Source organism: Bacillus cereus group sp. MYBKT14-1 (assembly GCF_051915185.1).
In the GTDB taxonomy this organism is placed as follows: domain Bacteria; phylum Bacillota; class Bacilli; order Bacillales; family Bacillaceae_G; genus Bacillus_A; species Bacillus_A cereus.
In genome coordinates this window covers 1-230,686 of record NZ_JBQAEF010000005.1, presented here as the reverse complement: position 1 = coordinate 230,686, position 230,686 = coordinate 1, and the positions used below count along the sequence as shown (strand labels likewise).

Here is a 230,686-nt window from a genome sequence, read left to right as displayed (position 1 = left end):
ACTTTTTAAAGAGGCTGGATTTCCAAACGGTGTTGTAAACTTTGTACCAGGCTTTGGTCCTGAAGCAGGAGCAGCAATTGTAAATCATCATGACATTGATAAAGTTGCTTTTACAGGATCTACTGTTACAGGAAAGTATATTATGCGTCAGTCTGCAGAAATGATTAAGCATGTAACGTTAGAGCTTGGCGGCAAATCACCAAATATCATTTTAGAAGATGCGGACTTGGAAGAAGCAATTAATGGTGCATTCCAAGGTATTATGTATAATCACGGTCAAAATTGTAGCGCAGGATCACGTGTATTTGTTCATCGTAAACATTATGAAACTGTAGTAGATGCACTTGTGAAAATGGCGAACAACGTAAAACTTGGAGCAGGTATGGAGAAAGGAACGGAAATGGGTCCACTCGTATCTAAGAAACAACAAGAGCGTGTGTTACATTACATTGAGCAAGGGAAGAAAGAAGGCGCTACAGTTGCGGCTGGTGGTGAACGTGCACTTGAAAAGGGTTATTTCGTTAAGCCAACTGTATTCACAGATGTTACAGACGATATGACAATCGTTAAGGAAGAAATATTTGGACCAGTTGTTGTTGTTCTGCCATTTGATTCGACAGAAGAAGTAATTGAAAGAGCGAACAACTCATCCTATGGCCTTGCTGCGGGTGTATGGACGCAAAATATCAAAACGGGTCATCAAGTGGCAAATAAATTAAAAGCAGGAACAGTGTGGATCAATGATTATAACTTAGAAAATGCAGCTGCACCATTTGGTGGATACAAACAATCTGGTATTGGCCGCGAATTAGGTTCATATGCGCTTGATAATTATACAGAAGTGAAAAGTGTTTGGGTAAATATAAAGTAATAGGGTGTTTTACTGACAAAAATTGAGGGATGAAATAATGAAAGATGCGGACAACTAGAAAGTTTGATAATAGTTGTCCGTTTTCTTATATACAAAATTGCTTTTCCAAAGAATGATAAGGGGGATTTGGATGGAGAATTTAGTAGAATGGTTAGTAGGGCAAGTGTGGAGTATCGGTTTAGTTGTTTTTGCATTAGGGGCAGGCGTATATTTCACGATTGCAACACGTTTTTTGCAAATTCGTTATTTTAAAGAGATGATTAAACTATTATTTGAAGGAAAGAGTTCCGAGACGGGAATATCATCTTTTCAGGCATTTTGTTTAGCCTTATCAGGAAGAGTGGGAATTGGTAATATTGCAGGGGTAGCGACAGCGATCGCTTTCGGCGGGCCTGGAGCTGTATTTTGGATGTGGGTAATGGCTTTGTTAGGGGCAGCGAGTGCGTTTGTTGAATCAACATTATCTCAAGTATACAAAAGTAAAGTAGGGAATGAATATCGCGGCGGTACTCCATATTTCATTGAGAAAGGTTTAAAAATGAAATGGTTTGCAGTCATTGTAGCGGTAGTTGTAACACTTTCATATGGCATGTTGTTACCAGGTATTCAATCTAGTAGTATCGCAGTTGGATTCGAAAACTCTAATGGTATTAACAAATATATAACTGGTATATTTTTAGTCGTGTTACTAGCGGCAATTATTTTTGGTGGTGTAAAGAGAATTGCTGGCGTTTCTCAAATGCTTGTGCCATTTATGGCAATTGGTTATGTAATTGTTACATGTATCATATTAATTGCGAATGTAACGGAGATTCCAAGTATGTTTGCTTTAATTCTCTCTAGCGCATTTGGTGTAAATGAAATGTTTGGTGGAATTGTTGGTGCAGCTATTGCATGGGGTGTAAAACGCGCTGTATTTTCAAACGTTGCTGGTGTCGGAGAAGCGACGTATAGTTCGGCTGCTGCTGAAGTATCGCATCCTGCAAAACAAGGGTTAGTTCAAGCATTTTCCGTATATATCGATACAATTGTCGTATGTACAGCGACAGCTCTTATGATATTAATTACAGGTATGTATAATGTTATACCTGAAGGGAAAAGCGCTATTGTAAAAAACATAGGAAATGTGGAAGCAGGTCCAATTTATACGCAACAAGCAGTTGAAACTGTGATGACAGGGTTTGGTCCAATATTTATTTCAATTGCAATTTTCTTTTTTGCATTTACAACGTTACTCGCTTATTACTATATCGCTGAAACGACACTTACTTATTTAGATCGTCAATTGAAGTATGGCTGGTTAAAACCAGTTTTAAAATTTGGATTTTTAATTATGGTTTACATTGGTAGTGTTGAATCAGCGTCGCTTTTATGGAATCTTGGAGATTTAGGAATTGGTAGTATGGCATGGTTAAACTTAATCGCAATCTTACTTTTAAGTAAAACCGCATTAAAAGTGTTAAAAGACTATGAAAGGCAGAAAAAAGAAGGGAAAGATCCAGTATTTAATCCTAAAAATGTGGGGATTGAAGGATTAACATTTTGGGAAGAAAGAAGTAAAGAGGTTGAAAGAAAAAGTTCTAGAGAAAAAGTTATTGTAGATGATAATTTAAAATTATAACGTAAATTAACTGAAAATTCTTAATTTAAAAGAAGGTATATTGCCTCCATTTCATCACATACTACAATAGGTATGGATAATATGACTGGAGGGAATAAGATGGAACATGAGCAACATAGTTCGATAAATGATATTCTACATCATTATAAAGAAGGTATAGGTAGTTTTACAAATCAAATTCCTGAAATCGCTGAGACATATAATGCGTTCACGCAAGCTTGTTTTCAAGAGGGTGCTTTAACAAAAAGAGAAAAGCAACTTATTGCATTAGGAATTAGTTTAGCAACGCAAGATGAGTATTGTACAATTTATCATACAAAAGGTTGTCTTGATCAAGGATGTTCAGATAAAGAGATTCTGGAAGCATGTGGTGTTTCAGCAGCATTTGCTGGCGGAGCTGCGATGAGTCAAGCGGTAACTTTAGTGCAAGAGTGTTTAACAGAACTGAAAAATCAAAAGCATTGAATAAAAAACGTTTTAAACTTTATGTTTAAAACGTTTTTTATTTGAAATTAAATTTGTATTCAATTTAATATTCTATATCTTCATAAATAGATTTTTCTACATCAGGAAGAACTGTGTATATACTCTTACCGATTAAAGCTTCTAATTCTTTCTTAATCGCATAAAACCCTTTCCAATGTAAAGATGTATGAGATGTTGTACCATGACGCAAACCAACAGAAATTAATCTTCTTTCCAGCGTAGTAAAGCCACCCGCATCAGCAAGAGCGTCACAAAGAGTAATTACTTTATTGTATAAGTCGTAGTTACAATGTTCATTTAATATTGCAACTAACCGGCTTCTCATATGGTCAGGAACGAGACTCCATTCCGCTGCGATATCTATATGTTCATTTTTGCATGGGAATGAGTGTGTCACACAAATAACAGCGTTTCCTGTATACCCTAAATCATTCATATACATATAACCATCATAGGAATGAATGACTGATTTGGTAAAACCTTTGTATCTTCCGATATCATGCAAAAGGGCAGCGTTATATGCTATGTCAGCATCTAGGTTATACCCATTTTTAATAAGTTCTATAATTATGTTTTCAGTTGCATGAGCAACATGTAGTGAATGTTCAAACCAAGGGCCTGGGTTTTGTTCATATGCCCATTCGAGTAATTCTTTTGCGTACGTTCTATCTAATATATATTTCATATCGTTATCCTTTCACAAAAAATCATATCTTTCTATAAATTCATCTTATTATTTCATTATTCCTTCTTTAAAAATTGTTACAATGAAACAAAAGGGGGAAAAGTAATGCGAAATTTAGTAATTGAAGAAATAAAGCAACTAGAAAATGATATGGAAGAACTTTCGAAACTTTTGAAAATGGTTGTAAATGATGGGGCATCAATTGGTTTTTTGCCTCCACTGGAACAAAAAGACGCAACAAAGTATTGGCAAACAGTATTAGCGCCAGAAGTGATATTGTATGTGGCTAGAATAAACAACGAAGTAGCAGGGAGTATTCAATTACAATTAGTTACTAAGCCTAACGGAATTCATAGAGCCGAGATTTGCAAATTAATGACTCATCCAAACTTTAGACGTAACGGTATTGGACGATCGCTTATGCAAAAAGCAGAGGAACGAGCAAAGCAAGAAAACAGGTCTCTTTTAGTATTAGATACTAGAGAAGGAGATCCTTCCAATAAACTGTACAAATCACTAGACTACCAAGAAGTTGGAACAATACCAGGGTATGCAATTTCTCCGAATGGTAAGTTAGATGCTACGGTTATTTATTATAAAAACATTTAAGGTATAATCAAACGGGGAGAGTGCTTAATTATTAGTAAGTGAATAATAAACGACTATTTTTAACACCGTCTATATTTTTCTGGCGGTGTTAAAATAGTTAATTATAATCTAATTAACGCACTAAATGAATTTGAGAAATTTTTTAGAGGGTTCTTTTAGTAATGATTCTCGTCTTATAATAAATGTAGAGAAGATGACTAGCCAACTATAGTTATTTTCGCTTTATTATCGGAAGGGGATGAAAGTATGAAAAAGAATAGTTTACAAAAGATGAAGAAAGTTATTTTAAGTGGTGGAGTATTACTTACGGGATTATTAACATTTGGATTTTCAGAAAAGGCTTCAGCTCATGGATATGTAGAATCACCAGCGAGCCGATCTTATTTATGTAAGCAAGGGGTAAATGTAAATTGTGGACCGATTCAATATGAACCACAAAGCGTAGAAGGGATAGGTGGATTTCCGCAACTAGGACCTTCTGATGGACAAATTGCAGGGGCTGGTCATTTTCCCGCTTTAGATGTTCAAACTGTAGATAGGTGGAAGAAAGTTACGTTAAATGGCGGGACGAATACATTCAAGTGGAAACTAACGGCTCCTCATAGTACAAAAGAGTGGAAATATTATATTACGAAAAAAGGTTGGAATCCAAATAAACCTTTAACGCGATCAGATTTAGATTTAGTGCCATTCTATGTGAAAAATGACGGTGGAGCTAGACCAGGGACAACAGTAACGCACGAAGCAAATGTACCAACTGACCGTAGTGGATACCATCTTATTTTAGCTGTTTGGGAAATTGCAGACACTGGAAATGCGTTTTATCAAGTTATAGATGTAAACCTTTTGAATAATGGCTTATCCTCAAATTTCGCTTTTAACAATGTAGTGCAAGCTCCTACACTATTTTAATTGAAACATACATTTCGATCATCTAATTCATTTTAGATGATTTTTTTTATGAAAATGATGAAAAATATAGAAGAAAGTGCAATTATTTATAAAAAAATATGCTTTAAATATTGTCATATTTGCTTCTTTAAGATATCCTTTTCATGAAGAGGTGGAAAACATGGAAAAAGTACTAGTTTTCGGGCATAAAAACCCAGATACAGATGCAATTTGTTCTGCAATTGCTTATGCAGAATTGAAAAAAGAATTAGGAATGAATGCTGAGCCTGTACGTTTAGGCGAAATCAGCGGTGAAACTCAATTTGCGTTAGACTATTTTAAAGTAGAAGGACCGCGTTTTGTTGAGACAGTAGCAAGCGAAGTGGACAACGTTATTTTAGTTGACCATAACGAGCGTCAACAAAGTGCTAACGATATCGAATCAGTTCGTGTGTTAGAAGTTATTGACCATCACCGTATTGCTAACTTTGAAACAAGCGATCCTATATACTATCGTTGTGAGCCAGTTGGCTGTACAGCTACAATCTTAAACAAAATGTACAAAGAAAATGGCGTAACAATTCGTAAAGAAGTTGCAGGTTTAATGTTATCTGCAATCATTTCAGATTCTTTACTATTCAAATCTCCAACTTGCACAGAACAAGACGTAGCAGCTGCTCGTGAATTAGCGCAAATCGCTGGTGTAGATGCAGATAACTACGGCTTAGAAATGTTAAAAGCTGGTGCTGACTTAAGCGGAAAAACAATGGAGCAATTAATCTCTCTTGACGCTAAAGAATTCCAAATGGGTAATGCGAAAGTTGAAATCGCACAAGTAAACGCTGTTGATACAAACGACGTTCTTGTACACCAAGCGGAACTTGAAAAAGTAATCTCTGCAGTAGTAGAAGAAAAAGGTTTAGACCTATTCTTATTCGTTGTAACTGATATCTTAACTAATGATTCTGTCGGTCTTGCGATCGGTAAAGCAGCAAACGTTGTTGAGAAAGCATACAACGTATCACTAGAAAACAACACAGCTACTTTAAAAGGTGTTGTATCTCGTAAAAAACAAATCGTACCAGTATTAACAGAAGCATTCCAAGCTTAATCGTATTGCGTACAGATGAACAGTTAGGACAAGTAGTCAGATTGGCTACTTGTCCTTTTTTATCTCTAAAAAACAGAAAATTAAAAACGGGAGGATTGTGTATGTTTAATGATTTGGAGAGTAAATTACAGTCACTTTTAGAACGAAATATTACGTCGGTTTCAGAATTAGAGAGCTGGATTTCGGTGGAACTGCGTTTAAACGCTGAAATACAGATGTTGCGTTTGATTTTTTAGAAGAAAGGATATAAAGTACTGCAAGGGTTATTCTAAATTTGATTAACGAATTAAAATAAGGATAGCGTTAGCTATCCCTATAATCGTTTATTCGTAAGATTTTTTCTTGTTTATATAAAATGTAATTATAGCAGTAATGAAGAAAATAGGTATCGCATACACTTGCCCAACAAATAACTTCCAGCCAACATAATTATAGTCTTCAGATGCTGGGATGATAACGGAAATAACGCAAACAATAAAATAGACTAATAGTGCAGGGATAATATTTTTCATTTTTATGAACCTCCTTTTTCGTTTTATTTATACATCAATATATTATAATTTGTTTTCGTTATTTTGAAGAAAAAATGCAAAAATTTTTATGTTATTATAATATTTGCAATGAGAGTAATCTATAGTACGTATATGGTAAAATGTGTAATTTTAACTTTCAGAATTATTATATAGTATTTCGAGAGAAAAATGTACAAAATAACGAATTTTATTTACCAAAGTAAAGGGAGTAGAAATATGTATGAAAAGGCTATGTATAATTCCATGTGGAAAAAAGAAAATTTGGGATAAACATTCAGACTACGGACCGATGGAAGCAAAAGATGTATATATTAGTCCGTTCGGAAAAGCATGTCAGGCGTACGCAACTATGTTTTTCGAAAACTGGGTTATATTATCAGCGAAACATGGATTTTTAAGACCAAATGATATTGTATTAGAAAACTATGATCTTGCATTTGATTCAAAAAGCGATGAGGTAATAAGTATAGAGCAATTACAAAAACAGATGGTAGATAAAAGTTTACTACAGTTTGACGAAATCGTCTTACTAGCTGGGAAGAAGCATAAAAAAGTAGTGACAAAGTTATATCCAGAAGAAATGATTACATATCCGCTAGAGGGGTGTAAAGGAATTGGGTATATGTTGCAGAGTTTGAAAGAGGCAGTGAAGGAAGGAAAGGAAGTATAGGTGTAGTTTCGGTCACCATGGTCTTAAACTTTATTTAGGGGACTAAAACGTAAAATAGAGTTTTTAAGCATCGCCAAAAAGGTGATGCTTTTTTGTTTGTGTCACCATTCAAGTTAATGCAATTTAGAGAATAAAGAACCTGATTTGTGAAGTGACATCACTTTTTTATATCAAAAACGAATTGCCGTCACTTTTAGAAAATGTAGGACATATGGGTACAGTTGAGGTTATAAGTAGGAATAGCAATAAGACAAGTTTTGAATATGATATTAAGAAAGGAGATGTTGATAAATAATGGCCAGATATAGCTTGCACGGAGGACACAATAGTATTGTTCAAGGTGCTAATTTTGGGAATCGGAAAGAACACGTTCTAGATAGGCAAGTTAAAGATGCTGTGGCGACTAAGTTAAGATCCCTAGGACACACGGTTTATGACGATACGGACGAGGTAGGGACAACTCAATCACAAAATTTAAATAATATCATTCGGAATAGCAATTCCCATGCTGTGGATTTAGTTATTTCTTTTCATCTTAACGCAAGTGATGGAAATGGACAGGGTGTTGAGGTTTTGTATTATGATCAGAAAGATTTGGCGGCTAAAATCTCAGCTCAACTAGCAAAAGATATTGGATGGCGTAATCGAGGTGCGAAACAACGTACAGATTTAGCAGTATTAAATGGAACGAAGGCACCGGCTATTCTTATTGAATTAGGATTTATTGATAATGAATCCGACATGGCAAAATGGAATGTTGATAAAATCGCTAATTCTATTGTATTTGCTCTTACAGGACAAACTGGAGGAGGTGCAGCGGATTTGCTCAAAGTAAAAACTGGTGGTGTAGCATTTAGTAATTTACAAGCTTTGGCTCAAGCTATGGTAGATGCGGGTATTGATGGACAAATTGTCGTTCAGAAAGATGGCATTGGTTATGCTATAACGAATGGCTATCCGTCTGGAAATATCGATAAATTTACAGCTTGGTTAGATGCACGAAAATGGTACTATGAGTACGTGAGATAAAATGAAAATTAGTTTGATTAAAAACTAAAAATTGTCTTATATTTAGTTAGCAAGTATATTAAGTAACTAATAATTATGTAACTATAAAAATATGGACAATGTATATGTAAATTAGTAAACAAAACCACCTGTCAGAAAGGTGGTTTTGTTTATCTAGCAATTTGTGGGCAGTAAAATTCTTATCTCAAAATTCGGATGAAGCTAAGAAATTAAGTGGGAATTTCACTGCTCGTAGCCTCCTACTAATTATAGTTTCACTTTATATAGTTTAGAGCTTTGTAAATCTTTACTTGTTAAACCTGTAATAATATTTTGTTTTCTCAATACATAAGCCGAATTTTAAATTATTACCCAATAATATACTACCTCTCATACTATTTATTAGTTGATAATAGCAAAAAAACAAGCTTTGAATATAATAATGAAAAAGGAGATGTTAAATAATGGGTTATATTGTAGATATTTCGAAATGGAATGGCGACATTAACTGGGATATCGCAGCACCACAATTAGATTTCGTAATTGCACGTGTGCAAGATGGTTCAAACTATGTAGATCCTTTATATAAAAATTATGTACAAGCAATGAAAGCAAGGAATATTCCGTTTGGTAATTATGCGTTCTGTCGTTTCGTTTCAGTAGAGGATGCACGGATAGAAGCAAGAGACTTTTGGAACCGTGGTGATAAAAATGCAACAGTTTGGGTAGCTGACGTAGAAGTAAGAACAATGAACGATATGAGAGCGGGTACACAAGCTTTTATTGATGAATTACGCAGATTAGGAGCTAAGAAGGCTGGTTTATATATTGCTCATCATATGTATGCTCCATTTGGAATGGCAAATGTCAATTCTGATTTTGTATGGATTCCTCGTTATGGTGGTAACAAACCGGCATATCCATGTGATATTTGGCAATACACAGAAACAGGCAATGTGGCTGGTATCGGCAAATGTGATTTAAATAAGCTGATTGGAAATAAGCCGTTAGCTTGGTTTACAAATCAAATTGTTGAGCCGATAAAAAAACAAGAAGGGGTTGGAATTATAGTGAATAAAGATAACAAAGTAGTTACTTATGAATTTGGTGTAAATTTAATTCCTGACATGATTCAAATGATGGATAAGCTTGGATATACTTCTAAAATAATATCTCGTGGAGATAATCAAGGGCTTGTGTATTTCGAAACAGATTATCGTCAAGGGAACGAACTGGACAAAGCAACTGCTTGGTTAGATACGAAAGGAATTAAATATTTTTATACAAAAGAGTAGTTTGCTAAATAAAAAGCCGTCATGTGACGGTTTTTTATTTTTATGTAATCTTTTAACTCTACTTATAATATGGAGAAAATAGACTAATAAACAAGCCTTTGTATACTTTCAAACATAGAATATGATGAATTCTATTAAGGAGGAAGCAGATTCATGGGGAATACTTGTCATTGTGGGCATTCCCGAAATTGTAATACATTTTGGGATAATTTAATGTTTGGGAGATGTAGATGTAAACGCAATGATTTTCACGAATGTTGTTGCAAAGAGAAACCGAAATGTGAGTGTGAAAAATGTCATTGTAAAACAAAACCGAAATGCCATTGTATTCATGAAGAGGAAGGGTATTAATAATAAAAAAGAGTACGATACGTACTCTTTTTTTGGGTGATTATATTCCATCTTGAACAGATTTCTTTACAATTACCCATGTGTCTTTCTTTTTAACCGTTATAGCTACATTAGTTCCATTAGATTCCTTATAAAAGATATATCCATTGTTTGAGTTTACATATGTTACTGGTTCGCCTATGCAATCTCGCGAGCAGGATTTGTTGACCAGTTCAATTAGGGATAGTTCACTTGGATCGGTTTTGCTTGCTTCTATAACAGCATCAAGGCTTGTTTTTCGATAACCTTGCAAGTTTATATGAAAAAGCTGCTCTATTTCTCCTGTAATGCTAGTGTTCATTACTTCTACTGAATTCTTTTTTTCTTGAAGAAAGCCGTTTTCATAAAGTAATTTTGTATAGCCAATCCATGCTATTAACACTAGCATGAAAAACATACCCGTCATTTTAAGTATTCGAAGTCGTTTGCTTATAATTGTTTCTGAGTATTTCATTCACTCTAATCCTCCAATGTTTTTAATTTAAAATATGCTTGGATACATACTTTTAGAAGAGGATGAAAGTTAATGAGTTTTCAATAAAAAAGAAAACATCCAGAGTTAGATGCTTTCTTTTTTTGTATTTTTGGCTATCTGTTCGTTACTTGTTTCATAAGTGGTCTTATTTCTTTAACTGGTGGTTTCTTATCATAGGCATCAACGTAAGAAAAGTAGTAGTTTAAGTTTCTTAGAAGACCTTTTCCTATTTTTGCACTTAAGAAAGGAAATACTTGTCCGGTATAATCATCGAGAGATTTACAGTAATATTTTTCATCTAAATATATACTGTATTTACATGTTAGCTCTACTAAAGGATTCCCTTCATCATCAAATACTTCTTTAGAATCAATAATATCTATTAGTGCAAATTTTTCATTTAAGTAAACTTTCTTTTTTTTCTCGTGTTTATTTGTAAGTATAAAAACGAGACCAATCGCGTTAATCAAACTATTTCCTCCTATAAAAAACGGATATTAATAAAATATATCGATATAAGCTAAATGTAAAGAGGAGAGGTGAAATATCATGGAGAGAAAACTAAATAAGCCGATTTATGTTTGGAAACCGACTTATTTTTATCAAGTATTACTTAGTAGTAATACCTACTCTGATTAAAGTTTCACTTTATTGAAATATTTGCGGGAATTGTTTTACGATTGCGTTTGTTATCATGTCGGCCATTTCTAATGCTTCTTTTTCAATTTTATCGTAAAGTTTTACTCCTGCTTCATAATCTTTATTTAGGAAGGAAAGTGCTTCTGCTTTTGTTAGTGCTAAATGTTCATAAAACCTTTTTCTAAATTCTTCTTTATCTATATATGGGTTGATACTGTTAAGAAATGCAATAATTTCATCACCATTAGCGTACCATTTTTTCTCTATAGCGGCCGCTGCATTTTGATTACCAGCTTTTGCGGCTTTAACAAGATCCGCTGCAATTACTAAGTGATCTTTAATTAATGCACTATATTTTTTCACTGCATCCTCACCGTAAAATGGTTCAAGTGATAGTCCCATATGTGTTGCGTTTTGTAGAAGTCGTCCAACAGTAACGTTAACATCTGGTAAATTAAAGACTATACTTATAATAGCCAATCTCGTCCAAGCGACGTGTTGTTCCCATAAAGAACGCATATACCCTTTTAAAAAATTCTCATTTTTACTAATTCGGTAGTTCCGTACGGATAAATCATAGTTTACATAAGGGTTATGGTAGGGGGAGTAATACGATTGCCAATAAGAATACATAAATAGTAACACTCCTTTGAACATGTATAACTCAAAGTATGATGAAGATTTATTTTTAGTTACGTGTCCTAGATTATTTTTAGGGAATTTGAAATGGAGAAATTCAATGAATGATGTTGTGGTATATATAAATAAATTGAATATAAAGTAAAAGAGGGTCTGCAAGGGAAGTTGCAGACCCTCAAAAGGGTATTGCCGAGATGTCGGACTCGACTACGTAATGTTATCATAAAATTCTTTTGAAAAAACCTGGTAAATGTGTCCAAATGAAATTAGGACCTTCATACAGTCAAAGGGACCTGCTTCCCGCGGCAGGCCCCAATAACTAGATAATGTTGATGAGCAAAAAACTCATCTGGAGTACTTTTATAGTAACAAGTAAAATGCCTTTTGTGTATTGAGAAAGAAGAATTGCATAATTATATGTGAACAATTTAACTCCCAACAATTCATGATAATCATGAATTGTTGGGAGTTAAATATGGTTATAAAATGGAGAAAAGACTTGGAAGTGAGATCGAGGTACACAGAAGTATGTAATCATGAAAAAGACCTGCTAATATAAGCAGGTCAACTTAAGGGGTTTATCCAACAGATTATTATATATGGTAACAACTGAATTGTAGTAAGTCTATACATTTAATAGTGAGAAAAATTCTGTGAATGATATATTTTTTGCGCTTATATTAACGTCTAAAAAGTTGAGAAAGAAAATTAAAAAGCTTTTTATAAGAGAATAATGGCTGATACTTATAGTATGATTCATATTTCCACGCATCATTATTAGAGAATTGGAGTTTTTGTGTTTTCGTTTTCGCTGTGATGGAACTCATATTACGATGCTTCATATAGTAACCTCCTGAATTTATATGTATACGATTAGTAGTATTCAAGAAAGGGAAATAAAATGAACATTTAAATTGAAACTCTTTCTTCTTGTGTACTGGATTTACGTTATAAATGTTGTAAAACATATAAAACACGGATGCTAATTCATATTAAATATAGAATAATGAAAAAACAATAAGCGTTTATCCATCCCTTTCAAGTCGCATAAGTGATTGATATAATAGAAGTAGATGAAAGATAAAGAAAAGCAGGTGACTCTTTTTTGTTTACTAAAGCACAAGAACTTTTAGCGTCCTACTTTGGTTATTCTTCGTTTCGAAGAGGACAAGATGAAACAATTAAAAACGTATTAGATGGGAAAGATACAGTTTGTATTATGCCAACGGGTGGCGGTAAGTCAATTTGTTATCAAATTCCGGCATTAGTATTTGAAGGCACGACGTTGGTTATATCTCCTTTAATATCACTTATGAAGGATCAAGTAGATACATTGGTACAGAATGGCATTTCAGCTACATATATTAATAGTTCTATTTCTATTGCTGAAGCAAATCAGCGAATTCAATTAGCGAAACAAGGACATTACAAATTACTTTATGTCGCGCCTGAGCGTCTTGATTCGATGGAGTTTGTTGACCAACTTATCGATATGAAAATCCCTATGATTGCGATTGATGAAGCACACTGTATTTCACAGTGGGGACATGATTTCCGTCCAAGTTATTTACATATACATCGCATATTAGATTATCTTCCAGAAAAGCCGCTCGTATTAGCATTAACAGCAACAGCAACACCGCAAGTACGTGATGATATTTGTAATACACTTGAAATTAATAAAGAAAATACAATTATGACAACGTTTGAGCGTGAGAACTTATCGTTTTCTGTTATTAAAGGGCAAGATCGAAATGCATATTTGGCGGATTATATTCGTCAAAATCAAAAGGAATCTGGGATTATATATGCAGCTACTAGAAAAGTAGTCGATCAGTTATATGAAGATTTAATGAAGGCAGGAGTTTCTGTATCAAAATATCACGCTGGTATGAGTGATATTGATCGAAATGAGCAACAAGAACTCTTTTTACGAGATGAAGTAAGTGTAATGGTAGCAACATCTGCATTCGGGATGGGTATTGATAAATCGAATATTCGTTACGTAATTCATTATCAGCTTCCAAAAAATATGGAAAGTTACTATCAAGAAGCAGGACGTGCTGGTCGTGACGGATTAGATAGTACATGTATATTGTTATATTCTTCTCAAGATGTACAAGTACAGCGTTTTTTAATTGATCAATCAACTGGAGAATCACGTTTTTCAAATGAACTTGAAAAATTGCAAAATATGACCGATTACTGTCATACAGAACAATGTTTACAATCATTCATTTTGCAATACTTTGGAGAAGAACCGAAAGAAGATTGTGGACGCTGTGGTAATTGTACAGACAATCGCGAGAGCATCGATGTGACAAGGGAATCACAAATGGTTTTATCATGCATGATTAGAACGAACCAACGCTTTGGAAAGCAAATGATAGCGCAAGTATTAACTGGGTCGAAGAATAAGAAAGTTATTGAATTTAATTTTCATACTTTACCAACGTATGGGCTTTTATCGAACCGTAGTGTAAAAGAGGTCAGTGAGTTTATTGAGTTTTTAATTTCAGACGAGTTAATTGCAGTTGAGCATGGCACTTATCCGACGTTAAAAGTAACTGAAAAAGGGAAAGAAGTATTACTTGGTAAAGAGAATGTTTTACGAAAAGAACGAGTAGAGACAAGACAAATTGTTCAAGACCATCCTTTATTTGAAGTGCTTCGTGAAGTACGTAAAGAAATTGCACAAGGAGAAGGTGTACCTCCGTTCGTTATTTTCTCTGACCAAACATTAAAAGATATGTGTGTGAAAATGCCGCAAAGTGATTCCGAATTGTTGACGGTAAAAGGTATCGGAGAACACAAACTTGTGAAATATGGCTCGCACTTCTTACAAGCAGTTCAGCATTTTATTGAGGAAAATCCAAATTATGCTGAAACGATTAAGACAGAAGTAGTTTCAGAGCGTAAAAAGTCAGGAAAAGCGTCCGCAAATTCTCATTTAGAAACGTATGAAATGTATAAACAAGGTATTGATTTGAATGAGATTGCAAAAGAACGTAACTTATCAAGACAAACAATCGAAAACCATTTAATTCGCTGTTATGAGGATGGAATGGAAGTAGATTGGCAAAGCTTTGTTCCAGCAGAGTATGAATCTCTTATTGAAACTGCCGTTCAAAATGCAGATGGTGGTCTGAAATCTATTAAAGAACAGCTTCCGAATGAAGTGAGTTACTTTATGATTCGTGCTTATTTACAAATAAGAAAGTAGAGGCATATAAAGGGGATAAGAATTTATGTATCATGTTTTCGTTTATGGCACGTTAAGAAGAGGACAAACGAATGCTCATTATATGCTAGGTGCAACATGCATCGCAGACAGAGCTTGGACATATGGCAAATTATTTGATACGAACGAAGGATATCCGGCCATGACTTATTCGATTGAAGAACAGGTGTATGGAGAAGTTTATGTAGTAAATGATGAGATATTGTGTAAGTTAGATGAACTAGAAGAATATACAGGTAATGCGGAGACTGATTTATATGATCGAATCACGCAAACAGTATATGTTGCTGATAGGGAAATTGAGGCATATGTGTATATCGCTCAAGATAAAAAGATGTTAAAGAAAGTGATAGACTCTGGTGACTGGCTTATGTATCAAAAAATATAATAAGGTAGTTTTAAAAATTGGAAAGCAGATAATGACGAATTCATTATCTGCTTTTTATTGTGTGAATAATTGTCGTTCTCTTTTTATTCTTATAGTTCTTAGTACGATTCCAATTCCGAGAAATAAAACAGTAGCAGCGACCCCGCTAATAGGATTTAACCAAAAATCACTACTGTTTGTAAGGGTAATAATCCCTGTTATGGTAACTAAAACAGTAGGAACAGCATCCTCGATCGCATGCATGATAACGCATGGCCAGACGGATTTTGTAAGTCTATATATTTCAACATACATAATTGACCAACAAACCATAAGGATACAGCCAGATAAAAGCATATTTAATCTTGAGATAGATTCAAAATATTCATTTGGCAAAAAGACTATATAATATGCAGCATGCCAAAGTGCCCAAATGAAACCAGAAATAATATAAATGTACCAATCGTTTAGATTTAGTTCAATCAACTTTGGAGTTAAATAACCGCGCCAAGAAAACTCTTCAAAAATGTTTTTAATAAAGTTACCAATAGAAGACATGACTATGAGTAACAATAACGTGGATATATCAAAACTAGAAATATGAGCTACTCCAAAAATGAGCGATATGCTTATCGTTATTACTGTAACGAATGGATAAATAAGTAGTGCAGTGAAATACCATATAAAGTTTCCTTTCAAATTTGGTTTGATGCCAAAATCATTCCAATCTCGGCTAATAACTCTAAGTAAAATGCTTACGAGGAAAGGTAATATTAGCCATAACCCCATACCTAAAGTATTTCCTTCAGGTTGATTTGTTAGAAGAGAATCTAGAAATACCCCAATCCATCCACTGGCCAAAACAGTTAATACAAAAATAAGTAAATATAACTTTAGTGATTTCTTTTTCGCGATATTCATTTGAAGAGCCTCCTTTACTTTTGTTTATCCTACTATTTATGGGCAGTAAAACGCCCATTGATTAAATTCTTTAATTTTTACAATGTTTTTTAATAGATAAATTAAATAGGAGACAAATAGAAAGTAGTATCTTTTGCATGCATCATTATACTATATGTGTATTTGTGTGATTTAGATGTTGCATATTCTTTTTAAATTAGAAAGATGAAAAGTAAGTTTTTTCGGAAAATTTAAATGGAAACTATTGACTTTATGATTGGATTTTTAATACAATGATACTTCGACTGAAAAATTAGAACGGACAGGAGGGAATCGTCGAAATGAGCAACATATTTGAAGATGAGTTACAAAAAATGAAGGCTACTTTACATACGATGGATGAGCAATTGGATAAGCTTGAAAAAATCCCAGTTTATTATGGAGAAGATTTTAAAGAGCAAATTCTTGAAAGTATGAGGGAGTCTAATAGACAAAACTTACGTATTGGTGTGCAAGAGCCGTACTTTGGAAGGTTAGATTTTCAGGAAGATGGAAAAGAAGAAGTTATGCCGATTTATATCGGAAAAGTAGGGGTTTCGGATATGGACACGATGAAGCCAATCATTATCGATTGGCGGGCACCTGTCGCAAGTATGTTTTATTCATTTACCGGTGGAGACGAATTAGCATTTTATCAATCACCAGATGGGTTAGTAGAAGGTGATGTGTATTTAAAACGAAACATTTCCATTCGAAAAAGAGAACTTGAACGTGTTGTTGATACATATGTAAAAGGAAATGAAGATGTATCGCATGCCGATGATTTTCTTCTATATCGATTAGGTGAGAATAAAGATAATAAGCTAAAGGATATTGTTTCAACGATTCAATCGGAACAAAATGATATTATTCGAGCGGAAAGAAATTTACCATTACTTATTCAAGGGGTTGCAGGGAGTGGAAAGACAACAATTGCTTTACATCGCCTTGCTTTTTTAATTTATGAATATCGTGAACAACTAGAAGCAGAAAGAATGATCGTATTTGCGCCGAATAGTCTGTTTTTAGACTATATTTCGAGTGTACTTCCTGAATTAGGTGTAGGGAATATTAATCAAACAACGTTTCCGGATTGGGCATTACGTACGTTAGATGATTCAGTGAAACTAAAGCAGACAGAAGAAAAATTGAAAGAAGCATTTTCAATTAATCGTGATGAAAAGAAGGTAATGCTAGGTAAATTAAAGGGTACGTTGGAATTTAAGACGTTTATTGAAGAGAGAATGATCCAATTTGAAAATGAGTTAGTTCCGACAAAAGATTTTGAGGCGTGGGATAGAGCGATTATTCCAGTAGAAGATATTAAAAAATGGATGCAAGTTGAATATAAACATTATCCTTTACAGAAAAGAAGAGAACGATTAGTAGGACGAATGAAGCGCTGGATTGAAATTGAGCTTAAAAAATTCGGGGAAACAAACGAGAAAAAATTACTTAAAAAAGAAGCGACTAAGAGACTGAACGCATATATGAAGTTTTGGCCGAAAATGAGTGCTCTTTCACTGTATAGTTCAATAGTAAAAAGTAAAGAAATACTTGAGGTATTACCTGAAGAACTTGTTAAAGAAACAGAAAAGAGTTGTCGTAAAAAAGAAGTGTATGTAGAAGATTTACCAGCTTTAATATACATACATCATCGTATAACAGGGATTGAAATCGGGCAGAAGTTTCATCACGTTGTTATTGATGAAGCGCAAGATTTTTCGCCTTTCCAAGTTTATGTATTAAAAGAAATTACATTAGGTAATTCTTTCACTATATTAGGTGATTTATCGCAAGCGATTTATGATTACCAAGGAATTGAAGATTGGAATGCTTTTAAGGAAGTATTCCAAGAAACCGGTTATTATGAATTGACAAGAAGTTATCGTTCTACAAAAGAAATTATTGAATTTGCAAATGAAATAATTAAAAATGCAGAAATCCCAGTAGGACTCGCAACACCAGTCTTCCGCAGTGGAGAAGATGTGAAAGTAATTCATGCAGAAAATCAATTTACTGAAATTATGAAGACGGTAAAACATTTGCAAAATGCAGATGTGAAAACAATTGCGGTAATCGGAAGAACAGAAGATGAATGCCGTGATATATATGTGAAATTAACAAATGCAGGATTAACGGTCAACGTAATTGAAGCAAACCAAAGTAAATATGAAGGTGGTATATCAGTAGTACCTGTCTATTTAGCGAAAGGTTTAGAATTTGATGCGGTGCTTTTAATTGATGTGGATGAAGAACATTACAAAAACACAAAACATGATGCAAAATTACTATATGTCGGATGTACGAGATCACTTCATGACTTATGGATTTTCCATAGTGGGGAAGCGTCACCTTTAATTAAAGGATTAAAATAAAGTGGAACTATAATCAGTGGGGAGTTTTACTGCAAGCTAATGTGGGATAAATATAAAAAGAGGATTTCTATTACTGTCTACTTAACAGGGAGATGACTATGAAGATCCTCTTTTTATATTGAAATTAATGTTCAATTTTAAACGAATAAAGCCATTAATATTAAATTTTGATAGCTATCATCCAATTTTACACCCTTTGCTTTTCTACCCTCTTCAAAGAAGCCTAGATTCTTATATAACTGGATTGCACCTAGATTATCTTCCATTACCTCAAGACAAACTTTTTCAATCTTACTGTTATTTTTAGCCCAATTGATTAACGTTTCTAGAAGAGCTCTTCCAATACCATAATTTCGATATTCAGGTAGTATGGTCATCGCAAAAGCCCCTTGATGACTAATTTTTTCTTTGTTTCCGTTCTTAAAATCTATTGCACCGACTAACTTACCATCAACTTCAGCAATAAACTGTACATAATTTGGATTTTCATGATAAGCTTTTAACGTTTTTTGAATAGCATCGATACGTACCTTTTTTACATCCTCAACCGTACTTAGCATGTATGGAGCGTTTATTAAAGCTTTTGAAGCAGAATCTAGTATTCTTTCTGCATCCTGTTCTTTAGCTTCTCTAATTATTACTGTTTTTCCATCCTTAGATTTATAAGTAAAAACATTAGTTGATAAGATACTACACACACCCTTTCGGAATATAATTAATTAAAATTTTCAACTGTTTCGCGATTCTTAAGTAAGAAAAAGTCGTATCACCTTTTTCTGCAATCGTTCTGCTTCAACTTAATAACGATTATTTCAAATATTTCTAATTTTTACAAGGATTCATTCCATTATATAGTCCGATTGTTGAATAACATGACTGGCGTTTTTTAAACAATTTTATTATGTTTTAAACAATTTTATTATCTCTGTACAAGATGAATTAACGACTTGAGCTGTTGTGTAAATAATATACAATGACCATTTCTAATTCCTTAGTTTGTTCTTTTTCCCATATACGAACAGCATCTACTGGAATTTGTGTATGTTTTAACCAATCTAGAATTAAGTGTAGTTGTTCTTGTATTTGACCAATGTTTTGCTCCTTTATGTTCTTATTCTGAATTCTATTAATTAATTGAAGCATATAGGGAAGTTTTTCTATACATTCGCTTAAATCTCCGCAATAACCTGAAGGGAATTCATGAGTACCAAAATCTAAAGTATTGATGTAATTAGAAACTAGGTATATCATAGCTTCTTGTTCGGTATCACCACCTAATTCAATCGCTTTTCGAAGGAATTTTTCTAAATCGTCTTCTTTATTGCTAGAGTCCATATAAATTCCTATCCATCTAAAAGGTCTTGAATCAATCGGGTTGTTTTCTGTCCATCTATATAGAATGTCAATTAGAAAACTATTTAGTGAGAAAGTTAAGACCTCATCTTTTTCGTTTAATGCATCTAAAATAGTAAACAACGAAATGGCAAACTCTTCTTGATCTTTTGATTCCCATTTCTTTGCATTTGAAATAAATGTCTCTAAATGTTTATAAGCTAATTTTCGAAGTCCCGCTTCGCGATGCTGACAGTAACAAATAAAATCATGCCAATGTTCATTTGTATTCATATGTATAATAATAGTTTGTAATGCAGTGAGAGGTTTATCCATTATAAGTCCCCAATCTATTAAGAACGTGTTGAAAATTTAGTGTTATTATATCATTACATAAATTAAAAAGGGAGAGTTACTATGATTACAAAAGTAATTACGAAAAGTAATTGGGAAATAGCAAAAATAATTGGAAAAATTAATGAAGATTCCCTTATAGAAGAGGGATTTATTCATTGTTCATTAGTAGATCAAGCTTTAAGAGTTGCAGAAAAATATTTCAAGCATGAAGAAGATGTTTTATTACTTACAATTGATCCAGCCCTATTAAAAGCAGAAGTAAAATATGAACTTGCTTCAAACGGTCAAGAATATCCGCATGTTTACGGAGTAATTAATGTTGAGGCGATTGTAGAGGTTGTTCCATTTTCTAAAGAAAAAGGGGAATTTATATTACTTAAATCAGTTCGACTTTAGTAATAGGCGATGGAGTTCGCTATAATCGCTATATATAGCTAATGAATCCTATTGATAAACGAGATTTTTTGTTTATCAGTAGGATTTTTAATTTTATTCGAACAGACTTAAAAAGAGCACATTTGAATTGTGCTCTTTAAGAGAAAAGTGAATTAGGGTTTTTACTTCTAGATAATGTATGAGTAATTCATCATAATGTGACGATGAATCACAAAAGAGCAGTTAGAGTGGGAAGAATTTAAGATGGATTTTATTGGTCATGGGATCCAATCGATTGGTAATGAAGCAGTTCTAACAGGACTCATTATAGACTTTGAAGATGAAACGTAAAAAAAAAATATTATGTTTATCTGAATATTGAGGGAATACAAGAGTTTTATTTATTTAATTTTTAGAAAACATAGACTATAACATTGATAAATGGTATAATTTCCTTGTTATTGGAATTAAAATGAAAATATTAGAAGAAAAAGGATTGGGTTGGTTTTAATGGGGGATTCTGATCACAAAGAAACAAAGGCAATATTAAAGTTATGGTTTATTTATATACCACTTGCATTTGGAGAGTTTGTCTTTTCGAATATCATAGGTTATTTAAAAAAATAAAGATTTTGCATTTGAAAAACAATTAACCTAATTTAATTGTTTTTTTATTTTTCTCTAATAAACCAAATAAAAATAAAGATTTTGAACAAGATGAAGTTTATGAAGGAAATAACGTTGATTAGGTGCTGAAAACGGGAATCATTCAAGCATGGTAATTCGCCATTTTTATAGCTTCCTATAGTGAGATGTTATGTTCACATCATATGTATACGATATTTGTAACTTAATATAGCATTACTGCAACTTCAAAATTAGTAGTTAAGGTTGCTATCTTTTAGAGTGTTATATATATAACTTAGCTAAAAAAGTACAAATCATATAATTTGCGCTTTTCATTATCCGTTTTTCGGTAAAAAATATAGTTTTTGTCACATTAATACTGTACGATACATAGTATAAAACACATACTGTATGACATATAGTAATGGAAATGAGGTGAGTGAATGGATACTTTATTAAACTCGTTAATTACTGAGTTAAGAAGAGGGACATTAACGTTAGCTGTTTTAAGTCAATTAAGAACGCCGCAGTACGGATATTCACTTGTCCAGTTATTGGAGCAATCAGGGATTACAATTGATCAAAGTACTTTATATCCGCTACTTCGCCGATTAGAAAAGCAGGAGTTAGTGACGAGTAGTTGGGATAAAACAGAGAGTAGACCTCGTAAGTATTATGTTTTAAGTGAATATGGATTAGAGATATTTTTACAATTGAAAAAGCAGTGGGTAAAGGATTCGAAAGAACTTTATAACTTATTAAAGGAGGAGGACGAAAATGAGTTTGATTGATATGTATGTCCATGAAGTTGCGAAGAGATTGCCTGAACAAAATCGTGAAGATATTACACTTGAACTACGGTCAACAATAGAGGATATGTTACCAGACGATTATAATGAGGAAGATGTGAAGAGCGTACTCGAAAAATTGGGAAGTCCAGTTTCATTGGCTAATGGGTACTTGGATAGACCAATGCATTTAATTGGACCACGTTATTTTGATGTATATACGACGCTATTAAAAATGATTATACCAATTGCAGCTGTTATTGCGCTCATTTCAATGGTTGCAGAAAATTTTATAGGCTATAATGGTGATCAAGCGGTATTAAATGTTATTTTACAATTGATAGGTAAAGGTATAGGGGAAATTTTTGAAGTGGGTCTCCATGTATTTTTCTGGTTGACACTTGTGTTTGTTATTTTAGAAAGAACAGATAAAGACAAAGGTATCGAGCCGTTGACGACAAGTTTAAAAAAATGGACACCAGATGATTTGAAAAACATCTCGTATATCCCAAAGAAAAAAGCAATCTCGAAGTTTGAAGTTTTTGGAGGTTTAATGTGGACGGCAGTTTGGACTACACTTTACTTTTATGCGAATCATCTTGTAGGCGTATATCATGGTACAGAAAACGGATTGAAGTTTGTCGCGCCAACGTTTAATCAAGATGTTTTGCTTCAATACTGGCCCCTAATTTTGGTTATGATCGTTTTCGAAGTAGCTATATCACTTTATAAGTTAGTACAGGGACAATGGACGAAAAGGTTGGCAATTGGAAATGCTATTCTTCAAGTAGTCGGAACAATCATATTCATTGTAATTGTAGTAAATCCACATTTATTAAACGAAGGATTCATTACGTATTTGGCAAATGCATTTACTATTTCCTCAGAGGAGTTTAAAACGTGGCTCATTGGGGGAGGAATTTTCTTCTACATGTTATCTGCTGCAATAAATATACTTGATGGTTTCCGAAAAGCTAGTATTCGTATGTAGATAAAAATCGGAAATTTCGATAAAATAAAACTATTGAAAAGATATTGAAATAAGATGAACATGATGAAAGGAAGAAAACAATGATAAGGGAAGCAACGAAAAGAGATTTAGCATACATCTTAGATATTTATAACGATGCGATACTTTATACAACAGCTGTATATGCGTATAAACCTGTAACCCTTGAAAATAGAATAGATTGGTATGAACAAAAAAAGGCTGAAGGGTATCCAATTTTCGTATATGAATTAGATAATAAAGTAGTAGGATTTGCGACATTCGGCCCATTTAGAGCGTGGCCTGCTTATAAATATTCAGTTGAACATTCTGTGTATGTAGATAAGGCATATAGAAAAAATGGCATTGGGTCTTCATTAATGAAAGAATTAATCAAAATTGCAAAGGAAAGAGAGTATATGACCTTAATTGCTGGAATTGATGCAGAGAATGAGAAAAGTATTGCCTTGCATCAAAACTATGGATTTATTCATGCAGGAACAATAAAAAAAGCTGGTTATAAGTTTAATAAATGGCTAGATTTAGCTTTTTATCAGCTGGAACTTAACGGTCCTGAAAATCCTATAGAAGAATAAATATTTTTCGGTAGCAAGAAAAAATTCATGCTACCTTTTTCTTATTTTAATAGCTAATGAAAAGTTTTTTTACATTCAATGTTGAAATATTAGAAGTTAATATAACGATATAAAAAGAGGGATGGAAATGGAAACTGTTATAAATAAAATAAAAGAGGTACAATCTAATTATGTGGGAATGGAAATTTATTCTACAAAAGATAATCGGATAGTTGCTTCATATAATAATGAATTAAATATTCCGTTAGCATCAGCAGCAAAATTAGTCATTGGATTTGTAGTAACGCAAATGGTGAAGGAAAATAAACATAATTGGAATGATATACTTCATCACATTAAATTTAATCCGCATGAAGATAGTGCGCAGTTATATCCGCATTTACAAGGAAGAACTTCTTTAACACTTAGTCAAGCGGTAGAGGTAATGATTGCTTGTCATGATAGTTGCGTTGCACAGTCAGTTGTAATGCACTGTGGTGGATGGGATGCTGTGAAAATGTACGCACAAACGTACTTTTCAAAAATTTATATACAAGAGAATGCTAGAGATGAGAAAAATGTTGGAGAATTAAGTGAAGTTCTTGCCCTTTTCATACAAACCTTTCAAGGTTATAAATCAGAACCAGAATTATGGGAACCAATTATTAGCGGCATGGTAAGACAGCAAGGAGAGTATGAAGAAATCCCATATTATCATTTAGCTCATATGACAGGTGGATTACTCACAGCTACAATAAATATTGGTATTATAGGAATGTTTAACGAATTTCCGCTTCTTTATGTGATGGGGGAAAAGATTTACCGAATCGACGTGAAAATAAAGAGGTAGATGAAGCTTTTGCAGCAGTTTTAAAGTACATATACAAAGAATATAGTGAAAGCATGCTAGGAGTGAGCGATTGAAAAGAAACTTAAAGACTTCAACAATCATTATTTTAATTTTAACGATTATTGCTCTTGAAGTTGGAATCGCACTATATGATCACAATTTGTCATTAGATACAATTTACTTTGCAGCGATCCTTATTTGTATTGTATTGCTTTTTGGCACACGTGTTTCTGGAGAGAAAGAAAGTACATCGAAACGAGGAAGAAGAAAAACAGCTCTTATATTTTGGCCATCTATTTTATTGTCTATCGTTTGTTTTGCGGTTATAAGTTACATAAGGGTAGGCTATGTCTCTGTACCAGGTATAATTGGCTTTTCATGCTTTGTTACATATGGTGGATTCGTATGTATTAGTATTTTAAAGAGAAAAAATAAAATGTAGATTACTAAGCTGAAAGGAAGCAATATAAATGAAACATATAAAGAACGGTACACGTACTGAAGGAGAATACATTAAAAATAAAGTTATTCAATATAATATGTCCATCTTAACAGATGAGGCAAGACAGACGATGGAAGAAGTACGCCTCGTAGTAAAAAATGAAGAAGGAAAAATTTTTGGTGGCGTAACAGGTACGATGTATTTTTATCACCTTCATATCGACTTTTTATGGGTTGATGAATCAGTTCGTCATGACGGTTATGGCAGCCAACTTTTACATGAAATTGAAGTGATTGCGAAGGAGAAAGGGTGTAGATTAATATTGCTAGATTCATTTAGTTTTCAAGCACCAGAATTTTATAAAAAGCACGGTTACAGGGAGTATGGTGTCGTTGAAGATCATCCGAAAGGTCATAGTCAGCACTTTTTTGAAAAGAGATTATAATAATATTATGTATACTGATTGATGGAAGGAAGCATATGTACACGTATAAATTGCAACAAGAACAACCAATCTGTGCAGAAAAAATAAAGAAGCTTTATGATTCTGTCGGTTGGTGGCCAGAAAGAAAAGAAGTCGATATTGAAAAAATGTTAAAGAATAGTATAGCCATTGGAGTATGGGAAGAAAATGAATTAGTTGGATTTGCTAGAGTCGTTTCTGATGGTATTTTTCGAGCATACATTGAAGATGTTGTCGTACATGAGAGTGTAAGAAATAAAGGTATTGGAGAGAAGATGCTTACAATGTTACTCGAGGAAATATCTCATATTCATATTGTTAGTCTATTTTGCGGAGAGAAGCTAATAAAGTTTTACGGTGAGCAGCAATTTCAAGCAACGAAGCAAATTGTGATGCATCGTAATCAAACAGGGAAAGAATAAGAGGTGCCAATTAAAATGAATGCAACAAGAGCGTACTGTTTATCGAAAAGAAAAGCGACAGAAGATTCTCCAGATGGTTGGAGTGCAACATGTATGAGGCTTAATAATAAAATATTTGCGATAGTAAATCATGAAGAAGGCGAAAAAGCTGCGATTACATTGAAGTGTGATCCAGAAGTCGCATTAAGAATAAGAGAAGATTATCCAGAAACCATTATTCCAGGGTATCATATGAATAAAAAACATTGGAATACTGTTTATATTCATAAGGATATAGAGCAGGAGCAAATTAATAAAATGATTGATTGGTCGTATGATTTAGTACTACAATCATTTTCAAAGAAAAAGCAGCAGGAGTTAATGGATTAATATGTATTAGGAGTGTGTGTAATGAAAGATTCGATTAAAGATACGTATGATAAATTAGCGAGTACATATAAAGAAAATCTAGATTTCGCAAATCCATATAACAGTTATTATGAAAGACCGGCGATGATGGAGCTTATTCCAAAGGAACTAGAAGGAAAAAAGATACTAGATGCTGGATGTGCAGCTGGATGGTATACTTCTCAATTCATAGGAAGAGGAGCAAATGTTACAGCAATTGATGTAAGTCCTGAAATGGTAAAATCAGCAAAAGAAAATATAGGAGAAGAAGCAACGTTCCTTTGTCATGATCTGCAAAAAACATTGCCATTTAAAGATAATACATATGATGTGATTGTAAGTTCATTAACTCTTCATTATATAGAAAATTGGAATCAAGTATTTCAAGAATTTCGTCGTGTATTGAAGCCAGGTGGAGAACTTATTTATTCTATTCATCATCCTTTTATGGATTTCACAAAGTTTCCATGTGAAAGTTATTTTGAAAAACAGTTATTAATAGATACTTGGGTTAAACCGAATATTACTATTGAAGTCAAGTTTTTTAGAAGATCATTACAAGACATACTAAATGAAACTACAAATTATTTTGTATTAGAAGAGATAGTAGAACCGAAGGCAATTGAAAAAATGAAAGAAGTAGACGAAAAATCATATTATTATCTAAATACGAATCCACATTTTCTTATCATTAAAGCAACTAATAAATAGCTAGTAAAATAACTTTGTTTTACTAGCTATTTACAGTTTTACATTACATATTAGGGGACTTTAAAATGAATACGAAACGAAATAGAGTAGTATATGCACTATTTACTATAGTTATTATTATTTTAGGTCTTAGCTCAAGAAAGTTTTCTTTTGCACTACCACATCTATTAAATGATTACTTAGGCGATGCTTTATGGGCATTAATGATTTTCACTGGCTTTGGATTTTTGTTTCCTAAAACAGAGACGAAGAAGTTGGCTTTTATTAGTTTAATGTTTTGCTACGGGATTGAAGTGAGCCAATTGTATCATGCGGAATGGATAGATAATATTCGTGCAACGACTTTAGGTGGACTTGTGTTAGGGTACGGATTTTTGTGGAGTGATTTAGTTGCTTATACAATTGGTGTTGGGGTAGGATTTCTTTTTGAGTTTATAGTAAGGACGAATAAGCGATTTTAAATGGGGGTATTTATTATGGGGGATATATTAGAAATTGTGAATTTTTGGTTTGAAGATAAAGATGTTACAGCTACTGAAATAAAAGCAATTGTAACAAAGATTCATTGTAATAATAAATCCTATATTTTGAAGGAAAAGGGATCGATAAAACAACTATTAGTTGAAATACATGTATTAGAACAGCTTGATGAAAAAGGGGTTAAAGTACAAAAGTTAGTGGAAACGAGTAATAGTGAAAAGTATGTATTTTATAAAGAGAAGTATTATTGTTTGTACGAATATGTTGCTGGAAGTGTACTTGAAATAAAAGATACGGAAAATTTGAAAGAGCTAGGAAGTACAATTGGAGTAGAAATAGCTAATCTACATCAAGCACTTAATTCGGTCAATAATAATAACGAGTTAGTAAAAAGAGATTTGTATAAAGTAGTATACGGATGGGCTTTATCTATTTTAGAAAAGAATGAGTATGTTCATCAGGATATAATTCGAAAAATGAATCAAATACATACAGATTTCAAGGAAACAGTTCACCCATTACGAAAACAAATTATTCATCGCGATATGCATTTATCCAATGTAATCTTTAAAGATAACGAATTTCAAGGTTTTATAGATTTTGAACTATTAGAAAGTAATGTAAGAGTATTCGATTTATGCTATTGCTGTACGAGTATTTTGAGTGAGTTATATAGTGATGAAGTATTAAGAGGGAAGTGGCAACATATTATCAGCACAATCTTTGAAGGATATAATAAACAAAACATTTTAACGAGAGAAGAAATACAATCCATTTGGTATGTTATGCTTTCTATTCAAGTTATATTTATTACTTATTTTGTTCAGTTAAAAGATTTATTAAAGTTAAATGAAGAGATGTTTTTCTGGATTTTTGCTAATAAAGAGGCTATTGAAGAGTCAATAGGAAGGATCGCACGAAAATGAAAAAAATTATATTAATAGGTTCTGGTGGTTCAGGAAAATCTACACTAGCAAGGCAGTTAGGAAATAAATTAAATATTAAAGTACATCATCTTGATGCATTATTTTGGAAACCGAATTGGGAGGGTGTTTCGAAAGAAGAGCAAAGAACGGTTCAAAATGAATTAGTGAAAGAAGATGAATGGATTATTGATGGGAATTATGGCGGGACAATGGACATAAGAATGAACGCAGCTGATACAATTATCTTTCTTGATATTCATAGAACAATATGTGTTTATCGTGCTTTTAAAAGAATTGTACAATATCGGAATAAAACAAGGCCGGATATGGGGGCTGGATGTGAAGAAAGATTTGATTTGCAATTTTTCAAATGGATATGGGAATATCCTAATGCTAAACGACCTGCAATTTTAAAAGAGTTAGAGCAATTGCCCGAAGAGAAAAAGGTTATTGTTTTAAAATTTCCAAATGAGGTTCGGAAATTTTTAGAGCACATATAATAATAGAATGTAACACAAAAATTCTTTGTGGATCTTACCGATTAGTTTAATAAAACTAATCGTTTTTTATTATGAAAAATTTAACGCTTTTTGAAAATTGTATTTTGTAATGAGTATATGACTATAAGTTCATATAAAATGAACGTTTGGAGGAATAGAAAATGACTAACGATTTAATTCAACTAATAGATTGGCATTGAAGAAATAGCAAACAAACTAAGAAGGCATCAAATTGAAATAGCTACATTAATACTAAATCAGTTCGATTTAAAATACATGCTTAATTGTTTAATGGATACAGAAAAAAGAGTTGCTTAATTTAATTTGTGAGGGAGCGGATGAAAATGAAGGAAATGGAAAATGGTGTATATGCAGCTACTAAACTAGTTAGTGAATCAAGAGGAGGACAAGCTGTAATGAATATTAATCAAATCTGTGAATTAGATCAATATCAGGAAGCAACATTACGTACATGGAATGCGAATAACGATTTCGGTGGACGAGTTTTAAATGCAGCATTAGGGCTTACTGGAGAAGCTGGCGAGGTTGCTGATATCGTAAAAAAAGCGATCTTCCATGGTCATGGATTTGATCCAGCCCATTGTCCAGGGGAAGAGAACGGGAATACTCATAAGTTGGCGTTAGAGTTGGGAGACATTGTTTGTTGTACAAAAGAAACGCTGCGCTTACAGAAATAGTTTGTAACATTAAGTTACAAAAATAGTATGAACAGGGTTAAAAATGTTATTCAGAAATGAAAGAAAAAAATAAAAAAGAGCACCATGCATAAGTGCTCTTTAAGATAGGAGGTAACACTTCGAGCTGGATGTTTAGGTTAAAATTATATGGCGTAGAAAAGAAATAAGACCTAAAATTTATTTTCAACTCAATACAAATGAGCAGCTAGAAAAAGTAAAACAAAATCTTTATTTGAATAGAAAAGAGCACCATTAGACAGTGTGGTGCTCTTGGACAAAGAACTATAATGTGTATTTTTTATAGTCCTTATAAGTATATGGACTTTGCAAATAAATAGTGGATTTATTTTTACTAAAACTTTTATTTAAATAAAGAATCCGTTGCATTAGGGGCTATGGGTTAAAGTCTTGGTATATTTCACACGACATTATAAACAGAAAAGAACTCTATATAAAGAGTTCTTCTGGCAATTTAATCTATTAATTGCATTTGTGGTAATATTCATTACATGAATCGTTATTATCATTACAGCAGATACAAAATGTTTTTTGAATAAATAAACTAACTACACTAGCAGGACCTTCCTGCTTTGTAAAAGTAAGACTTTGAAAATCTTCAACTTGAAATATTTTTGTTTGAACGGGTTGTAATGTAGTAGTAATTGGTACGCTAGATCTTCTTGTTAGAATACTTACTTGAACGGGGGCACTCATACCGACAACAAATAACTGAATTAATGTTTTATTGTGATTGTTGGTGAAATCTTCAAATACTGTTTGTGGAGTGGTATCTAGGAGGTCGATAGATATAGGTATATTTCCATTTAAATTTTCTCCAGAACCACCAATTGTATGAGTCTCAACAAAACAGTTATTTTTTTGATGATCAGAATGCGCTTGGTTTTTATAATACTTTTTACCATCTTTATAAAAGTAATCAGCCATATGAATTTAAAGCTCCCTTCTTTTTGATGTCTATATAGTTTATTTAATAAAGCGAAGTAGTGCTTGTACAACATAATAAAATCCGCTCTCGTAATTATTTGAAAATGTTATTTGAAAGTTAAAGAGCGCCATTCAAGGCGCTCTCGGATAATACTTAAATTAGATTTTGTTACAAGTACGCGAAATATAAATATTATGCTGTATTAAGAACTTTTGCTTTAAGAGCGCGAGGTCCAAAAGTACTAATGTTATCATCTATATTAGTACGTTGCGTAAATATTACAAGTGTATACTGGTAAGTGCCTGGTGATGGAGAATCTACCCATGTAAGAGAAGGATTAAACTCAAGACGATTGTTAAAAACTAAAGTTCTTGTTAATCCAAAAACAGTTTCTATTGACTCAGTAACTAAATTTAGATCTCTCAATAATCTAATAGTAAGGCTTCCAGCAAAAATATCTGCATCTTCTTCTGGTAAAAAAGCTATAGTTGCGAAAGCATCTAAGTCAACAATTTGACCAGCCAATACTGTGATAGGTGGAAGTGTTAAAGTTAGAGAAGCTCCAGGATTTACGCTTTCAATACTTACTCTTTCATTACTGCCTGTAAAAAAAACATCAACAATGCCTTGAAATCCAGTGTTTCCAGTCGGTCCAGTGTTTCCAGTCGGTCCCGTGTTTCCAGCCGGCCCGGTGTTTCCAGTCGGCCCGGTGTTTCCAGTGAGACCAGTACTTCCGGTCGGTCCAGTGTCACCAGTAACACCAGAACTACCCGAAGGTCCGGTCGGTCCCGTTGCTCCAGTGAGACCAGTACTTCCAGTTGGTCCAGTATTCCCAGTAGGACCTGTAGGAAATTGAAAAGGTTGCATAGGTGGGAGGGTAGGTCCAATAGAACCCGGATTCAATGTATTAGAAGATAAAAACTCGTCCATAATAATTTCACCTCTAAAAGTTCGTATTACTAATAGTAAATGCGGAAATAGAGAAAAGTGAAATGGACAAGTAAAAAATTAGACAACGAAATTTTTATAAAAGCATTAATTGAAAAGAGCACCAACAGAGAGTGTGGTGCTCATGGACCAAGAACTATATTTTGTATTTTTTAAAGTCCATATAAGTATATGGACTTTGCAAATAAATAGTGAATTTATTTTTACTAAAATCCTTATTTGAAAATTAAAGAGCGCCTTGTGAGGAAGGCGCTTTATGACCAAGACTTATTTAGAAAAAAGGGTTCACACCATATTGTATGTATAGTTTTTAGAGAGGTGCAGTTTTATACAAAGATCTGTATTTCATAACAAGAGAAAAGAGCATACATATAAGTATGCTCTTTGACAAGAAAGGTAGATTTTTATGAGTGGATACCTCCATAAAATAATATATGCTTGTCCGATTAAAAGGTGAAAAGTTTTACTAAAATCGTTATTTGTAAGTAAATAAAAAAGAGCACACATATAAGCGTGCTCCTAGACTAAAAGGTGTGTACGTATGGACTGGAGTGCCCTACAAAATAATATATGCTTGTTTGATTAAGCGGTGAAAAGTTTTTTATAAAAACGCTATTTTAGTAGGGAACAAGTTTAAAAGGGAAAAACATTTGATATGTTAAAAATTATAAAGGAAAGTTAATTGTAATAATGATTGATGAGAAAAAATATCTTCTTTTGCACAACAAAGCAGCCAGCCCTAATTAGCTAACTGTTTGTTGTACAAAAGAAATTAGGCCCTACAAGTTCGGATATGTAACTTTAAGTTACAGTTATAGTATGTACAAAACTCAACATGTTATGTAGGAACAACTTAATAAAATTTTCATTTGGTACTCAATACGTTTTTTAAATTTTTATTTGAAATTGTATCATTTTTGTTTATTAAGCATTTATTAAAAATGATAAACGTATTTAGGAGGTGTATTGATGGAGAATAAAAGAGGCTTAAAACATAATGAAATTATAAGTGCTAAAGCATTCAACCCCAACTTGGTTGGTCCAACTCTACCGCCTATACCCTCATTTACATTGCCAACTGGTCCAACTGGTCCAACTGGTCCAACTGGTCCAACTGGTCCAACTGGTCCAACTGGTCCAACTGGTCCGACGGGAGCAACAGGAGCAACAGGAGCAACGGGAGTAACGGGAGCAACAGGAGCAACGGGAGCAACAGGAGCAATGGGAGCAACAGGAGCAACGGGAGCAACGGGTCCAACGGGAGCAACAGGTCCAACGGGAGTAACGGGAGCAACAGGTCCAACGGGAGCAACGGGTCCAACGGGAGCAACAGGTCCAACGGGAATAACGGGAGCAACAGGAGCAACGGGAGCAACAGGAGCAACAGGAGCAACAGGTCCAACGGGAGTAACAGGAGCAATGGGAGCAACAGGAGTAACAGGAGCAACGGGAGCAACAGGTACATTATCAACTGCAAGTGCTAGTGTTTTAACGAATACAGCGCAAACAGTAGCTAGTTTAGCAGCGATTCAATTTACCGCACCAGTGCTAGTACTTGATAATGTAATATTTAATGGCACTGATACTTTTACAATTGTAGTTCCAGGTAATTATTATTGTATAGGAGCTTTAATGCCTGCAGAGACTCAAACAGGGCCATTTGCTGTTGGTATAGGGTTTAATGGTATACCAACTCCAGCTTTAGATGGAGCAAATTATGCCCAATCTGCAGGACAAGAGGTTGTAGGTTTTGGTTTTACGGGTCAAATTCCAGCTGGTACGACAATAAGTTTATTTAACCTTAGTGGGCATACAATTTCAATAGGAGGAGTAATTTCAGGATCTACCAGTGTAGCAGCTCGGTTATTGTTATTTCGTATTTCTTAATTTGTATGTAAACCAGTTATATTTTTAAGGAAATTAACTAGAGTTCAAGTTTTTGTTTATTATGTTAGAAATAAAAATTATTATGCCCAATCTGTCATAAATAAAAGAGCAGTTAGCCCAGTCTAACTGCTCGATACAAAGGTGATAATCTAGATGCATAGATATTATATGCCGAATTATTGATTTTATTCGAGAAAGAATAAAGAATTTTTTAAGAAACAGGAGCAGGAACGAAACAAAAGGGCAGCTAGCCAAGGCTAACTGCCGAAAGGTCCCAAGCTGCAATCACTGTTACAAAAGCTGCTTACGGGTAGTATGTACTGAATTGTGAGGATTATTCGGATAAATAAAAAGAGCACCTTTGAACAGTGCTCTTCAGAGAGGAGCTAATTAAGTTAATTAAATGAATGTAAAAAGAATACCTTTTTTCATTTGAGAAGCATTGTTTTTTTGCTTCAAAATAATATATGAGCTTTAAACTGAAAAAGTGATAAAAAACAAAAGAGCAGCTAGCAAAAGCTAACTGCCCGGGTAATGGAATATGGTTCGAAATGGGTTGTCTACATTATTGACGGAATATTGAGTTTTATTAAAGGTTGATTCCTAAAAACTTCATTGTGAAAAACTATGTACCCCAAACTGAGCTGCTTACATATACGAAACTATTTATTACACACGGCGGGATGAACAGTGCGCATGAAGGACTGTATAACGGGGTTCCGCTTGTTGTAATACCGCAAAGTGCAGATCAGCCAGTAGTCGCAAAGCAAGTGGAGAGTCTTAGAGCAGGAATAAAATTACAAATGCAAGGATTAACTGCGGATCAACTAAGTGAAAGTGTAGAAATGGTATTAAATAATCCGTCATTTAAAGAAGTTGCTTTGAATTTGAAGAAATCTTTCCAAAAATCAGGTGGATATAAGGAAGCTGTTGATGAAATTTTTATATTTGTAGGTCAGTGAAAAAATGAAATTATACATTAGAAAAGCATCTAAATAGGATGCTTTTTATTTAACTTTATAATTCTTATTTTTAATATCTAGTATGGTTAAAACTAAGGCACTGAGAGATATAAGTATAAGAATAAAAGTTAACCAGTTAAATGTATTGTCAATTATGAAGTAAAGATGATAGATAAATATATTCGAATTTTATTTTAAAATGTTAGGACTTAGTTTTACATGTTAGTAATAATTTCACTGTTTCTGCACAACTTCTGCACATACTCAGGTAATTTCTATGTCATGATATATTCATAAAGTGAAATATTTCACAAGAAAAATATAATTTCACTGCGGTGTATGCATAATTAACACATACATCGGTACAAGTTTGTCTCTTGTTATTCTTTTACATCAAAGCCCACATTCCACTACAAAGTATAACAAGAAGGAGACATGAACATGAATAATCGATTTTTAAAACAACTACAAAATATGAAAATGAACAAAAAAAGTTTAGGAGCTGTAGCATTAACAGCTGGAATTATTAGTACGACACTTATTCCTCAAAATGCTTATGCGCACGGTTTTGTTGAAAAGCCTGGTAGCCGATCTGCTTTATGTAGTCCAACTTATGGTGCGCTAAATGTAAACTGTGGAAGTGTTATGTATGAACCACAAAGTTTAGAAGCTCCAAAAGGGTTCCCACAAGGTGGTCCAGTAGATGGACAAATTGCTTCAGCAGGCGGAAAATTTGGTGGTATTTTAGATCAACAAACAGCAAATCGTTGGTTTAAAAATACAATCACTGGTGGGGAAAATACATTTACTTGGAAGTATACTGCGCCTCACTTAACGAGTAAGTGGCATTACTATATTACTAAAAAAGGATGGAATCCAAATAAAGCGCTAACAAGAGCAGATTTTGAACCAATTGGAACAGTACAACATGATGGTTCTGCAGCTTCAAATAATTTAACTCATAAAATCAATGTACCTACTGATCGTAGTGGATATCATGTGATTTTAGCAGTATGGGATGTAGCTGATACAGCAAATGCATTCTATAATGTAATTGATGTTAATCTTATTAATGATGTGAAACCAGACATAGAAGCGCCAAGTATTCCAAATGGACTTCAGACGCAAAAAGTAACAGCAAATAGTGTAGAACTAACATGGAACGCTTCTACGGATAATGTAGGGGTAAAAGGATATCAAATCTTCCGTAACGGAGAGATGATTGATACAGTAATAGGCACTCATTTTATTGATAAGAAATTACAACCAAGCACAGAATACTCTTATACTGTAAAAGCAATTGACGCAGCTGGCAATGTATCGAAGGAAAGTACAGCGCTTACAGTAAAAACAACAGTTGAGATTCCAGATACAGAAGCACCAACACAACCAAAAGGATTACATAGTATGGGAACGACAGCGTCAAGTGTGGATTTAATGTGGAGTCCATCTGACGATAATATTGGTGTAGACCATTACGATATTTATAGAGAAACAGAAGGATCAATGAAAAAGATTGCAACATCCAATACAACTTCTTATATGGATAAAAATCTGCTCGCTAATACTACTTATGAATATGTAGTAAAAGCTGTTGATGTAGCTGGAAATGAATCCGTACAGAGTGATATATTCACAATTACTACAAAAACCGAAAGCGCTTCATATGAAGCGTGGGATGCAAAAAAAGCATATAAAAAGGGAGATAGAGTTCTACACGAAGGAAAAGTATATGAAGCAGTCCAGAGTTATCAAGGAAATGGTGATCCGAACTGGATTTATGCATTATCATTATGGAAAACAGTGTAAGCTTTACCTAGATATGAACTAAGAGATGATGGGCTTTGATTTCAAAAGAGAATCTGGAGAATTCACTTTTCTATTTATAAAAAAGGGTAGTGTATGAATACATAAGATTCATATACTACCCTTTTTATTATGATAACATTTTCGTCATAAGTATATGCGGAATGCCATCTTCCATAAATATATCAGAAGAAGTTTCATAACCTAATTTTTTATAAAATCCTTCAGCTTGTGTTTGCCCGTGTAGTTTCACTTTTGTAGCTTGTTCGTTACGAGCAATTTCTTCTAACGTTTGAATGATGACTTTACCTAATCCGTATGTACGATAATCTTTTAAAATGCAAATACGTTCTAATTTTCCGACGCCATCAACAAATCGTATACGCCCTGTACCTACAGGAAGCTCATGATAATAAACTAAAATATGTTTACATTGCTCTCCGATTTCATCGAATGTATCGAATTCATCTGTAAGAGGAACACCTTGTTCTTTTACAAATACTTCTTTTCGAATATGAAAGGCAGTTTCTAAATCAGTAAGTTTTGTTATAAGTTTGGATTGCAAAATGTTCAGTCCTTTCTAGTGTAATCTGTTTGCGTTTTCCTAGTATATCATAATAAAGCACTATTAAGAGAAGAAGAACATACTAAAAAGCCAACTTTAAAAAGTTAGCTTTTATTACAATTTCTTTATCCCATTTTTAGTACCAATAATTGCTGTACTCGTCATACTTATAAACAACCCTGTTTCAACTACACCAGTAATCATTTTTAATTGGGTGTGTAAATGGACAGGATTAGAAATATGATTAGGGAATATACAATCGATAATCATGTTATTGTTATCGGTTATATAGGTTTCATTGTTTTTCAAACGTAATGTTGTTTGACATCCTAAAGACTGAATTTTATTTTCGGTTTGTTTCCATGAAAAAGGGATGATTTCAATAGGTAATGGAAAAGTACCTAAATGTGTTACAAGTTTCGATTCATCAGCAATGATAATTAGTTTTTTAGAGGAAGAGGCAACGATTTTTTCACGAAGTAATGCACCGCCACCGCCTTTTATAAGTTGTAAATTTGAATCAATTTCATCCGCTCCATCAATTGTAAGATCAAGACTTTGTACGTCGTTTAACGAAATTAGGGGGATATTTAGTTGCTGTGCTAATGCTTCAGTTTCCTTTGATGTTGGTACAGCTTGAAATGATAATCCTTCTTTTACACGCTCACCTAATTTTTGTATTGTCCAATATACAGTAGAACCTGTACCAAGCCCAATTTTCATGCCATCGTTTACAAAGTTAGCAGCATATTCGCCAGCGAGCTGTTTTAAATTCATCGCTTTACTCCGCCGGACGTGGCCCAGCATCAAGACCTGAATTTTCAACTGTAAGTACCGGACGAACGACTATATCTTTATGTACACGCATTTGACAAGATAATCGTAAATGATCTTCAATTCCTTTTTCCGTCATTGCATGTTTCTCATTCGCACTCGCTTCACAGAAATCACCTGCTAGTATTTCTACTCTACAAGTTGTGCAACGTGCATTCCCGCCGCAACGATGAAGAATGTTGACACCGCTATCTTCAATTGCTAATACTAACTTTGTTCCTTCTTTTACATCAAAAGTTCCCGCACCTTCAATTGTTAATTTTGGCAAATTTGTTCCTCCTCACGTAAAATTGTACATAACATATTTATGACCGCGAATTATTGAACATAAACATTATTTTTTTATATCCCCGTAACTTTTTTTAATGTTGAATCGTTTATTAAGTAAGCGCTGAAAAGGAGTGGTTATTTTGTGCACAAAAGTAACTCATGTTTTAAAGAACCATATCGATATGAATCATTCAAATATAAACTTTTTAATTGAACAATATGGAGAGTTAAAAAGATACTGTACTTTTTTAACGAAAAACAAATGGGATGGGGAAGATCTCGCCCAAGAAACAGTGTGTAAAGTACTTCAAAAATATAGAAATAAAGATATTTGTATGACACTCGTCTATAAAATAGCAAGAAATCGTTGGTTAGATCAGATAAAGTCTAAGTCTGTTCATGAAAAAATAAGAGAACAAATCACTTTTGAAGAACCACATGAGAACATTGCAGATTTGCATGAAATGGTAGGGAAAGTATTGTCTTCATTAAATGTACAGCAATCCGCAATTTTATTATTAAAAGATGTTTTTCAATATAGTATCGCTGATATTGCTAAAGTGTGTTCTGTATCAGAAGGTGCAGTGAAAGCTTCTTTATTTCGGAGTAGAAATAGGCTGAAAACTGTAAGTGAAGAAGGGATTGAGATAATCGAATTCACAGAGGATATTGAAGTTGTTGTAACATCTATTCGTGAGGAAAGACCAGAATTGTTAACGAAACTTCTTCCGACAATAGATTTTACTAAGTTACCATCTAAACAGCCAGTGTTATTATTTAATGTGAAAAAACCTTCTTCCTACAGTTGTATGCTTTGCGCAGCATAACAAGTATTGGAGGGATTTAAAATGAACGCAATTCCATATGTAGTAGAACAAACAAAATTAGGAGAACGTTCCTATGATATATATTCAAGGTTATTAAAAGACCGCATTATTATTATCGGTTCAGAAATTAATGATCAAGTAGCGAGTAGTGTCGTAGCGCAATTATTATTTTTAGAAGCAGAAGATGCAGAGAAAGATATATTCTTATACATCAATAGCCCCGGCGGTTCAACGACAGCAGGTTTTGCAATATTAGATACGATGAATTTAATTAAACCAGATGTGCAAACGCTATGCATGGGCTTTGCAGCATCATTCGGTGCATTGTTATTATTATCAGGAGCAAAAGGAAAACGGTTTGCGCTTCCTAACAGTGAAATTATGATTCATCAGCCGCTTGGTGGTGCACAAGGGCAAGCAACAGAAATTGAAATAACTGCGAAAAGAATATTAAAGTTAAAGCATGATATTAATAAAATGATTGCAGAAAAAACAGGCCAACCGATTGAAAGAGTAGCACATGATACAGAAAGAGATTATTTTATGACTGCAGAAGAAGCGAAGGCATATGGGATTGTAGATGAAGTCGTTACGAAAAAATAAGATGAAAAAGGCTAGAGGATATGTTAATTCTCTAGCCTTTTTATTAATCCTTTACCCATTCATCAACTAATGCTTGATTTTTTTTAATCCATTTTCGCGCAGCCTCTTCAGGATCTTTTGTTTTATTTAACATGACCATTAACGTACCGAGCTGTTCATCGTTCATTTTCCATTTATCAAAGTATTTTATAACATCTGGGTGATCTTTTTCGAAACCTTTACGAACGGAGTAATAAATGTCATCTTTTTCACCATATACTTTCTTAGGGTCTTTTAAATATTTTAAGTCAAATTCTGAAAAACCCCAATGCGGATTCCAAAGCGTAACAGCGATTGGTTTCTTTTTTGTATATGCTTTCTTTAGTTCACTCATCATCGCAGCTTCAGAAGATTGGACAAGTTTTAGTTTTATATCATATTCTTTCATTGCTTTATTCGTTAAATTCATAAGACTACTACCAGGTTCGATACCGACAATTTTATTATCTAGTTCATCTTTATGAGCATTTAAATCTTCGATACTGTTTATGTTTTTCATATAAGAAGGGACGACTAAACCTAGTCCAGTACCTTCGTACCATTTTGATTTTAAGACAATATCATCTTTATAACGATCGTTTAGCGGTTTATCTGTAACTGGTAGCCATACTTCTAAATTCGCATCAACATCGCCACGAGCGACACCAGTCCAAATTGCGGCTTTTTCTAAATACATGAGCTCAACTTTGTAGCCTTTTTCTTCTAATAAAACTTTCCACATGTTTGAAGTTGCAATATTTTCTTTCCAACTTGTTACACCAAGTTTAATTTTTCCTTTCGAATTTGCATTTGTTGCATTACATGAAGTGAAAATCATAGTAATAAATAATGCAAGGCATATAAACCAAATTTTCTTTCGCATCGAAAACCTCCTAAGTAACGTTTGCCTTATAAAATAAATGTATAAGTAAGCATTCTTATTATGAACGGAAACGAGAATTTTAAAGAAATCTTATGAATGTCATTTTTATGTAATATTTCTTTGTAAAATCGCAACACTATGTGAATAGATGGGTAGAAAAGGAGTAGTGACATGGATAATACAAAGGTGCGTGTTGAAAACGTAACAAAAGTATTCGGGAAACATCCGCAAAGAGCCCTTTCCTTATTAAAAGAAGGAAAAAGTAAATCGGAAATTTTAAAAGAGACAGGAATGAACGTTGGGGTGAAAAAAGCAACGTTTGAAGTTTACTCTGGAGAGATTTTCGTTATTATGGGTTTGTCTGGCAGCGGGAAATCTACGCTAGTTCGTATGTTAAATCAATTGATTAAACCAACTGCAGGTCATATATACATAGATGGTGAAGACATCGCAACGATGGGAAAAGAAGAGTTACGGAGAGTAAGAAGAACGAAAATGAGTATGGTATTTCAGAAATTTGCTCTATTTCCGCATCGTACAGTTATACAAAATGTTGCATATGGTTTAGAAATACAAGGAGTTCCGGTTGAAGAGCGAGAGAAAAAAGCGTTAGAATCGCTACAGTTAGTAGGACTCGATCATCATAAAGATAATTATCCAAGTCAACTTAGTGGTGGTATGCAGCAGCGCGTTGGAATCGCAAGGGCACTAACGAATAATCCAGATGTATTACTAATGGACGAGTCATTTAGTGCATTAGATCCACTTATTCGAAAAGAAATGCAAGATGAATTGTTAGAGTTACAAGATAAAATGGAAAAAACGATTATATTTATTACGCATGATTTAGATGAAGCGCTTCGAATTGGAGATCGTATCGCATTAATGAAAGATGGAGAAATCGTCCAAATTGGAACGCCAGAAGAAATTATGATGAGCCCCGCAAATGAATTTGTAGAAAAGTTTGTTGCGGACGTGAATTTAGGAAAAGTAATTACGGCTGAGTCTATTTTAAAACGACCAGAAACTTTATTAATTGATCGTGGACCTCGTGTGGCCCTTCAAATTATGAGGAATGCAGGCGTCTCAACTGTATATGTTGTAAACAAAAAGTATGAGTTTTTAGGTATATTAACTGCGGATGATGCGAGTAAAGCAGTACAAAAACAGTGGCCGATTGCTGATTTATTACTTAATGATATTCCGCATGTGTATTTGGATACTTTACTGGAAGAGACATATGCAAAAATGGCAGAGATGAAATATCCGTTACCAGTAATCGATGAGAAGAAAAGGCTAAGAGGAATTATTAAACGTGAAAGTGTCATTCAAGCTCTTGCAGGAAACATTGAGGAAGAGGTGAAAGACGATGAATAGTATACCACGTATTCCATTAGGGGAATGGGTCGACTCATTTGTTGCAAGTTTATATGAGCACTTTGAAGGCTTATTCCGAGGATTCTCTTATATTATTGGTGGATTCGTTGATTTACTCACTAATTTTTTAACAATAATACCTGCCATATTGATGATTATTATCTTGTGTTTCTTCATTTGGTACACAACGAGGAAATTATCTTTAGTCATTTTTACGCTTATTGGATTATTATTCATTTTGAATATTAACTACTGGGCACAAACGATGCAAACATTAGCACTCGTACTTACGTCTGTTATTATTTCAATTATTGTCGGAATTCCAATTGGTATATTAGCATCTCAAAATGAACGTTTCTCAAAATTTTTAAAACCAACATTAGATTTTATGCAAACAATGCCTGCATTCGTATACCTTATTCCAGCGATCACATTTTTCGGAGTCGGTGTAGTACCTGGAATTATTGCATCAGTAATCTTTGCAATGCCACCGACAATTCGTTTTACTGACTTAGGAATTAGACAAGTTCCAGAAGATTTAATTGAAGCAGCGAATGCATTTGGATCCACTGCATCACAAAAACTATTTAAAGTACAATTACCACTTGCAACCGGAACGATTATGGCTGGTGTGAACCAAAGTATTATGCTTTCGTTATCGATGGTTGTAACAGCGTCACTTGTAGGAGCTCCAGGACTTGGAGTTGATGTATATCGCTCTGTAACACAAGTTAATATCGGAATGGGCTTTGAAGCTGGATTAGCTATCGTAGTAATCGCAATTATATTAGACCGTATTACACAAGGGTTCCATACGAAAAGAAAATAATGACCAAAAGACACACTTTTATAATACAAAGTGTGTTTTTTATTGCATCCAGATCACATACGAACGATAACAGAACCTCCAGCTGGTGCGCAAACTTGGTTTTGTTGTTGTTCCATTGATTTGATGAATTGATTATTTTCCTCGATTAATGAGATTAATTTAGTTACTTGATTTTCAAGACTTGCGATACATTGCATCATATATTGTGAATCATGATGCAATGTATTCCTTACAGGATGGGGGGAATAAACATACTGTTGATTTATATTTGGATTCCAATGAGGATGCATTTGAATCGTTCCCCCTTCAATAAATTACGGATCTTTCTTATAGTAAATGCCTATATATATTTAATGGTTACTTGAAATTTTTTCATTATAAAAGGAGTATGTACAGAAAATGGAAAATATTATATATGAAGTTAAAGTGCATTTTTTGAAAAGATTCAAGCGAGATAGTGCGTATATTAATACATTTAAGTGAATGCATGTTGTTTAGGGAGAAATGATGGGAGGAGATGCAATTTTGGCTAAAAATAAAAAAAGAAATGATGCTTTGGCAATAGGTGTCGGTATAGGGGTTGTAATCGGTGTATTTCAAGGACACTTTACAAATAATTTAGTAATCGGAATTGTGATTGGGATTATAATTGGGATTGCGTTTTTGAAGAAATAATGAGTTGTAAATTCATTTCAAAAATTGCTGTATCAAAAGAATGAAAATTCGGAATACAAAACCTGTTTTTCCTTTTTTTGTGATATTATATATGAAAAGGAAGGTGATGGATATGTCAACAAACAATCAAGTAGAACAAAACTGTTTCATTTGCAAAAAGCATAAAGCATAAAGGAAATATTATAGTTCCAGGTGGAGCTATTTACGAAGATGAACTCGTTTACGTTGGACATGTCCACTGGGATAGTGAAGAAACATACCTGGGTTATGTAATGATAGATATAAAAAGACATGTACCTGGCCTTGCTGAACTAACAGATGAAGAAGCGAAAGCGTTCGGGCTTATAACAAGTAGAGTAAGTAAAGCGCTAAAAGAGAGCGAAGGTGCAGAGCATATTTACACTTTTGTTTCAGGAAATGGTGTACCACATATGCATATGCACATTATTCCGCGTTATCCGAATACACCAAAAGAGTTTTGGTCACCAAGCGAGATAGCGAAATGGACTGGCGCACCATATGGTGACGCAGCGAAAATCAAAAAACTATGCGAAAGAATACGAGAGTATATGGTGAGTGAATATGCATACAAAAAATAATAGACAACACTCATGGGTTGGAAGTAGAGAAATGTGTTTAGACGAAATTTCGGTAAAGCAATATGGTGATATTGTGCTCGGTGCATATGGTGGGAATATTAGTGCCGGAGCGAAAAAGAATGAAGATGGTGCATTAGTTTGGTCAAATGGTGAGTGGGAATTTGCAGCTATATTAGATGGACATAATAGTGCAGAAAGTGTTGATTTAGTAGTAAACACAATCGAAAAAGAATATGAAAATATAAAAGTAATTTTGAATGAACCAATTAATACAGTGCTTCAATCTATTGAAAATCATATACTGACAATTTTTCAGTCATCTTCATTTAAGGAAAAGTGCAAAAAAATTAAAGGTGAAACAGCTTGCTTACTATGTGTAAGGAAAGAAAATTATATATGGTGGCTTTCTATCGGTGATTGTTTAGTGTATGTATTTCATGAAGAGTTACATAAGTTAGGGCAATATGCATTAAATCAACGTCATTTTTACGAATGGATTGGGAATGTAAACACATTCGATTTACCTGTTCCTTGTTATTCATCAGGTATTCGTGAATTACGTACTGGAAAGAACCGAATTGTAATAGTGACAGATGGAGTATTAGAATGCGGGGAACGCCGATATGAAACACCTGTAAATTTGTATAATGCTATGAATAGAAATGATAAAACACTTAAAGAAAATATTCACAATGTTTTAGAACACGTGCATCATCAGTTGGGACGTGATAGTGCGACAATTATTAGTTGGGACGTAGAAAATAAAAGGAATGCCACGTATCCGAGTGATCAGCCGGAGAAAAGGTAAAGGAGGAAACATCACTGTTTTGGGTTAAAGGAATTTTATTAATAGTATGGATTATATCCTTAGTTGTTTTTGAAAAAGTAGTGAGGAAAAAACTAAATATACCGAAACAAACAGACTGGAATAGTAAATATGTAAACAACTTTCATAAATGGGGCACTAGGGCTCTTATTATTTCTTATATAATTGTTACGATGATATGTGCTACTTTAAATCCCGTTTATATTAGTAATTTACCCATTTTATTTTTAATAACTTTATACTGCTTTCAATCATTTATGGAATGGAAATTTGATAAAGAATCGAGGGAATATGTCATTTCTTTAGGAACGGTTCCGTTATTAGTAATAACAGGAATTATGCTTAATCTTTTCTTTTATACCTATTGGATTTAATCATATGTGGAATGAATGGGGAGACAAAATGAAAAATCCTAAATTACGGGCTGAAGTAATGATTGTAAACGACGAACATTCAAAAGTACTAGTACAATGTGATGAGAATGAATCATTTTATCGTTTTCCAGGTGGCTCTATTGAATTTGGTGAAACGTCAAAAGAAGTAATAATTCGAGAGTTAATAGAAGAATACGATTTGAAAGTTGATGTTCAAGAGTTAGCAATTGTAAATGAACACATTTTTGAGTGGGACAACGAAAAAGGTCATCATTGTACATTGATACATTAGGGGACTGTTGAAAAAATCATTACAAATGAAATAAGGCATAAAGAGCATGAGGATATTATATTAATTTGGAAAAGTCTAGAGGAATTACAGGAGAAGCCGACATATCCTGAAGGCATCATAAGTTATTTAGAAGGGGATAACCGTAATATAGTCCAATTTATTTCAAGTAATTAAATGAAATAATAGGAGGGGTGAAAATGGGAGCTTCTACTTTTGGGATTATAACTATTGTTTTTTGTATAGCTGTCTACTTTCTCGATAAGTTTTTAAGAAAAAAATTGAATATGCCCAAGGGTGGTTTTTGGGGATATAAGAAACATGTAAATAGTTTACATAAAAAATTGGAAATAGGACTACTTTTTATTTATTTAATAACTAGCTTTATATTTATCTTTAAATTTGAAAGTGTTAATATCGCTTATGTCATTTTTACTTATTTAGGTGGGACGTTAATCTTAAGAGCATTGATGGAATGGAAGTATGATAAAGAATCGAAAGAATATATATTTTCGGTAATTGGGGTATTCACGTTTATTTTTATGACTTCGATACTATTTTACTTCTTTCCACCTGCTGTATAATAAAAATTTGATAGTACAAATAATGAAATAACTAATAAGCAAGAAACCATTTAGTACTAAATGGTTTCTTGTTTATTTAAGCATTTATTTTAGTTAATATAGATGTAATGAAATTAGTTTTATCCTCTGCATACTTATGTTTATCAGTAGGATTAGCTTGTGAAAGTTGAATCTTTAACTGTTCATACTGCATGCGTGCAGTTTTATTGTCTATTAAGTAATCACGAAATTGTAATTGTTCTATTAAATATGTATTCCCTTGTTCATACATATGAATTTGATGAGTTCTTGGTTCACCTTTATTAAAATAGTATCTTTCGGGTAATACTTCTTTTCTATATTTATAGTTTAGTAGTTCTAACTTTTTAATACAATGTATACCGTCCGTATAATTTTCTAATTCAATTGCTATATCAATAATTGGCTTTGCACTTAAATATGGAATAGAAGTACTACCAATATGGTGTATCGCTAAAATATGTTCGCCAATTTGTTCCTCAATGATTTGTTTCTCTTTCATAAACTCAATTTCCCATTCTTCAGTCCACGGCACTAAAAACACTTTCCCATACGGTAAACCTAACATTTAATTAGCACCTCTTTCAAAATAGTTTTCAAAAAGTTTATTACATCTTCTTAAAGCTTCTCAAAACAAGGTATTCCCACAATTTCCAAGGAAGAATCTTCTTGGCGAAGATCATAAATTTCACACCTTTACCGATTGGATATCGTAAATTTGTACGCTTAGATTCAGCAATTTCTACAATTTTATTAGCAACATCTATCGGATTACCAAATGTATCATTACCGCTATTAATATGTTTTTGTATTTTATCCATATACTCTTTGTAAGGAGATGTTGTATCAGATTGGTTTTCAGCTAGTTGTTTCCCAACTTCCCATATGTTTGTGTTATAAGAACCTGGTTCAATTAAAGCGACATCTATTTCGAAAGGTTTTACTTCTAAGCGAAGCGATTCACTCCAGCCTTCTAATGCATATTTTGAAGATACATAAGGAGATAAACCAGGGAATCCAACTTGGCCGCTAATGCTGCTTATATTAATGATTTTTCCACTTCTTTGTTTTCTCATATACGGTAAGACAAGCTGGGTAATTGATATAGCTCCAAATAGGTTCGTTTCAAATTGTTTACGGTATTCCTCTACTGGAATTTCTTCTACAAAGCCGCCATTTGCATATCCTGCATTATTAACAAGAAGGTCTACTTTTTGTATTTCTTTTAAAAATAATTGGAAGTTATGTATAGAATTTTGATCGGTTACATCTAATTGTTGAACTTTTATATTTTGCTGTAAGTTAAGTTGAGTAACTTGAGATATTAAGCTCACTTGTTTTTCAAGGTTTCGCATTGTAGCGATAACTAAATAATCTTTTTTTGCGAGTTCGAGTGTAGTTAATAGTCCAAATCCACTTGAGGCTCCTGTAATTATTGCGATTTTTTTATTCATTTTTCGCCAGCTTTCTTTTTCTTTTATCATAACGAGTTATGATAAGAAAATCTATTATTCTTACATTCAGTATGAAATCAATTTGTATGCAAAAAAGGGGATTATAGGGAATGAGCGTATATAGAGTAGTGTATATTAATATGATAATGAAATGAGGGAAGAAAAATGGTCCATGTGAAAGATGTATTAGCAGATCAGTTATTAGCAAATGCGAATGATCCCAGTTGGTATATGCCATTTTCAGATGCAGTTAAGGATTTATCTGAGAGGGAAGCTTTCTGGAAACCGAATGAAGAGTGTAATAGTATAGCCGAAATCGTACAACATTTACTGTATTGGAACTCTACGTGGCAAACAAGGTATAAAGAATCACATGTTAATGCAGTACCCGCTATAGGAGATAATAATAAAAGTTTTATGCTTTCAGATAATCAAACTTTCGATGAATTACGGGAAAAGCTACTAGAAAAACTGTTACAATGGCAAACTCTCATAAATGAAGAAAAGGTTGAAAGTGATGTAGCGGGATTTCCCATTTCTGCAAAGTGGTGGGAAGTGCTAGCGAATGTAACAACTCATAATGCATATCATATTGGACAAATTATTTACATCCGAAAGTTACAGCAGAGCTTTGATAATGAATAAGATAATAGTTCTCAAATTAGGTGAACAAAAGTGGACAAAACGAGACAAATGTCTCGTTTTGTCCACTTTTTATTATGAAAGAAAAGCGAAAACCTATTAAAGCAAGGATTAGAATTTGGCACGGTAATTGCAATATAAAAGACGAACAAGAAAATAGGAGGGCTGGACATGTTAAAAACAACTGAAAGTAAAGGGAATGAAATTACGAAAGAACAAGCTCGTTGGATGTACGAAAAAATGTTAGAAATTCGTAAGTTTGAAGATAAGGTGCATGAATTGTTCGCGCAAGGCGTTTTGCCAGGTTTCGTTCATTTATACGCAGGTGAAGAAGCGGTAGCAGTTGGTGTATGTGCCCACTTAACGGATAGTGACAGTATTACAAGTACACATAGAGGTCATGGACATTGTATCGCAAAAGGTTGTGATTTAAATGGTATGATGGCTGAACTTTTCGGGAAAGCGACAGGATTATGTAAAGGTAAAGGCGGTTCCATGCATATTGCCGATTTAGATAAAGGAATGCTAGGTGCGAATGGCATTGTAGGCGGGGGTTTCCCACTTGCTTGCGGTTCAGCATTAACAGCTAAATATAAAGGAACAAAAGATGTAAGTGTTTGCTTCTTCGGTGACGGAGCAAATAATGAAGGAACATTCCATGAAGGGGTTAATTTAGCGGCGATTTGGAAGTTACCAGTTATTTTTATTGCAGAAAATAACGGTTACGGTGAAGCAACTACATTTGAATATGCTTCAAGTTGTGATTCTATCGCTGATCGCGCAAAAGCTTATAATATTCCAGGTGTTCAAGTAGATGGAAAAGATCTTCTAGCTGTATATAAAGCTGCTGCAGAAGCAGTTGAACGTGCGCGTAATGGTGATGGTCCAACAATTATTGAATGTATGACATATCGTAATTATGGTCATTTCGAAGGTGAAGCGCAAACATATAAAACATCAGAAGAAAAAGAAGAACATTTAAACGAAAAAGATGCAATTGTGAATTTCCGTAAGCATTTAATTCATGAAGGTTTATTAACAGAATCTGAACTTGTTGATATGGAAAAAGCAGTAGATGATGCAGTACAAAGATCCATTGAATTTAGTGAAAATAGTCCATACCCAGACGATGAAGAATTATTAAAAGATGTATACGTTTCTTACAAATAAGAGGAGGGTGAAAAATTATGACTAGAACAGTAAGTATGTCAACTGCAATTAATGAAGCGATGAAAATCTCAATGCGTCGTGATGAAAATGTAATTTTAATAGGTGAAGATGTTGCAGGCGGTGCACAAGTTGATCACCTGCAAGATGATGAAGCTTGGGGTGGTGTTCTTGGTGTTACGAAAGGACTTGTACAAGAGTTTGGCCGAAATCGTATATTGGATACACCAATTTCTGAAGCGGGTTATATGGGAGCTGCGATGGCAGCTGCTGCAACTGGGTTACGTCCGATAGCTGAGTTAATGTTTAATGATTTTATCGGTAGTTGTCTTGACCAAGTATTAAACCAAGGTGCGAAATTCCGTTATATGTTTGGAGGTAAAGCAAAAGTACCCGTTACAGTACGTACGATGCATGGCGCTGGTTTTAGTGCAGCAGCTCAACATTCACAAAGTTTGTACGCATTATTTACGAGCATACCAGGTATTAAAGTTGTTGTTCCTTCCACACCGTATGATGCAAAAGGCTTATTATTAGCGGCAATTGAAGATGATGATCCAGTAATCTTCTTTGAGGATAAAACACTTTACAATATGAAAGGTGAAGTGCCAGAAGGATACTATACAATTCCATTAGGAAAAGCAGATATTAAACGGGAAGGTTCTGATGTAACAATTGTCGCAATCGGAAAGCAAGTTCATACAGCGCTTGCAGCTGCAAAGCAATTATCGAAAAAGGGGCTTGAAGTAGAAGTAATTGATCCACGATCTTTATCACCACTTGATGAAGATACTATTTTATCATCTGTTGAAAAAACAAATCGTCTTATCGTCATTGACGAAGCGAATCCTAGATGTAGTATTGCAACAGATATTGCGGCAATTGTAGCGGATAAAGGTTTTGATTTGTTAGATGCACCTATTAAACGAATTACAGCACCACATACACCTGTTCCGTTCTCACCACCACTTGAAAAGTTGTATTTGCCAACGCCAGAAAAAGTAATTGAAACTGTATCAGAAATGATTGGAGACCAATCTTTATTACATGTGTAATAAAACGATGAGAAGGGAGAGAGAGACATGGCTGTAGAAGTTGTAATGCCGAAGTTAGGTATGGCGATGAAAGAAGGTATTATTACGAGCTGGAATATTAAAGCAGGCGATAATGTAGCAAAAGGAGAACTAATTGCTAGTATTAATTCAGAAAAAATTGAAACGGAAATTGAAGCGCCAGCTGATGGTACGGTACTTGATATAGCTGTAAGTGAAGATGAAGGAGTGCCGCCTGGTACTGTAATTTGCTACATCGGTAAACCGAATGAAAAGGTAGAAATGCAGGAAAGCACACATGTTGTAGAAGAAAAAACATCTAATATAGAAGTACAAAATCAAGAACCAAATGGGAAAGAAGTATCGAAGCAAAGAATTAAAATTTCACCTGTAGCCAAGAAAATTGCAAAGTCTGAAAATCTGGATATCAAGGCATTAGTTGGTACAGGTCCTGGCGGAAGGATCACAAAGGCAGATGTATTAAAAGTACTTGAGATAAGAGTAAACGTTCCGGAAATATCTGAACGAGAAGAAAGTAAAGCGATTCCTGTTACTGGTATGCGTAAAGCAATCGCAAATCGTATGCACGCAAGCTTACAAAATAGCGCACAATTAACGTTAACGATGAAAGTAGATGTAACAGATCTAGTTGCTTTACATAAAGAAATAGCGGAAGTTGTACAAAAAAGATATGATAATAAATTAACTATTACGGATTTCGTCTCGCATGCTGTTGTATTAGCACTTGGAGAGCATAAAGAAATGAACAGCGCTTATATAGATGATGCAATTCATCAATTTGAACATGTGCATTTAGGCATGGCAGTCGCATTAGAAAAAGGGTTAGTCGTTCCAGCTATTCGCTTTGCAAATAATTTATCTTTAGTAGAATTGTCTAAAGAGATTAAGAATGTGGCACAAAAGGCGCGAGCAGGTAGCTTAAGTAGTGATGATATGCACGGAACGACATTTACAATTAGTAATTTAGGTAGCTTTGGTATTGAATATTTCACACCTGTATTAAATACACCTGAGACTGGCATTTTAGGTATTGGCGCAATTGAACATGTTCCTGTATATAAAGGGAAAAAATTTAAAAAAGGTAGTATGTTACCTTTAAGTTTAACATTCGATCATCGTGTACTAGACGGTGCACCAGCAGCTGCATTTTTACGCACAATTAAACATTATTTAGAAGAACCTATAACAATTCTTCTATAAAGAGAAGGTGAGAGAATGAGTAAATTAGTTGTTATTGGGGGCGGACCTGCTGGCTATGTAGCAGCAATTACCGCGGCTCAAAATGGCAAAGATGTCACTCTTATTGATGAAGCTGACCTTGGCGGAACATGTTTAAATGTTGGGTGTATGCCGACGAAATCACTGTTAGAAAGTGCTGAAGTACATGACATTGTGAGAAAAGCGAATGATTATGGGGTTACGCTTAATACAGGAAGTATATCAATTGATTGGGATCAAATACAGGCGAGGAAATCACAAATCGTAATGCAACTCGTCCAAGGAATACAATATTTAATGAAGAAAAATAAAATTAAAGTTGTAAAAGGAAAAGCGAAATTCGAAACGGATCATCGTATGCGAGTTGTACAAGGAAATAAAGAAGAAGTAGTTGATGGAGAGAGCTTTATTATTGCAGCTGGTTCCGAACCTACAGAATTACCATTCGCTCCGTTTGATGGAAAATGGATTTTAAATAGTAGCCATGCCATGTCTCTTGAGAGTGTACCATCGTCATTGTTAATCGTTGGCGGTGGTGTAATAGGATGCGAGTTTGCAAGCATTTATAGTAGACTTGGCACAAAAGTATCGATAGTTGAAATGGCATCGCAATTAATACCTGGTGAAGATGAAGATATCGCGAATACTTTAAGAGAGAAATTAGAAAAAGATGGGGTGAAAATTTTTACGGGAGCAGTTTTAAAAGGTTTAAATAACTATAAGAAGCAAGCTTCATTTGAATACGAGGGAATTACTCACGAAGTAACTCCAGAATTTGTTCTTGTTTCTGTAGGAAGAAAACCACGAGTGCAACAATTAGGATTAGAAAAGGCAGGGGTTCAGTTTTCAAATAAAGGGATTGCTGTGAATGAACATATGCAAACGAACGTATCGCATATTTACGCAGCTGGTGATGTGATTGGTGGAATTCAGCTTGCTCACGTTGCCTTCCATGAAGGAACGACAGCAGCATTACACGCAAGCGGAGAAGACGTGAAAGTAAATTATCACGCTGTGCCCCGTTGTATATACACAGCTCCAGAAATAGCTAGTGTCGGGTTAAGTGAAAAAGGTGCAAGAGAACAATATGGTGATATTCTCATCGGAGAATTTCCTTTTACAGCGAACGGAAAAGCTCTTATTTTAGGAGAACAAGTAGGTAAAGTAAAAGTCATTGTAGAACCTAAATACCAAGAAATTGTAGGGATTTCTATTATCGGTCCTCATGCAACTGAACTTATTGGTCAAGGAACCGTAATGATTCATACAGAAGTTACCGCTGATATAATGAGAGATTATATTGCAGCACATCCAACTTTATCTGAGGCGATTCATGAAGCGTTAATGCAAGCAGTAGGACATGCTGTACATGCTTAAATAGAAATATGATAAACCACTATTCTCTAAATGAAAGAGAGAATAGTGGTTTGAATTTTTATAGAAGAAATTAAATATCTTATTACTATTTAATTTCAATCGCTGAAGTAATATCGTTCCAATCAGCAGCTAAATTAGCAGTTTTACCGTACCAATCAGCATGTTTAAATAAAACGCCTTTTCCATATCCTTGTGTTGAAGTGTGCTCCCAAAGTGTAGTTGAATAACTTGCAGAAGGTGACGCTGTACTTACAGAAGAAATTCTGTCATTCCAGCTAGATGGTAAGTTTTTAAAGCCGCTACTCCAGTAAATATATTGTCCACCTTTATCTTTATGTTCATAAAAATCAGTACTACCAGCACCGCTACCTAAAGGATTAATTTTATTTTTAATTGCTTTTTTATCCTTTTCAATATACGCATCTAATGTTTCACGGCTAGTAAAACCATAAGCTAGCCAATCTCCATTTTCATTTTGCTCTGGTAATACCATAGTAATTTGGATATCTTTCTTATCCTGCTCACTTAATTTTGCAAATGAATTAACATTTTGTTCATCCACTTTTAAATAATCAAATGACTTAATTGTGTTACTTTTTTCTTCAGCACTTACCGCACCTAGTCCTCCAGTTAGTGCAAAACCCGCTACTAATGTCCCTGCTACTAATTTCTTCAACATATAACCATCCCTTTTTGTTTGAATTTTTGTACAGGTGAATCTTGTACAGCTAAAATGTATTCTAATTTTATACTTTTGTAAATATTCTGAAGTTTTAGAAATAATAGGCGGAATATTTACAGTTTTACATTTTTTCTTTAGAAAGAATGGTTATTGGAATGATATAATAAGTGGATATATTGTTTTTACTGGATGTAAAGATGTTTTAGGAGAGGTGTCATTGAAATATTTTACAAGAGATTGGTATAAAGAAATGCAAGTTTTAGAATTTGTAAGTTTTATAGATTCTATAAAAGAATGGTCGGAAATGGATATAGAAAGTTTAAAGGAGGAAATTGAGAAAAGGAAAATAGATTTATTAAAGTTCCTTCCTGAATCGATATACTCAATTATACAAAACATCACAACTAATTCAGAATACCCATCAGGTGAACTGAAAAAACGTATGCGAAAGTGGTCAACAGATTATGAGAAAAGAGTGGCACAATTAGATCAATCATACGTAGAATATTTTAATTCCATTGAGAAAAAACTTCCGTCAAATGTCGTTCAGTTACACAAGACATCATTACACGACAGTGTAATTAAAGTAGTAAAGAGAAAGTCAGAAGATACTTTGTCTATCGTATTAGATTGCAGTGGTACTTTTAGTGAATTTGATAAACTTGAAGTAACCTTTATAGGAGTAACAAAGTGTTCTATGCCGGAAAACTTTGAAAATGCTTGGTGGTTATATCATGAAATAGCTCTTACTGAAGATGGTTTTGAACTAGGTGTTTTATTCGACTGTCCATTTAGAGAAGTGACGATTTGTGCGACAGATGTATTACTTGTGAAGAAATAATTTTTTATGGAGCATTACAAACGTTTGACATAATAAAAAAATAAAGTTATTGTAGATACATGAAGTCTACAATAGGGGCTGTACTATGAAATATTCTAAAGCTACAAATTATGCTCTTCATACAATGCTTTTTCTGGCAAAGGCTACACCAAATAAGTTAGTTAGTGTTCACCAATTAGCAGAAATGCAAAATGTTTCACCAACGTACTTGTCTAAAATACTAACTAAGTTGACGAAGGAAGGGATGATACATTCATCATCTGGTCCAAAGGGCGGTTACTCGCTTAGTAAGAATTGGGAAGATATTTCATTTTTAGATATTATACATGCAATTGAAGGTAAAACATCATTGTTTGAATGTTGTTTACATGACAAACCTGGATGTTTAATTAATGAAGTAATGCTTGCAGCAGAAGAGAAAATGGAAGAAGAGTTACGAAATCAAAAAATCGTAGATCTTGCGAAAAAAATAAAAGTGGATTTTTAATCTGCTTTTATTTTTAAATTAATTAAGGATAAAAAGACTCTTTGATATCTTTAATTGTAGTTAGAAAATGATATGAAGAAGGAGAGAAAATGATGACTAAATTTTGGAATGATCGATATAAATCAGATGAATATTTTTACGGGGAAGAACCTAATACATTTATTAAAGAACAAGCATTTCGTTTAGCAAATCACAATAAAGTAATAGCATTTGCGGAGGGAGAAGGTAGAAATGCTGTATTTCTAGCAAGACAAGGGAACGAAGTAACAGCTATTGATTATTCGGAAGATGGATTAGAAAAGACAAAAAAATTGGCAGAGAAGCATAACGTAAACGTGCATACAAAAAAAGTAGATTTATTAGCTGATAGTTTGCCAGAAAATGAATATGATGCGGCAATTATGGTATTTGGACATTTTCATGATGATTATAAAAAAATGATATTAGATAAAATGATACAAACGATAAAACCTGGTGGATTAATTATGTTTGAAGTTTACTCAAAAAAACAAATAAACAATTGTACTGGTGGACCAAAAGATGTTGATATGCTGTATGATCCAATTGATATCCTTACTTGGTGTGAAGAACATAAGGTAATTCATTTCTTTAATGGCGAACAAGAGCGAATTGAAGGGAAAGGGCACACTGGTTTAGCTGATGTTATTCAAGTTGTTATTAGAAAATTAATATAAGTGTTAATGAAAGTTAAATGTATGAATGTAAAAGACCAGTCATGTAAGACTGGTCTTTCTATTTAGATACTAAATTATCAAGCTTCCAATATGTATCTGTTAACGGCGCTGCTTTGCTATCTATGTATAAATACATATTATTTAAATCTTTTGGTGAAGTTTTCATATTAAATTCAATGTCAGTAGTTAAAGAAAATTCAGACGGAACTTTTTTAGCATTTTCATTTTGTATAACTTTACCTTCATATTTTTCACCCGTTTTGTCATCTTTTATGAAATATTTTATTTCTGAAAGATCTATCGTTTGTCCGTCAACACGAGCGTTATTTATAGTAACGCGAGCTGTGAGACGCCACTCTTTGTCTATTTTTTCGAATTTAGCATTTTCAACAGTTGCTCTATAGTATTCGTTTTTAAATATTTCCCCATAGTGCATTGCATTCTTTTCGAGAGCGCTCTTTTCTTGTTTTGATGTAGTATTGCTATTACATCCTGTTAATATTCCAGTAAATAATAATGCTGTACATGTCGTTTTGATTAATGATTTCATAGTAATCCCTTTCTGTATTAAAAAGTAAAACATAGGAATAATTTTACATAAACAGGAAGGTAAATGGAAGTATTTTTGCGTAATATACAGATATACATTTATTCGGTTGTCAAGTTAACAGGATAGAAAGAGGGAGAAGACTGTATAAAACGGAATAAATAAGAATTGAAAATATTGTAAAACGGAAGAGGCATGCATATAATTAAAATAAAGTTTAAGTTTCTAAATCTTCAATAACGGTGGTGATGACATGTTTACTGAAGAGCGTCGAGAGAAAATTTTAGAGCTACTTAATACAGATGGAAGAGTAATCGCAAAGGATCTTGCGGAAAGATTTGATATGTCTATTGATTCTATAAGAAGAGATTTGTCTATTATGGAAAAGGATGGTTTATTAAAAAGAACGCACGGAGGTGCAATTGAACTTACGCGAGTGAGAAACTTAGCTGCGGAACCAACTAAACGTTATAGTGATAGCTCAATATATGAGGACACAATTGCAAGAGTTGCGGTATCTTATATACAAGAAGGTGATTCAATTTTTATTGGTGGGGCTTCCGTTCATAATGCGATGCTGAAATATTTACCGGAAGTATCATTTACGGTTATTACGAATTCTATAGAAATAGCTGGTTATCTACGAGAATATAAGAATATTGATACGTATTTAATTGGCGGAAAAGTAAAACCTTCAGGGAATATTACTGATACACTTGCCTCTGAATTGATAAGTAGATTTTCTATTGATCTGTATTTCTCTACAGGTGGAGGCATTTCATTACAAGGTATTAGTACCGCAACACCTGAAGTTGCTTATTTTAGTAAAAGAGTAAGTGAAATTGCTAGAAGAAATATTTGTTTAGTTCCGCATAATAAACTTGGAATAGATTGTTTTATAAGAGGAGAGTCTCTAAAAAAAATTGACATTATTATAACTGACGAAGAGGCTAGTAAAGAAACTGTTCAGGACTTTGAGAAACAAGGTAAACAAGTTGTAATAGCGCCATTATATTCATTTGAAAGGAGTTTGACATGATTGTAAAAGAGCAAGAGTTTTATATAAATGGATTAACTTATACAATTCGTTCTGCAGCTGAGAAAGATGCTGAGCAGTTATCGAAAATTAGAGTTCAGATTGATGGAGAAACTGAAAATATGGATAGAGATGCTGGAGAGGGATTTATAGATGACCTAGGGTTTCAAAAAATAATAAAAACAGATAGTGAAGAGACGAAGAATCTCTTTTTAGTTGCAGAAGTGCACAATCGAATCGTTGGATTTTCAAGATGTGAAGGATCAAATTTTAAGAGATTATCTCATAAAGTGGAGTTTGGCGTTTGCATTTTAAAAGAGTTTTGGGGATATAGAATGGGGAAGAGCTTATTACAACAATCTATTAAATGGGCTGACGAAAATGCAGTAAATAAAATATCTTTACAAGTATTAGAGACAAACGAGAAAGCTATTCATCTGTATAAAAAATTAGGTTTTGAAGTAGAAGGCATTTTGAAAAATGACAAAAGACTATCGGATGGAAAGTATTATAATACGGTATTGATGGGAAGATTTACTAATACTTTTCATGAAAGAGGTGAAGAAGTATGTTTTACAGAAGGAAGTACTATGTAGTGAAAAATGAATTCATAGAAGTATTTAATGATCATTTCAATAATACGAACTTACCTAATCAATTAAAGCATGGTTCTAGGCTAATAGGACGCTGGATGAAAGATAATAAGAATGGTACGTCTGAAGTATTTGCCATATGGGAATATGATAGTTATGAACAGTATAATGAAATAGAATCGAAAATTAGAAGTGACGAGAGGCATATTAAAGGAATACATGAATGGTATAAAAACCATGGCGGGAAAGAATATGTTTTACAGGAGTACATAGTAGAGATGAAAAATGAAGAGTTAGTATGTACTGTAAAGTAACAGAGGGGTGAGGGATAATAGGAATGAAAACAAAATTATATTTTAGTTTAGCATCCGCTATTTTATTTGCAATAGCCGTGATTGTTTTCTTTATAAATGGTAATCCACAAAAGTGGTTTTGGTTATGTATTTTGTTTGCGTCCATTATACAAAATATAGTGCTACTAAAAAAGAATAAAGAAGTGCATTAGGATATTCAAATTATTAACATATTTGTGTCGTATTGCTAGTTGTATTGAAAACGCTTTTATTCAGTTTTATAATAAAAGTATGTTTTATAAATCTCCAAAACAATTAAAAGGGAGATGATACAATGTTAGCTTCACCGTTTTACTTACATGCATGGAAAAAGTTTGTTAATGAAGGTGTTCTTGATTCAAATCGCATAAATCAAAGAATTTCAGAATCGTGGCATCGATGTAAACAGGCTAATGTTAATCCTCACATGAATAAAGGTCAGAAAGTTTTGTCTTCTCATATTTTTCGAGAACAAAAGAAAAAGAGTGAAATTTTCCTTGATATAGCATTACCCCAAATACAAAATTTGAGAAAAACCATTGATGAACTACAAATGATGGCATTATTAATCGATCCAGATGGTTATGTTCTATCGTTAAGTGGAAATAAACAAACGTTAAAGCGAGCGAAACATATTAATTTTATTGAAGGTGTAAAATGGACGGAAGCAGCTGTGGGGACAAACGCAATAGGAACAGCGCTAGAAATTGAAGAAGCTATTATGATAAGTGGTACTGAACATTACTCCGTGGTATCTCATAGCTGGAGTTGTGCGGCTGCTCCCATTCATAATGATGACGGGAAATTAATTGGTGTTCTAGATTTCTCCTGTCCAATTGAATTTTCGCATCCATATATGCTCGGTATGGTAACTTCAATTGCACATGCGATAGAACGTGAATGTAGCATAAGAGTTCATCAAAATGAATTACACTTAATTCATCGTTTTTTAGATGTCATTGATAGTGATGAACAAGTAGTTATTTGTAATCATCGTGATGTTATCGTTTCTGCGAGTAAGAGCGTTCGTGAACGAATAAATAATTGGTCAAGAATGAAACTTGAAGAGTTAATGCACCATGGATTAGAAACTAAATTAGAGATACCAGTATATAGTAATGAAAGAATGATTGGGAAATGTATGTATTTAAAGGAAAACGAACAAATGAATACATATTCTGCTCTCACATTTATAAAAGGAATTACTTTTCCAGGAGTTACTGGGACAAGCAGAGCATTTCAACACACACTAGAAGAAATTAAGCTTGTTTCACCGACTGATGCTAGTGTGTATGTATGTGGTGAGACAGGAGTGGGAAAGGAATATGTCGCGAGAGCGATTCATGAAAATAGTCCAAGAAAAGACGGGCCCTTTATAGCTGTTAATTGTGGTTCTTTGCCTAAAGAATTAATAGAAAGTGAATTGTTCGGTTATGCTGAAGGTGCATTTACAGGTGCGCGACGTCAAGGATATAAAGGGAAATTTGAACAAGCGAAGGGAGGAACATTATTTTTAGATGAAATTGGTGAAGTACCACCAGAGATGCAAGTAGCATTATTGCGTGTTTTACAAGAACGTACAATAACTCCAATAGGAAGTTCAAAAGAGGTACCAGTAAATATTCGTATTATTACTGCCACACATAAAGATTTACTACGGTTAGTAGAAGAAGGGAAATTCCGTCAAGATTTATATTATCGTTTGCACGTTTATCCGTTATATGTTCCATCATTAATAGAAAGAAAAGAGGATATCCCATATTTTATACAACACTTTTGCGAACAGAAGAATTGGAATGTTGTATTTCCGAAGAGTATTTGCAATCAATTTTTACAACATACATGGCCCGGAAATATTCGAGAACTAGTAAATGCATTAGAACGCATTTACATTTTGTCGCAAGGACGGGAAATATGCGAAAAACAAGTCGCTCTTTTGATACAAACAGTGATGGGAAATCAACAACAACTTGAGTTACAAGTTGAAAATAAAACCGAACATACATTGAATTTTCGCGAAAAAATACAGCGTGATAGCATGATTGAAGCATTACAAAAGACAAACGGAAATGTTTCATTAGCTGCAAAACTATTAGATGTACCCCGTAGTACATTTTATAAACGAATGCAAAAATATAAGTTATAAAGTAGATTTTTGTAATCTACTTTTTCTTTGTGGGCTCATGTTCTGTCGGAATGTGCGCTTACCGGGGAAATAATAGAATTGTTAGAAAATAATTCCCGGAAGGGGGACTTATGTGAAGTATATTGAAATCGGCTTCGGAAATAGGTGGTTCGTTCGAACAGAAACCGAAAATAAAGATGGAACTGAATTTGAAGAACGAGGAATTATAAAACCTATTTATTTTGAGTCACTATATGTACGAATGTGGTTTCGGAAAACGTGTTTAATTTTTGATACGAAAGAAGGATTTAAAAAGATTAAGAAGAAGAGGATTGAATATAAATTTATAGTTGGAATTGTAAGTAGACTGAATAAAGAAAAAGTGTGCTAACATACATAGTTATATTGGCCAGGAAATTCTATTGACTTATATCAAACTCATAAAAAGTAATTTTACTAAATATAAATTGTTAATAAAACCGCTAAGGAAACTTAGCGGTTTCTTTTTTTATAGGAAGGATTTTCATATGAATAGGATCTTAACGATTGTACTTGCAATTATTGTAATGGGGTATTCCATTTATAGTTGGAATGATGTTTCGGAACAGAGTATGCTAATTTTACAAACGCTTATAGGGATTATGTTAGTTAGTTTAGGAGTGCAAAATTTTAAAAATAAAGAAAATAAAAGTATGGGCATCGCTTGACTACTCGTTGCGTTATATTTAATTGTTGTATTGTTAGTAAAACATTTTGCATGAATAAGTATTTAAATTATTTATTCATGATTTTCTTATTACGAAAAACATTCTCGCAATAAAAGTTAAAATTCCACTTGTATTTCACTATATAAAATATGGCATAATGATTTAGTTAAATAGAAATGGATAGGGTATTTGAGAGGGGCAGTATAATGAGTTTTGCAATTGAAATAGTAATAAAAGCACCAATGGATATTGTATGTGACTATATAATAGAAGATGAAAAAATAAAAGAATGGAATACGTTTATAATAGAAAATCACTATCCTTCAAATATGGATAAAGAGAATCCACGTGTAGGAGATAAATATATTACTGTTCAAAAAGTCGGTAAGAAAATATTCGAGGCTGAAGTAGAAATCCTTGAATACGATGCACCGCATATTATTTCACTTGGTAGTGAAATGAAGCAAGGATATTCAGCAATGACTTATATGTTAGAAGAAGATGAGGAAGGTACAGCACTAACATTAATTTCAGAATATGAACCTAGTAATTTTTATTATAAAATGATGTATAAGTTAACAGGCTGGATATCACGAGGTTTAACTATGGAACAAATGGAGCGTCTAGCAGAATGTGTAGAAGCTGCTTATCATAAAGAAGATTAATATTAAAAATATATTAAGGTAAAAGCGTTACTCAATCTCATGAGTAACGCTTTTACTGTTTGAAGATTTTTCATTGAAAATCTCAATAGCTCTTTCATATATTTCTTTATCAACACAAAATCTTTCTGTTATCCAATAATTAAGTTCAGAAGATGTAATGATTTGTTCTCTTTTCTTACCTTGGAAATATTGTTTTAAAACATTATCATTTATAGAAGTCGGAATGCCATCGATATAACCGAAAATCTGAATTTTCTTTAATACAGGAGATGTATGCCAATCGTTAGACTTTGTAATGAGTTCTTTCATACTTGATAAATGTATTGGATCTGTATGTAAGATTTTTGCTGGACCTGGATTTCTAGCAATTTTAATCCTATTATTTGAGACTTCATAAGTGAAAGTTTCTCTTACATTACTTACTTGAAATGATTCATAAAGTGGGTAAGCTTGGAATAAAGGTGCACAATAACCAACATCAACATAATAAGGTTGGTCTAAGTTAACCCGTAAGCATAAATGTCCGGGATCCATATACATATAATGAATATTAAAACCAAGATTTGATAATAACCAATGGAATCCAATTGAGTGCGTCCAACAAGTACCCCCGAGACCTTTTGTTGTAATACGGTTTATGTATGTCTCAATGGAAGGAAAATAATTACCTGTTTCATTACCCTTTTCCCAGTCAATTATTTTAGTAAGGGTTTCCCATTTTATTTTTTCTTGATGAGCTTTAATAAGCTCATTTAAAAACTTTAAGCTAGTAGGCTGTTTTGTCGTACCTAAAAATGATAGAAAGCTATTTACTAGTTGTACTTGGGTCATTTTCTTATTCTTTCTATATAGAAATTGCTATTGGTATTATTATACAATAGGTGTCAGAAAATACAGTTGTTTATTATTGGGGTGGGAGAGAATTATATGTCGATGTTGCTATATTATAAAAAAATCCGTGAGCAATTAGGCCATGAACTAATATTCATGCCAAGTGTAGCTGCAGTTATTAAAAACGAGCAGGGAGAAATCTTATTTCAATATCCTGGCGGAGAATATTGGAGTTTGCCGGCTGGAGCAATTGAACCTGGGGAAACTCCAGAAGAAGCAGTAATTCGGGAAGTATGGGAAGAAACAGGATTGAAAGTACGAGTAAAAAAACAAAAAGGGGTATTTGGAGGGGAAAGGTTCCGTCATATATATCCGAATGGCGATCAAGTAGAATATATTGTTGTTGTGTTTGAATGTGAAATTACTAGTGGAAAACTGAAATCGATAGATGGTGAATCTTTAAAACTACAATATTTCTCATTTTCTGAAAAGCCTACTTTAGCGCTACCATACCCAGGTAATATATTTTTATAGATGTAAAATAACACACCTTACTTATTGAAGGTGTGTTATTTATATAACCCGGTCGTATACATCTCCGTTAACGTATACACAATTTCCTCTAAGTTAATCTTTTTATCATTTTGCGTAATAGTCCAAAGAAACGATTCATTCATCGCGAACCAACCGCGTGCTACAATCTCTTTATTTAAATTAGGTTGTGCTAATCCACTTTCTTGAGAGTAAGTAATATCCTGTTTAATACTTGTTATAAAACGTTCCCGAATCTCATCCCATTTTTGCCGTATTTCTCTTGATAATCCTATCGCTTCCTCTACAACTTGCAAAATAGCGCGTTCTGCATCTGCTAATTGCAGGAATGCTCTAACTTGATTTTGGATCATTATACGTGCTTCCTCTTTTGTTTGTGGAGAAAAAGAGCGCTCAGCAATATTATAAAATTGATTCATAACATCTTCCATTAAACTAATTAGGAGATCATCTTTGTTTTTGAAGTATACATATGCTGTTCCGTAACCAGTTTCTGCATGTTTAATAATTTGTGTAATTGTCGTTTTTTGAAATCCATTATTTATAAAAATAGTGTAACCAGAGTGTAATAGTTTCTTCTTCGTTTCTAAGGAGCGGTGTTTTCTTGATGAAAGAGTAGAGTTTTTCAAAGAATCACCTCTTTATACTGAAATATCCGAAAATATAACTGTATTGTAAAAGAAGTTCATATATAAAGTCAACTGACATAATATCATTGACGTTGTATCAATTAAGGTGATATATTTCAATTAGTTAGAATAAAAAGAAAATTAAGAGAAGGTGACACCATGTATAAAGAACCATTTCAACCAACTTATGAGTATGCGCTTGAATGTGATAAACATGATGAACTGAAAGATTTTCAAACTGAATTCTATAAAAAAGAAGGTACTATATATTTAGATGGAAACTCATTAGGGCTACTTTCAAAAAGAGCAGAGAAATCATTACTTACGTTGCTAGATTCGTGGAAAGAGTATGGCATTGACGGCTGGACAGAAGGTGAGCACCCGTGGTTTTTCCTTTCAGAAAAATTAGGTAAACTTACAGCCCCTCTTATTGGTGCTTTACCGGAAGAAACTATTGTAACCGGTTCTACAACTACAAATATACACCAAGTTATTGCGACGTTTTACGAACCAAAAGGAATACGTACAAAAATACTTGCGGATGAATTAACTTTCCCATCAGATATTTATGCACTTCAAAGTCAAATTCGTTTAAAAGGATTAGATCCAGAGGAGCATTTAGTAAGAGTGAAAAGCCGAGATGGTAGAACACTTTCTGAAGAAGATATTATCCATGCGATGGAAGATGATATCGCTTTAATTTTATTACCTTCTGTTTTATATAGAAGTGGTCAAATTCTTGATATGAAACGTTTAACAACGGAAGCTCATAAACGCGGCATTCACATTGGATTTGATTTATGCCATTCAATAGGATCTATTCCGCATCATTTCAAAGATTGGGATGTCGATTTTGCTGTTTGGTGCAATTATAAATATTTAAATGCAGGACCGGGTAGTGTTGCAGGCCTTTATGTAAATAGTAAACATTTTAATAGACTGCCAGGATTGTCTGGATGGTTTAGTTCTAGAAAAGATAAACAGTTTGATATGGAGCATACATTAACAGCTGCTGATCATGCAGGTGCTTATCAAATTGGTACACCGCACGTATTAAGTACAGCACCATTAATTGGTTCACTTGAAATTTTCAAAGATGCTGGTATTGAACGTTTACGTGAGAAATCTTTACATATTACGAGATACATGCTGAATTTAATTGGACATGAATTAAAAGATTTCGAATTTACAATTGGAAATCCATTAGAGGATGAAAAACGAGGCGGGCACATTTATTTAGAGCATGCAGAAGCAGCACGTATATGTAAAGCACTAAAAGCAAATGGAGTAATTCCAGATTTTAGAGCGCCAAATGGGGTGAGACTTGCGCCGGTCGCTTTATATAACACATACGAAGAAGTGTGGAAATCTGTACAAATATTAAAGAAAATTATGAAAAATGAAGAGTATAAGCAGTTTGAAAATAAGCGAGAGGTTGTGGCATAAATATGAAAACATCAGAGTGGATTGATATTTCACAACCGCTAAATAATAATATTGCAACGTGGCCAGGAGACACACCGTTCTCGTATGAAGTTTCATGGTCAAAAGAAGAAAGTGGCTCAGTAAATGTCGGAAAGTTAACGATGAGTATTCATACAGGCACTCATATTGATGCACCATTTCATTTTGATAATGATGGAAAGAAAGTATTGGATTTAGATGTTCAAGTTTATGTTGGCCCAGCACGGATTATTGACGTTTCTAATCTTGAAAGCATCGGGAAAAAGGAATTAGAAAGCTTTCATTTAGAAGGTGTAGAACGATTATTATTACGTACATCTTCACATGGAAAAACTGAAGAATTTCCAGAGGTGATCCCTCATTTACGTGCAGACATAGCGTCGTTTCTTTCAGAGAAAGGTATTCGTTTAATCGGAGTAGATGTACCATCAGTTGATCCGCTAGATGATAAAGAATTAGCAGCGCATCATCAATTATTTAAACATGGAATTCATATTTTAGAAAATGTCGTACTAGATCATGTAGCAGACGGTGATTATGAACTTATTGCATTACCACTTGCATTAACTGATGCAGATGGAAGTCCAGTTCGAGCCGTTATTAGACCAATATAAGTAGAATCATATAAAAGGGGCGTTTGGCTAATATGAAAGAAAATGAAAAAGTAATTATGGAAAAAGGGATTCATACGGATTTTAAAGAGAATATGACGTATGGGGAGTATTTACAATTAGATAGTTTACTATCTTCTCAAAAAAGATTATCGGACCATCATGATGAAATGTTATTTATCGTTATTCACCAAGCAAGTGAGCTTTGGATGAAGCTCATTTTACATGAGCTAAATGCGGCGATTGAATCTATTAAACAAGATAAATTACAACCAGCTTTTAAAATGTTAGCACGTGTATCAAAAATTCAGTCTCAAATTATTCAATCTTGGGATATTCTTGCGACATTAACACCATCAGAATATATTGAGTTTCGTGATTCACTCGGTCAAGCTTCAGGTTTTCAATCGTATCAATATCGTATGATTGAGTATGCACTTGGCTATAAAACGCCACACGCATTAAAAATTTATGAAAAGGATCCAGAATTACATGCACGACTTCATAAAGCGCTACATGCACCAAGTCTATATGATGTCGCGATTCAAGCATTAGTAAAAGAAGGCTTCCCTATTCATAAAGATGTGTTAAACCGTGATATTACGCAGCCTTATGAAGAAGATGCAACAGTAGAAGCAGCATGGTTGGAAGTGTATGCGGATGTGAAAAAATATTGGAATTTATATCAGCTTGCTGAAAAATTGATTGATATTGAAGACTGGCTACAACAATGGCGTTTCCGTCATATGAAAACAGTAGAAAGAATTATTGGACATAAAATGGGTACAGGTGGATCCTCCGGTGTTTCTTATTTAAAGCGAGTACTTGATCAACAATTCTTCCCGGAGCTTTGGAATGTTCGTACAAAATTATAAAAATAAACCTGTCAGTTCATTATGGCTGACAGGTTTATTTTTATTTGAGCACAATTATGTTTAAAATGAAGGAACAAGATATAATAAATGGAGTAACTATTTAAATGGAGGTAAAGTTTTTGGATTTCAAGCAACTAGAAAATAAATTCGAAAAGAAAAAAGTGAATACATTTCTTGTTTATCAAAAAGGGGAATTAACAACTGAGTATTATAAAACACCCGAATGTGCAAATAACTTATATAAAATAAATTCGATTACAAAAAGTATCGTATCTTTATTAATTGGTATTGCAATTGATAAGGGCTATATAAATGATATACATACATCAATTACAGAGTGGATTGAAAATGTACCTGGGGAAAAACATGATTTAACGCTATATCACTTATTAACAATGACTACTGGTGAGGACTGGAAAGAGTTTGGGAATGGAGTAGTATTCCCAAATGACTTTGTAGAATCAGAGAACTGGGTACAGTACATATTAGAAAAGCCAATAATTGAAGAACCTGCTACAAAAATGAATTATAATTCAGGTTCTTCTCATTTACTGAGCTATATTATTCAAAAAGCTACTGGAATGTCAACAGAGCGGTTTGCAAAGAAATATTTATTTGATCCATTAAAAATTAACGAATACGAGTGGCAACAAGATCCGCAGGGTATATATGTAGGTGGCTTCGGTATGAAAATGAAATCTACCGATTTATTAAAATTAGGAAAATTATGTTTGCAAAATGGATATTGGAATGAAAAAGAAATTGTATCAGCGAAATGGTTAGAAGAGTCAAGTAGGGCGCAATTTGAAACATATGAACATGTCGGCGCATATGGATATCACTGGTGGGTATTACATAACGAAAGATTTCACATACCGTATTGTATATATTTCGCTATGGGATACGGCGGACAATACATCGTTATCATTCCTCAATTAGAAGTAGTATCTATTATAAGTAGTCATATGCCAAAACGTGGGCTCGTTCCGTTAAATTTATTTATTGAGCATGTACAGGGAAATTCTAATTATATATAAGAAAAGGAGGGAATGTATGAAAGATGAAAAAATTTTATCTTTATTTAGACTATGTTTAAGCCTTCTAGCATTTAGTGCAATCATTACGCAATTTATAATACGGGCACAAGTGAAACCGTTCAATCCAGTTAACTTTTTTAGTTTCTTTACGATCGAAAGTAACATTTTAGTTGCATGTATTCTCCTTTTAAGTAGTATCGGAACAGCTACATTTGGTCGATCAGAACAGTTTGGTATACTTCGTGGTGCAGCAACGGTATACATACTTACGACTGGACTCATTTATTTTTTATTATTAAGAGGGTTAGAAGAATCACTTCAAACGGCAATACCATGGGTAAATACGGTGTTACATTATATCATGCCAATTGCTATGCTTTTAGATTGGATATTAAATCCACCAAATAAGAAAATCACTTGGAAACAAGCTTCAAGTTGGCTTTTATTCCCGTTTTTTTACGTTGTATATAGCTTAATTCGTGGTCCAATCGTGAATTGGTATCCTTATCCATTTTTAGATCCGAGAATAGGTGGATATGGTAGAGTACTTTTATACAGTATAGGGATAGCAGTTGTAATTGGCACTATTTGTATATTGGTAAGATTTTTAGGGAATCGATATTTTAGAAAAGAATTTTAGAAATGAAAGAAACCCGGCTGTTATGAATCTAAATAGCCGGGTTTCTTTCATTTTATCTACTCGTCTTCTGAAACGACATTTTAATAAATTTCTCCGTCTTCGTTTCAAATTCCACATCAACAAAAACACCATATTCTTTTCCGTCTTCACGTAGCCACAATTTGAATTTTTCAACTGTTATTTGAACGGTTTTTGGTTTTCTACCTATATGAAGGTAATCAATAATCTCTGCTTTTGGGTACTTTTCTTTCGTTTTCTCTACAGCAAGCTTACCCCATTTTGCATACGGCGGCTGCGCATGAACAATTGATGAGCCTGTATATATATTTGAACATGTTGTTAGGAACAGAAGGACGAGTGCGACACGCTTTAACAAATTCTTCATGATGAACTCCTTTTATCCTTTTTTTATATTGTTTACATTTTCTTTCTACGATATTAGTTTGGATTTTTTTGTCTTCTTTACATAAAAGCGAGGCTTTTACAAAACATAACCAAGAAATCATTTACATAATTAAGGAGGGAAAATTATGCGCCAAAAAGCTATGTTTAAAATAGCGGTTTTACTTGCGTTCATAGGACTGTCTTTAATGGTCAGTAGTATACAACTAAAGAATGTAGAAGCATTTTCTAATCAAGTCATTCAAAGAGGAGCATCGGGCGAAGATGTCATTGAACTGCAATCTCGTTTAAAATATAACGGATTTTATACGGGAAAAGTAGATGGTGTTTTCGGATGGGGTACATATTGGGCACTTCGGAATTTTCAAGAGAAATTTGGATTACCCGTTGATGGTTTAGCTGGAGCTAAAACGAAGCAAATGCTCGTGAAGGCAACGAAGTATGACAAATCAACTGCTAATAAAGGAACGACAACGAATAAAGGAAATAGTGGTGGCACTGCACAAGAGAATAAACCACCTCAAAATAAAGGGACAAATGTTCCGAACGGTTATTCTCAAAATGATATTCAGCTGATGGCAAACGCAGTATACGGAGAATCACGTGGTGAACCGTATTTAGGACAAGTTGCAGTAGCTGCTGTTATTTTGAACCGTGTTACAAGTGCGTCATTCCCAAATACTGTTTCAGGTGTAATCTTTGAACCTAGAGCATTTACAGCGGTAGCCGATGGACAAATATATTTAACACCAAATGAAACAGCAAAAAAAGCAGTTTTAGATGCGATTAACGGATGGGATCCAACAGGAAATGCTTTATATTATTTCAATCCAGATACTGCGACTAGTAAATGGATTTGGACTCGTCCACAAATTAAAAAAATCGGTAAACATATTTTCTGTAAATAGAGCGGAGGTGGGACAATGTTACGAGGTATTATCATTGTATTATTAACAGTCGGTGTAGTAGGAACAGGCTATTGGGGCTATAAAGAGCACCAAGAGAAAAATGCGGTTTTAATTCGAGCGGAAAATAGCTATCAACGTGCATTCCATGATTTAGCATACGAAGTCGATTTATTACACGATAAAATTGGCACAACACTTGCGATGAATTCACGATCATCTTTATCACCTGCATTAGCGGATGTATGGCGTTTAACATCTGAAGCTCGCTCAGATGTAGGACAACTACCTTTAACATTAATGCCATTTAATAAAACGGAAGAATTTTTAGCGAATATCGGTGATTTCAGTTACCGTGCAGCCATTCGTGATTTAGAAAAAGAGCCGTTAAATGAGCAAGAATATAAAACGCTACAAACTTTATATTCAAATGCAGGAAATATACAAGATGAACTAAGAAAAGTACAACATCTTGTTTTGAAAAATAATTTACGCTGGATGGATGTAGAAATGGCACTTGCATCAAATCGCGATCCAGCAGATAACACAATTATTGATGGATTGAAAACTGTAGAGAAAAACGTAACATCATATTCTTCTACAAACTTCGGACCGACCTTTACAAGTGCGCAAAAAAATAAAAAAGGTGGATTTGAAGCGGAAGGAAATGCAATTTCTAGAGATGAAGCGGCGAAAATTGCCAAATCGTTTTTGAATTTAAAAGGAAATGAAAAAGTAGATGTTGAGAAAAGCGGAAAAGGTGCGAAAGAATCCTTCTATAGTGTGAAAATTAAAGATGAAGCAACGAACAATGAGTTCTATATGGATATTACCGGAAAAGGCGGATATCCAATTTGGGTTATGAATAACCGCGAAATTAAAGAACAGAAAGTTAGTTTAAACGATGCAGGTAGTAAAGGTTTGAAATTTTTAAAGGACCATAAGTTTAATAATATGGAGCTTTATGATAGCTCTCAATATGATAATGTTGGTGTATTTACGTATGTAGTAAATGAAAATGGAGTACGAATTTATCCAGAATCAATCCAAATGAAAATTGCTTTAGATGATGGTTCTATCGTTGGGTTCTCCGCAAAAGAATATTTAGCGTCACATCAAAAGCGAACAGTTCCATCGGCAAAGCTAACTGCAGCAGAAGCAAGAAAGAAAATCAATCCGGATGTAAAAGTCATGGAAGAACGTAAAGCTTTAGTAGTCAATGATTTGCATAATGAAGTGCTTTGCTATGAATTTGTAGGCACTTTAGGAAAAGATACGTACCAAATATTCATTAATGCTAATAGCGGGGCCGAGGAAAAGGTAAAGAAAATGCAAGCTGTTGAAAAAATTTATGATTAAACCTTAATAGTGAAGTGGTGAAAATAATGAAAACTCTAATATATATATTGATGCTTTGCTTCGTTATAACTGGATGCAGTATTGGAAAAAAAGACAATCCAAACGAAAAGCCGGAACAAAAAAATGTTTCAATGAAAAATGTTAATTATACGAATAAATCAAATAAGCCAAATGAAAAAGCAGCAGATCATTTAGCATCTTTAGCAGCAAGTGTGCCAGGTGTGAATGATGCAACAGCGGTCGTTGTTGGAAAATATGCTATTGTAGGTATTGATGTAAAAGCAAAACTTGATCGAACTCGAGTTGAATCAATTAAATACTCTGTTGCAGAAAGTTTAAAAAATGACCCTGACGGTGCTAATGCAGTCGTTGTAGCAGATGTTGATACGTATGAACGCCTCAAACAAATCGGAAAGCAAATTAAAAAAGGAAAAACAGGTGAAGGTATACTAGATGAATTAGCCGCTATTGTGGGCCGAGTAATGCCACAAGTTCCAAATGATATGATAGAAAATAGAGAAACGAATCCAATTAAAGATAATGATAAACAATTACCAAAAGATGAAGAACAAGAGTTAAGAAAAGAACAGGATGATCAATCAAATAATCATTTGAATAAATGAAATTAGCCTCGTACTTAATTGTACGAGGTTTTTAAATATAATATTAAATATTCAGTTTATTTTTAAGGGAATATATGGTTTAATTATCATGGGAGGGACAACTGTTATGATGAAAAAAAGCGCATGTATATTGTTTAGTTTATGCTTAGGTTTCAGTATGACAGCGTGTGAACAGAGAAAAGAAGTGAAAAACCAAACAGCAACTTCTTCTACTGTGATGGAAAGGCAACAGAAAGAGTCTATCAATATAAATCATTTCTCGAGTATAAATGAAGGAATGACTTATACAGAAGTGAAAGATTTAATTGGTTTTGAAGGAGATTTACTTATAGAAGAAGGGGTAGAGCATTCTACACAAATTAAACAAATTTTTGCTTGGAAAGGGAACGATCCAAATTCATTTGTTGAAATTACCTTTTTAGATGGAAGAGTGCATTCAAAAGCACAGCAAGGTATAAGTTAATAAGCTGAAAAATGGGAGAGGTTAGCATGAACATACACACAGGGGAAATTCAATTAGCTCCGTATAAGGAGAAATATAAAGAAGTTATACAAACATTTACTTTACCAAGTGAACAAGTTCAGTTTACATCAGATCCAAGCGCATTACTGGAGAAAGCAAAAAGTGATTATACAAAAAATGTGATTGTTATTTTAGATCACAATGGGGTACCGGTGGGTCTTTTCGCATTGGAAACGGGAGATAGAGTAAAGGAGTTCACAGATAATGAGGATGCTTTACTTTTAACGTCATTTTCTATTAATCACAATAGACAAAGAAAAGGATTCGCTAAAAAGTCATTGTTATTATTAGAAGAGTTTGTAAAACGTTATTTTCCAATAAAAAATGAAGTTGTACTTGCTGTGAATGAAAGAAATATTCCTGCACAAAATTTATATGCAAAAGTTGGTTTCCAAGATAAAGGTTTTAGAAGAATGGGACCAATTGGCCAACAAATAATAATGCATTTACCTATAATGAAATAATGAGATAGAAAACTTACTCTTGAATATTCAAGTAGTAGGTTTTTTTATTTTAACAATATATAATATATGTATATAAAATGAAACAGGAATGAAGGATATAAAAAATGAATCAAGATAGAAAATGGAATATCGTTGGAGGAAGAGTGATTAAAACTGGGATTGCAGTTTTTCTTACAGTGTTAATTTGTGATTTTTTTAACATCCCAACTATTTTTGCTGTAATAACAGCAATTGTTACAATTGAACCAACTGCAACAGACTCAATAAAAAAAGGACTTATTCGCTTTCCGGCCTCAACAATTGGATCGGCATATGCCATGACTTTCACATTTTTCCTAGGCCACCAAGCAATTTCTTATGCATTAGCTGCAATGTTTACGATCGTTACATGTCAAAAACTAAGGTTACATGCGGGAACTTTAGTTGCAACTTTAACTGCCGTAGCAATGATTCCAATTACGGCAAATCATTATTTTACTGCATTTTTAATTCGTTTAGCTACTACATCTACTGGTATTATAGTATCTACTTTAGTGAATTTTTTCATTTTTCCACCCCACTACACGAAAATGATTTTTGGATGTACAGAGGATCTATTTGCTAAAACAGCAAATATTATGGAAGAATGGATTACTGCATTAGTTGCAGGAAAAGGTGTGAAAAAGGAGACTGCTCAGGATTTATCTAAATTGACTTTATTATTGCATAAGGCGATACAATTTGTTCAATATGAGCAGAAAGATTGGAAATATCATCAACATACAAAGAAGGAAATGAGAAGCTTTTTAACGATGCATAAGCAACTTCATATATTACAGCAAATCATTTACCATATAGATAATTTAGCTCGGGTATCAATTGAGACTTGTGACTGGTCACAAAGTGAAAGAGAAATATTACAACGAACAATTCATTCTATAATTGCTATATTGAGAAACCGTTGTAATGAAATTGATGAGGAACATTTCAAACTTATTGCTGAATTAGACAAGCAATTTTGGAGTTATAAAAATGATTTAAAAGATTATAAACCAAATCATTATCATCACCATTTTTCAAGTGAATCTATTATTTTATTTGAGGTATTATCTATTCATGATATGTTAGAAGAATTAAAACAAATATCCGAGAAATATGAGTGGGAAAACCGATTCAATTGATAAGTTCATTTTACTGTGGGGGGGATAATACGACATTTTATATTGCATTACTAAGAGGAATCAATGTCGGTGGCCATAAAGTAATCAAAATGGCTGATTTAAAACGAGTGTTTGAATCAATAGGGTTAAAACAAGTGAAAACATATATACAAAGTGGTAATATTGTGTTCGAATCTGAGGAAGGTATAAACTTTCTAAAGGACCAAATACAATCTGAAATAAAAAAAGAATTTGATTTCGATGTTCCAGTCATGCTAAGAACACATGATGAATTTATAAATATTATTAAACAATGTCCATATGAAGTTCATTCATTGTTAGAAGGAGAAAGTGTTCATATTGCTTTTTTAGCTAATGTACTTTCTGAAGAAGAGAGTAGTCAATTGCTTACATTTAAAAGTGAACTTGAAGATTGCTATATAGATGAGAAGGTCGTTTATTTATTTTTCAAAAATAGCATTCGAAATTCTAAATTAATGAACCAGTTTCAGAAGTTACATACACCAGCTACAGTTAGGAATTGGCGGACTGTGAATAAATTAAAAGCAATTGTAGAGAGTATGTAAATATAAAAAGATGAGGTTTTCTACATGTAGAAAACCTCATCTTTTTACTTATATTGTTTTGCAACTATGAGTTCGACAATAGGATAAATAAAGAATGAAGAGCAAATTGCGATGAACAGGGGGAGGTTTTTTACTCCATCTAAATTAGCCCCCATAGAAAATCCTTCGGAGAAGATTAATAAAAGGAACATTACAACTACAAGCACAAAATACGCAATTTTAAAGCTTTTATATGTAATTTGTTGTCCCATCTCATCTTGACTTTCTTCTGACACACCGTGGGGATCTCCCCAAGTAATGTGATTAATTAAATTACTAAGTATTAACGAAATAGCAAAAATCGTACCACCTAAAATAGAACCTTCAGTTATGTATTTATATGTGCCATGTACTAGTATTGCAATTAATGCTAAAACAATGATTATAAAAATAGTTTTTTTAGTATTCAATAAATAATTGCCCCCTCGATTGTAAAAAACTCTTTACAAATATAAGTATAAAATTGGAAAAGTGTCATGTCAAATACTTTTTACACACAATATGTAAGTATGCAATATTTTGTTTTTATGATAAATAAAAAATTACAATACATTTGAATGTAAAAGAATGGGCTCGCATATATTTGGAAGGGATGTCAGATTAATTTAGGGGGTAGTTATGTCTATACTTTTAAAAGCTGGTGCAGATGCAGGAAACAACGGTTTGAAGTTAATGGTGAAAGGGCAAGACCCTATTTTTATTCCGAGTATTTATTCTTTATATATAGGTGAGCCTACAGGACTCTTAGATGAGGTAGATGTTTCATTATCTGAATTAGAAAACCACATTGATGTGACTATAAGTTCGCCATCGTTAATGCTAAATAATGTACGATACATCGTTGGAGAAAAAGTTATTCAAGATCAATTAAAAGGTACTGAGGTAGAGAAGAAATCGAATAAGTCAACGGATGAGTTAATGGTTATTACAATACTATCAGGTTTGGCGGTAAGCGCTATGCGTCAAAGTCCAACTTCTAGCCATATTAATATTCGTTATGATTTATCTGTCGCTCTTCCTATGCAGCTTATTACACAAGAAATAGCTGCTGAAAATGCAAAACGTTATATGGGAAATCATAAGGTTATTTTCCATTATCCGAACGGACGCGATGTGACAATTAATGTTTCAATTGAGTATTGTAAATGCCTGCCTGAGGGCGCTTCTGGTACGTGGGGCATTGTATACGATGAAGAAGGAAATGTTGTGAAACATAAAATAGAATGTGAGCAAAATCAAGTTTCTGAAATTGATTTTGTAGATAAAACTCTACTCTCTTTTGATATTGGTGCAGGGACGACAGAAGAAGTCGTTTCATTAGGGGTGAATTTCCGTCCGCAACTAAGTAAAGGTTTATCTTATGGTGTAAAAGAGACGTTACTACAAATCATTACGAGATGGAACCGGAAGTATCCAACTAAAACGATTGATAGTATTACAGAATTCAATCAAATTTATTTAAATGATAAGCATCCGAGAAATACCTTATTAGTTGAGGAATCACAGCCAGCGCTATTAGGTTTAGCAGCACGTGTTGCAACAGATATTATAAATAAAATTGATGATATGAAAGACGATCCATACGTGTTTATTTATGGCGGGGGTGCAGTAATTATTAAAAATAGTTTAAAAATGATTTTAAAGCAAAAAGGACGACTCAAAAATGTAATCTTTGTAGATAATCCGTTATTTACAAATGCACGAGGATTATTAGTTTATACTTGTTCGCCAAAATATAGAGAGCATAAGCAAAAAGAGTTAGGATTTACAAACTTAACGATAAGTTAGTTGGTGGAAGTATGCGATCTAGGCGATATAAACGTGGTGATCGAGTAAAAATCAATATTCATAAATCGGTATCACCTGAAATGCTTGCGTGGCTGAATAAACAATCAAATCCAACTAATTTCTTCTTTTTTGCTGCGCAGCAACTATTTAAACAAGTTGGAGATATTGACGTTTCAAAAGCTTTACCAAGCAGCCATGTTTTCTCATTATATGTGGAGCCTTCATCCTTATTAAAAGTCGAAGTAAACCCTTTTAAAAACATGACACTAGACACAAATACATCCACCGAAAATGCAAAAAAAAAATTATGGGAATCTGTTGATCAATTAGATTGTCCATTTTTTTAAACATAGAAAAATATAAAAAGTCCCCATCACTATACATACGAATACAGTGATGGGTTTTTGTTTGTAACTAGAAGGGGGCACAATTTGTGCCCCCTTCCATTAGTTATTTATCTAAATTTTAGATGTATGTTTAGAAACAGCGTTAATTATGCTTTCCCAGTCATCTGGATGGTTTTCATGGCCTGCCCCTTTAAGAGTTAATAGTACTGAGTTTGGAATTTCATCAATTAGTGCGAGGCCATGTTCAAATGGGAGTGCTGTATCGTCTGTTCCGTGAATAACCAATGTTGGTGCTTGTATGGAGTGAAGTACACCTTCATATGCATCATCACCTTGAAGTAAAGCGTGATTAAACATACTTAATAAATTGTTTGCGCGTTCTATTTCTTGTTTTACTTGTGTATAAACTCTATTTTCATCAAATATTCGTTCTGATCCACATAATAGTCGAGATCCTGAAACTAAATATTCTGCCACATCATTTTTATTTGTCCAATCTATACTTGCGCTCTTTACATGATGTGTTAAAATCCTTTCATCCATTGGGGGTAAATCGCGAGTATTATTATCAGATCCTATTACACTAGTCGCTAGTAAAGTTAGCGTCAAAATTCTTTCGGGATGTTTTACAGCGGCAATTTGAGCAATCATACCACCTAATGACATACCAAAAAGATGGGCTTTATCAATATGATAAGCGTCTAATACTCCGATTGCATCTTCAGCCATATCTGTTACTGAATAATTTGAAGTGCCAGGTTCATATGTAACAGAGCGTCCAACATCGCGATTATCAAAGCGAATAACAAATTTTCCTGTGTTCGCCAACTGTTCACAAAATTCTTCATCCCAATATATCATTGAACAAGTAGCTCCCATAATTAATAAAATAGCGGGATCATTAGAGTTACCGAAGCTTTCTGTACATATATCAATACCGTTTATTTTAAATATCTTTTCACTCATAAAGTTAGCCCCATTTCTTTTGAATTTAATTAATAATACAGTTTTGAATAATTCTAAGATGTGTGTAAGATTCTTTTTGAAATTCATCCCGCTATTTGCCGGGCAGTAAGAGCCCGATTGGTGAGGAATGATTAAAGTTTCACTTTATAATGCTTTTTGCATAATTACCCCCAAAAATAAGTATATGGTAATTCAAAACAAAAAATTTTGAGAAATAATTGTATGTTATTAAAATAAACAGCAAGGAGGAGAGGAAATGAAAGCAATCGTTATTGATCGATATGGCAGTGTTGAAGAATTAAAAGAAAGACAAGTTTTAAAACCGATTGTTAAGAATAACGAAAAAGCTCAACAATAGATAATATCCCATACTATACATTTTCATTTGCGGGTATTATTTATTGTTGGCTAATGTGATATTACTTCTAACAAATACTTTTTCGTATTGTATCATGTAATTTCTCTAATCCAATTTCCATATCTTTCTCGTTTAACATTGAATAGCTAATTCTTAATTGGTTATCATTTGTTTCGTAGTTTAATAGACAAGCTGTTCCTGGTAAAAAAGAGACATCTACTTCATTTGCTTTTTGTAATAAGGTAAAGGGATCTATCGAATCAGGTAGTGTCATCCATAAATTAAAACCTCCATTTGGTATTTCAAAGTGTAGTTCTTTTAATGGCGATAATATATCAATTGTTAAATCACGTCTCATTTGTAAAGCTGTACGTAATTTTTCTAAATGTTTTTTCATACGTTCTGCACGTAAAAACGGTAGAAGTGCCTTTTGTGTTAATAAAGGACTACCGATATCCATTGAACCTTTTACTGCATATAGCCATTCAAAAATAGGACCATCGGCAATAAGCGCCGCGATACGCAGTCCTGGTGCTAACGTTTTACTAAATCCTTTTATATATATTACGTGGCCATCCTTATCAAAACTTTTGATTGGGGGCGGGATTATAGCATCTTCAAAATATATTTCTCCGAAAGAATCATCTTCAATGATAAAAAATTGATATAGCCCCGCTAGTTCTATAAGTTCCATTCTTCGTTCTTTACTCATTACTGTACCTGTCGGGTTTTGGAAGGTCGGATTCGTATACAATAAAACGGGATTTTTACTTTGACAAATATCATCAATTAAGTCGGAGCGAACTCCATGATTATCAAGAGAAACAGGAATGATTTGAACACCTTTATTGATGAAAACATCAAGCGCGGCACTGTAACACGGACTTTCTACTAATACAGTATCTCCAGGTTTTAATAATGTTTGAGCAATTAAATCAATTCCTTGTTGTGCTCCGCTTGTAATTAATAATTGAGATGGATCCGTCACTAATTTCTGGTGTTTATTTAAGTAATTTGCTATTTCAACTCGCAATTCATAATCGCCTTGAACTGGCCCATAAGTTGCTAACAACATCGGATTTTTATCCAGCAATTTATGCATTTCGTCTGCCAAAAATGGATTCGGTAACAGACGGGGATACAGAATTGCTTGTGAAAAATCATAATATTTACGGTGTTTATTCATTGCATATTGAGAACGCATAACATTAATAGATCTTGATTGTTGCCATTTATACGGTATCGGTTTGAAATCTTTCTTTACCCGTTTATATATGTAAGCACCTTTTCCTTGTTCGATGCGTATATACCCTTTCGTTTCTAACTGTTTATAAGCTTTACGAACAGTTAATACATTGATTTGTAAATCTGTGGCCATACAACGTAAAGAAGGAAGGGATTCACCATGTGAAAGCATACCACTTTGTACTCTTTCAACAATTTGCATATATATTTGCTTGTAATACGGTATGTTTGATTCTTTACGCAATACAATCTTCATAGGTTCACCTATTTTTCTTTTTAATTTAATTAAAGCGAAAAATATATAGGGAATCAACTACAACTTGAAGTAACTGTTATATGTACCGATACACTGTTATACACCATAGCCTCTATACTCATTTTAAGAGTAAAAAGGAGGAAGTAAAATGGTCATTTTTAATTACATTTTAGTATGTATTATTTTCGGGACAACATTTTTAACGATTAAAATTGGAATTGAAGCAGGAGCGCCACCGTTGTTTTCAGCAGGAATTCGTTTCTTTTTAGCGGGTATAATCCTTATGATTATTTTTAAATTAAAGCGAAAAGAAATTATGCCACATATATTTTCAAAACGTATTATGTATGCTGGATTTTGTTTAACATTTATGACATTCGCAAGTTTATATTGGTCAGAACAATATATTTCTTCGGGATTAGCTGCTGTTCTTTCTGCTACGGGACCAATGATGATTTTATTAATACAAGCAAAGAGGAATAGGGAGAAATTACAAAAGGAACAACTCGTTGCTTTAGTTATTGCACTAATAGGTGTTATATTTGTTTCTTTACCAGGAATGCATCAACAAGTAAGTTTCATATGGAGTATTGCTTGTATTGTTTTAGTTATAGGGGAGCTATTTTACGGAATAGGCTCTATTCGTTCGAAAGAAATACTGTCAGATTTATCAACTGTATCACCATTTCTTATTAACGGTATTCAAATGTTTTATGGAGGGATTTTACTACTCATCGCATCTATTATTGTAGAACAACCAAATGTAACCGTATTAACTTCATGGAGTGTGCAATGGCCTATTTTATATCTCATATTTATCGGATCGATTGGTGGACACGGATTATATTACTGGCTCTTATCAAAAACAAATCCAGTATTTCCATCGACGTGGTTATATGTATCACCATTAATTGCAATAATTGTGGGATATATCATTTTAGGAGAGCCTTTAAATCCTACAATGGGAATGGGGGCTTGTCTTATATTGATTGGTGTATTTTTGGCCAATCGTTCAACACTACGGACTTATTTCAAAAAAGGGCGGTTATTAGAGAAGGAGATGTAGTTTAATAAAGCAACAGCCCTGTATATTACAGGACTGATAAAATCAAAAACACAGTTGGAAAAATAACCAACTGTGTTTTTGATAATTAATTCACTTTTTTAATAAAGCCTTTATAATGACGTTTTACAAGCTGGCTTTCTAACGTCTTCATAGTTTCTAGTGCTACACCGACAATGATAAGTAAGCTTGTACCACCAATTTGAGCAGAAGGTGGTAACGTAGCAATTTTCGTGAATACGAGTGGTAATATAGAAATAGCACCTAAGAAAATTGCACCGATAAATGTTAAACGGTATAGAATTTTAGTTACATATTGTTCAGTTGCTTTACCAGGACGAATACCAGGAACATATCCATTTTGCTTTTTCAAATTCTCAGCCATTTGTTCAGGATTTACTTGAATAAATGCGTAGAAGTATGTGAAAGCAACGATAAGACCGACATAAAGTGTCATTCCAATTGGATGTGCGAAATCAAGATTTGCAACTAACCATTTTGATACGCTTGAATCAGGGAAGAGCTGCGCAATTGTACGCGGCGTCATTAAAAATGCAGAAGCAAAGATAACTGGTATAACACCAGCACTATTTACTTTAAGCGGTAAATGAGTGTTTTTTGCTCCTTGATATTGATTGTTTCCTGAAACAGCTTTTGCATATTGGATCGGTATTTTACGTACAGCTTGTTGAATGTAAATAACACCAACAACTATCGCTAAAATTACGAGTCCAATTAAAACAATTTTTATTATGTGCATAAATAGCTGATCGCCAGCATTTTGGAATTGTTGTAAATAAATTTGATTTGCAACATTTGGAATCGCGGCAACGAGACCTGCGAAGATAATCATCGAAATACCATTACCAACTCCGTTAGCGGTAATTTGTTCGCCTAACCAAAGTAAAAATGCAGTACCTGCAGTTAAAACTGTCGCAATAAATAAGTATGTAGTCCAGCTTTGATCTGTTATTAATTGTCCACCTGCTATATTATTAAAGCCATAAGACATTCCGATGGCCTGTATGAATGCGAGAATGATTGTAAAGTATCGAGTGAATTGAGCTGATTTCTTACGGCCCATTTCTCCTTGCTTTGCCCATTCCGAAAATTTAGGTATAACATCCATTTGTAGTAACTGTACTATGATGGAAGCTGTAATATATGGTGTAATACCTACAGCAAAGATTGAGAAGTGTTGCAATGCTCCTCCACCAAATACGTTTAACATACCTAGAACGTTAGCTTGATCTTGTACTTTTAATACCTCTGCGTTAGTATGAGGAACTGGAATAAACGTGCCAATTCGAAAAACGATTAACATCGCTAGTGTAAAAAGGATTTTCCTTCTTATCTCAGCTACTCTCATGAAATTTGAAATCGTACGAAACATTATGTCGCCTCCTATATTTTTATCAGTAAAAAACTGATTATTATACCCTATGAAGTAACCACAAACCTCCTTCCGCACTAAATTCATTTGACAAATGGATTTTCATACACTTTGTAGTTTTCACGGATATAAAAATATAAGGTGTTATATAAGCGACCTATACACTTTACGTAATCATTCAATACCCATAATATATCGAATAAATTAACAAATGTACATACATACGCATTAAAAATGAATAAATAGGGTCATTTTTTACATTTATTTAATGATAAATTGATAGGACATTATTATTCAAGATTGTTATACATGTTATAAAAATAAAAGCGAGCCATTATGATTTATAACTAATATTCATTCAAATGTGTCAGCTAATAGCGTCTCCCAATCTTTAAAGGATAATTTATCAGTTATATGTTTTAGTGCGTTAGGTACAACAATATGACAAATAAGTTCTAAGCTATTACCATCTGGATCAATAAAATAAACAGATGCATTACCTTGATGTGGACGGACAAAGGGTTCAATAGATTCATTACTCCCAAACGGAACAGCTTTAATTTGAAGTGAGTGTAACCAATGTAATGATTCTTTTAAATCCTCATAGGAAACTCTAAATGCAATATGACGTAAAGAAGGATGATATTTTGTTTCGTATTCAGAGCCCGCCCATAATCCTAGCCAACTTTTCCCTTCCTCAATCCAAAAGAATGCTGTTGATTCATCGCTCCAGGCTAACTTCAACCCTAGTTTTTCATAAAATTCGATAGATTGTTGTAAATTACTCACTGGTAAATGCGCTTCGTATATTCCTTTAATCAATTAAAATCCTCCACCTTTTTATTTTCTTACAATTAATATATCGATTTAAAAAGAATGTAAAATCAAATAAAAGTATGAAAGTACATACTACTTTAGTAGTAATAGTAATCAATTATATTTCAATTCAAATTCATCTCCCGCTGATTAAAGTTTCACTTTATATGATTAGAGAATTCTTTTTATTTAAGAAGGAATAAATGTTAAAGAAAGCTAATTAAACAGTGTACATATTTATAGGGGAGAAGATATAAATGAAAGTTGTTATAAAAAAATTACCACCATTAGAAGTAGCGTATATAAGACGAACTGGTAGCTACTTTGAACCGCAAGATCACTGGGGAAAGTTACTGAATTGGTCAATTGAAAATAAACTGTATCCACCAGAGCAATCCTTTATCGGAATATCATTGGATAATCCTGAACTTGTTGCAAGTCATAAGTGCCGGCATGATGCATGTGTTACGATTCCTGAAAACTTCGATAAAGAAAAGTATCATGATGTGCAATTTAAAAAATTAGATGGAGGTACATATGGTCTATACCAGTTCTATGATGAACCTCATAAATTAAGTGAAGCGTATCAATACATGTATGTAGAGTGGCTACCAAATAGTGAGTATGATGCAGATTATGATAGAGATAATTTAGAGTTTTGCTTAAATAATGTTGCTGAAGATCTAGACGGAAAGTTAAAGGTTGATTTATTTGTGCCAATTAAAAAGATAAAAAAAAACAAATAAGTTCATTTGTGGCTTTAAAATAAAATTGGAATAGTAGTGAAAGAAAAACTTTTTTTGAAGATAATATCTCTAGCGTAGAAATTTAAGTATGTAGGTTGCAATGAAAGGAGAATCCACATGGATACATTTGTAAATGACAAGTTTTATGAAACGAGAGATCAATTATTTGAGGAAATTACTTTGTTGAGTGATGCTCAATTTAATAGGAAACCAGATAAGGATAAATGGAGTATTGCACAAGTTTGTCATCATTTAGTTTTATTAGATGAGAGAGTGATAACAGTTATTTCCTCAGGGTTAAAAAAGTTAGATAGTACCCAAAATGAGCGTAAAGAAATTCACACTATTTTATTAGATAGAACGAAAAAGTTTATAGCTCCAGAAATGATTGAACCAAGTATAGAACCATTTGAAGTGGAGCAAATGCTCAATATGCTAAACGAATCAAGAAAAGAATTGATGCGTTTCCTGAGTACAATAGAAGATGAGTCTATATTAGCGAAAAAATCAGTGATGCATCCAGCTCTTGGAGAATTATCCCTTGATCAGTGGATAGAATTGATCTATTTACATGAACAGCGTCATATTTCACAAATAAAAGAGATAAAATTGCTTTGTGAAATTGAAAAGTAAAAATTATTCCCTATTTATTGATACGTATTATAAACAGGGGAAACGGTTGATTCATATTGATTCAGAAGAAAACAAAAATAGAATGAAATTAGTTAAAAGTGACCAATAAGCTTAAGAAAATATGAAACTATCCGATTTTCTGTATAAGTGTAACCCCGTCTTAAATGAAGAGCGGGGTTATTTTTTTGAAAGTACACTTCACACGCTTAAGGAAGGAGTATTCTGTCAGAAAACGATAAAATACAATTCTGTTAGGGGATGTATGCAATTTATTCTCTTTATTTTTGCAACAGAACCACCTTCAAAATTATCTTTTGTAGTTGAAGTTTCCTGAATAATAAGTTACATTTTTAAAGTTCAAGCAACTTTATGAAAGTACAAAAAGGGGAGAAATATTATTATTATGCAAAAAATGAAATGGAAGAACTATGTATGTTACTTTTTAATTTTATTACTGCTTGGAACGGCAGTAATAGTCAAACCATCTATCTCTAAGGCTGAGGAATCTGAAGTTAATATTACATTGTTAGGTACTGCAGATATTCATGGTAGATTTATGCCTTGGGATTATGCGCTTGATGGAGCAAATATGAGTGGAAGTTTGACGCAGCTTTATACGGTTATAAAGAAGGTCCGTCAAGAAAATCCAAATACCATATTAGTAGATGCCGGGGATACAATTCAAGGAAACTCAGTAGAATTATTCAACGATAAGCCACAATCGCCAATGATGATAGCGATGAATACAATGGGATATGATGCCTGGGCATTTGGAAATCATGAATTCAACTTTGGATTAGATACATTGAAAAAAGTTAGTGAGCAATATAAGGGAAAAACGTTAGCAGGAAATATTTATAAGGAAAATGGAGAGCGCTTTCTTCCTGCATATACAATTGTAGAAAAAGGTGGAATTAAAGTTGGGATTATTGGTATGAATACACCAATGATTAGTGATTTTGAAAAAGGGACAGATCACTTAAATGGTTTAGTGGTGAAAAATCCGGTAGAAGAGACGAAAAAGGCAATTAAGGAATTAGAAGGTAAAGTAGATGTAATGGTAGGAGTTATGCATATGGGACTAGAAAATGAGAATGGTATCCCTGGTACTGGTGTTCAAGATATTGCAAATGCTTGTCCGGAACTAAGTGCTATTTTTGCGGCTCATATGCATAAACTTGTAAAAAAAGAAGTTGTAAATGGCGTAATTATTACAGAACCAGATAAATATGGAACACATATTTCACGTATTGACCTTACTTTTACAAAGCAAGATGGGAAGTTGGCTTTAAAAAATAAAACTGCTACCGCTATACCTGTAAAAAATGCTGATGGGACAACGATATTATCCGATCCTACACTTGAAGAAACATTAACACCTTTTCACGAATATGCGAGAGGAGATGCAAATGTTGTAGTCGCTCAATTAAAGGGTAGAAATCTTGTTCCTGAAAATGAAATAAAGGGTATTCCAAGTGTTCAGATTCAAGAAACACCTTTATCAGATTTCTTTCATGAAGTTATGCTCTACTACAGTAAAGCAGATGTAGTAGCCCATCAAATTGATAATGATTATGCCCGTTTAGATACAGGCCCTATTAAGAAAAAAGATATTGCGTACAATTACCAATATGCCTTGGGAGAAATTACAGTATATAAGATTTCTGGAAAAGATTTAAAAGACTATATGGAATGGGCAGCAGGATATTTTAACTCATCTCGTGCCGGAGATGTAACCGTTAGCTTTGATAAAACCCGCCGTGCATCTAAATACAGTACGAACGATTTCTTTGGAGGCGTAAAATACGAAATTGACTTAACAAAACCATATGGAAGCAGAATTACAAATTTACGCTCTATTCGTACAAACAAACCAATCAAAATGAGCGATGTTATGACGTTGGGAATGAATGCATATAGAATGGAGGCTCTTCAGGCAAAAGGTGGAGCTTTAGAGGGGCGTAAGTTTGAACAAATTTGGTCATCTAAACAAGAGAATGCATTTGGAGAAACAGGCGGAACCATTCGTAACCTTGCTATTACATATTTAAAAGAGGTAAAGAACGGTGTATACACACCAAAAGTTATGCATAATTGGAAAATTACTGGTGTAGATTTACATTCTTCAGAGCATAAGGCGGTAGTTGATCTTGTGAATAAAGGGATTTTAGAAATTCCAAAAACAGAAGACGGAAAATACACAAATATAGCATCTATAAATACGAAAGACTCAATTTCAAAAGAAGAGATTATATTACTCTCACAAAAAGCAAATATTAATCCAAATCAGTTTAATCATGTAAAGACAAAAGGTAAATTTTACAAAAAACTTAGTAGGATTACTAAAAAAATATAAATTATAAAATTTCTTATAGTAATTGTTATTTTAATAACATTAAACCCACTCTTACAATAGTAAAGAGTGGGTTTTTATGTTGTTATTTAGAGGTAAGTATACTTTTATTACAATGAATATAGATAATTAATAACTAACCAATTGGGTGAGCACCTATAAGGACTCTCTTTTATTCAAATTAATGTACATATGTGTTCCGTTCATTATTTATAATATTGACCACAATTTATGTAATTTTGCATAATGTTACATAAATTGTGTATTTTCTCTTTTTTTAGACATTAATAGACAGTATACTTTGTACAAGCTTTCTATTTCAAAAATTATACGAGGTGAAATAATGAAAAACAAAAAGACATTAACTAAGGTAGCATTAACAACAGGATTAGCTTTAACAGCTGTGGCACCATATGGGGTAGGTCATGCAGAGGAAACAGATCAACTACAAGTTCAAATTCAGGAGGAATCGTTCCGTTCGGGTGAACTTACACAGCCGTCACAAAAGGCACCAGAAAATGTAGTAAAGGATGCACTTAAGGAGAAAACAGAACAAGCTCTGTCCCAAAAACAAGTCAATGGAGAAGCAGGAGTAGATTATAAAGTCCTTCAAAAACGTGGTTCGTATGATGGAACTACACTTGTGCGTATGCAGCAAACATACGAAGGAAAAGAAGTATATGGACATCAATTAACTGCACACGTAGATAATAAGGGTGTTATTAAAAGTGTTTCAGGCGATAGCGCGCAAAATTTAAAACAAGAAGAATTGAAAAAACCTATTAATCTATCAAAAGATGAAGCAAAACAATATATTTATACGAAATACGGGAACGATATCAAGTTTATTTCTGAGCCAGAAGTTAAAGAGGTTATTTTTGTTGATGAAAATAATGGACAAGCTAGCAATGCATACCAAGTTACCTTCGAAGCTGCAACACCAAACTATGTTTCTGGTACTTATTTAGTAAATGCACAAAATGGTGATATGTTAAAAAATATGGTAAAAGAATCTAACTTAAAAGCAAGTGAAAAACTAGTTGGAGCTTTAAAGAAAAGTAAACAAAGCAGTCTTACATCATTAACCGGAACAGGAAAAGATGATTTAGGTATTAATCGTTCATTTGGTATCTCTAAACAAAGTAATGGCAAATATGCTCTTGCTGATTATACAAGAGGGCAAGGCATTGAAACATATGATGTGAATTACAGAGATATTACTAAAGAAGAAAGCTATTATCCTGGTACATTAGCGACAAGTACTTCGGCAACATTTAACGATCCAAAAGCAGTAAGTGCTCATTACTTAGCAACAAAAGTATTTGATTTTTATAAAGATAAATACAAGCGTAATAGCTTTGATAATAAGGGACAAAAGGTAGTTTCAGTTGTACACGCTTGGGATTCTGAAGAGACGAATGATCCGAAAAATTGGCAGAATGCATTAAGTGCTAATAATGGAAGTATGCTTGTATATGGCGATCCTATTGTTAAAGCATATGACGTAGCTGGACATGAATTTACACATGCTGTTACTTCTAGCGAATCTAATCTTGAATATTACGGGGAATCCGGTGCGATTAATGAGGCGCTATCTGATATTATGGGAACATCTATTGAGAAATACGTAAATAATGGAAACTTTAACTGGACAATGGGAGAACAAACGGGATCTGTTTTCCGTGATATGGAAAACCCAGCTTCTGTGCCATCTTCACTTGGAGTGCCTTATCCAGATGATTACAGTGAATTTAACGATTTTAATGGATGGGATCAAGGCGGTGTTCATTTTAATTCAAGTATTATTAATAAAGTTGCGTATCTGATTGCAAAAGGCGGAACTCATAACGGAGTAACAGTTAAAGGAATTGGTGAAGATAAAATGTTTGATATTTTCTATTATGCAAATACAGATGAGTTAAACATGACTTCTAATTTCAAAGAATTGAGATCAGCATGTATTCGAGTGGCAACTAATAAATATGGTGCGAATACAGCTGAAGTTCAAGCAGTTCAAAAAGCATTTGATGCAGCAAAAATTAAGTAATTTAGAAATATAGTTATCATTCATATATTAATACATTATGAAAAACAGCTAATGTCATTTTAAGGATATTAGCTGTTTTTTACGTAGCAATGTATTATTGAAAATAAACTGACTAAGCAATAATGAGGCACTTTACCTGTAAGAAGTTGTGACAAATAAATAAGGTTTAAAATATATAAAAACAGAAAATTAATAATATATTGACCTCTTGATAGAAAGTCTATAAAATGAAAGCGATAACAAACGATTGCTTTAAAATGTTTTCCCTGATCTTTTAGTATTTACAAATATATGAAGGCATAAACAAATCTATTTTTTTAAGTACTAATGCAAACGTTTTCGTATTAAAAGGTCATTGAAATACATACGTGAAAATAGCCGATATGGAGGTGAAGTAAAAGAGATTTCTAGATTAATTTAAGCAGTGTTATTCAGTGTAAGCATAATAAATCGTTAGTAATATTTGAAGAAAGGGTGTATGTGATGCAAATTATAAAAAGATTAATTAACAAAACAGTTTTATTACTTACTTTAATCGTTATGTTATCATCTGTTTTCTCCTTTCAGAGTGTGAAGGCAGTTTCAAATTCGAAAACAACTGAAATTATCATTCATTACAAAGAAAAGCTTGGAAATACAAAAGACTGGAATCTTTGGTTATGGGGAGAAAATGCAAATGGTACATCTTATGAATTTACTGGTGAAGATGAATTTGGAAAATACGCTAAGATAAAAATAGACGGTGACTATAATCGTGTAGGATTTATAGTTCGAACAAATGAATGGGAAAAAGATGGTGGGGATCGTTGGATTGAAAATATAAAGGACGGTCGTGCTGAAGTATGGATCCTTTCGGGTGATGAAAAAGTATATAACTCTAAGCCTTCATCGGATCTCTCAATTCAAAAAGCAACTATTGATAGTTTCCATGAAATTACTGTAACGACTAATGTCCCGTTTCATATTAAGGAAAAGAAAATTGAAATTGAAGGCATTAAAATTAAGAATATTACTCCTTATGATATAAACAGTGGCGATATTACTAATAAGGTCAAAATAATTACGGAACAGAAAATTGATTTAAAACAAACATACAAAGTTAAAATAGAAAACTTAGCTGATACGAATACTGAAATTGGTAAAGTCATTCGTAGCGAAGAATTTGATAATTTATTTTATTATGGTGGTAACGATTTAGGAAATACATATACTCCGCAACATACAAAGTTCCGTTTATGGGCTCCTACTGCAAGCGAAGCGAAGTTAGTTACATATAAAAAATGGAGCGATAAAATAGGTGCTGAAATAAACATGCAACAAGATGAAAAGGGAACTTGGACAGCAGAACTAAAGGGGAACCAAAAAGGGCTCTTTTATACGTATAAGGTCAAAATTGGTGATAAGTGGACTGAAGCGGTTGATCCATATGTGCGTGCTGCTTCTGTAAATGGGGATAAAGGTGCAGTCGTTAATTTAGAAGAAACAAATCCGAAAAAATGGAAAGCAAACAAAAAGCCAAAATTTAAAAATCCGGAAGATGCTATTATTTATGAGTTACATGTACGCGATCTTTCCATTCAACCTGAAAGTGGTATTAAACAGAAAGGGAAGTATTTAGGTGTAACAGAAAAAGGAACAAAAGGGCCAGAAGGTGTAAAAACAGGACTTGATTATATAAAGGATCTCGGTGTTACTCACGTTCAGTTTTTACCGATATTTGATTATGCTTCTGTAAATGAAGAGACTTTAAATGAACCGCAATATAACTGGGGATATGATCCTAAAAATTTCAACGTTCCAGAAGGCTCCTATTCTACAAATCCTTATGAGCCGACTGTGCGAATAACTGAATTAAAGCAAATGGTTCAAACACTACATGATAATAATCTTCGAGTGGTGATGGATGTAGTATATAACCATATGTATAACGCTGCTGAATCTAATTTCCATAAGTTAGTTCCAGGTTATTATTATCGTTACAATGAAGATGGAACATTTGCAAATGGAACTGGAGTAGGAAATGATACTGCTTCAGAAAGAAAAATGATGAGGAAATTTATGATAGATTCCGTCACATATTGGGCAAAAGAATACAATTTAGATGGATTCCGTTTTGATTTAATGGGTATTCATGATTATGAAACGATGAATGAAATACGTAAAGCTGTTAATCAAATTGACCCTTCTATTATACTACACGGAGAAGGATGGGATTTAAATACACCTCTTGCAGCTGAGCTAAAAGCAAATCAAAAAAACGCAGAGAAAATGAAAGGGATTGCTCATTTTAACGATAATATACGTGATGGGTTAAAAGGTAGTGTATTTGAGGAGAAAGAAAATGGTTTTATAAATGGAAAGGAAAACATGGAAGATCGTATTAAAAAAGGTATTACGGCAGGTATTGAATACGATACAAATTCGTCTACCTATCAAGATCCAGAGCAGGTGCTAACTTATGTGGAAGCACATGACAATCATACATTATGGGATAAACTTGAGTTAACTAATCCAGGTGACAGCGATGAAGTGCGAACACAAATGCACAAATTGTCTTCTTCGATTTTATTAACATCACAAGGAATTCCATTTTTACATGCAGGGCAAGAGTTTATGCGGACGAAATACGGTGATCATAATAGTTACAAATCTCCAGACTCAATTAACCAGATGGATTGGCTGCGCCGTGCAACGTTTAATAATGAAGTAGATTATATGAAGGGTTTAATAGAATTACGCAAAAAGTACTCAGCTTTTCGAATGACATCTGCAGAGCAAATAAAAAAACACGTATCATTTATTGATGCTCCAAAAAATACTGTAGCTTATATAATAGAGGGGAATAAACATGAATACTTTACAGTGGCTCACAATGCAAATAGAGAAGCTGTTGAAATAACACTTCCATCGAAAGGGCCTTGGAAAGTACTAGTAGATGGCAAGCAGGCGGGAAGTAAACCACTTTATGTTGTCCATGACAATAAAATTAAAGTTCCTGCATTAAGTTCCATTGTTTTAAAATCAGAAAAACCGATTAAATAAAAGCGAAGAGTGTGGAAATAAATACTGAATTGAGCAAAGTTAATAAGGATTGCAAATGAAAAAAGCGAAGTGAAGATTATTCTCACTTCGTTTTTAAAGTTAATGTAATATAATTTCACATACTGTAATTATATTACAATTTAATAAAAAAAATAAGCAATAGATTATTTCTTTTGTGACAGTAGGAAGAGAAGATATCTTTGAGTTTATTTATAAAATTATATGAAATACATTCGTAATTCATATAATTTTTATTAAATATTCGAACATATAACGAACTAGATGTTCGAGTTGTATTAATTCCTACAAATCTTTTAAAAATAACAAAAGCGTAAAAAGTATATGGAATTAAAATAGAGAAAAGACACCATTCAAGGTGTCTTTTCTCTATTTTGAATATGAAATGTAAGTAACTCGATTGTATGTAATAGTATGTGATATTTTCACACTAACTGATTAAGAAAAATTTAAAACTCTTTTCTTAATCTATTTGTAATAAATTGCATCATAAAATTTTATCGATATAATAAATAAAACTTTCTCAACATTATTTGATTTAATAACTATATTCAACCGCTCTCCAATCTATTACAATAATTTCACATTGAAAATACATGAATATTCTCAATGTTATAAATGGTTTATACCTTATAGGATTACTATGGGAAAGGATGTGAAATATCAAAAAAAAAATCATTTTTTATGATGAAATAAAAAATTTTAATGAAGAAAAAGTTATTTCATTATTTTCAAGTTTCGTTAAAGTGCATGTATTTATAATCACTATGAGACAAGGAGCAGAATCTAAAAAAATTTTGTAAATTAGAAAATTGCATTTCAAAAATAAGTTAAACGTTTATGGAGGGTTATATGAGCGAGAAAATTTATTACTGGTCTCCGATTAAGCATTGGGAGAAGTTGCATAATGAAGTTTTGATAGGGGAAATGAGATTTACAGGTATTCTGTCTGAGTGGTTTCCTGATTTTTATTTTATGGCTCAAAAAGGTGTGAAAATTAGTGAACTAGTAGAGCGCTTTTCGTTAGGAAATGTAGAAGAGACACAAAAAAACATAGAGCTCATGATAAAAAATCGTGTGTTAGTAAGTAACATATTACACCCAAGAGAAGTATTTTCTTCACAAGAAAAGATTTTTCCAAATCCATATAGCAACCAGATTCGCTTTTCTAAAGAAGAGTTAGATAAGTATATGAGTGAACAATTAAATCGCACGCACGTTGCTGCACGGTCAACCGAAATTCAACTTGAAACAACAGATGAGCTACCCACTATAATCAAGGAACGTAGGTCTTGTCGTCAATTTGAAATGGAAAAATACATTAGTTTTTCGGAATTTTCCCAATTCTTATCAACTCTAAGACAGGTTAGGGAAGAAAAAATATACTATCATTACGCAAGTGCAGGCGGGCTCTATCCCATTGATATCTTTGTTTATATAAAACCAAAACGTATAGAGGGTATGAAAGCTGGATTTTATTATTATAACCCATCAAAAAATAGTCTTGTGATTGTAAACAACATTGATCAAGTGATCAAAAGTGATCATGAGTTAATTAATCAGGATTTATTTACTCAATCTGCATTCTCAGTTTATTTGGTTTATAATGCGAACGCTTCCATCCCGAAATACGGTTCAGATGGATATTTATTTGCTTGTATCGAGTCAGGCATTATCACTGCTACCTTAAATATGGTTGCTGAGACATTAAATTTAGGGGTTTGTTCAGTTGGTCATATGAAATTTGAAGAGATTCAGCAATTTTTATGTTTGGATAACCATCAAGTGTTTCTCCATGGGCTTGAAGTTGGCTTGAAAATTAACGAGTAGAAGAAATGAATATTAGGGGGATAAAGATAAAAATGCACATTAAAGATCGAAGTTCAATTCATGAAAATCAAGAAGTAGAAGCGTTTTGGAAGGAGCAATTATCTTCCGAGGTTCTCGATTTTTCTGTATTTAATAGCGATAACCAACTAAATAAAGAAACACCTTGTGAGTTCGTTCAAGTCATAGTGAATGTAGAGTTTAGTAAAAATATACAAAAAATATGTAAGTCTCAAGATTTATTATTATTTAGCTGGTTTCAAGCCGCTTTAAGGGTTTGTTTGGCACATTATACAGATCAAGAAAGAATTACTATTAGTATTCCTATAATTGAAAAGAATCTTGAACAAAGTGAGAATCTTAATAAGTTGATTCCTTTAGGAAGTGAAATTCATCCGCATCACACCTTTAAACAATTAGTAAATGAGATTGAACAAACGACTTTATTCGGGTATGAAAATCAGGAGTATCCGCTCTCTGAATTATTAGTTAAACACAATTTAACTCCTTTTCAAATTGTAATCGGGATGGAAGGATTACATAATGAAAATTCGCTAGAAGAATACGCAGAGAATAATTTAGTCCTATGGATACGAAGAAAATGGAATGAAATACATAATGAATTTGAATTTCAAATTTCTTGCAAGTCCCGTTCATTCTCTTCTTTGCAACAGTTTGCCAATTCGTATTGTTATGTTTTAAAGCAAGTTTCACAAAACCCGAATTTGGCATTGAAAGATATTTGTATTATTGCAGAAGAAGAAAAAGAGTTGCTAGAAGGATTGAATACTTTTCAAACGGGCATAGACTTGTTTCAATCATTTCAAGATTTGTTTGAAGCGCAAGTATTAAAAACTCCAGATCAAATTGCTGTTGTTTGTAATGATCAATCTTTGACATATAGAGAATTGAATAAGAAAGCGAATCAATTGGCTTCTATTCTTCAAAGTAAAGGTGTTTCAAAAGAAAGTATTATTGGCGTTATGGTAGATCGGTCATTAGAAATGATTATTGGTATGATGGGGATTTTAAAAGCAGGAGCAGCGTATTTACCAATCGACCCTAACTACCCAACTGAACGAATTGAATATATGTTACAAGATAGTCAAGCAAAATATTTACTTAGTAAGCGAAAAGAGGAAGTATTGCCGCAATTTGCGGGTGAAGTACTGTATCTTGATAAAGAATATCTTTTCCAAGGTGAAGAAAGTAATTTAGTACGAGAACATAATCCTAATGATTTGGCTTATGTTATTTACACATCAGGATCGACAGGAAATCCAAAAGGGGTAATGATCGAACAAAAATCGCTAGTTCATTTTTTAAATGTAATGAGAGAAAAAGTAAAAGCTAATCAATCATTCTTGTTTCTTGCTAGTGTATCTTTTGATATTTCCTTGTTAGAAATATGTCTTCCTTTAACGCAAGGTTCAAAAGTAGTAATTGCTACGGAGGACCAGTTTGCAACAAAAGAATTGGCTCATTTAGTCAAAAAACATAAGGTGGATTTATGGGAATCAACGCCATCGCGAATGGAAGTGATTTTGAGTGATCCAGAAGGGGCAAATTTTCTAAAAGATTTAAAATCTATTTTATTAGCAGGAGAAGCATTTTCCATTGATTTGGTTGAAAAAATTCGTTGTATCAGTGAAGCAACAATTTTAAATATTTATGGTCCCACAGAAACAACCATTTGCGCAACAGTAAAAGACTTGAGCACTTCCAAAGAAGTTACGATTGGCAAACCTAACCCGAATTATCATTCCTATATATTGAATAAGTATGGCCAATTAAAACCATTTGGAATTCCTGGTGAACTCTGCATTGCTGGCGTAGCGGTAGCACGAGGGTATCTTGGTAAAAGTAAACTGACAGATGAAAAGTTTGTACCGAGTCCTTTTGCGGCAGGGGAAATGATGTATCATACAGGTGATCTCGTTCGTTGGTTGCCTAATGGAGAACTTGAATATTTAGGTCGAATGGATCATCAAGTGAAAATTCGGGGGTATCGGATTGAATTAAGAGAAATCGAAACTCAATTAAGGGAATATCCAGAAATAAATCAGGCTATCGTTGTTGATCAAGTGTATGGAAATAGGAAATTATTAGCTGCCTACTATGTATCGGATAACAAGGTGTCTTTTGGTGAAATCAGAAAATATTTAAGTGATAAACTACCTGAGTTTATGATTCCTGAAAAAATGATTCAGGTAGAAGAGATTCCATTGAATCCAAATGGAAAAGTGGATAGAAAAAGGTTATTGGATATAACACAAACGGATTATATATCAATTCCATACGTTGCCCCACGCAATGAAATTGAACAAAAATTAGTGTGTGCGTGGGAAAAAGTTATGGAGATTGAGGGAATCGGTATTCATGATAATTTTTTTGCATTAAAAGGAGAATCCATTAAAGCACTTCAGGTAATTAATTTATTAAGAAAAGACTGCTTAAAAATAAGTACAACAGATTTTTTTAAGCACCCTACAATCGCTCAACTGAGTTCTTGTGTAAAGTTAGAGCATAAAGAGGAAAACTTTGAAAGTAGACCAACTCATGTTAAAGATTTGTCTAATCCATTTTCCTTAACAGAAGTTCAGACAGCGTATATGTTAGGAAGGAATTCACAGTTTGAATTAAGTGGTATTTCACCTCAAACATATTTTGAATATGAAACAGCATTGGATATCAATCGTCTTTCAAAAAGTTTTCAAAAGGTAATCCATCGTCATCCAATGTTGCGAGCTGTAATTTTACCAGAGGGAAAACAACAAATATTACAAAGCGTTCCTGATTACGAGATTGAAATAGTGAGTCTCATAGATTTAGATGATAGGAATCAAAATGCTCGCTTACAAGAAGAGCGTTCTCGAATGACTAACCATGTATTCCCTTTGGGGCAATGGCCTTTGTTTGAATTGAAAGCTTTTCTTTTAAAAGAAGACACGTATTTATTATGTTTTCGATACGATGCTTTATTAATGGACGGAGCAAGCATGAACATTGTTGGACAGGATTTGTTGCATTATTATTATAAACCAAATCAAAAATTAGAATCTTTATCTTTTGATTTTCAAGATTATATGTTTATCTATGATGAGATGGAACAAAGCGAAGAATATAAAACAGCAAAAGATTATTGGACAAGTAAGCTTCCTGACTTTCCATTTGCACCTTCTTTGCTGTTAAAAAAGGATCCAGCAGAGATTGCTACTCCTAAATTCCAATCACTTACAAAAATCCTGGACAATGAAAAATGGACAAAGCTACGAAAGTTAGCACAAGAGAAAGAGGTAACCCCTTCCGCTCTACTTTGTACAATATATGGTGATGTGTTGGCATATTGGAGTAATCAACGTCGATTAGCAATTAATTTGACTGTATTTAACCGTTATCCTGTTCATGATGAAGTAGAAAAGATTGTTGGAGATTTCACATCGCTTATTTTGCTGGATGTTGATGTAAAACCAGAGCAAAATTTCTTTACTAGAGTAAAAGAAACGCAATCTACTTTATTAGACGGCCTTGAACATCGTCATTACGATGGAGTTAACTTTATTCGAGATTTCACTCGATATCATCAAATGACGCCAAAAGCAGTTATGCCAATCGTTTTCACCTCGATGTTAGCAGGTGCAGGTGCTTTCTCTTGGGAACAACTTGGTTCTCTTCGCTATATTCATGCTCGGACTCCACAAGTATATTTGGATAATGTAGTAATTGAAAAAAATGGAGAGTTATTAATTAGCTGGAACTATGTTGAAGAGCTGTTTGATGTTGATGTAATAGAAGCAATGTTTTCCCAATTTGTTGACTTATTGGAACAATTGGTGAAACAAAGCGATATAACATCTTTGCAGATGAAAGAATCGGATCAAACTTTAATTAAGCAATACAATGAAACAACAGAAAAAATACCTTCAACAACTCTGTATCAATTATTTACAGACCAAGTAAAACGTACACCGGATGAAGTAGCAGTGGTATTTGAACAAGAATGGTTAACATACTCGGAACTTCATAAACGCTCCAATCAAATTGCCCACTTCTTAAAAGAGCAAGGCATTGGTCTAGGTGATAAAGTGGGGCTTTTAGCAAAAAGGCGAGTTGACACAATTGTTAATATGTTAGGTATTTTAAAAGCAGGTGCCGCTTATGTTCCGATTGATTCCGATCATCCTTTAGATCGCCAAACATATATTTTAAAAAATAGCTCATGCAAACTTTTATTAGAACCTAGCCTTTATGAAGAAAATGATTTGTCATTTTATACAACAGAAGATATGCCTGCTATTGCTGGTCCAGAAGATATTGCCTATATTATATACACTTCAGGAAGTACAGGAAAACCAAAAGGAGTAATTATTACTCACCAAGCGGTTACAAATACTATTCAAGACATAAATCAAAAATATGAGGTAAATGAAGATGATCGTATTATTGGTATCTCTTCCATGTGTTTTGACCTATCTGTATACGATATTTTCGGAGCTTTAAGCACAGGTGCAATGTTGGTGATGATTCGTGATCCAAGAGACATGCAAGAATTAATCCGCACTGTCGAACGTAGAGGGATTACAATTTGGAATACAGTGCCTGCAATCATGGATTTGGCATTGGATCAAGTAGGTTCTCATTTTGAACATTCTTCTTTACGTTTAGTTTTACATAGTGGAGATTGGATTCCGCTTTCTTTACCAGAAAAAATAAAACGACATTTTCCGATTGCAGAAGTAGTTTCACTAGGAGGGGCAACAGAAGCATCGATTTGGTCAATTTATTATCCGGTCAAACAAGTGAAATCACATTGGAATAGTATTCCATACGGGATGCCCTTGGCAAACCAAACGTATTATGTGTTGAACTATGAAAAGAAAATGTGCCCTGTTGGTGTAATTGGAGATTTATATATCGGGGGAGTGGGCCTTGCTAAAGGATATTTAAATGATGAAAAGAAAACAAATGAAGCGTTTGTGTCACATCCTGATTTTGGTCTTATATACAAAACAGGAGATTGTGGAAAAATGCATTCTGAGGGATATATTGAATTTTTAGGCCGCCAAGATTACCAAGTGAAAATTCAAGGATATCGAGTAGAGTTAGAAGAAATCTCTCATTGTCTTCTAGCTTATAAACAAGTCGAACACGCTGTCGTAATTGATCAAACAGATGAGAACGGAATAAAATTTTTAGTTGCATATGTGGTAACTGAGCGAAATATTAGTACAACAGAACTACGAAAACATTTGCGAGATCACTTGCCAGATTACATGATTCCTTCTTATTTTGTTTATTTGGACCAATTACCCTTGACTCCAAACGGTAAATTAGATAGAAAAGCGCTCCCTACTCCAGAGAAACAAAAAAATGAAGTATTTATTGCTCCAAAAACTGAAATGGAAAAAATATTAACTAGTATTTGGCAAGAAGTACTCAAAATAGATCAAGTTGGAGTAAATGATCATTTCTTCGCCTTAGGTGGAGATTCGATAAAAGCGATTCAAGTGTCCGTCAGACTGTATCGACAAGGATTTGAGCTTGAACCAAAAAATCTATTTTCATTTCCTATATTAAGGGACATGGTTCAATTTGTTAAAGAGCTAGACCATTTTTCAAGTTCACAAACAAATGATGTAAACATAATGAACGATAATAAAGCTGCATTACTAAATATTAAAGATAAACAACTTAATCAACAAACGCTTACCAAAATACAAGAAAAAATGCCGGATATAAAAATAGAACATATTTACCCGTTAGCACCTTTCCAAGAAGTTATTTATGAACATGCTACGAATGAACCTGATACAAATGCATATTTTGAACAAACAATTTGGGCTCTTAAGGGGGAGCTGGATATTAAACTCTTTATTCAGTGTTTCCAACAATTGGTTAATCGTCATGATTCTTTAAGAACAATAATTGTGCAAGATGAACAAGCAAAACCTTGGCAAGCTGTTCTATATGATGTTCAAATAAATTCAGAAATAAAAAACTTGATTGAGATGACGAAACAAGAACAGCAAGAATTCCTAAAACAGTGGATGAATGAAAATTTAAGTCGAGGATTTAAAAATGATGAACTTATGACACGTCTCTGTATATTCCAACTAGGTAATAACGAGCATAAGGTAATTTGGAGTTCCCATCATCTGTTATGTGATGGTTGGAGCGTCAGCATTTTGATAGACGAATTATTCCAGCTCTACGAAACTACAAATGCGGGAACTATGGTGGAGTTACCTATGGTAAAACCCTTTGAAACATTCATAGACTGGACTTTGGCACAAGATCATGAGAAAGCACGTCATTTTTGGCGAGATTATTTATCAGGATACAATCAGAAAATTAGTATTCCTAAAAAGAAAGTCCCATCTAAAAGTGAAGGGTTAAACTTCACTTTTATGGATTTAACATTAGACAAGGATTTGACTAATCAGTTACAGACATTTGTAACTAAAAACAATATAACTATGAATACAGCACTACTAGCTGTATGGGGAATATTACTTGGCAAATTCAACGGAACGAAAGAAGTCGTATTGCCTAATCTAGTATCAGTCAGACCTCCCGAAGTAGAAGGAATTGAAAATATGTTCGGTCTGTTCACAAATGTTTTGCCTATCCGATTAGCATGGACAGAAACGCAATCTTTTGTGGATTTCCTACAAAAGGTACAACTAGAGACATTGAAATGTAATGAGTATGCATACTATTCATTTGTTGATATACAAAAGCAAAGTGAATTAAAAACAGAGTTGACTGACCATCTTTGGGTTTTTGAAAACTATCCAACTAATCCAGCAATCTTTTCTTCAAATGAAAACAGACATTTTGCTATCACGGATTACGAAGTTGTTGATGAGCCACATGTAAGGTATGGAATTATGTGCTTCCCTGAAGAAAACCTTACAATAAAGTTTGGATTTGATCAAACCGTATATGAAGCAGAGAAAATACAGGGAATATTAAATCACATCCATGGATTAATCAACATGATTCTTCAAAATCCAATACAAGCAATTGGTGATTACAAATTATAAAAAATGAAAAGGCGAGCAAGAACTCGCCTTTTTAAATAGAATAGGAGTAAACCAAATGACAAAAAACTTGCAGTTATCAGCCGAAGAGATGCGTCAGTTAGGATATCAAGCGGTTGACTTGATTGTTGATCATATGAATCATTTAAAAAGTAAACCAGTTTCAGAAACGATTGATAGTAATATTTTTAGAGACAAGCTAATTGAAACGATTCCGGAAAACGGATCTAATCCAAAAGAATTACTTCATTTTCTTAATAACAATGTGTTTAATCAAATTACTCATGTGGATCATCCTCATTTTATGGCTTTTGTACCAGGTCCTAATAATTATGTTGGTGTATTAGCAGATTTTTTAGCAAGTGGGTTTAATGTATTTCCTACAGCTTGGATAGTAGGTGCAGGTGCCGAACAAATTGAATTAACGACAATTAACTGGTTAAAATCAATGCTAGGATTCCCTGATTCAGCTGAAGGACTATTTGTCAGTGGTGGTTCCATGGCTAATTTGACTGCACTTACTGTAGCGAGACAGGTTAAGTTGAATAATGAAATCGAAAATGCGATTGTTTATTTTTCTAACCAAACTCATTTTTCTGTAGATCGAGCGCTTAAAGTATTAGGTTTTAAACAGCATCAAATTTGTCGAATTGAGACAGATGAAGATTTAAAAATTTCAGTTAGTACTTTAAGAAAGCAAATAAAAGAAGATCGATTAAAAGGAAAAAAACCATTTTGTGTTATTGCGAATGCAGGGACAACGAATTGCGGAGCGGTGGACTCCCTCGATGAATTGGCTGATGTATGTGGTGATGAAGATATATGGCTACACGCGGATGGGGCTTATGGAGCTGCAGCAATTCTCAGCGAAAAAGGAAGAGAGTTGTTAAGAGGAATTCATCGTGTTGATTCTTTGACGTTAGATCCGCATAAATGGCTTTTTCAGCCTTATGATGTTGGTTGTGTACTCATTCGAAATAGTCAATATTTAAGTGAAACGTTTCGTATGATCCCAGAGTATATTAGGGATACGGAAACTAATATAGAAGAAAAAGTGAACTTTGGGGAGCGTGGAATTGAACTTTCTCGTAGATTTAGAGCATTAAAGGTATGGCTTTCTTTTAAAACATTCGGAGTTACAGCTTTTCGTGAGGCAATTGATCATGGCATTATGCTAGCTGAACAAGTTGAAGAATTTTTAAGGAAAGAAAAAGATTGGGAAGTAGTAACACCTGCCCAATTAGGAATTGTTACTTTTCGTTATATTCCATGTGAGCTAACATCTACAGATACAATTCATGAAGTAAACAAAAAATTGGTGGAAGAAATTAATCAAAGAGGATTTGCTATGCTAAGTACGACTAAATTAAAAGAAAAAGTAGTAATTCGACTTTGCTCTATCAACCCAAGGACAACAAAAGAAGAAATACTTCAAATCATGATGAACATAAAAGCATTGGCAGAGGAAATAAACACAACGTCTAAACATCTTATATCTGTTTCTCAACCTTGATATATTAGGCGGATTTTACATATTAATAGCCGATTCTTATTTAGAATCGGCTATTATATTTAAATGATAAATACATATATACTATTTATAAGTAATTCTCTTGTAATGGGATTAAGCCTCAACCTTGGATACTCGTTTGAAACCAGTCTTTATTGCTTGTACTATTTCGTTCACAGCATAAATAGATACATCGGCATTTGGATTTAACCCTTCAAACCAGTGATAGGCATTTGGATATAAATGAAACTCGACATCAACACCAGCTTGCGCTAGTTTGCTTACATAGGTTAATGTTTCGCTTCGGAATGGATCTAATTGACCTACAAATGTGTAAGTATACGGTAAGTCACTATAATCCTCAGCTCGAGAAGGCGCTGCATATGCAGGGATTTGATCCATTCCATACATTTCTCCTAAATACATTTTCCAGCCAGCTTCATTTGCCCTTTGGTTCCAAACAAATCCTTCTTTAATTTCATTGGCTGAAGGTGTATTATTTCGGTCATCAATCATTGGATATAGTGGCATTTGTAAACAAATTGAAGGATATTTTCGATCTCGTGCTAATAATGATAATGCTGCTGTTAGTCCACCGCCAGCGCTTACTCCTGCAACCCCAATTCGATTCGAATCAATGTTTAATGACTTTGCATTATCAGCAATCCATTTTAAAGCTGAATAACAATCCTCAATTGGTGCTGGGTAAGGGTGTTCAGGTGCTAAGCGGTAGTCTACAGACACGACCACACAGCTAGCTTCTTTTGCAAACCTCATACAAGTATCATCGTTATCATCTATAGACCCTAAGATATAACCTCCACCATGTATCCATAATAAGACAGGTAAAGATTCATGATTTGATTTTGGACGATAAATTCGTAATGGTAACGGATTATCATCAGGCCCAACAATGACTTTATCTATTAAAGAAAGGGAGTCATCAACAACGGTAGGTGGTCTCATTTGAGCTATTCCTTCTCTGATTGATTGCAAATTTTCTGGGCGTAAATCGAGATCCGGAAACATCTCTAACCCTTGTAATAATTCTGGATTTACTCTAGTTTTCATTTTAGCACCTCTATTTGTAATTGTTTTCAAATAAATGAAGTGTATTCTAAGTAGTTTAATTGTGAAAGAACACCACAATTAAATTGTAAATTGGATATGTTATAACAGTCAACAGAATATTCGGAAATTAAAACCTTTCTCAAGAAGGAGTTTCATGCAATCAATAATACAAGTAGTGGATTTAAGAGCAAAGAGGTTTAATGTCGTTGTAATTATGTACATTAGAAAAATTTCTTTTCTAGACTCATGAAGAATTATGAAAAGCAAAATTTTATAGATAGTTATCTTAAAAATAAACAAAGAGAGAAGAACTAACCAATGTTCTTCTCTCTTTTTCATATGTAATTAGGGTATCCATAACTGTAAATACGGATGGTATAGATTAATGGATAAATAATTTATTTTATTTCATTTTCAATATTGTAAGGCTTGGGGCTAAGATTTACAAAGGTGACTAGTAAAAAATATAACAATATAAGTATAAGATTTTGTACTTAGTAATCTCGCGTTTTAAGGCATGGCGTTGAATAAGTGCGGGGAGTTCAATCGATTTTGAATAAAATTGATAGTATCAGTTGCAATTTTTTTACGTTTAAGAACGATCCCGGCATGCCCACATGTATAAATATATCGTGTAGGTCTTTCCCAAGATTCCCACAAGTAGTCTGTATCCTCAGAATGCACATATAGATCGTGCTTACCTGAAATTAATAAAATATTTTCTTTTTTTACTTTTGGCAATGCTTGACTCGGTTCAGTGATTTTCCAATAATTTATTAAATCATCATACGTAACACCATGATGTTCCAAGTCTTCTCTAATAAATTTACCCGGAGTTGTATTCCAAATAGAATAAGAAAGTCGATTTGCATAGAAAATGGATGCTAACACATCAATTTCTTCTTCAACAAGAGAGGTTAAGTTAGTAATAAATCCGCCTAAACTAATTCCTATTAGAATCAGGGGCCCATTTTTATTTGTTTTAATCCATTTAATCAAAGCTCGTAAATCAGCTACCGCTTGTTTAGTTGCTTGTACTGTTCGTTCAATATTTGCACTTACCATATACTCTCCACTGAATAAGGATTGATCGGGTTTTCTTTCAAAATGATAGGGTAGAGTGAAATAATACATATTCCACTTCAGGCTGGTCATATGATCGTGGAATATGTTTTTCACACGTTCGTTAGAATCCATTCTCCAACCGTGAACAAAGATAACATGGGGTGCATCTTCATTTTTATGTAAGAATAATTCCCCAGTTACAGAGTCGTTGCGTGAATCACCTGATTGAATCGAGCTTTTATAGTTGAATTGTCCAAGCATGTATTCATTTTCCTGCTTTGAATGCTTAATGCCAAAAGGAATATGTGATGGTTTTACTTTATAAAAAGATTCTATGTTCTTTATATTTAATGAAGTGTTAGAAAGGGAAGTAAACTGAAACGCTACACTTCTTTTTTTGTGTAAATCATATAAGGCGTACCGATCAATGAGTTTTGAAAAAATCAAATTAACCTCCTCCAAAGTACATATTGTTTAAAACATAGACAAAATTTATGTTTTAAATTAATTAGGAAATATTCTCTTTTCCTAATAGTAGGTGCTTGAATTATAAAAACAGGTGATAAATTTGCATATTATATTATAAAGCTTACAATAAATAATTTATACTAAAATTTAAGAAGCAAGTTAATATTCTTATCCATATAAAAGAATGTTAACTTGCTTCTTTTCGTATTAAAAGATGTAATTTCTATGAGGAACCAACTTAAATTCCCATATAGATATTCACAAATAGGTTCTCTATATTTATTGTGTGGAAATTATATAATAAATATATTTTTTATGTTACATACATTAAAGCAATCTTAACCTCTCTTTTTTCTATAAGTTCCTTAAATTGACTAACTTCTTACCAATATTCAACAACGACTGCGTTTTTGAATTTGTTTTCTAGCTTTTCTTGAACAGGTGAAATTTGATTTATCATAAAATCAAACCATAATCAAAATGGTCTCCCTGTACTGAATGTTAAAATAGTTTGTTGTTCCCGTTTTAATAATATTTGAAAAAGAACTTGTAAGATATTCTACAGGTTCTTTTTATTATAATCGGTTACTTATATCATGGGATAATCACACATAAAAAACGGGACATTACCTAGATGTATGACCTAAATATCGTCCCGTTTACCTACTCTGTATAGTTATTGCAGAATTAAACCTACAATCATAATTAAACTAAATACTATCATCCAACCAAACGCACAATAGCCAAAAACTCTAATCCATTTAGGTAATTGATGCATATTAATTTTATTTGTGGGAACTCCTTGCATAGAAAACATCATTTTTTGATCTCTATCTCTATTATTTTGTTGTTCATACATAATATCATCACCTTTCCAGAACTATTGTGTTTATAGTATATCAGCCTAAAGAAAATTATGTACAGAATAAGAGGAGATAGCATAAATATTATGTGGTGAATTTTTATAAATAAATGCATTTAATTGCCATGGTTCTAAGCGCTAATCCGTTATAAATACTGAAAAAGAGCCCTACATAAATAGGACTCTTTTTCTTCAAATATTAAGTTGCTGAATATAAATCAGAACCAAGGTAACGCTCTTTTATAATTTGAAGATGATGAAGCTCATGACCAGCAATGATGTATGCTAATGCACGAACTGTAACTTCAGAATTATTCGCATTTCCTCTTTGTGACCAAGCTTCTTTATCTAAGCTTCTAAGTAAATACAGGGTAGATTGGCGAACCACTATTAAATTCTCAAGAAGATCTTGCATAGATTGCTTATCAAAAGCAGCTTTAAGAACATACATATCATCGTTATAGCCTGGAAGTTCCGCTGTCTCGCCTCGAGCAATAGATAACAAGCGATATGCCATAATACGTTCTGTATCTGCAATATGGCCGATTACTTCTTTTATACTCCATTTAGTAGGAGCATATCGAAAAAGTCCCTCACTATCAGAAATTCCCTTTAATAAAAGATTTGTTTCCTTCATTTGTTGTTCTAGAATATGTATGATATTTCCGTCTGATACCAAGTTGGTATACGTTGCATAATAGGAGTTATATTCACTTACCTTTGGTCTTATTTGCATATGAATCATCCTTTATATTTAATCTTTAAGTACAGCTTATCACAAAATACCTTCTGATTAATCTGAAAATTAGAAATTACAATTGAAAAATTCACCTACTACCTTAGTTGAAATCGTGTACTTTCACATCAATTAACAAACAGAAGAAGGATTTTTGATTTAACTCTTAGAATATCGTTCTATTACGAGTTCTTTGATATGAATTGTTTTTTTGATTACTTTTGATGATTACTAGGAAATATAGAAAGGTTGTGAAATGATTTGATGGGTTATAAAGCGATGCTGTTTGATTTAGATGATACATTACTTGATAGGGATAAAGCAGTAGAGGCATTATTTTTAATTGTTTTAGAAAAGTGTTATGAAAATGTAGATGGTGCGGTTAAAAGCAACATGTTACAGAAATTCAAAGAATACGATAAAAGAGAATATGGCATAAGTAATAAAACGACAGTTTTAGAATCATTGTTTGATGAATTCACGCCAAGGTATAGATTGCCACGCAATTACATCCAAGATTTTTGGAATAATAATTTCCCTAGATGTTTTTCAATAGACCAAAATACTATTCATTTCTTAAATCAAATAAAGAAGCACTGTAAAGTTGGAATTATAACAAATGGCTCAACTCAGAGGCAAAAAGCTAAAATATTTAACACGAATTTAAATAAGTATTTTGAAACAATCATTATTTCTGAAGAAGTGGGATTTAGTAAACCTGATAAACGTATATTCGAACTAGCATTAAATAAGTTAAATTTACAACCGGAAAATACTTTATTTGTTGGGGATGACTTAGAAAAGGATATTGCTGGTCCTCAAAATGCAAATATAAAAGGTGTGTGGTTTAACCCTCAGAAAATCAAGAATACTACCAAAATACAACCATATGCCGAGATTAACACTTTGAATAGTTTGTTGAGTTATGTTACTCCACAATATTTTTATAACAAGTAAAGGCAATTTCATATATATATTCAAAAATATAAAAAAAGAGAAACTATCATTAATTTCATTGACCGTATTAGTAATAAAAAATATATACTTACAATAAAAAATAGAGACGATTTTAATAGCTGTGGCTAATTTAATCTATGATTAATACGAAGTCTTGTAAAACAATTTTACTCATACTGTGTAAATTATAAAGGGGTGGTGTATAGTGATAATAAAGTTATTGAATTTTGATTAAAAAAGATAAGAGCCTTACTACATTCTATATGCAGCAAGGCTCTTTAAAGTTGTTTCAAATTATATCCATCTGCTTATGTAATGCTTAAAAAATGAATAATAAAGTTGTTTACTTCTTATTAAACTAACGCCCCCGTTAGTTTAAGTGTAACTCTTCGCAATTATTTGATATTATATAGATAAATAGAAATATAAATCAGAATTTAGTTTATAGTTATAAAAATAAGTTATTTATACCCTTATAATTCTTCAGAAAGGAGAGTGTATGAAAAAGACTATTGTTTTTGTATTAACGATATTTATATTATTCTCAGGATTCGCAACACAAAGTTATGCGTTGTCAGATTCGAAATCTATGGCAATACAAGCATTGCTAGATGATGCCTGTCGTACGTCAGGTGTGCCTGGAATGTCACTCTCAATACTTGCTGATGGTGAAGTGTTCTACTTTTCTTCTGGGTATGCAGATCTTGAAAAGGGACTGTCTGCAAGTGAAAATACACTCTATGAGTTGGCCTCGGTGAGTAAAGCTTTTACTGGTATGGGGATTTTGCTATTGGAAGAGCAAGGGCTGCTATCAATGACTGACCCTATCCAAAAATATTTACCTTGGTTTACGTTAAAGTATCAAGGTAAACCTGTTGATATGCAAAACCTTACACTAAATAACTTTCTTCACCATACCAGCGGCCTAACAAATATTAGACATCTTCAAAATATTCCACAAGGTAATACGCCTGATATGTTGCAAAAGACTGTGGAAACGCTGGTAGATGCAGAATTGGCGTTCTCTCCTGGTGAACAATATAACTATGGAACCGTTAATTATGACGTATTGGGTTTGGTTATTGAGATTGTATCACGACAAAGCTATGAAGACTTTATGAAGGAGCAAGTATTTCTACCCTTAGGTCTTCACCAGACGTATGTTTATAAAGAAGATGCTCAAGCCACTGGACAGTTAGCACAGGGTTACCGTTCTTCCTTTTTTATAACAACTCCATTTAACGCTCCGTATTATACCGGGAATAAACCTGCCGGCTATATCATTTCTAATACAAAAGATATGGCGCGTTGGATGGGCATACAGATGGGTATCGTGCAGGACATACCCGAAATATTTCACAGGGCCATCGAAAAATCACATAGGGGTGATATGTCTGTTTCGGCTGTCAATGATATGTATTATGCGGCAGGTTGGTCGGTAAACGCCGAACAAACGTTTATAGAACACACTGGGGGTAATCCAAATTTTAGTACCAAAGTAGCCATACTGCCAAATGAAAGAACAGCCATCTGCTTACTGAGCAACGGCGCAAATACCAATATAAACCTGGTACTACAAGTTAAAAATATATTAAACGGCAATCTAACTCAGTCATATGAGATAAGTGGCACACAGCTTTTGGACATCATTTTGTCGTCTACCACAATTATTCTTTGCCTATTAGCCGTTCTGTTATTTTTCTTAGGATTAAGAAAAAGGAAAACGAATGAGCAGCAGCCAATGACAAAAAAGAGAACAATCGTAACAATTATTTTCCTAATCGCGACGATTGCCCAGTGTATAATGTTTTTTGCCTTCGATTGGTCAACGATACTTATTTGGCAAACATATAGTGTTCTTACAGCTTTAATTTCGTCAACATTATTAATAGCAAGCATTACTTGGTTTGTATATACTCACCGATTAGATGCCTCGGTCCGAAAATAAGTACAATGTTAAGTAAATAAATCTTAATTTATCGATATCCTTAATTAAAAAAACAGAAGACACCTCGGTGTCTTCTGTAATGTCATCGACACTTCTCCTAGTTAAACCCACTTGCTATTTCTTCCACTAACCTGCCTCGTTAGTAGAAGAAGGATTTTTAAACTACTATATTATTTTTTAAATGACTTTATTGTAAATTAAACAACTTTATTATCTCTGTACAGGTGGGACTATGGAAATAAAGAAAGTAGTAATCGATGGAATCAATATTGCGGTCATTAGGAACGATAAGGTATTAATATCGGATGTTCAGTCTGCATTAGATACTATGGCAACAGTTCAATATGAGGTAGATGCGAAACATATTATTATCCATAAATCTTTAATAAGTGAAGATTTCTTTGACCTAAAAACACGGCTTGCGGGCGATATCCTTCAAAAGTTTATAAACTACAAGGTAAAGATTGCTATTGTTGGAGATTTCTCTATGTATACTAGTAAAAGCTTAAAGGATTTTATTTATGAATGTAATAAAGGGAATGACATTTTTTACTTAGCAACTGAACAACAAGCAATTAAAAAACTAAGTACATTAAAGTAATAATTATATTCTGCTAAATTCCCCCATTTCACTTAGTTCATAATTATATACGATATAGAAGAACTGATGTTTGTGGTAAACTAAGAGATGAATAAAGGGGGAGTTTTTTTGAACAATTTTAATAATATAATCCAAGATTTAAATAATATAGTTTACAAACCTAACAACTTAATGATTACGAATCTAAAAGAAGAAAAGCAAAACGCAGAATATGCCGGATGTTTATTCCACTTAAATAACAAAACCATTCGTTTTAGAAAATCAAAAGTTACACCTAATAAAATTGGTCAATTTGTTTCTTTTTGGGAGAAAGATGAAAATATGCGAAATAGAGCTTTCTCTTATGAAGCTGCTCCTGATTTATTAGTAATTACTTGTATTGCTGATAATAAACTAGGACAATTTATTTTTCCTAAAGAGATTCTTCTTAAAGAAAAAATATTGAGAACACAAAGTCAAACAGGGAAAATGGCAATGAGAATTTATCCTGTTTGGGATACCACTGTTAGTAATCAAGCTAAAAAGAGCCAAACGTGGCAACTTCAATATTTTGTTGATTTAAGTGATAGTAATAGTTTGCCTATAGATAAACTATTAAATTTATATTCGTAGCTTTTGGTTTGCCACAAAAAGAAGTGATTACAAAAAACATGTGTAATGACGCCTCCTATGTGAATCGTAATTTTTGTACCGGTACAGTTAAATGAAATGTACGTTGTTACAGTGCCCCTTAAAATTTACAATCAGCATATATTATTTAAACTTATAAATTTTTAAGGGGTGCTAAATATGACAAGTTTACAAGATCAGCTTTTCACAAGATTAAATCTTAAAAAACGTAATGATGTAACGTTTGAAGAATTACCTACCATACTCTTTTCGTTTGCGCATACTATACCATTTGAGAATTTAGATGTTATAGCACGAAATACAAATCAAATCTCTCTGGAAAACTTACGAGAGAAAATTTTAACTAGTTCCCGTGGTGGACTTTGCTACGAATTAAATACTCTTTTTTACTATTTCTTAAGAGACTGTGGCTATGATGTACAACTGGCATTAGGTACGGTTTATAAAAACGATATAAATGCATGGGCACTTGAGAATGGCCACATAACAATTATTTTAACTTATGATAATGTACAGTATTTAATTGATGTAGGTATAGCTTCGCTAGTACCTCTTGTTCCTGTACCTTTTACTGGTAAGTCTGTTTCTTCAAAAAATGGTTCGTACCGGGTGAGACGAAAAGATACGAGTAAAGGAAATTATGTTTTAGAAAGAATAGATGCTGCTGGAGAATGGAAAGTTTGTCATGCTTTTTATAAACATAATATTGATGAGATAGTAGTAAATGATGTTCAAAGAAGAGTGATAGAAGATGAGAAGTCTATTTTTAATAAAGGACCAATTGCAGTAAAGTTGACGAACTCTGGCCATATTTCATTAACGAATACAAGTTTAACCGAAATTATTCATAGGGAAAAAACTAAGCGTGAAATTACAGAAGATCAATATAAAGAGTTTTTATATACTTTATTTGCTATTAAGTTATGAATAATAAAGATAGCCGGTTCTTATTCAGAAGCGGCTATCTTTATTATTTTTGGTGTAAATGGTTTTCTTCTAATATGTTTCGGAAACTGCGGTATAGTTAATGTTTTTAATGTTTCCTCAGCTTCTTCATATGTATGAAAAATTGGTTCTTTTCCATCATCCCCTTATAAAACTAGCCCTTCATCTCGGATTACATATGGCATAAAACCACCCCATCTAGTAAAGAATTATGTTCTTTTGCAGCAGAATAATACGATTTAAAGTTTGATTTTCTTAATACATATAATACACTAGAACAGTACGAAAAAGTATGTACAATGAATTTTGAATGTAAAGGAAGATTATTATGTCAGTTATTGATAAATTGAAACTTAATAAGTATACAAATATGGTCGTTATTAACGAACCAAGTGATTATGACATTTTTACAGGTAAAGAAACTGCATTCTCAAAAGAACACGATGCTATCTTTATATTTGTAGAAACGCTGGATGAAATGGTGAAACAAACGAATTTTATTATTAGTAATGAAGAATTACTAATTGAAAAAGGTTACGTATTCTTCGCATATCCGAAAAAAGGTAATGCGCGTTATAGTACGTTTATTCACCGTGATGAAATGTTTCCGGCATTAAACGTTGGAGAAGATGGTTATGTGGGAGAAAGCGATATTAAATTTGCACGAATGGTAAGTATGGATGAAGTCTTTACTGTTGTTGGTTTAAAACGTGAAAAGAAAAAAACAACAAAAACATCTGCTATGAGTCAATGTGTTGCCGATTATGCAGATCGAATTAAAGATGTTGAAGCATTATTAGCTAATCATCCGAATGAACTTAAGTTTTATCAAAGTTTAACGCCTGGATACCAAAAAGATTGGGCACGTAATCTTTTTTCTGTGAAACAAGAAAAAACACGTGAAAAACGCCTAGAGAAAATGATAAAAATCCTTTCACAAGGCTATAAAACAATTGAATTATTCCGTAAGAAGAAAAAATAATGATTAAGGAAGTCACAATGCTGCAACAATTAATTGTGATGAGTACATTGAAAAAAGCATTCCTTCCATTATACTAAGGAATGTTCTTATATTTATATAATTAGCAAAAGAGAAAAGGTGTTTGAAATGAAATCGTATATTGTAGTTGGATCAGGAATTTTAGGAGCGTCTACTGCTTATCATCTTGCTAAGGCAGGTGCGAATGTTACTATCGTGGATCGCCAACAATTAGGGCAAGCAACTGATGCAGGAGCAGGTATTGTATGTCCATGGCTATCACAGCGTCGTAATAAAGCATGGTATAAAATCGTTAAAGGCGGTGCACGTTACTATTCTTCGTTAATTCAGCAATTAGAAGAAGACGGTGAAACTGACACAGGATATAATCGTGTAGGTGCAATTAGTTTACATACTGACGAAAAAAAGTTAGATCAAATGGAAGAGCGAGCTTATAAACGACGTGAAGATGCCCCGGAGATTGGTGAAATCACTCGCTTATCAGCTGAAGAAACAAAAAAATTATTCCCAGCATTATCAGACGAATATAGTTCTGTTCATATTAGTGGTGCTGCACGAGTAAATGGGAGATTATTACGCAATGCATTAATAAGTGCTGCGAAAAAACATGGTGCAACTTTCATAAAAGGCGATGCCATATTAGTCCGTGAAGGAAATCATATTACTGGAGTTACAGTAAACGATGAAACAATTTTAGCAGAAAAGGTTATTGTAACTGCAGGCGCATGGGCGAATGAAATCTTGAAACCATTAGGAATTAATTTCTTAGTTACATTCCAAAAAGGACAAATTGTTCATCTGCAAATCGAAAATACAGCGACAGAAAATATGCCAGTTGTTATGCCACCGAACGATCAATATATTTTAACGTTTGACAATGGGCATGTCGTAATTGGTGCAACACATGAGAATGATACTGGTTTCGATCATCGTGTAACAGCAGGTGGTTTACATGAAGTATTTCATAAGGCATTAACAGTTGCGCCTGGCTTAGAAAATGCTACAATGCTTGAAACGAGAGTTGGATTCAGACCATTTACACCAGGATTCTTACCTGTTATCGGACCGCTACCTAACTTTGAAGGAATTCTCGTTGCGAATGGATTAGGAGCTTCGGGTTTAACAGCTGGTCCATATCTAGGAGCGGAACTTGCTAAACTAGCGCTCGGACAAACGATTGAATTAGATTTAAATGATTATGATGTTGCTGGCGCAATTGAATAATATAGGGTACTGCTAACATTTAGGAAAAACCATGCTAAACAAATTCGACAAGAAATAATCAGTTTTTCCTCTGTTAAGAGTAAGTCTGTTTATGAAAAATAAAATTATTTAAAAATAGAGGGCCGACATTATAAACCTGCATTAATAATGTAGAATTGTGATGGCGGCTCTTTATTCATATTGATTTAAAACTTATTTTCGAGAGGAGGTTAAGTAATGAGAGCGCCATATCAAGTATTGATATTTCCTTATATAAAAACTGCCGATTCTATTCAATATGCCATTTTTAACCGAAGTGATTATGGTTATTGGCAAGGAATAGCTGGTGGTGGAGAAGACGGTGAGATTCCTATTGAATCAGCAAAACGGGAAGCGTTTGAAGAGGCTCGTATTACAAGAGAATGTCCATATATACAATTAGATTCTGTGTCTTCACTATCAGTAGAAGATGTAGTTGGAGGATTCCTTTGGGGAGAAGAGGTTTATGTAATAAAAGAATTTTCTTTTGGAGTTAAAGTCCCTACAAAAAACATATCATTATCTAAAGAACACTTCAATTATAAATGGTTATGCTTTGAGGAAGCAGTAACGCTTTTGAAATGGGATAGCAACAAAACAGCATTGTGGGAATTAAACAAAAGACTATTAAAACAATGAAATTGTTAGCTAACAAAAATAGTAGTGGAACAAGAATTGAGTCATTAACAACCCCTTGCTACACTTCTAAACAATGTTTTAGATTATAAAATAGTGTAATATAGATTTGGCATGTTATGCTAAAATTCGCTTAGTGTATATTTTCGTTAAAATGTGGGTGGGCCCCCTTTTAGCAAAACCGGAGTGGGAATGATGAGTATAAATAGTTTTGTGGGATTGATAAAGAACGAATTATTAAAAGAGGTAAGAATAAGAAGTGAGGGTGAATTCGAGCCTGTAGTAGTTAAAGATATTCCTAGACTTTGGAAGTGTTTAGGAACAGGTAATTATGCCGCAGTATTCATGCACAGAGAATACAAAGATTGGGTAGTGAAAGTTTACGTGCGAGAAGGAGAAGGAATTGAAAAAGAGTCAGAAGTATACCGAAGAATTGGAGATCATCCTTCTTATTCAAAGCTTATATATAAAGGAGAAAATTTCATAGTATTGAAACGTTTAAAAGAAATTACCTTATACGATGCTGTTCATAAAGGGATTAAAATTCCTAAGCAGGTGATCCTTGATATCAATAAAGCTTTAGAGTATGCGAGGGAACAAGGATTAACTCCTTGTGATGTTCACGGGAAAAATGTGATGATGGAAAAAGGAAGGGGATATGTAGTCGATGTATCTGATTTCTTAAAAACAAAAGAAGATAGTAAGTGGAGGGACCTAGAAAAGGCATATTTCACTTTTTATTTTCCTTTCATTTATAAATTGCCTTTCACTGTTAAAATACCGTATTTTATGTTAAACATTGTTAGACGTTCGTACAGAAAATATAAAAAGCTTAAAAAGAAATTCAAATTGTAAAAGGACCACATACTTATCTTTAAGTTAGATAAGTGAATCAATAGTAAAATTAGTACCGTATATTTCAGATATGTCTAATATGTACGGTACTAATTTTATAACTTCATGAAGTAATCAGAAAGTACTAGATTGCTGCTGGTTAACTAGACTAGCGTAATCAATTATCACTTATCATTATTGGCTACTTTCAGTTTCACATTCATTATTTTATCTTCCATATCCCGAGTATTGGTATAAGCGACATAACTGTATTCTATTTTGCTCATTTTTAGCTCCGTGTTATGCTTAGTCTGCTCCTCTCTCTTTGACGAACATCCATAATCCAATTGCAAAGAAAAACAAAATATAGGTGATATCTATTGCTAACGACATAAGTAAGCCAACTAATTCCGATTTATATTGTGACGTGCTCCAATAGACACTTAAATCATCATGATGAATGAATAGAATGTGTGTCCATGATGTAGATAAGAGACTACCTCCAAATATCATTTGTAAAAAGTATAGCACTAAGCTACTGCCTACTGCGATAGCAGCCGATCTCGTCCACACGCCAATCAAGGATGCTAAACTTGCATATAGGCAACATTGCAATACGATTGCTCCGATAGAGTATATAACATCCGTCATATCGCCCCATTGTATGTTTTTGGGAGCCATCAAAAGATTTACTAACAAAGAAACAATGAATATATTAACAACAGCGGTAATGATGAGCAAAATCATCGCAGCGATTTTTGCAACATACAACCGTGAGCGCGAGGACGTATGCAGGAACAGTTGTTTCAAAGTTCCATATTGATACTCATCCGCCCAAATAAGAGGTGACAAAACAATCGCCCAAGGTAGAATAACAAGCATTCCCGATAGGCCAAGCAAAGCATTTACTATTTGAGCCACCGTATCATCAGCCTTGAGATTACTGGTGTATGCCCAAGATAACAGTACCGTCATCACAATAAAACCAATGTGTGAAAGAATAAAGACTCTTTTATTCACTATCTTCAAACATTCATTCCATAACAACTTAACTCACCTCACCACGCGCAGTTGTCCATTTTAAAAACTTATCCTCTAAACTCGTATGTGTCGACAACACCCGATGAACTTCCACCCCGGCAGCACACAATGCTCGAATCAACATTGGAACCTGCCCTTCATCAATAGCTACTGTTATAGTATGCACACCGTTAGATAATTTCTCTGTCTGCACATAATCCAATGCATGATGATCATCCCCAAACAAGTTAACCAAAACTTCGCTTGTAAGCTCAACATTATCAATGTGAAGAGTGATACAGAATTTCCCATCATTTAAGCCATCATCAATCCTTTGCTCTGTCACTAAGCAGCCATTCTGCATAATAACCACTCGACGTGCCATCTGCTCAATCTCAGACAGTTGATGACTGGAAATCACAATTGCTACGCCCAAATCTATCGCAATTCTATTTAAATAGTTCCGGGTTTCACGGACACCAGCAGGATCAAGTGCATTCATCGGCTCATCTAACACAAGCAACTTTGGCTTTCGCAGTAGTGCTTGTGCAATTCCTAAGCGTTGTTTCATTCCCATGGAGTACGTGCCTACTCGCTGATCAAGCGCATGTTCTATGCCGGTTAGACTGGCTACCTCCAGCAACCAGTCCTTACTTGCATTTTTGTGCAAACGCTGATATTGTCGTAAATTTTCATACCCACTCAAATAAGGATAGAATGCAGGTGCTTCAATCACAGCCCCTACATTGAGGATTGCTTTAGAAAACTGACTTTTAATACTGTAACCTGCAATTTGCACGTCCCCGGCACTTATTGTGCTTAGACCAACTATCATCTTCATCGTGGTTGTCTTGCCCGCTCCGTTCGCACCAAGTAGTCCAATAATTTCTCCCGCTATCATATCGAACGATATGTCTTGTACAATCAACTTGCCCTTGATTTCTTTCGTTAGGTGTTGCACCGATAGTACTGTTTTCAATAGTCCCACTCCTTACAATATAAGTACAATCTCATTTCATGAATTCATTAAGAACAGTCTGTAAAGAAAAATCAGATTTGTCGCAACCGCACCTTTTGATTGATAAAATTTCGTTAAACCTTTTACTTTATTAACACTCATTTTCATATCATCTTATTTGTTTTATTCTTATCCTTACTATAGAAAAAATTGGCGAATGAAACGAGTGATTTTCCTTACAAAATAGTTCGTTATCTTACAGTTTTGTCATTTTTCACATCATTTTGTGATATCTGGGATACTATCCACATCGTCATCAACTTAAGAAATGGATTCTTCCCCAAAACGGAAAAACGAGCCGAATTCTCATAAATAATTGTGAAAAGGTAAAGTTCTCGTTAAGGGGGTGTCTTAAAATCTTAGCTTGCTGGGCATGTGGTACTCCTCAAAAATATAAAAAGATTAGGATTCAATCCTAATCTTTTTATTTATACATATTTTTGTTAGTTATATCACTATCAATTCCAAAACGGGATATTTTGAATAAATGAAACCGTCAAAATAAGTGTTGATGCGGAACCAGCAGTTACTAAAGTTACTATTTTTCGTCCATTCTGTTCTTTTGAAGGTTTTATAAGTTCTGTAATTAACACAATCCATATTATAATAGAGACTATTGAAATAATATTTATAGACATATGTAACACATCCCTTCTTGTTTTCACATAAATATTTCTTCTTTTATAAAATAAAAGCAATTTAACAAGAAAATATGTAACGCATTAAAAATCAATATTTTCCTGTTAAACCACCTTTTTTAAATAGAAATACGACTGATAAAACGATAACAACAGCCTTCAGACTGCCCCAATATGGATAAATAGCATGATTTGTTAGACTAGCATATTGAAAGATATTCTCTAAACCGAAAATTCCTATCATGACTGCTAAAATGAATGAAGCTGATCCATACGTCCCGTTATGATAGAGGGTAAATAAATAGACTGCGAAAATTAGTGGTAAGATGATTTGTAGTACGATTATCATAGTTCGTCCCCCCATATTATTTATAATTATATCATATACAAAATTGTAATAAAAAGGAATACGACTTATTTGATACTAACAGAACTACTCTAATCATATTCTTCTATAAAAAGAAGAAAAAGGGGTGTACAGTTAATTGACAAAAGTTAAAGTTAGTTTACGACCCATTGTTCATAATATAAATTTACCAACCGTATTGAAAACAACAATACTTCCAGGCGAATCGACCGAAAGACTATTTATCGCAACCCAATTAGGAGAGATTTTTTACATAGGGAATGGAGTTATAAAGATATTTTTAGATATTCGTCACCTAATTATTAAATTAGGTACATTTGAAGAAGGTGTTTCTAGTAGTGGTTATGATGAACGCGGATTGCTAGGACTTGCGTTCCATCCACAATTTTATCAAAATAGGTTATTTTATCTACATTATTCAGTAGCCGGAACTCAAGGGCCAGGTGCACTTTCTGAACAATTTAAACCTAATCCTTGTGACCCTAAAACGTTAAATTTAAAGTGGGTTAATAGAAATACGCAATATGATCACATTGATACTGTGGAAGAATGGACTTTACAACCTAATGGTCAAGCTCAAAAGCGACGAACATTACTGAATGTAAGAAGACCATTTTTTAATCATAACGGAGTCAATAGTTTAAACTTTTCACCTGAGACTGGAAAACTTATTTTTACAAATGGAGATGGCGGATCAGGTTATGATCCATTTAATTTAAGCCAAGATGATTTAGAAATAGCAGGTAAAATAATTGAAATCGATGTAAGTAAAAATACATTTATAAATAACTCTCCTGTAGTTACACGCTTTAATGAACTCCCTTTATCTATACAAGAAACACTTACAGTAATTGCAAAAGGAGTACGTAATATAACCGGCATTTCATTTCAAAGGTTTTATAATCAATATATCAAATACGCCGGAAATGTCGGACAAGATATTGTAGAGTCTATTTTTTCATTTATTCAATATAAACCTATACCGGTTACAGAACTTGTTCAAATGCATTTTATGAGGTTAACTCCCAATCAAGATGGGTTTATCAATTTTGGGTGGCGAGGATGGGAAGGGGATTTACCTACTTCTTTTATACGACATTGTTCCGAAAATCAGACTTTGGATGAGAGAACAATGGTTTATTATGATGAAACAATACAAACTTCAGTGAAGCGTATTCTGCCTCTACTTAGTTATTTTCATAAAGATTCTAGAACAGATAAGTTTGGAGGAACTTCACTTACAGGAGTTCAGCCATATATGGGAAATGCAATTCCAAATTTAACAGGTAGCGTTGTTTTTACTGACCTTGCTAAGAAAGAAGATTCTCGACCGCCAGTTAGGGGTGTTTTAGCTTATACTAGAGCAGGTACAGACGGTAAACATGCTGACTTTCATGCTATTGAAACCAATTATGATTTTGGTACGCAACCAGCTTATTATATGAGTTTAGGAACAAATTCGGATCAAACTAAATTATATTTAGGAGTTTACAGTTCTATGAAAGTAACTGATTTTAATAAAGGTACCATTTTTGAAATTATTCCTTGATACGATATACACTCGTAGTTTAATAATCCAAGGAATTTATTTTGTTTCAAAACGCACAATTTATCCCCCTAAAAGTCTTTTATTATATAGTAATTCATAACAAGTAGAAAGTAGCTCATAAACCACTAGTGTATGAATAATATAGAAAGTAATGAATGAGGCATCTTTAGGGGGAGATATTGATGAATTGGTTTGTACGTTATTGGTATCAACTGATGATAGAACATGATACGAGCTTTGTTCATAAAAGAAAATTGTCCCTTGCGAATAAGTTAGTACTTACAGCTTTGATGAGTACATTAGCCACCATGTTTCAAGCAGCAGGAAACTTAGTTCCTGGTATAGGTTTGCTCATAAGTCCATTTTCGACATTACCGATTTTTTTTGCTATTTTCTATTCTATTCGTGAGGGAATACTTTCTTATATTCTTACTATTTTTCTATTATTTATTATTGAGCCCAGTGAACTAATTGTCTTTCCTTTTACTACAGGCTTATTAGGTCTAGCCTTAGGAGTATCCTTTTTAAAATTAAAGAGGAGAATTTGGATTGTTTCTTTTTCAGCAACTTGTCTACTTATAGGTATTATGATCGTTCTCGATGTTTTCCGCTTTCCGGTACTTGGTCCTGCTGTTCATACAACTATGAATATAAAAATTATTTTATCAATATTTATAATGAGCTTTCTATACTGTTGGATTTATGCAGGTTTTTGCAGAATAATGATGAATAGATTATATAAAGTGTTATATTGACAATGGCATAGTGAGGATTGGAGATTGAATTCATGACTAACGTTACAGTTAGAAGACCGAATTTGAATGATGTAGATGAACTATATTTATTTTTCCGTATCGTTATTACGAATACATACAAAAATGAAGGATTGTCACAATTATTGGATGACATAGAAAATGAAATTAACTCAAAAAAGCAGTATTTAAAAAGTGATTTTGATAGTAACGGAGAAAGTCGTTACTTTTTATTAGCAATTGATACAAGTAACGATAAAATCATTGGAACAATCGGAATCGGTCCAGCAAGTACATTGATTAATAGTTGTACAGGTGGTGTACTTAAAAATTTGTATGAAATAGGAACTGTATTCATACTTCCGGAGTATCAGAGAAAGGGAATAGGGAGTTTATTACTACATACAATGTTTCTTACATTACTTAGCAGAGGGATAACAGAATATTGTTTAGATAGTGGATATAAAAATGCGCAAAGTATATGGATGAAAAAGTTTGGGAAACCTAGCTATGTATTGAAAGATTACTGGGGAGAATCCAGTGATCATATGATTTGGAAGAAAAGTTTACATGATACACCTATAATATTTGAATTATAAAATGAAATATGCCTCTGAACATAGCTTTTCTTACTTATGTATGCTATTATTTATCTTTATAATAAAAGAGGACGTGAATGAACTTGATTAAAATTAATATTCCTGAAGCTGATGTTTCAATTACTGAACGTAAACAAGTTATTAAAGGAGACGAGCCAATCATTACTCCAATTAATGGATTTATCGATTTCCACTTGTTCCCTAGAGATAAAGGCGGCATTTTTATGTTTTACAATATTAATGACGAACTTCTTTTCGTAGGTAAAGCTCGTAAAATTAGACAACGTATTAAGAAGCATTTTGAAGATAATGTTTCACCAATTAAAAATCACCGTGATGAAGTATACCGCATTGATGCATGTATCGTAGAAGATCCAACAGAAAGAGAAATTTACGAAACATATATCATTAATGAATACAAAGCAAAATATAACGTTGATAAAGTATTCTACAAATAATCAACATTAATAAAAAGCAATCCTAGCTAATATGCCAGGATTGTTTTTTTATTTAGATTTATTCTTCATATCTTTCTCCTTTTTTCAAATGATTAGCAGCAACAAAACAGATTACACCTATAAATATAAGTACAATACCAACCGTTTTATGTTTTCCCTCAAAGAAAGGAATATCTGAAATAACATTTGTCATACATAGTCCTAAAAATACAAGGATAGGGCCCACCCAAAGTAATACATTACCGAATTTTGTGTGCTTCCACATAATAACCCTCCTTAACCCTCTTTACATATATATCCATAAATGAAAAGTAAATTCATAGAGAAACATAGTTTTTTTCATATCGAAAATTTAACCCTCATATATTGGTACAAGCAAAAGAGAAAGGAGACCATCATGAATTGGTTAGAAGCTTTCATACTAGGTATAATTCAAGGTTTAACAGAATTTTTACCAATCAGTAGTACCGGACATCTTTATTTAGGAAGGCATTTGTTCCGATTAGATGAGGCTGGCTTATTTTTAGATACGATGCTGCATATTGGGACTTTACTTGCGGTTTTTATTTATTACAAAAAAGAATTTATATATTTAATTAAAAACCCATTTTCAAAGCTCATGTTATTACTTATCGTTGGGACAATACCCGCAGTTGTAATTGGTTTATTGTTTAAAGATTTCTTTGAAGATATTTCAAAAACAGGAATCACGATCGGTTGGGAGTTTTTAGTGACCGGATTCTTTCTCTACACGGCAGATAAACAAAAGAATGGTCGGAAAAAAATGGATGACATAACATATAAAGACGCATTAATTATCGGTTCATTTCAAGCTGCTGCTATTTTTCCAGCCATTTCCCGTTCTGGAATGACAATGGTCGCTGCATTATGGAGAAAATTAGACCGTGAAACTGCTGCTTACTTTTCTTTTTTACTATCGACACCAGCCATTGTTGGAGCTATCATTTTGCAATTTGTAGACGTTTTTCAAGGGAAAGCAGAATCTATTTCTAGTACATCTTTAATTGTCGGAACGTTATCAGCAGCATTTTTTGGATACATAGCCGTTTCATGGATGATTCAATATTTAAAACGTCACTCTTTAAAAGTATTCGCGTATTACGTATGGGGATTAGGTATTTTAATTTTAATGTTGCAATTTACTGATGTATTTTAAGTATAATGATAAAGAAGTTAATTAGTTTAAGATCCTGTTTCATTCATACAAAGCAGGATCTCTTTTTATTAAGGGGGAAAATATGTTTAATAAGGCTATCGTTATTGGTGGAAGTATAGCAGGAAAGTTTGCAGCAAAAGCATTATCAACTTCTTTTAAAGAAGTAATCATTATAGAAGCTGGTGAAAGGTGGGATGGAAAGTCTTCGAGAAAAAGAGTTCCACAAAGTAATCATCCTCACGTGTTATTAAAAGGTGGAGAAAACGCAATTGAAAAATTGTTTCCTAATATTACGAATGAATTAATAGAAGCAGGTAGTATCGTAAATAACTTTACTCGTGATTTAAAATGGCATCAATTTGGGTTATGGAAACAGCCATTCATAGGGGAAGTACATATGATTCAACAAAGTCGTCCTTTACTAGAATGGCATATTCAAAAACGAATACATCAAATTTCAAATATTACTATTAAATATGAAACATTGGTTAAAGGGTTATTGGTAGATGAAAAGCTTAACAAAGTGTGTGGAGTAAAAGTTAAATATCTAGAGACAAACACACAAGAAGAAGTTCATGCGGATCTTGTAGTTGATGCGAGTGGATTTGGCTCAAAAAGTATAGAGTGGCTACGAGAATACGAAATTGAAGTACAAGAAGAGAAAGTTCGTATTGATTTATTTTACGCAACGAAAATGTTCAAACTTAAAGAAAATGAGAAATTAGACTGTTGCAATGTGCTAATGTCTCCGAGTTTCCCTGATAACCCTTATGGCGTTCTTATTCAAACGATAGAAGATAATCGTTATTTTGTTACTTTCAGTGGATACGCAAACGAGAAAGCACCACAAACAGATGATGAGTTTTATGATTTTGCTGAAAACCTATCAATTTCTAATGTTACAGATTTCCTAAACAAGGCTGAGGGAATTACTGATATAAAGACATACAAAATTCCTTATCAAGTACGCCGGCGATTTGATTTAGTGAATAATGTACCAGAAGGCTTATTAGTTGTTGGAGATGCGCAATGTCGTTTTGATCCCGTTTTCGGCCAAGGCGTATCAGTTGCTGCTATGGAGGCTCACCAGTTGCAATTACTTCTGCAAGGTAGAAAACAACTTGATAAAACATTTACACAACAATTTTATAAAAAGGCAGCTAATATAATAGAAACCCCATGGGATATGACAACAACGGAAATATCACGTCATCCGCAACTAAAGAGAGAATTAACTATAAAACAAAAATTTCAGCTATGGTATACGAAACAAATATATCGACTATCCGCAAGTAATTCTGATGTTTATATTCGGTTAGTACGAGTTATGAATTTAATTCGTAGTCCATTTCATCTTTTTCATCCGAAAGTGCTACTATCTGTATTACTTAATCGAAAGTAATAGCAGGAATATAATTGATTAAAAAAGAATGTATAACAGTTAGTAAATCTAGAAGGAGAATACGGGATGGAAATATACATAGAGCAACTAAAGAAACAAGATGCTAAGGATTTATTTACGTTTGAACTTACGAATAAATCTTTTTTTGAAACAATGGTACCAAATCGTGGCTCAAAATATTTTGAATTTGAATATTTCCAAAAACTACTAGACGATCTATTAATAGAACAAGCAGATGGAGATTCTTATTTTTATTTAATTCGTAATGAAGAAAAAGAAATTGTAGGGCGAATTAATTTAGTAGATATAGACACGGAAACTCGAATTAGTTCTCTAGGGTATCGGGTCGGAGAAAAATTTACTAAAAAAGGAGTTGCAACAGCAGCCGTAAAATTAATTTTAGATGTAGCGAAAAATAATGAAATTACTGAAGTTCATGCTAAAACAACGACTAATAATCTCGCATCACAAATTGTACTAGAAAAAAGCGGATTTTCTTCTTACCAAAACGAATCAGATATAACATCTGTAGAATTACATGGAGAACATGTGAAGTTTGTACACTATATTTGGAGAAATACTTCGCGCTTATAATAAGGAGGACTTATTTATGAATGATTTACGTTATCCAATTGGCCAATTTACATACAAACGTCCTATAACTGAAGAAATGATTGATACATGGATTCAAGAAATTGAAGATTTACCTAATGAACTAACAAAGGCAATTAAAGATTTAGATCAGAAGCAGTTAGATACACCATATCGCGTTGGAGGGTGGACTGTCCGTCAAGTTGTTCATCACGTTGTTGATAGCCATATGAATAGCTACATACGCTTTAAATTAGCACTGACAGAAAAGAATCCAACTATTAAGCCGTATAAAGAAGAGAAGTGGGCAGAGTTACCCGATTCAAAATTACCGGTAGATGTTTCACTAGTAATGCTAGATTCATTACATAAAAGATGGGTTAACCTTTTATATTCTCTAGAAATTGAAGATTTAGAAAAGACATTTAACCATCCTGAAACTGGTGAAACAAAACTTGCTGCTGCAATAGGACTATACGCATGGCACGGACGGCATCATACAGCTCATATAACTTCATTAAGAAAGCGACTAAATTGGTAACATGGAGATTACATTAGAGAAGGCGACAGAAAGTGATGCAACAGATTTATTTCAAATGCAAATAGACTCATTTAGCCCTTTATTACATAAATATAAAGACTATGAAACAAATCCAGCAAATGAAACTATCGAAAAAACTATATTTAGAATAAATAATCCCAGCAGTAATTTTTATAAGATGATAATAGATTCGAAACTTGTTGGAGCGATATGTATATCCCAAAAAGAACTACCTTATAAATTTTGGATCAGTCCAATGTTTATTCATCCAGTCTATCAAGGGAAAGGAATTGCTCAGAAGGTACTTATTTTAATTGAAGAGATGTTTCCAGAAGCACGAAGCTTTGAACTTGCTACGATTTTAGAAGAAGAAAGAAATTGTTTTCTATACGAGAAAATGGGGTATAAAAGAACAGAAGTAATAAAGAAATTAAATGATAAAACTACACTTATTTATTACAAAAAAAGAAAGGTAAAGCATATAAAATACGCTTTACCTTTTTATGTTATTTTAGATTAAATATACAAAAACAATGTATGTTCTTCCAAAATACTCGGGTTAGTAATTTTAAAAATGAATAAAAATACAGAAGTCACTACTTGGTCGTAAAGGTTACTAACGCTTTTTGAATGCTTAAAATACTATCGTCACCTTTAAATTCTTTCGTAATTGGATCCTCCATACTAGACACCCAAATTTTAAGTTCTGCATCTAAATCAAAATGCCCAGCTGTTTCGATGCTATATTGTGTAATACTTTTATAAGGAATAGAATGGTATTCTGTTTTTTTGCCAGTTACTCCTTGTTTATCTACTAAAATAAGACGACGATTTGTAAATACGATTAGATCACGAATTAATTTATAAGCATGCTCTACTTTTTCATCGTCTAGCATAATCTTCTCTAAATCACGTTCTACACTTTCAGAACTCGTATTTGATGCATTTCCTAAAATACCGCTAAATAAACCCATATTAAATTCCTCCTTTAATATATGTGGAATGAATTACTTATATTGTAACATGTTACTCACAAAGATATTATGACATTACTTTAGTAGTTTCTGGTTATTGTTGTAATTAGTTTATAAAACCTCATCTTAAAATCTTATGCTAATATGAAATTAAGAAAAAAGAAGCAGAGGGATATAGCATGAAGAATATTGGTTTAGTATTAGAGGGCGGAGGAATGAAAGGTTTATATACTGCAGGTGTACTCGAATATTTCATGAAAAAGAACTTATTCTTTCCGTATGTAGTCGGCGTATCAGCTGGAGCCTGTATGGGAGCAACCTATTTGTCACGTCAAAAAGGTAGAAATAAGAAAGTAAATACAGAGCTAGTATCAGATTACAGGTATATATCTTATCGAAACTTAATTCGAAAACGTGAATTATTCGGAATGGATTTTTTATTTGATGAAGTACCTAATAAAATTGTACCATTTGATTTTCAAACTTTCTTAAACTGTAATGAACAGTTTGTTATAGGGACAACTGATTGCAAATCAGGACAAGCCATTTATTATAATAAAGCAGAACACGGAAATGATATTTTAAAAATCATCCGTGCATCCAGCTCTGTGCCGTTTATAGCACCTGCTGTAGAATATGATAATCGAAAATTACTAGATGGAGGAATTATAGATCCTATACCAGTTTTAAAAGCTCAAACTGATGGTTATGAAAAGAACGTTGTAATTATGACAAAGCCAGAAGGATATGAGAAGCAGCGGAATAAATTTTCAGGCCTGGCTAAAATTTTATATAGAAAATATCCGAAAATCGCAGAGAATTTAGTAAACCATTATCGTTTTTATAATGAGACGATATCTTATATGAATCAAGAAGAACAAAAAGATAATTTTTATGTAATTCAGCCAAGTGTACAGCTTCCTATAAGCGGAATAGAAAGAAATAAGGAAAAGCTTGTTAATCTATATAATCTTGGGTATATCGATGCTCAATATCATTATGAAAACTTATTAAATTGGATAGAGAAATAAAGGAGGCGAAAGTTGAAGTTAGGAAAACAAATTATTTTTAAGGAATTGCAGAAAATGCATAGTCCACTTCAGAAACCGTTTCCTTATCGTGCTACAGCAAAATTGCAACGAGACCTAAAAAGTAAATTTACCGAAGATGATTGTATAAACGCTGATTTTAATCATTATTGGATGCATACAGCAGCTACTTTAAATTCTGTACTAAATGGAAACGAACAGAACATTACGTTTCAACAAATAAAGTGGTTAAGAAAATCGTTTTTTGAGTGGTCTTCGCAATATCGTTTTCTAGAAACAGAAATTGTGAATTATCCCATTTTGTATAGAGATTTCATAAGTTATGAGAAGACCAGGAAGCTATTACTTTATTACCTTACTGAATAAAAGCGAAAACGTACAGGTTACATTACTTGTACGTTTTTTTGTTCATAAAACATTCAATTTTAACAACTAGTTTATATAGGAATTCTAACGAGAAGAAAGAAGTACATATTATAGAATGATGTAGGGGAGGAGAGAGGAATAGCTGTTTTCCTTTAAGATATTGTCCAATTCGAATACAGTTAGTTATTTATGTTAAAATATTTCGAGTGAAATCAAGCTTTAAACAAAATAAGTCAACAATGCAGAAGGGACAACATTAACATGGAAAACGTATCAAAAATAGATAAATTGGAATCAATAAAATCTTTACAGTCAACAATCCGTAAACTTGAAAATGCCTTATCACAGATGACTCAAAAGGGCTCAAATACTACTTTAGTGAAAAAAAGACTCAAAGCAGCTAGTATCGGCTTAGCTATGTTAGAAAGTGTTTGGAATCAAGAAACTCATCATTATACTCAAGCAGATTTAGCAGAAGCTCGTAATGTTCTGATTGGTTTGCTTCAATCAATTGAAAAGATTTACGATAAGTCAAAGCTTGGGAGTCCTCAAAGAACACTTTTAGAAAGAAGAATAAAATCATTGGAACTTTCTATTCAAGCGATTGATAATTTTTCTAATCAATAACTTCTCTAAACACATTATTTACGACTACTTTTATATAGGGATTCTAATGAAAAAACTACATATAGAGTACTACAAAAGAGGAAGAGAGGTGACTTCGATCATTAGTCATAAGTTAGAGCAGCTTAAAAATCAATTAAAGAATGGAAACGAAAAAGCTCTTTATACTTTTTTGCATGAAATCAAATCATACACCACTAATAGAACTATGCTCTATAGATAATCAGTATAAACTTATAACGTATATATGGTTAGGCAATCAAAATACTGAAAATGTTTATGTATTCGGTAGTTTTCCTGGTTGGGATCTGTCTGTAAATCAATTACAACGATTGCTACAGACAGATATTTTTACAGTAAATGATTTTTTCGAAAATAATTGGATAAAGCGTAGTGAACAGTATCAATTAGACCCATTTAATAAAAATACATTTGGAGAAGGTACCAATAAAGCGTCTGTGTTAAAAATAAGTATGGACATGCAGTATAGCAGTCGTTTCCCTTCAAATCATTATCCATCTGGGAGAATTGAAACATATTCTTTTCATAGTTCGATTTTAAATAACACACGTAAAATTCATATTTATACGCCTCATGATTATTCTCACACTCCACATCTTCAAGAACTTCTCATTGTATTTGATGGGAATTCATTCATTCAGAGCCTTTCAATTGAAAAAACACTTAATTATTTAATTTACGAAAAAGAAATCCCATCTTGCATTGCTGTTGCTATAGATCCTGTCGATCGATTAGAAGAGCTAACTTATAACGATAAAATGAATGCATTTTTAACGAAGGAATTACTTCCGTGGATTCAAGCTAAGTATCACGTTTATCAAGAAAAGAATCATACAACAATTGCTGGTTTCAGTCTTGGTGGCTTAGCAGCTTTTTATGCAGCACTTCAAAATCCACATATTTTCGGAAATGTGTTGTCAATGTCTGGATCCGTACATTGGAAAAAGGATAATTATGAAAATACAATTCCTTGGATTGAAAATCAAATTTCATCAATAAATTCTAATGCGACTCATCTACATTCTTACATAGCAGTAGGTGAACTCGAAAACGAACCTCTTTTAACGGCTAATAGACGGCTATATAAAGCTTTAGAAGCAAAGAAATACCAAACCACTTACGAAGAGTTTCAAGGTGGACATGATAGCGTATGGTGGCGAGAAAAGCTATTCGATGGATTAAGGGCATTAGAATTTACAAAAACGACATTAGAAAATAAAAAGGAGAGAGAATCTATGAATCAAGAAGAACTAGATAAAAAACTAAAAAAACAAGAGATTTTAGTAAAAGATGAGAAAGTTTGGTCTTATACGTATGAGGATCATATTAGTTCTATCGTTAAACAAGCAGAACAGAAAGGAGCTTTTGATCATTTACCTGGTAAAGGGAAACCTCTTAATCTTGATAAAGATCTTTCGTACAATCCTGAAAAGCAACTTTATAGAACTTTAGCAAATAATCATGTTTTACCTAGGTGGATTGAGCTTTCAAAAGAAATTGATGATTTAAAAGAAAAGCTAAAAGAAAATACAAATACTGCAGAAGCAGCGGATTTAATTCGAACTATTAATAAAAAGGTATTAGAACATAATCTACTTTGTCCACCAAGCGCGCAAAAAATGAGGGTGAAAATGGATTTTTAACGATTTTCAATTAAGCTATCGCTTACTATATAATTAAGTTAGGCATTTTCAATTCATTACTAACAGGAGGCAAATATAGTGAAGAATACGTATCAACTTCAAATTCCGAAAGAACTAGAACAGTATCGTAGTATTTTAGAAGAAAGTGTGAAACCGTATGTTAAAGTGTCTGGAACATTAGCAAAGACAACGCTTTTTGAAAGTAAGTTTGGTGGATATCCGTATTTACCTATAGATCAAGAGCATCCTAAAGACTCAAACGGACAACCTATGATGCTACTTGCGCAGTTAAACCTTGAAGAAATACCAAACATTGAACATATGCCTCAACATGGAATGTTACAGTTTTTCATAAGTGCTGAAGAAGATCTTTTTGGAGCAGATTTTGATCATCCCACAAGCCAAAAAGACTTTCGAATTGTTTATCATTCTACAATCACAGCGGATTTAACTAAGGTGATTACTGATTTTAGTTATTTAAACACTTTAGATTTAGAGAATTTTATCATACCCAAAGCAGCAAAACTAAAGTTTGAGTTGGCATATCAACCAGTAACACCAAGAGATTATCGATTTGAAATGATTTTTAATGATAACATTGATTGGGAAGAAATTGTTGATGAAGAAAATAATACAGAATTAGGCGAACTGTATGATGATTTATGTAAGGATCAAGGACATAAAATTGGTGGTTATCCATTTTTCACACAGACAGATCCAAGGGAATGGGAAGAAAAATACCAGCAACATGACATATTATTGATACAAATCGATACAGACGATTCATTAAATATTATGTGGGGAGATTCTGGCGTTGCTAATTTCTTTATACGTAAGGAAGATTTGTTAAATCTAGATTTTTCCAATGTCATTTACAATTGGGATTGTTACTAGAAGATATAAATAAAATAATAGCAAACAAAAAATCTTCCTGAAGGTGAGGAGGATTTTTTTATGTTAAAAATAAGCGTTATGTTAACTAGAATAAAAAACAATGAGTGTAATGAAAGTCAAGCCTAAATAACAGAAATAACAACAAATAATGTAAAGTTGTAAAACATGTGCAAATAGCAATTAATTCATTAAGTAAAACATAAAATAAAATTATTAATTTATATTTTGTATAGAAATAATTTTTCTGTATAAAAATTTCTTGCCAATCAAAAATGTTTTTAATTCGTTAAATCTTAAGCGATTATTGATTAAGATTTGCTGTGATGAATTTATAACAAATAAAAACGATAAAAACTGAAGAAATTTGTTTAGATAAGATTTAATGTAAATCTCACCAAAAATCTCCGTTTCGTCTCATTAAGTATAGTTTACTTGGGTTTTGATACCTGGTATTGCTTTGTTTCTATAACTGCCTATAATATATATTATGTCTACTAGAAAAAAGTAATAAACTTATTATAGATTAGTTCCATTTGGTATACTTCCCTTTTCTTTATTTATTAGTGAATAGTTCGTTGATGCAGGATTAGTGTAAATAATCATTAATAAAACATAATAAAAAGCAACTTGTTTAATTATTAAATTTAAACAAGTTGCTTTGAATTTGACTAAACTATATTTATAATTTGTTTGCTTTAGCAATTACTTTGATTTCAATTAATAATTCATCGTGAATTTTAATTTTATAATTGAACTTGTTTGTGAATTATTCGATTATCATTACAATTATTCTTTTTCTTGAAAAATATTGTATTTACGCTTTAAATGTAAACCTTTATCTTTATAAATCCACCGTGAAAATTTATTAACATTATTTTTACCACTTAGGTAAATACGATATTGTTTTTCTTTGTCAACAAAACTTAATTGGAATTTATTATTCTCAAGGATATCTTTAAAAGAATTCATAAAATTATATGATCCACCAACAAAACTAACAAAGTATTTGTGAGAGTTAACATGACCATCCCCATCAAAATACCCACGAACAAAATGATGCAAATATTCTTCTGGTACAAAAGGAAATTCAATGTTAAATGATTTACATGGCATAATTCCGTGTATGTTCATAAGGTCGTCTTTTATTGTTTTGCTATTAATATTTAGCATATATACGCCTGTTTTTTTGTTTTGATAAAGTGGCTGGTTTGTTTTTAGTTCTTTTTTTATATCTTCTAAAATATAACTTTCTTTTTGAGATATACTGACACATTGATTTTCTTTCTGTATAACACCATCTGCTGCTATAAACCCTAAAATATAAGCCATATTGTTTGACCACGTTTTAAAATAATCTTCTGTTATGTCATACTTTCTCTTCCAACTCCCTATAGCGCGTCTTGGTACGTTATTGTCTGATAAAACCATACGAATATACCTTGCAGACACATTAGCAAGCATGGCGATTTCTGAGGTGCTCTTCCCTTCAGTATACAAATGCATGATTTCAGATTTTGATAGTTTACATTTTGATTTCTTTTTTCGCTCTATGTGCACTTACATCCTCTCCTTCCTTTCTTTTATTAGAGACATATTTTCTTCTATAACATACAACGAAACGTATGTTCTTTGTTGCGTATAAGAAGGAATTTACTAAATAAAAACAATTTACATGTACTTAATATTTGTTTTAGCTGCCACTGTGCAATTTGTACTTTATAGATACAAATAATGAATTTGACGAATTTATGAAATACAAGGCAATTTAGATGAAAGGTAAAATAATATAGTTTAAACTACAAATAGCTACAATAACAACATACGTAAATTGTTAATCGTAAAAAGGAGAACGAATGAATAAGAAATATACAAATCAAATTCATACTGATATGAGTTTTAAACCGAAAGATATTATAAGTTTAATGACGGATTACTTTAAAATAAAATCAAAGCTGCGTCCTATAAAGGATTTGCCTATCGTTTTATCAAATAAAGATAATGAATCGTTAGAGAGTGTTACATGGTTTGGCCATTCTGCTTCTCTTTTGAAAATAGAAGGTAAAAAACTATTATTAGACCCTATGTTTGGAGATGCCTCTTCCCCATTCCCTTTGTTTAATAGTAAACGCTATAGTGGTACTTTTTCTTTAGAACGTGATGACCTTCAAGAAATTGATGCGATTATCATTTCTCATAATCACTATGATCATTTGAATTACAAAAGTATTATGCAGTTAAAAGATCGCGCAAAGCACTTTTATGTTCCAACTGGAGTTGCACAATACCTTATTAAATGGGGTGTTTCACCTAGTAAAATTAGTGAGCATAATTGGTGGGACGAAATTACATTTGATAATATTAAGTTAGTTTGTGCTCCTGCAAGGCATTTCTCGGGACGTGGTATGACAGATAGAGATCGTTCATTATGGTGTTCATGGCTTATTCTTGGTCAAGAGACTAAAATTTTCTTTAGTGGTGATAGCGGTTATGCCCCTCACTTTAAGGAAATTGGTGATAAATACGGTCCATTCGATCTTACATTAATGGAATGCGGGCAATATGATCCGAGGTGGTCTGCTATTCATATGTTGCCTGAAGAAACGGTACAAGCTCATATTGATGTTAAAGGAGAATTACTTCTTCCGATTCATTGGGGTGCCTTTACGTTAGCATTACACGAATGGAGTGACCCGATAGAACGTGTTACGAAAGAAGCTAACCGTTTAGGAGTTAAAATTACAACGCCTCAAATTGGTGAATCTATTACGTTAAAATCTACAAATTATCCTTCATCCGCTTGGTGGAAGGAAATTTAATTTTAAAATATAAAAAGAGCGAATCCTCTTATAAAGAATTCGCTCTTTTTTCTGTATTTAAACTTATTTCACAATATTGGATTTCCCACTATCTAAAACTCTATTTGCTGGTACACTGGACATTTCAACCACTGTATTCATACTCTTATCAGTCAGTTCAATGAGTTCGGTTTCATGTTTTATTTTATTTAAATCCCACACCATCCCATGAAATTCATTATGCTGACCACTTACCTGTATAATGCTTTTTGTTTTATTTGAAGGCTGTATTTGAAGATTTGTAAATTGATTCCCACTAATTTCATTTGGCGTAGTTACTTGACTATCCATATAAATCATATTTACACAGTCTTCTAAAGAAAAGTTCATAAAACGATTGGCATTTATCCAAGCTTGTCCGGTGCTCGGTTTTTTTGCTACTAATTTTAGTCCGGTTTCCATTCCTACAATTTTAATGTTTTCGAAGTTAACAAACGAAATTTCATTTTCTTTTCCAGCAGAGTATAAAGAAATTCCGGTACCTTTATTCGTTTCCGTCCAATTGATAATATTTATATCTTTTATTTGTGTTTTGTTCCAAGTGTTATAATATTTATTTTTACCGTCTAAATAAATAACTTCAGAGTTAAATTTAGGATCGTCAATAGCTATATACGCTCCTTCAATGGATGCGTTGTTCTCCAGTTCTAGAACTCTAAAGTTTCCCTCAACTACAAATTGGGATCCATAACCAAATAATAATTTCACACCTTTTTTAACAATGATTGGTGACGTAATTTTATACTTCTTATCATCAAGTAATACCGTTTTAATTTTACTAGATTCTGCTTTATTAATAGCAGATTGTATTTTTATTGAATCATTTGCCCCTTTAAAGTTTTCTACATACAAGTTAGTACTTTTAGCTGCATAGTCTTTTTTGTTGTATTGATAAAAAGCAAAAGTAATTAAAACTATACCAATGAGTAAAACAATTATTTTCTTCATCATACTCACCCCATATCGATTAATCTATGGCTTTTATATTGAGGTTATTATTATTTTGCTTTGTATTTCAGATTATCATTGCTGCTTTGTCTATGATTGAATTATATTATGTAGGATTTAGTAAACTGTTTGCTTTACTAATACATCATTCTTATAATGTATTGATTTATGATTTCATAAATCAAAAGTCTGCTTGTACATAATGTAATTCCTTCCTCTATCCCTAATACGCTCTTACTGGTGATATAAGATGTACTGCTGCAGATTGTTCTCCTGCTTCAATCAATATCGGTCTCATAGAACCGCCAAAGCTTAAAGTAATCGTTTCTTCTTTTATTGCTCGTAAAGCATCAACCATAAAATGCCCATCGAAAGATATATTTAATTGTTTTTCACCTTGAATCGCATCTATTTGTTGCGTTTCGGATATTTTCCCAATTTGAGAAGCATTTGAAGAAATTTTAATTGTGGATTCGTTTATGATTTCTAAGTTAACATTGTTATTGGCCCATTCACTTGCTAATAAACTTGATCGGTCTACACCTTGTAATATCTTTTTTCTATCTACGTTAATAATCGTTTTAAAATCATTTGGAATAAGGTTAGAAATATTAGGATATTTCCCTTCAATTAGTCTTGAATATAATGTAGTTGTTCCGAACGTAAATATAATATGACTCTCCGAAAGGTAGATATATACGAATTCCGAATTGCTGTTCATTAATTTTAGAAGTTCATTAATGGTTACGCTTGGTACAATACAATTTGCTTTTACATCTGAGGAAAGTAGCGTTTCACGTATCGCTAGTCTATGTGAGTCAGTTGCAGCACAAATGAACTTATTATTAGATAACTCTATATGTACCCCAGTAATAACAGGTCTAGATTCATTTTTTGCTACCGCAAATACTGTTTGTTTAAATACTTCAATCAATTGTTCTGTCTCTACTTTGATTTCTGCATGATTGCCTATAAGTGGTACATTCGGAAACTCATCTGCAGGAAATCCATTTAAACTTAATGTGATTTCTTCTGATTGTATCTTAATAATTTGCTCATTCTTACTTTTTATTGCTATATCACTTGGCATTTTCTTTATTATTTCAATGAAATACTTTGCAGGTACAACAATAGTTCCTGCCTTTAAAATAGTTGCAATCTTTTCGTCTTCAATTGAAACAGGAATGAATTTTTCAATAAAAATATTCGAGTTACTTGCAATTAAAGTAATTCCAGATTGGTCTGCAGTTATTTTTATACCAGATAATATAGGAATTAAAGATTTTGTTGATATTGCTTTGTTGACTTCTGAAAGTGCTTGAGTGAATTGTTTGTGATTAACGATAAACTCCATGTTTCCCCCGCCTTACATGAGATAATATTTTTATGAAGATTGATGAACGATTGTTCCGTTAAAAAAATAAGGTACTGTTTCTTTCTTTTGTAATAAATCCAGTAAATGTTCTGGTATGCGTAAATATGGAGCTGCTATATGTAATTCCATCCAAGTAATCTCTTCAATTTCTTTTGGCCTTGATATATATGTCTCTCCGCCAATTATTTCACCTAGAAAATTAAAGAAAATTGCATGATGATCTCTTTCCTCGAAAAAGGCTTCGCTGATAGAACAAATCCCTTTTACGTTTATATGTAACCCTGTTTCTTCTTTTACTTCTCGAATTACTGCTTCTTCCAATGTTTCTCCTAATTTAACTGCGCCACCTGGTAATGTATAATAAGAACCATTTTCCCCTTTGTTTTTTACCATTAAAATCTTTTCATTAGTTTTATCGTACAAAATCGCGTATGTAACATTAACTTTTTTCATATGTACCTCCTCTATTTTTAATAAAAGGAATTTTCTGTCTTCTATTCATTCTACCATTAACTCCTTTTAATATATATAAGTTAGTTAAGTCTTGCCTTTACCACTATTGGTGGAGTTAATAAGAATAGGCTACTGATATAAAAAAAGAACGTACCTTAGGAAGATTATCCAAAGTACGTTCTTGCAGTTTTAGAATAAAAATTGATCCAATTAATACTGAAATTAATAATAACCTCGCCCTTATTGCATTTGTATTCCAAATACTAATGTTAACAAATTCTATATACTTTTTAGCCGTTTTTCTAAATAATAATGATTATGTCCTTTCGGATAATCTTCACTTACTCCGATTACTTTATATCCATGCTTCTTATAAAAATCAGGCGCCTGAAAACTAAAAGTATCTAAATTGATTAACCTGCACTCTTTTTCAATTGCAAATTCTTCAATAAGTTTTATTAACTTGGTTCCATAACCTTCGTGTCTATATTCTTCAGAAACCCACAGGAAATCAACATGTACGTGGTGCCAAAATGTAATTGCAGTTATTCCACCTACAATTTTCCCCTTTTCATTTCTCACTATAAAACTAATTTTTTCTGAAGGCTTTTTCTCTTCATCTGAAATATGTTTTTGGTTATATTCAATTACTTTTTCTCTTATGTAATCACTATCTTCTTGGACCCATTGTTTTACTATTTTCATTTTAATTATCACGCTCCTTTTACGATAGCTATTCAACTTCATAATGCTAATGTCCTGTCTAAATAATAGTCGTAGATCACTAATACAATTGTTTCATTTCACTAAAATAAAAAAAGCCCTACTACATTTCATCTGTAATAAGACTTATATACGTTGTGTAGAATCTAATTAATCTCAATGAATATAATTGCTCAAAAAATATTAAAATTGTTCAATTCTTTTTTATGAAAACTTCCGTTATTTCAACACCTTAGGAGAATAGTCCAATTGTACCACTACGAAAAAGAATGAACATTCCTAAACCAATTAGAACAATTGGAACAATAATATGACAGTTTTCCTCAAGTACTTTAGCTAGTATAGGAGCTTTTATCAATTTGTAGCTAATAAAACACCATATCGCTATCATGGAAAAAAAGATAACTAATGTAACGATATTTGTTTCAAGAGTTTGACTAGCAAACATTGGTATATAAATTGAAATATTGTCAGCTCCATTAGCTAATGTAATTGAAGCTACTTTAAATAATGAAACAGTAACGTTATCGATAACTTCATTACTTTTATAAGAACGAAGTGACAATAGTCCTTTACCCCCCATATAAATTGGCACGAATCCTAATAATCCAATCCACGAAACAGGAATGAAAAAAGAGCTTAAAGACCCAATGATACTTAGAAAAATAATCATACTAAATCCTAAATATTGTCCAATAACAATATAAAGTTTTTTTCTCGTAGCTTTTTCGCGGACAGCTCTTCCTTCTTTCCTAATTACTTCTGTTCTTACTTGTGAAAATAAAACAAGTAGTATAAAAATGTCATCAATATTTGTTGTAGCGAATGCCACAACAGAAGAAATTATGGTTGTAATCAATAAAAGCCAACTACTTTCATTGTAAACTGATAAGAAAATAATGGTCTATGAATGAAGTGCACGTTCCATCACAAAGTTTGTTAACTGTAATTTTCTAAATGTTTTTAGCAACATGTTAGTTCCTTTATAAAACAATATGAATATTCTAAGTATCTGCTACTCATTTCATTTTAAATTAAATAACTCTATTCTCTCTACACAAAAAATGTTTTGTACTAAAAAGAGCCCTATATTAGGACTCTTTTTAGTATTACGCCACTTTCCGATGTAGATGTTTTAGTTCCTTTGTCTTCTCTGCAGTTGGTGGACGGATTAATATTGAAATAATGAAGGAAATAACACTTAAAACACCAATTATAATGAAAGTTGGTTGAAATCCTCCAAGTATCGCTCCAATGAATGATCCTGCAAGCGCACCAAATCCGAAACCTTGGTAGACAATCCCGTAATTTGTACTATGGTTTTTTAATCCAAAGAAATCTCCGACAATAGCTGGGAATATAGTTATATTACCGCCGAAGCAAAAGGCGACACTTGCTACACAAGCAAAATAGATTCCGTAATTTAGCGGAATAAAACTTAAAGTAAAGACTGACAATCCTATAATAATAAACGTTGCAGAGACAATTTTCATTCGCCCGATTTTATCTGATAACGTCCCGAGAATGATTCTACCTACTGTATTAAAGATTGCAATCATAGCAACGGCGTTTGCAGCGGTTGCTGCGCTAAGTCCAACAAGTTGTACGCCGATATCTTTTACCATACTGATTAAATACAAACCACCCATACAAGAGGTGAATAACATAAAAAATAGCAGATATACTTGTTTCGTTCGCATCATTTCACGCGGAGTATAGTCATTGTGTAATGTTTCAGTTACAGCATTACTTACAATTGCCTCACGTAAGAAGAACGATCCGATTAACACTAAAAGTAACACGATAATACCCCAATATAAGAATGCTTGTGATACACCAAGGTTATCGATAAGATTTCCGTTTATATATCTAAAGATTAAGCTGCCCATTCCATACGCTGATACAGATATACCTGAAATAAGCCCTTTCCGATTTGGAAACCATTTAATTAAATTAGATAGTGATGTAATATAAGCTGTTCCATCCGCATAACCAACAACGACACCAGCTAATAAATATAATAGTGGTAAAGAAGAAACTTGTGAACTAAGTATTAAGCCGAGTCCTAAAACAATTCCTGCAGTAGCAATAAGTTTTCGAAGTCCTAATTTTTTCTGTAACTTTGCTGCAAATAAAGTTGAGAATGATAAAGAAAAACTTGTTATGGAGAAAGTTATCGCTACTGAATTAAGATTCCATCCAAACTTACTTACAAGGGGTTGATTAAATAAACTCCATGTATAAATTGTTCCAAGGCCAATTTGAACAATGATTGTACCTAGAACAATTAGTAACGGATTTATAGAAGTTTGTTTCATACTAACTGTCCCCTTCTTTTATCTTGACATGAATTTTCACAGTTAGTATATCCATCATAAATTGCAAGATACTGTACGGAAAATGGTAATTAAGTTCATATACACAAAAAGACACTTCATAAAGAAGTGCCTTTTGCAGGTTATATCAGATATTTCTAAAGAAAGCTTTGTTAAGATAAGACATTTTCAAATGCTTATGTATATATGTTATCAAATAATTTCTTAAATGTTATGAGACTTAAGACGTATTTTTCATTCATCATATAGTCGGATGAAAAATTAATATTCGATTTCATCAAAATCTTTCGGCTGCGGTACAGTTTGCATATTAGCTGCATCTTTAGGATCGCTATAAATTGCATTTTGCTCTGTATTTACATCTTTTATATTTTGCTTTTTATTTTTGTTCACTTTATCTTTCACTTTCAATCACTCCTTTTCGTTATAGGAGTAATTATGCCCTATTACCGTTACTAAATGTATCTGCGACTAAATTACTAAATTCACGTAAATAATATAAGTAATTATCACCACCGTAGTTATATCTTTTATTATACATCTTTGCAACAACTACATTATATTCAGGTATTACTAAAATGGTCGGTCCAGTAATCCCTAATATTTGATACGACCCTTTTGGAACACGTTCACCAAGTTCGCTTAATTGCGCAGGCTCATTTTGGATGAACCAAAACAATCCATTTTGTGGTAGCTCTTTGTTTATATATGTTGGACTCTGCAAACTCGTAGCGATTTTTATAACTTCTTTTGGAACAATTTGTTTACCATCTATCCCACCTTGATTTAAATGAAGATTGCCCCACTGCGCAAATTCTCTAGCTGAGACAAACAAATTTTTTTCAGTACCGTCATCTACCGTACCAATTTCACTAATTGCGTCTTCATTTGGATTATTAACAACGTCAACTAAATTTTCATCTCGCTGAACTCTCCAACCTGTTTCTTGAAAATTAGCAGGCTTAAACACACGCTCCTTTAACAATTCAGGAAAACTTTTGTTATATAGCTGATAAATAAGACGTGTCATCATTCTTACATTAATATCTCTATACGCCCATGATTGCCCCGGTGCAAATTCACGAAAAATTGTCCTGTCATTCGTTTCTTCTAATCCGTGCGAATGTGTTACTAAATGTCTTATCGTCGTTTTACTAAGCAATGCAGGATCAAAGTCTTTAAAATATTTTATCGCTTCATCATCAATAGAGTTTATTTTCCCCTCATAAAGCGCATACGCTATCATTAATCCTAAATAACTTTTTCTAGCAGAAGCAACGTTAAATTGTGAAGATGCTGTTACTCTCTTGGTTGTAGATGTATTTGAGTGATAACCACTATAATGCTCTAGTACGATTTTATTATCTTTTATAATACAAAGCGCTGTAGCAGAACTATGATTTTTTTCTTTTATATCCTCTACCCAAGAAATCAACTTATCATATGTATACAAATAAATCCCCCTTAATACACATCAAAATTACAGCATGAAAGAAAAGTGCAAAATAGTTTTTACACCTTTCTTTCATATAAAATAACTTGAATTTTCTATACTTAAATAATCCACCAGTTCCAGCAATTAAAGCAACTGAAACATCCTGCGCATCCTATGCATCCGCCGCAACGACCTGCACAACCACCACATCTACCGCCACATCCACCGCAACGTCCACCACAACCGCCACATCCGCCGCAACGACGTGCATCGTCTTGAATGTAATAGTATGGATATTGACTTTGTTGTTGATCCCAATATACAACATTGCCAGTTTGATAATCATTAAGGTTTAATGATTGTAGTTCTTGTTGAAACTGATTCATTATGAAACCCTCCATTTATAAATGTAAATTCCGTCCAAATATTAAAGTTAATAAATTCTTTTAAACAAAGTAGAAACAAGACTATAGACTAAATGCGTACATCAACAAAATATGAACTTACACTAGGTGATGTACCTTGTTTTTCAGCCTATTTTCTTTATATTCATTCGATGGACGTATTTACTATAAATAAAGTGATTTAAAAATTACTAATCCAACAATTTAGGAGTTCATCATTTAACTTACTTTCTAGTAATTCCTTTACTAAAGGCATTGGCATGATTTCATAATGATTTAAGGCTTCTTGATTATAAGCTATCCAGTGAAATACTAAATGAGACTCGCTAGATTGCGGTGTTAAGTCCGTATGTAAATCTTGTGACTCTACTTCAAAAATGTGGTTAATTTCATGATGAAGAATTTCTTTATCTTGCCATTGATTTTCTATGACGCCTAAAAATTGTTGTATACTACAGTTTACTCCAAGTTCTTCTCTTAACTCTCTTTTTAATGCATTCTCTGCTGATTCTCCAATTTCAACATGGCCACCAGGTAAAAAATAATGATGGCCGATATATTCAGCAACTAATAATTTTTCATCTTTTATCATGACTGCTCGTACAATATGATGAAATTTACTTTTCAATTGATATTCCTCCTAGTTATTTAATGTATAGTTTCTCAAAATAGTCATTTAGTATTGGTATAATATAAATCATAGGTGTTTCATACGGATGAATATCATTAATAACTTCAAGAGCATCTTTTACAAGTTCTCGTTTACACTTTATTTCAACTTTACATTCTTGTCCTTCGCATATTTGACCAATTTCTCCATTAAAAGGAGATGCCTCTTCTAAAGGTCTCCAATATCCTTTCACTGAACTATAGGAAAGACAATGGTCATATTCGCCCGTTTTACATGCTCCAATTTTATTTAATTCATCCCTTAATGTTTCAATATATTCTTCAGGAATGAACACTTCAGTAAATTGCATATTTCATTTCACACCTTTACTTCTTAATAATTAAACAAATAAACGGTATACTTGCTCACCATCATACTCCTGTCCTAATGATATGAAACCATATCGTTCATATAATTTCTTTGCAGAGAGATTATCTTTATGTACGGTTAATCTTATTTCTTTACACGATTTAAAAGTATTTTTTATTATATCAATACTTTCTTGTAATGCTGCTTTTCCATAACCATTACCTTGTTGCGATTGATCAATAATAAATCCGTTAATCCAATACATATCCGATGTCTCTATTACAACAGCATGCATAACAAAACCAACCATAAGGTCACCATCGTATATAGCGAATGGTATGTACTCTACATTGTCACCATCTGGTTTTATATATACTTTAGCAAGTGAAACTGCTACAGCGGGGACAAATTTTCTTTGATCTTCTTTCACTTGTAACTTTAATGCATCTTCCCAATTGTCTCTCGTAACAACCTTTAACTGGACATTCAATATTGTAAGCTCCTTTATCTAGAGGATGTATTTTTATATTCAACGCATTGAAATAATTCCCTTTTTCGACAGCAACTTATAACATAATTTTTATAAAATCTTGAATGAATTTTTCTGCATCTATTTCTAAAGCTATACGGGCTCCTTCAGATTTAGAGTTAGGGCGAAAATCAGCAAATGTTTGTCCTTTCGTATCTCCGTATGTATCTACATTTACTGTACGATGCACAAATTCAAAAAAACTTGGATTTACTAATCCGCTTATTGCAACCACATCATGTAGCAAAGGTCCTTCCATAGATGAATTAAGTTTTTGGTATGCGGATAGATAGTAATCATACATTGGTTTCATTATCATATGAAATGGATTCTTTGCATTAGCTTGAATATAGTTAAATACATTTGGTGTTAACACAGCTTTGTTTGTTACATTTAAAGGGAATATGAATAAATTCTTTGCTTGATGGAAAACAATTTTACTTGCTATCGGATCTCCATACACGTTTGCCTCTGCTAATGGCGTAACGTTTCCTACTTCTAAAAAAACACCACCCATGAAATAGATTCCTTTTACATTTAGCATTAAATCATTCCATAAATTAAAAGCAATTGCTAACGAGGTAGATCTTCCTACATCAACAATCGTTAAATCTTTTCCGTACTTTATAAGAATCGCAGCAATACTGCCGAAATTATATATTGGAATAGATAATATATTTCCTGGAACATGGATGGGCCCTAATCCTTCTGTTCCGTGAATTTCAGGATAGTACGTAGTGATTTCTTCTGTCAGTGGTTTTGTTGCACCACTAATGACAGGAATGTCTTGTCTATTTGCTAACTGTAAAATATACGCTGCATTATGTGCAGCATGTATATGCTCAACATTTCCGTATCCGGTTACAATACCGACAATTTCAATTTCGGGATGCAGTAAACCATACATAATGGCAAATGAGTCATCAATACCTGGATCTCCGAAAAATAATACTTTTTCCAAGAAATACTCTCCCTTCATAAAAACATAGAGTCATCAATAACTATGTATATGAAAAAAGCAAGTATATCTATGCGAATTTTAGAATGGATAATGTTTTACAAAACATTAAAAAGGAACTAGCGAATGCTAATTCCTTTCTTCAGTAACCATTCTCAAATTTAATTAATTATCGTATCCTTCATAAATCGCATCATTTGTTAGATTTTGTGTTTTTTTATCATCAGGTACAGGCTTCCACCAATTTCCTGTAATAAATAACATAGTTAATAAATTATAACTATCACTAAAATAACTTTCTCTCTTATTCTTCATCCAATCCCAACCACTATTTACCCACTTTTGATTATTGCTACTCGTTATACTTGCAGCAATAAACGGTGAAACAAATACAGCAGTTGGATAACTACCAATATTGGATCCATTTAATTGATAACCATCCACAATTTTAGAAGGATTTCCATTCGTTTTATTTTGAACCCATGAAGAGACTTTATCAGAAATGACTTTACTTCGCTTCTCGCCGTACATCGCATAGTCCATTACAATTCTTAAAGGTACTCGACTAGCATTATAATAATATGCATTTGTATATTCTGACTCATCTAAGAAGTCTTTAGGTGCGGGTTGTGGTGGGTTTTTTACAACGAAATCTGAAATAAGTCCTGTATTTGGAGAGTACTTATTACTAAATTGCGTATAAACATCGTACAAATTATTAATAACAGTAAGCCAAGTTTTATCACCTGTAAATTCATAAAATGCTCTAAGGTGTGACATCATCCAATCAGATGGTCTCGTATCAAGTGAACTTTTAGAATCCCAATCTCCTAAATTTAGTCGGTTATTATTTGTAACATTACTAGCTTTAATACCTTTTGTAATCATGTCTTGTGCTTCTTTCAAATAATTAACTGTTCCATTAGATCCCCACTGCTTATGAGCAAGAAGAAGAGAATACGCAATATCTAAATCTCCATCAGTAGCAGAATCAAAATGACCTTGTGCTTTTTTACTATCTGCGACAACCCATCCCATTAAATTAGGATTTTGAGAGCTTTTAAAAGTTCTTGCTGTTTTAAATAATCCGTCATATATTTTTTGAGCATTCGAATCATAACCAGCCATTAATACTGTAATTATCATCCCATACCCTTGACCTTCTGAAGTTCCAAGTGGCTTAAACCCATCCGCATCACCTGTAATCTCTCCTTTTACGTAATAACCACCAGGTAAAGAAGATAAATCATTTTTCAAATATTTCTTTTTCCAATTATCGTAGTAACTTCTTACAGAAGCATTTAAACTTTCCTGTGTAACATGATTCGGTTTTATAACACCTGCATAATTAACTTGCTGGGGAAATGGTTTCATTTCCTTTGCAGCAGCTACTTGTTGATTAACTACGGGAATAGAATTTTGTATTGAATTGTCCGTTACACTTGCTGCGAAACTAGAATTAGAAAAACTAGCTAGTCCGATTCCTACAATAGAAATACATGTAAAAATATTTCTTTTTCCATTCATTATGTTGTCAGCTCCTTTTAAAATGCTTACTACATAAAATGTAACATACAATATTTAACTGAAATACAAAATATTATATTTATCAACATAAGAAAGAAACTATATAAAAAAGTATCATAAAATTATTATTGAATTACATTATACGGATTGATTATTTGCTAAATTCCTATGTTTTTCTTTTCTTAATACCGGTATATGAGCAATCACAATTCCAAGTATAGTAATTCCTCCGCCAATTATCGAAACTAAAGTTGGAACTTCTCCTAACCATATCCAAGCAATGAAACACGCAGTTATTGGCGTTAAATATAGAGAACTTGTTGCTTCAGAAGCACCAGCACGAGATATAATATAGGCCAATGCAATATACGGGAGTACTGTTGGAAAGACACCTAAATATATAACGCTCAAGTTAACTTCAAGAGGAGCTGCTAGTATTTCTTGATAAACTCCGGGTAAGAAAATAAGCATACATACAGTACTAGACAAAATTGTATATATGGTAAATGGTAAGAAGCCGTATTTTTTTAAGTAAGATGTTTGGAAAACGAAAAATAGACTTTCTGAAATCGCCGCTAATAATATAAATAATCCCCCGCTATTCAATTGAATAGCATCGCCCTGGCTAAATGAAATTAAGGCAATTCCTGCAAAACTCATGACACCACCGATCCAGCCATTTAATTTCATTTTTTCATTCAAAAAAACAGAAGCAAGAATTGCCGTTACTATTGGAGTGACTGAAATTATTAAACTTGCAGATCCAGCATTTACTGTTTTTTCGCCGTAATTTAATGCGATGTGATAAATAGTAAACCCTAAAGCACCAAATATAAAAATTGCTGGGATATCCTTTAAATCCGGTAGTCGTAGTTTGTATATAAATGAAAATAACAAAAGTATAAATGAGGCGATTAATAAGCGTAGTAAAGTAAGGTGTTCAGGCGTATAAGATTCAAGCCCCATACGAATTGCTGGAAAAGCAGTTCCCCATATAAGAATTGTAAAAGCGTGAGCACATATAATGCGTAAATCCCATTTTTTATTATGCATATTTTCTCTCCTTCCCTAAAAAACCAACCATTTTTAAATTACCAATTATTTCTTTTCATCATATTTAATAGTTGATACAATGTCTTCAACCAGTTATTTATCGGAAAAACCAACCACTTTGAATCTTTTAAATAAACGAAGGAGTTTTTTATATGACGACCGATAAAAAAGTGCCCAAATATCAGCAGATAATAGACTATATGAAAGAAAAAATTGAAAACGGAGAATGGCCAATTGGAAGTAAAATCCCTAGTCAGCGGCAGTTAGCAAAATTATTTCATGTAAATCGAAGTACTGTAATTACTGCGCTAGATGAACTTATAGCAGATGGTTTAATTCAAGGACAAATCGGAGCAGGAACAATTGTAACAAATAATACATGGTCATTATTAGCAACTAATCCTCCGCCCGATTGGAGTGAATATGTAAAAGCCGGTATTCATAAACCAAGTAAGTTAATGGTGCGAGAAATAAATGAAGCAGAAGCAAATAAAACGCTTATCCATCTTAGTAAAGGTGAACTTGCACCTCATCTTTTCCCACTCGAAACTATGCAATCTATAATAAAAAACGTCAGTGAGGAATTAGATTATTTCGGATACGAAGAACAAAAAGGTATTTATCCGTTACGTGAAGCAATAAGCAAATATGTAAGATCATTTGGAATACATGCATCACCGGATTCTATATTAATAGTCTCTGGTGCACTCCAAGCATTACAATTAATATCGATTGGTCTTTTACATAGAAAATCAACTGTTTTACTTGAACAACCTTCTTACTTATATTCACTTCATGTTTTTCAATCAGCAAATATAAATTTATCCGGTATATCAATGGATCATCACGGTATTTTACCTAACGACTTATTAAAACGAATTAAATATAGTCAAAAGAATAATATTTTATATTCAATCCCTTGTTTTCAAAATCCAACGGGGATATTGATGTCCAAAGAGCGAAGAAAAGAAATATTAAAAATATGTGAAAAAGAGCAATTGCCTATCATCGAGGATGATATATACCGAGAGTTATGGCTTGATGAATCACCTCCAGCTCCTTTAAAGTCGATGGATAAACATGGACATGTATTATATATTGGTAGTCTCTCTAAAACACTTAGCCCAGGACTTAGAATTGGATGGATAATCGGACCAGAACCTGTTATTGATAGATTGTCAGATATAAAAATGCAAACAGACTATGGATCCAGCTCTTTATCTCAAAGAGTAGCTGCTGAATGGATAAATGAAGGTTTTTATGAAGAACATGTAGCAAACGTAAGAATGCACCTGAAAGAACGAAGACAAATAATGATACGAGCTTTAAATAAATATTGTGCAGATATTGCATCATGGGATATTCCTAGTGGTGGATTTTTTATATGGCTAAAGGTTATACATAACATTCCGATGAAAAAACTATTTTCAGAGGCACTATCAAAAGGAATTCTTTTAAATCCGGGACGTATTTATGAAGAAGAATCAGATCAGTACATTCGTTTATCATATGGATATGCTACTCCAGAACAAATGACTAACGGAATTAAATTGCTCAGTGAATTAATTCGGAAGTTAACGGCATAAAAAAAATCCTCTTTTGTTTTTGGAGGATTTTTTTATGTATCTTATTTACCACAATTTCATTTCCTGCCCTAATAAAATAAGCTCTTCATAAGGATCTCCGTCAATATTTAATACTTGAGCAAAAGCAGGTTCTGTTTTTAAACCTTGTTCCTTTAAGCGAATAACTTCTTCCCTTATATGGGGATGCTGCATTAATAGCATGTGCTCCACTATCATGTGTCTATATGCATTTTGATTACGCACTGGCTTCGGTTGAGCAAATAATTCAAATTCAAAACCTTCGAATTCAAAATTCACCTTTATCGATTCAGTACCTTTAATTTTTTTCTTTTTTATGTTGAACCCTCCATAAGAACCATATAAAGATCTCATTTCCTGCTCAAAAACATCAAAATTATATACTTCCATTACAATATCTAAGTCAGATTGAGGAGTATCAATTCTTATAGGGATTGTCCCGCAAAGAACGGGATTATATAAAGCTAAATCCTCCATTATGTTTAGGCTATTCAAAACATCATATATTTTTTGTTGTTTCTCATTGCCAGATTGTAAATATGTAATAGATGTAAACATAGAAGTCTCTCCTTCATTTAACATAATAATCATCTCACTAAATATTTAAATCATTGGGTTTTGTTCTAGGAGTACCTTTATTTCAATATATTAAGCCGAACTAACTATATTTTTCAACTTTTCTCCTATACTGCAATACTATAAAAATAAAAAAGGAGGAATTATTATGAGCATTTTTAACATTCTTTTAACCATACACATCCTATTTGGAACAATATGCTTAATCACTGGTATTGTAGCGATGGTTGCCCAAAAGAAGAAAGGAAAACATACCGAATGGGGCGAAATATATCATGCATCCTATGTTGTCATTACCCTTACGGCAATAATATTATCCATTATCAACTGGGATAAAATCGCATATTTATTTTATGTAGCAATCTTCTCTTATTCATTTGCGATTTATGGATACCTTGCACGAAAAAAACGTTGGAAAAATTGGCTCCATCACCACATTAGAGGTATGTTAGGTTCTTATATAGGTGCAGTCACCGCACTTTTAGTAAATATCGGCATCCATATTCCCATTATAAATTTACTTCCGCCAATATGGTTTTGGTTTTTACCGACCTTAATTGGTATCCCCCTCGTAGCCAGTGTATCAAAAAAATATAAAAAGCGTAGTTGAAATTAATTACATTTTGATTACTTTCTGATTATTAGAATGAAAAATTATACTCTATGTATCACAAATGATATTATGAATGCTCGTCCTATGAATATTAAAAATAAAATGCCGCCCAACAGGACGGCTCTTATTTTTACTTTACAAACGTAACATATTCACCAGAAACCCATTGATTTCCACCAACATTATACCAACCATCTTTATATCCAAACGATTGATATTTTTCACCTTGGTACACGTTTTTCACAATGCCGTAATTTGTTCCTGGGCCGGTACGAACACGCAATACATCAGCGATTATAGTAACTACACCTACACCATCGTTTGATGATTGTGAAGTTGCTGGTACATTTCCTCCCGTATAACGGATGTATGATGGATCGTTATAAACCCACTGATCGCCACCTAGATTTAACCAACCATTTGTTTGTCCAAATACTTTGTAGGACTCACCTTTCCCTAATTGACGAATAACGCCATATCCAGTACCAGGTCCTTTTCGTAAATTTACATTACTACCGTTAATATAAGCAACCCCTACATTATCATTCGACGTGGGAGGAGTCACTACGTTTTGAGCACCTTTTCCAAAAGTATCCGTTCCATACCCTTTGTAGTTATATTGCAAATGCGGGCTATCCACAAATCCTTTCCAGTCACCGCCCCATTCGAAACCAATTTGTTTAGCATAACGAATTGCTGAAGCCCACGGTTCTTTATTATAGCCATTCCAATCTTCTGTACCATTCGACTGAATTGGAACAAAATCTAATGCCTGTCCTACTAAGTGATATGAGCGCATCGTTTGTGATGCTCCTTTACGAACATATTCACGTTGTTGCTCGACTGTACGGATTGTTTCATAAATTAATACTTCAATTCCATTGTCGATACAGTACTGATACCACTTAAAAGCTGCAGCTTTCGTATTATCCGCTAATTTATTCAGATTACTTACATTTCTATTGTGGTATTTCAATATGCAACATCTCCTTTTCTATTATCCTATGCAAAACTCGTCTCACGGGTTGTACATATACCTAGAACGATACGAAGTACAAATACATAGGAAGCCAATTCAGCTAAAAAGGTTTTCACTTCTAGCTTCAAACTTTGTAAGTTGAAATCGAAGCAATAAAAAAACCACAACCTAAGTCTTCAAGTTGCGGTTTTTGGTATTTTCTTTTTATATGCTACATGCCTTCTTGCATTGATAATCCTAATATGCAGGTTTTGTAAATTTTTCCTTTATGAATAACACTTCTTATTCATGACTTTTCAAATCCAATAATATTGAATGTAAACGATCCGGATAATTAGTAAACATCCCATCGACTCCCCATGAAAGTAACTTTTTCATATCTTTTTCATTATCTACTGTAAATGGATGAACTTCTAATCCGCTTTTCTTTATTTTCTTTACATAATCTGAATCAATATATTTGTAATTCATACCAAGACCTATGCAGTACGTTTTATACTTTTCTATCTCTAATTCTGTTAATTGAACTGCTTTTTTATAAGGTAATAATTGTACTAAGGATATATTACTATTTAAGCCATGAATCTTTTGTAGACTTTCTTCACTAAACGATTGAATAATAACTTTATCCTGTATTTCATAATGATTAATAATTTCTAATAATTTTTCTTCCATTCCTGGATATTCATTAGGTGATTTTGTTTCGATATAATAGTTCGCATTATGCCCAAACGTTTTAATAATTTCTGTTAATGTTGGGACTTTAACATTTTCAAATTCTTTCTTTGCTAAGTTCGGATATTTTTCATTTAAAAAAGAACCTGCATTTAGTTGCTTTACTTCTTCTAATGTATGCTCTTTCACTAGCCCTGTACCATTTGTTGTACGGTTTAAGGTTTCGTCATGCATAGCCACTAAATGTCCATCTTTTGTCATTTGGAGATCAATTTCTATATAATCTCCATTCATTTGTTGGCCTAATCGATATGCTGCTATTGTATGTTCAGGCGCGAACGCAGAAGCACCTCTATGTGCGATATTTTTTATATGATTTGATTGATTCATAGCTTTAGTATACTTATGTTCATTTATTTTCTGAAAAACAAAGATACTTATTACTATAAATGCACAAATTATTGTAACGAGATATATCTTTTTCATAACGATTTATAAGCTCCTATATAAAGACAATTTAACTTGAATGATTTACTCAATTAAATGTCGATTTTCCAATACAGTCATTTTGCCGATAGCTTGAAATCCCGATTTTTTATAAATATTGATTCCATCGGTTGAAGCTTGTAATACACAATACGTATTTTTAAATTTTTGTGCTTCTTGCAGAAGGAAATTGAACATAGTAGATCCGAATCCTCGTCCTCTCATTTCTTCTTTCGTTGCGATGTCATAAATACCAATACTATCTTTTGAACATATCAATGAACCAACAGTTACGATTTCACCTTCATAAAATCCTAAAAATAGTTTCATATTCTCACTGTTCCATAAATCAAGATTAGAAATTTGATTATAGAATGCTTGTACATGTATACCTTCTTCCGATGTGCCGAATAGATTAGCTAACGTTTCTCCAAATTTTTTTATTAGTCCAGGTGAAGATGCTTGTTGAATTGTAAAACTTACTGGCATGTGTATTGTTGGAGAAATTGTTTTTAAGTCTGCTACCATCGCAATATTTTGCTCCGTTTCTTTTAAACCGATTTTATTTAACCCGCTTTTTATATCCCGCTCTTGCTCCTCATCCCATAACCAAACACTCATTGGAAATTTCTTTTGATTATAGTATTCTACCTCCTTATGTAATTTCTCGACCCCTTCCGTTAAATTATTGTTCAGTAGAGTAATGATATTGAATGTATCGGCAGGTAATCCACAATCAACAGCAATATAATCTTTCGTTTCTTTTATACTCATTCCGGGCACAAATTGCGCAACATATGAAGTTTTAAATGCAAAGTTTTCTAGTAGTAATTGTTTATAATTCATCAATAGTTCTCCTTTTCATAAAAAGTAATACTCGAATCTCTCTATATTAAATATAACATATTAGAAATTTACCTTTTTTTATAAAAAGTACCTCTTTAAATTGTGCTCTATAGTTTAAAATAATTAAAAATGATATAACGTTGTCGGAATGAAAAAAGTGGTATATAATAAATATTAACATTACTAGTAATTATTTTAGGTATTCCTAGAATAAAGGAGCGATACATATGAAAATTACTATTTATTTCGGAAGTCATGAAGATCAAGATGTTCGTACTATGGACTGTCATTTAGATGTAGAAGATACAGAAGAGATTGTTTCTGTATCATAATATAAATAGTTAGGGTAAACCCTATTCCCTACAGCGTTTAAGGCACCTTTTATAAGGTGTCTTTTTTGTTATATTTTCATCAAAAACCCTTTACTTTATAGCGTTTTAATAGTAAAATATAAATATACGAACAAATGTTCTTTTTTATTTCAAACGTACATGAAGGGATGATTTTAACAATGGCTCCATTAAAGCGCAGAGGAAGAAAAAAGCAAGCACCTATTATTTCAAATACAGGCTTTATCGGCTCTGTCTTTATTGATACATTGGAGTTACAAAAGAAATCCTATTATTTCGCTCGTAAAAAACTTCAAATTGTTCATCACGTATTAGATGGTCTCTCTGGAGCAACAAGCGCTTTGTTTAAAGAACATAACATTTCAGCATACATGTCATGTGTATATTTACATAAACAAAAGAAAATTGGCTTTGTTCTTTCAACGAAACCATTTGAACAAAGTGATGGCGTTGCTTATTTTGTAAATTATTTAATCGAAAAGAATTTTTACGGCGGCCATGACGAAGATGTAGAATATCAAGAAGTATTTAATACAGGTTTTATCGGTGTAGTATTCGCTGATTTATCTAGTATAGATCGCTTTAATTTCGAGTTTGAAATGGGTATGCTAACGAAATTAATGAAAGATATGATTATCCCGGTTAAAGAACTCTTTTTACGCCATAATGTACCGGCTTACATCTCCACTTCTCATTTAGAAGAACAAAACAAATTAGGTTTCGTTCTCTCTGTAAAGCCATATGACGAACGCGCTGAAGCAGATTTATATTTTGAAGCATATTTAAAAGAACGCGGATTATTTATTGGTGATGAAGAAGATGATATTGATAAGATTGTCATTAGAAAAACCGCTGAATTACGATAGAAAAGCGCAGGATGCTAATCCTGCGCTTTTTAAGTTACGTTAAACACTATAATCTTTTGAATGAATTTCTAAATTAAACTTATTTGCTAAAATTTTATTCAAAGTAAAAAATACAATCCCCCCTGCAATGGGAAGCGTGTAGGCTGGAATGAAATTTAATAATAGTCCTGATATTGCAAGTGCTATTGGTTGCATTATTTTACCTAAGCTTAATCCAATACTAAGAACTCTTCCTCTATATTCTTCAGGAATCTCATTTTGCATAAAATACATTAAAGGAATATCAATTTGTGCTATCATAAATCCTAAAAAGAACATAATCATGCAATACGTAGTAACATATACCAAATTATTTACTACAATAGATTTAAATAAAACAGGTATCCCTGAAACTATCATAAAAATTGCCAACATAAAACTTATTTTTTTCAATAGATAAGAATAACAATCAGTTATCTTTTTCACTAATATTGCACCAACTATCATACCTATCGGAAAAGTCCCTTGAATCATACCAAATTGCTTAGAATTAAGATTGAGAACTGTGTTAATAATGTATGGCAACGGAACGGTTACAGCAAAGCCTAAAAAGAAATTAAGGGAAATTAAAATACTAAAAGTATTTTTTAAGCTTTTCCGCTCCAATAAGTAAGAGTATCCCTCCTTTATATCTTCAATAAAATTAATTTCTCTAATTGAACATTCCTCATTTATGTTTTGCTCGCACAATTTAAAGTTTATAAACAATATGGATATAGCCGAAAGGATAAATGAAATACCGTTAATAATTATAAAAGTTTTCATATCAAAGACTGCAAAAACAATGCCCCCTAACATAGGCCCTAAAATTAAAGATATAGAATCGATAATTTTACTTATAGAATTAATACTCATTAACCGTTCTTTAGTAACCATATTCGGTTTTACGGCCTCTAATCCTATTCCAAAAAACGTTGTAAATACGGTCATAAGAAAGGTAGTAGTATAAATAATGAATAAGTTTAATCCATAATAGTTGCTTAATATATAAACAGTTATTAATAAGCACCCGCTTAATACATCCATGCAAACGACGAGTTTCTTTTTATCAACCTTATCAGCAATGACACCGGCAAATGGATTCATAACAATCATTGGAATCGTTCCTAAAATAAGCGTAATCGCGAAATTTAAAGCAGATCCGGTTATTTGTAATACATACAATCCTAATGCGAAACTATAAATAGAGCTACCAAATAGTGATACTGTTTTTGCAATTGAATATAAACAAATATTTCTTAGTTCTTGGTTTCTATTTTTATTTTCTATATGTAATCGTAAACTTCCCATCATTTTCCCCCTTGCATAACTTTGTATTACGTACATTGTAAGTTCTTGGGTCAGCCCAATAGCAATATGTACGATTTGAAACGTTTTAAGGGAAAATAAATAAAAGATGGAGTTAACCCCATCTTTTTCCGAAAAATGAATATGTATAAATTTCTTCTCCTTGAACAAAGAAATCTTCGTACTTTCCGCCTCTTTTCAAATAATTTGAAGTGCTTTCATCAATCGATTGAAACTGTAAATTTTGGATTTCTTTCGTTACTTTTGCAGATGTAAAATTCCCTCGGAGTCTAGGTGCAATTTGGCTATTTATACTAAATTTATTAAATAAAATAAATGAACTTAATAAATAACAATTGTGTTTAAAAAGGGAATTTAATTCGCGCAATAAGAACTCCTCATGTTCAAAACTATAATTACTTGTACCTGATTGATCGATTACAATATCAATAGAACTACTCTGAATAGGTATGTTTAGAAAGTCGGCACAAATAAATACAATATTTCTTTTCACATTTCTTCTCTCAATTACATCTTTTAAAAGTAAAAGTTTATTCAAATCTCGATCAACAGCAATATATAAACAATCTTCCGGTAGTTCTTCATAAATATTTCGTAAAAAGAACCCAATACCAGACCCTAAATCAAGTAGTATTTTTTCATTTAAATCTAGTTGCATTAGTTTCTTTTTTGACCATTCTCCTCCTCTTTGAACATTTTCCAAAAAAGCAGTATCGGTTTCATGGATATAATCCGAAATAGAATCTTCAAGTGATGTCTTTTCATACGCTTTCAACGAGTTACCAGCTGTTAAAACCCCTGAAATAATCGCGTATTCTTCACCACAATTACAAATTAACTTTCCTTCAATAATTTGATTCTTATTAATAATCCCATCTTCAAGAATTAAATTTCCGTTACACTTAACACATTTAAATAAATGAAGTACTTTTAAATCTACCCCTAAAATTGAACTCGAAATTTCAGTTTCTATAGATAAATTATTTAACGTGTTCTTTAATTTATCTTTTCGTTCCTTTAAGGTTTTTATCTCTTGTTCAATCTTTTCATATTTTACTTTAAATAAAGATTGATAAAAAATATCCTTTTCATAGTCTAAGGATTTCCCTAAATTTTTATAAAGAAACAGTTCTTTAATTTCATTCAAGCTAAACCCTATCCATTTGTACTCTAATATAAGTTCTATATTCTTTTGACAATACTCGTCAAAAAAATAGTGACTTCCTTTTTTCTCAGGAATAACGAGTCCGAGATCCATATAATGTCTAATCGTATCTACACTTACATTATTTACTTCTGCAAACTTACTGATTTTCATCCTAATCACTACCATTTATATATTTGTTTATACATACTTCTTTATTATTTTAAAAAATCCTTTCATCTCCCTATATAAAATTGTTTATATTATGAAAAAGATGTAATTAATTTTAGAGTTCCGCCACATATCCATCAAGCTAAGCTTATATAAGTTTAGCTACTCTTTTTAATCTTGAATTTTAAAAAAGAGTAGTAGGTAGTACGGTTATGCCTATATATCTAAAAAACTTAAAATTAAACTATGAGTTCATGGATAAATTAAAAACTGTGGCGTAAGTACGACAGTTTTTTTCCTTTTTCATTGGGTTGGAATATGTAAGGTTACGTACTTTAACTGTAGAGGACTAGTACTACCCGTTCATATTAATTTCATAGACGTTTAGGATAGTGTTTTATGGGAAGTGTTCTTGCTATGAAATCGGGATTGTAAATATAGATGGACGTGATTCAAGTCAAAGAAAAGGCACTCCTAAGAGTGCCTTTTCTTTGACTATTTTATATGTGCGAACGCTTTCAAAATTATTGGATATAAATTGATGTACGCATTGTATTAAATGGTGCATTTATAGATGTTTTTTGGTACTCAAAAGTTCCTTGTTGGTGTCCAGAAGCATCCCATTTATAATACCAGCCAACGATTGGTCTTCCGCCAATTATAGTGGAATCAATACTTTTTACATTAGAACCATTCATTTTAGTGAATGGATTTTGACCGTATCCCATCTCTTTCGTTGTAATATATAAGTATTTTCCCCCGTGGTTACGTGTTGTGCTAAAGCTGTTTTGATTAATTGTTTCTACTCCGCCCAGCTCAGACTCTACTTGTACGACGTTTAGTGAAGTGAGTGGTGCTGCAGGTCCAGCTGAAGCTTCTGTTGCCATGCCTAAGCCGACGAATGCTGTGATTGCTAACGATGAAATCCCTAGTGCTGTTTTTTTAAACATAAAAAACATCCCCTTCCATCTATTGTTTTCTCTTTCATTGTCAATATAATCCTAATAATCTTATATATAAATAGATTGTAGCTGTATAAATATTAGTGCAAATATTCTATTATTCAATATGAATGATTTACAGTGCAAAACGGAATACACATTACAAATTGATACTATTATTTTCATTATTAGCTAGCGTATACCGAATTTAAAACATAGGAACCATTATCGTTATTTTTTTGTTCATAAACATATACCTATATTTCCTATTACTATATAATAATGTTATACAAAACTGATGTCAGTACACATAGAAACAATAAAAGAGAGCATATTTTAAAAGATTTATTAAAACATGCTCTCTTTTTATTAATTTGAATGAATCGTTTGTAAATAAACTAAGTTTTGAAAAACTATCCTATATAGTGTGAATCGGGTATAGACATTAAATAATAGAATAGGGCACCTAATACTCCACAAGTAAAAATAGTAAATCCCATATTGCTTATGCCTTTAATTTTTGACCATAATCCAATTAATCCTGCTATTAACCCACTTAAAGGGAATAGTGAAAAATTGGAAACGGGTGTAAGTAGAAATTCCGCATTAATCCCTGTCCCCCAACAAACAATAGGTAACACGACAAGGGTAAGACAAAGTAATCCCATTACACTTACAAGTAATTTAAGATATTTAATACCTGCAATTATTAAATAGATTCCACCTATAAATCCACATAACCAGTAAATTGGCATAAAGTAAATCCAAAGAAAATGCAAGATGATCATATATAATTTCCTCCTATTTATTTTCGCTCATTGTAGTTCTGGTTATTTGATGTTCTGAATTCGTTGCTAATTTATTAAGTTGATTTAACGTTTCTTCTAAATCAAACGAATTAAACCAACGGTAATCCTGTCTGTCTAGAATACGATAATGCTGACTAATCAGATTTTGTTGTAAGCGAAAGTTCCCTTTTTCTTGAATCTGTTTCCACCAGACTTTTCCTCCCAATGTTTTTTCTTTGAAGTTGCTAGTGCTATTGTGGGCCATTGTTTCGATTACTACTAATGGATCATCCCCAAAAGTATTCTGTAAAACTTCACTATCTCTAAACAATGCACAAATAGCAACAGTGTTGGTCCAACCTGCATTCGTTCTACCTTTCTCAATTTGAACAAGCGTTTTTTTTGATATGCCGAGAACTTCAGCCATTTTATCTTGTGTATATCTTTTTTCAGTGCGTATTAACTTTATTTTCTTTGAAATAAGTTCAATTGCATGCTCCTTATTCACTTTCTCTCCCCCTTAAAAAGTAACTAATGTATTATTTAGTGTAATTTTACACTTTAATCAATTCATTTTCAACTAAATGAAGGTAGCTTAACCATCGATTTCTAACCTCGATGGAGATATGTCGAGATTCCATTTCGTTTTAATTAAATAAAAAAACCCGTGAATAATTCACGGGTTTTACTTTAATAACTAATTGCTATTGTTCCTTCACCTGCATGAACCGCAAATGAAATTGGTAAAGGATATAATTTGAAATCCATTTCAGGGAATGCTTGTCTAATATCTGCAATCCATTCTTCAGCTCCAGCTTTATCGTTAGCATGGAACATGTGAAGTACTTTTGGTAATTCTTTTTCAAGTTCATTTTTAATATATTCTCGACATTTTTGGATTTTACGAACTTTCTTTTCAAGTAAAAGCTCTCCACCTTTTACTTCTAATATTAAGTTCACACTTAATAAACTTCCAAGTAAAAATTGAATGCCCTTTACACGGCCACTTGCATATAGACCTTTTAAACTCTTTGGAAATACATGAAAAGGTCTTCTTTTTTCATCTACTAATGTTTTGTGTATATCTTGTAAAGTCATACCATCATTGTATAACGATTTCGCTTTTCTAATTAGTTCATCCATTGGATAACTTGTTGTTTCACTGTCTAATACCGTCAACGGAAAACCTGCCATTTCTGCAGCTAACTTCATATTTTGATAGGTTCCACTTACTTTTCCGCTAATAGCAACTGCAAATCCTTCTTCATATTCTTCTTTGCATTTCGAAAATAACTCTACCATTTCTCCTATGTTAGGCTGTGATGTAGTGACAGTTTTACCTTCGTTCAAAGCATTATAAACGCGTTCACGCACACCTTCTTCACAATCTTTGTACGACACACCATCAATAATAACTTCAATTGGGATAACAAAGTTATCTCCTTCTGTTTTAAAACTCGCAGTTGTACTATCAGTAATCCAAGCAACACGCTTCATGTTGTTCCTCCCTTAATTCAATTCCTCTTTTCTAATTTTTCTATATATTTATGTTATGAAAAGAGAATATCCCTGTAATAGTAACAGGACTTTATTGTTTTGGCTATAGTAGCTGCATATTAAATGTGACTATTTCTTGTCTATTTCACAAATAAAAAAGAAAATCAAGGAATTTGCTCGATTTTCTTTTTATCATATACTATTTAAAAGTTTCATTATCTAAAATTACAACATAATCATTCGTTAATCGGCTAGCTTCTTTTGTATAACTAACAAGCCTTTGTATATTATCACAGCAAATTTTTGCTCCCCATACGAGTAACGGTACGCCAATAAAATCAATATGGAACCTTCTAGAAAACAGCCCACCGAAAGTCATTGGTAAAGGTACGGTTGGTGATGTGTTAGAAAATATAATCTTTTCATGGCTTTGATAATGTTTTTGCAAGATTTCTCCTAAATGCTTCATCGCTGGTACAACAACTTTTGATGCGCCACATCCAATCGTATATACAGGATGACCATGTTCATCGATTCCATGAAAAATAATTTTCCCCATATCTTCTGTTTTCAATTTATTAAAGTAATCTACATTCAAAATTTCTTCTTTCGTTAACTTACGATCCGTTGGTAGTTTATTTAAATGATACGCTGCAGCTAGTGAGGTAGTATGTGTTCCACCAAAATCTGTGTAAATGTATATCATATTATCATCCCTTGTTGTAAAAGTTCAATGTTAATTAGTATTACCGTTCACAGTGTCGTTAAACACAGGATGAATTTATTTTCAATGTCATTTATTAATAAATTCCAGATTACTACCATTATATAGTAATGTTTTTCAATTTTAAAATCCATATAAACATATGTAATTGTGCAGAATTACAAAAACCCCTTATTTAATAAATAAAGGGTTCCTCGTTAACTAAAATATTTTTCAGAACAGAAACAATCATAAACCCGTTTAAATTATTTTCGTATCTCTTCTTTTATATCCATATAATTAAAAAGCTCTTTCTATTTCTGTCATTAATTTTTCAGGTCCTGCCTCTTTATTCGATGGAATAACTAAAGTGATTCCTAATTCTGGATATATGGCCGAGCGAAAACTGACGCCTGGATCATATCCCATTACATGATATTTGAATACCTTGTTTTCTCGTGTTTCAATCCATATTCCATATCCGTAAGACTGTTTATCATTTACATGAATGTGGGGAGTTAAAAGTAACTTTGTATATTCCTTTCCTAAAATTTCATTATTAAATAGTGCCGCCCAAAATTTCAACATGTCTGGTGCAGTAACATATGCACCTCCATCAGCCCCTCCTTTTATTGGTATAGAGTAAGCGTTTGTTCTCCAATTTTGGTTGGTTTCGTCCTTTATATATCCTAGAGCTGTATGTCTTGGTAATTTATCTAACGAAAAATAGCCAGAATCATTCATGCCAATCGAATTAAAAATGTTTGTTTCTATATACTCCGTAAATTTAAGTCCCGTCTGTTCTTCTATTATTAATCCAAGTATGATAAAACCTGCGTTGTTGTAGTGAAACTTACTCCCAGGTGCAAACATCATATTACTGTTTTGGAATAATGGTAAAAAGTCTTTTAAGCTCTTTAATAGATACATAGGTGTTTGTTTCCAAAGATCCTCGAAGTTATCTATAATACTTTCATCAAAATAATCTGGTATACCAGAGCTATGCGTTAGTAGTTGATGTATTGTAATATCTTCATCGAAGTTTGGAAGTTTTATCTCTAGACAATCTTTTAATTTTGTATGAAAAGAAATAACACCTTTTTCAACAAGTTGACAGATGCCAATTGCAGTGAAGATTTTACATCCTGAGGCAATGCCAAATCTTGTTTGTATCGTATTGTTTATACATTCACTTTGGTTTGCGTAACCCAATGCTGTTTCATAGACTAAATCTTTTTCTTTTTTTACTAAAACTACTCCAGAGAAATCTATTTTCTTTTGTATTTCTTTTACAATTTTATCAATTTCATCTTTTGTTTTTATCACGACAACCACCCTTATCTTTCGGTATTGTTCTTTCCTCTTATTAATTTTTCCATATAAAGAGGAAAGAACCCTCTTATTAAATACGATAAATTGTTAATGAGAACACAAAGTTCATTTCGAATGTATTCCGCTATTTGTGGGCAGTAGGACCCCCATCTCAAAATTCAGCGAAAGCAAAGAAGTTAAGTGGGGACCCTGCTGCCCGTAAAAGTCCGATTGGTGAGGGCTGATAATCAGTGGGGGATGCCCCCCTGATTAAAGTTTCACTTTATTGATTCAGTAGAATACAACTTAGATTGTGATGGGAATAAAGTAAACACACACAAGACGATAGTAATAAATAACATGATCAATGAACCTACAATAACTACAAGTTGTATAGAAATGAACTGAGTCGCAACACCAGATAATATTGTAATAAAGATTGTTACTAACGCAATAACAAGTCCATATATACTTCCGATCCGTCCCATTATATGAACGGGAACGTTATTTTGGTAAAACGTATAAAATCCTGTATTTGCATATGCCATAGAGAAAGATAAAATAAAGAATCCAATAGCAGCTATTAAAAATATATTTGAAAAAGCATAAATTAAATAACCAATTGCGATGAATAATGATCCTATTCCAATTAGAAATGAAGGTGCTAATTTCTTTGACAAAATTGTATTTGTTATTGCACCTAAAATAAATCCTGCACCAGCTATACTAACTAGAAAACCATATTCACTATCTGTTAGTAGTAATACCTCTTTCGCAAACGATAGTTCAAGTGAATCAGTAGCGGTTGCTAATACGAACATACTTTGAAATAAGAAATACACACATACGACATACACATGTTTTCTACTAAAATTTATAACAGTGGTCCAATCTTTTTTTAATACTGTAAGAGATAATGTATTACTTGTTGTATCCGAAGCTTCTTTCTTATCAAGATTAGGTAAAAGTAATGTAATGAATCCTGATAAGAGAAATGCTATAGCATTCATATATATAGCAAACTCTGGTGTACCTGCAATTAATAATCCCCCCGCTACTGCTGGTCCAATTAATGATGCACCCGATCCTATTAAAGTACGTAATGAGTTAAAACGTTGTCTTTGCTCTACTGGAATTAATTTCGTCATATACGTCATAGCAGTTGGCTCATAAATTGCACTGGCCATACTTATAAAGAATACGAATACATAAACAATCCAAAGTGACGGAAGTAAAGGTAAAATAGCGATAAATAACGCACGATATATATCGAGGTGAATCATTAATTTCCGTTTATTTAAACGATCAATCATACTCCCAGACCAAGCGTTTGTAAATAAAGTGGCTAATGGTTTTATTACATATAAAGTAGCAACAGCTAAGGCTGAGCCACCCATATTATAGACAAGTACATTCAGTGCTATTAAGTAAATCCATGCCCCTAAATTCGCAATACCAACTCCGGACAATAGTAATAAAGGATATTTCCAATCTTTAAGTAAATTTTTCATTTTTGGCCCCCGCTTTCAAAATTGTTTTACAACAATAAAAAAATCCCACCCCCAAGACTTTTAATCTTAGGGACGAGATTTATCATCGCGGTGCCACCCTAGTTTGTTAATATGTCACCATACTAAACCTTATCAGGTACTGCATTCTAATTCATGCTTATACCATAGCTCTATAACGGGAGCTCCCGTCACACCATCCCCTAATAATAGGTTCCGATGAGCTGCTCAGAGGCTTGGTTCAATAAAGAATTTTTACTCCTTTTCAGCTACATGGAGCTCTCTGTGAAAAATTCATTTTATTTACTCTTCTCTTCACTGCATTTATTTTTTCCATATTATCACATATACATTTAACTGTAAATAAACAATAATCAGATATTTAACAACGTGTTACTGTTAGTTCTTTTATTTATTATTTTTTCTAAAAAATACGGTGCGTGAAATTACTCGCAACTCTAAAGAAAGAGCTATTTGCATATAGCTCTTTCCAAATGCCTGGATTAATTCGTATTCGCCTCTGTTAACGGTTGTAACGGCGGTTCTAATTCTAGTTCTAGTGTATCTCCTTCTTGTAAATCTTGTCCTTTTTCAATACTTTGACTCGTTACATAACCCGTACCAGAAGTTTTCAAATCTAATTTCAAAAGTTTAGAGAAATACATAACATCACGCATGGACCACCCTTTTACATTTGGCATTTGTGCGTTATTCCCTAATAAAAATATACGATCACCTTCACTCATTACCTCGCCAGACTGTGGATATTGTTTTATTATTTTTCCTTCTCCTAAAATTACCGGCTGTAGCTTCTCTTTTTCTACACTTTTCTCTATTGTATCCATCGATTGATTTACATAATTTTGTACTTTTAATTGAGATTGTTTCGCTGCATCAGCTATTTGTTTTTCTGTATACGGTTTCACCTTTAAATATTCAAGGCTGTTTTTTATAACAGGTTTAAATATTTCAGCAAGAGGCTGAACTCCATACTCATCTCCTTTTAACTTTGGCTGCTTAATAGCTAAGTATACGATTAACTCCGGATCATCAATTGGAGCCATTCCTAAAAAGGAGAAAATGTAATTCTCTTTCCCTTCCATATATCGGCCGTTTTCAGGATTCGGTATTTGTGCTGTTCCTGTCTTACCTCCAATTGGATAACCATCCACTTTATACATTGTACCAGTTCCTTTTGAAGATGTTATAACACGCTCCATTAAGCTTCTAACTTTGTCCGCTGTTTCTTTTTTTATCGGATTCCCAATTTCTTTCGGTTGATTTTCCATAATAACTTCCTTGTTTGTTGGATTTACAACTTTATCAACGATATATGGTTGCATCATTTTCCCGTCATTTGCTATAGCAGTAGCCGCTTGGATTAATTGAATCGGAGTTACTGTAGAACCTTGACCGAAAGAAGTTGTAACCTGTTGAATTTGCGTATTTAATAATAAAGTATTTTTACTTTCTCCAGGTAAATCTATTCCTGTTTTTTGATTGAATCCAAATTTATTCATATATTGCTTAAATTTATTTGGTTTCAGTAACTGATCTTCTAAAATAGAAAAAGCTACGTTTGATGACCTTTCAAAACCTTCATCAAATGTAATTGATCCCCATCCAAATCCACCATTATGGTCTTTTATATCAGATGAACCAACGGAATATTTTCCAGATTGAAAATATTCTTTTCCGTTATATACACCTTCATTGATGGCAGCTGCTAACGTAAAAACTTTCATTGTTGAGCCTGGTTCATATGCATTTGCAATTGGGTCATTTAAAAAGTATTCAATATCACCTACATTAGGATTGTAACTAGGTTTACTAGACATCGCTAAAACCTTTCCTGTTTTTGGATCAGCAATAATGCCAATTAACATAGAAGGATCATAATGTTCTTGCGCTTTGTTCATCGCTTCTTCTAAAAAACTATTAATTTGTTTATCAAGCGTTAAATATACGTTATTCCCATTTTTAGCTGGTTCTACTTTACCTATATCATTTGTAAGCGGAATTCCCCTTCGTGTACCCACATATTCTATATTTCCGTTTGTAGAGCGCAAATATTTATCCAAACTCTTTTCAAGCCCAAACTTCCCTTCCGTATTCCCTTTATCATCTGGTCTAGCAAAACCAAGTATATAGGATGCAAAGTCTTCATTCGGATACACTCTTGCTTTTTCCGACATAAAAGATACACCTGGTATTTTTAAATCATTAATTTTTTCCTTCTTTTCCCTAGATAAGTTCCGACCAATTTTCCCAATTTCAACTTGCGTACGCCCTTCATGAAAGTTTTTTAATACTTCTTCTTTATCAATTTCAAGCGCATCGGCTAATTGTTGTGCGGTTTCATCTTTATTTTTCACTTTATCTTTTCCTTTTAAATTCACAACAACTCGATACGTTGTAGAATCTTGTACTAACACCTTTCCGGTTTGATCATAGATAGTGCCACGATTCGCTTCTAAAACACCTTTTTTATTATGTTGTTCATTCGCGAGATCCTTTACATTCACATTATGCACGACTCCTACTGCCTGAATATAGAATATACGCAAAATCATAATAAGAAACAAAACAATAAAAGCAATCATCATATATCGAGCGCCTTTATTCGTTTGGAGTTTTTGCATACTTATCTCCTCTCTTTTGGAATGGATTCGTACGAAGATCCGTTTTAAAATTTGTAGTTTTTGTTTACGATACTATATGTTTCGAAGTTTTCTTTTTAATTCCTTTAAAACAATGCAAAACTAACTGTTGTTATTTTGTGTTATTATTTTATATATTTAAAATACGGTGCGTGAAATTTCAGAATATTAATTAGTACAACTTGATTACAGAGCACTCTAAACTCTTTTCGTATTTCCTATAAAAAAATTCCCCTCTGGATGTCCAAAGGGGAACTTTTTATAGGAAAATTATGCGATATGGTTATATTTCGCTAAGAAAGGAATTCGTCTCGCTACTAATGCATACATTTTGAATACAAGTTTCGCTATTGGTTCAAACATACGTGTACTTTGCATTACTAAAGCACTCGTAATAAGTGTTAAGAATGCTGCACCAAGTATATCTAAAGGATAATGAACACCTACGTACATACGTGATATACCGACTAGTACTGCCCATAATAGCGCGATATATTTCAGTTTTTCTCCTCTAAGAATAAATACGAAGGCGATTGAAAATACAAGTACAGAATGATCACTAACGAATGATGAATCTGCTGCATGTGGTACTAATTGATGTACATCATGTGATACGAACGGACGCGGATGGTAATATACCGCGTGTATAAGAACATTTACTACTAATGCAATAATAACCGAAAGCGTCGTATATAAAACTGTATATTGTTTTCTAATTGCCTTCTCTTTCTTTCCATTGTTAAACCATAAGATAAGCATAAATAAAATGGCTACGTATGCAGCGCTATTTGTAATAGAAACCATTAACGTATCTAATAGTTTGGATGAATCAGCAAAATTATTAAACCACTGGAATACTGTGTAATTCATTAAACTCTCTCCTTACATACAAGTGTTCTTGATTTACACAGTATACAACACCATTATGAAAATGGACTTACACTTTTTTCATCTAATTCTCATTTTACTATTACTCATATGACAATTATAAAACAAATTTTATACGCTATTTATGTATAAGGCCAATAAGCCTTTATAATAAAGCGGTTCGTATTTTTTTCATGTTTGAAATACATAACATGTTCATTTAAATATACTAATTGCAAAATCATATTTTTTAATTCATTTGAAGTACAATATTTCCGAATTGTTCTCCATGTTCCATACGGCTTAGTGCTCGAATTGCTTCTTCTAACGAGTAAACTTTATCAATAATTGGTTTAATTTGATGTTTTTCTATAAACTTTATCATCTCATTAAATTCCTCACGGCTACCCATGGATGTTCCCATAATATCAATTTGATTGTAAAATAGCGCGCGTAATGGTAATTCAATTTTATCGCCTGAGCTTGCACCAAAATTCACGATTCTTCCGTTTGGTTTTAAGACATCAAAATATTTCAAAAAAGTTGCCGGACCAATACTATCTATTATTAAATCAACTTTTTCACCTTGTAAGCTCTCTTCCCAATTTCCAGCACTATGAAAAGAAATATCTGCACTATATTTCTTAGCAAGTTCCCTTTTATTCTCTACCCTTGAAGTAACACTCACTTTTGCGCCAATTGCTTTCGCGAATAACATGGCAAATGTAGCAACACCACCGCCTATTCCCGGAATTAAAACGTGTTCGCCGCACTTCAATCTACCTTTTGTAAAAAGCGCTCTATATGCAGTTAATGCAGATAAAGATAAAACACCTGATTCTTCCCAAGTAAGATATGACGGCTTTTCTACTACATTTTCTGCTGGTACAATTACATATTCAGCAAACGTTCCATCTTTCGGTCCACCTAGCACTTCTGGTAACTCCGGTACTTCAGTAGCATGTTCCCATTCAATACTAGGATTAATAATAACTTCTGTATGTAGTGTAATATTTGAAACTCCTTCTCCTATTTCTGTAACAATTCCTGAGCCATCTGACCCTATTACTAATGGTAGATCCATTTCTTTTCTATTATTTATAATAAATAAATCCCTATGATTTAACCCTGCAGCTTTTAACTTTACTTTTACTTCACCTGCATTAGGACTTATCTCAGGTGAAAATTTATATTCTAATCCCTCTAATCCTTTTTTATATTGATGTACAATAGCTTTCATTGCTTAATTCCCCCTTAATATTTCCAATGTACTAGAAATATCAAAATAAATAAAATAGTTTGCCTCCAATAATTAGAAATTATATATTTAGTCATGAAAAAACAAAAAATCCCACTCCCTATAAAAAGTATAGGAAGAGGTTTCAAAACTAGTTAGATAAGAATCTATAAATTCATTGAGTTCTAGCCAATTCTAATATTTTTCGAATAAACGGCGCTTTTGCCTTTGTATATGAAACACGATCAAAAGCATATGTAATAGCAAGCATCTCTTTTAATTCTCTATATTCTTTACGTGCCCATTCATTGCTTATTAGAAAGTCACGAAATAAAATATTGTTTCTCCACTCGTCACTATTATAAATATAAACATGCAAATGATGAGTACCTGCTCTCCACTTTCCTTTTCTAAAAAAACGCCAATTCGTTGCATCTTTTGGAACATACTCATATTCAATTTCCGATAGAACTTCAATCCACTTTTCAGTTATTTGCAATTCTGTTACGCCAATCATCATATCAATAAGAGGTTTAGCTCCTAATCCTTCTACTGCTGTGCTTCCTATATGTTCAACAGCAATTATTTCTTGTCCTAACAAGGAACAGAATTTCTCTTTTTCTTTTATATACTCTTCAACCCATTCTTTTTGATACGGTTTAATAACAATTTGTTGATCCATTGTATTCACCTCTCTATAAATATTTATCATTATATTTATAAAATTTTATATTGTTAGCATAGGATTTCCATAAAATATGTCGAATAGTGGAATGTACAACTTAATTATATTAAATGTGAGGTAATCTATGAAAGATAATTACGTGAAAATTCAGTTAAATAACGTAACATTCCAATTAAAAGAATATCATAATTTTGATTGGCTTATTAAATTAGGGACCGTATTTGCAGTTTTTGACCAACAAGATTCAGGTAATATAAGTTTTGGTGTAGAAAAAGATGGGCATAAGAAATTTATCAAATACGCAGGAGCACAAACAATTGCATATGAAGGAACAACGGGTGATGCTATTGAAAGGCTAAAAAATTCAGTTACTATCTATGAAGATTTAAAGCATAAATCGCTCATAAGATTAATTGATCATTTTCCAGTTCAATCTGGATATGTATTAATTTTCGATTGGTTTGATGGTGAGTGTCTTCATTCGCATTGGCGTTTCCCATCTCCTGAAAAATATAAAAATCCAAACTCACCATTTTATAAATTTAGACATTTATCTGCTATAGAACGAATTCATTCCTTACATTCCATTTTTTCTTTCCATACTTATATAGAAAAGAAAAACTATGTAGCATTAGATTTTTATGACGGTAGTATTTTATATAATTTTAATACAAACGAGACTAAAATTTGTGATATAGATTTATACAGTAAGAAACCTTACATAAATAAAATGGGTCGGCTATGGGGTTCCTCCCGTTTTATGTCACCAGAGGAATTTGAACTAAACGCAACAATTGATGAAAGAACAAATGTATTTAATATGGGAGCAATGGCTTTCTCACTTTTAGGCGGTGAAAAAGATCGTTCCTTTATAAAATGGGAAGCAAGTAAGGAATTATATGAGGTAGCGTATCGTGCTGTAAGTGACAATCGGGCAGAACGGTATGCATCAGTTATAGAATTCTACGAAGCATGGTTAAAAGCAGCTAACGCAGAAAAGATATAACCCTAAATTATTAAAAGAAATATAGAGTTTATACTATACTTGTTTTGTTTTCTTTGCTATTGCAAACTTCAAAAAAGCTGCAAGTAGGAGGAGCGGTATGCCCTGAATAAAGAGAAATCCTCAAAAAAAATCAAGCGTAGTACTATATGGAGAGTCTGTTGCCACCACACCTATAAATAAAGCTATTGGACTTGTGAGTAGATTTATCCCTAAACAGATCATTATCAATGATAGATTTTTAGCCTTAATTTTTGATGAACCAGACAAGAAAAATAAGAATATCGTAGTACCAAATATAAGAAACAGTGTTACATAAAAACTTACCATAATATCCCTCCATGAATCTAATTGTACCATTAGCAAGGACAAATTCGAGTAAATAGGATATTTATGTAAGTCAGATATAATGTCTCTTTATCAGTGGCAAGAAAAAAGTGGATCCCTACTCTCTCACAAGGAATCCACTCTTTCTATTTCTACAACTCTATTTTTATACGTTCCTCTTCTTGTCCTTACGCGAACTGTCATCACTAGATCATTAACATCATTATCTTTAGCGGAAGTTAAAGGTTTTTATTTGTGTCCTCTAGTTTTCTAGCCGGACTATATTCTATTTTCAAGCCCATTTCTATCCCCCATGAATAAAACTCAACGTTCTGTTTATACTACAACTACATCTAGAGACACATCACTGTTTAGAGCGGCTAGGTTTTGTTAGCTGCTCTTTTGTGTTTTACACAAATAAAATCAGTAACTCAGCATATAACTAGATTATTACCTCTGTATCGAGCAGTTAGGCTGGGCTAACTGCTCTTTTATTTATGGTAAAATGAAACTTTATAACAGAATTACTTTCGTATAACATTTCCAATCTCGCTTACACTATAACTTTAAGTTACACATCTATTGCTTATAGGACCTAATTTTCTTTTGTGTAACAATTGGTTAACTCATAAAGTTAACCAATTTGTTGTGTTAAATATTTTTTATTTCTCAATACTTAATACCTGAAATTAATTCTCATTTATTGGTACTAAACTATTGACATTGATTTTCCTCATATGCAATTTTTGAAAAGGCCTTTTCTCTCACATCAAGCTCTTTTATTTATTAAAAAAAGATTATTTTATATAGATTACTATAAGCATCCATAAAGCCAAAGCACCAATGATAGCGAGTACTATACGTGTAGATAGTATCCTTACTTCAAAGTCTGTTTTTTGGGAGGGTTCAGGATATGCAATTATGTAAATTCCCTTTAATAATGCAAACCATGCAATAACCGTTAGGAATCCCTTCCAGTTGAATACCCATACATTATGTAGAATTACAGTACCTAATCCTAGGAAAATCGATAGAAAACCATACATAATACCAAACCCTCTGTCTTCAACCACTAATTTTTTCAAGTCACGTAGCACCGATGGACGGACGAAAAGTATTCCCGATACGATAACCGTCATCCATCCCCAGAACAGCCCTAAAAAAGTACTAGTTTCCATTATTATTTCACTCTCCTCAATTATATTTATATTTCAGATATTCCTTCCTTTAGAAAAATTCCAGTACTTTTATATGTAGGTTAAAGTCTACTCTTTTTTAATACAAACATTCCGTATTCAATGCCCATCCTTAATCACCCCATTTCTCTACAAAATGAAATTTTTATTAATTTTTCATGTTTAAATAAATTTCTTTTACATTGTGATACAAAGATTATCAACTTATAGAATTCCTCTTAAACGCTTCACTTAACTTACCCTTGCATTAACACAACAATTCATTTGTTAACTTTCAGAAAATATCAACTTGTATTACAGTATCTGCTATCGTGCTTAGCGTAGAAACTGTTACTTTTAACGAGATACTATCCCCTGCTTGGAATGTTGTTGAAATATTATTAGTTATATTAGAAGTCTGGGCACCAGTTAATGAAACTACAAGAGGTGTATCCACACCATTTTTTCGAATAGTCCAAGTATCAATATTTGTCCCTCCAGGGCCAACTCGAGCACGTACCGATAGTGATTTTATAACAGATTTTTGACTTAATCGGATAAATACTTCTGTATTTGAAACAGCTGCTGTTCCTGGTCTATAAAAACGAGTCCCTCCAGTTGGTAGACCTGACGGGTCTGCCCAAATAATTGTAGTAGGCTGTAAAACTGTAGAAAAGCCCAAATTATTAGCGTTAGAATTTATAAGATTCGCTGAACTTAAAATCAATGTTCCAGCTGATTGTGATATATCCGCTGTAGTTCCTTGAATTGACGCTAAACGCAAACTTAATTGTGCTCCTATTCGATTTACTTCTGCCCCAATATAAGATCCTGCTCCAACTGAACTAGTAGTGGTTAAATTAACATCACGGCAATGAAAATTATGTGAATTTGTATTAACCAATATGGCTCTTTTATTCCCTAAACCAGCTGATTTTACTGTTATCGTTGTTGCTCTTACAGTACTTATACTTTCATCTGGAATTCCTGTTCCAAAAGAATGAATTCCATAAACATTTGAAGTTCCACTTGTTGATGCTGTAGAATTATCCACAGTTATAACTGCTGTTCTTAATCTAGAAGTTTGTGATGTTGTTCCAGGAAAAGCAATCCCTGTTAAATCCACATGGATAGAAGAGGTTCCTAATACCGTAATATCTTCTACTCTTGTATTTTCTCCCATTGTGAGTACAGTAGTATTTGATGTTGCATTCTGTTGACGAATTATTACTGTCCATAGACTAATTCCTCGTAATGAATTTCCATTAGGGATAACTACCTTTTCGTCATAAATTCCAGGAAACACAAAAATTGTAATCCCTGTAGCTCCTGTAGTATTAATCGCTGTAATCGCACCATTAATTGTTTTAAAAGGGTTTCCTCCAATAAATGCTGTTGAATCATTTCCTGATTTCATGACCACCGCTGTATTTGTTCTTGATATTAGCAGCTCTTGTAAACTCATTTACTGTTATTTCCCCCTTTCATCCTTTATTTCGTTTTTTGCCCATTAATATCTTATGAGCTGGGAAACAAATTAGATGCAAATAAAATTTTCATATTAAACCTCGCCTAACAGCATAACAGTTAAATAATTATGAGCTTGCTTTCTACTGGTCACTTTCTTTCTATTATCCGTTATTTTATAAAAGAGGATTGTCTTAGGAAGTACGCTCAAATGTTGAGCGCACTCCTGTATGGTTTTAGTACATATTAGCCATTTAGATTTCCCTTATAAATGGCATACTCCTTTAACTCCATTGCTCAACTTCCCCTTTTCTCTAAAATAATGTTTTTATTTAGCTCATTAATCTAGCTACTTTATCATTTATTGCGTACAAAATAACGTTTTCATTTAAATCCATCTTTTTTGACCGTAGCTTTACTAATATTTTTGCACTAATGAAACACCTGTACGGATATTAAAAAGATTATCTTAGAGCACATATAAACATGTATTTTTTTTCTTGTTATAAAATAAAGATTTTTGTATAAAACTACACCTATCTAAGAAACATACATACAATATGATGTGAACCTTTTTTCAAAAAAAAGACTTGGTTATAAAGCACCTTCCTCCCAAAGCACTCTTTTTATTTGTAAATAAACATTTTGCTCAAATATACTCAAGACATATGTATTTACTAGGATAAGCATTATACTAGAGCAAGAATTATTTTATCCATGTTTATAAGGAGGGATTTTTATTAAGACAACTTTAATTTCCCATTTTTACAATGAAGAGTATCTACTTCCATGGTGGCTAATGCACCACACAAAACTATTTGATCACGGTATTCTTATTAATCGAGGATCTACTGATCGTTCAGTAGAAATATGTAAACTATTTGCGCCTCATTGGGAAATCCGAGAGTCAAAAGTATTAGAGTTTGATGCTATATTAGTTGATAAAGAGATAATGGAAATAGAAAAAGAAATTAAGGGGTGGAAAATGGTTTTAAATACCACTGAATTTCTTTGCTGTTTTGATAAGGAAGCCTTTTTCTCATCTCTTGTCACTTTAAGGAAAAACATGTATGCTATTAGGACTATTCTGATGGTAGATGACCCTACTCATGGTTATTCCAATCCGAGATACGGAATTCCCCTTGTCAAACAGCGTTATCATGGGAGAATACTCCATCCTACTCCACCTGCCCCTTACTACGGAGGTAGACTAATCCACAATTATTCGCATGGTAACTATATAGCTGGAAGGCATTGGTCAAATCATTCATTTATCGTTTACATGTACCCTGCTTTCGTTTTAAAATTCTTTTACAGTCCATGGAACACAGCTATGAAAAATCGAAAATTACAAATCGGTCCAACCCTTTCTAAACATAGTATACAGAAGGGCTTAGGTACGCATCACCTAGTTACACTAGCTGAATTAGAAACAAAATATAAATTCTTTGCAAGTACAACTGTTGACCTTCGATTAATCCCAGAATATCAAGTTTTATTCCCAGATTTATGTTCTCCTAACCATTAATACATCTAAAAAGAACATTTTGGAACTCCCTATGCAACCCTTGCTTTTGAGTGAGAACCAACTCTTATTAAAATAGTGTTTTTGTTCAAATTAACGACCATAAAATTAGGCAAATTTACCAGTATTTTTACCGGGAAAATTCATGATATGGTTAATTAGTCGAGTACATCATTACTTGGCACTTACCCTTAGAAGCCCCGTCGACAATCGGGGGTTCTTTTATCAATATATATTTGTCAAAATAGTTAGTTGAGTGTTAAAATATCATAGATTCTCCTTAGGGAGTTTTCATGTAATTAAACAAGAGTTTACAAGTTCTCGAATCTTAGCCCCTTGGAGCGCCCTTCAAGGGGCTGAACTAATTAAAATAACGATTTTGTTCACTTTTTTGATACATTTATGAAACATTCATGTGTTATCTTCAGTACATTCTATTCTTTTTATAAAATCGTGTGAGATATACCAACACAAGACGCCTTAGGGCCCTAACTCTAGGGCTTCTTCATTTAAATAAAGAGTTTGTTTGAACCCATTCACCAATTTCATACTTTTACATACTTTAATACTACCTTTCTGTATTATATGAGTTCGTCACTTTCGTTATAATGAGGTATAAAGAGTGCTCTTGATTAGCGCTCTTTTTTATTTGTTGTTAAATGAGGATTTTGTTTAAATTTCTTTAACCTTATTAATTCATTTGCATACAGTATTATCACAAGAAATTCAATAAGTGCTCCGGTCTAGTTACCTTGAATTTCTTGCAAACCTTGTGGAAAGAATCCGTTTATAACAAACGGGTTCTTTTATCTATTCACCTTTTAACTGGACAAGCATATGTTATTGTATGGAGGCATCCACTCATAGAAATCTACCTTTCTTATCCAAGAGCACATATATTGTGCTCTTTTTTATGCCCAAATAACTATCTTATTATGTTTCCTAACTTACAGTAATGTCCTTAAAAAACATTCATATATATTTATCAGATGCACTTTTAAATCCCAGAGTATCAAATACTTTTAAGAGTTGACTGACCAATAATATTCGACTTATCTTTAAAAACTAATTAAAAATAACTTAGATACAAAAAAGGTACATTTTATATAGGATAAAAAATTAACTTACGTAAAGGAGCTTGATTATTTGTGAATTATCAAAATGATAACAACTCTAACATTCACAAACCTTGTTCTTGTCCATCTCCCACGGCTAACAGTTTAAATGTTGTTCAAACTACCCCAACAATAGTTTCTGTAAATTCTGCAATTCCACTAGATACAGTGGTAAATTCTAATGGAACGGCAATCTTATTCACACCACCAACAACTGTTTTACTTGAAGGTGGAAGAACCTATTTGGTAATCTATGAAGTGCAAGTTATTATTCAACCAGGAGGTAATTCGGCAGGTATCACTATGTATCTGAATAATAATCCAATCATTGGCTCAGGTACTTCTCTAGGATATACTGCAGGATTTACTTCTGTATCAGCACCCGCCATTTTCACTACACCTCCAGGTTTACCAAGTACACTTACTGTTAATGTAGGCCCATATTCTAGTCCATTAAATACATTAGGCTTAACTCTTGCTGTTGTAGCATTAACATAATAAAATGTAAAACTCTCTAAAATGATTTTATTTGTCCCTTAACTGTCTATTGTGCTAGCCTCTAAGAACTCCACATAACTACATAGAGAAAAAGAACATTATTTGGTTCGATAGTCATAGGTGACTCGGCTAGCACAATAGCTGAGTCACCTATTTATCTATAACAAAATAAAGCTTTTGTTTAATTTATTACTTGTTCTTTTTAATGCATTTTTCTATTACAATTCATTTTCATGTTATAATTACCAACAGTACATATTTTAATAGGCACAACAAATCTCATAAATATAGGAGGACCTTAATGATCCTAACTCAAGAAAAGAACATAAAATTAATTATGCATTTTCTTACATCATTATCTTTTTTTATTCTTATTTTCTTTAGTGTCACAATTTTTTATATACCTTTGGTTTTCTATTTTGTATGTAAATCACAAAACATTCGAAAAAATATCCTTGAAGCTGTTTTTTACCAACTATTCATTTGGATAATTACAGTGATTTGGAATCTTTTTATAATAAGAATCTTAATGCTATTTTGGTCTAATTTAGACTTGGCTTCAAATAACGCTTTGTTTATTTTCGGGGTAGCTCCTTTATATCTAATACTGTTTCTCTTGTTAATTTTTGGACCTATAAAAGGAATTTTATATGTGCTACAAGAAAAAGACTTTCATTATCCTATTATTTCTAAATGGATTAACAAATAAAAATATGTGTAGAAGAATTCAGAGTTTTACTGAATTCTTTTTTTATGGCTCTTTCAAAATCTTTTACATCTTCCTTCATTCCTTCTTTTTAATAAAATCCAATTTCATACCAATTAATTGACTAACATTGAATTTTTTGGGATTTCATGATAATATTTAACTATAATATCATTACCCTCATACAAGGAGTTATGAGCCTTTCCACTCATGGCTCTTTTTTATTACGATTTTCACTTCACATCTACAAGATTTTGACTAGCTTCTCAACTAAATCCGTCTGGGCATCTTGTTGCTAATTTAGGTATGTTCTTTTTGGAAATATACCCCAAGGTATATCCCGTTTCGTGAGACATGATTAAAATGTAGTACAAGATGTCCCCTCCTAGCTCTAAAGCGATTTTATGCGTATTTCCTACTTCTCCTGGACACTGAGCTCGATCAAATCTATGACCATGAAAAATAGCTTTTTTACAACATCAGCTACCTAACCAGCTCCAGCTTTTCCCGTAAGCCCTAATGCTGCATTTAAAACACGTCCACCAAAATCGTTATTTGTATTCCATGTACGTAATGCGGCTTCTTGATATTGATCTAATTCACTAATCTGATTGATATTCATTACAGCTGGTCCTCCTTTTGATTTATTGATTAATTTTGTTACTCCAAACACACCGTTTTCTATTGCTTTCATTTTGATGTCTCCTTCCTATTTAACAAATCCCTAATCTATCGGACGATTTCCAATTAAATACTTATCAGCCTATTCTATTACGAGGAGCGCAACCTTCGTTTGATACGTCCTTAACGCTTATTCCATATTTAGCAAGCTCATACATTGACTCCACATTTCACGAAAACGAATTACATCTCTTTCATCTCAAATAAAGTTAGCTTCTTCTAAATCAATGTAAACCCTTACTGGAATTACTACACGACCTAGCTCGTCCACTTTTCTTGCAACACCTGTTTTTTCATACCTTACTCCCCTTTAGTATTTTTATATTTATTTAGAATCTCATCCAAACGTTTCTTATTATGAATGGGTTCTGCTTATCAAGATTAGGATTTAATTAATTGTAATAAATCGGGTGGGGGGTTATACAGAAATGCTTTCAGGGAAAAGGTTTATAAGGAAATAAAAAATGCAGCAGTGAAAAAAATTAAAACTCATAATTTAAGACATACACACGCAACTATACTATTGAAACAAGGAGTTAATCCTAAAATTATCAGTGAGAGATTAGGTTATACAGACATTTCATTAACTCTTAAGATTTATTCTCATGTTTTACCGAGCATGCAGGAAGAAGGCGTAAAAAATTTTGGTGAAAATATCTTTGGATAGCTAACGTTTGCAGAATGTTTGCATTTTATATCAAAAAGCCAAACAAATCTTGTATTAACAAGGTTTATTCACTTTAACATATGTTATCATGTATAATACATATGTTAAGTAAATTCAGAATAACGAGGCAAATATTATGGACTTTGTTTATATTAATCAAAACGTGTTAAATAATCTTCTATACATTTTATGTAGTATATTTGTTTTTTATTTCATATATGATAGCCGGCACTATTTAAAGAAATATAAAATACTACTGATTACCCTTTGTTCTAGTATTCCGCTTATTTTATGTATGCGATACCCTATCTATATGGATGAAAGTTGTATTCATGATTTAAGACAAATTCCGGTCATAATAGGTACGCTTTATGGTGGATTCCCTGTCGGTATCATATTGTTTACAACTTTATTAATTACAAGATTTATATTTTATGGATTTAATATGCTAACAGTCGTTGTTTACGGAATAATGTTCATCGTTACAGCACTCGCATCTTCAAAATTTAATACATATAATAGAAAACTTAAAGTAGCTTTTTCCATGTTTTTAACCTTTTTCCTAGCAATATTTACAACTTTAATTGTATTAACTTTATCAGATTTTGAAGTGAATAATTTGTATATTATTTATTTCATGGCATTACCGACTACTTTAATGTTATTTATTGTTTATATAAATGAAGTTATAAAGGATGCTGTATTAATGCGCTCTAAATTAATTAAAATGGAAAAAATGGAGATTGTTAGCCAACTCGCTGCAAGTATATCGCACGAAGTAAGGAATCCCTTAACAGTTGTAAAAGGATTTACACAGCTTTTAAAAACACCAAATTTAACTCCCGAATCAAGAGACGAATATATTAAACATATACTTGAAGAGTTAAATCGTGCCCAAGAAATTATCGATGATTACTTAACGTTTGCCAAACCTGCTCCAGAAAAATTAGATCAAATTTCAGTAAAACAAGAGTTAAATCGAGTTATTAATATGATATTGCCATTGTGTAATATGAATACGATACATATTACACAGGATTTTTCTGAGGCAACCATTGTTGGTAATAAACAGCACTTTCAACAATGTTTTTTAAACTTAATAAAAAACAGTATTGAAGCAATGCCTAATGGTGGTACCTTAAATATTTCCTCATCTATCAATAATAGTAAAGTTGAAATACGAATTGAAGATAGCGGAGTTGGAATGTCACAGGAGCAAATACATCGATTCGGTGAACCGTATTTTAGTACAAAAACAAAAGGAACTGGTTTAGGTACAATGGTTGCTGTTAAGATTATTGAGACAATGTATGGAAGTTTAAAAATCCGAAGTATCGTTAGTAAAGGAACGACTTTAATGATTACGTTCCCGAAATATAGTAAGAATACGCATTAAAACAAATAAAAAAGGAGCGACCATGCTCCTTTTTTATTTGTTTCGATACATAAGTATCTTCAATGTTTTTTTAGTTTACATTTGTGAAGACTAATTAAAAATTAGTATCCTCCGCCCCAGCAGCTGCATCCTACAATTATTAATAGAATGAATAACACAACTAGTAAAGCGAAACCTCCACCAAAACCACAAGAACCACCGTAACTCATATTTTCTCCTCCTTTTGGTTTGAAAACTAATAGGTAGTTGATCATTTTAACTGGTTCGTATTATACATTATGTATATATCCCTTTTTTGAGCATGTCTACATAAAAATAAGTAAAAGCACTCGTTTAAAGAGTGCTTTAAAATGGATACCAAAAGTTTTGAAATACGTTTAATTTTAAATATACTGCAACAATAAATATAAAAATACCGGCAAATAAAGCGATGAAATCTTCACGTTTCGCCTTACTTGTATAAAACCATGTACGTTTATCCTTCTTTCCAAATCCTCTTAAATCCATTGCATTTGAAACCGTATCTATTCTTTCTAGAGAATGAATGATTAGTGGCCAGAAAATTAAAACACGGTTCTTCATACGAACCCATAAACTTGCTTCTCCTTTTTCAAAAGCCACTCCTCTCGCTTCTTGCGCGTGTTTAATAATTTTATACTCAGACTGAATGTCAGGAATATAACGTAGTGCAATATTTATTGCATATGTAATCTTATAATGAATACCAAGTTTACTTAAGCTACTTACAAATTCGCTTGGATCTGTCGTGTAAATAAAAAGAAGTGTAAATGGTAATAACGTAAAATACTTTAATGAAAGTGTAGCTGCATAAAATAATGTTTCATATGTAATCGTTGCATATCCAACATGTAAAAACACGGTATATGATTCAGTTAATTCAGATCCATGAGTTGGTGTAATAAATAAAATCATGACAGAGTTTAATAAACTAAATGTAAATATGACACTAAAAACAATTAAAATTTTACGAAATGGAATTTTAGCAATGCTGAGTCCGATACACCCAATAATAAATAATATTAGCAACACCCGAAAATCAAAAAACAAAAAAGTAAGCGTCATACAAAAAATAAATAAAAACAATTTCACTACCCCATCCATACGATGAAAATATGTACTATGCACCTTCCTCCCTCCTATTACTGTCTAAATAAAGCTCCATAAATTTTTCTGGACATGCAATCCCACTAAATTTAACAAGCTTGGTTAAAGAACTCTCTCTTAAGTTAGCTCTTTGTAACGTTTCTTGATTACCAAATACATTAGACACTGTATTATCCGCAATAATTTTCCCTTCATGTAGAACTACTGCACGATCTGCATATTCTAGTGCGAGATTCATATCGTGAGTGATAAAAACAAATGAAATACCCTTTTTTGCTAGTTTTTTAATAAACGACATAAATTGTTTATAATGATAATAATCTTGTCCCGCTGTCGGTTCATCTAATATGATAAGCTTAGGATTTGTTGTTAATACAGATGCGATTGTTAATCTCTTTTTTTGCCCATAGCTTAGTGCTTGAATTGGCCAATTACGAAATGGATATAAACCACAAATTTTTAAAGTTCCTTCTACTCTATTCTTAATTTCTTCCTTAGAAAAATTATGTAATGTTAATGTAAATGAAACTTCTTCAAAAACAGTAGGCTGTGTAATCATATGATTTGGATTTTGCATCACGTAAGATATGATTTCCCCACGTTTACGAATAGACCAAGAACTAATATCTTCACCTTTTAACAAGATTTTCCCATTTTTCATTTTGTTTATACCTATAAGACTATGAGCTAATGTTGATTTCCCTGCTCCATTATGTCCTAACAGTGCCACAATTTCTCCTTCATATATTAAAAGGTTTACATTTTCTAATACTTTTTGTTTATTAGGGTATGAAAATGATAAATTCTCCACTTTAAGTAATTCCTTGTTTTTAGCATTCCTTTTTAATATGACTTGTTTCTCCATCCACTCTTTTATAACGTTGCTTACCTTTTCTTTTTGAAGGTTTTCCATTGGATATATTACGTCATTATTACTATCAAAATGTAATCTCTTTAATGCTTCGATGTAAATAGGCTCTCTTAAGCCAATACGTGGTAATATATTTGACGCTAAGATTTCTTTTGGTGTTCCCATCGCAATGACTTTACCTTCATCAATTAATATAACTTTGTCTAAATCCAGTTTGAAAATTTCTTCTATCCTATGTTCGATAATAACAATCGTTTTATTATACTGCTCATGTATATCTTTCATAAGTTCTATCGTATGTATGGCGCTTAGTGGATCTAAGTTCGCTAATGGTTCATCGAACAATAATATATCCGCATTTGTTGTTAATAAACCAGCAAGAGAAACTGTTTGCTTTTGACCTCCTGATAATTCATGTGGACTTTGTTTATGAAACGTATGCATCTTCACCTTTCTTAATGAATCCGAAACAATCTTTTTCATGTTATCTTGCTTTACACATTCATTTTCTAAATAAAAAGCTACATCTTCTTCTACTGTCAGACCAATAAATTGAGCATCTTGATCTTGCAAAATTGTTCCTACCTGTTTACTTTGTTCAAAAATACTTCCTTCCCTTGGGTCTTTACCGGCAATTAAAACGTTACCTGTGCTATTCCCTTCGTAAGAAAATGGGATTAGCCCATTTATACAATGAGCTAATGTCGACTTTCCTGAACCACTTCGTCCAGCAATTAGCACTTTTTCCCCAGGGTATATATGAAAGGTAATATCACTTAAAGTAGGCTGCGCAGCATGCCCATATTGAAAGGTGAATTGTTCAAACGAAATAATTGGTTGCATGTTAACATCCCTACTTTTCAATTTTTAAATGTGTATGTTTCTTATTGGATTTCGCCAAACCAATTGTAAGTGGCAATCCAAGTACTAAGAAAACGATGACATCGGAAATTGTTGCTCCTAATACTTGGATAACAATTTTGTCAAATGGTTCTCCCATCACAATAATATCGAATGCCCCAGCAAATATAATAGCAATGACAATACCAACTAGCCCAGTAATTGCTAAATAAGAAATATCCCCCTTGTTAAACGACCCGTTTTTCACACTAAAACCAACTCTTTTTTGAATAAGCCCCATTGAAAAACCAATAATTCCTGAACTAATAACCCATCCCCACCAAATACCCCATCCAGCAATCGTATCTGTTACGGTATGACCGATAAGTCCGATTAACAGTCCTGCCACTGGACCAAATAATGCTCCAAAAACAGTTAATATAGCTAATGCTGGTTTAATAAATGTATTCGGTGCAATAGAAAATCCCCAAAGTCCTAATATCCCGTATAATGCTGCTCCAATACCGATTGCTACTACTAACTTTGTTGATAATTTATTCATGACAATTCCCCTCTCATATTAGTCAACTTTTATTACTCTATATTTAATTTAAAAATGAATTATGCATCGACACTCCCTTTCTATACAACAAAAAAATGACCTCTTACATAAGAGGTCATTTTCTTTCACGTTCAAGAATCCTCTTATCTTTCAAAAAACACATCGTGTCCTCTGCGGAATTAGCACCTTCCTATAAAATTGCATAGGGGTTGCTGAGGTTTCTTAGGGCCGTTCCCTCCACCTCTCTGGATAAGTATTAATTTGTAATTCGTATTATGGCACTAAAGAATGTAAAATTCAACACTTTTCTTACTATTTTTATTTTTTGTTAAATAGATCATTTAAATCATTGTATTCTTATCGGAATTATGAAATAATAAATTCAAAATCGTTTCGGGAGGAATGCATTATGAAAGTTATTGGTTTGATTGGAGGATTAAGTTGGGAATCTACATCATTATACTATAAACATATTAATACACTTACACTCTCTCAATACGATCAAAATGCAAAGTTAGTTTTATATAGTATGGACTTTGGTGAAGTAACTACTTTATTACAAAACCATCAATATGAAGAAGTGAAAAATGAACTAGTTACAGTTGCAAAGAAAGTTGAAAAATCTGGGGCTGAATGTTTATTAATGTGTTCAAATACTGTACATCTATTTGCCGAGGAGGTAGAACAAGCAATATCTATCCCGCTTCTCCACATTGGTGATGTAAGTGCTAAAGAAATGGTAGAACAGAATATAAAACGTATAGGACTATTAGGAACAAAACAAACGATGGAGCAAGATTTCTATAAATCACGATTAGCGAAATATAACATTGAGACAATTATCCCAAATGACGAGGAAAGAACTTTTATCCACCATGTCATATTAGATGAATTAAGTAGAGGGATCATTTCAGAAACATCTAAAAAAAGGTTATTACAAATTACAAAATCATTAATTCAAAACGGCGCTGAAGGTATATTATTAGGCTGCACTGAAATACCTTTACTCATCTCCCAAAATGATCTTACTGTTCCCGTTTTTGATACTGCTTTTTTACATGCAAATACTGCTGTACAATTTGCTGGATAAGAATACACAAGCATAAAGGTGAGAACCTCTATGCTTGTATACAGTTACGACTAATTATCCCGCTATTTGCAGGCAGTAAAGCCCCACCAATTAAAGTTTTACTTTATTTAAAAGAGATTCAATAACTGCAATGGCTTCTTTTGAACCACCACATTCTAAAAAGCTATCATTAAGTTTTCTTATACCATGTTTATACTTTTCATTTGAAAGTACATCTGTTACGGCCTCTTTTAAAGTGTGTACATTAACATGTTCTTTCAATAGTCTATGTGCCGCTTCAAGCTCAGTTAATCTTTGCGCTATCATTGGCTGATCTTTATCATGCGGTATTATTACAAATGGGACATTATAATGAATGGCATCGTGTACGCTATTCATACCGCCATGTGTAATAAAAACATCTGCTTCATTTAATATTTCTGATTGAGGTACGTATGGAGCAATTATAAAATTATCTGGTGCTTCCTTAATTTTAGAAATATCATTTCTATCACCAATTGCCATTACAACTATCCCATCAAAATCTGAAAAAGTATCAATACAAGTATTAAAGAATGGTTCGAGTCCTTCAAGCAGTGTTCCCATTGAAATATAAATAACTTTCTTTTCTTTAAGTGATTCCAGTGGAAATTTTATATTTGTTTTACGCTTTGAAATACTCGGTCCAATAAAAATGTTATTTTCCCCGAACGATTCGCTATTAGGTTGGAAATAACGACTTGTGTATACGAGACAAACATCACCCTTATTATTCATAAATTGAAGATTATTCTTTGGTTTTACTCCAAATTTATGTTCCATCTGATTTAGTAATTTTTCAGAGATTTCCTCTGGTTGAAATGGCATATCTGCATTTGGATGAAAAGGTAATGTCTTCAAAAATTCTGGCGGAATTAAAAATATAGGTGAGGACACTACACCTGGAACTTGTAAATATTCCTTTACTAACTCTCCTGCGCCAAATATATCATAAATTACGAAATCAAAATTTATACTTTCATATAATTGTTTCGTAATTTCTAATATATATAAAGAAGTTTGAACATGCACATGAAAGAAAGCATTTAACCCAGATGAGGTTTCAGCATCAATAGAAATCTCTTTTAATAGATCCGGATGAGTATGTACAGTAGCTCCTAAATCTTCAATTCTATCCTTAAAGTTTGCCGTTGTAATATAATGTACGTTATCCCCTCGTTCAGTAAAGGCTTTTACTAAATTTAATGTAGGGTTTACATGCCCCTCTGCTGGAAAATTAACTACTAAAATATTTAGCACTTATTCCTCACTCCTTACATTTCACTGTTTTAATTAAGCATACTGTTATTTGTACAAGTAATCTTCCCCTAATAGTCCTAATATGCTTGCTACATTATATTGATAAATAATTTTCAGTCATCAACATAAAAAAAGCATCTACCTATGTAGATGCCTAACCGTGATAAGGAGTGTTCTGTGAGGTTAGAACAAGCGTTTCTGCTTGTCCTATGCTATCAATATATGATTTATTTTATAAAATGTGAATCGTTAATAGAATTATTTTATCCATTTTATATGATTAAATGGATAAAATACCATTTCTACTTTACCTATTATATTTGATTCATCAATAAGTCCAAGTGTATTCCTACTATCTTTACTATGATTACGATTATCACCTAACACAAATAATTTATGCGTAGGAACTTTTATTTCTCTAAAATTTGAAAAACGATTGGATACTTGTGACATATCTAAATGTATATACGACTCATCACGCTTTTTACCGTTAATAAATACCTCATCCTCTTTTAGTTGTATGTTATCCCCCGATAATCCAATAATTCGTTTCACATAGTAAGTAGGCGCGTCTTCTTTTTTTATAATGACAACATCTCCATGATGAAAAGACGATAAACAGACGTTTACCTTATTAACAAGTATATAATCTTTTTCATTCAAAGTAGGTTGCATCGAAATTCCTTCTACCATACAAAATAAAAAGGACTTATTAATAAAAATAACCCCTATTATAATGAATATGTAGCTACATATGTTCCTCCAATATTTTAGAATAAACAGCTTCATATATACCTCATTTCTAATCTATTCCCAGATAAAAACGCCTCTAGTTTACAGGAATGCTAGAGACGTTTCGTACATTTTAATTCTCTTTAGAGGCATCTGTTTTTGGCGCTTCACCAGTTAATCTCTTATTTTTCAAATCAAAATAAGCATCTAAAACTTCTTTTCCAATATCGGAGTTAATGCCCGATTTATCATTTTCAACCCATGGTACTACAACAGAAAATGCTACTTCTGGATCATCATATGGCGCATATCCAGCCAATGTTAAGTTATAACATTCTCTACGATCACCTTTCGCATTTCGCCCAATTTCATTTTCTCCACCATATACAGTTTGTGCGGTCCCTGTTTTACCAGCTGGTTTATATGGTGCTTTTTGGAATGCTCTTACTCCCGTTCCATCTCCCTCTTGAAATACTTTTCTAAATCCTTCTTTTACTTGATTAATATATTCTTGTTTCATATCGATTCTATTTAAAACAACGGGTTCTATTGATTGTACTACTTTACCAACCTCATCTTTTTGAACGGTTTGTTCTCTAATTTCTTGAACAATTTGTGGTTTCATTCGATACCCTCCATTTGCGATAGTCGAAATATATTGTGCAAGCTGAAGTGGTGTATACGTATCATATTGTCCAATAGAATAATCTAATAAGAAACCAGGCTGATTATCTTTTCTTCCAATTTGCCCTGCGGTTTCATTTGGTAAATCAATACCAGTTTGTACGCCTAGTCCAAATTGCCTGAAATAATACCTCATTTTATCAAAATATTCTTGTTTAATATCTAGTGAACTATTTTTCACATAACCCACGCCAGCAATTTTTAATGCTATATTAAACATATAAACGTTTGAAGAAACTTGTAACGCTCTTAGATCGTCTATATCACCAAAATTTTTCCAAGACTTCTTTTCCTTAGTTCCTTTAAATTTCATAGGTGCATCATAAAAATGTGTTCCAGGAGTTATTGCATTTGTTTCAAACCCTGTTAACACTGTCGCACCTTTAACCGTTGATCCAAGCTCATATGAACTTGTCAGCGTGCCTAAAGCATAATCTTCAACTTCCATTTTCCCGTCTTTTTCTACAAGCCTTTTCCCAGCCATTGATAATACTTGGCCATTTTTCGGATTCATCATCACTACGAAAGCACGGTCTAACATTGATTCTGATCCTTTATATTGTTTTAATATTTTTTCTATGCTCTCCTCTACTTTTTTTTGCAATTCCATATCTATTGTTAAAGTTAAATTTTTACCGCTTTTCCCTTCCGAAACCGTTTCCGTTCTAATAGTATTTCCTTGTTTATCAGCAATGCTTCTTACTTCTTTTTTTGTACCATGAAGTACATCTTCGTATTGCTGTTCGATATAACTTTTGCCGACCCTATCATTTCGGCTATAATCACGCACTAAATAATAATCTAATCGTTCACGTGGCAATCCTTCATCAGCATTTGAAACGTTACCAAGGACAGAACGGAATAATCCATCATTTACATAGATTCTCTCCCAATCAACTGATGCGTCTACTCCTGGAAGGTTCGCTAAATTTTCACTAATCACCGCATATTCCTGTTCACTAACGTCCTTTTTAATAATTTGAGGTGCCATTTGAAAACCTGAGGTCATTTTACTTTTAATAGCTAACACTTCTATATCTTTAGCCGTTAGTTCTTGAAGATTTTTATCTGTAACGCGTTTCCTTTTTAAATCTTCTATTTTTTTGTCTAGCTCTTTTCCGGTAATATCCTTATCTCGGAACTTATCTATTTCTGTTTTTGATACTAAGTCTTGAGCAAGTTCTGGATTTAATTGCATCCAAAAGTCTTTCTTATCAGTCTCAGTTAACTTATCTATATCTTCTTGTGGCATTTCAATAATATCTGCAAGTTGTCTTGCTGATTTTAATATTTCTTCTTGTTTTACACCTTTCACCTTTGTATATGTAATCGTACGTAAAGACTTATTATCAACTACTGGATTTCCTTCACGATCAAATATTTTCCCACGTGGTACAGAAAGGCCCACGGTTGCATTTTCTCTCTTCTCTACTTCATTTTTATATGTTTCTCCATCAAAAATTTGCACTTTCCCTAACTGAATAATAATGCCAGAAAATAATAAAAATACACAAAGGAATAAAATATTTAACCGGAGAGGTACTACTCTACCACTTTTCTTCTCTTGCTTTTTCACCTTGTCATAATCTCCTCCTTACAATATTTTAAATAATAATCACATTTCTATATTAAAAGTAATGTACAATTTCTATACATTGCTTTGTACAAATATTAATATAATGTTTAAAACTTAATAGAAATTAAAACAAAGGTAAAGAAAAGGTAAAGTTTACTAAATTAAATATAAAAAATACCCAATAACAAAAAGCTTAGTTTTCACTAATCGCTTTGTTATTGGGTATTAATTGATTTAAGAATTACTACTAGTGCGTATTGCTATACATTTGTCGTCACAATTAGAAAGAGATTGTTTACTTAGTACTTTCGGTAAGTAAATAGTTACTGTTGTCCCGACACCAACCTCGCTCATGATACTAATTGTCCCTCGATGACTTTCAATAATTTTATAACTTAACATTAATCCAATACCAGTCCCTTTTTCTTTCGTACTATAAAAAGGTTCACCTAATCTCTTAATTCTTTCTTCAGGTATTCCTATTCCTTCATCTATTACATGAATGATGACACCATCATCATTTATTTCTTTTATGTGAATTGAAATTTCCCCACCATTTGGCATAGCTTCGATTGAATTTTGCAAAATATTAATAAATACTTGTTTCAATTGATTTTCTGAGCATTCAATAATTATATCTTTGTCATCCGTAAATAGTTCAACTTGAATATTTTTCATAATTGCTTTTGTATTCATTAACGATACGACATTTTTAAAAATTCGATAAATATTTTTCTTTTCTGTATTTATCTCATCTGTTTTAGCGATTGATAGAAATTCTTGCAGGATTGCTTCTATCCTTTCAATTTCAGAAAGCATAATATCAAAATATTTTTCTTGATCTTCTTTATTAATTTGAAATAACTGTATAAAACCTTTAATTACAGTTAAAGGATTTCTTACTTCATGAGCCACGCCAGCTGCTAATTGACCAATTGCTGCAAGCGTATCTGATTTATTTAGCAATTCTTCTGTTTTTTTTCGCTCTGTAATGTCGCGTACAATAATCATAATTTTATCATGTAATAATGGTAAGCACCTAGCCTCAAAGAAATCAATACTTCCATTAAGTGTGAGTGGATATTCTACAATTACATTCGTTCCTTTTTCCTTCACTTGATTAATGGCTTCCTGAAACTGCTGTGCTACTGACGTTGGTAATACTTCGTAAAACTTTTTTCCCATAAAAGCTTCTGCGGGTACGTAAAACTTTGTAGGAGATCCTGCCTTGTAATCTATAATTGTGCCATCATCTTCTGTTAAGAAACATAAATCTGGTAAAGCTTTAAAAATTAATTCCAGTTCAGATGTTTGTTGTTTTAACTGCTCTTCTATCGCTTTTAAATGTGTAATATCTACACCAACAGCCCAATAACTATATCCTGTTACAGGAAACTGTTCTGATATATTCGACCACATTATTGTTTTGATTTCACCATTTTTACATGTTAAGTGCATTTCCCAATCTCTGAAATTTTTTCCACAAGTTAAAAATTTCTTTTGTATTTGATGGCGATAATTATGATCAGGATACAATAATTGCAGTGCATTGGGATTTCCAATTATTTCTTCAGCGGTATAACCTGTTACAATTTCGCATTCTCGATTCCACAAAACAAAATCTCCATTATAATCAAGCGCATCGACCATAACAGGCATGTTTTGTAAAATCGTATGTAGTTCCTCTTCTTTCCGAGAAAGCAACGTTGTATTTTTACTTTGAAATACTTTTATTGCACCATCTAAAATTAAACTTGAGAGCATTTCAAAGTATTTTTGACAACTGAAAATTTCACTTTTTTTGGACCATACAACAAAAGATCCTAAATGTTGATTGTATAAGAAAATGGGGATTTCAATCTTTGGAAGTTTACTCTTTTTTATCTCATTCATTCCGAATGAAAAAACACACTCTTTTTCAGCATCAAGAAGTTGATGTGATATGTTAGTTAATTTATAAAATTGTTCTGCCATGGTTTCTATTGTACTCACATCAATAAGTTCCATTAGCCGCGAATTCATTCCTTTTTCACCTCAATATGTAAAATTAATACAAATGTAAAATTCATACTTCTCCATTATACGAAGAAAGCTAGTGTAGGTATATAGCTGTAGAATAATTATTCGAACAAATTTTATTTTTCAATTAAAACAAGAAAAGAATATATATACTGAATATACCTTTAATTAGTATATATTTCGTTGATTCCTCACTTATTATCTAGATAACTTGAATTCCTTCTTACATTCACTGAATTTTTACTCGAGAGTCATACACGTTACTAATAGCGGTATAAACATGCAATAAGTATAAAGTTCATAAAATATTCACAATTTTTATGAAAAATATAAACATTTATTCCAATATATTCTATATAATAAAATGTAATAAGGCTTCTATGAATCTCATAGAATACCTTACCCCTAATAAAAAAGAATCCAAATGGATTCTTTTTTCTTTTTTATTTACATTACATATTTATATAAAGCATGTGCCACACCATGTTCTTCATTTGATAACGTTTCGTATTTACACATTGCTTTTATTTCTTCTACTGCATTCCCCATTGCAATTGATATGTTCGCTTTTTCCATCATAGAAACATCGTTTAGGCCATCACCTATCGCTACAGTATTTTCAACCGGAATATTAAGATGTTCTGCTAAAGTATATAATCCATTCCCTTTTTGAGCATCTCGATGATTAATCTCTAAATTGTGCCAATATGAAGATGTAATTGCTAAATCTGTATTATGAAGAAATGTTTCTTTTAGTTTTTTTAATTTCTCAATATCATAAGAAAATGGTAATAGTTTATGCACATGTATATCTGTTTCTACAATTGGTTTACAACTTTCCGCACTATGAAACGCTGTATGCTCAAGATATAATGCTGCGATTGTTTCTAACTCTTTCAAGTCGAAATTTTCTTTTGAATTCTTCACATACTCAATTTCATTACGTACACTCTCTACTCCATAATCCGGTACATACACACCTTTATCAGTATAAAGCTGATAATATAAACCATTCTCTTCAAGATATTCTACAATTTCAAGTGCCTGCATATTTTGAATTGGATATCTCTTCATCATTTTTTTATCTTTATATATAAGAGCCCCATTTTCCGCAATGATTGGACACTCTAAATTAACTTCTAACAATAATCGCTCAATGTCAACAATAGAACGTCCTGTACAAATTGCTACAACATGGCCAGCTTCTTGACATGTTCGAATTGCTTCTGCATTTTCTTTACTTATCATTTTATTCCCCGAAAGAAGAGTTCCATCTAAATCAATTGCGATTAATTTCATTATTTCTTCACCACTTTCTATAAATACACGAGTTCTAATTAATTATTAGGTATCGTTTTCATACAATCCTCGTGAGGTACTTCTTATTTATAATTTATGAAAAGCGTTTCAGGTCAAGAAATAATTAAAAATAAAATCCAAAGCTTTTCTTTTTAAAAAAGCTTTGGATTTTAAACTATGAATTATAACTAATGTATTTTGTCTCACACATGTACACATTTTTTTCTTCAGTTGGGATATATACTTTAAACTTTTCTAGCCGTTTTCCATAGACATGAATCGTAATAACGCTTTCATTTTTACTAATTTCAAGAATATGACAATCCGCTGGTGGAATTACTTTATCTGTTTCTCCTTCTCCCAAATAAAGATTTCCTGTATGTGTTAAATAAACAAGTGAATTTCCAAGTTGTTTCGTTTGTATAAAGTTCTTCACCATAATCCTTCCTGAAAAAACGCCTTCTACTCCCCATGTGCCGTCATGGTCATGTAAAGGTGTAGATTGTCCATCTTTCCATACGAGAGCTAGTACTTCAAAACGTTTGAGCGGATCTTCATACAATAAATGTCGTGCATATTGAGTCAAATTGGCCTTCTGTTTATCTAACGGAAGCCATGTTTTCTTTTCTAAAAGTTCTTCTAGTAACTTTTCAATGCCACACACTATTTCTTCTTCAAATAAACCGTTTTCCATAAGATTTGTAACACCTTTAATAAACTTTTGAAATGATTTACTTCCATTACAAGTCAACATAAGAATCCTCCTCTACGTTTTATACAATTCCATATTAAGGTAATTACCGAAAACTCACAATTGAGAAACAAAAAAACAAGATGCAAATGTATGCACCTTGTTAAGATTTTTATTTGGCTTTCAATCGAATAGGTAAGTATTTTAATGTTTGTTCATTTTCCAATATACATTTTTCTAAACAGAAAGATGGAGATAGCTCTATTTTTTCAAAAGCATTTATAAAGGTAGTTAATGCAATCTCAGCTTCTAAACGTGCAAGTGGTGCTCCTAAGCAAAAGTGAGGACCTTTCCCAAAGGTTAAATGCTTTTCATTTCCTGTTCGATGTACATTAAATTGAGAGGCTTGTGAAAATTTTTTCTCGTCTAAATTCGCTGCACTAACCCACGCAACAATCATCTGATTCTTTTTCATGAAAGGACCAAATATATTTGTATCCTCTGTAATCCTCCGGGCCAATGTAACAGGAAAGCGATAGCGTAATACTTCCTCAATCGCTTTTAAAATTAAGTTAGGTTCTTTTCTTAACTCTTCATAAATTCCAGGTGAATCTACTAAAAAGCAATAAAAGCTATTAATAATTAAATTTGTAGTGGTTTCATTCCCAGCCGCTAGTAAACCTAATGAAAAGGTTACAATTTCTTCATCGGTTAATCTTTCGCCTTCATATTCAGCTCGAATTAAATCAGAAATGATATCATCGGTTAAATGATATCTCTTTTCCTGAACAATCGGTAGAAGGTATGCTTTGAATTCATGTAATGCTATCCCTTTCTCGGCATCCAGATCATTAAACTTTTCTTTACTATACGGCATAAATAAAATATCAGACCATTCTTTCATTTTTTTACGATCTGTTGTTGGGACTCCTAATAAATCGGAAATAACGGTAACAGGTAAAGGTGCAGCAAACTGTTCAACGATATTAACTTCACTACATTTTTCGATATGTTGTACAAGTTCATCTGCGATAGCCTGTATTCGAGGTTTCCACTGTTCTAAACTTCTTGGAGTAAATGTCTTAGAAACAATGGAACGTACATTGCGATGTTCTGGTGGATCTGTAGAGTTTATATTTATTCTAGTTTCTAAAGGAGGGATTGAGAATTGTCTGCGCTCCCTTCTACTTGAAAATAAGCGATAATCTGATAAAACACGATTTACATCATCATATAAAAAAACATTCCATACATCCTGCTCTTCATCATAATGAACTGGGTGATTATCCCTCATCAAACGATACCATTCATATGGATTCCATAATTCTTCTTTTGTTTTCAGCTTTGAAATTTCATGAACTAAAATAACATTTTCAGGTGAAGCCATAGTTCTTTCCTCCCTTTTCTTTTACAATAAAAGTGATAGGTCGGCAGTCCAAAGTTGTATAAACTATCATATGTTATTTTAACATATACCAAAGGGGATTTTTCATTAGAGAACTTGAGAAATATATAAGGGGGATTTTTATGTACGTTGACATTTTACTACTAGCAGAATTAACGACAGGACCAAAACATGGATATGAAATTAAAAAAAATGTTCAAAATCGTTTAGGTGAAAATTTCGAATTAAATCACAACATGCTTTATCCTGCCCTTCGGCGCTTTGAAAATATGGGTGCTATAACGAAAAAAATACATAAACAAGTCGGAAAACCAAACCGAAATATGTACGATATAACAGAAACAGGAGAAGAAATTTTTTCTGAAATGTTACGAGAGTTTCCCGAAAAACTTGCGACAAACAATACAGAATTTCTTGTTCGTATTGCGCTATTTGAAAAACTTGACTATGAGGATAGAAAAGAGATTTTGACTGTACGTCAAAACGTACTATATAATCAGCTTACTGCTATTCAGTCTCTAGATGTTACCTCATCTTTTATTACTGAAGTCATTGAATTTAGTAAATCACGAATTGAACATGAATTGAGTTGGATTACATCACTTATGAAAAAAATATGAAAAAATAACAAGAAAAGTTAAAAACAATGAATGAAAATGATATTTATTATCAATACTATAATTAATAAAAGGGCAACCACGATTTGGCTACCCTTCAAACATTTATACTTCTGGATCGAAAGTTTTGCAATCTGTTTCTTCCGTTGTAGATGCATGTTTACCTTTATGACTTACTACGTAAATTGCCTCTGCACTACATTTATTACCGTTCGCCCAAAATTTACAGTTATTTACTTCACATAAAACGTCTTGTGCCATAGTATCACACCTCCTTGTTCTATTATCATTAACAAAATTCGGAGGTATGATACTCTTTGTCATGCATTTTTTATTACCTTTTTAGCTTTCTTAATGGTTCAATATCTCCTCGTACAATCACATCTATATTTTCAGTTATTTTTTCAATGTCAAAATGCCACCATTGAATTTGTAATAATTCTTCTATTATTTCATTTGAAAATCTCTCTTTTATTTTATTTGCTGGATTTCCACCAACAATTGTATATGGTGCGACGTCTCTAGTCACAACAGATTTAGCTGCAATGATTGCACCATCTCCTATTTTTATTCCGGGCATAATAGTTGTGTCCATACCAATCCAAACGTCACTTCCTATAACTGTATCGCCTTTGTAAGGTAAATCAGACAAACTAGGTGTATACTTCTCCCACCCATTTCCAAAGATATTAAATGGATATGCCGAAAATCCATCCATCCGATGATTCGCTCCGTTCATAATAAAGTTAACTCCAGATGCAATACAACAAAACTTTCCAATAGTAAGGCGATCCCCAAGAAATTCATAATGATGTAATACTCGATTTTCAAATGTTTCTCCATCTTTCGCATCATAATAAGAATAGTCACCAACAAGTATATTAGGTTTTGTTATTGTATTTTTTATAAATTGAACGTTTTGATTTCCTTCAATAGGGTATTTAATATTTGGATTAGGATTCATTTTGTACAGCACTTCCTTTACCACTTATTTCACTTTCTACCGCTATTACTGGCTTTAAATTGTATATAGGTAAAATAAACAATAATCCAATTATAAAAAGTAAAGCCGTCCCTTCATACATCATACTTAATGAAAACATCTCTTTTAATGAGCCAGCTATACTCATCGTTACTACCATTGAACCGGTAAATAGCGGACTTAAAATACCATTTACACGACCTATAAAATCGGTATCGCTATTTTGAATAATAAGCGTATTAATACCAATTTGGATACAAGGAAGAGCTAAGCCACTAAAAAGCTGAGCTGTAAGTGTCACCCATAAATTTGTAGAATATCCTATAATGCCAATACCAATTGCTTGACCAAGCATACCGATAATTAACATCTTTTGCGGAGCAACGTTTTTCGCAAATACCATTGCTAATGCTCCGCCAACAATCATTCCCGCACCATTTACTGTTAGTAGCCACTGTAAACTCTCTTTTGATAATCCTAGCTGCTCAGTCACAATAAATATACCTAATGGTTGAATTAATCCTATACCTAGTCCTGCAGCCATAAAGCAAAGCCCTAGCAAAGTTAATGCTTTTTTCTTTTTGACATACTTAATACCATCCTTCATCTCCTGCAGCAGAGTGATATCTTTCTTTTCTACGTCGTTTTCAAGATCTTTCGGAAGAAATAACAATACAACTGCCGCAAGTAAAAACGAGATACCTGTTATGATGATTGAAATATAAATTCCAAAACTATGAAAGATAAATGTCCCTAGAATTGGTCCTAATACCATAAATATTGCAAATATCGTTTGATATATAGACATCGCTAGTTGAATTTGTTCCGTTGATAAATGTTGTTTAAACAACTTCATTCCAGATGGTTGTGAAAACTGTGAAAGGATTGCAGAGATGAGTGTCACAAAAAACACAATTTTCCACGTTCCAAACATAAGCGTAATTAATACAGCGAATACTGAAATGGAACTTAACGTTTCACACCATATCATTGTCTTCTTTGGCTTCCACCTATCAGCAAAGGTACCGCCAATAAATGAAAAAATAAAAATTGGAGCGAATTCAGCAACTGAAATCATAGAAATAGCAAAAGCATCACCTTTTGTCATTTCCATTACATATAGTAATACCGCAAAGTTTCGAACCCATATTCCTATTTGTAAAAATAATGCTGATGCTAAAATCCCTTGTACAAACCGATTTTTTAATACTTGTGATACCCCATTGTTTTGTTTCGTTACTACATTTGTCGACATAAAAAAGCCTCCTATTTCATGTTCTGAACAGGAGGCAGCACAAATCATATAAAAAGACTATATATTCGCAGAGCGAAATACATCCCTTTTCTATAAATGTACAGACTAACCCTATTCAGAAGAATATTTCGTTTTTTAACGAAGATCTCTTACAAATAGAATTAGTTGATCATTGGGATGTCTTCACCCTTCCGTTTCGAATTTAAATAACACATACATACTCTATGTAAATCATTTTCGATGTATGCATGTCTCCTTTTAACTATTCTAGAAAGTTAAAGGTAATTCCTCTAAAGAACGCATTAAATAGTTACCTTGCCATTTAATTTCTTCACGATTCCCTTTTATTTGTAGTTCAGGCATTCGATTAAACAAAGTAGTAATAGCAATCTTTGCTTCTAACCTCGCAAGTGGAGCTCCTAAGCAGAAATGACTACCATGACCAAAGGCAATGTGACGGTTGTTCTCCCGTGTAATATCAAATATTTCTGGATTTTCAAATACTGTTTCATCACGGTTCGCTGAAGCCAATGCAATAATAACCATATCTCCTTTCTGTATTGTTTGATGGTGAATTTGAAAAGGTTCCGCTGCCCATCTTGCAGTTGTAACCTCAACTGGAGAATAATAACGCAATCCTTCCTCAATAGCCGAATCAATTAGTTTGGGATTATCTTTTAATAACTGTAATTGATTTGGATTTTCAAGAAGTGCTAATACCGTATTTGTAATTAAATTCACTGTCGTCTCATGTCCTGCGACAATTAATAGCATTATCATTGAATATAGTTCCCGAGCGCTAAGTTTATGCCCTTCACTCTCTGCAAGTATTAAAGCACTCACCAAGTCTTCTTTTGGCTCTTTTCTTTTAATATCAACTAAATATTGAAGATATGTAATAAACTCAGATAGTTGTTTTTCGGTCTCTTTTATTTCTTCAGGTGTTTCTGGTGATGCAATAACAGCATGAGACCAAATTCTAAATTTCGCTTGATCTTCTTTTGGAATACCGAGCATCTCACTTATTACAATAATTGGTAATGGAAATGAATAATCATCCACAAGATTTAATGTACCTTTTCGCTCTATATTACTTATCAAATCATCTGCTATTCTCTGAATTCTTCCGTCTAATTGTGCAATCATCTTCGGTGTAAAAGCTTTTTGAACTAAAGATCGTAAACGACTGTGGTTAGGTGGATCTGAATTTAGCATATGTGTTGTTAAGTGGTCACTATTATCAACGGAAAGATACATGTTCTTTGTATCTTGAGAAAATACATTTGTCCAATCTTTTTTTAAACGATTATCTTTTAAAAGTGGCAGAGCATCTTCATATCTAGTAATGAGCCATTCTTTACCGATTTCAACTTGGTTTACAAATAATATAGGTTGTTTTTTTCGCGATTCTTTATAAATTTCATACGCATCTTCTTTAAATTGAGCTGAAGCTAAATTAATGCCATCCTCTATGCTTAACCCAACTTTGTTTTTCATTGACATTGTATTCCCTCACTCTCATTTGTTTTTGAAAACCAACCAACATATGCATTATACTCTAATAAAAACGTGAAAATTGTAAATTTTTAATCAAAATCTTACTTCGTATATTGAAAAATAAAAAAGTGAGAAAGTAAAATCGTTTCACTCTCCCACTTCTCTTTATGCGAAGCACATAAAATTACTAATTTGTTGATAGCGATAACTTACTTTACGACGACGACCACCCTGCCAAGTGTAACCTGATACTCCGTTTCTTCTCACTTCAGTCGGAAAGAACCATAAATCTCTTCCAAAAGGCCCAGGACGATGTAAACGTAAATAGCCCCATCTTCCTAAACAGTTACACATCCATGATTTCATATTGCCTGGTTGTGCCGGAGAAGCAAATGTAGACGGTAACGATGGCGCTTGTGACGGTGGTGGTGACGTTGGAGCATCCTCCGCATCATCTGGTCTGTAATCTTCTTGTTCAATATCTCTCACTTCATTTGTAGGTTCATACCCGTAGTTTTGTGGATTATAATACATCGCTTGATCATATGGATAATTTTGTTGGTTATACATATTAACAAATCACCTTCTTTTCATTCATTACCTTTATCATTCATATGTGATATGCCCTCTCTAGGAAGCTTATGTATAGCCCAAATTCAACTTAAAAAGCTCGTATTATTAAAAATACGAGCCTTTCAAAAATAGAATGTGTTTATTATTTCCTTAACTTCACACTATAAAAACGCATTTCATCTAACGAACCTTCAAATTCAAATACTTCTTGTTTAATTAATTGTTTCAAGCGATATTCTAAGAATGTATCTCCAACCAATTGTTCAACAAGACCAAGTGCTTCACCAATTACTCTAGGAGCTTTGAGGAACTCTCGATCAGCACCCACACTTTTCGCGCATTCAATTATAAATTGATCAAAATAATCTTCTTGTACAAAATGCACTTCATTTTCTTTCCACACTCTTAAACATTCTATGCTTTTCGATAATCTATCCCACTCATGTTCAAACTTCATTCGCTTCTCTTCAGTTAAATAAGGTAACTTTATAAAACTTTTTTGGAATAGAGCTAAACTTTCAGGTGGTAATTCTCCCGTTCCACGAATATCATACTCTTGTTTTAATATTTCTCTACTTGCTTCAGACGTATTAATAACTCGAATGTTTTTCTTATCCTTTAATTGTGCTATTACAAAACTTAGGCCTACATGTTCATGTGCATTATCAGCCTTCCAAATTGTAATAGGTGTTTCAACAGGAATAGTATGTAGTTCTTCTATAGTTGCTATAAATCTTGATAAATATTCTTCTTCAAAATAACTATCATAAGCAGTTAAGTTATTTATTAACCACTCCTGTCTTGCTAGTTGCCCCTCATTCGTATGCAACCTATATATCGGTCCAATTGAAAAAAATTCCGAAAAAGCAACAACACTCTCTTCAAATAATTCTTCTTGACTTAACATATATTTTAAGCAACCAGCCGTTGAATCATCAAAAGCAATATGTACGTGCGTACTTTCTTTTACATTCCTTTTATAAGTAGGATTACTTGTTAATTGTTTCGGAATATCCATCAAATTTTTAATTGTATCTTCACTATAGTTTTCTTCTAATAAGTTTAACTGTATGAGAATACTTTGAAGTAAATCTTTAGCCTCATCTTCGTACATATCCTCTACAGCATTTTTAATTTTATCTATCACACAAATCCCTCTATTCATTTCAAAAATAACGTAGATTATAGTGTATCATTTTAGTATAGTTCTTTAAAGTCAAATCCAGATTACTAAAGCAATCTGGATTTTCAACAAAAGCTCTCCTTATATTTTTGAATTGCTAAATATTTTTACTTTGAAAATCCTTGTATCTAAATGTATAATTATATAAAAACAAAAATATAGGAGCTATATTTATGGATAAAGTACTTACAAATTATAAACATTACTTAAAAAATTGGAGATTTATATTTATTTGCATACTACCTGCTATTGCCTTATTCGTTACTTTCGATGTCATCTTTGAACTACTGTTTCATCAAAATTTCTACTTATCTAACTTAATTTCTGCTATCATATTATTTTTAATATTTATTAACGTTAAAGATAAATTTAAAACTAAAGGCTAAAAAACACTATTTCAAAATAGCCCTTTATTATTGCATCCTACTATAAAATAAGGCTCATAGTAGATTTTCATAAAAAATAAGAGCACCCTGCAATTAGCTGCTCTTATGTGATTAGAGGTTTTTTCTGAGTATTAAGTAGGACACGAAGATCTTGTCCTACTACATAATATATGCTTGTACTTATTATTTCGTGCATGTATTAAGCACCATGTTCAGGTACTTAATATATGCACAGTCATTGCTAAAAAATCTACTCAAAATTTCACTGCACAATTTCATATTTATAAATTAAAAAACATCCTCAATGGATGTTTTTTATCTAAAGATTTTAAGCTTCCATAAACTTAGCCGGTACACCAATTTTTTCAACTACAGAAGATATATTAGTAGGATTAATCATTACATTTTCAATACATACTAATTTATTTTCTAATATCCCATTCTCTGTAGTAATAAGTTCTTCAAACCGATCTAAAGTCATTGAGAATTTATGTTCACTTCCACCATTCATACTAACTTTTACATACTTCATAGTGTCACCGCCTTTCATAATAATTTACATTTCGACAAGAAGGCGCTTACATCCTTTTTATTTACTCTTAGATTTCTCACGTATATATATATTTTGAGAAAAGAAACTACTATTATTCATTCACAAAATTATTGCTAATAAGAAAGATAAAGATAAAAATGCACAAAGTGGAATATATAAACCGGTATCCATTCTTGCAAAGTGCGTATCTTTTTGTCGTTTAAAGATACCAAAATAGTTAAATTCACCAATTACTCTAATAGAAAAGACGATCATACAAATCCAGGAACCGACTTGAATAATAACATTAGGAACTGCAAAATGAACAATATTTGCTTGTTGCAACAAAATTATTGCTGCCATACTTAATAATAATGCAATGACCAATGTCATTCCGGCACGAGGTGTAAACGCCTTTTCCCCTGCTTTAGTTGGAATAACACTATTTGTCCCCCAATTACCTCCGAAAGCCCAATATACATGTAAAAAACTAACTAAGAATAATATACAAGCAGATATATATGTAATGATAAGCATTTTATCCTCCCCTTATTTCATTTTGGTTCCCACCTATAAAATATGCTGTTCCCCCCACATTAGCAACCTTCATTTCATTACATAAAAAAACCGTAATGATTTATCAATATTAAGATAAGTCATTACGGGGTTATTAAACCTCATTACGCATTATACCTATTTCTTCGGCGTTCCATCCTTGTTTGACCTTGAACTGCATTTTCTTTGTATGGATCTATTTGCTCTGTCATTTCATATGTTGCAACTGGTTCTTCGTACTTATACTCATGGATCTTTTCTGGCATTTTACTTTTAGATTCTTTCCCACCAAACTTAAATAGTTTCATCTTTAATTTCGGCAATCTTGGAAGTCGAATCTTAATTGATAATCTTTTGCGTTTCTTTTTTGGTCCAAGTAGATTTATATTTTCTTGATTATCTTTCTCTTTGCGGTGAATGAACATCGCAAGTAATCCTCCTAATACAAGTCCTCCAATTAATAGTAATATATATACATAATGGCTTGTCATTAAACTCGTTATGCGTTCAAGTATGACTAACGACTGTACTTCTTTTATATCCCATAGTAAAGCGGCCCATAATGAGAATAAGCCCAAAGTAAGTCCATATGTACGAAAACGGAATAAACATGGAATTAACGCGACACATGCAGCAATTTTCGCATTTGCTATGATTGAACTTGTTGAAATATCCTGATGCCAAATAACTAACAGTAATGTTATAAATGGCGCATACGCTATCCAGCTGCATATACGTGAATACATCTTTTTAGCAAAATAACTACCGAAACTAGTAAAAAATAAAAGCCCTCCAATATATATAGATTGTTCTAGAGGGATTTGCTTTGTAAGTCCTGCAATTGGAAAGAGGCCGCTCAATAGCATTAAGAGCACATCTAATTTCTTCACAATTCCCCATTCCTTTCAATTTTTTTCAATTAATAAAAATCTTTTTCCATATGATATAGTTTTTGTATTTCTAAAAAACATATTAATCCTGTCTGCACATAAAGTAAATATGTAAACGAAAAGATACTTGACAAAGGATATCCTTATTTACATAAAAAAATGACAAATCCTAATCGATATAACGAGCAGGATTTGTTTACTAGTATTTAAAGTAGAGTAATTGAATCTTTCTTTTCTACCTTTACTACATCTACATCCAATTCATCATCAAATTCTTTAAACTCTCTTGCATCTATGTCAGTAATATAAGTCTTCATTACTTTTTCCATATGTACGGAATATGTCATGTGTACATTCTTTTTCGAAAGCATACTAGAATTACAGCACATGTAATGTATCATTTTAGCGATATAATCCCTTTCTACAGGTTTTACACCCAATGGTAAAATTTCAAGTATATATCGCTGAAAAATCCCACTACAATTAAGTGAATATTCACCAGTGCTATAATACATCCCTTTTTGATCTGCATATAAGCCAATGCTATCTAGAGCATCATCAGATTCTATTACACCGTAACTTGGTACATCAAAACCTGTATTTATTCTAATAATATTTAAATTTGGAACCTTTAACACCTCTGGAACAATATCAGGTAAAATATCTATATTAATTTCTTTATTTTGTAACTCTTTTATCCAATATTTTCTCAAATTTGCATCTACAATGAAGTAAACTTGTTCATTTTGGTCTTTTGCATATTGTACAATTTCCATTAATGTTTCGAAAACATATTGTTTAAAAAGAGCCCCCATATCATTTCTCTTTGATGGTTGTGGTAAAAATGCATTATGTTTATTTATATTTAATAATACGTAATCAATCGTTTGCCACTCTGTACTCCCATATAATTTATATAAAATTTCTTTTCCTTTTATTTTTGAAAAAATAGGTAAGAAATCGAATTTCGATATTCGTTCAATTGATAAACTAACATATGTACAAGGTAAATTTATCTTATTCCAACTACGCCTCAAAAATCCTTTTTGTTCTAATAGACTAAAAATACTATTTACAATTGTTTTACGAGATACATTTTTTCCTATAAATAAATTAATAAATGTTGAAATACGGTTTGTTCGTGCAAATCCCTCTCTAATGATTTGTTTTGGATCAATTTTTTCGCGTCCATCACAATTCTTCATCGCGATTAATGCTAATGTCGCATCACTGCGCTTACCCGCGGTAGTATAGACAGCTTTCTTAACATCATCTACAAGATTTGTTTTATATTTTTGGCAATATTGCATTTTATATGGATTTTGTAACACCTTTTCAATATTGTATCTCACAATCTTTAATAACACTGGAAAATCTGTATTCAATACATACGAATTTTCACCAACTTTAGTCAAAACAATTTCGCTATCAAGTAATGCTTGTTCTATTTCCAGCGCTATATTTTCAGACCAAACTTCTAATGTTAATGTCTCTAATCCTTTTGGTGCAAATAAAGGAAATAATTCATTTTTGTTATTTGTTGCTACCTTTTTACATTCTGGAAGTATTGTGAAATAAGAGAATTTACGCTGAAATTCTTTAAATAAATACTCTCTTTCCTTTACTGTTATACCCGGTTCTATTTTAGTACCTTGAACTTTATAAATTCTCTCATTGTATGGAAATAACACCCTTTTATTTTCTCCTACAATATAATCTTTCGGATATTGGAGAATATGGTCTAAATCCACCTCTCCCCCTATTTGAAAATCATCTTTTAAATTTCTAAATATCTTAATCCATTTCATGCCGGTTGTAGCTTGTTGTATTTTTAGTTTTACAAACCGTATTTTTTTATTATTTGACGCAAACTCTGGGGTAGAAATCAATATCATGCCTCGTTTTCGTCTTAAAAGTAAAGGAATATCTGGATGATTATATTCTTGATATTAAGACTGTTTTTATGAGCATTTCGTATAAGTATGATGTAACAGATTAAAGCTATTTTCAAAGACGACATATCGGCGATAATTTATGTCTATTCTGTATAGGTGTTAGCAAGTTCGTTTGCAAACTTGTTAGCACTTTTTTATATTTCCTCTATTATAAACCCTCATAAAAATATCATACTAGCTGCTAAGCCCTCTAATTTCTTTTCTCTGTATTCGGTAACTGTAAAGAAATGAATAATTGGTACTTTTTCGTCATACTTTTGTTTATAAATCTGCGTAAGCTCTTCATATTTTTTAACTTCTCTTCATTCACTTTCATTTTCTGTGAAAAATTTCGAATTAAAATTACACATAAGATAACAAACAAGCCAATTCCACCTAGGATTGGCTTGTTTGTTATCTTATTGAAGTAATTTTCATTTTAATAATTCTAATTTCAAACTCTTCATTCCTAAATATTATTTTGAATAAAGGTTTGGATATAAACATCTTCATATGGTAAGACATCCGTTTGATATACATGCAGAGCATTTACAAGATGTACTTCCCTTTCTAATTCAGATAACTCAAAAACAAATTGATGAGGACGATTATGTTCTGAACTTCCGGCTCCAGAAGGCCTATTGAAAAGGAGTACCCATTCTCCATACAAATCATCTTCGCTTTCAACTAATAATAGATTGTAACCAATCTTATTTTTATTTTTGATATGCCCCCACGCCAAAATCTTTTTATTACCAATTGGAAGAACAGGTCTTACAACTTTTTTTACAGATCCCCTTCCAAAATCCGATGGTACATTTCTGATGAAATCACTATCTGATAATAGTTCGATGTAAATTTCTATCATTGAATCGGTTGAATAATACAAATAAGCTCCAAGTCGTGTTCGATGATTTTTTATTTCTGACACCTTAATTTCACCGTCAATGTATTTCTCGTTAAATCTATTAACAAATTCTTTTATTGGAGTATATATTTCATTTTCAAACTGACTATGTATTAAGTTTTCTTTTTCTAATTTCTCTTGTTTTTCTTTTTCCGCCGCTTGGGCCTCACTACTTCTAATCTGTGTTTTTTCCATAGCTATTTTAATCATTTGATTAATTTGTTCATCATGGTTTGACTTAGGTAAATTGTCTTTACTCAAATCGTCACGAATCTCTTCCCAAGTTTTATACCTTCTTTTGGTAGATTTTTCAATCATTTTCATGATTACTTGTGAAATTCCCATTGTTAATGATGAATTCACAATATGCGGATGGATTGGAGATACATATAAATGTTTCTGTGCCCATTCCTCCATACTAGCATTTTCCGGTAAATTAAATGCATTGTTTAATGTTGCCATCTTATAAAAAGTCATTCCCATTGCGTAAATATCCATTTGAATTGTGTTCTTATCAGTTCGCCAGGCTTCTGGAGAAAGGTATTCAAATGTTCCATATCCCTTAAAAGTTTGTTGTCTATTTCGTGTTGTAGCATCAACTATCTTCGCTAAACCGAAATCGGTGATAATTAACTTTCCCTCCTTTATTAGGATATTGTCTGGTTTTATATCTCTATGTATTAAATGATTGTTAATGTGTTCCATACCGTCAATCAATTGATTAAACATTGCGTGTAAATGCTCAACTGTAAAAAATTCCTTTGATTGAATACATTGATTCACTAAATCTTGCAAACTTCCTTTCTCAGCCAATTCCATAATAATATAAGGTGGTAATTCTTGATATACACTCCCATCATGTATATATTTGTAGCGTATAGCATTTTTATGCGAAACTTTTAATGCCATCTCACTTTCATTTTTAAAACCTTTCATGTATTCCTCACTTGAGGCATTAGAGTTTAAGGTTTTCAATGCCCAAAAACTACCATCCTTTTCATTTTGAATTTGAAAAACCTGACCAAATCCCCCATGGCCTAATTCCTTTAATACCCTGTAAGCTTCTCTTTCCCCATCGTACACTCTTTCTGAAATTATAGTATTAAACATGTGAAATCTCCTTTCGTATCCTCTTAAATTACTAATACTTTATATGAAGAAATATTAGTGAATCTATTATACATTATATTACAAATTCTATATAACAATATACTCCTTGTATGAAAAAATGTATAATTCTCCAAAGATAAAAAGGCCGCCCAACAGGACGGCTCTTATTTCTATTAATTAAAATTATTCTTTTGTATAGTAATACTTTAATCCTTTAGCATCTAACCATGCTGTTGCTTTATCTAACTCGCTGCCTTGACGATAATCCGACTCAAAATAAACAAGCCCTTGACGATCTCCACGAGAAACAATTTTTGAAGTGTATCCAAGCTTATCCATCATTTGAATCATTTCAGGAACTAAATTTACACCAAATTCATAAGTAACCACCTTATTATGTTTGTTCACGATAATCTCCACTCCTTCTTCTTTATACGATTTATTTGTAAACCAATCTAACGACTTGCTTCCAATTAATTCATTCAAATCACACTTTCCAATACCAGGTACATTTCCTGTTTCAGTGTACTGCCAGATATCACATGGATAAGCTGGTCTATTCCCGCCATAACGAGGAATCCATACAAAGTCAGATTTTACATTTGCCATTCCGAATGGTGCATACATATGATGACCAACATATAAACCAACTTTCTTAGCACCTAATCTACGTAATTCATCGATAAAAGCCTGTGTACCTGCTCGCATATCATCCATTGTTTTCACTTCTACATCAGCCACCCAGACTGTCGCACTCTTATCTCCGCGATTCCAGAAGTCTCGAGCTTCTACACGTGCGTCATTCTCAGAAACGAAACGACAGAATGCATAGTTACCAAAAGGAATGCCATGTTGTTTCATGGATTGTACATATCCCTTATATAATGGATCTGCATAATTTGAACCATCTTGTACACGAGCGATGATGAAATCAATGTATTGTTTTGCCACAGGCCAATTAATATCACCATTCCATTTTGAAATATCTACAGTGTAACCCATTATTGAACATCTCCTTTTTTCTCTTCTTGTTTTTGTTTGCCACCTAAAATTTCAACTGCATTTGTTAATGGTTGTGGGAGTGGGATACCCATTCGTCCAGCGTTTTCTAAAAGTGAAAGCAATTCATTACCCATGAAGAAAAAGATTGTCGCTTCACGAATTGCATTGTTACTCCCAAGTACTGTATCGAGCTGGGCGGCCGCACCGACCAAAATAAAAAGCACCACCTTTTTGGCGATGCCTTTGAAACCAACTTTACTTTTTAATTCTCCGTTATAACCTGCTGCAATCATGCCAGTTAAATAATCAATAACTGCCATCGTCACCAAGACTTTCAATGTTGCATCCCATCCTCCCAAAAAATACCCACAGAAGCCACCAAACGTAGCTATAAATGTTTTCAATAATACATCAATACGATCCATCTTTTCCTCTCCTTTTTAAGCTGCAAAGTAACTTGGGTCCATTCCAAATATCTCTGCAATATCTTCCTCACTTCTATCTTTTAAATAAGATTCAGTTGTGGAAATATCAGAATGGTTAGCAAGTGATTTTAGTTTTTCAAGTGGTACTCCTTGTACTTTCAAATTATCTAATCTGCTATGTCGGAAACAGTGAGGATTCATTTTGAATTCCTTCCCTTCCTTTTCGTTCAGCATCTTAGCAAATATGTCGCACCAATAATTAAATACACTCTTGTTCAATCTTTTTCTCTCACCATTCTTATAAACACGCACAAACAAATCTGGAATAGTATCCTTACCTCGCTGATTTATATATAAACGGATGCATTTCTGCACCCGGTGATTGTAATATAATCTAAACTTTTTACCGCGCTTCCCTCAAACCACATTTGTATAATATTGTTCTGTCAGTCCTTCTTTTTGAACTTGATAAACTTCATTTTTTCTAGCTGCACTGTAATACGATAGCGCCAAATACGTAGCTAACATATATCTTTCTTTTGCTATTAGTTCATCAATTAACCACACAATTTGTTCTTCTGTTATAAAAGTGATTTCTCTAACTGGACTCTTAGGTAAACCACGTACCCGTGAACCTACATTAAATTCATAATCATAGTCATCATCATCCGCACAAAACTCAAGTGCTGAACGTAAAGCGCTCATCAATCCATTTACACGCGCATTAGACATTCTCATCTCTTGAAAAATAATAGATAAGTTTCGAATGTCTTTACGTGTTAATTCAACCAGATTTTTATTTTCAAAGTGTTGATGTATTAGAAACAAAATGATTCGCAAATCCCAATTGTATTGCTGTAACGTGCTTGCCGCTTTCCCTTGCGATTTCTTTTCAATGAGAAAATCTTTGACTAGGTTTTTATTTTCTTGGCTAACATGCTTTTCATAAATTACTTGGTCTACTATTCGTTTCACACTGATCATCTCCTCAAAATAAAAAGAGAAGTGAAATCACTCCTCTTGATTGATGAATTGAATCAAAGCCCTATTTTATACAAAATAAAAAAGCCTGCTTATGCACGCTTAATCTGTAATATCTAAATTAAAAAGCTCATCGCAATATGAATGACATTTCCATTTTGAACACCATTCAAGAAAATTCCACCATCACTTTTAACTGTAACTTCACAAACTGTTGGTCCATTACCATATGCAAGTGCTGGGAAAGCAATACTTTGTACAGGGCGAAATCCAGCCGGAAGGGTTGCAAATACTGTTGTATTTGCTAGATATTTAACTGATCCAATGACAGATATTTGTTCCCCACTTCTCTTGTACTTCAAAATTCTATCAGGAACATTCTCTACCCCAGTTGTAGGGAGGTTAATCCAACCTGTATCATTTGCTTGTCTAATTGTCCCATCAGTTCGAAATTCTACTCTTTTAGACCAATCCCAAGTATCCCCTTGAGAAACTGTGGATGGAGCAAAAATCAGCTCTCCCTGCGCCCCTTTGTGAATTACTGTCTTATAAGAGCGACTACCTAATACAATTGCATTATCGCTCTTAAATTCAAGTAATCCATTTATGATGTCGCCAGCTTTTTTTAGAAGATTATCAGCATAAACATTGAATACGCCAGTAGGTGATTTATCAAGCATCACTTTATTATTTTTCCAGTCCTTTAAATAGAATTGACCATCCGAGGCTCCTACAAGACCGATATCTAATACCTTATCCTCACTATTGAATACAACTCCGATATTGGAACCGGGCGTTGGTCTCATTGTTAGATAACCTGTCATTATCCCGCCTGATCGCTTTACAACATCCATTTTATCAACCGCTTGTTGCAAAGCATCTATCTGTTTCTTGAGCTTATCGAACTCTGAAATATAGTTTTCTATTTTAATGTTTCCTTCTTTTACATCCCGTCTTAATGTAATCCGAATGTCTGGTGTACTCATTCGTTCTGTACTTTTTTCCATAACAAAATAAGCTGTCCAATCATCCGATGTGGAAACAGCTTGCGAGGACAATGTGTATGAAAATACGCCATTCTTTGCATCAACTATTTGGGCATCATCCCGAACAAACAGTCCGACTTGATTAATCGCTTCGTACTTCACTGCATACCCTGTTAAATCAACAAGTTGCCCCTTTTCTCTTACATTTACAGTAATCTTCAATCCGTTTTTATCATTTTGCCTCGAACGAATTGTTTTGGTAAACACAGTATCTGCTAAATCTATAATAATTTCCTCATTTCGCATGACTACACCTCTCTCTAACTATTCCTTTTCACGCGTCTAGGCGGTCTTCTTTGACGTTTTACTTTGTTCCTGTGTTTTATATTTCCTTTAGGCTTTATCGGCTCTAATTCTTCGATTCTAGCATCTGTTTTGGTTACATACTCCTGAAATGCTTTAACAGTCTGCGAAATCATCCCATATAAGCCAACACCATTTTCTTTTGATTCATCCGGAAGTACAACTCCATAGTGTGTTGTAATATCGTTTGTTGTAAGGAGTGGATCTCCTTCTTTACGCTTCATACGCATATCATATAATTGAGCCATTTCTGTTTTAAGGTTGTATTGTTTAATCTCCCACCCCATTACCTTCTCTAACGCATCAAATTTAATATCACGTATATTGGTTTTATATTTCTTTTTAGAAGACACTTTAAAATCTGCTGCTAAAACACCGTTAAAATAAGTTCCCCCAGCACTTTTCACTTGCACATAGGTATTTTCATAATTTCTGTTGTTCCGTAATAAAATGTTCTGAAATACGATGTCACTATCTCCACCAGGTGTCAACTTCAAATCAACAACTCGATCTCCATTTTGGCGGAAATTAAACCCTTCTTTTGCAGTGAAATAAGCACCACCTGTTCTACTTTCCAGAAAAAGATTATTTTGGCTTCTCAAAGAAGCATAGGATGCTTTTGACTCTAGTTCTAGGCTTTGATCCGCTCTTAGTTCTGCATGTCCATTTTGATTAAACGCAAGGCCCGCTGAAAAATAGACTCTGTTTGGATCACCATTTAGGTATCCATTTGATATTCCGATTCCTCCTGACTTGGGAGAACTTTCGAGTTGGTAAACTAACACTGCACCCTGCGTTGCTGTTATATCATTGTTGCCACCTAATACAATAGTGGGTTGCATGATATTACTTTGATTTATATAATAGCCCATGAAAATCCGAGTGATATACGATTCCATTAACCTAATAAACTGTTTGGAAATAGAGACATAATTAGAATCATTGGCAGTTCTAAGAGTAGTTCCTGTTATTTCTCCGCCTCGAATCAAATTCCCATTCAATACTCCAGTAGTAATGAAATCCGCAACAATACGCCCATCTTTTGTCATTGCTATTTCATAAGGACCATTTACCCCGTTTGATGAATACCCTAATCCGTTTATGTTCCACTGCCACACTTTTGAAGCTGTCATTTCATTTTTGGTATCCATAATTAAAATTCGGTCTGGATATACACGTACATTTCCACCAAATCCCGAATTGATTAATTTTGTGGCATTTTCTTTCGCTGCATCCAGTAAAGATCCTGGCATATTGGATAAATCTTGTTGGATTTGATCTACCTTACCAGCCATATCTGTAAAAGATTCTTTAAAGTTTCCAATGGTTACATTGATATATTCCTTTTTAATCGGATCATATTTATACGCAATAACTTTTGCTTGAATATCAATACCATCTTCCTCATGTTTAACTGTAACAATATCGCCCATCCAGACATGCTGCAAAATTTTATATTCTTTATACTCCTCTGTTTGAGACAACTCTTGAAATTCAACCTTATATGTCGCTTTCGGTTGATCTACCATCTGAATATCAAACATAGCTTTAGCGGCTTGACGTAACCTTTTATATGCTTCTTCTACAGGTAATGCGTCTTCATCATTTGCATTTTTACCAATAGCTGCTTTTATATGATTAAATTCAATCACTCGTATTCTCGGATGTGGATACTTATGAATCAGTGGACTATCTACATATTTTTCTGGTAATAACAATCCGTCAAACCCTTGCGGCATAATTCTGGTAGTAGGGCTTTTCCAGTCCACACTTCCTTCATAACCTAACAAATCTTTTTTATGTCTTATTACTACTCCACGATTAGCTCCTCGGTTTTTCAGCATCTTAACATCGAAGTTGTCTCTTTTTAATTCCCCGCCCCATCGATTCACGAATGAGTTATCTTGGCTCGTATCCAACATTGCTTCCACTGGATTCTTTCGAACAATACGTGCGGTGGATATATTCGTTACGTCAGAATAAAAAGTAAACGGATGCTTATATTGACAACCTGATGATAACCTAGCCATAGCCCCAGTACCATTTGTAGGCTGTATAAATATATCTTCAATCAAGTTTTCCGTTAAATCATAAAAAATGTGATAACAAACCGCTTTGATTTCTCCCACGCTCACTTTAGGAGTCACCACGCGAAATAACTGATCCCCATCAGGAGTAGGAACTTTTATGATGCTCATTCCGTCAATCTTCGTTCCATATGGAGCAAATAAAGGATAATTAAAATTAAACACAAATAAACCGTTGAGTTCTTCCTCAACAGTTGCATTATAAATATGTTTATCTAAAACACCAATTCCGTTATGCGTAAAATCTGTTTCATTTGGTTTATATAAAGTAATCATTATTTATATCTCCATCTTGGTTGAATTGAAATAAATTGAATAGTACCTGACCACTCTATTTTATTTTCTCCTATTTGGAATTCTGGAAAACCACCAATCATCTTATCATTCATTGATACTGTACCACTGTATGCCTCTAATAATTCTGAATCTATTACAACAGAACCATTTACATCTTTAATCTGAAAAGAAACATCATTAATGAAAATTCGAAATGTACCATTCCCTGCAATGAACAACAGTGGAACCGATTCCATTGTACCTGGATTATAAATAGTTCCAGGAGTACTCAACATTATGTTTGCATCTTCTGTATACTCAAACGGATCAAGCGTAAAGTCGACTTCAAACTCACCGTGTTCTTCAATTTCATTTGCAATATCACCTACTACAACATGTTTAATTTTTCGATACACATCATCATCTGTAAAATATAGTGTCTTGCCATTCATCAACCAAGCCTTCATGCGCCGAACTAATGGCTTAATATTCTCTTCTTCAAGCATATTGAATTTTATTTTTAAAGGGACGTCTTTAAACGCCCCTTTTTTTGTAAGTGAACCATGTCTACCCGGCAATTCAATATGTTCTACTTCCTGTTCTGCTGTAGGAATAACAGGGCGTTCTACCATACATATTCCATAGTCACTTGCTAACTGATTATCGATACCTATGTCTAGCAATTTAAGTCCTCCCTATTCCTATTTTTACATTACGGCCACGCTCAGCAAACCAATCATTTGCTTTTTCAAACATACGATCCACATCACGTTCATTATTAATTGTGTTATAAAAATTAATTTCTACAGGACCACTGTCAATTTGTTGAACAATCGGTTGAACTGCTCTTGTCGCTAACGTAGACAGATTAGAAGTGATGTTATCTTGTTTATTTATTCCATATAAATTTAACTTTTTAAAAGTATCATCAACCATATTTGAAATGTTATTAAGTGCGGATTGTAACACATTACCTTTGGTTGACTTTTGGTTTGGAGCATTATAAAAATCTTTAAAAATCTGCTCTCTGAAACCAGCTACTTTCTTACCTATCTCCAACCACTTTCCAGACTCTACAAATTCCTCTTCTAATATCTTTTGAAAAGGATCTCCACTCTCTAATACACTACGAATATAACGAGCAACAGGATTATTTTCGCTCATACCACTATTAACATCATAACCTTCAAGCTCTTTACCAACTTGTTTAAGTGCATCCCTCATGTCTACGGGTAAATGGGTAATCCAATCATTAAGATAGTCACCATCTTCCAATATTGCCTCAAAATAGCTCCGAAGAGGATTGTTATTATTCATGTCGTTTAAAGTGGAGCTATTGAAAGTATTTAACGTTGTTTCTAATACCGTATACACTGAATTTGCTAAGTTTTTAGCTGCCGCAAGAACTGTCGACATTGATTGTTCCATACCAACAGCAAGCCCAGCACCAACTTGTTTACCAACCTGATCTCGCATTTTTCGAGAAGGGCTATGGATGTCGAAGAAGGAAGTAAAACCGTCAAGAATATCGTTACCAATAGATTTCACCTTACTTAACACTTTACCAGCCATACTACCTAGACCGTCTATCAATCCACTTATAATATCTTTACCTATCTTGAATAAATCAATCTTCTTTAATGTATCAACAATCTTCGGTACAATATCTGTCACGATTGTAGAACCTAATTTTCCTACCATACTCACAATACCTTTTATTAAAGCCCAGATCAGTTGAACACCAGCTTCAAGGATTTTAGGTAGATTCTTAATTAACTCTCCTGCTAAAGTAACAATTAGCTTTAATGCTGCTGCAATTAATTCCGGTATCACCTTTACAATCCCAGCAATCAACATAAGTAAAATTTTCACACCAGCTTCAAGTATCTTCGGCAAGTTTGCAATTAATGTGGATGCTATTTTGACAATTAAATCTAATGCTGCATTAATAAGCTGTGGTAACACTTTTACAATTCCATCAATAATGGCCATTAAAATCTTTACACCGGATTCAATTATTTTAGGTAAGTTTGTTAATAAAGTATCCGCCACTTTGGTGATAAGATTTATCGCTAAATCAATAAGTTGCGGTAGCATTTTAATGATTCCGTCTATTAAGCTAGTTAAAATCTTAACACCAGCTTCAATAATCATAGGTAAATTCGCTGTAATGGCTTCAATTAAAGTTGTAATAACTGTAATAATCGCTAAAGCAATCATCGGTAAAGCTTGTGTAATTCCTGTAATTAATGAAACTAATAAATTTATTCCCATTTCAATTAACTGAGGTAAAAATGACATAATTCCATTAATAATAGTTTGAATAATCGTTACAGCTATTTGGATTAACTGTGGAAGCATCTGCATAATTCCGTTTATTAAAGTTAGAATCAATTGAAGTCCTGTTTCTATCAGAGTAGGTAAGACTTGTACAATCCCAGAAATTAAAGTTTGAATGATTTGTATTCCCATTTGAACAATCATAGGGAGATAGGTAGCAATCATCTGTGAAATTGTATTTATAATCCCAACAATAGCTTCAAGCATAATTGGAGCCGCTACAACCAAACCATTCACAAGATTTGAAATCATTTGTGATCCCGCTTCAAGAAATTGCGGTAATACTGTTGTTACGAAATTGGCTATGTTGGTAAAAATATTTGTAATAGTTTCAAGAATAATTCCTGAGTTTGTATTCAAATACTCCGCAATGGCTGGCAAATAACGAGATACAGATACAAGAACACCTGGAAGTCCTCCGATAATTGCTCCCGCTATACTAGGACCGATCATCTTAAAGATTTCGCCTAACTGGCTAAAATCTCCCGAAAAAACAGCTTTTACTGCATCAAAAAGATGAAGGCACGCTTCGCGTATCTTACTGACTGCCAAGCCTATTATTTCAGCCGCATCTTGAAATCCTTTTGGCAAATGAGTAATCCAATCATTTAAATAATCTCCATCAACAGCCGTATAGAATAGATATTTACCTAATGAAGATAATGCGTGTCCAAAGTTTTGAACGCTTTCAATTACATTCGTAATGCTATTTTTGAACCCTTCATTGGTTTGCCATAAATTTCGCATCCAAATAATCAATCCAGCGATAGCCGCCGATGCAGCTATCACTCCACCTGCTACTAATGCAACTGGACCAGCAACAGCCCCAATACTTACACCCAATATACCAGCTATACTGGATAAGGTGACAAACACTGGGGCTAACGCCATGCATGCTCCAACAAGAATCCCAAGCGTGGTCACAATTGTTGTTATAGCTGCTGCTAATGCTGGATGTTCTGAAACAAATTCCGCAAAAGCACTAATTACATCAGCAATGACTCCCAAAACAGGTTCAAGTGCCATTTTTAAGTCGTTCATAGCTTTTTGAAACTTTACAGCTGGGCTCGCATCCATCTTCTTTATCATTTCATTTAGTTGTTCTTGGTTTTTGTTTAAATCTATAACTTTATCTTGAGCACCAATAAGTGTATTCGTAATATTTTGTCCTTGGTCTTCATACATTGTCATTTTGTTATCGTAAAGGCTTTTTATCCTCTACTTCTTACAGTTCATTTCCTGTAAGTTCGGCATACGTTTTCACTAATAAGTGTCGCGGTCTCGTGGAAGGATTATATCTTTTCACCCTCTATGCTCTGCCCCTGACTACACTTTGTATAGCCTTCGGTTCAAATCAGGATTCGCACCCTCTTTGCTTTATACCGCGATTTTACTTCGGCACAATTTATCATCTACCGAAAAGTTTAACACCGATTTCATTTCGTTTTGTTTCATCTTCAATACTAGCCAAAGCTTTCGCAATCTCTGTCATTGCTGCTGAACCTTCTTTACCGCCTTTAGCGATAGATTGCCCCCACTTTTCTAACTGATCAGCCGAAATTTTAGTGCCTTCAAGAGCTTCTTTCATAGACTTGTCGACACCTTGACCAAATTCAGCCGCCTTAACACGTCCTTCTTTTAGTCCATCTAAGAGATTATCAATCATTTGTATTCAACCTGACTCGCAACGTCACGCCCGTTCTCTTATGAACTGCTATACGTCACCGTATAGATTAGACTATATCTTCAACTACTTGAGTTGCTCCCCGTTTCGAGTGTCATTTGCTTACACCCTACGTCTCTCGACTAGTCGTTGCACGTTCCTTAATTAAAAGGCTTCGCTCAGTATTGTCTCATTTGAGAGTTCCACTGAATTAAAGGAGTTTTTCATTGTATGTCGCCATACAAGGGAACTATAATCTAATTCCATGTTCCTGTATCAACACCAGCTTCCATAATTGCTTGTACTTCTTCAGCATTGTAACCAGCTCGCGTTAACTGACCACCATATTCAGCGATAATGTCCAATTGCTCGGGAGGGAAACCGATTTTTAACAGACGATTTGTTAGACCTAAAGCTGTATCACTAGTTATTCCTAATTCATTACCAATTTCATTTGCTTCTTGAATTAACTCAGTAAAATCTATACCTGCATAAGCACTTGCAATGGCTCCTGCTCCTTTTACAATGGATGCATTAGCTTTATCACTGACAGTTTGATTTAATGCCCATTGTCTACGTGTACCCTCCAGTGCTTCTTCCACATCAACACCATAGGCTTCAATTCCTCGAACAGCTTGTTCAACAGACTTTTTTGAAGATGCTGGAACTTCAAAAGAAACGTCAATTTTTGTTTTTAATTTAGAAGTATCAAGCGCTTGCTCAATGGCTCCTGAAATACCACCACCAGCCATTAATCCACCTAGCATATTTTCTAAACCGATATCTAATTCTTTGAAACTGTGCGATGCTCTCTCTGCTTCTCGTGAAAGGTCTCTCAAATCATTTCGAACTTGTTGTAATGAGTTCCCATCATCTATAGAACGAAGAGATCGCTGTAATTTCTCGATATCTGCCTCTGAACCTAATGCTTCACGACCGATGATTTGAATCGCTTGTTCTAACTGCCTAGCGGTCGCTGTACCGTTTCGTATTGCGTTTGTAAGGTTATTTCCTAATGCATTTGCAAAATGATCTACACTCGTTTCAGTCGCATCAAAGAATGTCTTTAATTGTTTCGTTGCGTTTTCTTGTTCCTGCAAACTTCTATTTGTCGCACTTAATTGATTCTGCAACTGCTGTTCTGCTGTCCGAGCTTGTATAAGCTGCGTTTCATATCTTTGGATTTCACTAGCATTTTCACCATACTGCTGTTTGGCTTGATCTAACTGTTTCTGATAGTTTTGTACTTTACTAGCCGCAACAGTATGTTGCTCTCCAAGATTATCTATTTTTAAACGTAACTTTTCTATTTCTGAAGCATTCTCACCCAGCGTTGCTTTTTGCAACTCGTATTGAGCATTTAACTTAGAAAGAGAAGATTGCAACTGCTCTTCCTGTCCTTTTAGCTCTTTCAGTTTTTGAGCTGCTTTAGCTGTTTCACTTGTTCTTTCCTGTTCAGCATCTCTCGCCTGTTTTAAACTTTCAGAAGTTTGTTTAATACTATTCGCTAACTGTTGTTCTGTTATTTGTTGACTTCGTAATTTTGATTCTAGCTTTGCTACGACAGTAGAATTTTCTCCGTACAGTTCTTTAGCACGTTGTAAATGTTCTGCCGTTGCTTGCGTAGCCCTTTGTGCAACTGCATATTGTTGGGAAAGATTTTGAAGCTTAGCTTGTAGTTTTTCTGAATCAGTAGCATTTAACTTCATCTGCTCTTCTTGTAATTTCATTTCTTGACGAAGTTTTTTAGTTTCCTGATTCATACCCTTCATAGCATCATTAAAATCTTTATTTTGCGCTTTAAATATTACTTCAACTTCCGAATTATTTCTTGCCATTATCTCACCTACCTTTACTTGGGATTGTTACGCCATGCTTCAAACGCTGTAATCCCTGCGTAAATACGCTCAACAGACGAAATTGGCTCATGCCAAAAAGTCTCTGGATCTATTCCAGAGACTAGACAATACAAGACGTATTTATCTTCCACACATTCAATTTTAATGTCTGGATTTTTTACTTTTTTTCACCGTTACCGCCGCTATTTGTACTTTTTTTCAGTGCTGCGGCAAATTGATTTGGATCTTGACTAATTACATCAACAACCAGCTTCGTATATAGTTCCATAGATTCTGCTAATGAATCATGATACTTCTGTAAGAAATCATCAAATGTTAACTTTTCTTTTGGGTTTGCGCCTTTAAACGCCATATAAATCACTTTATGAATATTTGTTTGATCGATTTGTTCTAAAGCTGATAAATCTTTATTATCCTCATTTCTTAATCCATCTAATGCTTGGAATTTCACGATATCAGCAATAATTGAACTAGTAATAAGCCCTTCTTCTTGGCCTTTTTTCAAAGCGTAATTGGTTAAAAACGCCGGATAGTTCTGTTTATTAATAAAACGTTTTTCATACTCACCTTCTACTTCTACAAATTCGACTTCTTTTAATGTTATTTTTTGTACTTTCATCTGCTATTTCCTCACTTTCATTTTCTTCTCATTTAAATCCAAAAGAAAAAGCCCTGTATGAAACTAGGGCTTTAAGCTGAAGTTGTTCCTTTAACAAGAGCTGAATTAAATTGTGTATGCCACTTTTGAGCGACTGTTGCATCTGCTAATTCATCCACAAACGCTTCATAATAGAATTTATTTAAATCATCTGGTAAGGCTGAGAATTCTAATTCCATCATAGCCAATTCCTCTTCACCACTCGCAATTGAAAACTTAAAACCAGAAGAATTTGAGCAATTTGGAAACGCAATCAGTTTTACAACATCATCAAAATCGTCTACTACATCTGCTGTAAATACAAAATCATTTCCTTTAGACTCGCTTCCATATGCCCAAACACCTGGTTTTAATCCTACTGTATCAAATCCAAAATAATCCCTTACTACTTTAACAGGAATATGTGCCGAAACAGTTACCTTAATTTCAGTAGTCTTTGATTTCTTTTTTAACGTCACACCACCGCATACCTTTTTCATTTCTTTGATTTCTGGTTCCCCTTCAATTGTCCCTACACATCCAAATTTTGTACCAGGTTCTTGCGTACCTTTCTTCTTAAATTGAATACTTGCATTCGCAATTGACATAGAATTAAATTCTTCAATCGTTTTAGCCATTTATAATTCCTCCTCTAATACTTTATCTACACCTTTGTGTAATTTTTCTAGAATCTTAGGTTTTGCATTCATAATCCCACGTTCTGCAAATCGTTGTTCTAATGGATTATGCGGACCTCTTCCTTCGTTTGGGAAGACTAAATATCCAAACGACCCTTTCTTATTAGCCGCTCCACCCCTAGCTTTTATCTTAAAACCCAAATTCATTTCTTCACTTTTTGACCAGTTACTATGTTTGGCATGTACTTTATTTTGAACGCTCCATTTAGAGCGAGATACTCGTATAAGCTTTGTAATCTCTTCTGTCGCAATTTGGACGCCATCTGTATGAAGAATCTTGTTGATAACAGGTTCCATCTTGTTTGGTAACTGTCGCATCTTTTCTTCGAGTTTTTCTATCGCTGTATAATCAAGATTAAATGCATTCAATCGGAATCACCCTCTTAAACGTAAAAACAACACGATCAATATAACGATCTGTATCTTTCAATTGAAGACGATCGCTTTTTGTGCCGACAAAAGATACCATTTTCACTTTACCAATCCATGAAATAATATCAATGACCTGTTCATCTAAATTCAATTGATTTTCCGATAAATAACTAATATATATACTTTGAGAAATTGAACGCTCATTTGAAGAGGGTTGAAACTCACCATATTCTAAAATAAAACAATTATATCCCTCTTCTGTTAACTGCGATTCTTCATCTTCTGCTAGTTCATCCTCAACAACTAAAAGTTTAAATCCGTCTTCAATGGCTTTTTTTATACCACTTCTTTGCTCTTTCATAAGCTTTTTAGATTTTTCATTCACGAGATTTCACCACCTGCTGCAAATAAAAGAAAAGGTATTGTTTATTAGAATCATGATCCGCTTTAATCACGTCATATTCGATTCCATCCATTAATACCTTAAGTTTATTTTTATTTATTTTTCTAAAGGAAGGAGGATATAACGTTTTAACTTTTAAATCTAATCCCGTTGTTAAAACGCCTACCATTTTGTAATCACTGTCCCGTAAAGACATCACTTTATAGGCAAGCTTTCCTTCTTCACGAAACTTCTCACCTATTCTTTTCCCCTCTTCTGAGCGCTCTGTTTTTTTATATCCGTATTGTAGAAATCCGTCATTTAAGGTTTCTCTATACGATTTTAGAACCATTGATTACACCAACTTTTCCTAAAGCCACATCTAAAATAAGCCTGGATAATTCATTTTTATAATTTTTTTCAAACTCATCACCTGCATTGTTATAGACATACCGACACCGTTCTAACAGCAAATCTTTCGGCGTTAGCTCCTTTGAAAAATCAAAAGACGCATTTGTTAAACTCGACAAATACGCCTCTCCTTTTTCTAAAAGTTTTATTAAACTAGCATCTTCTTCGTTCCAGGTGATTTTAAGAACATCTTTTAGTTCATTCAAAAGCTCATCCATTCGCATCACCTTCTAATAAAGCGATTAATTCAGCCTTTGTTGCATTAGACTTGTATTCAATACCACTTTGATCTAATAAAGACTGAATCTCTACCTTCGTTAATGCTGAATAATTCCTCTCTTCAACAGGAGAGGATGGATTAGGGCGTTGTAGTGCCTTCTTTCGCTTCTAACGCTGTAATGTCAAATACAGTGAACGAATCAGGATCTAACGGACGACCGTTTGCAAGTTGACGAACGAGATATAAACGTTGATCTTCAATTAAACGGATTGTATCGTCTGACTCTAAACGTTGTTCTGAAGCAACTCCCATAAAGTAATCTTTCGGTTTACCAGAGATCATTGTATTTAATGGGACGGCTGGCGACTGGACCATCGTTAAACCTGGCACTCCAAAATTATCATATGTCCAAGTACCATCATCTTTACGTTTTGCACCAATCGGGAAAAATTTTGTTGCATAATCCAAAGGATTCACAATAAGCGTTACCCCTGTATAGCGTTTCGTTCCTCCTTTAGTAGTAGGAGCTAAGATTTTCTTACCGATTGTTACAGGAGTAAAGTCTTCTAAAACGACCTTCTTTTTATCTGGATAAATACCATCTGTTACTGATCCTTTTAAATCTTTGATCATACCAATTGGTTGTTTTTTCCCTGTCCCCATAACAATAACTTTTTCTAATTCTTCTGCTACAACTTCTTTCATAAATGCACGCACATACTTATCTAACCACTCAGGACCTAGTTCAAACATAGCTTTACATACAACTAAAAATCCGCTAAGTTTGTACATTCCTTCTTCAATTGTTTCAAAACCTTCGTCAATCATTTCTCTAATTGAGTCACATACATCACCCCAAAACGCTGTCGTAGTGCCCTCTTTTCTAACAACCCATTGTGTCTTTGCTCCTACGGTTTGGAAATTAACAAGAGAAAGTAATGGATGTTCCTTTTCTAAATCTTCAAAAACTCGTTCGAAAACAGTGGGTGGCATCAATTGATGTGTTTCGCTAAATGATTTAACTTCAATTGCTGCATTATAAAATTTCTTTTCTTCATTTGTTAAAACACGCACACCGCGAGAGGCCAACACTTGAGCATCCCAATTTTCATTTTTGGCTTGTTGTGCTTCATTAATTACATCGTTCATCATATCCTGAAAATGCTGCATATTGTTCTCCATGTTTGCAACAATACGTGCCGCTACCGCTTGTGCATCACCTGTTTCAAGCGCCTCTTTTACATTATTAATTTGTTGATCTTTATTTTCGATTACCGGACGATCTAAATTTTTAATAGTCATCTTATTCCCTCCTGTTTTTAAGACAATAAAAAAAGCACTGCTTTACGCGCGCTTAAATTTGTTAAGTATATTTTCAGTTGAACCTGCTGCTACGGGTTCATTCTGCTGTTTATTTTTATTTCGGAATTTCTGAAGTACATTATTTTTAAATTCCTCTGGATCTACCACATCGTCATCTTCTACATGTTCATTTACTTTATGAGCCAATCCAATCTCTACTGCCTCATTGGCGGTAAACCATGTTTCATTCGCAATCATTGTCTCAATTTCTGAACGTTCCCCTTGATAACGCGTCATATAAATATCCGCAAGCGATTTGTCAATTCCCTCAAGAGCATTCAATGTCTTACGAATATCTAATTTTGTCCCCCACGTCCATGTAGAAGCTTCATGAATCATTAACATAGAACCTGTATTCATAATTAATTCGTCTGCTGCCATCGCAATAATAGATGCGGCGCTTGCTGCCAGTCCATCTACGTTAATGATGATTTTTGCCGGATGGTTTTTAAGTTGATTATAAATCGCAATCCCATCAAATACATCCCCACCAGGACTATTTAGATTGATATTAATAACATTTGCTGAAGTAGCTTTCAATGTTCTTTCAATATCAACTGCGGATGTAGAATTACTCCACCATGATTCACCAATATCACCATAAATCGTTATGTCCAGCGAATCAGCTTTTGTTTCTGCTTTAAAAGCATGTTGGATATTAGCTAGATGATTATACTGTTCATTTTTGTAACGTCTCATTCTTTTCACCTCCCTCCAATGAATCAGCTTCTTGATAATTCTTTGTAACAAAGCGCTTGTTTGCCCATTTTTCTTCAATCGGCTCTCTACCAAGAATAATTAAGATGTCATTAATAGATAAACCACCGATTGCAAAGAGTTTATCTAATGCTGTTGCTAGTTTCGTAATATCTACAACCTTAATTTTTGTTGTATCAATCTTTAAATATGTGCGGTCTATATATTCTTTTTTGCTGTACATCTTCCGGTTAAATTCATCTTGGATCAATTCAGCAATTGGATTAATGCAAAAAGCTAAGAACGAATCTAATTGCTTTTCAATGTCCGCTACATCACCTTTTAAAATTCCTATTGGGACATGAAAAGCAACTGCTACATAGTTAAATATGTCATTGATCAAATCACTAATATCACGGCTCGTACTGTTATTTGCTACACCGTTTTTACTATCGCTCATGTCTTCAATTGTATAGCCATCTTGTAATTGAAAAGCTGAACCCACTTTATCAGCATTAAACCAATTTTTTAACTGCCCCTCGAACATTTCATCGATTGCTGCCTGCGTTTCTGGATCTTGCGGCCTTAAAAAATCACCTTTGATTAACAAACGTTTATTATTCTTTCTTTTATAGTAATCAATTGAAGATGCAAGCAATTTTCCAAAACTACTATACATTCCATCTATAATTTGCATAATATTACGATCATTGAGTTTAAAGTGAAACACTTCTGATTCATTAAATGATTTGTCAAAAGTAAGCTCACCAACAGTTATGTCCTTGTATATATTTTCTTTTAATGCAAACTTATTAACATTAAAAGAATCTGCAATGTACAATTGCTTATTTTGCATAATAATTACACATTCATTTTCCATGATTAAATGATTTACCAAACTATGCATAAATTCCGATGCATTTTGATTTTGATTTGGTTGCACGTTTAATAAATAGTGATTTTCACCACGTTTTTCTTTCCCTTTTTCAAAAGTTTGAAATTCACACCTTGTTAAAGCATTTGCAATTAAATCAATACAACTTTCTACAGCTAACTTTTTATAGAAATAGTCAACTCCTAATTCATAAAAACATGAATCTAAAGTCAGAGTCTTCTTGCTTCCAAAAAAACCTCTTACCCAATCTCTTAATCCCACATTCTCACCACCTTTTATACACTAAATGATTTAAATATCTTTCTAACATTTTCTTTCGTTAAAGTATTTGACTCTTTTAACTCACTATCACAATTAAGCGCATGTAAAAAAGCGAAAAAACCATCTGTTTTTCGCTTCTCTTTATCAACCTTTTTATATTCAATATTGCCGTTCATTTTTTCTTCTTTATAGACATTTCCCACATACCAACGCATTAACGGATCATCACCAAAAACAATGGTATGTTTAATAAAAATCTCTTCTACAAGTGGAGCGAGCTTACTATGCGTCGCTGGACCACGACGAACAATTTCAATTTCAAAACCCGCCTCTTCAAGCGATTCTTTTAAAATAGCTGAACGATATAAATCCATGCTGACTTTTTTTATACGGTATTCTTTATTCATCATTACGAACCAATCTCGTACATGTTCCGCACTAATTGATTTGTCATAAACAACAGTAAGCAATTCCTTTTCAATTGCAATTCGAATGATATCTGGATTAATATCTTGCAACTTAGGCGCTGTATGATGCATGAACGTATGCTGCTTCCAATATCGTTTCCCATCTTTTTTAAATAAGATTCCAACTGAACAGAAATCACGAATTTGTGCGAAGTCAACTGCTCCAATACATTCTATCCCTTGGATATTTTCAGGGAATGATTGATTTGTTGCTAATCGTTCATCATAAGTAGCAACCTCTTTCCTTGTATCTTCGACAGGTAAATTCATTCTTTTTGTCATGAACTCGATTCGCAATGCGCTATTTCGTTTCATATCATGGTATTCTTTACGCATTTTATGCTGTAAATTTTCATTATATCTATATGAAGGATTAGCTTTTTCCCACATAGACTCATCATGAACTTCTTGTTCATTATCAAGTTTGCAAATAAAAGGAAACAGCGTGGAGTCTGGTAATTCTTTATTTAATACCATTTGAGCTTCTTCTTTCATATCATCAAGCACTCCACCACGGACATTTCCATCGGTTGTAATATAAAAAATCCTTGGGTCTTTCTTTTTACCTAAACCAGATGTAAAAACTTTAATATTGGAATAATCTTCATACTCATGTAACTCATCAAATATAACAGCTCCACTTCGCTTACCATCTTTTGTACGAGCATTTGATGTGTTAAATTCAAATTTAGATTTAGTTTTATAATGTTTTATAAGTATTTTCGATTTGTAAAAAACCTTTTTCAACTTCCTTGCAAATTTTGGCGCTTCTAAAATATCATAAACATCTTGAAATGACGTCTTAGCTTGATCTTCGGATGTTGCTACAATGTCTATATCATAATTTTTAATTCCATGGTGTCCACTCATCATATAAAAGCTGTCATAACTTATATATCCGTTTTTACCTGCACCACGTCCAAGTAATAGCAAATACCTATCAAACATAAGACGGCCATCTGCATAACGTACACCGTAAAAAAATGCATTACAAAATCTTTGCCAAGCAAATAGGGAAAAGGGAAAATAGGGGGCTGGCTTCTCCACCGATTTTTCAATAGCTTCCGCATCAATTACCACATCCGGTTGATCTAACTTCCAACGAAGGAACTTCATGAGAAGCTTTTGTTCTTCACAACTTTGGATTTCTCCATTCTCAACCATGCGCATATATTCATCAATGTATGGATGATATTGATATGTAGTGGGATATTTAGATGTCATCGTCTTCAGTTCCTTCTTCAATTACTGGCTCCTTCAAACCAAGCATCTTTAATAATTCTGTCATACGTTTATTTGTTTCACGAAATTCCTTTGTTGCTGGATTCGCCTTAGTCCCTTTTTGACTCTCGCTATTTTGCCATTCAATCATCGGGCCTTTCTTTTTTATTTCTCTAGCCAGCTTATTTTTCACATCAACCATAGTCATGTAATCATCGACAAGATCAACGTAATGCATACCATACAAATTATTCACTTCCAATTGTTGTAATAAATCATGCTTTATTTGTGCTTTTTTTGATAGTTTTCGCACAAGTACCCCCCCTCTTACTTTTTAATTTGCAAATATGTTTTAACCGCTCTCCTCCCCCCGTTGATCGGTCCTCCAGATAAAAGTCGAACCCTTGAATGGGGGGGAGTTTTAAGCTTCAATCACAAGTTGTAATTTAATTTTCTTAAGTATATCCTTGTATGAATGCTTACCTTTAATTGAGCGAACTGTATGCTTTGTTACATTGTACTTTTTAGCTATTTTATAAATTGGCAATTGATTAATCCAACAATCGCTATAGATTGCTATTACTGTTTCTTTATTCAACCTCTTTATTAGACCAGTTCTTAATGCGTGTTTCATGTTCTCATCGTTTGTGCACCACTCTAAATTGTCAACATGATTATTCAACTTGTTCCCATCTTTATGATTTATAAATGGTTTGTTGCCTTTATTATCAATGAATGCATATGCAACTAATCTATGAATCTTTTGATTTATCTTCTTACCATGATGATATAAAGTGATTCTATAGTATTTATTATCATGAAGTTGTAGCTTCAAAATTTTACCACTTAAAGCATTTCGAACTCTCCCATAAGTAGATACTTCATATCCAAACCCTTTTATTTGTTTCCACTTCTCCACATAGCTCACTCCCTAAGAAACTAACTCAAAGTAAATTTCGATAAAATCCAAAATAAAAAAGACTTCTTCACTAGAAATCTTTAAAACGTCTGTAGTAAATATTAAATTCTCTTCTTCTTGCAATCTTTCTCTAACATCAGTAAGTCTAAGTCTCTTGCACTTCCTTGGGTTCACACAGTCTCTTATCTGACAGTAACGCCAATAAGAATATTTTCGGAACTGATTAAGCATGTCGCGTTCATATGACGTACGCTCGTCCTTCTCAGCGTATTGAATCATCAAGTCAGTATCAAATGTCCAACTACCATCCACAATAATCATAGCTACCACCGTTCCTCATTCATGAACTTAGGTACCTTCTTCTCAACCTTATCTAATCGATCATGTACTTCATTGTGACATCGAATACATAAGCATTGTAGGTTATCTAAATCCATTGCTAAGTGTGGATGCGTCTTCACTTCCTTAAGATGATGCACATTCTCAGCAGGCCTGTATTTACCTTTCGACTTACACATTTGACATTCGTGATTGTCACGCTGTAAAGCCTTAATCCTCAGCTCTCTCCACTCTTTAGACTTATAAAACTTCATAAGTTTCCCTTCTCCAATGAGTTGAATATAGTCCATCATTAACCCACCGTCCCGACTCTTATTTATCTAAACTTCCAATCTATTACTAGTAATTTTATTATTTTAACAGCCATTTGAGTAAAAATATTCGTTTTTTATATTTCACTTCTCTCTCATATATTAAGCATTTTATTTCTGTTAATTCTATAGATATTTACAGACTTTAGAAAAGCAACGTAGTTTATTGCACTAAAAGAAGTAATGTGAAATTAATAAAAATTCTTTTGCACTCCTTTAATCTACATCTCTTAAATCATAAAAAGCATTCTACACGAATGCTTTTTATGATTTTTGCACTTTGATTACGTTACATTTACATGAAGTTTTCCTATTCTTTTTATCACCCAACACCTACAACTGATCTACTTGCATATTGTTAAGAAATTAGAAAAAGAGCATTAGCTCTCCTCAATATATAGTCATAAAATAAAGTTTGATTAAAACTAGATACAGCTATTTATATAATTGTATTTTTTGACTTTTCTATACTTAAAACACCTAAACTTCATTTGAACTTTAGGTAAATTATATTGATTTCTGTTTATTTAAAAAGATGTTTATGTGACTCAAAAAAATCCTGTTGTGAAGTATATACAAGCCGTTGTTCAAAGTAACCTGTATTATTATAATCAGTATCATTAAAAGCAGTTACACAATGTCCGCCTTCATTTGCTTCAAATTTCCAATATGCTGTTGCTGTTCCAACTGACGCACCCCAGTTTGGAATATTTGTATTTTTTAAATAAATATAACTGTCGCTTGTTTTCGATGCAACAAGGAAGCAAAAAGCATTTATATCTTGAACAGTGAAGTCTGATCTATCGGCTTTTAGGATTGCGCCATTGTCGCTAAATTTACCCGTAGGATCAACATAACGATTCCATCCCATCTCGATAGAACCTACATGGTTTTCTAGCCAGACTACGGAATTTCCTGGAATCATAAAGTTTTGTTTTACCCAATTTCTAGTACCTCTGCAATTTATTAATCTTTCTGTTCTTCTTAGTCCTAATGGTAACGTTTCTACTTCTTTCATCTTATTAACTTCTTCTGTTTCTAATAATGAAAATTCCCAAGCTTTATTTTCCATCTCATAAAAATCCTCCTTCCTAATGCTTCCAATAGTAAATGATGATTTTCCAATTAATTGCATGATTGTTACCTCCAAAAGATATTTTTAACCAATCATATTCTCTCCTTCTTTTTTTATCTTCATACAATATTTTTTAAGATGATTAAAGAATCCAACAAATCTTCATTATACAGAAAATACAGTTTTCTACTCTCTATTTCAATTAAAGCTTTTTTATTTTGAATAAATACTCAGTTGGATTAAGATACCTTTAAAATCATTTGATTAAAGTAATAGAACTTCACGTCTTTCTGACAAACATCTTGACTTCATTTCAAGCCCACAATAATACACAACACGGAGCACGAATTCTTGAAATAAACAAGCAAGTTGATATCCTATCTACAACCATCTCTATCCGTCAAAACAATCTATTTCTATTTTCTAGGAATTTAATGAGTGTATTTTCCGCCATTACTCACTATATAAATATAACATGTTAAAAACCAAAAAGTGTCCGTAAATAGTTCGCAAACTGTCCGCAAATAGTTCGCGTTTTTTAATTATTAATTTTTTGCTGCACCTGCTTCATCTGCGTCTTATTTTTCGTCGTTGTCACATCTTCCAATTGAACCGTTTCAATGTAAATTACCACATCACATTTTAATCCATCCTGCTTATGACTAGTTTTCAACATCATTATCGGCCTGTTTTTACATAGTTTTTTGATAAACAAAGTCCATAATCATTAATAATTAATTATCTATAAACTAGATTGTGTTAAATTCACCTATTCCGTTTAACCTTAGATATACCAATCTCTCTCGCATTTTATAAAAATGAATTTGACACTTTCAGTTTAAAGCTAATTCAATAAGTGATAAAAAAATAAAGGAATTAGATTCTAAACTTCCTTTGATAATCATTTAATGTATCTTGCTCCATTCCAATGTATCTCAATGTTTCTTTCTGATCTGTATGATTTAACATCTTTTGCAAAGCAACTACATCTTTAAATTGTTTGTAATGGTGATACCCATATGTCTTTCTGAGTGAATGAGTACCAATACGTTCCAACCCAAACTCTTCTGCAGCTTGATTCAATATCACATATGCCATTGCACGAGTAATCGGTTTATTTTTTCCGTTCCTACTCTTAATTAAGTATTCATTCTTTGGCTTTCCTTCAGTATAATTTCTGATGGCTCTCTTCAGCTCAGACGGCATCTTCACATCTTTGATCTTCCTTGTTTTCTTTTCGCGTATCACAATATTCCAGCCTTCTACATCACGAACACGTAAACGTAATATATCCGATATCCTGAACCCTGTATTAATACCAAGAAGAAACAGAATGTAGTTCCTCTCATTCTGCTCCTTATAAAACTCTTTTATTTCTTGTATTATTTCTTTATCTCGAATCGGCTGTACAATGTTCATACTACTTCTACCTCTTCATTTTGCGCCCTTTGTTTAAACACTTCTTTTCGCAAACTGAAAGCTAGACGTAATAAAGCTTTTCCTTTAACTTTATAATACGTTGTTCTACCTAACTTCACTTCATCCATTATGTCTGGATCGTATCCCTTCTCTTCTTCCATATAATACATATGAATGATTTGTCTTTCTCTTTTTGGAAGCCTGTTAACAGCTCTATGAACCCAATTCATAAATTTATCTCTGGCCATTTCGTATTGTACTCTTTCAATTGCTATGTTTTCTGTAGAGCTGTTAAATTCATTCGTTACAGATGGAGGAACAATTGAATACGATGCGGTTACTTTCGGTAATATGTCACTTGGCATTTGAGATAAATACATACGATACTCCTCAAATACTTTTTCAACTTCATTCTTTGTCTCTTCTTCATCTAAAACAGGCATTTTAAATGATAATTGTTTATTCATATTAAATTCCTCCATTGTTATTATTTTTGTCTTAAAGCTCCGCGTCTGCGTTCATAACGCGGACCACGAATTCCCATTAAATCTTCAATGTCGCGTGTGCTTAATTTCTCTTTTTGTTTTTTCTTGTTTTTCTTCTTTGCTTTTTTTGATTGCTTTTTCCATTCACGTAGCTGATCCTTTAACACCTTCATTTCCCCATCTCCCTTTTCAAAATAAAAAGGACACCTATCCCTAAAACAGCTTGAATTGCCGCTTTAATGAATTGGTGTCCTCTAGTTTTCTAGCCGGACTGTATTCATTTTCAATCTCGAATTTTGTCTAAAATTTGTATTTTTTATTCATTTAGATGCTACATTTGTCCTGTTATAATAAATGTAACATTGCCACTCGAAAAAAGTGACTTGTCCCCAATACAAGTTGCTTTTTTCTTTTTATTTTAAAAGGATTATTTTGTTTGAATTTGTTCTAAATCATATATGTTCCCTATAATCTCAAGTTCATTTGGTTCATCAATAGCGGTTGGCCATAAAAAGAATGCATGTCCATCCTTTTTTAGCACTAATGTCGTATCCATCCAATCAACTACACCTTCAGTTATTTCAGTACCTTCCACTTCCGTCCTACTACAATCTGTATACTGTAGCTTGGTCCAACGAACTTTATCACCAAGATAGATATCCTTACCGTACTTATCCTTTAATCCTGTAGACGGGATAAGGGAACCTTTATCTAACAATTCTTTATTTATTCCATAACCAGGATCATCGTAAGTAATCATTATGCTATCCTCATCGTGAAAGTGTAATGCTATCACCGGAAACAATCCTGTATTACCATCAAAGCTTGTTGTCAAAACTTTATATTTTATATTTTTCATTGTTTACCCCCTGAATAAAACTTAATAATCCGTCAATACTGTAGATGACGCGGTGATCTTTTCTCCGATTTCCTTGCTCGAGCAGTTAACTTTTGTTAGCTGCTTTTTTATTGAACTGAATAAAATCCAATATTCCGTTAATACTAAGTACAAGCTGTTTTCCCCAAAGCAGTCCATTTCTCCAGTATTTGTGAGAGCAGTTAGTTATGATAACTGCTCTTTTTAATTTTCATTACATAAACTTAGAAATTCCGTCCATACTATACATACACGAAATATTGATACTCCTTAGATTCGTGTATGTAATTTTCTCATTGCAGTTAGCTTTTGCTAGCTGCTCTTTTATTTATTCCTGAATAAAACTCTAGATTTTACAAATACTATAATCAGCCTACACATATATGTAGGAGACCCCATGAATGGAGCAATTAGCCTTGGCTAGTTGCTCTTTTATTTCGTTCCTGCTCTTGCTTCTTAAAGAATTCTTTAACTGTGTTTTCCCAATAAGTGCACATTATCGATCCCCCCTTGAATAAATCCATAAACCTTGTCCATACTATAAATGCACTTGAGTTCTGAACTTCCTTCTTAACTCTTTTCTGGAGAGCAGTTAGCTTTTGCTAGCCGCTCTTTTTTATTGAACTAATAATAAAATTTAGGTCTTATTCCTTTTCTACATCATATACTTTTAACCTAATCATCCAGCTCAAAGTGTTACCTCCTATCTTAAAGAGCACTGATGCATGGTGCTCTT

The 230,686-nt window shown here is 33.0% G+C and carries 232 protein-coding genes, 15 pseudogenes, 2 riboswitches and 1 other annotated feature (1 of these 250 cut by a window edge); of the genes and pseudogenes, 117 read left to right on the top strand and 130 right to left on the bottom strand.

Translation table 11 applies throughout. The features are described 5' to 3' along the window. The 3 genes from ACTFO4_RS15500 to ACTFO4_RS15490 all read left to right on the top strand — a co-directional run. Positions 1 to 871, top strand: partial view of an aldehyde dehydrogenase family protein gene (locus ACTFO4_RS15500; RefSeq protein WP_000920973.1) — the 3' portion only. 614 nt of this gene lie to the left of the window's left edge; the window shows 871 of its 1,485 coding nt (coding positions 615–1,485); the start codon falls outside the window, past its left edge; it ends in the stop codon at positions 869 to 871. A gap of 130 nt (positions 872 to 1,001) precedes the next feature. Next, positions 1,002 to 2,492, top strand: a complete 1,491-nt coding sequence (locus ACTFO4_RS15495; protein ID WP_078421236.1) for an alanine/glycine:cation symporter family protein — start codon at positions 1,002 to 1,004, stop codon at positions 2,490 to 2,492. Positions 2,493 to 2,564: 72 nt separating this feature from the next. Further along, positions 2,565 to 2,957: a carboxymuconolactone decarboxylase family protein gene (locus ACTFO4_RS15490; RefSeq protein ID WP_001999958.1), complete on the top strand. Its 393-nt coding sequence runs from the start codon at positions 2,565 to 2,567 to the stop codon at positions 2,955 to 2,957. Positions 2,958 to 3,021: 64 nt separating this feature from the next. On the opposite strand, the gene ACTFO4_RS15485 is transcribed toward ACTFO4_RS15490, so the two are convergent. Then, complete coding sequence (locus tag ACTFO4_RS15485; protein WP_017673263.1) at positions 3,022 to 3,663, bottom strand: HD domain-containing protein; 642 nt, start codon at positions 3,661 to 3,663, stop codon at positions 3,022 to 3,024. A 105-nt stretch (positions 3,664 to 3,768) separates the two neighbouring features. Between ACTFO4_RS15485 and ACTFO4_RS15480 the strand changes: the two genes are divergently transcribed. The 4 genes from ACTFO4_RS15480 (at position 3,769) to ACTFO4_RS15465 (ending at position 6,510) form a co-directional block, all read left to right on the top strand. Next, the gene (locus ACTFO4_RS15480) at positions 3,769 to 4,272 is read left to right on the top strand and encodes an N-acetyltransferase family protein (protein WP_440013881.1); all 504 of its coding nucleotides are present in this window, start codon (positions 3,769 to 3,771) and stop codon (positions 4,270 to 4,272) included. A gap of 246 nt (positions 4,273 to 4,518) precedes the next feature. Beyond that, complete coding sequence (locus ACTFO4_RS15475; protein ID WP_000742279.1) at positions 4,519 to 5,184, top strand: lytic polysaccharide monooxygenase; 666 nt, start codon at positions 4,519 to 4,521, stop codon at positions 5,182 to 5,184. Between the two features lie 160 nt (positions 5,185 to 5,344). Beyond that, positions 5,345 to 6,274 carry a manganese-dependent inorganic pyrophosphatase gene (gene ppaC / locus ACTFO4_RS15470; RefSeq protein WP_000416873.1) on the top strand — a complete coding sequence of 310 codons (930 nt, stop codon included), beginning with the start codon at positions 5,345 to 5,347 and terminating at the stop codon, positions 6,272 to 6,274. A 101-nt stretch (positions 6,275 to 6,375) separates the two neighbouring features. Continuing rightward, on the top strand, positions 6,376 to 6,510 hold the full coding sequence (locus ACTFO4_RS15465) for a hypothetical protein (protein WP_000481358.1): 135 nt from the start codon (positions 6,376 to 6,378) through the stop codon (positions 6,508 to 6,510). 87 nt (positions 6,511 to 6,597) lie between these two features. Here the strand turns inward: ACTFO4_RS15465 and ACTFO4_RS15460 are convergent, their stop codons facing one another. Beyond that, positions 6,598 to 6,786, bottom strand: a complete 189-nt coding sequence (locus ACTFO4_RS15460) for a DUF4017 family protein (RefSeq protein ID WP_000789484.1) — start codon at positions 6,784 to 6,786, stop codon at positions 6,598 to 6,600. Positions 6,787 to 7,027: 241 nt separating this feature from the next. Between ACTFO4_RS15460 and ACTFO4_RS15455 the strand changes: the two genes are divergently transcribed. From ACTFO4_RS15455 to ACTFO4_RS15440, 4 genes are all read left to right on the top strand, one after another. Then, positions 7,028 to 7,477: a DUF6884 domain-containing protein gene (locus ACTFO4_RS15455; RefSeq protein WP_000824871.1), complete on the top strand. Its 450-nt coding sequence runs from the start codon at positions 7,028 to 7,030 to the stop codon at positions 7,475 to 7,477. Between the two features lie 294 nt (positions 7,478 to 7,771). Further along, a complete protein-coding gene (locus ACTFO4_RS15450) occupies positions 7,772 to 8,506 on the top strand; it encodes an N-acetylmuramoyl-L-alanine amidase (protein ID WP_000135298.1) in 735 nt (244 codons plus the stop codon). Between the two features lie 443 nt (positions 8,507 to 8,949). Beyond that, on the top strand, positions 8,950 to 9,780 hold the full coding sequence (locus ACTFO4_RS15445; RefSeq protein ID WP_017673264.1) for a GH25 family lysozyme: 831 nt from the start codon (positions 8,950 to 8,952) through the stop codon (positions 9,778 to 9,780). 217 nt (positions 9,781 to 9,997) lie between these two features. Then, entirely contained in the window at positions 9,998 to 10,171 is a 174-nt protein-coding gene (locus ACTFO4_RS15440; RefSeq protein WP_000503004.1) for a hypothetical protein, read from the top strand. Here ACTFO4_RS15440 and ACTFO4_RS15435 read toward each other — a convergent pair whose 3' ends face one another. The 4 genes from ACTFO4_RS15435 to ACTFO4_RS15420 all read right to left on the bottom strand — a co-directional run bounded on the left by ACTFO4_RS15435 (position 10,172) and on the right by ACTFO4_RS15420 (position 12,765). Next, the gene (locus ACTFO4_RS15435; protein ID WP_000877572.1) at positions 10,172 to 10,624 is read right to left on the bottom strand and encodes a hypothetical protein; all 453 of its coding nucleotides are present in this window, start codon (positions 10,622 to 10,624) and stop codon (positions 10,172 to 10,174) included. It lies immediately after the preceding gene. Between the two features lie 134 nt (positions 10,625 to 10,758). Continuing rightward, on the bottom strand, positions 10,759 to 11,115 hold the full coding sequence (locus tag ACTFO4_RS15430) for a hypothetical protein (protein ID WP_000606231.1): 357 nt from the start codon (positions 11,113 to 11,115) through the stop codon (positions 10,759 to 10,761). 178 nt (positions 11,116 to 11,293) lie between these two features. Then, complete coding sequence (locus ACTFO4_RS15425; protein ID WP_017673266.1) at positions 11,294 to 11,917, bottom strand: hypothetical protein; 624 nt, start codon at positions 11,915 to 11,917, stop codon at positions 11,294 to 11,296. A 686-nt stretch (positions 11,918 to 12,603) separates the two neighbouring features. After that, positions 12,604 to 12,765 (bottom strand): hypothetical protein, encoded by a 162-nt coding sequence (locus ACTFO4_RS15420; protein WP_000682743.1) that lies wholly within the window; start codon positions 12,763 to 12,765, stop codon positions 12,604 to 12,606. Positions 12,766 to 13,028: 263 nt separating this feature from the next. On the opposite strand from ACTFO4_RS15420, the gene recQ reads away from it, so the two are divergent. Next, entirely contained in the window at positions 13,029 to 15,146 is a 2,118-nt protein-coding gene (gene recQ, locus ACTFO4_RS15415) for a DNA helicase RecQ (protein WP_017673267.1), read from the top strand. A gap of 25 nt (positions 15,147 to 15,171) precedes the next feature. Further along, a complete protein-coding gene (locus ACTFO4_RS15410) occupies positions 15,172 to 15,552 on the top strand; it encodes a gamma-glutamylcyclotransferase family protein (protein ID WP_000274908.1) in 381 nt (126 codons plus the stop codon). A 54-nt stretch (positions 15,553 to 15,606) separates the two neighbouring features. Here ACTFO4_RS15410 and ACTFO4_RS15405 read toward each other — a convergent pair whose 3' ends face one another. Further along, positions 15,607 to 16,452 carry a CPBP family glutamic-type intramembrane protease gene (locus ACTFO4_RS15405; protein ID WP_017673268.1) on the bottom strand — a complete coding sequence of 282 codons (846 nt, stop codon included), beginning with the start codon at positions 16,450 to 16,452 and terminating at the stop codon, positions 15,607 to 15,609. 320 nt (positions 16,453 to 16,772) lie between these two features. On the opposite strand from ACTFO4_RS15405, the gene ACTFO4_RS15400 reads away from it, so the two are divergent. Then, positions 16,773 to 18,848 (top strand): HelD family protein, encoded by a 2,076-nt coding sequence (locus ACTFO4_RS15400; protein WP_017673269.1) that lies wholly within the window; start codon positions 16,773 to 16,775, stop codon positions 18,846 to 18,848. Between the two features lie 137 nt (positions 18,849 to 18,985). Here the strand turns inward: ACTFO4_RS15400 and ACTFO4_RS15395 are convergent, their stop codons facing one another. Both ACTFO4_RS15395 and ACTFO4_RS15390 read right to left on the bottom strand, forming a co-directional pair. Continuing rightward, positions 18,986 to 19,546, bottom strand: a complete 561-nt coding sequence (locus tag ACTFO4_RS15395) for a GNAT family N-acetyltransferase (protein WP_000337118.1) — start codon at positions 19,544 to 19,546, stop codon at positions 18,986 to 18,988. A gap of 241 nt (positions 19,547 to 19,787) precedes the next feature. Continuing rightward, positions 19,788 to 20,516, bottom strand: coding sequence for a hypothetical protein (locus ACTFO4_RS15390; protein ID WP_017673270.1), 729 nt, complete (start codon positions 20,514 to 20,516; stop codon positions 19,788 to 19,790). Between the two features lie 81 nt (positions 20,517 to 20,597). Here ACTFO4_RS15390 and ACTFO4_RS15385 point away from each other — a divergent pair, with 81 nt between their 5' ends. The 15 genes and pseudogenes from ACTFO4_RS15385 to ACTFO4_RS15315 form a co-directional block, all read left to right on the top strand. Then, positions 20,598 to 20,933, top strand: a complete 336-nt coding sequence (locus ACTFO4_RS15385; RefSeq protein WP_000629080.1) for a DUF952 domain-containing protein — start codon at positions 20,598 to 20,600, stop codon at positions 20,931 to 20,933. Further along, positions 20,930 to 20,991, top strand: a riboswitch (Fluoride riboswitch). (Overlaps the previous gene by 4 nt.) A gap of 991 nt (positions 20,992 to 21,982) precedes the next feature. Then, positions 21,983 to 22,330: a PadR family transcriptional regulator gene (locus ACTFO4_RS15380; RefSeq protein ID WP_000380296.1), complete on the top strand. Its 348-nt coding sequence runs from the start codon at positions 21,983 to 21,985 to the stop codon at positions 22,328 to 22,330. After that, entirely contained in the window at positions 22,317 to 23,318 is a 1,002-nt protein-coding gene (locus ACTFO4_RS15375) for an HAAS signaling domain-containing protein (protein ID WP_119683528.1), read from the top strand. The genes ACTFO4_RS15380 and ACTFO4_RS15375 overlap by 14 nt, the downstream gene beginning before the upstream one ends. 80 nt (positions 23,319 to 23,398) lie before the next feature. Beyond that, a complete protein-coding gene (locus tag ACTFO4_RS15370) occupies positions 23,399 to 23,911 on the top strand; it encodes a GNAT family N-acetyltransferase (protein ID WP_000617522.1) in 513 nt (170 codons plus the stop codon). 127 nt (positions 23,912 to 24,038) lie between these two features. Further along, positions 24,039 to 24,814: pseudogene (locus ACTFO4_RS15365) on the top strand (serine hydrolase). Then, complete coding sequence (locus ACTFO4_RS15360; protein ID WP_017673276.1) at positions 24,811 to 25,182, top strand: hypothetical protein; 372 nt, start codon at positions 24,811 to 24,813, stop codon at positions 25,180 to 25,182. Before ACTFO4_RS15365 ends, ACTFO4_RS15360 begins: the two are co-directional and overlap by 4 nt. Positions 25,183 to 25,210: 28 nt before the next feature. Beyond that, on the top strand, positions 25,211 to 25,627 hold the full coding sequence (locus ACTFO4_RS15355) for a GNAT family N-acetyltransferase (RefSeq protein ID WP_440013875.1): 417 nt from the start codon (positions 25,211 to 25,213) through the stop codon (positions 25,625 to 25,627). Positions 25,628 to 25,662: 35 nt separating this feature from the next. Then, positions 25,663 to 26,067, top strand: a complete 405-nt coding sequence (locus ACTFO4_RS15350) for a GNAT family N-acetyltransferase (protein ID WP_060852057.1) — start codon at positions 25,663 to 25,665, stop codon at positions 26,065 to 26,067. 15 nt (positions 26,068 to 26,082) lie between these two features. Further along, on the top strand, positions 26,083 to 26,436 hold the full coding sequence (locus ACTFO4_RS15345) for an MmcQ/YjbR family DNA-binding protein (protein WP_000994620.1): 354 nt from the start codon (positions 26,083 to 26,085) through the stop codon (positions 26,434 to 26,436). A gap of 21 nt (positions 26,437 to 26,457) precedes the next feature. After that, on the top strand, positions 26,458 to 27,165 hold the full coding sequence (locus ACTFO4_RS15340; RefSeq protein ID WP_440013873.1) for a class I SAM-dependent methyltransferase: 708 nt from the start codon (positions 26,458 to 26,460) through the stop codon (positions 27,163 to 27,165). Between the two features lie 65 nt (positions 27,166 to 27,230). Next, positions 27,231 to 27,626: a DUF2809 domain-containing protein gene (locus ACTFO4_RS15335; RefSeq protein WP_440013871.1), complete on the top strand. Its 396-nt coding sequence runs from the start codon at positions 27,231 to 27,233 to the stop codon at positions 27,624 to 27,626. Between the two features lie 15 nt (positions 27,627 to 27,641). Continuing rightward, complete coding sequence (locus ACTFO4_RS15330; RefSeq protein ID WP_440013869.1) at positions 27,642 to 28,571, top strand: phosphotransferase enzyme family protein; 930 nt, start codon at positions 27,642 to 27,644, stop codon at positions 28,569 to 28,571. Then, complete coding sequence (locus ACTFO4_RS15325; protein ID WP_078420826.1) at positions 28,568 to 29,071, top strand: DNA topology modulation protein; 504 nt, start codon at positions 28,568 to 28,570, stop codon at positions 29,069 to 29,071. The genes ACTFO4_RS15330 and ACTFO4_RS15325 overlap by 4 nt, the downstream gene beginning before the upstream one ends. A gap of 189 nt (positions 29,072 to 29,260) precedes the next feature. Continuing rightward, a pseudogene (locus tag ACTFO4_RS15320) lies at positions 29,261 to 29,389 on the top strand (sugar ABC transporter substrate-binding protein); the annotation flags it as partial. Between the two features lie 26 nt (positions 29,390 to 29,415). Next, positions 29,416 to 29,733: pseudogene (locus tag ACTFO4_RS15315) on the top strand (nucleoside triphosphate pyrophosphohydrolase family protein); the annotation flags it as partial. Between the two features lie 516 nt (positions 29,734 to 30,249). Here the strand turns inward: ACTFO4_RS15315 and ACTFO4_RS15310 are convergent. Next, on the bottom strand, positions 30,250 to 30,714 hold the full coding sequence (locus ACTFO4_RS15310; RefSeq protein WP_063536576.1) for a hypothetical protein: 465 nt from the start codon (positions 30,712 to 30,714) through the stop codon (positions 30,250 to 30,252). A gap of 193 nt (positions 30,715 to 30,907) precedes the next feature. Further along, positions 30,908 to 31,645, bottom strand: coding sequence for an exosporium leader peptide-containing protein (locus ACTFO4_RS15305; protein WP_440013867.1), 738 nt, complete (start codon positions 31,643 to 31,645; stop codon positions 30,908 to 30,910). Between the two features lie 987 nt (positions 31,646 to 32,632). Between ACTFO4_RS15305 and ACTFO4_RS15300 the strand changes: the two genes are divergently transcribed. The 3 genes and pseudogenes from ACTFO4_RS15300 (at position 32,633) to ACTFO4_RS15290 (ending at position 36,321) form a co-directional block, all read left to right on the top strand. Next, complete coding sequence (locus ACTFO4_RS15300) at positions 32,633 to 33,550, top strand: exosporium leader peptide-containing protein (protein ID WP_440013865.1); 918 nt, start codon at positions 32,633 to 32,635, stop codon at positions 33,548 to 33,550. 599 nt (positions 33,551 to 34,149) lie between these two features. Continuing rightward, positions 34,150 to 34,512, top strand: a pseudogene (locus tag ACTFO4_RS15295) (nucleotide disphospho-sugar-binding domain-containing protein); the annotation flags it as partial. A gap of 441 nt (positions 34,513 to 34,953) precedes the next feature. Continuing rightward, on the top strand, positions 34,954 to 36,321 hold the full coding sequence (locus tag ACTFO4_RS15290; protein ID WP_416810064.1) for a lytic polysaccharide monooxygenase: 1,368 nt from the start codon (positions 34,954 to 34,956) through the stop codon (positions 36,319 to 36,321). 127 nt (positions 36,322 to 36,448) lie between these two features. Here the strand turns inward: ACTFO4_RS15290 and ACTFO4_RS15285 are convergent, their stop codons facing one another. The 3 genes from ACTFO4_RS15285 to ACTFO4_RS15275 form a co-directional block, all read right to left on the bottom strand. Further along, complete coding sequence (locus ACTFO4_RS15285; RefSeq protein ID WP_440013864.1) at positions 36,449 to 36,883, bottom strand: GNAT family N-acetyltransferase; 435 nt, start codon at positions 36,881 to 36,883, stop codon at positions 36,449 to 36,451. 114 nt (positions 36,884 to 36,997) lie between these two features. Beyond that, positions 36,998 to 37,660 carry a ribose 5-phosphate isomerase A gene (gene rpiA / locus ACTFO4_RS15280; protein ID WP_001049992.1) on the bottom strand — a complete coding sequence of 221 codons (663 nt, stop codon included), beginning with the start codon at positions 37,658 to 37,660 and terminating at the stop codon, positions 36,998 to 37,000. A gap of 4 nt (positions 37,661 to 37,664) precedes the next feature. Continuing rightward, entirely contained in the window at positions 37,665 to 37,985 is a 321-nt protein-coding gene (locus tag ACTFO4_RS15275) for a 2Fe-2S iron-sulfur cluster-binding protein (RefSeq protein ID WP_001125388.1), read from the bottom strand. A gap of 142 nt (positions 37,986 to 38,127) precedes the next feature. Between ACTFO4_RS15275 and ACTFO4_RS15270 the strand changes: the two genes are divergently transcribed. Both ACTFO4_RS15270 and clpP read left to right on the top strand, forming a co-directional pair. Continuing rightward, entirely contained in the window at positions 38,128 to 38,814 is a 687-nt protein-coding gene (locus tag ACTFO4_RS15270) for an RNA polymerase subunit sigma-70 (RefSeq protein WP_017673284.1), read from the top strand. A gap of 21 nt (positions 38,815 to 38,835) precedes the next feature. After that, a complete protein-coding gene (clpP, locus tag ACTFO4_RS15265; RefSeq protein WP_017673285.1) occupies positions 38,836 to 39,417 on the top strand; it encodes an ATP-dependent Clp endopeptidase proteolytic subunit ClpP in 582 nt (193 codons plus the stop codon). 43 nt (positions 39,418 to 39,460) lie between these two features. On the opposite strand, the gene ACTFO4_RS15260 is transcribed toward clpP, so the two are convergent. Beyond that, on the bottom strand, positions 39,461 to 40,318 hold the full coding sequence (locus ACTFO4_RS15260; RefSeq protein ID WP_440013862.1) for a glycine betaine ABC transporter substrate-binding protein: 858 nt from the start codon (positions 40,316 to 40,318) through the stop codon (positions 39,461 to 39,463). Positions 40,319 to 40,489: 171 nt separating this feature from the next. On the opposite strand from ACTFO4_RS15260, the gene ACTFO4_RS15255 reads away from it, so the two are divergent. Beyond that, positions 40,490 to 41,695, top strand: coding sequence for a quaternary amine ABC transporter ATP-binding protein (locus ACTFO4_RS15255; RefSeq protein ID WP_000370606.1), 1,206 nt, complete (start codon positions 40,490 to 40,492; stop codon positions 41,693 to 41,695). Further along, positions 41,688 to 42,524, top strand: coding sequence for an ABC transporter permease (locus ACTFO4_RS15250; RefSeq protein WP_001084759.1), 837 nt, complete (start codon positions 41,688 to 41,690; stop codon positions 42,522 to 42,524). Before ACTFO4_RS15255 ends, ACTFO4_RS15250 begins: the two co-directional genes overlap by 8 nt. 53 nt (positions 42,525 to 42,577) lie before the next feature. Here ACTFO4_RS15250 and ACTFO4_RS15245 read toward each other — a convergent pair whose 3' ends face one another. After that, positions 42,578 to 42,814 (bottom strand): hypothetical protein, encoded by a 237-nt coding sequence (locus ACTFO4_RS15245; RefSeq protein WP_017673287.1) that lies wholly within the window; start codon positions 42,812 to 42,814, stop codon positions 42,578 to 42,580. A gap of 217 nt (positions 42,815 to 43,031) precedes the next feature. Between ACTFO4_RS15245 and ACTFO4_RS15240 the strand changes: the two genes are divergently transcribed. The 6 genes and pseudogenes from ACTFO4_RS15240 to ACTFO4_RS15215 all read left to right on the top strand — a co-directional run bounded on the left by ACTFO4_RS15240 (position 43,032) and on the right by ACTFO4_RS15215 (position 45,871). Continuing rightward, the gene (locus ACTFO4_RS15240) at positions 43,032 to 43,199 is read left to right on the top strand and encodes a hypothetical protein (RefSeq protein ID WP_000508401.1); all 168 of its coding nucleotides are present in this window, start codon (positions 43,032 to 43,034) and stop codon (positions 43,197 to 43,199) included. Between the two features lie 91 nt (positions 43,200 to 43,290). Then, positions 43,291 to 43,798, top strand: a pseudogene (locus tag ACTFO4_RS15235) (HIT family protein). Further along, on the top strand, positions 43,782 to 44,606 hold the full coding sequence (locus ACTFO4_RS15230) for a PP2C family serine/threonine-protein phosphatase (RefSeq protein WP_017673289.1): 825 nt from the start codon (positions 43,782 to 43,784) through the stop codon (positions 44,604 to 44,606). Before ACTFO4_RS15235 ends, ACTFO4_RS15230 begins: the two are co-directional and overlap by 17 nt. A gap of 53 nt (positions 44,607 to 44,659) precedes the next feature. Continuing rightward, positions 44,660 to 44,998, top strand: coding sequence for a DUF4181 domain-containing protein (locus ACTFO4_RS15225; RefSeq protein ID WP_074553907.1), 339 nt, complete (start codon positions 44,660 to 44,662; stop codon positions 44,996 to 44,998). A 28-nt stretch (positions 44,999 to 45,026) separates the two neighbouring features. Then, positions 45,027 to 45,464, top strand: a pseudogene (locus ACTFO4_RS15220) (NUDIX domain-containing protein). A 23-nt stretch (positions 45,465 to 45,487) separates the two neighbouring features. Then, a complete protein-coding gene (locus ACTFO4_RS15215; RefSeq protein ID WP_000501282.1) occupies positions 45,488 to 45,871 on the top strand; it encodes a DUF4181 domain-containing protein in 384 nt (127 codons plus the stop codon). Positions 45,872 to 45,947: 76 nt separating this feature from the next. Here ACTFO4_RS15215 and ACTFO4_RS15210 read toward each other — a convergent pair whose 3' ends face one another. Next, positions 45,948 to 46,457, bottom strand: coding sequence for a GrpB family protein (locus ACTFO4_RS15210; RefSeq protein ID WP_000901208.1), 510 nt, complete (start codon positions 46,455 to 46,457; stop codon positions 45,948 to 45,950). Between the two features lie 40 nt (positions 46,458 to 46,497). Continuing rightward, positions 46,498 to 47,343: an oxidoreductase gene (locus ACTFO4_RS15205; RefSeq protein ID WP_326234928.1), complete on the bottom strand. Its 846-nt coding sequence runs from the start codon at positions 47,341 to 47,343 to the stop codon at positions 46,498 to 46,500. Positions 47,344 to 47,508: 165 nt separating this feature from the next. Between ACTFO4_RS15205 and ACTFO4_RS15200 the strand changes: the two genes are divergently transcribed. The 5 genes from ACTFO4_RS15200 (at position 47,509) to lpdA (ending at position 52,820) form a co-directional block, all read left to right on the top strand. Beyond that, positions 47,509 to 47,988 carry a DinB family protein gene (locus ACTFO4_RS15200; protein ID WP_000233790.1) on the top strand — a complete coding sequence of 160 codons (480 nt, stop codon included), beginning with the start codon at positions 47,509 to 47,511 and terminating at the stop codon, positions 47,986 to 47,988. A gap of 168 nt (positions 47,989 to 48,156) precedes the next feature. Beyond that, positions 48,157 to 49,155, top strand: coding sequence for an acetoin:2,6-dichlorophenolindophenol oxidoreductase subunit alpha (gene acoA / locus ACTFO4_RS15195; RefSeq protein WP_000921275.1), 999 nt, complete (start codon positions 48,157 to 48,159; stop codon positions 49,153 to 49,155). A 17-nt stretch (positions 49,156 to 49,172) separates the two neighbouring features. Further along, positions 49,173 to 50,207 (top strand): acetoin:2,6-dichlorophenolindophenol oxidoreductase subunit beta, encoded by a 1,035-nt coding sequence (acoB, locus tag ACTFO4_RS15190; protein ID WP_000198898.1) that lies wholly within the window; start codon positions 49,173 to 49,175, stop codon positions 50,205 to 50,207. A 27-nt stretch (positions 50,208 to 50,234) separates the two neighbouring features. Continuing rightward, a complete protein-coding gene (locus tag ACTFO4_RS15185) occupies positions 50,235 to 51,425 on the top strand; it encodes a dihydrolipoamide acetyltransferase family protein (RefSeq protein WP_326234929.1) in 1,191 nt (396 codons plus the stop codon). Between the two features lie 15 nt (positions 51,426 to 51,440). Next, the gene (lpdA, locus tag ACTFO4_RS15180; RefSeq protein WP_242259406.1) at positions 51,441 to 52,820 is read left to right on the top strand and encodes a dihydrolipoyl dehydrogenase; all 1,380 of its coding nucleotides are present in this window, start codon (positions 51,441 to 51,443) and stop codon (positions 52,818 to 52,820) included. 85 nt (positions 52,821 to 52,905) lie between these two features. Here the strand turns inward: lpdA and ACTFO4_RS15175 are convergent, their stop codons facing one another. Further along, positions 52,906 to 53,499: a hypothetical protein gene (locus tag ACTFO4_RS15175; RefSeq protein WP_000914443.1), complete on the bottom strand. Its 594-nt coding sequence runs from the start codon at positions 53,497 to 53,499 to the stop codon at positions 52,906 to 52,908. Between the two features lie 220 nt (positions 53,500 to 53,719). Here ACTFO4_RS15175 and ACTFO4_RS15170 point away from each other — a divergent pair, with 220 nt between their 5' ends. The 3 genes from ACTFO4_RS15170 to ACTFO4_RS15160 all read left to right on the top strand — a co-directional run bounded on the left by ACTFO4_RS15170 (position 53,720) and on the right by ACTFO4_RS15160 (position 55,525). Continuing rightward, positions 53,720 to 54,343, top strand: a complete 624-nt coding sequence (locus tag ACTFO4_RS15170; RefSeq protein WP_139365824.1) for a DUF4085 domain-containing protein — start codon at positions 53,720 to 53,722, stop codon at positions 54,341 to 54,343. Positions 54,344 to 54,428: 85 nt separating this feature from the next. After that, a complete protein-coding gene (locus ACTFO4_RS15165; RefSeq protein ID WP_000877650.1) occupies positions 54,429 to 54,830 on the top strand; it encodes an Rrf2 family transcriptional regulator in 402 nt (133 codons plus the stop codon). A gap of 89 nt (positions 54,831 to 54,919) precedes the next feature. Then, positions 54,920 to 55,525, top strand: a complete 606-nt coding sequence (locus ACTFO4_RS15160; protein WP_440013859.1) for a class I SAM-dependent methyltransferase — start codon at positions 54,920 to 54,922, stop codon at positions 55,523 to 55,525. Between the two features lie 58 nt (positions 55,526 to 55,583). Here ACTFO4_RS15160 and ACTFO4_RS15155 read toward each other — a convergent pair whose 3' ends face one another. Next, positions 55,584 to 56,075 (bottom strand): hypothetical protein, encoded by a 492-nt coding sequence (locus ACTFO4_RS15155; protein ID WP_063536563.1) that lies wholly within the window; start codon positions 56,073 to 56,075, stop codon positions 55,584 to 55,586. Between the two features lie 250 nt (positions 56,076 to 56,325). Between ACTFO4_RS15155 and ACTFO4_RS15150 the strand changes: the two genes are divergently transcribed. The 7 genes from ACTFO4_RS15150 to ACTFO4_RS15120 all read left to right on the top strand — a co-directional run bounded on the left by ACTFO4_RS15150 (position 56,326) and on the right by ACTFO4_RS15120 (position 61,530). Further along, entirely contained in the window at positions 56,326 to 57,111 is a 786-nt protein-coding gene (locus ACTFO4_RS15150) for a DeoR/GlpR family DNA-binding transcription regulator (RefSeq protein WP_000493642.1), read from the top strand. Further along, positions 57,108 to 57,704 carry a GNAT family N-acetyltransferase gene (locus tag ACTFO4_RS15145; RefSeq protein ID WP_000635680.1) on the top strand — a complete coding sequence of 199 codons (597 nt, stop codon included), beginning with the start codon at positions 57,108 to 57,110 and terminating at the stop codon, positions 57,702 to 57,704. The genes ACTFO4_RS15150 and ACTFO4_RS15145 overlap by 4 nt, the downstream gene beginning before the upstream one ends. Next, positions 57,677 to 58,015: an NIPSNAP family protein gene (locus ACTFO4_RS15140; RefSeq protein WP_440013858.1), complete on the top strand. Its 339-nt coding sequence runs from the start codon at positions 57,677 to 57,679 to the stop codon at positions 58,013 to 58,015. The genes ACTFO4_RS15145 and ACTFO4_RS15140 overlap by 28 nt, the downstream gene beginning before the upstream one ends. Before the next feature lie 313 nt (positions 58,016 to 58,328). Further along, the gene (locus ACTFO4_RS15135; RefSeq protein ID WP_440013857.1) at positions 58,329 to 60,179 is read left to right on the top strand and encodes a sigma-54-dependent Fis family transcriptional regulator; all 1,851 of its coding nucleotides are present in this window, start codon (positions 58,329 to 58,331) and stop codon (positions 60,177 to 60,179) included. 112 nt (positions 60,180 to 60,291) lie between these two features. Continuing rightward, the gene (locus ACTFO4_RS15130; protein WP_000873828.1) at positions 60,292 to 60,549 is read left to right on the top strand and encodes a DUF3977 family protein; all 258 of its coding nucleotides are present in this window, start codon (positions 60,292 to 60,294) and stop codon (positions 60,547 to 60,549) included. A gap of 136 nt (positions 60,550 to 60,685) precedes the next feature. Next, on the top strand, positions 60,686 to 60,865 hold the full coding sequence (locus ACTFO4_RS15125; RefSeq protein ID WP_001079915.1) for a DUF3953 domain-containing protein: 180 nt from the start codon (positions 60,686 to 60,688) through the stop codon (positions 60,863 to 60,865). Positions 60,866 to 61,071: 206 nt separating this feature from the next. Continuing rightward, positions 61,072 to 61,530: an SRPBCC family protein gene (locus tag ACTFO4_RS15120; protein ID WP_078420813.1), complete on the top strand. Its 459-nt coding sequence runs from the start codon at positions 61,072 to 61,074 to the stop codon at positions 61,528 to 61,530. Positions 61,531 to 61,557: 27 nt separating this feature from the next. Here the strand turns inward: ACTFO4_RS15120 and ACTFO4_RS15115 are convergent, their stop codons facing one another. Further along, the gene (locus ACTFO4_RS15115; RefSeq protein WP_078420812.1) at positions 61,558 to 62,361 is read right to left on the bottom strand and encodes an arylamine N-acetyltransferase; all 804 of its coding nucleotides are present in this window, start codon (positions 62,359 to 62,361) and stop codon (positions 61,558 to 61,560) included. 96 nt (positions 62,362 to 62,457) lie between these two features. Here ACTFO4_RS15115 and ACTFO4_RS15110 point away from each other — a divergent pair, with 96 nt between their 5' ends. Further along, positions 62,458 to 62,895: an NUDIX hydrolase gene (locus ACTFO4_RS15110; protein ID WP_078420811.1), complete on the top strand. Its 438-nt coding sequence runs from the start codon at positions 62,458 to 62,460 to the stop codon at positions 62,893 to 62,895. Positions 62,896 to 62,930: 35 nt separating this feature from the next. Here ACTFO4_RS15110 and ACTFO4_RS15105 read toward each other — a convergent pair whose 3' ends face one another. Further along, entirely contained in the window at positions 62,931 to 63,542 is a 612-nt protein-coding gene (locus ACTFO4_RS15105) for a TetR/AcrR family transcriptional regulator (RefSeq protein ID WP_000798536.1), read from the bottom strand. Between the two features lie 159 nt (positions 63,543 to 63,701). Here ACTFO4_RS15105 and kynU point away from each other — a divergent pair, with 159 nt between their 5' ends. The 5 genes from kynU to ACTFO4_RS15080 all read left to right on the top strand — a co-directional run bounded on the left by kynU (position 63,702) and on the right by ACTFO4_RS15080 (position 68,169). Then, positions 63,702 to 64,988, top strand: a complete 1,287-nt coding sequence (kynU, locus tag ACTFO4_RS15100; protein WP_000276298.1) for a kynureninase — start codon at positions 63,702 to 63,704, stop codon at positions 64,986 to 64,988. Positions 64,989 to 64,990: 2 nt separating this feature from the next. Next, complete coding sequence (gene kynB / locus ACTFO4_RS15095; protein WP_440013855.1) at positions 64,991 to 65,620, top strand: arylformamidase; 630 nt, start codon at positions 64,991 to 64,993, stop codon at positions 65,618 to 65,620. Positions 65,621 to 65,652: 32 nt separating this feature from the next. Beyond that, complete coding sequence (kynA, locus tag ACTFO4_RS15090; RefSeq protein ID WP_000661957.1) at positions 65,653 to 66,492, top strand: tryptophan 2,3-dioxygenase; 840 nt, start codon at positions 65,653 to 65,655, stop codon at positions 66,490 to 66,492. Between the two features lie 119 nt (positions 66,493 to 66,611). Then, a complete protein-coding gene (locus tag ACTFO4_RS15085; protein WP_440013854.1) occupies positions 66,612 to 67,529 on the top strand; it encodes a serine hydrolase domain-containing protein in 918 nt (305 codons plus the stop codon). 16 nt (positions 67,530 to 67,545) lie between these two features. Beyond that, the gene (locus ACTFO4_RS15080) at positions 67,546 to 68,169 is read left to right on the top strand and encodes a Pr6Pr family membrane protein (RefSeq protein ID WP_000650955.1); all 624 of its coding nucleotides are present in this window, start codon (positions 67,546 to 67,548) and stop codon (positions 68,167 to 68,169) included. A 52-nt stretch (positions 68,170 to 68,221) separates the two neighbouring features. On the opposite strand, the gene ACTFO4_RS15075 is transcribed toward ACTFO4_RS15080, so the two are convergent. Beyond that, complete coding sequence (locus tag ACTFO4_RS15075; RefSeq protein ID WP_000793368.1) at positions 68,222 to 68,554, bottom strand: YqzG/YhdC family protein; 333 nt, start codon at positions 68,552 to 68,554, stop codon at positions 68,222 to 68,224. Between the two features lie 145 nt (positions 68,555 to 68,699). Here ACTFO4_RS15075 and sleB point away from each other — a divergent pair, with 145 nt between their 5' ends. The 7 genes from sleB to ACTFO4_RS15040 all read left to right on the top strand — a co-directional run bounded on the left by sleB (position 68,700) and on the right by ACTFO4_RS15040 (position 74,171). Beyond that, positions 68,700 to 69,479, top strand: coding sequence for a spore cortex-lytic enzyme (sleB, locus tag ACTFO4_RS15070; protein WP_001249063.1), 780 nt, complete (start codon positions 68,700 to 68,702; stop codon positions 69,477 to 69,479). 15 nt (positions 69,480 to 69,494) lie between these two features. Continuing rightward, the gene (gene ypeB, locus ACTFO4_RS15065) at positions 69,495 to 70,835 is read left to right on the top strand and encodes a germination protein YpeB (RefSeq protein ID WP_440013853.1); all 1,341 of its coding nucleotides are present in this window, start codon (positions 69,495 to 69,497) and stop codon (positions 70,833 to 70,835) included. Between the two features lie 26 nt (positions 70,836 to 70,861). Continuing rightward, the gene (locus ACTFO4_RS15060) at positions 70,862 to 71,458 is read left to right on the top strand and encodes a YhcN/YlaJ family sporulation lipoprotein (RefSeq protein ID WP_000854053.1); all 597 of its coding nucleotides are present in this window, start codon (positions 70,862 to 70,864) and stop codon (positions 71,456 to 71,458) included. Positions 71,459 to 71,564: 106 nt separating this feature from the next. Then, positions 71,565 to 71,921: a hypothetical protein gene (locus ACTFO4_RS15055; protein ID WP_000976446.1), complete on the top strand. Its 357-nt coding sequence runs from the start codon at positions 71,565 to 71,567 to the stop codon at positions 71,919 to 71,921. An 11-nt stretch (positions 71,922 to 71,932) separates the two neighbouring features. Then, on the top strand, positions 71,933 to 72,445 hold the full coding sequence (locus tag ACTFO4_RS15050) for a GNAT family N-acetyltransferase (protein WP_139365822.1): 513 nt from the start codon (positions 71,933 to 71,935) through the stop codon (positions 72,443 to 72,445). Between the two features lie 104 nt (positions 72,446 to 72,549). Continuing rightward, positions 72,550 to 73,605, top strand: a complete 1,056-nt coding sequence (locus tag ACTFO4_RS15045) for an aromatic acid exporter family protein (RefSeq protein WP_440013851.1) — start codon at positions 72,550 to 72,552, stop codon at positions 73,603 to 73,605. Further along, entirely contained in the window at positions 73,605 to 74,171 is a 567-nt protein-coding gene (locus ACTFO4_RS15040; protein WP_440013932.1) for a DUF1697 domain-containing protein, read from the top strand. The genes ACTFO4_RS15045 and ACTFO4_RS15040 overlap by 1 nt, the downstream gene beginning before the upstream one ends. Positions 74,172 to 74,215: 44 nt before the next feature. Here ACTFO4_RS15040 and ACTFO4_RS15035 read toward each other — a convergent pair whose 3' ends face one another. Beyond that, on the bottom strand, positions 74,216 to 74,620 hold the full coding sequence (locus ACTFO4_RS15035) for a hypothetical protein (protein WP_001093141.1): 405 nt from the start codon (positions 74,618 to 74,620) through the stop codon (positions 74,216 to 74,218). A gap of 208 nt (positions 74,621 to 74,828) precedes the next feature. Between ACTFO4_RS15035 and ACTFO4_RS15030 the strand changes: the two genes are divergently transcribed. Together ACTFO4_RS15030 and ACTFO4_RS15025 are read left to right on the top strand one after the other, a co-directional pair. Beyond that, positions 74,829 to 75,998, top strand: a complete 1,170-nt coding sequence (locus tag ACTFO4_RS15030) for a ParM/StbA family protein (RefSeq protein WP_000025622.1) — start codon at positions 74,829 to 74,831, stop codon at positions 75,996 to 75,998. 11 nt (positions 75,999 to 76,009) lie between these two features. Beyond that, positions 76,010 to 76,345 carry a hypothetical protein gene (locus tag ACTFO4_RS15025; RefSeq protein WP_001257760.1) on the top strand — a complete coding sequence of 112 codons (336 nt, stop codon included), beginning with the start codon at positions 76,010 to 76,012 and terminating at the stop codon, positions 76,343 to 76,345. A gap of 111 nt (positions 76,346 to 76,456) precedes the next feature. On the opposite strand, the gene ACTFO4_RS15020 is transcribed toward ACTFO4_RS15025, so the two are convergent. Beyond that, positions 76,457 to 77,311, bottom strand: coding sequence for an alpha/beta fold hydrolase (locus ACTFO4_RS15020; RefSeq protein WP_001290785.1), 855 nt, complete (start codon positions 77,309 to 77,311; stop codon positions 76,457 to 76,459). Positions 77,312 to 77,736: 425 nt separating this feature from the next. Further along, entirely contained in the window at positions 77,737 to 79,170 is a 1,434-nt protein-coding gene (gene pdxR / locus ACTFO4_RS15015; RefSeq protein ID WP_440013850.1) for a MocR-like pyridoxine biosynthesis transcription factor PdxR, read from the bottom strand. 148 nt (positions 79,171 to 79,318) lie between these two features. Here pdxR and ACTFO4_RS15010 point away from each other — a divergent pair, with 148 nt between their 5' ends. Beyond that, entirely contained in the window at positions 79,319 to 80,236 is a 918-nt protein-coding gene (locus tag ACTFO4_RS15010; protein WP_326234936.1) for a DMT family transporter, read from the top strand. An 85-nt stretch (positions 80,237 to 80,321) separates the two neighbouring features. Here ACTFO4_RS15010 and secY read toward each other — a convergent pair whose 3' ends face one another. Beyond that, positions 80,322 to 81,626: a preprotein translocase subunit SecY gene (gene secY, locus ACTFO4_RS15005; protein WP_000490135.1), complete on the bottom strand. Its 1,305-nt coding sequence runs from the start codon at positions 81,624 to 81,626 to the stop codon at positions 80,322 to 80,324. 354 nt (positions 81,627 to 81,980) lie between these two features. Then, a complete protein-coding gene (locus ACTFO4_RS15000; protein ID WP_000589640.1) occupies positions 81,981 to 82,448 on the bottom strand; it encodes a VOC family protein in 468 nt (155 codons plus the stop codon). A 251-nt stretch (positions 82,449 to 82,699) separates the two neighbouring features. Between ACTFO4_RS15000 and ACTFO4_RS14995 the strand changes: the two genes are divergently transcribed. The 8 genes from ACTFO4_RS14995 (at position 82,700) to ACTFO4_RS14960 (ending at position 101,664) form a co-directional block, all read left to right on the top strand. After that, positions 82,700 to 83,188: an AraC family transcriptional regulator gene (locus tag ACTFO4_RS14995; RefSeq protein ID WP_061457319.1), complete on the top strand. Its 489-nt coding sequence runs from the start codon at positions 82,700 to 82,702 to the stop codon at positions 83,186 to 83,188. Between the two features lie 117 nt (positions 83,189 to 83,305). Next, entirely contained in the window at positions 83,306 to 83,821 is a 516-nt protein-coding gene (locus ACTFO4_RS14990) for a DinB family protein (RefSeq protein ID WP_000379366.1), read from the top strand. Positions 83,822 to 84,224: 403 nt separating this feature from the next. Then, positions 84,225 to 86,177 carry a bifunctional metallophosphatase/5'-nucleotidase gene (locus tag ACTFO4_RS14985; RefSeq protein WP_417051854.1) on the top strand — a complete coding sequence of 651 codons (1,953 nt, stop codon included), beginning with the start codon at positions 84,225 to 84,227 and terminating at the stop codon, positions 86,175 to 86,177. Positions 86,178 to 86,517: 340 nt separating this feature from the next. Further along, positions 86,518 to 88,221 (top strand): M4 family metallopeptidase, encoded by a 1,704-nt coding sequence (locus ACTFO4_RS14980; RefSeq protein ID WP_061457318.1) that lies wholly within the window; start codon positions 86,518 to 86,520, stop codon positions 88,219 to 88,221. Between the two features lie 483 nt (positions 88,222 to 88,704). Continuing rightward, positions 88,705 to 91,263: a type I pullulanase gene (gene pulA / locus ACTFO4_RS14975; protein ID WP_061457317.1), complete on the top strand. Its 2,559-nt coding sequence runs from the start codon at positions 88,705 to 88,707 to the stop codon at positions 91,261 to 91,263. Positions 91,264 to 92,133: 870 nt separating this feature from the next. Further along, positions 92,134 to 93,111 carry a SagB/ThcOx family dehydrogenase gene (locus ACTFO4_RS14970; RefSeq protein WP_001290959.1) on the top strand — a complete coding sequence of 326 codons (978 nt, stop codon included), beginning with the start codon at positions 92,134 to 92,136 and terminating at the stop codon, positions 93,109 to 93,111. A gap of 32 nt (positions 93,112 to 93,143) precedes the next feature. Next, positions 93,144 to 100,154: an amino acid adenylation domain-containing protein gene (locus ACTFO4_RS14965; protein ID WP_440013849.1), complete on the top strand. Its 7,011-nt coding sequence runs from the start codon at positions 93,144 to 93,146 to the stop codon at positions 100,152 to 100,154. A gap of 55 nt (positions 100,155 to 100,209) precedes the next feature. Further along, complete coding sequence (locus tag ACTFO4_RS14960) at positions 100,210 to 101,664, top strand: pyridoxal phosphate-dependent decarboxylase family protein (protein ID WP_061457314.1); 1,455 nt, start codon at positions 100,210 to 100,212, stop codon at positions 101,662 to 101,664. Positions 101,665 to 101,775: 111 nt separating this feature from the next. Here ACTFO4_RS14960 and ACTFO4_RS14955 read toward each other — a convergent pair whose 3' ends face one another. From ACTFO4_RS14955 to ACTFO4_RS14940, 4 genes are all read right to left on the bottom strand, one after another. Beyond that, on the bottom strand, positions 101,776 to 102,732 hold the full coding sequence (locus ACTFO4_RS14955) for an alpha/beta hydrolase (RefSeq protein WP_000857933.1): 957 nt from the start codon (positions 102,730 to 102,732) through the stop codon (positions 101,776 to 101,778). Positions 102,733 to 103,242: 510 nt separating this feature from the next. After that, entirely contained in the window at positions 103,243 to 104,244 is a 1,002-nt protein-coding gene (locus ACTFO4_RS14950; RefSeq protein WP_061457313.1) for an alpha/beta hydrolase, read from the bottom strand. A gap of 697 nt (positions 104,245 to 104,941) precedes the next feature. Continuing rightward, on the bottom strand, positions 104,942 to 105,124 hold the full coding sequence (locus tag ACTFO4_RS14945; protein ID WP_000273235.1) for a hypothetical protein: 183 nt from the start codon (positions 105,122 to 105,124) through the stop codon (positions 104,942 to 104,944). A 202-nt stretch (positions 105,125 to 105,326) separates the two neighbouring features. Continuing rightward, entirely contained in the window at positions 105,327 to 105,863 is a 537-nt protein-coding gene (locus ACTFO4_RS14940; RefSeq protein WP_001167126.1) for a DinB family protein, read from the bottom strand. A 264-nt stretch (positions 105,864 to 106,127) separates the two neighbouring features. Between ACTFO4_RS14940 and ACTFO4_RS14935 the strand changes: the two genes are divergently transcribed. From ACTFO4_RS14935 to ACTFO4_RS14915, 5 genes are all read left to right on the top strand, one after another. After that, entirely contained in the window at positions 106,128 to 106,820 is a 693-nt protein-coding gene (locus tag ACTFO4_RS14935; protein WP_061457312.1) for an HAD-IA family hydrolase, read from the top strand. Positions 106,821 to 107,319: 499 nt separating this feature from the next. Next, entirely contained in the window at positions 107,320 to 108,768 is a 1,449-nt protein-coding gene (locus ACTFO4_RS14930) for a serine hydrolase domain-containing protein (protein ID WP_000751385.1), read from the top strand. 232 nt (positions 108,769 to 109,000) lie between these two features. Next, positions 109,001 to 109,369, top strand: a complete 369-nt coding sequence (locus ACTFO4_RS14925) for a DUF4180 domain-containing protein (protein ID WP_061457311.1) — start codon at positions 109,001 to 109,003, stop codon at positions 109,367 to 109,369. An 87-nt stretch (positions 109,370 to 109,456) separates the two neighbouring features. Further along, positions 109,457 to 109,981, top strand: coding sequence for a MepB family protein (locus ACTFO4_RS14920; protein WP_332283017.1), 525 nt, complete (start codon positions 109,457 to 109,459; stop codon positions 109,979 to 109,981). 177 nt (positions 109,982 to 110,158) lie between these two features. After that, positions 110,159 to 110,926 (top strand): arylamine N-acetyltransferase family protein, encoded by a 768-nt coding sequence (locus ACTFO4_RS14915; protein ID WP_440013847.1) that lies wholly within the window; start codon positions 110,159 to 110,161, stop codon positions 110,924 to 110,926. Positions 110,927 to 110,946: 20 nt separating this feature from the next. On the opposite strand, the pseudogene ACTFO4_RS14910 reads toward ACTFO4_RS14915, so the two are convergent. Further along, positions 110,947 to 111,129 (bottom strand): annotated as a pseudogene (locus tag ACTFO4_RS14910) (hypothetical protein). 143 nt (positions 111,130 to 111,272) lie between these two features. On the opposite strand from ACTFO4_RS14910, the gene ACTFO4_RS14905 reads away from it, so the two are divergent. The 4 genes from ACTFO4_RS14905 (at position 111,273) to ACTFO4_RS14890 (ending at position 114,677) form a co-directional block, all read left to right on the top strand. Continuing rightward, the gene (locus tag ACTFO4_RS14905; RefSeq protein ID WP_000110845.1) at positions 111,273 to 111,926 is read left to right on the top strand and encodes a YdeI/OmpD-associated family protein; all 654 of its coding nucleotides are present in this window, start codon (positions 111,273 to 111,275) and stop codon (positions 111,924 to 111,926) included. Positions 111,927 to 112,052: 126 nt separating this feature from the next. Continuing rightward, positions 112,053 to 113,168: an NAD(P)/FAD-dependent oxidoreductase gene (locus ACTFO4_RS14900; protein ID WP_000844381.1), complete on the top strand. Its 1,116-nt coding sequence runs from the start codon at positions 112,053 to 112,055 to the stop codon at positions 113,166 to 113,168. Positions 113,169 to 113,384: 216 nt separating this feature from the next. Then, entirely contained in the window at positions 113,385 to 113,825 is a 441-nt protein-coding gene (locus tag ACTFO4_RS14895; protein WP_416810086.1) for an NUDIX hydrolase, read from the top strand. Between the two features lie 192 nt (positions 113,826 to 114,017). Beyond that, positions 114,018 to 114,677 carry a serine/threonine protein kinase gene (locus ACTFO4_RS14890; RefSeq protein WP_142391017.1) on the top strand — a complete coding sequence of 220 codons (660 nt, stop codon included), beginning with the start codon at positions 114,018 to 114,020 and terminating at the stop codon, positions 114,675 to 114,677. Between the two features lie 285 nt (positions 114,678 to 114,962). Here ACTFO4_RS14890 and ACTFO4_RS14885 read toward each other — a convergent pair whose 3' ends face one another. The 4 genes from ACTFO4_RS14885 to ACTFO4_RS14870 all read right to left on the bottom strand — a co-directional run bounded on the left by ACTFO4_RS14885 (position 114,963) and on the right by ACTFO4_RS14870 (position 117,681). Beyond that, on the bottom strand, positions 114,963 to 115,703 hold the full coding sequence (locus tag ACTFO4_RS14885; protein WP_440013845.1) for an ABC transporter permease: 741 nt from the start codon (positions 115,701 to 115,703) through the stop codon (positions 114,963 to 114,965). 1 nt (position 115,704) lies between these two features. Continuing rightward, positions 115,705 to 116,655 (bottom strand): ABC transporter ATP-binding protein, encoded by a 951-nt coding sequence (locus ACTFO4_RS14880; protein WP_440013844.1) that lies wholly within the window; start codon positions 116,653 to 116,655, stop codon positions 115,705 to 115,707. 497 nt (positions 116,656 to 117,152) lie between these two features. Next, positions 117,153 to 117,332, bottom strand: a complete 180-nt coding sequence (locus ACTFO4_RS14875; RefSeq protein WP_000026325.1) for a hypothetical protein — start codon at positions 117,330 to 117,332, stop codon at positions 117,153 to 117,155. Positions 117,333 to 117,423: 91 nt separating this feature from the next. Then, the gene (locus ACTFO4_RS14870; protein WP_098679824.1) at positions 117,424 to 117,681 is read right to left on the bottom strand and encodes a hypothetical protein; all 258 of its coding nucleotides are present in this window, start codon (positions 117,679 to 117,681) and stop codon (positions 117,424 to 117,426) included. 136 nt (positions 117,682 to 117,817) lie between these two features. Between ACTFO4_RS14870 and ACTFO4_RS14865 the strand changes: the two genes are divergently transcribed. From ACTFO4_RS14865 to ACTFO4_RS14850, 4 genes are all read left to right on the top strand, one after another. Further along, the gene (locus ACTFO4_RS14865; protein WP_440013843.1) at positions 117,818 to 119,248 is read left to right on the top strand and encodes a PQQ-dependent sugar dehydrogenase; all 1,431 of its coding nucleotides are present in this window, start codon (positions 117,818 to 117,820) and stop codon (positions 119,246 to 119,248) included. Between the two features lie 182 nt (positions 119,249 to 119,430). Next, complete coding sequence (locus tag ACTFO4_RS14860) at positions 119,431 to 120,003, top strand: hypothetical protein (protein WP_001104002.1); 573 nt, start codon at positions 119,431 to 119,433, stop codon at positions 120,001 to 120,003. 32 nt (positions 120,004 to 120,035) lie between these two features. Beyond that, positions 120,036 to 120,599 carry a GNAT family N-acetyltransferase gene (locus ACTFO4_RS14855; RefSeq protein WP_061457307.1) on the top strand — a complete coding sequence of 188 codons (564 nt, stop codon included), beginning with the start codon at positions 120,036 to 120,038 and terminating at the stop codon, positions 120,597 to 120,599. A 77-nt stretch (positions 120,600 to 120,676) separates the two neighbouring features. Next, positions 120,677 to 121,057, top strand: a complete 381-nt coding sequence (locus ACTFO4_RS14850) for a nucleotide excision repair endonuclease (protein ID WP_001048941.1) — start codon at positions 120,677 to 120,679, stop codon at positions 121,055 to 121,057. A 58-nt stretch (positions 121,058 to 121,115) separates the two neighbouring features. Here ACTFO4_RS14850 and ACTFO4_RS14845 read toward each other — a convergent pair whose 3' ends face one another. Further along, positions 121,116 to 121,322, bottom strand: a complete 207-nt coding sequence (locus tag ACTFO4_RS14845; protein WP_000265477.1) for a hypothetical protein — start codon at positions 121,320 to 121,322, stop codon at positions 121,116 to 121,118. 132 nt (positions 121,323 to 121,454) lie between these two features. Between ACTFO4_RS14845 and ACTFO4_RS14840 the strand changes: the two genes are divergently transcribed. The 5 genes from ACTFO4_RS14840 to ACTFO4_RS14820 all read left to right on the top strand — a co-directional run bounded on the left by ACTFO4_RS14840 (position 121,455) and on the right by ACTFO4_RS14820 (position 125,288). Then, entirely contained in the window at positions 121,455 to 122,234 is a 780-nt protein-coding gene (locus ACTFO4_RS14840; RefSeq protein WP_059303763.1) for an undecaprenyl-diphosphate phosphatase, read from the top strand. Positions 122,235 to 122,316: 82 nt separating this feature from the next. Further along, positions 122,317 to 123,636 (top strand): FAD-dependent oxidoreductase, encoded by a 1,320-nt coding sequence (locus ACTFO4_RS14835; protein ID WP_440013840.1) that lies wholly within the window; start codon positions 122,317 to 122,319, stop codon positions 123,634 to 123,636. 66 nt (positions 123,637 to 123,702) lie between these two features. Next, a complete protein-coding gene (locus ACTFO4_RS14830; protein WP_000409241.1) occupies positions 123,703 to 124,230 on the top strand; it encodes a GNAT family N-acetyltransferase in 528 nt (175 codons plus the stop codon). Between the two features lie 16 nt (positions 124,231 to 124,246). Beyond that, positions 124,247 to 124,768, top strand: a complete 522-nt coding sequence (locus ACTFO4_RS14825) for a YfiT family bacillithiol transferase (protein ID WP_000999069.1) — start codon at positions 124,247 to 124,249, stop codon at positions 124,766 to 124,768. 1 nt (position 124,769) lies between these two features. Continuing rightward, complete coding sequence (locus tag ACTFO4_RS14820; protein WP_440013838.1) at positions 124,770 to 125,288, top strand: GNAT family N-acetyltransferase; 519 nt, start codon at positions 124,770 to 124,772, stop codon at positions 125,286 to 125,288. Between the two features lie 76 nt (positions 125,289 to 125,364). On the opposite strand, the gene ACTFO4_RS14815 is transcribed toward ACTFO4_RS14820, so the two are convergent. Further along, the gene (locus ACTFO4_RS14815; protein ID WP_000522472.1) at positions 125,365 to 125,742 is read right to left on the bottom strand and encodes a PH domain-containing protein; all 378 of its coding nucleotides are present in this window, start codon (positions 125,740 to 125,742) and stop codon (positions 125,365 to 125,367) included. Positions 125,743 to 125,921: 179 nt separating this feature from the next. Here ACTFO4_RS14815 and ACTFO4_RS14810 point away from each other — a divergent pair, with 179 nt between their 5' ends. From ACTFO4_RS14810 to ACTFO4_RS14790, 5 genes and pseudogenes are all read left to right on the top strand, one after another. Beyond that, complete coding sequence (locus tag ACTFO4_RS14810; protein WP_440013836.1) at positions 125,922 to 126,773, top strand: patatin-like phospholipase family protein; 852 nt, start codon at positions 125,922 to 125,924, stop codon at positions 126,771 to 126,773. Between the two features lie 12 nt (positions 126,774 to 126,785). Continuing rightward, positions 126,786 to 127,157 carry a YxiJ-like family protein gene (locus ACTFO4_RS14805; protein WP_440013834.1) on the top strand — a complete coding sequence of 124 codons (372 nt, stop codon included), beginning with the start codon at positions 126,786 to 126,788 and terminating at the stop codon, positions 127,155 to 127,157. A gap of 261 nt (positions 127,158 to 127,418) precedes the next feature. Continuing rightward, entirely contained in the window at positions 127,419 to 127,784 is a 366-nt protein-coding gene (locus ACTFO4_RS14800) for a hypothetical protein (protein WP_440013833.1), read from the top strand. An 88-nt stretch (positions 127,785 to 127,872) separates the two neighbouring features. Beyond that, positions 127,873 to 129,445, top strand: a pseudogene (locus tag ACTFO4_RS14795) (DnaJ family domain-containing protein). Between the two features lie 78 nt (positions 129,446 to 129,523). Further along, the gene (locus ACTFO4_RS14790; RefSeq protein ID WP_000799808.1) at positions 129,524 to 130,339 is read left to right on the top strand and encodes a YwqG family protein; all 816 of its coding nucleotides are present in this window, start codon (positions 129,524 to 129,526) and stop codon (positions 130,337 to 130,339) included. 786 nt (positions 130,340 to 131,125) lie between these two features. On the opposite strand, the gene ACTFO4_RS14785 is transcribed toward ACTFO4_RS14790, so the two are convergent. Beyond that, positions 131,126 to 131,896 carry an LAGLIDADG family homing endonuclease gene (locus ACTFO4_RS14785; RefSeq protein WP_000546826.1) on the bottom strand — a complete coding sequence of 257 codons (771 nt, stop codon included), beginning with the start codon at positions 131,894 to 131,896 and terminating at the stop codon, positions 131,126 to 131,128. 296 nt (positions 131,897 to 132,192) lie between these two features. Between ACTFO4_RS14785 and ACTFO4_RS14780 the strand changes: the two genes are divergently transcribed. Beyond that, entirely contained in the window at positions 132,193 to 133,155 is a 963-nt protein-coding gene (locus ACTFO4_RS14780) for an MBL fold metallo-hydrolase (protein WP_001037062.1), read from the top strand. 63 nt (positions 133,156 to 133,218) lie between these two features. On the opposite strand, the gene ACTFO4_RS14775 is transcribed toward ACTFO4_RS14780, so the two are convergent. The 15 genes from ACTFO4_RS14775 to ACTFO4_RS14705 all read right to left on the bottom strand — a co-directional run bounded on the left by ACTFO4_RS14775 (position 133,219) and on the right by ACTFO4_RS14705 (position 145,914). Next, positions 133,219 to 134,142: a hypothetical protein gene (locus tag ACTFO4_RS14775; protein WP_141540571.1), complete on the bottom strand. Its 924-nt coding sequence runs from the start codon at positions 134,140 to 134,142 to the stop codon at positions 133,219 to 133,221. A gap of 223 nt (positions 134,143 to 134,365) precedes the next feature. Further along, positions 134,366 to 135,496 carry a DNA polymerase III subunit beta gene (gene dnaN / locus ACTFO4_RS14770; RefSeq protein ID WP_440013830.1) on the bottom strand — a complete coding sequence of 377 codons (1,131 nt, stop codon included), beginning with the start codon at positions 135,494 to 135,496 and terminating at the stop codon, positions 134,366 to 134,368. A 30-nt stretch (positions 135,497 to 135,526) separates the two neighbouring features. Then, a complete protein-coding gene (locus ACTFO4_RS14765; protein WP_000757601.1) occupies positions 135,527 to 135,970 on the bottom strand; it encodes an NUDIX hydrolase in 444 nt (147 codons plus the stop codon). A 279-nt stretch (positions 135,971 to 136,249) separates the two neighbouring features. Continuing rightward, entirely contained in the window at positions 136,250 to 136,675 is a 426-nt protein-coding gene (locus ACTFO4_RS14760; protein WP_000706722.1) for a GNAT family N-acetyltransferase, read from the bottom strand. 250 nt (positions 136,676 to 136,925) lie between these two features. Further along, positions 136,926 to 137,552 carry a cadmium resistance transporter gene (locus ACTFO4_RS14755; RefSeq protein WP_017673331.1) on the bottom strand — a complete coding sequence of 209 codons (627 nt, stop codon included), beginning with the start codon at positions 137,550 to 137,552 and terminating at the stop codon, positions 136,926 to 136,928. Between the two features lie 250 nt (positions 137,553 to 137,802). Next, a complete protein-coding gene (locus tag ACTFO4_RS14750) occupies positions 137,803 to 139,011 on the bottom strand; it encodes an L-lactate MFS transporter (protein ID WP_000815137.1) in 1,209 nt (402 codons plus the stop codon). 279 nt (positions 139,012 to 139,290) lie between these two features. Further along, entirely contained in the window at positions 139,291 to 139,434 is a 144-nt protein-coding gene (locus ACTFO4_RS14745) for a hypothetical protein (RefSeq protein WP_000653680.1), read from the bottom strand. A 31-nt stretch (positions 139,435 to 139,465) separates the two neighbouring features. Then, the gene (locus ACTFO4_RS14740) at positions 139,466 to 140,482 is read right to left on the bottom strand and encodes a serine hydrolase domain-containing protein (RefSeq protein ID WP_000288894.1); all 1,017 of its coding nucleotides are present in this window, start codon (positions 140,480 to 140,482) and stop codon (positions 139,466 to 139,468) included. A 101-nt stretch (positions 140,483 to 140,583) separates the two neighbouring features. Beyond that, the gene (locus tag ACTFO4_RS14735; protein ID WP_001071389.1) at positions 140,584 to 140,850 is read right to left on the bottom strand and encodes a heterocycloanthracin/sonorensin family bacteriocin; all 267 of its coding nucleotides are present in this window, start codon (positions 140,848 to 140,850) and stop codon (positions 140,584 to 140,586) included. 199 nt (positions 140,851 to 141,049) lie between these two features. Next, a complete protein-coding gene (locus ACTFO4_RS14730; RefSeq protein WP_000836829.1) occupies positions 141,050 to 141,496 on the bottom strand; it encodes an NUDIX domain-containing protein in 447 nt (148 codons plus the stop codon). 16 nt (positions 141,497 to 141,512) lie between these two features. Continuing rightward, entirely contained in the window at positions 141,513 to 141,848 is a 336-nt protein-coding gene (gene cutA / locus ACTFO4_RS14725; RefSeq protein ID WP_061457298.1) for a divalent cation tolerance protein CutA, read from the bottom strand. Between the two features lie 30 nt (positions 141,849 to 141,878). Then, positions 141,879 to 142,337 carry a GNAT family N-acetyltransferase gene (locus tag ACTFO4_RS14720; RefSeq protein WP_001102671.1) on the bottom strand — a complete coding sequence of 153 codons (459 nt, stop codon included), beginning with the start codon at positions 142,335 to 142,337 and terminating at the stop codon, positions 141,879 to 141,881. Positions 142,338 to 142,413: 76 nt separating this feature from the next. After that, the gene (locus tag ACTFO4_RS14715) at positions 142,414 to 143,337 is read right to left on the bottom strand and encodes a nucleoside hydrolase (RefSeq protein ID WP_061457297.1); all 924 of its coding nucleotides are present in this window, start codon (positions 143,335 to 143,337) and stop codon (positions 142,414 to 142,416) included. Positions 143,338 to 143,499: 162 nt separating this feature from the next. Continuing rightward, positions 143,500 to 144,861, bottom strand: a complete 1,362-nt coding sequence (locus tag ACTFO4_RS14710) for a glycosyl hydrolase family 8 (protein WP_017673334.1) — start codon at positions 144,859 to 144,861, stop codon at positions 143,500 to 143,502. Between the two features lie 138 nt (positions 144,862 to 144,999). Further along, positions 145,000 to 145,914 (bottom strand): DMT family transporter, encoded by a 915-nt coding sequence (locus ACTFO4_RS14705; protein WP_000551620.1) that lies wholly within the window; start codon positions 145,912 to 145,914, stop codon positions 145,000 to 145,002. Between the two features lie 152 nt (positions 145,915 to 146,066). Between ACTFO4_RS14705 and norG the strand changes: the two genes are divergently transcribed. Beyond that, positions 146,067 to 147,500, top strand: a complete 1,434-nt coding sequence (norG, locus tag ACTFO4_RS14700; protein WP_000205593.1) for an efflux pump transcription regulator NorG — start codon at positions 146,067 to 146,069, stop codon at positions 147,498 to 147,500. Positions 147,501 to 147,545: 45 nt separating this feature from the next. On the opposite strand, the gene ACTFO4_RS14695 is transcribed toward norG, so the two are convergent. Then, complete coding sequence (locus ACTFO4_RS14695; protein WP_000495197.1) at positions 147,546 to 148,076, bottom strand: DUF4269 domain-containing protein; 531 nt, start codon at positions 148,074 to 148,076, stop codon at positions 147,546 to 147,548. A 166-nt stretch (positions 148,077 to 148,242) separates the two neighbouring features. Here ACTFO4_RS14695 and ACTFO4_RS14690 point away from each other — a divergent pair, with 166 nt between their 5' ends. Continuing rightward, the gene (locus ACTFO4_RS14690) at positions 148,243 to 148,704 is read left to right on the top strand and encodes a DUF2306 domain-containing protein (RefSeq protein ID WP_000021743.1); all 462 of its coding nucleotides are present in this window, start codon (positions 148,243 to 148,245) and stop codon (positions 148,702 to 148,704) included. A 133-nt stretch (positions 148,705 to 148,837) separates the two neighbouring features. Here ACTFO4_RS14690 and ACTFO4_RS14685 read toward each other — a convergent pair whose 3' ends face one another. The 3 genes from ACTFO4_RS14685 to ACTFO4_RS14675 all read right to left on the bottom strand — a co-directional run bounded on the left by ACTFO4_RS14685 (position 148,838) and on the right by ACTFO4_RS14675 (position 151,693). Next, positions 148,838 to 149,683 carry an SH3 domain-containing protein gene (locus tag ACTFO4_RS14685; protein ID WP_000873738.1) on the bottom strand — a complete coding sequence of 282 codons (846 nt, stop codon included), beginning with the start codon at positions 149,681 to 149,683 and terminating at the stop codon, positions 148,838 to 148,840. 285 nt (positions 149,684 to 149,968) lie between these two features. Then, positions 149,969 to 150,847 carry a glycerophosphodiester phosphodiesterase gene (locus ACTFO4_RS14680; protein WP_061457294.1) on the bottom strand — a complete coding sequence of 293 codons (879 nt, stop codon included), beginning with the start codon at positions 150,845 to 150,847 and terminating at the stop codon, positions 149,969 to 149,971. Between the two features lie 45 nt (positions 150,848 to 150,892). Further along, positions 150,893 to 151,693, bottom strand: a complete 801-nt coding sequence (locus tag ACTFO4_RS14675; RefSeq protein WP_061457293.1) for a GNAT family N-acetyltransferase — start codon at positions 151,691 to 151,693, stop codon at positions 150,893 to 150,895. 511 nt (positions 151,694 to 152,204) lie between these two features. Here ACTFO4_RS14675 and ACTFO4_RS14670 point away from each other — a divergent pair. Then, positions 152,205 to 152,909: a hypothetical protein gene (locus ACTFO4_RS14670; RefSeq protein WP_000035355.1), complete on the top strand. Its 705-nt coding sequence runs from the start codon at positions 152,205 to 152,207 to the stop codon at positions 152,907 to 152,909. A gap of 39 nt (positions 152,910 to 152,948) precedes the next feature. On the opposite strand, the gene ACTFO4_RS14665 is transcribed toward ACTFO4_RS14670, so the two are convergent. The 13 genes from ACTFO4_RS14665 to ACTFO4_RS14605 all read right to left on the bottom strand — a co-directional run bounded on the left by ACTFO4_RS14665 (position 152,949) and on the right by ACTFO4_RS14605 (position 167,765). After that, positions 152,949 to 154,238: an MFS transporter gene (locus ACTFO4_RS14665; protein WP_440013825.1), complete on the bottom strand. Its 1,290-nt coding sequence runs from the start codon at positions 154,236 to 154,238 to the stop codon at positions 152,949 to 152,951. A gap of 112 nt (positions 154,239 to 154,350) precedes the next feature. Then, the gene (locus ACTFO4_RS14660) at positions 154,351 to 155,574 is read right to left on the bottom strand and encodes a methyltransferase domain-containing protein (RefSeq protein ID WP_440013823.1); all 1,224 of its coding nucleotides are present in this window, start codon (positions 155,572 to 155,574) and stop codon (positions 154,351 to 154,353) included. 521 nt (positions 155,575 to 156,095) lie between these two features. Next, a complete protein-coding gene (locus ACTFO4_RS14655) occupies positions 156,096 to 156,521 on the bottom strand; it encodes a DUF4879 domain-containing protein (protein WP_440013822.1) in 426 nt (141 codons plus the stop codon). A 404-nt stretch (positions 156,522 to 156,925) separates the two neighbouring features. After that, complete coding sequence (locus ACTFO4_RS14650; RefSeq protein WP_000584707.1) at positions 156,926 to 157,300, bottom strand: hypothetical protein; 375 nt, start codon at positions 157,298 to 157,300, stop codon at positions 156,926 to 156,928. 13 nt (positions 157,301 to 157,313) lie between these two features. Next, on the bottom strand, positions 157,314 to 157,808 hold the full coding sequence (locus tag ACTFO4_RS14645) for a helix-turn-helix transcriptional regulator (protein WP_001031004.1): 495 nt from the start codon (positions 157,806 to 157,808) through the stop codon (positions 157,314 to 157,316). Between the two features lie 182 nt (positions 157,809 to 157,990). Beyond that, positions 157,991 to 158,797, bottom strand: coding sequence for a DegV family protein (locus ACTFO4_RS14640; RefSeq protein ID WP_000831930.1), 807 nt, complete (start codon positions 158,795 to 158,797; stop codon positions 157,991 to 157,993). Positions 158,798 to 158,996: 199 nt separating this feature from the next. Beyond that, a complete protein-coding gene (locus ACTFO4_RS14635) occupies positions 158,997 to 159,503 on the bottom strand; it encodes a DUF3189 family protein (protein ID WP_061457288.1) in 507 nt (168 codons plus the stop codon). A 297-nt stretch (positions 159,504 to 159,800) separates the two neighbouring features. Continuing rightward, on the bottom strand, positions 159,801 to 160,826 hold the full coding sequence (locus ACTFO4_RS14630; RefSeq protein ID WP_103622035.1) for a serine hydrolase domain-containing protein: 1,026 nt from the start codon (positions 160,824 to 160,826) through the stop codon (positions 159,801 to 159,803). A gap of 263 nt (positions 160,827 to 161,089) precedes the next feature. After that, a complete protein-coding gene (locus ACTFO4_RS14625) occupies positions 161,090 to 162,322 on the bottom strand; it encodes an MFS transporter (protein WP_078421644.1) in 1,233 nt (410 codons plus the stop codon). A 65-nt stretch (positions 162,323 to 162,387) separates the two neighbouring features. After that, positions 162,388 to 162,647: a binding site (T-box leader), on the bottom strand. A gap of 175 nt (positions 162,648 to 162,822) precedes the next feature. Beyond that, positions 162,823 to 164,961 (bottom strand): penicillin-binding protein, encoded by a 2,139-nt coding sequence (locus tag ACTFO4_RS14620; RefSeq protein WP_440013818.1) that lies wholly within the window; start codon positions 164,959 to 164,961, stop codon positions 162,823 to 162,825. A gap of 288 nt (positions 164,962 to 165,249) precedes the next feature. Next, entirely contained in the window at positions 165,250 to 165,849 is a 600-nt protein-coding gene (locus tag ACTFO4_RS14615; protein WP_061457285.1) for an undecaprenyl-diphosphatase, read from the bottom strand. A 247-nt stretch (positions 165,850 to 166,096) separates the two neighbouring features. Continuing rightward, positions 166,097 to 167,086 carry a zinc-binding dehydrogenase gene (locus ACTFO4_RS14610; protein ID WP_078421646.1) on the bottom strand — a complete coding sequence of 330 codons (990 nt, stop codon included), beginning with the start codon at positions 167,084 to 167,086 and terminating at the stop codon, positions 166,097 to 166,099. 172 nt (positions 167,087 to 167,258) lie between these two features. Then, on the bottom strand, positions 167,259 to 167,765 hold the full coding sequence (locus ACTFO4_RS14605; protein WP_000372696.1) for a GrpB family protein: 507 nt from the start codon (positions 167,763 to 167,765) through the stop codon (positions 167,259 to 167,261). 127 nt (positions 167,766 to 167,892) lie between these two features. Here ACTFO4_RS14605 and ACTFO4_RS14600 point away from each other — a divergent pair, with 127 nt between their 5' ends. Next, positions 167,893 to 168,774, top strand: a complete 882-nt coding sequence (locus tag ACTFO4_RS14600; protein ID WP_078421647.1) for a protein kinase domain-containing protein — start codon at positions 167,893 to 167,895, stop codon at positions 168,772 to 168,774. A 33-nt stretch (positions 168,775 to 168,807) separates the two neighbouring features. On the opposite strand, the pseudogene ACTFO4_RS14595 reads toward ACTFO4_RS14600, so the two are convergent. The 3 genes and pseudogenes from ACTFO4_RS14595 to ACTFO4_RS14585 form a co-directional block, all read right to left on the bottom strand. Next, positions 168,808 to 169,101, bottom strand: a pseudogene (locus tag ACTFO4_RS14595) (hypothetical protein). Positions 169,102 to 169,895: 794 nt separating this feature from the next. Continuing rightward, a complete protein-coding gene (locus ACTFO4_RS14590) occupies positions 169,896 to 170,276 on the bottom strand; it encodes a hypothetical protein (RefSeq protein ID WP_017673345.1) in 381 nt (126 codons plus the stop codon). 292 nt (positions 170,277 to 170,568) lie between these two features. Next, a complete protein-coding gene (locus ACTFO4_RS14585; RefSeq protein ID WP_017673346.1) occupies positions 170,569 to 171,738 on the bottom strand; it encodes a hypothetical protein in 1,170 nt (389 codons plus the stop codon). Between the two features lie 801 nt (positions 171,739 to 172,539). Between ACTFO4_RS14585 and ACTFO4_RS14580 the strand changes: the two genes are divergently transcribed. From ACTFO4_RS14580 to ACTFO4_RS14570, 3 genes are all read left to right on the top strand, one after another. Continuing rightward, on the top strand, positions 172,540 to 173,268 hold the full coding sequence (locus ACTFO4_RS14580) for a glycosyltransferase family 2 protein (protein WP_440013816.1): 729 nt from the start codon (positions 172,540 to 172,542) through the stop codon (positions 173,266 to 173,268). Between the two features lie 1,145 nt (positions 173,269 to 174,413). After that, positions 174,414 to 174,878, top strand: coding sequence for a hypothetical protein (locus ACTFO4_RS14575; RefSeq protein WP_017673491.1), 465 nt, complete (start codon positions 174,414 to 174,416; stop codon positions 174,876 to 174,878). Between the two features lie 301 nt (positions 174,879 to 175,179). Further along, a complete protein-coding gene (locus ACTFO4_RS14570; RefSeq protein ID WP_061457278.1) occupies positions 175,180 to 175,587 on the top strand; it encodes a DUF4870 domain-containing protein in 408 nt (135 codons plus the stop codon). A gap of 263 nt (positions 175,588 to 175,850) precedes the next feature. Here ACTFO4_RS14570 and ACTFO4_RS14565 read toward each other — a convergent pair. After that, positions 175,851 to 176,278 (bottom strand): annotated as a pseudogene (locus tag ACTFO4_RS14565) (nucleoside triphosphate pyrophosphohydrolase family protein). A gap of 69 nt (positions 176,279 to 176,347) precedes the next feature. After that, a pseudogene (locus tag ACTFO4_RS14560) lies at positions 176,348 to 176,536 on the bottom strand (hypothetical protein). 114 nt (positions 176,537 to 176,650) lie between these two features. Between ACTFO4_RS14560 and ACTFO4_RS14555 the strand changes: the two are divergent. Both ACTFO4_RS14555 and ACTFO4_RS14550 read left to right on the top strand, forming a co-directional pair. Continuing rightward, a pseudogene (locus ACTFO4_RS14555) lies at positions 176,651 to 176,932 on the top strand (tyrosine-type recombinase/integrase); the annotation flags it as partial. A gap of 136 nt (positions 176,933 to 177,068) precedes the next feature. Next, a complete protein-coding gene (locus ACTFO4_RS14550; RefSeq protein ID WP_440013814.1) occupies positions 177,069 to 178,328 on the top strand; it encodes a LytS/YhcK type 5TM receptor domain-containing protein in 1,260 nt (419 codons plus the stop codon). 101 nt (positions 178,329 to 178,429) lie between these two features. Here ACTFO4_RS14550 and ACTFO4_RS14545 read toward each other — a convergent pair whose 3' ends face one another. The 4 genes from ACTFO4_RS14545 to ACTFO4_RS14530 form a co-directional block, all read right to left on the bottom strand. Then, on the bottom strand, positions 178,430 to 178,537 hold the full coding sequence (locus tag ACTFO4_RS14545; RefSeq protein ID WP_000120182.1) for a YjcZ family sporulation protein: 108 nt from the start codon (positions 178,535 to 178,537) through the stop codon (positions 178,430 to 178,432). Between the two features lie 136 nt (positions 178,538 to 178,673). After that, a complete protein-coding gene (locus ACTFO4_RS14540; protein ID WP_078421650.1) occupies positions 178,674 to 179,474 on the bottom strand; it encodes an energy-coupling factor transporter transmembrane component T family protein in 801 nt (266 codons plus the stop codon). Continuing rightward, the gene (locus tag ACTFO4_RS14535; RefSeq protein WP_078421651.1) at positions 179,467 to 181,167 is read right to left on the bottom strand and encodes an ABC transporter ATP-binding protein; all 1,701 of its coding nucleotides are present in this window, start codon (positions 181,165 to 181,167) and stop codon (positions 179,467 to 179,469) included. Before ACTFO4_RS14535 ends, ACTFO4_RS14540 begins: the two co-directional genes overlap by 8 nt. A 10-nt stretch (positions 181,168 to 181,177) precedes the next feature. Next, a complete protein-coding gene (locus ACTFO4_RS14530) occupies positions 181,178 to 181,726 on the bottom strand; it encodes an ECF-type riboflavin transporter substrate-binding protein (RefSeq protein ID WP_001038210.1) in 549 nt (182 codons plus the stop codon). A gap of 140 nt (positions 181,727 to 181,866) precedes the next feature. Further along, positions 181,867 to 181,982: riboswitch (SAM riboswitch) on the bottom strand. A 153-nt stretch (positions 181,983 to 182,135) separates the two neighbouring features. Between ACTFO4_RS14530 and ACTFO4_RS14525 the strand changes: the two genes are divergently transcribed. After that, positions 182,136 to 182,816 carry an aspartate/glutamate racemase family protein gene (locus ACTFO4_RS14525; RefSeq protein ID WP_098770670.1) on the top strand — a complete coding sequence of 227 codons (681 nt, stop codon included), beginning with the start codon at positions 182,136 to 182,138 and terminating at the stop codon, positions 182,814 to 182,816. Positions 182,817 to 182,906: 90 nt separating this feature from the next. On the opposite strand, the gene ACTFO4_RS14520 is transcribed toward ACTFO4_RS14525, so the two are convergent. The 7 genes from ACTFO4_RS14520 to ACTFO4_RS14490 form a co-directional block, all read right to left on the bottom strand. Then, positions 182,907 to 184,094, bottom strand: coding sequence for a macrolide family glycosyltransferase (locus ACTFO4_RS14520; protein WP_000932155.1), 1,188 nt, complete (start codon positions 184,092 to 184,094; stop codon positions 182,907 to 182,909). 258 nt (positions 184,095 to 184,352) lie between these two features. Further along, positions 184,353 to 184,883 (bottom strand): signal peptidase I, encoded by a 531-nt coding sequence (gene lepB / locus ACTFO4_RS14515; RefSeq protein ID WP_326235642.1) that lies wholly within the window; start codon positions 184,881 to 184,883, stop codon positions 184,353 to 184,355. 76 nt (positions 184,884 to 184,959) lie between these two features. Further along, positions 184,960 to 187,086 carry a peptidoglycan D,D-transpeptidase FtsI family protein gene (locus ACTFO4_RS14510; protein WP_000743775.1) on the bottom strand — a complete coding sequence of 709 codons (2,127 nt, stop codon included), beginning with the start codon at positions 187,084 to 187,086 and terminating at the stop codon, positions 184,960 to 184,962. Between the two features lie 234 nt (positions 187,087 to 187,320). Next, positions 187,321 to 189,108 carry an ATP-binding protein gene (locus ACTFO4_RS14505; protein WP_256627415.1) on the bottom strand — a complete coding sequence of 596 codons (1,788 nt, stop codon included), beginning with the start codon at positions 189,106 to 189,108 and terminating at the stop codon, positions 187,321 to 187,323. Positions 189,109 to 189,552: 444 nt separating this feature from the next. Next, entirely contained in the window at positions 189,553 to 190,404 is an 852-nt protein-coding gene (locus tag ACTFO4_RS14500) for a Cof-type HAD-IIB family hydrolase (protein ID WP_000766393.1), read from the bottom strand. Positions 190,405 to 190,579: 175 nt separating this feature from the next. Beyond that, on the bottom strand, positions 190,580 to 191,158 hold the full coding sequence (locus tag ACTFO4_RS14495) for a cysteine dioxygenase family protein (protein WP_000954442.1): 579 nt from the start codon (positions 191,156 to 191,158) through the stop codon (positions 190,580 to 190,582). Positions 191,159 to 191,267: 109 nt separating this feature from the next. Continuing rightward, a complete protein-coding gene (locus tag ACTFO4_RS14490) occupies positions 191,268 to 192,482 on the bottom strand; it encodes a cytochrome P450 (protein WP_326235131.1) in 1,215 nt (404 codons plus the stop codon). A gap of 140 nt (positions 192,483 to 192,622) precedes the next feature. On the opposite strand from ACTFO4_RS14490, the gene ACTFO4_RS14485 reads away from it, so the two are divergent. Further along, the gene (locus ACTFO4_RS14485) at positions 192,623 to 193,120 is read left to right on the top strand and encodes a PadR family transcriptional regulator (RefSeq protein WP_000289127.1); all 498 of its coding nucleotides are present in this window, start codon (positions 192,623 to 192,625) and stop codon (positions 193,118 to 193,120) included. Between the two features lie 102 nt (positions 193,121 to 193,222). On the opposite strand, the gene ACTFO4_RS14480 is transcribed toward ACTFO4_RS14485, so the two are convergent. The 6 genes from ACTFO4_RS14480 to ACTFO4_RS14455 all read right to left on the bottom strand — a co-directional run bounded on the left by ACTFO4_RS14480 (position 193,223) and on the right by ACTFO4_RS14455 (position 198,571). Further along, a complete protein-coding gene (locus ACTFO4_RS14480) occupies positions 193,223 to 193,378 on the bottom strand; it encodes a DUF1540 domain-containing protein (RefSeq protein ID WP_000046095.1) in 156 nt (51 codons plus the stop codon). Positions 193,379 to 193,451: 73 nt separating this feature from the next. Next, on the bottom strand, positions 193,452 to 194,081 hold the full coding sequence (locus ACTFO4_RS14475; RefSeq protein ID WP_440013811.1) for a Vat family streptogramin A O-acetyltransferase: 630 nt from the start codon (positions 194,079 to 194,081) through the stop codon (positions 193,452 to 193,454). Next, a complete protein-coding gene (locus tag ACTFO4_RS14470) occupies positions 194,071 to 195,354 on the bottom strand; it encodes an MFS transporter (protein ID WP_000106396.1) in 1,284 nt (427 codons plus the stop codon). The genes ACTFO4_RS14475 and ACTFO4_RS14470 overlap by 11 nt, the downstream gene beginning before the upstream one ends. 267 nt (positions 195,355 to 195,621) lie before the next feature. Next, complete coding sequence (locus ACTFO4_RS14465) at positions 195,622 to 196,857, bottom strand: cytochrome P450 family protein (protein ID WP_000062133.1); 1,236 nt, start codon at positions 196,855 to 196,857, stop codon at positions 195,622 to 195,624. A gap of 159 nt (positions 196,858 to 197,016) precedes the next feature. Beyond that, positions 197,017 to 197,421, bottom strand: a complete 405-nt coding sequence (locus tag ACTFO4_RS14460) for a hypothetical protein (protein WP_000282687.1) — start codon at positions 197,419 to 197,421, stop codon at positions 197,017 to 197,019. 145 nt (positions 197,422 to 197,566) lie between these two features. After that, positions 197,567 to 198,571 carry a DUF1835 domain-containing protein gene (locus ACTFO4_RS14455; RefSeq protein WP_098584573.1) on the bottom strand — a complete coding sequence of 335 codons (1,005 nt, stop codon included), beginning with the start codon at positions 198,569 to 198,571 and terminating at the stop codon, positions 197,567 to 197,569. Between the two features lie 209 nt (positions 198,572 to 198,780). Between ACTFO4_RS14455 and ACTFO4_RS14450 the strand changes: the two genes are divergently transcribed. Continuing rightward, complete coding sequence (locus tag ACTFO4_RS14450; protein ID WP_017673484.1) at positions 198,781 to 198,993, top strand: hypothetical protein; 213 nt, start codon at positions 198,781 to 198,783, stop codon at positions 198,991 to 198,993. A 328-nt stretch (positions 198,994 to 199,321) separates the two neighbouring features. Here the strand turns inward: ACTFO4_RS14450 and ACTFO4_RS14445 are convergent, their stop codons facing one another. The 36 genes and pseudogenes from ACTFO4_RS14445 to ACTFO4_RS14270 all read right to left on the bottom strand — a co-directional run bounded on the left by ACTFO4_RS14445 (position 199,322) and on the right by ACTFO4_RS14270 (position 229,833). Then, positions 199,322 to 199,525 (bottom strand): hypothetical protein, encoded by a 204-nt coding sequence (locus ACTFO4_RS14445; protein ID WP_000878369.1) that lies wholly within the window; start codon positions 199,523 to 199,525, stop codon positions 199,322 to 199,324. A gap of 120 nt (positions 199,526 to 199,645) precedes the next feature. Further along, a complete protein-coding gene (locus ACTFO4_RS14440) occupies positions 199,646 to 200,062 on the bottom strand; it encodes a DUF3995 domain-containing protein (RefSeq protein WP_000905568.1) in 417 nt (138 codons plus the stop codon). Between the two features lie 143 nt (positions 200,063 to 200,205). After that, a complete protein-coding gene (locus ACTFO4_RS14435) occupies positions 200,206 to 200,970 on the bottom strand; it encodes a DUF3959 family protein (RefSeq protein ID WP_000732187.1) in 765 nt (254 codons plus the stop codon). Positions 200,971 to 201,176: 206 nt separating this feature from the next. Then, positions 201,177 to 202,859, bottom strand: coding sequence for an RNaseH domain-containing protein (locus ACTFO4_RS14430; RefSeq protein WP_440013808.1), 1,683 nt, complete (start codon positions 202,857 to 202,859; stop codon positions 201,177 to 201,179). A gap of 189 nt (positions 202,860 to 203,048) precedes the next feature. Further along, positions 203,049 to 203,250: pseudogene (locus tag ACTFO4_RS14425) on the bottom strand (hypothetical protein); the annotation flags it as partial. A gap of 123 nt (positions 203,251 to 203,373) precedes the next feature. Then, complete coding sequence (locus ACTFO4_RS14420; RefSeq protein WP_440013806.1) at positions 203,374 to 204,921, bottom strand: serine/threonine-protein kinase; 1,548 nt, start codon at positions 204,919 to 204,921, stop codon at positions 203,374 to 203,376. A gap of 183 nt (positions 204,922 to 205,104) precedes the next feature. Then, positions 205,105 to 205,923: a GH25 family lysozyme gene (locus ACTFO4_RS14415; protein ID WP_440013805.1), complete on the bottom strand. Its 819-nt coding sequence runs from the start codon at positions 205,921 to 205,923 to the stop codon at positions 205,105 to 205,107. Continuing rightward, a complete protein-coding gene (locus ACTFO4_RS14410; RefSeq protein ID WP_000373895.1) occupies positions 205,923 to 206,348 on the bottom strand; it encodes a phage holin family protein in 426 nt (141 codons plus the stop codon). The genes ACTFO4_RS14415 and ACTFO4_RS14410 overlap by 1 nt, the downstream gene beginning before the upstream one ends. Before the next feature lie 15 nt (positions 206,349 to 206,363). Next, a pseudogene (locus ACTFO4_RS14405) lies at positions 206,364 to 207,323 on the bottom strand (tyrosine-type recombinase/integrase). Positions 207,324 to 207,445: 122 nt separating this feature from the next. After that, the gene (locus ACTFO4_RS14400; protein WP_440013803.1) at positions 207,446 to 208,621 is read right to left on the bottom strand and encodes a BppU family phage baseplate upper protein; all 1,176 of its coding nucleotides are present in this window, start codon (positions 208,619 to 208,621) and stop codon (positions 207,446 to 207,448) included. Between the two features lie 14 nt (positions 208,622 to 208,635). Continuing rightward, entirely contained in the window at positions 208,636 to 211,041 is a 2,406-nt protein-coding gene (locus ACTFO4_RS14395) for a phage tail spike protein (RefSeq protein ID WP_440013801.1), read from the bottom strand. Beyond that, positions 211,041 to 211,724, bottom strand: a complete 684-nt coding sequence (locus tag ACTFO4_RS14390; RefSeq protein ID WP_440013799.1) for a phage tail protein — start codon at positions 211,722 to 211,724, stop codon at positions 211,041 to 211,043. Before ACTFO4_RS14390 ends, ACTFO4_RS14395 begins: the two co-directional genes overlap by 1 nt. A 1-nt stretch (position 211,725) precedes the next feature. After that, positions 211,726 to 214,572, bottom strand: a complete 2,847-nt coding sequence (locus ACTFO4_RS14385; protein ID WP_440013797.1) for a hypothetical protein — start codon at positions 214,570 to 214,572, stop codon at positions 211,726 to 211,728. A gap of 217 nt (positions 214,573 to 214,789) precedes the next feature. Further along, a complete protein-coding gene (locus ACTFO4_RS14380; protein WP_440013934.1) occupies positions 214,790 to 215,047 on the bottom strand; it encodes a hypothetical protein in 258 nt (85 codons plus the stop codon). A 254-nt stretch (positions 215,048 to 215,301) separates the two neighbouring features. Next, the gene (locus tag ACTFO4_RS14375) at positions 215,302 to 216,882 is read right to left on the bottom strand and encodes a hypothetical protein (protein ID WP_440013796.1); all 1,581 of its coding nucleotides are present in this window, start codon (positions 216,880 to 216,882) and stop codon (positions 215,302 to 215,304) included. Between the two features lie 178 nt (positions 216,883 to 217,060). Further along, positions 217,061 to 217,522, bottom strand: coding sequence for a hypothetical protein (locus ACTFO4_RS14370; protein ID WP_440013794.1), 462 nt, complete (start codon positions 217,520 to 217,522; stop codon positions 217,061 to 217,063). Positions 217,523 to 217,593: 71 nt separating this feature from the next. Continuing rightward, complete coding sequence (locus tag ACTFO4_RS14365) at positions 217,594 to 218,178, bottom strand: major tail protein B (RefSeq protein WP_021727578.1); 585 nt, start codon at positions 218,176 to 218,178, stop codon at positions 217,594 to 217,596. Beyond that, positions 218,179 to 218,607, bottom strand: a complete 429-nt coding sequence (locus tag ACTFO4_RS14360; RefSeq protein ID WP_127063797.1) for a hypothetical protein — start codon at positions 218,605 to 218,607, stop codon at positions 218,179 to 218,181. It lies immediately after the preceding gene. Further along, a complete protein-coding gene (locus tag ACTFO4_RS14355; protein ID WP_021727580.1) occupies positions 218,594 to 218,995 on the bottom strand; it encodes a hypothetical protein in 402 nt (133 codons plus the stop codon). The genes ACTFO4_RS14360 and ACTFO4_RS14355 overlap by 14 nt, the downstream gene beginning before the upstream one ends. Continuing rightward, the gene (locus ACTFO4_RS14350) at positions 218,988 to 219,344 is read right to left on the bottom strand and encodes a phage head closure protein (protein ID WP_021727581.1); all 357 of its coding nucleotides are present in this window, start codon (positions 219,342 to 219,344) and stop codon (positions 218,988 to 218,990) included. The genes ACTFO4_RS14355 and ACTFO4_RS14350 overlap by 8 nt, the downstream gene beginning before the upstream one ends. Continuing rightward, positions 219,325 to 219,621 (bottom strand): hypothetical protein, encoded by a 297-nt coding sequence (locus ACTFO4_RS14345; protein ID WP_000343915.1) that lies wholly within the window; start codon positions 219,619 to 219,621, stop codon positions 219,325 to 219,327. Before ACTFO4_RS14345 ends, ACTFO4_RS14350 begins: the two co-directional genes overlap by 20 nt. Continuing rightward, a pseudogene (locus ACTFO4_RS14340) lies at positions 219,614 to 219,724 on the bottom strand (hypothetical protein); the annotation flags it as partial. The gene ACTFO4_RS14345 and the pseudogene ACTFO4_RS14340, both read right to left, overlap by 8 nt. Positions 219,725 to 219,761: 37 nt before the next feature. Next, positions 219,762 to 220,925, bottom strand: a complete 1,164-nt coding sequence (locus ACTFO4_RS14335) for a phage major capsid protein (RefSeq protein ID WP_000153084.1) — start codon at positions 220,923 to 220,925, stop codon at positions 219,762 to 219,764. A 42-nt stretch (positions 220,926 to 220,967) separates the two neighbouring features. Next, positions 220,968 to 221,684, bottom strand: a complete 717-nt coding sequence (locus ACTFO4_RS14330; RefSeq protein WP_440013791.1) for a head maturation protease, ClpP-related — start codon at positions 221,682 to 221,684, stop codon at positions 220,968 to 220,970. Then, a complete protein-coding gene (locus ACTFO4_RS14325) occupies positions 221,665 to 222,837 on the bottom strand; it encodes a phage portal protein (protein ID WP_440013789.1) in 1,173 nt (390 codons plus the stop codon). The genes ACTFO4_RS14330 and ACTFO4_RS14325 overlap by 20 nt, the downstream gene beginning before the upstream one ends. A 14-nt stretch (positions 222,838 to 222,851) precedes the next feature. After that, a complete protein-coding gene (locus ACTFO4_RS14320) occupies positions 222,852 to 224,528 on the bottom strand; it encodes a terminase TerL endonuclease subunit (RefSeq protein ID WP_255288657.1) in 1,677 nt (558 codons plus the stop codon). Further along, entirely contained in the window at positions 224,518 to 224,838 is a 321-nt protein-coding gene (locus ACTFO4_RS14315) for a P27 family phage terminase small subunit (protein ID WP_098202587.1), read from the bottom strand. Before ACTFO4_RS14315 ends, ACTFO4_RS14320 begins: the two co-directional genes overlap by 11 nt. Before the next feature lie 108 nt (positions 224,839 to 224,946). Beyond that, positions 224,947 to 225,444 (bottom strand): NUMOD4 domain-containing protein, encoded by a 498-nt coding sequence (locus ACTFO4_RS14310; protein WP_440013787.1) that lies wholly within the window; start codon positions 225,442 to 225,444, stop codon positions 224,947 to 224,949. Between the two features lie 12 nt (positions 225,445 to 225,456). Further along, positions 225,457 to 225,765, bottom strand: a complete 309-nt coding sequence (locus tag ACTFO4_RS14305) for a hypothetical protein (RefSeq protein WP_144489616.1) — start codon at positions 225,763 to 225,765, stop codon at positions 225,457 to 225,459. A 2-nt stretch (positions 225,766 to 225,767) separates the two neighbouring features. After that, on the bottom strand, positions 225,768 to 226,076 hold the full coding sequence (locus ACTFO4_RS14300; RefSeq protein WP_440013785.1) for an HNH endonuclease: 309 nt from the start codon (positions 226,074 to 226,076) through the stop codon (positions 225,768 to 225,770). A gap of 541 nt (positions 226,077 to 226,617) precedes the next feature. Beyond that, positions 226,618 to 227,229, bottom strand: coding sequence for a hypothetical protein (locus tag ACTFO4_RS14295; protein WP_440013783.1), 612 nt, complete (start codon positions 227,227 to 227,229; stop codon positions 226,618 to 226,620). Between the two features lie 478 nt (positions 227,230 to 227,707). Then, positions 227,708 to 227,848: a hypothetical protein gene (locus tag ACTFO4_RS14290; protein WP_440018860.1), complete on the bottom strand. Its 141-nt coding sequence runs from the start codon at positions 227,846 to 227,848 to the stop codon at positions 227,708 to 227,710. Between the two features lie 197 nt (positions 227,849 to 228,045). Further along, the gene (locus ACTFO4_RS14285; protein WP_001028515.1) at positions 228,046 to 228,588 is read right to left on the bottom strand and encodes a tyrosine-type recombinase/integrase; all 543 of its coding nucleotides are present in this window, start codon (positions 228,586 to 228,588) and stop codon (positions 228,046 to 228,048) included. Further along, complete coding sequence (locus ACTFO4_RS14280; RefSeq protein WP_153598514.1) at positions 228,585 to 229,055, bottom strand: ArpU family phage packaging/lysis transcriptional regulator; 471 nt, start codon at positions 229,053 to 229,055, stop codon at positions 228,585 to 228,587. Before ACTFO4_RS14280 ends, ACTFO4_RS14285 begins: the two co-directional genes overlap by 4 nt. Positions 229,056 to 229,075: 20 nt before the next feature. Further along, positions 229,076 to 229,246, bottom strand: a complete 171-nt coding sequence (locus ACTFO4_RS14275; protein ID WP_098584837.1) for a hypothetical protein — start codon at positions 229,244 to 229,246, stop codon at positions 229,076 to 229,078. 254 nt (positions 229,247 to 229,500) lie between these two features. Next, on the bottom strand, positions 229,501 to 229,833 hold the full coding sequence (locus tag ACTFO4_RS14270; protein ID WP_332284199.1) for a YopX family protein: 333 nt from the start codon (positions 229,831 to 229,833) through the stop codon (positions 229,501 to 229,503). Between the last annotated feature and the right edge of the window lie 853 nt (positions 229,834 to 230,686).

What these genes read in the sequence shown, in the direction of transcription:
- ACTFO4_RS14590 (WP_017673345.1), bottom strand. Translation starts at nt 170,276, where the DNA reads ATGGAAACTAGTACTTTTTTAGGGCTGTTCTGGGGATGGATGACGGTT.
- ACTFO4_RS14735 (WP_001071389.1), bottom strand. Translation starts at nt 140,850, where the DNA reads ATGAATCAGTTTCAACAAGAACTACAATCATTAAACCTTAATGATTAT.
- ACTFO4_RS14890 (WP_142391017.1), top strand. Translation starts at nt 114,018, where the DNA reads ATGAGTATAAATAGTTTTGTGGGATTGATAAAGAACGAATTATTAAAA.
- ACTFO4_RS15465 (WP_000481358.1), top strand. Translation starts at nt 6,376, where the DNA reads ATGTTTAATGATTTGGAGAGTAAATTACAGTCACTTTTAGAACGAAAT.
- ACTFO4_RS15160 (WP_440013859.1), top strand. Translation starts at nt 54,920, where the DNA reads ATGATGACTAAATTTTGGAATGATCGATATAAATCAGATGAATATTTT.
- ACTFO4_RS14320 (WP_255288657.1), bottom strand. Translation starts at nt 224,528, where the DNA reads ATGACATCTAAATATCCCACTACATATCAATATCATCCATACATTGAT.
- ppaC (WP_000416873.1), top strand. Translation starts at nt 5,345, where the DNA reads ATGGAAAAAGTACTAGTTTTCGGGCATAAAAACCCAGATACAGATGCA.
- ACTFO4_RS14465 (WP_000062133.1), bottom strand. Translation starts at nt 196,857, where the DNA reads ATGTCAATGAAAAACAAAGTTGGGTTAAGCATAGAGGATGGCATTAAT.
- ACTFO4_RS14985 (WP_417051854.1), top strand. Translation starts at nt 84,225, where the DNA reads ATGCAAAAAATGAAATGGAAGAACTATGTATGTTACTTTTTAATTTTA.
- ACTFO4_RS14995 (WP_061457319.1), top strand. Translation starts at nt 82,700, where the DNA reads ATGAAAGTTGTTATAAAAAAATTACCACCATTAGAAGTAGCGTATATA.
- ACTFO4_RS14775 (WP_141540571.1), bottom strand. Translation starts at nt 134,142, where the DNA reads ATGAAGAAAATAATTGTTTTACTCATTGGTATAGTTTTAATTACTTTT.
- ACTFO4_RS14345 (WP_000343915.1), bottom strand. Translation starts at nt 219,621, where the DNA reads ATGGATGAGCTTTTGAATGAACTAAAAGATGTTCTTAAAATCACCTGG.
- ACTFO4_RS14545 (WP_000120182.1), bottom strand. Translation starts at nt 178,537, where the DNA reads ATGAGTTACGGTGGTTCTTGTGGTTTTGGTGGAGGTTTCGCTTTACTA.
- ACTFO4_RS14925 (WP_061457311.1), top strand. Translation starts at nt 109,001, where the DNA reads ATGGAAATAAAGAAAGTAGTAATCGATGGAATCAATATTGCGGTCATT.
- lepB (WP_326235642.1), bottom strand. Translation starts at nt 184,883, where the DNA reads ATGAAGCTGTTTATTCTAAAATATTGGAGGAACATATGTAGCTACATA.
- ACTFO4_RS14935 (WP_061457312.1), top strand. Translation starts at nt 106,128, where the DNA reads ATGGGTTATAAAGCGATGCTGTTTGATTTAGATGATACATTACTTGAT.
- ACTFO4_RS15125 (WP_001079915.1), top strand. Translation starts at nt 60,686, where the DNA reads ATGAATAGGATCTTAACGATTGTACTTGCAATTATTGTAATGGGGTAT.
- acoA (WP_000921275.1), top strand. Translation starts at nt 48,157, where the DNA reads ATGTTAAAAACAACTGAAAGTAAAGGGAATGAAATTACGAAAGAACAA.
- ACTFO4_RS14845 (WP_000265477.1), bottom strand. Translation starts at nt 121,322, where the DNA reads ATGTGGAAGCACACAAAATTCGGTAATGTATTACTTTGGGTGGGCCCT.
- ACTFO4_RS15185 (WP_326234929.1), top strand. Translation starts at nt 50,235, where the DNA reads ATGGCTGTAGAAGTTGTAATGCCGAAGTTAGGTATGGCGATGAAAGAA.
- ACTFO4_RS14825 (WP_000999069.1), top strand. Translation starts at nt 124,247, where the DNA reads ATGAATGATTTACGTTATCCAATTGGCCAATTTACATACAAACGTCCT.
- ACTFO4_RS14675 (WP_061457293.1), bottom strand. Translation starts at nt 151,693, where the DNA reads ATGAATTATAAACAATTACTACTAGAAAACTTTGCATTTAAAACTTCA.
- ACTFO4_RS15455 (WP_000824871.1), top strand. Translation starts at nt 7,028, where the DNA reads ATGAAAAGGCTATGTATAATTCCATGTGGAAAAAAGAAAATTTGGGAT.
- ACTFO4_RS15020 (WP_001290785.1), bottom strand. Translation starts at nt 77,311, where the DNA reads ATGAGTGAAAAGATATTTAAAATAAACGGTATTGATATATGTACAGAA.
- ACTFO4_RS14635 (WP_061457288.1), bottom strand. Translation starts at nt 159,503, where the DNA reads ATGATATACATTTACACAGATTTTGGTGGAACACATACTACCTCACTA.
- ACTFO4_RS14655 (WP_440013822.1), bottom strand. Translation starts at nt 156,521, where the DNA reads ATGTTTAAAAAAACAGCACTAGGGATTTCATCGTTAGCAATCACAGCA.
- ACTFO4_RS15205 (WP_326234928.1), bottom strand. Translation starts at nt 47,343, where the DNA reads ATGAATAAAAAAATCGCAATAATTACAGGAGCCTCAAGTGGATTTGGA.
- ACTFO4_RS14875 (WP_000026325.1), bottom strand. Translation starts at nt 117,332, where the DNA reads ATGTCTATAAATATTATTTCAATAGTCTCTATTATAATATGGATTGTG.
- ACTFO4_RS15115 (WP_078420812.1), bottom strand. Translation starts at nt 62,361, where the DNA reads ATGACCCAAGTACAACTAGTAAATAGCTTTCTATCATTTTTAGGTACG.
- ACTFO4_RS14800 (WP_440013833.1), top strand. Translation starts at nt 127,419, where the DNA reads ATGGAAAACGTATCAAAAATAGATAAATTGGAATCAATAAAATCTTTA.
- ACTFO4_RS15240 (WP_000508401.1), top strand. Translation starts at nt 43,032, where the DNA reads ATGGGAGGAGATGCAATTTTGGCTAAAAATAAAAAAAGAAATGATGCT.
- ACTFO4_RS15420 (WP_000682743.1), bottom strand. Translation starts at nt 12,765, where the DNA reads ATGAAGCATCGTAATATGAGTTCCATCACAGCGAAAACGAAAACACAA.
- ACTFO4_RS14665 (WP_440013825.1), bottom strand. Translation starts at nt 154,238, where the DNA reads ATGGGAAGTTTACGATTACATATAGAAAATAAAAATAGAAACCAAGAA.
- ACTFO4_RS15450 (WP_000135298.1), top strand. Translation starts at nt 7,772, where the DNA reads ATGGCCAGATATAGCTTGCACGGAGGACACAATAGTATTGTTCAAGGT.
- ACTFO4_RS15330 (WP_440013869.1), top strand. Translation starts at nt 27,642, where the DNA reads ATGGGGGATATATTAGAAATTGTGAATTTTTGGTTTGAAGATAAAGAT.
- ACTFO4_RS15060 (WP_000854053.1), top strand. Translation starts at nt 70,862, where the DNA reads ATGAAAACTCTAATATATATATTGATGCTTTGCTTCGTTATAACTGGA.
- ACTFO4_RS15210 (WP_000901208.1), bottom strand. Translation starts at nt 46,457, where the DNA reads ATGTTAGGTTTACCGTATGGGAAAGTGTTTTTAGTGCCGTGGACTGAA.
- ACTFO4_RS15135 (WP_440013857.1), top strand. Translation starts at nt 58,329, where the DNA reads ATGTTAGCTTCACCGTTTTACTTACATGCATGGAAAAAGTTTGTTAAT.
- ACTFO4_RS15175 (WP_000914443.1), bottom strand. Translation starts at nt 53,499, where the DNA reads ATGTTGAAGAAATTAGTAGCAGGGACATTAGTAGCGGGTTTTGCACTA.
- ACTFO4_RS14765 (WP_000757601.1), bottom strand. Translation starts at nt 135,970, where the DNA reads ATGAAAAAAGTTAATGTTACATACGCGATTTTGTACGATAAAACTAAT.
- ACTFO4_RS15260 (WP_440013862.1), bottom strand. Translation starts at nt 40,318, where the DNA reads ATGCGAAAGAAAATTTGGTTTATATGCCTTGCATTATTTATTACTATG.
- ACTFO4_RS14970 (WP_001290959.1), top strand. Translation starts at nt 92,134, where the DNA reads ATGAGCGAGAAAATTTATTACTGGTCTCCGATTAAGCATTGGGAGAAG.
- clpP (WP_017673285.1), top strand. Translation starts at nt 38,836, where the DNA reads ATGAACGCAATTCCATATGTAGTAGAACAAACAAAATTAGGAGAACGT.
- ACTFO4_RS14680 (WP_061457294.1), bottom strand. Translation starts at nt 150,847, where the DNA reads ATGAAAAAGATATATCTCGTTACAATAATTTGTGCATTTATAGTAATA.
- ACTFO4_RS15045 (WP_440013851.1), top strand. Translation starts at nt 72,550, where the DNA reads ATGAATCAAGATAGAAAATGGAATATCGTTGGAGGAAGAGTGATTAAA.
- ACTFO4_RS14285 (WP_001028515.1), bottom strand. Translation starts at nt 228,588, where the DNA reads ATGAACATTGTACAGCCGATTCGAGATAAAGAAATAATACAAGAAATA.
- ACTFO4_RS15335 (WP_440013871.1), top strand. Translation starts at nt 27,231, where the DNA reads ATGAATACGAAACGAAATAGAGTAGTATATGCACTATTTACTATAGTT.
- ACTFO4_RS14840 (WP_059303763.1), top strand. Translation starts at nt 121,455, where the DNA reads ATGAATTGGTTAGAAGCTTTCATACTAGGTATAATTCAAGGTTTAACA.
- ACTFO4_RS15025 (WP_001257760.1), top strand. Translation starts at nt 76,010, where the DNA reads ATGCGATCTAGGCGATATAAACGTGGTGATCGAGTAAAAATCAATATT.
- ACTFO4_RS15050 (WP_139365822.1), top strand. Translation starts at nt 71,933, where the DNA reads ATGGGAGAGGTTAGCATGAACATACACACAGGGGAAATTCAATTAGCT.
- ACTFO4_RS15400 (WP_017673269.1), top strand. Translation starts at nt 16,773, where the DNA reads ATGAGCAACATATTTGAAGATGAGTTACAAAAAATGAAGGCTACTTTA.
- ACTFO4_RS14940 (WP_001167126.1), bottom strand. Translation starts at nt 105,863, where the DNA reads ATGCAAATAAGACCAAAGGTAAGTGAATATAACTCCTATTATGCAACG.
- ACTFO4_RS14640 (WP_000831930.1), bottom strand. Translation starts at nt 158,797, where the DNA reads ATGAAGCGTGTTGCTTGGATTACTGATAGTACAACTGCGAGTTTTAAA.
- ACTFO4_RS14420 (WP_440013806.1), bottom strand. Translation starts at nt 204,921, where the DNA reads ATGTTTAATACTATAATTTCAGAAAGAGTGTACGATGGGGAAAGAGAA.
- ACTFO4_RS14395 (WP_440013801.1), bottom strand. Translation starts at nt 211,041, where the DNA reads ATGATTACTTTATATAAACCAAATGAAACAGATTTTACGCATAACGGA.
- ACTFO4_RS14490 (WP_326235131.1), bottom strand. Translation starts at nt 192,482, where the DNA reads ATGGCTTCACCTGAAAATGTTATTTTAGTTCATGAAATTTCAAAGCTG.
- secY (WP_000490135.1), bottom strand. Translation starts at nt 81,626, where the DNA reads ATGTTTCGTACGATTTCAAATTTCATGAGAGTAGCTGAGATAAGAAGG.
- ACTFO4_RS15485 (WP_017673263.1), bottom strand. Translation starts at nt 3,663, where the DNA reads ATGAAATATATATTAGATAGAACGTACGCAAAAGAATTACTCGAATGG.
- kynB (WP_440013855.1), top strand. Translation starts at nt 64,991, where the DNA reads ATGAAAACATCAGAGTGGATTGATATTTCACAACCGCTAAATAATAAT.
- ACTFO4_RS14945 (WP_000273235.1), bottom strand. Translation starts at nt 105,124, where the DNA reads ATGTATGAACAACAAAATAATAGAGATAGAGATCAAAAAATGATGTTT.
- lpdA (WP_242259406.1), top strand. Translation starts at nt 51,441, where the DNA reads ATGAGTAAATTAGTTGTTATTGGGGGCGGACCTGCTGGCTATGTAGCA.
- ACTFO4_RS14810 (WP_440013836.1), top strand. Translation starts at nt 125,922, where the DNA reads ATGAAGAATATTGGTTTAGTATTAGAGGGCGGAGGAATGAAAGGTTTA.
- ACTFO4_RS14895 (WP_416810086.1), top strand. Translation starts at nt 113,385, where the DNA reads ATGAGAGCGCCATATCAAGTATTGATATTTCCTTATATAAAAACTGCC.
- ACTFO4_RS15410 (WP_000274908.1), top strand. Translation starts at nt 15,172, where the DNA reads ATGTATCATGTTTTCGTTTATGGCACGTTAAGAAGAGGACAAACGAAT.
- ACTFO4_RS14350 (WP_021727581.1), bottom strand. Translation starts at nt 219,344, where the DNA reads ATGGTTCTAAAATCGTATAGAGAAACCTTAAATGACGGATTTCTACAA.
- ACTFO4_RS15010 (WP_326234936.1), top strand. Translation starts at nt 79,319, where the DNA reads ATGGTCATTTTTAATTACATTTTAGTATGTATTATTTTCGGGACAACA.
- ACTFO4_RS14750 (WP_000815137.1), bottom strand. Translation starts at nt 139,011, where the DNA reads ATGAAACAAACTTCTATAAATCCGTTACTAATTGTTCTAGGTACAATC.
- ACTFO4_RS14460 (WP_000282687.1), bottom strand. Translation starts at nt 197,421, where the DNA reads ATGTATAACCAACAAAATTATCCATATGATCAAGCGATGTATTATAAT.
- ACTFO4_RS15355 (WP_440013875.1), top strand. Translation starts at nt 25,211, where the DNA reads ATGAAACATATAAAGAACGGTACACGTACTGAAGGAGAATACATTAAA.
- ACTFO4_RS14370 (WP_440013794.1), bottom strand. Translation starts at nt 217,522, where the DNA reads ATGAAAGTACAAAAAATAACATTAAAAGAAGTCGAATTTGTAGAAGTA.
- ACTFO4_RS15345 (WP_000994620.1), top strand. Translation starts at nt 26,083, where the DNA reads ATGAATGCAACAAGAGCGTACTGTTTATCGAAAAGAAAAGCGACAGAA.
- ACTFO4_RS14670 (WP_000035355.1), top strand. Translation starts at nt 152,205, where the DNA reads ATGGCTCCATTAAAGCGCAGAGGAAGAAAAAAGCAAGCACCTATTATT.
- ACTFO4_RS15475 (WP_000742279.1), top strand. Translation starts at nt 4,519, where the DNA reads ATGAAAAAGAATAGTTTACAAAAGATGAAGAAAGTTATTTTAAGTGGT.
- ACTFO4_RS14295 (WP_440013783.1), bottom strand. Translation starts at nt 227,229, where the DNA reads ATGCAATTAATTGGAAAATCATCATTTACTATTGGAAGCATTAGGAAG.
- ACTFO4_RS15390 (WP_017673270.1), bottom strand. Translation starts at nt 20,516, where the DNA reads ATGGATAAACCTCTCACTGCATTACAAACTATTATTATACATATGAAT.
- ACTFO4_RS15075 (WP_000793368.1), bottom strand. Translation starts at nt 68,554, where the DNA reads ATGAAGAATTTGTTAAAGCGTGTCGCACTCGTCCTTCTGTTCCTAACA.
- ACTFO4_RS14610 (WP_078421646.1), bottom strand. Translation starts at nt 167,086, where the DNA reads ATGAAAGCTATTGTACATCAATATAAAAAAGGATTAGAGGGATTAGAA.
- ACTFO4_RS15245 (WP_017673287.1), bottom strand. Translation starts at nt 42,814, where the DNA reads ATGCATCCTCATTGGAATCCAAATATAAATCAACAGTATGTTTATTCC.
- ACTFO4_RS15200 (WP_000233790.1), top strand. Translation starts at nt 47,509, where the DNA reads ATGGTCCATGTGAAAGATGTATTAGCAGATCAGTTATTAGCAAATGCG.
- ACTFO4_RS14760 (WP_000706722.1), bottom strand. Translation starts at nt 136,675, where the DNA reads ATGAAAATAGTAAAACAATGGGTCCAAGAAGATAGTGATTACATAAGA.
- ACTFO4_RS14380 (WP_440013934.1), bottom strand. Translation starts at nt 215,047, where the DNA reads ATGATTGATAATCTCTTAGATGGACTAAAAGAAGGACGTGTTAAGGCG.
- ACTFO4_RS15120 (WP_078420813.1), top strand. Translation starts at nt 61,072, where the DNA reads ATGAGTTTTGCAATTGAAATAGTAATAAAAGCACCAATGGATATTGTA.
- ACTFO4_RS14445 (WP_000878369.1), bottom strand. Translation starts at nt 199,525, where the DNA reads ATGAAGTATGTAAAAGTTAGTATGAATGGTGGAAGTGAACATAAATTC.
- ypeB (WP_440013853.1), top strand. Translation starts at nt 69,495, where the DNA reads ATGTTACGAGGTATTATCATTGTATTATTAACAGTCGGTGTAGTAGGA.
- ACTFO4_RS14695 (WP_000495197.1), bottom strand. Translation starts at nt 148,076, where the DNA reads ATGTTTACATCTATTACATATTTACAATCTGGCAATGAGAAACAACAA.
- cutA (WP_061457298.1), bottom strand. Translation starts at nt 141,848, where the DNA reads ATGCAATTTACTGAAGTGTTCATTCCTGAAGAATATATTGAAACATTA.
- ACTFO4_RS15110 (WP_078420811.1), top strand. Translation starts at nt 62,458, where the DNA reads ATGTCGATGTTGCTATATTATAAAAAAATCCGTGAGCAATTAGGCCAT.
- ACTFO4_RS15215 (WP_000501282.1), top strand. Translation starts at nt 45,488, where the DNA reads ATGGGAGCTTCTACTTTTGGGATTATAACTATTGTTTTTTGTATAGCT.
- ACTFO4_RS15490 (WP_001999958.1), top strand. Translation starts at nt 2,565, where the DNA reads ATGGATAATATGACTGGAGGGAATAAGATGGAACATGAGCAACATAGT.
- ACTFO4_RS14570 (WP_061457278.1), top strand. Translation starts at nt 175,180, where the DNA reads ATGATCCTAACTCAAGAAAAGAACATAAAATTAATTATGCATTTTCTT.
- ACTFO4_RS14530 (WP_001038210.1), bottom strand. Translation starts at nt 181,726, where the DNA reads ATGAATAAATTATCAACAAAGTTAGTAGTAGCAATCGGTATTGGAGCA.
- ACTFO4_RS14820 (WP_440013838.1), top strand. Translation starts at nt 124,770, where the DNA reads ATGGAGATTACATTAGAGAAGGCGACAGAAAGTGATGCAACAGATTTA.
- ACTFO4_RS14620 (WP_440013818.1), bottom strand. Translation starts at nt 164,961, where the DNA reads ATGCAAAAACTCCAAACGAATAAAGGCGCTCGATATATGATGATTGCT.
- ACTFO4_RS14855 (WP_061457307.1), top strand. Translation starts at nt 120,036, where the DNA reads ATGACTAACGTTACAGTTAGAAGACCGAATTTGAATGATGTAGATGAA.
- ACTFO4_RS14275 (WP_098584837.1), bottom strand. Translation starts at nt 229,246, where the DNA reads ATGAAGGTGTTAAAGGATCAGCTACGTGAATGGAAAAAGCAATCAAAA.
- ACTFO4_RS14600 (WP_078421647.1), top strand. Translation starts at nt 167,893, where the DNA reads ATGAAAGATAATTACGTGAAAATTCAGTTAAATAACGTAACATTCCAA.
- ACTFO4_RS14930 (WP_000751385.1), top strand. Translation starts at nt 107,320, where the DNA reads ATGAAAAAGACTATTGTTTTTGTATTAACGATATTTATATTATTCTCA.
- ACTFO4_RS14615 (WP_061457285.1), bottom strand. Translation starts at nt 165,849, where the DNA reads ATGAATTACACAGTATTCCAGTGGTTTAATAATTTTGCTGATTCATCC.
- ACTFO4_RS14905 (WP_000110845.1), top strand. Translation starts at nt 111,273, where the DNA reads ATGTCAGTTATTGATAAATTGAAACTTAATAAGTATACAAATATGGTC.
- ACTFO4_RS14480 (WP_000046095.1), bottom strand. Translation starts at nt 193,378, where the DNA reads ATGGCACAAGACGTTTTATGTGAAGTAAATAACTGTAAATTTTGGGCG.
- ACTFO4_RS14300 (WP_440013785.1), bottom strand. Translation starts at nt 226,076, where the DNA reads ATGATGGACTATATTCAACTCATTGGAGAAGGGAAACTTATGAAGTTT.
- ACTFO4_RS14860 (WP_001104002.1), top strand. Translation starts at nt 119,431, where the DNA reads ATGAATTGGTTTGTACGTTATTGGTATCAACTGATGATAGAACATGAT.
- ACTFO4_RS14400 (WP_440013803.1), bottom strand. Translation starts at nt 208,621, where the DNA reads ATGCGAAATGAGGAAATTATTATAGATTTAGCAGATACTGTGTTTACC.
- ACTFO4_RS15140 (WP_440013858.1), top strand. Translation starts at nt 57,677, where the DNA reads ATGTTTTACAGAAGGAAGTACTATGTAGTGAAAAATGAATTCATAGAA.
- ACTFO4_RS15435 (WP_000877572.1), bottom strand. Translation starts at nt 10,624, where the DNA reads ATGAAATACTCAGAAACAATTATAAGCAAACGACTTCGAATACTTAAA.
- ACTFO4_RS14495 (WP_000954442.1), bottom strand. Translation starts at nt 191,158, where the DNA reads ATGTTGACTTGTAATGGAAGTAAATCATTTCAAAAGTTTATTAAAGGT.
- ACTFO4_RS15350 (WP_060852057.1), top strand. Translation starts at nt 25,663, where the DNA reads ATGTACACGTATAAATTGCAACAAGAACAACCAATCTGTGCAGAAAAA.
- ACTFO4_RS14780 (WP_001037062.1), top strand. Translation starts at nt 132,193, where the DNA reads ATGAATAAGAAATATACAAATCAAATTCATACTGATATGAGTTTTAAA.
- ACTFO4_RS15375 (WP_119683528.1), top strand. Translation starts at nt 22,317, where the DNA reads ATGAGTTTGATTGATATGTATGTCCATGAAGTTGCGAAGAGATTGCCT.
- ACTFO4_RS14415 (WP_440013805.1), bottom strand. Translation starts at nt 205,923, where the DNA reads ATGGGTTACACTGTAGATATTTCAAAATGGAATGGTGATATTAATTGG.
- ACTFO4_RS14470 (WP_000106396.1), bottom strand. Translation starts at nt 195,354, where the DNA reads ATGTCGACAAATGTAGTAACGAAACAAAACAATGGGGTATCACAAGTA.
- ACTFO4_RS14330 (WP_440013791.1), bottom strand. Translation starts at nt 221,684, where the DNA reads ATGAGACGTTACAAAAATGAACAGTATAATCATCTAGCTAATATCCAA.
- ACTFO4_RS14850 (WP_001048941.1), top strand. Translation starts at nt 120,677, where the DNA reads ATGAACTTGATTAAAATTAATATTCCTGAAGCTGATGTTTCAATTACT.
- rpiA (WP_001049992.1), bottom strand. Translation starts at nt 37,660, where the DNA reads ATGAATTTAAAACAGCTCGCTGGCGAATATGCTGCTAACTTTGTAAAC.
- ACTFO4_RS15145 (WP_000635680.1), top strand. Translation starts at nt 57,108, where the DNA reads ATGATTGTAAAAGAGCAAGAGTTTTATATAAATGGATTAACTTATACA.
- ACTFO4_RS14485 (WP_000289127.1), top strand. Translation starts at nt 192,623, where the DNA reads ATGTACGTTGACATTTTACTACTAGCAGAATTAACGACAGGACCAAAA.
- ACTFO4_RS15425 (WP_017673266.1), bottom strand. Translation starts at nt 11,917, where the DNA reads ATGTATTCTTATTGGCAATCGTATTACTCCCCCTACCATAACCCTTAT.
- ACTFO4_RS14965 (WP_440013849.1), top strand. Translation starts at nt 93,144, where the DNA reads ATGCACATTAAAGATCGAAGTTCAATTCATGAAAATCAAGAAGTAGAA.
- sleB (WP_001249063.1), top strand. Translation starts at nt 68,700, where the DNA reads ATGCGCCAAAAAGCTATGTTTAAAATAGCGGTTTTACTTGCGTTCATA.
- ACTFO4_RS14475 (WP_440013811.1), bottom strand. Translation starts at nt 194,081, where the DNA reads ATGAATCCTAATCCAAATATTAAATACCCTATTGAAGGAAATCAAAAC.
- ACTFO4_RS15080 (WP_000650955.1), top strand. Translation starts at nt 67,546, where the DNA reads ATGAAAGATGAAAAAATTTTATCTTTATTTAGACTATGTTTAAGCCTT.
- ACTFO4_RS14660 (WP_440013823.1), bottom strand. Translation starts at nt 155,574, where the DNA reads ATGAAAATCAGTAAGTTTGCAGAAGTAAATAATGTAAGTGTAGATACG.
- ACTFO4_RS14915 (WP_440013847.1), top strand. Translation starts at nt 110,159, where the DNA reads ATGACAAGTTTACAAGATCAGCTTTTCACAAGATTAAATCTTAAAAAA.
- ACTFO4_RS15030 (WP_000025622.1), top strand. Translation starts at nt 74,829, where the DNA reads ATGTCTATACTTTTAAAAGCTGGTGCAGATGCAGGAAACAACGGTTTG.
- ACTFO4_RS15250 (WP_001084759.1), top strand. Translation starts at nt 41,688, where the DNA reads ATGAATAGTATACCACGTATTCCATTAGGGGAATGGGTCGACTCATTT.
- ACTFO4_RS15255 (WP_000370606.1), top strand. Translation starts at nt 40,490, where the DNA reads ATGGATAATACAAAGGTGCGTGTTGAAAACGTAACAAAAGTATTCGGG.
- ACTFO4_RS14375 (WP_440013796.1), bottom strand. Translation starts at nt 216,882, where the DNA reads ATGGCAAGAAATAATTCGGAAGTTGAAGTAATATTTAAAGCGCAAAAT.
- kynU (WP_000276298.1), top strand. Translation starts at nt 63,702, where the DNA reads ATGTATAAAGAACCATTTCAACCAACTTATGAGTATGCGCTTGAATGT.
- ACTFO4_RS14690 (WP_000021743.1), top strand. Translation starts at nt 148,243, where the DNA reads ATGAGCATTTTTAACATTCTTTTAACCATACACATCCTATTTGGAACA.
- ACTFO4_RS14440 (WP_000905568.1), bottom strand. Translation starts at nt 200,062, where the DNA reads ATGCTTATCATTACATATATATCTGCTTGTATATTATTCTTAGTTAGT.
- ACTFO4_RS14870 (WP_098679824.1), bottom strand. Translation starts at nt 117,681, where the DNA reads ATGATAATCGTACTACAAATCATCTTACCACTAATTTTCGCAGTCTAT.
- ACTFO4_RS14585 (WP_017673346.1), bottom strand. Translation starts at nt 171,738, where the DNA reads ATGAGTTTACAAGAGCTGCTAATATCAAGAACAAATACAGCGGTGGTC.
- ACTFO4_RS15460 (WP_000789484.1), bottom strand. Translation starts at nt 6,786, where the DNA reads ATGAAAAATATTATCCCTGCACTATTAGTCTATTTTATTGTTTGCGTT.
- ACTFO4_RS15445 (WP_017673264.1), top strand. Translation starts at nt 8,950, where the DNA reads ATGGGTTATATTGTAGATATTTCGAAATGGAATGGCGACATTAACTGG.
- ACTFO4_RS14605 (WP_000372696.1), bottom strand. Translation starts at nt 167,765, where the DNA reads ATGGATCAACAAATTGTTATTAAACCGTATCAAAAAGAATGGGTTGAA.
- ACTFO4_RS14835 (WP_440013840.1), top strand. Translation starts at nt 122,317, where the DNA reads ATGTTTAATAAGGCTATCGTTATTGGTGGAAGTATAGCAGGAAAGTTT.
- ACTFO4_RS14410 (WP_000373895.1), bottom strand. Translation starts at nt 206,348, where the DNA reads ATGGATCGTATTGATGTATTATTGAAAACATTTATAGCTACGTTTGGT.
- ACTFO4_RS15165 (WP_000877650.1), top strand. Translation starts at nt 54,429, where the DNA reads ATGAAATATTCTAAAGCTACAAATTATGCTCTTCATACAATGCTTTTT.
- ACTFO4_RS14450 (WP_017673484.1), top strand. Translation starts at nt 198,781, where the DNA reads ATGGATAAAGTACTTACAAATTATAAACATTACTTAAAAAATTGGAGA.
- ACTFO4_RS15340 (WP_440013873.1), top strand. Translation starts at nt 26,458, where the DNA reads ATGAAAGATTCGATTAAAGATACGTATGATAAATTAGCGAGTACATAT.
- ACTFO4_RS14290 (WP_440018860.1), bottom strand. Translation starts at nt 227,848, where the DNA reads ATGATGTTGAAAACTAGTCATAAGCAGGATGGATTAAAATGTGATGTG.
- norG (WP_000205593.1), top strand. Translation starts at nt 146,067, where the DNA reads ATGACGACCGATAAAAAAGTGCCCAAATATCAGCAGATAATAGACTAT.
- ACTFO4_RS14710 (WP_017673334.1), bottom strand. Translation starts at nt 144,861, where the DNA reads ATGAATGGAAAAAGAAATATTTTTACATGTATTTCTATTGTAGGAATC.
- dnaN (WP_440013830.1), bottom strand. Translation starts at nt 135,496, where the DNA reads ATGGAGTTTATCGTTAATCACAAACAATTCACTCAAGCACTTTCAGAA.
- ACTFO4_RS14815 (WP_000522472.1), bottom strand. Translation starts at nt 125,742, where the DNA reads ATGGGTTTATTTAGCGGTATTTTAGGAAATGCATCAAATACGAGTTCT.
- ACTFO4_RS15055 (WP_000976446.1), top strand. Translation starts at nt 71,565, where the DNA reads ATGATGAAAAAAAGCGCATGTATATTGTTTAGTTTATGCTTAGGTTTC.
- pulA (WP_061457317.1), top strand. Translation starts at nt 88,705, where the DNA reads ATGCAAATTATAAAAAGATTAATTAACAAAACAGTTTTATTACTTACT.
- ACTFO4_RS15155 (WP_063536563.1), bottom strand. Translation starts at nt 56,075, where the DNA reads ATGAAATCATTAATCAAAACGACATGTACAGCATTATTATTTACTGGA.
- ACTFO4_RS14505 (WP_256627415.1), bottom strand. Translation starts at nt 189,108, where the DNA reads ATGAATTCGCGGCTAATGGAACTTATTGATGTGAGTACAATAGAAACC.
- ACTFO4_RS14335 (WP_000153084.1), bottom strand. Translation starts at nt 220,925, where the DNA reads ATGACTATTAAAAATTTAGATCGTCCGGTAATCGAAAATAAAGATCAA.
- ACTFO4_RS14305 (WP_144489616.1), bottom strand. Translation starts at nt 225,765, where the DNA reads ATGATTATTGTGGATGGTAGTTGGACATTTGATACTGACTTGATGATT.
- ACTFO4_RS15405 (WP_017673268.1), bottom strand. Translation starts at nt 16,452, where the DNA reads ATGAATATCGCGAAAAAGAAATCACTAAAGTTATATTTACTTATTTTT.
- kynA (WP_000661957.1), top strand. Translation starts at nt 65,653, where the DNA reads ATGAAAGAAAATGAAAAAGTAATTATGGAAAAAGGGATTCATACGGAT.
- ACTFO4_RS15230 (WP_017673289.1), top strand. Translation starts at nt 43,782, where the DNA reads ATGCATACAAAAAATAATAGACAACACTCATGGGTTGGAAGTAGAGAA.
- ACTFO4_RS15380 (WP_000380296.1), top strand. Translation starts at nt 21,983, where the DNA reads ATGGATACTTTATTAAACTCGTTAATTACTGAGTTAAGAAGAGGGACA.
- ACTFO4_RS14705 (WP_000551620.1), bottom strand. Translation starts at nt 145,914, where the DNA reads ATGCATAATAAAAAATGGGATTTACGCATTATATGTGCTCACGCTTTT.
- acoB (WP_000198898.1), top strand. Translation starts at nt 49,173, where the DNA reads ATGACTAGAACAGTAAGTATGTCAACTGCAATTAATGAAGCGATGAAA.
- ACTFO4_RS15150 (WP_000493642.1), top strand. Translation starts at nt 56,326, where the DNA reads ATGTTTACTGAAGAGCGTCGAGAGAAAATTTTAGAGCTACTTAATACA.
- ACTFO4_RS14385 (WP_440013797.1), bottom strand. Translation starts at nt 214,572, where the DNA reads ATGACAATGTATGAAGACCAAGGACAAAATATTACGAATACACTTATT.
- ACTFO4_RS15495 (WP_078421236.1), top strand. Translation starts at nt 1,002, where the DNA reads ATGGAGAATTTAGTAGAATGGTTAGTAGGGCAAGTGTGGAGTATCGGT.
- ACTFO4_RS15290 (WP_416810064.1), top strand. Translation starts at nt 34,954, where the DNA reads ATGAATAATCGATTTTTAAAACAACTACAAAATATGAAAATGAACAAA.
- ACTFO4_RS15370 (WP_000617522.1), top strand. Translation starts at nt 23,399, where the DNA reads ATGATAAGGGAAGCAACGAAAAGAGATTTAGCATACATCTTAGATATT.
- ACTFO4_RS15310 (WP_063536576.1), bottom strand. Translation starts at nt 30,714, where the DNA reads ATGGCTGATTACTTTTATAAAGATGGTAAAAAGTATTATAAAAACCAA.
- ACTFO4_RS14625 (WP_078421644.1), bottom strand. Translation starts at nt 162,322, where the DNA reads ATGAAAAATTTACTTAAAGATTGGAAATATCCTTTATTACTATTGTCC.
- ACTFO4_RS14960 (WP_061457314.1), top strand. Translation starts at nt 100,210, where the DNA reads ATGACAAAAAACTTGCAGTTATCAGCCGAAGAGATGCGTCAGTTAGGA.
- ACTFO4_RS14830 (WP_000409241.1), top strand. Translation starts at nt 123,703, where the DNA reads ATGGAAATATACATAGAGCAACTAAAGAAACAAGATGCTAAGGATTTA.
- ACTFO4_RS14365 (WP_021727578.1), bottom strand. Translation starts at nt 218,178, where the DNA reads ATGGCTAAAACGATTGAAGAATTTAATTCTATGTCAATTGCGAATGCA.
- ACTFO4_RS15385 (WP_000629080.1), top strand. Translation starts at nt 20,598, where the DNA reads ATGATTACAAAAGTAATTACGAAAAGTAATTGGGAAATAGCAAAAATA.
- ACTFO4_RS15300 (WP_440013865.1), top strand. Translation starts at nt 32,633, where the DNA reads ATGGAGAATAAAAGAGGCTTAAAACATAATGAAATTATAAGTGCTAAA.
- ACTFO4_RS14990 (WP_000379366.1), top strand. Translation starts at nt 83,306, where the DNA reads ATGGATACATTTGTAAATGACAAGTTTTATGAAACGAGAGATCAATTA.
- ACTFO4_RS14550 (WP_440013814.1), top strand. Translation starts at nt 177,069, where the DNA reads ATGGACTTTGTTTATATTAATCAAAACGTGTTAAATAATCTTCTATAC.
- ACTFO4_RS14900 (WP_000844381.1), top strand. Translation starts at nt 112,053, where the DNA reads ATGAAATCGTATATTGTAGTTGGATCAGGAATTTTAGGAGCGTCTACT.
- ACTFO4_RS14280 (WP_153598514.1), bottom strand. Translation starts at nt 229,055, where the DNA reads ATGAATAAACAATTATCATTTAAAATGCCTGTTTTAGATGAAGAAGAG.
- pdxR (WP_440013850.1), bottom strand. Translation starts at nt 79,170, where the DNA reads ATGAAGATTGTATTGCGTAAAGAATCAAACATACCGTATTACAAGCAA.
- ACTFO4_RS15480 (WP_440013881.1), top strand. Translation starts at nt 3,769, where the DNA reads ATGCGAAATTTAGTAATTGAAGAAATAAAGCAACTAGAAAATGATATG.
- ACTFO4_RS14270 (WP_332284199.1), bottom strand. Translation starts at nt 229,833, where the DNA reads ATGATTACTTACGATGATCCTGGTTATGGAATAAATAAAGAATTGTTA.
- ACTFO4_RS14980 (WP_061457318.1), top strand. Translation starts at nt 86,518, where the DNA reads ATGAAAAACAAAAAGACATTAACTAAGGTAGCATTAACAACAGGATTA.
- ACTFO4_RS14650 (WP_000584707.1), bottom strand. Translation starts at nt 157,300, where the DNA reads ATGATCATCTTGCATTTTCTTTGGATTTACTTTATGCCAATTTACTGG.
- ACTFO4_RS14580 (WP_440013816.1), top strand. Translation starts at nt 172,540, where the DNA reads ATGCACCACACAAAACTATTTGATCACGGTATTCTTATTAATCGAGGA.
- ACTFO4_RS14920 (WP_332283017.1), top strand. Translation starts at nt 109,457, where the DNA reads ATGAATAAAGGGGGAGTTTTTTTGAACAATTTTAATAATATAATCCAA.
- ACTFO4_RS14500 (WP_000766393.1), bottom strand. Translation starts at nt 190,404, where the DNA reads ATGAAATTAATCGCAATTGATTTAGATGGAACTCTTCTTTCGGGGAAT.
- ACTFO4_RS15305 (WP_440013867.1), bottom strand. Translation starts at nt 31,645, where the DNA reads ATGGACGAGTTTTTATCTTCTAATACATTGAATCCGGGTTCTATTGGA.
- ACTFO4_RS14955 (WP_000857933.1), bottom strand. Translation starts at nt 102,732, where the DNA reads ATGAAAACTAGAGTAAATCCAGAATTATTACAAGGGTTAGAGATGTTT.
- ACTFO4_RS14535 (WP_078421651.1), bottom strand. Translation starts at nt 181,167, where the DNA reads ATGCAACCAATTATTTCGTTTGAACAATTCACCTTTCAATATGGGCAT.
- ACTFO4_RS14525 (WP_098770670.1), top strand. Translation starts at nt 182,136, where the DNA reads ATGAAAGTTATTGGTTTGATTGGAGGATTAAGTTGGGAATCTACATCA.
- ACTFO4_RS15325 (WP_078420826.1), top strand. Translation starts at nt 28,568, where the DNA reads ATGAAAAAAATTATATTAATAGGTTCTGGTGGTTCAGGAAAATCTACA.